General features: G+C 44.3%; 218 protein-coding genes, 2 tRNA genes and 3 pseudogenes (1 of these 223 running past the window's edge). 114 read left to right on the forward strand and 109 right to left on the reverse strand.

Going from position 1 to position 229,156, the window contains the following annotated elements:
- Positions 1-515: the 5' end (the start) of a KAP family P-loop NTPase fold protein gene (locus AQUSIP_RS00230; protein WP_114835120.1), read on the reverse strand. Its footprint begins 1,660 nt before the window's first position; 515 of the gene's 2,175 nt are visible here — the first part of the coding sequence; it begins with the start codon at positions 513-515; its stop codon lies beyond the left edge, outside the window.
- Between the two features lie 120 nt (positions 516-635).
- Here AQUSIP_RS00230 and epmB point away from each other — a divergent pair, with 120 nt between their 5' ends.
- On the forward strand, positions 636-1,661 hold the full coding sequence (epmB, locus tag AQUSIP_RS00235) for an EF-P beta-lysylation protein EpmB (RefSeq protein ID WP_114835121.1): 1,026 nt from the start codon (positions 636-638) through the stop codon (positions 1,659-1,661).
- Between the two features lie 676 nt (positions 1,662-2,337).
- Entirely contained in the window at positions 2,338-2,799 is a 462-nt protein-coding gene (locus AQUSIP_RS00240; RefSeq protein ID WP_114835122.1) for a VOC family protein, read from the forward strand.
- A 242-nt stretch (positions 2,800-3,041) separates the two neighbouring features.
- Here the strand turns inward: AQUSIP_RS00240 and AQUSIP_RS00245 are convergent, their stop codons facing one another.
- Both AQUSIP_RS00245 and AQUSIP_RS00250 read right to left on the reverse strand, forming a co-directional pair.
- On the reverse strand, positions 3,042-4,199 hold the full coding sequence (locus tag AQUSIP_RS00245; RefSeq protein ID WP_114835123.1) for a hypothetical protein: 1,158 nt from the start codon (positions 4,197-4,199) through the stop codon (positions 3,042-3,044).
- Positions 4,200-4,388: 189 nt separating this feature from the next.
- On the reverse strand, positions 4,389-4,868 hold the full coding sequence (locus AQUSIP_RS00250; RefSeq protein WP_114835124.1) for a L,D-transpeptidase: 480 nt from the start codon (positions 4,866-4,868) through the stop codon (positions 4,389-4,391).
- A gap of 172 nt (positions 4,869-5,040) precedes the next feature.
- Between AQUSIP_RS00250 and AQUSIP_RS00255 the strand changes: the two genes are divergently transcribed.
- Both AQUSIP_RS00255 and AQUSIP_RS00260 read left to right on the forward strand, forming a co-directional pair.
- A complete protein-coding gene (locus AQUSIP_RS00255; protein WP_114835125.1) occupies positions 5,041-5,454 on the forward strand; it encodes a hypothetical protein in 414 nt (137 codons plus the stop codon).
- 118 nt (positions 5,455-5,572) lie between these two features.
- Positions 5,573-5,992 (forward strand): hypothetical protein, encoded by a 420-nt coding sequence (locus AQUSIP_RS00260; protein WP_114835126.1) that lies wholly within the window; start codon positions 5,573-5,575, stop codon positions 5,990-5,992.
- 132 nt (positions 5,993-6,124) lie between these two features.
- On the opposite strand, the gene AQUSIP_RS00265 is transcribed toward AQUSIP_RS00260, so the two are convergent.
- Together AQUSIP_RS00265 and AQUSIP_RS00270 are read right to left on the reverse strand one after the other, a co-directional pair.
- Entirely contained in the window at positions 6,125-7,570 is a 1,446-nt protein-coding gene (locus AQUSIP_RS00265; protein ID WP_114835127.1) for an SET domain-containing protein-lysine N-methyltransferase, read from the reverse strand.
- A gap of 177 nt (positions 7,571-7,747) precedes the next feature.
- Positions 7,748-8,626, reverse strand: a complete 879-nt coding sequence (locus tag AQUSIP_RS00270; RefSeq protein ID WP_197737798.1) for a ParB/RepB/Spo0J family partition protein — start codon at positions 8,624-8,626, stop codon at positions 7,748-7,750.
- 65 nt (positions 8,627-8,691) lie between these two features.
- On the opposite strand from AQUSIP_RS00270, the gene thpR reads away from it, so the two are divergent.
- Both thpR and AQUSIP_RS00280 read left to right on the forward strand, forming a co-directional pair.
- Positions 8,692-9,276, forward strand: coding sequence for an RNA 2',3'-cyclic phosphodiesterase (thpR, locus tag AQUSIP_RS00275; RefSeq protein ID WP_114835128.1), 585 nt, complete (start codon positions 8,692-8,694; stop codon positions 9,274-9,276).
- 148 nt (positions 9,277-9,424) lie between these two features.
- On the forward strand, positions 9,425-12,220 hold the full coding sequence (locus AQUSIP_RS00280; protein WP_114835129.1) for a hypothetical protein: 2,796 nt from the start codon (positions 9,425-9,427) through the stop codon (positions 12,218-12,220).
- Positions 12,221-12,251: 31 nt separating this feature from the next.
- On the opposite strand, the gene AQUSIP_RS00285 is transcribed toward AQUSIP_RS00280, so the two are convergent.
- Positions 12,252-12,731, reverse strand: coding sequence for a PPC domain-containing DNA-binding protein (locus AQUSIP_RS00285; protein WP_170131863.1), 480 nt, complete (start codon positions 12,729-12,731; stop codon positions 12,252-12,254).
- Between the two features lie 152 nt (positions 12,732-12,883).
- Between AQUSIP_RS00285 and AQUSIP_RS00290 the strand changes: the two genes are divergently transcribed.
- From AQUSIP_RS00290 to AQUSIP_RS00320, 7 genes are all read left to right on the forward strand, one after another.
- On the forward strand, positions 12,884-13,408 hold the full coding sequence (locus AQUSIP_RS00290) for an O-acetyl-ADP-ribose deacetylase (protein ID WP_114835149.1): 525 nt from the start codon (positions 12,884-12,886) through the stop codon (positions 13,406-13,408).
- Positions 13,401-14,777, forward strand: coding sequence for an HD domain-containing protein (locus AQUSIP_RS00295; protein WP_114835131.1), 1,377 nt, complete (start codon positions 13,401-13,403; stop codon positions 14,775-14,777). The genes AQUSIP_RS00290 and AQUSIP_RS00295 overlap by 8 nt, the downstream gene beginning before the upstream one ends.
- Positions 14,778-14,968: 191 nt before the next feature.
- The gene (glmU, locus tag AQUSIP_RS00300; protein WP_114835132.1) at positions 14,969-16,351 is read left to right on the forward strand and encodes a bifunctional UDP-N-acetylglucosamine diphosphorylase/glucosamine-1-phosphate N-acetyltransferase GlmU; all 1,383 of its coding nucleotides are present in this window, start codon (positions 14,969-14,971) and stop codon (positions 16,349-16,351) included.
- A 111-nt stretch (positions 16,352-16,462) separates the two neighbouring features.
- Entirely contained in the window at positions 16,463-17,662 is a 1,200-nt protein-coding gene (locus AQUSIP_RS00305; protein WP_114835133.1) for a hypothetical protein, read from the forward strand.
- Positions 17,663-17,674: 12 nt separating this feature from the next.
- On the forward strand, positions 17,675-19,060 hold the full coding sequence (locus tag AQUSIP_RS00310; protein ID WP_114835134.1) for a hypothetical protein: 1,386 nt from the start codon (positions 17,675-17,677) through the stop codon (positions 19,058-19,060).
- A gap of 280 nt (positions 19,061-19,340) precedes the next feature.
- Positions 19,341-21,182 carry a glutamine--fructose-6-phosphate transaminase (isomerizing) gene (gene glmS, locus AQUSIP_RS00315; RefSeq protein WP_114835135.1) on the forward strand — a complete coding sequence of 614 codons (1,842 nt, stop codon included), beginning with the start codon at positions 19,341-19,343 and terminating at the stop codon, positions 21,180-21,182.
- A gap of 153 nt (positions 21,183-21,335) precedes the next feature.
- The gene (locus AQUSIP_RS00320) at positions 21,336-22,052 is read left to right on the forward strand and encodes a tetratricopeptide repeat protein (protein WP_114835136.1); all 717 of its coding nucleotides are present in this window, start codon (positions 21,336-21,338) and stop codon (positions 22,050-22,052) included.
- Here AQUSIP_RS00320 and AQUSIP_RS00325 read toward each other — a convergent pair.
- Positions 22,038-23,039 carry a quinone-dependent dihydroorotate dehydrogenase gene (locus tag AQUSIP_RS00325; protein WP_114835137.1) on the reverse strand — a complete coding sequence of 334 codons (1,002 nt, stop codon included), beginning with the start codon at positions 23,037-23,039 and terminating at the stop codon, positions 22,038-22,040. The genes AQUSIP_RS00320 and AQUSIP_RS00325 overlap by 15 nt on opposite strands.
- A gap of 138 nt (positions 23,040-23,177) precedes the next feature.
- Here AQUSIP_RS00325 and AQUSIP_RS00330 point away from each other — a divergent pair, with 138 nt between their 5' ends.
- Positions 23,178-24,449 carry a hypothetical protein gene (locus AQUSIP_RS00330; protein WP_114835138.1) on the forward strand — a complete coding sequence of 424 codons (1,272 nt, stop codon included), beginning with the start codon at positions 23,178-23,180 and terminating at the stop codon, positions 24,447-24,449.
- 27 nt (positions 24,450-24,476) lie between these two features.
- Here AQUSIP_RS00330 and uvrD read toward each other — a convergent pair whose 3' ends face one another.
- The gene (gene uvrD, locus AQUSIP_RS00335) at positions 24,477-26,624 is read right to left on the reverse strand and encodes a DNA helicase II (protein WP_114835139.1); all 2,148 of its coding nucleotides are present in this window, start codon (positions 26,622-26,624) and stop codon (positions 24,477-24,479) included.
- Positions 26,625-26,677: 53 nt separating this feature from the next.
- Between uvrD and yihA the strand changes: the two genes are divergently transcribed.
- The 6 genes from yihA to AQUSIP_RS00365 all read left to right on the forward strand — a co-directional run bounded on the left by yihA (position 26,678) and on the right by AQUSIP_RS00365 (position 33,434).
- Positions 26,678-27,277: a ribosome biogenesis GTP-binding protein YihA/YsxC gene (yihA, locus tag AQUSIP_RS00340; protein WP_114835140.1), complete on the forward strand. Its 600-nt coding sequence runs from the start codon at positions 26,678-26,680 to the stop codon at positions 27,275-27,277.
- A gap of 144 nt (positions 27,278-27,421) precedes the next feature.
- Positions 27,422-29,479 (forward strand): OPT family oligopeptide transporter, encoded by a 2,058-nt coding sequence (locus AQUSIP_RS00345; RefSeq protein ID WP_114835141.1) that lies wholly within the window; start codon positions 27,422-27,424, stop codon positions 29,477-29,479.
- Positions 29,480-29,641: 162 nt separating this feature from the next.
- The gene (locus AQUSIP_RS00350) at positions 29,642-31,039 is read left to right on the forward strand and encodes a bifunctional enoyl-CoA hydratase/phosphate acetyltransferase (RefSeq protein WP_114835142.1); all 1,398 of its coding nucleotides are present in this window, start codon (positions 29,642-29,644) and stop codon (positions 31,037-31,039) included.
- A gap of 15 nt (positions 31,040-31,054) precedes the next feature.
- Complete coding sequence (locus tag AQUSIP_RS00355) at positions 31,055-31,519, forward strand: poly(R)-hydroxyalkanoic acid synthase subunit PhaE (protein WP_114835143.1); 465 nt, start codon at positions 31,055-31,057, stop codon at positions 31,517-31,519.
- Entirely contained in the window at positions 31,479-32,588 is a 1,110-nt protein-coding gene (phaC, locus tag AQUSIP_RS00360; RefSeq protein WP_114835144.1) for a class III poly(R)-hydroxyalkanoic acid synthase subunit PhaC, read from the forward strand. The genes AQUSIP_RS00355 and phaC overlap by 41 nt, the downstream gene beginning before the upstream one ends.
- A gap of 114 nt (positions 32,589-32,702) precedes the next feature.
- On the forward strand, positions 32,703-33,434 hold the full coding sequence (locus AQUSIP_RS00365) for a CvpA family protein (protein ID WP_114835145.1): 732 nt from the start codon (positions 32,703-32,705) through the stop codon (positions 33,432-33,434).
- Positions 33,435-33,721: 287 nt separating this feature from the next.
- Here the strand turns inward: AQUSIP_RS00365 and AQUSIP_RS00370 are convergent, their stop codons facing one another.
- Positions 33,722-34,312: a hypothetical protein gene (locus AQUSIP_RS00370; protein WP_114835146.1), complete on the reverse strand. Its 591-nt coding sequence runs from the start codon at positions 34,310-34,312 to the stop codon at positions 33,722-33,724.
- Between the two features lie 137 nt (positions 34,313-34,449).
- On the opposite strand from AQUSIP_RS00370, the gene AQUSIP_RS00375 reads away from it, so the two are divergent.
- Positions 34,450-34,680 carry a hypothetical protein gene (locus AQUSIP_RS00375; protein ID WP_114835147.1) on the forward strand — a complete coding sequence of 77 codons (231 nt, stop codon included), beginning with the start codon at positions 34,450-34,452 and terminating at the stop codon, positions 34,678-34,680.
- Between the two features lie 93 nt (positions 34,681-34,773).
- Positions 34,774-35,478 (forward strand): annotated as a pseudogene (locus AQUSIP_RS00380) (IS982 family transposase); the annotation flags it as partial.
- Between the two features lie 57 nt (positions 35,479-35,535).
- Here the strand turns inward: AQUSIP_RS00380 and AQUSIP_RS00385 are convergent.
- Positions 35,536-36,582 (reverse strand): IS481 family transposase, encoded by a 1,047-nt coding sequence (locus tag AQUSIP_RS00385; RefSeq protein ID WP_114835537.1) that lies wholly within the window; start codon positions 36,580-36,582, stop codon positions 35,536-35,538.
- 108 nt (positions 36,583-36,690) lie between these two features.
- Between AQUSIP_RS00385 and AQUSIP_RS00390 the strand changes: the two are divergent.
- Positions 36,691-36,873: pseudogene (locus AQUSIP_RS00390) on the forward strand (transposase); the annotation flags it as partial.
- Positions 36,874-36,943: 70 nt separating this feature from the next.
- On the opposite strand, the gene AQUSIP_RS00395 reads toward AQUSIP_RS00390, so the two are convergent.
- From AQUSIP_RS00395 to gatC, 3 genes are all read right to left on the reverse strand, one after another.
- Positions 36,944-37,396: an Hsp20/alpha crystallin family protein gene (locus tag AQUSIP_RS00395; RefSeq protein ID WP_114835494.1), complete on the reverse strand. Its 453-nt coding sequence runs from the start codon at positions 37,394-37,396 to the stop codon at positions 36,944-36,946.
- A 233-nt stretch (positions 37,397-37,629) separates the two neighbouring features.
- Complete coding sequence (locus tag AQUSIP_RS00400; RefSeq protein WP_114835495.1) at positions 37,630-38,025, reverse strand: rhodanese-like domain-containing protein; 396 nt, start codon at positions 38,023-38,025, stop codon at positions 37,630-37,632.
- Between the two features lie 37 nt (positions 38,026-38,062).
- On the reverse strand, positions 38,063-38,356 hold the full coding sequence (gene gatC, locus AQUSIP_RS00405; protein ID WP_114835496.1) for an Asp-tRNA(Asn)/Glu-tRNA(Gln) amidotransferase subunit GatC: 294 nt from the start codon (positions 38,354-38,356) through the stop codon (positions 38,063-38,065).
- A 671-nt stretch (positions 38,357-39,027) separates the two neighbouring features.
- Between gatC and AQUSIP_RS00410 the strand changes: the two genes are divergently transcribed.
- The 5 genes from AQUSIP_RS00410 (at position 39,028) to AQUSIP_RS12290 (ending at position 43,117) form a co-directional block, all read left to right on the forward strand.
- Positions 39,028-39,324 (forward strand): co-chaperone GroES, encoded by a 297-nt coding sequence (locus AQUSIP_RS00410; RefSeq protein ID WP_114835498.1) that lies wholly within the window; start codon positions 39,028-39,030, stop codon positions 39,322-39,324.
- Positions 39,325-39,361: 37 nt separating this feature from the next.
- A complete protein-coding gene (gene groL, locus AQUSIP_RS00415) occupies positions 39,362-40,993 on the forward strand; it encodes a chaperonin GroEL (RefSeq protein ID WP_114835499.1) in 1,632 nt (543 codons plus the stop codon).
- A gap of 200 nt (positions 40,994-41,193) precedes the next feature.
- Positions 41,194-41,649: an Hsp20/alpha crystallin family protein gene (locus AQUSIP_RS00420; protein WP_170131896.1), complete on the forward strand. Its 456-nt coding sequence runs from the start codon at positions 41,194-41,196 to the stop codon at positions 41,647-41,649.
- 303 nt (positions 41,650-41,952) lie between these two features.
- Positions 41,953-42,837 (forward strand): IS982 family transposase, encoded by an 885-nt coding sequence (locus tag AQUSIP_RS00425; protein WP_148326070.1) that lies wholly within the window; start codon positions 41,953-41,955, stop codon positions 42,835-42,837.
- Between the two features lie 127 nt (positions 42,838-42,964).
- The gene (locus AQUSIP_RS12290) at positions 42,965-43,117 is read left to right on the forward strand and encodes a hypothetical protein (RefSeq protein WP_170131883.1); all 153 of its coding nucleotides are present in this window, start codon (positions 42,965-42,967) and stop codon (positions 43,115-43,117) included.
- Positions 43,118-43,124: 7 nt separating this feature from the next.
- Here AQUSIP_RS12290 and parC read toward each other — a convergent pair whose 3' ends face one another.
- From parC to AQUSIP_RS00440, 4 genes are read right to left on the reverse strand one after another with little or no spacing between them, the layout of a single operon-like run.
- Positions 43,125-45,365 (reverse strand): DNA topoisomerase IV subunit A, encoded by a 2,241-nt coding sequence (parC, locus tag AQUSIP_RS00430; protein WP_114835346.1) that lies wholly within the window; start codon positions 45,363-45,365, stop codon positions 43,125-43,127.
- 3 nt (positions 45,366-45,368) lie between these two features.
- Positions 45,369-47,276: a DNA topoisomerase IV subunit B gene (parE, locus tag AQUSIP_RS00435; RefSeq protein WP_148326071.1), complete on the reverse strand. Its 1,908-nt coding sequence runs from the start codon at positions 47,274-47,276 to the stop codon at positions 45,369-45,371.
- Positions 47,225-47,398, reverse strand: coding sequence for an NUDIX hydrolase (locus AQUSIP_RS12295; protein WP_172621960.1), 174 nt, complete (start codon positions 47,396-47,398; stop codon positions 47,225-47,227). The genes parE and AQUSIP_RS12295 overlap by 52 nt, the downstream gene beginning before the upstream one ends.
- Entirely contained in the window at positions 47,398-47,691 is a 294-nt protein-coding gene (locus AQUSIP_RS00440) for an accessory factor UbiK family protein (RefSeq protein WP_232058604.1), read from the reverse strand. The genes AQUSIP_RS12295 and AQUSIP_RS00440 overlap by 1 nt, the downstream gene beginning before the upstream one ends.
- A 120-nt stretch (positions 47,692-47,811) precedes the next feature.
- Here AQUSIP_RS00440 and AQUSIP_RS00445 point away from each other — a divergent pair, with 120 nt between their 5' ends.
- Positions 47,812-48,234, forward strand: coding sequence for a hypothetical protein (locus AQUSIP_RS00445; RefSeq protein WP_114835350.1), 423 nt, complete (start codon positions 47,812-47,814; stop codon positions 48,232-48,234).
- Entirely contained in the window at positions 48,198-48,740 is a 543-nt protein-coding gene (locus AQUSIP_RS00450; RefSeq protein WP_114835351.1) for a hypothetical protein, read from the forward strand. The genes AQUSIP_RS00445 and AQUSIP_RS00450 overlap by 37 nt, the downstream gene beginning before the upstream one ends.
- Positions 48,741-48,743: 3 nt before the next feature.
- On the opposite strand, the gene AQUSIP_RS00455 is transcribed toward AQUSIP_RS00450, so the two are convergent.
- Positions 48,744-49,553, reverse strand: a complete 810-nt coding sequence (locus AQUSIP_RS00455; RefSeq protein ID WP_114835352.1) for a spermine/spermidine synthase domain-containing protein — start codon at positions 49,551-49,553, stop codon at positions 48,744-48,746.
- Positions 49,554-49,688: 135 nt separating this feature from the next.
- Between AQUSIP_RS00455 and hemC the strand changes: the two genes are divergently transcribed.
- The 12 genes from hemC (at position 49,689) to AQUSIP_RS00515 (ending at position 61,391) form a co-directional block, all read left to right on the forward strand.
- Positions 49,689-50,615, forward strand: coding sequence for a hydroxymethylbilane synthase (gene hemC, locus AQUSIP_RS00460; protein ID WP_114835353.1), 927 nt, complete (start codon positions 49,689-49,691; stop codon positions 50,613-50,615).
- Positions 50,616-50,622: 7 nt separating this feature from the next.
- Entirely contained in the window at positions 50,623-51,417 is a 795-nt protein-coding gene (locus AQUSIP_RS00465) for a uroporphyrinogen-III synthase (RefSeq protein WP_147277512.1), read from the forward strand.
- Positions 51,393-52,433, forward strand: coding sequence for a uroporphyrinogen-III C-methyltransferase (locus tag AQUSIP_RS00470; protein ID WP_170131884.1), 1,041 nt, complete (start codon positions 51,393-51,395; stop codon positions 52,431-52,433). The genes AQUSIP_RS00465 and AQUSIP_RS00470 overlap by 25 nt, the downstream gene beginning before the upstream one ends.
- Before the next feature lie 10 nt (positions 52,434-52,443).
- Positions 52,444-53,667, forward strand: coding sequence for a heme biosynthesis HemY N-terminal domain-containing protein (locus AQUSIP_RS00475; RefSeq protein ID WP_114835356.1), 1,224 nt, complete (start codon positions 52,444-52,446; stop codon positions 53,665-53,667).
- Positions 53,667-54,938: an MFS transporter gene (locus AQUSIP_RS00480; RefSeq protein ID WP_114835357.1), complete on the forward strand. Its 1,272-nt coding sequence runs from the start codon at positions 53,667-53,669 to the stop codon at positions 54,936-54,938. The genes AQUSIP_RS00475 and AQUSIP_RS00480 overlap by 1 nt, the downstream gene beginning before the upstream one ends.
- Positions 54,939-55,073: 135 nt before the next feature.
- On the forward strand, positions 55,074-55,577 hold the full coding sequence (gene def / locus AQUSIP_RS00485; RefSeq protein ID WP_114835358.1) for a peptide deformylase: 504 nt from the start codon (positions 55,074-55,076) through the stop codon (positions 55,575-55,577).
- The gene (fmt, locus tag AQUSIP_RS00490; protein ID WP_114835359.1) at positions 55,577-56,527 is read left to right on the forward strand and encodes a methionyl-tRNA formyltransferase; all 951 of its coding nucleotides are present in this window, start codon (positions 55,577-55,579) and stop codon (positions 56,525-56,527) included. Before def ends, fmt begins: the two co-directional genes overlap by 1 nt.
- Positions 56,528-56,584: 57 nt before the next feature.
- On the forward strand, positions 56,585-57,889 hold the full coding sequence (rsmB, locus tag AQUSIP_RS00495; RefSeq protein ID WP_114835360.1) for a 16S rRNA (cytosine(967)-C(5))-methyltransferase RsmB: 1,305 nt from the start codon (positions 56,585-56,587) through the stop codon (positions 57,887-57,889).
- 98 nt (positions 57,890-57,987) lie between these two features.
- Positions 57,988-59,040 carry a GMP reductase gene (locus AQUSIP_RS00500; protein ID WP_114835361.1) on the forward strand — a complete coding sequence of 351 codons (1,053 nt, stop codon included), beginning with the start codon at positions 57,988-57,990 and terminating at the stop codon, positions 59,038-59,040.
- 244 nt (positions 59,041-59,284) lie between these two features.
- Complete coding sequence (locus tag AQUSIP_RS00505) at positions 59,285-59,890, forward strand: outer membrane protein (protein ID WP_114835362.1); 606 nt, start codon at positions 59,285-59,287, stop codon at positions 59,888-59,890.
- A 224-nt stretch (positions 59,891-60,114) separates the two neighbouring features.
- On the forward strand, positions 60,115-60,660 hold the full coding sequence (gene gmhB / locus AQUSIP_RS00510; RefSeq protein WP_114835363.1) for a D-glycero-beta-D-manno-heptose 1,7-bisphosphate 7-phosphatase: 546 nt from the start codon (positions 60,115-60,117) through the stop codon (positions 60,658-60,660).
- On the forward strand, positions 60,657-61,391 hold the full coding sequence (locus AQUSIP_RS00515; RefSeq protein WP_114835364.1) for a lysophospholipid acyltransferase family protein: 735 nt from the start codon (positions 60,657-60,659) through the stop codon (positions 61,389-61,391). Before gmhB ends, AQUSIP_RS00515 begins: the two co-directional genes overlap by 4 nt.
- Before the next feature lie 13 nt (positions 61,392-61,404).
- On the opposite strand, the gene AQUSIP_RS00520 is transcribed toward AQUSIP_RS00515, so the two are convergent.
- On the reverse strand, positions 61,405-62,250 hold the full coding sequence (locus AQUSIP_RS00520; RefSeq protein WP_114835365.1) for an RsiV family protein: 846 nt from the start codon (positions 62,248-62,250) through the stop codon (positions 61,405-61,407).
- 332 nt (positions 62,251-62,582) lie between these two features.
- Here AQUSIP_RS00520 and AQUSIP_RS00525 point away from each other — a divergent pair, with 332 nt between their 5' ends.
- Entirely contained in the window at positions 62,583-63,710 is a 1,128-nt protein-coding gene (locus tag AQUSIP_RS00525) for an IS4 family transposase (protein WP_232058605.1), read from the forward strand.
- An 82-nt stretch (positions 63,711-63,792) separates the two neighbouring features.
- Here AQUSIP_RS00525 and AQUSIP_RS00530 read toward each other — a convergent pair whose 3' ends face one another.
- Complete coding sequence (locus AQUSIP_RS00530) at positions 63,793-64,230, reverse strand: hypothetical protein (protein ID WP_114835110.1); 438 nt, start codon at positions 64,228-64,230, stop codon at positions 63,793-63,795.
- 78 nt (positions 64,231-64,308) lie between these two features.
- Between AQUSIP_RS00530 and AQUSIP_RS00535 the strand changes: the two genes are divergently transcribed.
- The 4 genes from AQUSIP_RS00535 (at position 64,309) to AQUSIP_RS00550 (ending at position 69,236) form a co-directional block, all read left to right on the forward strand.
- On the forward strand, positions 64,309-65,436 hold the full coding sequence (locus AQUSIP_RS00535; RefSeq protein WP_114835109.1) for a glycosyltransferase family 4 protein: 1,128 nt from the start codon (positions 64,309-64,311) through the stop codon (positions 65,434-65,436).
- Positions 65,433-66,236, forward strand: coding sequence for a lipopolysaccharide core heptose(I) kinase RfaP (rfaP, locus tag AQUSIP_RS00540; RefSeq protein WP_197737799.1), 804 nt, complete (start codon positions 65,433-65,435; stop codon positions 66,234-66,236). The genes AQUSIP_RS00535 and rfaP overlap by 4 nt, the downstream gene beginning before the upstream one ends.
- Positions 66,202-67,701 (forward strand): lipopolysaccharide kinase InaA family protein, encoded by a 1,500-nt coding sequence (locus AQUSIP_RS00545; protein ID WP_147277504.1) that lies wholly within the window; start codon positions 66,202-66,204, stop codon positions 67,699-67,701. Before rfaP ends, AQUSIP_RS00545 begins: the two co-directional genes overlap by 35 nt.
- 83 nt (positions 67,702-67,784) lie before the next feature.
- A complete protein-coding gene (locus tag AQUSIP_RS00550; RefSeq protein ID WP_114835107.1) occupies positions 67,785-69,236 on the forward strand; it encodes an NAD-dependent succinate-semialdehyde dehydrogenase in 1,452 nt (483 codons plus the stop codon).
- Positions 69,237-69,239: 3 nt separating this feature from the next.
- On the opposite strand, the gene AQUSIP_RS00555 is transcribed toward AQUSIP_RS00550, so the two are convergent.
- Together AQUSIP_RS00555 and AQUSIP_RS00560 are read right to left on the reverse strand one after the other, a co-directional pair.
- Positions 69,240-70,781 carry a hypothetical protein gene (locus AQUSIP_RS00555; RefSeq protein ID WP_114835106.1) on the reverse strand — a complete coding sequence of 514 codons (1,542 nt, stop codon included), beginning with the start codon at positions 70,779-70,781 and terminating at the stop codon, positions 69,240-69,242.
- A 98-nt stretch (positions 70,782-70,879) separates the two neighbouring features.
- Positions 70,880-71,839: a hypothetical protein gene (locus tag AQUSIP_RS00560; protein WP_114835105.1), complete on the reverse strand. Its 960-nt coding sequence runs from the start codon at positions 71,837-71,839 to the stop codon at positions 70,880-70,882.
- An 84-nt stretch (positions 71,840-71,923) separates the two neighbouring features.
- Between AQUSIP_RS00560 and AQUSIP_RS00565 the strand changes: the two genes are divergently transcribed.
- Positions 71,924-72,679, forward strand: coding sequence for a Mut7-C RNAse domain-containing protein (locus AQUSIP_RS00565; RefSeq protein ID WP_114835104.1), 756 nt, complete (start codon positions 71,924-71,926; stop codon positions 72,677-72,679).
- 3 nt (positions 72,680-72,682) lie between these two features.
- On the opposite strand, the gene AQUSIP_RS00570 is transcribed toward AQUSIP_RS00565, so the two are convergent.
- From AQUSIP_RS00570 to AQUSIP_RS00590, 5 genes are all read right to left on the reverse strand, one after another.
- A complete protein-coding gene (locus tag AQUSIP_RS00570) occupies positions 72,683-74,221 on the reverse strand; it encodes a hypothetical protein (RefSeq protein WP_114835103.1) in 1,539 nt (512 codons plus the stop codon).
- Positions 74,222-74,379: 158 nt separating this feature from the next.
- Complete coding sequence (gene amaB, locus AQUSIP_RS00575) at positions 74,380-75,897, reverse strand: L-piperidine-6-carboxylate dehydrogenase (RefSeq protein ID WP_114835102.1); 1,518 nt, start codon at positions 75,895-75,897, stop codon at positions 74,380-74,382.
- Between the two features lie 12 nt (positions 75,898-75,909).
- Positions 75,910-76,995 (reverse strand): saccharopine dehydrogenase family protein, encoded by a 1,086-nt coding sequence (locus tag AQUSIP_RS00580; RefSeq protein WP_114835101.1) that lies wholly within the window; start codon positions 76,993-76,995, stop codon positions 75,910-75,912.
- Positions 76,996-77,234: 239 nt separating this feature from the next.
- The gene (locus tag AQUSIP_RS00585) at positions 77,235-77,705 is read right to left on the reverse strand and encodes a thioesterase family protein (RefSeq protein WP_114835100.1); all 471 of its coding nucleotides are present in this window, start codon (positions 77,703-77,705) and stop codon (positions 77,235-77,237) included.
- A 16-nt stretch (positions 77,706-77,721) separates the two neighbouring features.
- Positions 77,722-78,507 carry a hypothetical protein gene (locus tag AQUSIP_RS00590; RefSeq protein ID WP_114835099.1) on the reverse strand — a complete coding sequence of 262 codons (786 nt, stop codon included), beginning with the start codon at positions 78,505-78,507 and terminating at the stop codon, positions 77,722-77,724.
- Positions 78,508-78,586: 79 nt separating this feature from the next.
- Between AQUSIP_RS00590 and AQUSIP_RS00595 the strand changes: the two genes are divergently transcribed.
- Positions 78,587-80,590: a primosomal protein N' gene (locus AQUSIP_RS00595; RefSeq protein WP_172621961.1), complete on the forward strand. Its 2,004-nt coding sequence runs from the start codon at positions 78,587-78,589 to the stop codon at positions 80,588-80,590.
- A gap of 24 nt (positions 80,591-80,614) precedes the next feature.
- Positions 80,615-81,343, forward strand: coding sequence for an endonuclease/exonuclease/phosphatase family protein (locus AQUSIP_RS00600; protein ID WP_114835098.1), 729 nt, complete (start codon positions 80,615-80,617; stop codon positions 81,341-81,343).
- A gap of 291 nt (positions 81,344-81,634) precedes the next feature.
- Here the strand turns inward: AQUSIP_RS00600 and AQUSIP_RS00605 are convergent, their stop codons facing one another.
- Both AQUSIP_RS00605 and AQUSIP_RS00610 read right to left on the reverse strand, forming a co-directional pair.
- Positions 81,635-82,378: a slipin family protein gene (locus AQUSIP_RS00605; RefSeq protein WP_114835097.1), complete on the reverse strand. Its 744-nt coding sequence runs from the start codon at positions 82,376-82,378 to the stop codon at positions 81,635-81,637.
- Between the two features lie 2 nt (positions 82,379-82,380).
- The gene (locus tag AQUSIP_RS00610; protein ID WP_114835096.1) at positions 82,381-83,700 is read right to left on the reverse strand and encodes an NfeD family protein; all 1,320 of its coding nucleotides are present in this window, start codon (positions 83,698-83,700) and stop codon (positions 82,381-82,383) included.
- Between the two features lie 185 nt (positions 83,701-83,885).
- Here AQUSIP_RS00610 and AQUSIP_RS00615 point away from each other — a divergent pair, with 185 nt between their 5' ends.
- The 4 genes from AQUSIP_RS00615 (at position 83,886) to AQUSIP_RS00630 (ending at position 85,249) form a co-directional block, all read left to right on the forward strand.
- Positions 83,886-84,578 carry a hypothetical protein gene (locus tag AQUSIP_RS00615; protein ID WP_114835095.1) on the forward strand — a complete coding sequence of 231 codons (693 nt, stop codon included), beginning with the start codon at positions 83,886-83,888 and terminating at the stop codon, positions 84,576-84,578.
- Positions 84,579-84,639: 61 nt separating this feature from the next.
- Positions 84,640-84,723 (forward strand) — tRNA-Leu (locus AQUSIP_RS00620).
- A gap of 20 nt (positions 84,724-84,743) precedes the next feature.
- Positions 84,744-84,817, forward strand: a tRNA-Arg gene (locus AQUSIP_RS00625).
- 102 nt (positions 84,818-84,919) lie between these two features.
- Positions 84,920-85,249 carry an alpha/beta fold hydrolase gene (locus AQUSIP_RS00630; RefSeq protein ID WP_197737800.1) on the forward strand — a complete coding sequence of 110 codons (330 nt, stop codon included), beginning with the start codon at positions 84,920-84,922 and terminating at the stop codon, positions 85,247-85,249.
- Between the two features lie 126 nt (positions 85,250-85,375).
- On the opposite strand, the gene AQUSIP_RS00635 is transcribed toward AQUSIP_RS00630, so the two are convergent.
- The 4 genes from AQUSIP_RS00635 to miaB form a co-directional block, all read right to left on the reverse strand.
- Positions 85,376-86,251, reverse strand: a complete 876-nt coding sequence (locus AQUSIP_RS00635) for an HlyC/CorC family transporter (RefSeq protein ID WP_114835094.1) — start codon at positions 86,249-86,251, stop codon at positions 85,376-85,378.
- Positions 86,244-86,726 (reverse strand): rRNA maturation RNase YbeY, encoded by a 483-nt coding sequence (ybeY, locus tag AQUSIP_RS00640; RefSeq protein WP_114835093.1) that lies wholly within the window; start codon positions 86,724-86,726, stop codon positions 86,244-86,246. Before ybeY ends, AQUSIP_RS00635 begins: the two co-directional genes overlap by 8 nt.
- Positions 86,727-86,745: 19 nt before the next feature.
- Positions 86,746-87,723 carry a PhoH family protein gene (locus AQUSIP_RS00645; protein WP_232058606.1) on the reverse strand — a complete coding sequence of 326 codons (978 nt, stop codon included), beginning with the start codon at positions 87,721-87,723 and terminating at the stop codon, positions 86,746-86,748.
- Between the two features lie 175 nt (positions 87,724-87,898).
- Positions 87,899-89,221, reverse strand: coding sequence for a tRNA (N6-isopentenyl adenosine(37)-C2)-methylthiotransferase MiaB (gene miaB / locus AQUSIP_RS00650; RefSeq protein WP_197737801.1), 1,323 nt, complete (start codon positions 89,219-89,221; stop codon positions 87,899-87,901).
- 73 nt (positions 89,222-89,294) lie between these two features.
- Between miaB and AQUSIP_RS00655 the strand changes: the two genes are divergently transcribed.
- The 4 genes from AQUSIP_RS00655 to AQUSIP_RS00670 all read left to right on the forward strand — a co-directional run bounded on the left by AQUSIP_RS00655 (position 89,295) and on the right by AQUSIP_RS00670 (position 91,813).
- A complete protein-coding gene (locus AQUSIP_RS00655; RefSeq protein WP_114835092.1) occupies positions 89,295-89,654 on the forward strand; it encodes a (2Fe-2S) ferredoxin domain-containing protein in 360 nt (119 codons plus the stop codon).
- A gap of 6 nt (positions 89,655-89,660) precedes the next feature.
- Positions 89,661-90,404, forward strand: a complete 744-nt coding sequence (locus AQUSIP_RS00660) for a 16S rRNA (uracil(1498)-N(3))-methyltransferase (RefSeq protein WP_114835091.1) — start codon at positions 89,661-89,663, stop codon at positions 90,402-90,404.
- 82 nt (positions 90,405-90,486) lie between these two features.
- Positions 90,487-91,467, forward strand: coding sequence for a hypothetical protein (locus tag AQUSIP_RS00665; RefSeq protein WP_114835090.1), 981 nt, complete (start codon positions 90,487-90,489; stop codon positions 91,465-91,467).
- 124 nt (positions 91,468-91,591) lie between these two features.
- Positions 91,592-91,813 (forward strand): TraR/DksA C4-type zinc finger protein, encoded by a 222-nt coding sequence (locus AQUSIP_RS00670; protein ID WP_114835089.1) that lies wholly within the window; start codon positions 91,592-91,594, stop codon positions 91,811-91,813.
- Positions 91,814-91,857: 44 nt separating this feature from the next.
- Here AQUSIP_RS00670 and nfi read toward each other — a convergent pair whose 3' ends face one another.
- The gene (gene nfi / locus AQUSIP_RS00675; protein WP_114835088.1) at positions 91,858-92,538 is read right to left on the reverse strand and encodes a deoxyribonuclease V; all 681 of its coding nucleotides are present in this window, start codon (positions 92,536-92,538) and stop codon (positions 91,858-91,860) included.
- An 81-nt stretch (positions 92,539-92,619) separates the two neighbouring features.
- Here nfi and AQUSIP_RS00680 point away from each other — a divergent pair, with 81 nt between their 5' ends.
- Positions 92,620-93,918 carry a flavohemoglobin expression-modulating QEGLA motif protein gene (locus tag AQUSIP_RS00680; protein ID WP_114835087.1) on the forward strand — a complete coding sequence of 433 codons (1,299 nt, stop codon included), beginning with the start codon at positions 92,620-92,622 and terminating at the stop codon, positions 93,916-93,918.
- A 32-nt stretch (positions 93,919-93,950) separates the two neighbouring features.
- On the opposite strand, the gene rimK is transcribed toward AQUSIP_RS00680, so the two are convergent.
- On the reverse strand, positions 93,951-94,883 hold the full coding sequence (rimK, locus tag AQUSIP_RS00685) for a 30S ribosomal protein S6--L-glutamate ligase (protein ID WP_114835086.1): 933 nt from the start codon (positions 94,881-94,883) through the stop codon (positions 93,951-93,953).
- A complete protein-coding gene (locus tag AQUSIP_RS00690) occupies positions 94,880-95,350 on the reverse strand; it encodes an ATP-dependent zinc protease family protein (RefSeq protein WP_232058607.1) in 471 nt (156 codons plus the stop codon). Before AQUSIP_RS00690 ends, rimK begins: the two co-directional genes overlap by 4 nt.
- A gap of 117 nt (positions 95,351-95,467) precedes the next feature.
- Here AQUSIP_RS00690 and AQUSIP_RS00695 point away from each other — a divergent pair, with 117 nt between their 5' ends.
- Positions 95,468-95,908, forward strand: coding sequence for a hypothetical protein (locus AQUSIP_RS00695; protein ID WP_114835085.1), 441 nt, complete (start codon positions 95,468-95,470; stop codon positions 95,906-95,908).
- Positions 95,909-95,910: 2 nt separating this feature from the next.
- Here the strand turns inward: AQUSIP_RS00695 and AQUSIP_RS00700 are convergent, their stop codons facing one another.
- The 6 genes from AQUSIP_RS00700 to ccmC are packed head-to-tail and all read right to left on the reverse strand — an operon-like array spanning position 95,911 to position 100,056.
- Positions 95,911-96,330 carry a cytochrome c-type biogenesis protein gene (locus tag AQUSIP_RS00700; RefSeq protein WP_114835084.1) on the reverse strand — a complete coding sequence of 140 codons (420 nt, stop codon included), beginning with the start codon at positions 96,328-96,330 and terminating at the stop codon, positions 95,911-95,913.
- Entirely contained in the window at positions 96,327-96,863 is a 537-nt protein-coding gene (locus AQUSIP_RS00705) for a DsbE family thiol:disulfide interchange protein (protein ID WP_114835083.1), read from the reverse strand. The genes AQUSIP_RS00700 and AQUSIP_RS00705 overlap by 4 nt, the downstream gene beginning before the upstream one ends.
- A 5-nt stretch (positions 96,864-96,868) precedes the next feature.
- Positions 96,869-98,755 (reverse strand): heme lyase CcmF/NrfE family subunit, encoded by a 1,887-nt coding sequence (locus tag AQUSIP_RS00710; RefSeq protein ID WP_114835082.1) that lies wholly within the window; start codon positions 98,753-98,755, stop codon positions 96,869-96,871.
- Entirely contained in the window at positions 98,752-99,180 is a 429-nt protein-coding gene (gene ccmE / locus AQUSIP_RS00715) for a cytochrome c maturation protein CcmE (protein ID WP_114835081.1), read from the reverse strand. The genes AQUSIP_RS00710 and ccmE overlap by 4 nt, the downstream gene beginning before the upstream one ends.
- Positions 99,173-99,331: a heme exporter protein CcmD gene (ccmD, locus tag AQUSIP_RS00720; RefSeq protein WP_114835080.1), complete on the reverse strand. Its 159-nt coding sequence runs from the start codon at positions 99,329-99,331 to the stop codon at positions 99,173-99,175. Before ccmD ends, ccmE begins: the two co-directional genes overlap by 8 nt.
- A complete protein-coding gene (gene ccmC, locus AQUSIP_RS00725; RefSeq protein WP_114835079.1) occupies positions 99,328-100,056 on the reverse strand; it encodes a heme ABC transporter permease CcmC in 729 nt (242 codons plus the stop codon). The genes ccmD and ccmC overlap by 4 nt, the downstream gene beginning before the upstream one ends.
- A 200-nt stretch (positions 100,057-100,256) precedes the next feature.
- Here ccmC and AQUSIP_RS00730 point away from each other — a divergent pair, with 200 nt between their 5' ends.
- The 3 genes from AQUSIP_RS00730 (at position 100,257) to AQUSIP_RS00740 (ending at position 101,685) form a co-directional block, all read left to right on the forward strand.
- Positions 100,257-100,436, forward strand: a complete 180-nt coding sequence (locus tag AQUSIP_RS00730; protein WP_114835078.1) for a hypothetical protein — start codon at positions 100,257-100,259, stop codon at positions 100,434-100,436.
- Entirely contained in the window at positions 100,394-100,894 is a 501-nt protein-coding gene (locus tag AQUSIP_RS00735; RefSeq protein WP_232058671.1) for a class I SAM-dependent methyltransferase, read from the forward strand. Before AQUSIP_RS00730 ends, AQUSIP_RS00735 begins: the two co-directional genes overlap by 43 nt.
- Positions 100,895-100,962: 68 nt before the next feature.
- On the forward strand, positions 100,963-101,685 hold the full coding sequence (locus tag AQUSIP_RS00740; protein WP_197737802.1) for a ZIP family metal transporter: 723 nt from the start codon (positions 100,963-100,965) through the stop codon (positions 101,683-101,685).
- 7 nt (positions 101,686-101,692) lie between these two features.
- On the opposite strand, the gene AQUSIP_RS00745 is transcribed toward AQUSIP_RS00740, so the two are convergent.
- Both AQUSIP_RS00745 and AQUSIP_RS00750 read right to left on the reverse strand, forming a co-directional pair.
- Positions 101,693-104,383, reverse strand: coding sequence for a cation-translocating P-type ATPase (locus AQUSIP_RS00745; RefSeq protein ID WP_114835076.1), 2,691 nt, complete (start codon positions 104,381-104,383; stop codon positions 101,693-101,695).
- Positions 104,380-104,652, reverse strand: a complete 273-nt coding sequence (locus AQUSIP_RS00750) for a cupin domain-containing protein (RefSeq protein WP_114835075.1) — start codon at positions 104,650-104,652, stop codon at positions 104,380-104,382. Before AQUSIP_RS00750 ends, AQUSIP_RS00745 begins: the two co-directional genes overlap by 4 nt.
- Before the next feature lie 261 nt (positions 104,653-104,913).
- On the opposite strand from AQUSIP_RS00750, the gene AQUSIP_RS00755 reads away from it, so the two are divergent.
- Together AQUSIP_RS00755 and AQUSIP_RS00760 are read left to right on the forward strand one after the other, a co-directional pair.
- Positions 104,914-106,857 (forward strand): aconitate hydratase, encoded by a 1,944-nt coding sequence (locus AQUSIP_RS00755; protein WP_114835074.1) that lies wholly within the window; start codon positions 104,914-104,916, stop codon positions 106,855-106,857.
- 31 nt (positions 106,858-106,888) lie between these two features.
- Entirely contained in the window at positions 106,889-108,088 is a 1,200-nt protein-coding gene (locus AQUSIP_RS00760) for an ABC transporter permease (protein ID WP_114835073.1), read from the forward strand.
- A gap of 100 nt (positions 108,089-108,188) precedes the next feature.
- Here AQUSIP_RS00760 and AQUSIP_RS00765 read toward each other — a convergent pair whose 3' ends face one another.
- The 8 genes from AQUSIP_RS00765 to wrbA all read right to left on the reverse strand — a co-directional run bounded on the left by AQUSIP_RS00765 (position 108,189) and on the right by wrbA (position 114,820).
- Positions 108,189-109,316 (reverse strand): IS4 family transposase, encoded by a 1,128-nt coding sequence (locus AQUSIP_RS00765; protein ID WP_232058605.1) that lies wholly within the window; start codon positions 109,314-109,316, stop codon positions 108,189-108,191.
- A gap of 354 nt (positions 109,317-109,670) precedes the next feature.
- The gene (locus tag AQUSIP_RS00770; protein WP_114834286.1) at positions 109,671-109,958 is read right to left on the reverse strand and encodes a GIY-YIG nuclease family protein; all 288 of its coding nucleotides are present in this window, start codon (positions 109,956-109,958) and stop codon (positions 109,671-109,673) included.
- Between the two features lie 28 nt (positions 109,959-109,986).
- Entirely contained in the window at positions 109,987-110,715 is a 729-nt protein-coding gene (locus tag AQUSIP_RS00775) for an ATP-binding cassette domain-containing protein (protein ID WP_114834285.1), read from the reverse strand.
- Positions 110,712-111,593, reverse strand: coding sequence for an ABC transporter permease subunit (locus AQUSIP_RS00780; protein WP_114834284.1), 882 nt, complete (start codon positions 111,591-111,593; stop codon positions 110,712-110,714). Before AQUSIP_RS00780 ends, AQUSIP_RS00775 begins: the two co-directional genes overlap by 4 nt.
- 28 nt (positions 111,594-111,621) lie before the next feature.
- The gene (locus AQUSIP_RS00785) at positions 111,622-112,596 is read right to left on the reverse strand and encodes an ABC transporter substrate-binding protein (RefSeq protein ID WP_114834283.1); all 975 of its coding nucleotides are present in this window, start codon (positions 112,594-112,596) and stop codon (positions 111,622-111,624) included.
- A 418-nt stretch (positions 112,597-113,014) separates the two neighbouring features.
- Positions 113,015-113,401: an F-box-like domain-containing protein gene (locus AQUSIP_RS00790; RefSeq protein WP_170131791.1), complete on the reverse strand. Its 387-nt coding sequence runs from the start codon at positions 113,399-113,401 to the stop codon at positions 113,015-113,017.
- 130 nt (positions 113,402-113,531) lie between these two features.
- A complete protein-coding gene (locus AQUSIP_RS00795; protein WP_114834281.1) occupies positions 113,532-114,191 on the reverse strand; it encodes a polysaccharide deacetylase family protein in 660 nt (219 codons plus the stop codon).
- A gap of 2 nt (positions 114,192-114,193) precedes the next feature.
- Positions 114,194-114,820 (reverse strand): NAD(P)H:quinone oxidoreductase, encoded by a 627-nt coding sequence (gene wrbA, locus AQUSIP_RS00800; RefSeq protein ID WP_114834280.1) that lies wholly within the window; start codon positions 114,818-114,820, stop codon positions 114,194-114,196.
- A 441-nt stretch (positions 114,821-115,261) separates the two neighbouring features.
- On the opposite strand from wrbA, the gene AQUSIP_RS00805 reads away from it, so the two are divergent.
- A complete protein-coding gene (locus AQUSIP_RS00805) occupies positions 115,262-122,959 on the forward strand; it encodes a two-partner secretion domain-containing protein (RefSeq protein ID WP_170131790.1) in 7,698 nt (2,565 codons plus the stop codon).
- A 136-nt stretch (positions 122,960-123,095) separates the two neighbouring features.
- On the forward strand, positions 123,096-124,319 hold the full coding sequence (locus tag AQUSIP_RS00810) for a dual specificity protein phosphatase family protein (RefSeq protein ID WP_114834278.1): 1,224 nt from the start codon (positions 123,096-123,098) through the stop codon (positions 124,317-124,319).
- 408 nt (positions 124,320-124,727) lie between these two features.
- On the opposite strand, the gene pyk is transcribed toward AQUSIP_RS00810, so the two are convergent.
- Positions 124,728-126,188: a pyruvate kinase gene (gene pyk / locus AQUSIP_RS00815; RefSeq protein WP_114834277.1), complete on the reverse strand. Its 1,461-nt coding sequence runs from the start codon at positions 126,186-126,188 to the stop codon at positions 124,728-124,730.
- Positions 126,185-127,378 (reverse strand): phosphoglycerate kinase, encoded by a 1,194-nt coding sequence (locus AQUSIP_RS00820; RefSeq protein ID WP_114834276.1) that lies wholly within the window; start codon positions 127,376-127,378, stop codon positions 126,185-126,187. Before AQUSIP_RS00820 ends, pyk begins: the two co-directional genes overlap by 4 nt.
- Before the next feature lie 393 nt (positions 127,379-127,771).
- Between AQUSIP_RS00820 and nhaA the strand changes: the two genes are divergently transcribed.
- The 6 genes from nhaA to waaC are packed head-to-tail and all read left to right on the forward strand — an operon-like array spanning position 127,772 to position 132,938.
- Positions 127,772-128,899: a Na+/H+ antiporter NhaA gene (gene nhaA / locus AQUSIP_RS00825; RefSeq protein ID WP_114834275.1), complete on the forward strand. Its 1,128-nt coding sequence runs from the start codon at positions 127,772-127,774 to the stop codon at positions 128,897-128,899.
- Between the two features lie 41 nt (positions 128,900-128,940).
- On the forward strand, positions 128,941-129,666 hold the full coding sequence (locus AQUSIP_RS00830) for a CDP-alcohol phosphatidyltransferase family protein (protein ID WP_232058608.1): 726 nt from the start codon (positions 128,941-128,943) through the stop codon (positions 129,664-129,666).
- A complete protein-coding gene (locus AQUSIP_RS00835; RefSeq protein WP_170131789.1) occupies positions 129,663-130,601 on the forward strand; it encodes an NAD-dependent epimerase/dehydratase family protein in 939 nt (312 codons plus the stop codon). The genes AQUSIP_RS00830 and AQUSIP_RS00835 overlap by 4 nt, the downstream gene beginning before the upstream one ends.
- A gap of 59 nt (positions 130,602-130,660) precedes the next feature.
- Positions 130,661-130,876 carry a zinc-finger domain-containing protein gene (locus tag AQUSIP_RS00840; protein ID WP_114834272.1) on the forward strand — a complete coding sequence of 72 codons (216 nt, stop codon included), beginning with the start codon at positions 130,661-130,663 and terminating at the stop codon, positions 130,874-130,876.
- Positions 130,877-130,900: 24 nt separating this feature from the next.
- Positions 130,901-131,917, forward strand: coding sequence for a lipopolysaccharide heptosyltransferase II (gene waaF, locus AQUSIP_RS00845; protein ID WP_114834271.1), 1,017 nt, complete (start codon positions 130,901-130,903; stop codon positions 131,915-131,917).
- Between the two features lies 1 nt (position 131,918).
- On the forward strand, positions 131,919-132,938 hold the full coding sequence (gene waaC / locus AQUSIP_RS00850) for a lipopolysaccharide heptosyltransferase I (protein WP_114834270.1): 1,020 nt from the start codon (positions 131,919-131,921) through the stop codon (positions 132,936-132,938).
- A 190-nt stretch (positions 132,939-133,128) separates the two neighbouring features.
- On the opposite strand, the gene AQUSIP_RS00855 is transcribed toward waaC, so the two are convergent.
- Positions 133,129-133,962: an OmpA family protein gene (locus AQUSIP_RS00855; RefSeq protein WP_147277483.1), complete on the reverse strand. Its 834-nt coding sequence runs from the start codon at positions 133,960-133,962 to the stop codon at positions 133,129-133,131.
- Between the two features lie 196 nt (positions 133,963-134,158).
- On the opposite strand from AQUSIP_RS00855, the gene AQUSIP_RS00860 reads away from it, so the two are divergent.
- On the forward strand, positions 134,159-135,883 hold the full coding sequence (locus AQUSIP_RS00860; RefSeq protein WP_170131788.1) for an ABC transporter ATP-binding protein/permease: 1,725 nt from the start codon (positions 134,159-134,161) through the stop codon (positions 135,881-135,883).
- A gap of 32 nt (positions 135,884-135,915) precedes the next feature.
- Here AQUSIP_RS00860 and mutM read toward each other — a convergent pair whose 3' ends face one another.
- Positions 135,916-136,731: a bifunctional DNA-formamidopyrimidine glycosylase/DNA-(apurinic or apyrimidinic site) lyase gene (mutM, locus tag AQUSIP_RS00865; RefSeq protein ID WP_114834267.1), complete on the reverse strand. Its 816-nt coding sequence runs from the start codon at positions 136,729-136,731 to the stop codon at positions 135,916-135,918.
- A gap of 73 nt (positions 136,732-136,804) precedes the next feature.
- Here mutM and AQUSIP_RS00870 point away from each other — a divergent pair, with 73 nt between their 5' ends.
- A complete protein-coding gene (locus AQUSIP_RS00870; protein ID WP_114834266.1) occupies positions 136,805-137,986 on the forward strand; it encodes a DesA family fatty acid desaturase in 1,182 nt (393 codons plus the stop codon).
- A 401-nt stretch (positions 137,987-138,387) separates the two neighbouring features.
- On the opposite strand, the gene rpmG is transcribed toward AQUSIP_RS00870, so the two are convergent.
- The 3 genes from rpmG to radC form a co-directional block, all read right to left on the reverse strand.
- Positions 138,388-138,582: a 50S ribosomal protein L33 gene (rpmG, locus tag AQUSIP_RS00875; protein WP_114834265.1), complete on the reverse strand. Its 195-nt coding sequence runs from the start codon at positions 138,580-138,582 to the stop codon at positions 138,388-138,390.
- 22 nt (positions 138,583-138,604) lie between these two features.
- On the reverse strand, positions 138,605-138,844 hold the full coding sequence (gene rpmB / locus AQUSIP_RS00880) for a 50S ribosomal protein L28 (RefSeq protein WP_114834264.1): 240 nt from the start codon (positions 138,842-138,844) through the stop codon (positions 138,605-138,607).
- A 93-nt stretch (positions 138,845-138,937) separates the two neighbouring features.
- Complete coding sequence (gene radC, locus AQUSIP_RS00885; protein WP_114834263.1) at positions 138,938-139,612, reverse strand: RadC family protein; 675 nt, start codon at positions 139,610-139,612, stop codon at positions 138,938-138,940.
- 290 nt (positions 139,613-139,902) lie between these two features.
- Between radC and coaBC the strand changes: the two genes are divergently transcribed.
- The 4 genes from coaBC (at position 139,903) to AQUSIP_RS00905 (ending at position 144,286) form a co-directional block, all read left to right on the forward strand.
- Positions 139,903-141,114, forward strand: a complete 1,212-nt coding sequence (coaBC, locus tag AQUSIP_RS00890; protein ID WP_114834262.1) for a bifunctional phosphopantothenoylcysteine decarboxylase/phosphopantothenate--cysteine ligase CoaBC — start codon at positions 139,903-139,905, stop codon at positions 141,112-141,114.
- 85 nt (positions 141,115-141,199) lie between these two features.
- Positions 141,200-141,682: a dUTP diphosphatase gene (gene dut / locus AQUSIP_RS00895; RefSeq protein WP_114834289.1), complete on the forward strand. Its 483-nt coding sequence runs from the start codon at positions 141,200-141,202 to the stop codon at positions 141,680-141,682.
- A gap of 1 nt (position 141,683) precedes the next feature.
- Positions 141,684-143,078, forward strand: coding sequence for a phosphomannomutase/phosphoglucomutase (locus AQUSIP_RS00900; RefSeq protein WP_114834261.1), 1,395 nt, complete (start codon positions 141,684-141,686; stop codon positions 143,076-143,078).
- Positions 143,075-144,286: a UbiH/UbiF/VisC/COQ6 family ubiquinone biosynthesis hydroxylase gene (locus AQUSIP_RS00905; protein WP_170131787.1), complete on the forward strand. Its 1,212-nt coding sequence runs from the start codon at positions 143,075-143,077 to the stop codon at positions 144,284-144,286. Before AQUSIP_RS00900 ends, AQUSIP_RS00905 begins: the two co-directional genes overlap by 4 nt.
- A gap of 175 nt (positions 144,287-144,461) precedes the next feature.
- On the opposite strand, the gene AQUSIP_RS00910 is transcribed toward AQUSIP_RS00905, so the two are convergent.
- On the reverse strand, positions 144,462-146,447 hold the full coding sequence (locus tag AQUSIP_RS00910; protein WP_114834259.1) for a hypothetical protein: 1,986 nt from the start codon (positions 146,445-146,447) through the stop codon (positions 144,462-144,464).
- Positions 146,448-146,645: 198 nt separating this feature from the next.
- Between AQUSIP_RS00910 and gcvT the strand changes: the two genes are divergently transcribed.
- The 4 genes from gcvT to gcvPB all read left to right on the forward strand — a co-directional run bounded on the left by gcvT (position 146,646) and on the right by gcvPB (position 151,060).
- Positions 146,646-147,725: a glycine cleavage system aminomethyltransferase GcvT gene (gcvT, locus tag AQUSIP_RS00915; RefSeq protein ID WP_114834258.1), complete on the forward strand. Its 1,080-nt coding sequence runs from the start codon at positions 146,646-146,648 to the stop codon at positions 147,723-147,725.
- 76 nt (positions 147,726-147,801) lie between these two features.
- The gene (gcvH, locus tag AQUSIP_RS00920; RefSeq protein WP_114834257.1) at positions 147,802-148,191 is read left to right on the forward strand and encodes a glycine cleavage system protein GcvH; all 390 of its coding nucleotides are present in this window, start codon (positions 147,802-147,804) and stop codon (positions 148,189-148,191) included.
- Positions 148,192-148,217: 26 nt separating this feature from the next.
- Positions 148,218-149,612 (forward strand): aminomethyl-transferring glycine dehydrogenase subunit GcvPA, encoded by a 1,395-nt coding sequence (gene gcvPA, locus AQUSIP_RS00925; protein WP_114834256.1) that lies wholly within the window; start codon positions 148,218-148,220, stop codon positions 149,610-149,612.
- Positions 149,600-151,060 carry an aminomethyl-transferring glycine dehydrogenase subunit GcvPB gene (gene gcvPB / locus AQUSIP_RS00930; protein ID WP_114834255.1) on the forward strand — a complete coding sequence of 487 codons (1,461 nt, stop codon included), beginning with the start codon at positions 149,600-149,602 and terminating at the stop codon, positions 151,058-151,060. Before gcvPA ends, gcvPB begins: the two co-directional genes overlap by 13 nt.
- A gap of 138 nt (positions 151,061-151,198) precedes the next feature.
- Here the strand turns inward: gcvPB and AQUSIP_RS00935 are convergent, their stop codons facing one another.
- Together AQUSIP_RS00935 and gloB are read right to left on the reverse strand one after the other, a co-directional pair.
- Positions 151,199-151,714, reverse strand: a complete 516-nt coding sequence (locus tag AQUSIP_RS00935; RefSeq protein ID WP_114834254.1) for a hypothetical protein — start codon at positions 151,712-151,714, stop codon at positions 151,199-151,201.
- 60 nt (positions 151,715-151,774) lie between these two features.
- Positions 151,775-152,554 carry a hydroxyacylglutathione hydrolase gene (gene gloB, locus AQUSIP_RS00940; RefSeq protein ID WP_114834253.1) on the reverse strand — a complete coding sequence of 260 codons (780 nt, stop codon included), beginning with the start codon at positions 152,552-152,554 and terminating at the stop codon, positions 151,775-151,777.
- Positions 152,555-152,678: 124 nt separating this feature from the next.
- Between gloB and AQUSIP_RS00945 the strand changes: the two genes are divergently transcribed.
- Positions 152,679-154,937 carry a cation:proton antiporter domain-containing protein gene (locus AQUSIP_RS00945; RefSeq protein ID WP_232058609.1) on the forward strand — a complete coding sequence of 753 codons (2,259 nt, stop codon included), beginning with the start codon at positions 152,679-152,681 and terminating at the stop codon, positions 154,935-154,937.
- A gap of 18 nt (positions 154,938-154,955) precedes the next feature.
- Complete coding sequence (locus AQUSIP_RS00950; protein WP_114834252.1) at positions 154,956-156,611, forward strand: cation:proton antiporter; 1,656 nt, start codon at positions 154,956-154,958, stop codon at positions 156,609-156,611.
- Positions 156,612-156,768: 157 nt separating this feature from the next.
- Here the strand turns inward: AQUSIP_RS00950 and typA are convergent, their stop codons facing one another.
- Positions 156,769-158,583 (reverse strand): translational GTPase TypA, encoded by a 1,815-nt coding sequence (typA, locus tag AQUSIP_RS00955; protein ID WP_114834251.1) that lies wholly within the window; start codon positions 158,581-158,583, stop codon positions 156,769-156,771.
- Positions 158,584-158,827: 244 nt separating this feature from the next.
- Between typA and AQUSIP_RS00960 the strand changes: the two genes are divergently transcribed.
- Entirely contained in the window at positions 158,828-159,679 is an 852-nt protein-coding gene (locus AQUSIP_RS00960) for an alpha/beta fold hydrolase (protein ID WP_114834250.1), read from the forward strand.
- On the opposite strand, the gene AQUSIP_RS00965 is transcribed toward AQUSIP_RS00960, so the two are convergent.
- Positions 159,674-160,675 carry a pentapeptide repeat-containing protein gene (locus tag AQUSIP_RS00965; protein WP_114834249.1) on the reverse strand — a complete coding sequence of 334 codons (1,002 nt, stop codon included), beginning with the start codon at positions 160,673-160,675 and terminating at the stop codon, positions 159,674-159,676. The two genes, AQUSIP_RS00960 and AQUSIP_RS00965, sit on opposite strands and share 6 nt — an antisense overlap.
- A 128-nt stretch (positions 160,676-160,803) precedes the next feature.
- Positions 160,804-161,532, reverse strand: a complete 729-nt coding sequence (gene kdsB / locus AQUSIP_RS00970) for a 3-deoxy-manno-octulosonate cytidylyltransferase (RefSeq protein WP_114834248.1) — start codon at positions 161,530-161,532, stop codon at positions 160,804-160,806.
- 190 nt (positions 161,533-161,722) lie between these two features.
- Between kdsB and AQUSIP_RS00975 the strand changes: the two genes are divergently transcribed.
- Complete coding sequence (locus AQUSIP_RS00975; RefSeq protein WP_114834247.1) at positions 161,723-162,388, forward strand: hypothetical protein; 666 nt, start codon at positions 161,723-161,725, stop codon at positions 162,386-162,388.
- 74 nt (positions 162,389-162,462) lie between these two features.
- Here the strand turns inward: AQUSIP_RS00975 and AQUSIP_RS12300 are convergent, their stop codons facing one another.
- Together AQUSIP_RS12300 and AQUSIP_RS00980 are read right to left on the reverse strand one after the other, a co-directional pair.
- A complete protein-coding gene (locus AQUSIP_RS12300) occupies positions 162,463-162,639 on the reverse strand; it encodes a hypothetical protein (protein ID WP_170131786.1) in 177 nt (58 codons plus the stop codon).
- A gap of 253 nt (positions 162,640-162,892) precedes the next feature.
- Positions 162,893-164,596, reverse strand: a complete 1,704-nt coding sequence (locus AQUSIP_RS00980; RefSeq protein ID WP_114834246.1) for a sensor domain-containing diguanylate cyclase — start codon at positions 164,594-164,596, stop codon at positions 162,893-162,895.
- A gap of 176 nt (positions 164,597-164,772) precedes the next feature.
- Between AQUSIP_RS00980 and fabV the strand changes: the two genes are divergently transcribed.
- Positions 164,773-165,984, forward strand: a complete 1,212-nt coding sequence (fabV, locus tag AQUSIP_RS00985) for an enoyl-ACP reductase FabV (protein WP_114834245.1) — start codon at positions 164,773-164,775, stop codon at positions 165,982-165,984.
- Between the two features lie 126 nt (positions 165,985-166,110).
- Here fabV and AQUSIP_RS00990 read toward each other — a convergent pair whose 3' ends face one another.
- The 5 genes from AQUSIP_RS00990 to ggt form a co-directional block, all read right to left on the reverse strand.
- The gene (locus tag AQUSIP_RS00990; protein WP_114834244.1) at positions 166,111-166,413 is read right to left on the reverse strand and encodes a hypothetical protein; all 303 of its coding nucleotides are present in this window, start codon (positions 166,411-166,413) and stop codon (positions 166,111-166,113) included.
- Positions 166,414-166,435: 22 nt separating this feature from the next.
- Positions 166,436-166,906 carry a septal ring lytic transglycosylase RlpA family protein gene (locus tag AQUSIP_RS00995; RefSeq protein WP_114834243.1) on the reverse strand — a complete coding sequence of 157 codons (471 nt, stop codon included), beginning with the start codon at positions 166,904-166,906 and terminating at the stop codon, positions 166,436-166,438.
- Between the two features lie 26 nt (positions 166,907-166,932).
- Entirely contained in the window at positions 166,933-168,522 is a 1,590-nt protein-coding gene (locus AQUSIP_RS01000) for a M56 and MltD domain-containing protein (RefSeq protein WP_114834242.1), read from the reverse strand.
- Complete coding sequence (locus tag AQUSIP_RS01005) at positions 168,519-168,905, reverse strand: BlaI/MecI/CopY family transcriptional regulator (protein WP_114834241.1); 387 nt, start codon at positions 168,903-168,905, stop codon at positions 168,519-168,521. Before AQUSIP_RS01005 ends, AQUSIP_RS01000 begins: the two co-directional genes overlap by 4 nt.
- Before the next feature lie 112 nt (positions 168,906-169,017).
- Positions 169,018-170,676, reverse strand: a complete 1,659-nt coding sequence (gene ggt / locus AQUSIP_RS01010; RefSeq protein WP_114834240.1) for a gamma-glutamyltransferase — start codon at positions 170,674-170,676, stop codon at positions 169,018-169,020.
- A gap of 317 nt (positions 170,677-170,993) precedes the next feature.
- Here ggt and AQUSIP_RS01015 point away from each other — a divergent pair, with 317 nt between their 5' ends.
- The 4 genes from AQUSIP_RS01015 to AQUSIP_RS01030 all read left to right on the forward strand — a co-directional run bounded on the left by AQUSIP_RS01015 (position 170,994) and on the right by AQUSIP_RS01030 (position 172,884).
- Positions 170,994-171,410: a DUF2975 domain-containing protein gene (locus tag AQUSIP_RS01015; RefSeq protein WP_114834239.1), complete on the forward strand. Its 417-nt coding sequence runs from the start codon at positions 170,994-170,996 to the stop codon at positions 171,408-171,410.
- A gap of 9 nt (positions 171,411-171,419) precedes the next feature.
- Positions 171,420-171,626 (forward strand): helix-turn-helix domain-containing protein, encoded by a 207-nt coding sequence (locus AQUSIP_RS01020; protein WP_114834238.1) that lies wholly within the window; start codon positions 171,420-171,422, stop codon positions 171,624-171,626.
- A gap of 109 nt (positions 171,627-171,735) precedes the next feature.
- Positions 171,736-172,272 (forward strand): outer membrane protein, encoded by a 537-nt coding sequence (locus AQUSIP_RS01025; RefSeq protein WP_114834237.1) that lies wholly within the window; start codon positions 171,736-171,738, stop codon positions 172,270-172,272.
- Between the two features lie 27 nt (positions 172,273-172,299).
- Positions 172,300-172,884, forward strand: a complete 585-nt coding sequence (locus AQUSIP_RS01030) for a BON domain-containing protein (RefSeq protein WP_114834236.1) — start codon at positions 172,300-172,302, stop codon at positions 172,882-172,884.
- Positions 172,885-172,949: 65 nt separating this feature from the next.
- Here the strand turns inward: AQUSIP_RS01030 and AQUSIP_RS01035 are convergent, their stop codons facing one another.
- Positions 172,950-173,597, reverse strand: coding sequence for an outer membrane beta-barrel protein (locus AQUSIP_RS01035; protein ID WP_114834235.1), 648 nt, complete (start codon positions 173,595-173,597; stop codon positions 172,950-172,952).
- Between the two features lie 424 nt (positions 173,598-174,021).
- On the opposite strand from AQUSIP_RS01035, the gene AQUSIP_RS12445 reads away from it, so the two are divergent.
- Positions 174,022-175,299, forward strand: a complete 1,278-nt coding sequence (locus tag AQUSIP_RS12445) for a bifunctional alpha/beta hydrolase/OsmC family protein (protein ID WP_114834234.1) — start codon at positions 174,022-174,024, stop codon at positions 175,297-175,299.
- Positions 175,300-175,307: 8 nt separating this feature from the next.
- Here the strand turns inward: AQUSIP_RS12445 and AQUSIP_RS01045 are convergent, their stop codons facing one another.
- Both AQUSIP_RS01045 and AQUSIP_RS01050 read right to left on the reverse strand, forming a co-directional pair.
- A complete protein-coding gene (locus AQUSIP_RS01045; protein ID WP_114834233.1) occupies positions 175,308-176,423 on the reverse strand; it encodes a YbdK family carboxylate-amine ligase in 1,116 nt (371 codons plus the stop codon).
- 251 nt (positions 176,424-176,674) lie between these two features.
- Positions 176,675-176,833: an entericidin A/B family lipoprotein gene (locus AQUSIP_RS01050; protein WP_114834232.1), complete on the reverse strand. Its 159-nt coding sequence runs from the start codon at positions 176,831-176,833 to the stop codon at positions 176,675-176,677.
- A gap of 226 nt (positions 176,834-177,059) precedes the next feature.
- On the opposite strand from AQUSIP_RS01050, the gene AQUSIP_RS01055 reads away from it, so the two are divergent.
- On the forward strand, positions 177,060-177,413 hold the full coding sequence (locus AQUSIP_RS01055) for a hypothetical protein (protein ID WP_147277482.1): 354 nt from the start codon (positions 177,060-177,062) through the stop codon (positions 177,411-177,413).
- A gap of 71 nt (positions 177,414-177,484) precedes the next feature.
- Here AQUSIP_RS01055 and AQUSIP_RS01060 read toward each other — a convergent pair whose 3' ends face one another.
- The gene (locus tag AQUSIP_RS01060) at positions 177,485-177,712 is read right to left on the reverse strand and encodes a hypothetical protein (protein WP_114834230.1); all 228 of its coding nucleotides are present in this window, start codon (positions 177,710-177,712) and stop codon (positions 177,485-177,487) included.
- 245 nt (positions 177,713-177,957) lie between these two features.
- Between AQUSIP_RS01060 and AQUSIP_RS01065 the strand changes: the two genes are divergently transcribed.
- The 3 genes from AQUSIP_RS01065 (at position 177,958) to AQUSIP_RS01075 (ending at position 180,033) form a co-directional block, all read left to right on the forward strand.
- Positions 177,958-178,470, forward strand: a complete 513-nt coding sequence (locus tag AQUSIP_RS01065; RefSeq protein ID WP_114834229.1) for a hypothetical protein — start codon at positions 177,958-177,960, stop codon at positions 178,468-178,470.
- A 179-nt stretch (positions 178,471-178,649) separates the two neighbouring features.
- Positions 178,650-179,657: an adenosine kinase gene (locus AQUSIP_RS01070; protein ID WP_114834228.1), complete on the forward strand. Its 1,008-nt coding sequence runs from the start codon at positions 178,650-178,652 to the stop codon at positions 179,655-179,657.
- Positions 179,658-179,706: 49 nt separating this feature from the next.
- On the forward strand, positions 179,707-180,033 hold the full coding sequence (locus AQUSIP_RS01075; RefSeq protein WP_114834227.1) for a DUF3862 domain-containing protein: 327 nt from the start codon (positions 179,707-179,709) through the stop codon (positions 180,031-180,033).
- 119 nt (positions 180,034-180,152) lie between these two features.
- Here AQUSIP_RS01075 and AQUSIP_RS01080 read toward each other — a convergent pair whose 3' ends face one another.
- The gene (locus tag AQUSIP_RS01080) at positions 180,153-180,536 is read right to left on the reverse strand and encodes a hypothetical protein (RefSeq protein WP_114834226.1); all 384 of its coding nucleotides are present in this window, start codon (positions 180,534-180,536) and stop codon (positions 180,153-180,155) included.
- A gap of 487 nt (positions 180,537-181,023) precedes the next feature.
- Entirely contained in the window at positions 181,024-181,758 is a 735-nt protein-coding gene (locus AQUSIP_RS01085; protein ID WP_170131785.1) for an outer membrane protein, read from the reverse strand.
- 317 nt (positions 181,759-182,075) lie between these two features.
- On the opposite strand from AQUSIP_RS01085, the gene AQUSIP_RS01090 reads away from it, so the two are divergent.
- Positions 182,076-183,161 (forward strand): TQO small subunit DoxD, encoded by a 1,086-nt coding sequence (locus AQUSIP_RS01090; protein ID WP_114834223.1) that lies wholly within the window; start codon positions 182,076-182,078, stop codon positions 183,159-183,161.
- Between the two features lie 89 nt (positions 183,162-183,250).
- On the forward strand, positions 183,251-184,456 hold the full coding sequence (locus tag AQUSIP_RS01095; RefSeq protein ID WP_114834222.1) for a multidrug effflux MFS transporter: 1,206 nt from the start codon (positions 183,251-183,253) through the stop codon (positions 184,454-184,456).
- Positions 184,457-184,624: 168 nt separating this feature from the next.
- Here the strand turns inward: AQUSIP_RS01095 and AQUSIP_RS01100 are convergent, their stop codons facing one another.
- The 11 genes and pseudogenes from AQUSIP_RS01100 to AQUSIP_RS01150 form a co-directional block, all read right to left on the reverse strand.
- A complete protein-coding gene (locus AQUSIP_RS01100; RefSeq protein ID WP_197737803.1) occupies positions 184,625-184,978 on the reverse strand; it encodes a hypothetical protein in 354 nt (117 codons plus the stop codon).
- A 61-nt stretch (positions 184,979-185,039) separates the two neighbouring features.
- Entirely contained in the window at positions 185,040-185,987 is a 948-nt protein-coding gene (locus AQUSIP_RS01105; RefSeq protein ID WP_114834221.1) for a pyridoxal-phosphate dependent enzyme, read from the reverse strand.
- 18 nt (positions 185,988-186,005) lie between these two features.
- Entirely contained in the window at positions 186,006-186,911 is a 906-nt protein-coding gene (locus tag AQUSIP_RS01110) for a hypothetical protein (RefSeq protein ID WP_114834220.1), read from the reverse strand.
- Complete coding sequence (locus tag AQUSIP_RS01115) at positions 186,904-187,455, reverse strand: hypothetical protein (RefSeq protein WP_114834219.1); 552 nt, start codon at positions 187,453-187,455, stop codon at positions 186,904-186,906. The genes AQUSIP_RS01110 and AQUSIP_RS01115 overlap by 8 nt, the downstream gene beginning before the upstream one ends.
- A 72-nt stretch (positions 187,456-187,527) precedes the next feature.
- Positions 187,528-188,643, reverse strand: coding sequence for a YbdK family carboxylate-amine ligase (locus tag AQUSIP_RS01120; RefSeq protein WP_114834218.1), 1,116 nt, complete (start codon positions 188,641-188,643; stop codon positions 187,528-187,530).
- Between the two features lie 12 nt (positions 188,644-188,655).
- Positions 188,656-189,852 carry a cation:proton antiporter gene (locus AQUSIP_RS01125; protein WP_114834217.1) on the reverse strand — a complete coding sequence of 399 codons (1,197 nt, stop codon included), beginning with the start codon at positions 189,850-189,852 and terminating at the stop codon, positions 188,656-188,658.
- Positions 189,853-190,144: 292 nt separating this feature from the next.
- Positions 190,145-190,591 (reverse strand): hypothetical protein, encoded by a 447-nt coding sequence (locus AQUSIP_RS01130; RefSeq protein WP_114834216.1) that lies wholly within the window; start codon positions 190,589-190,591, stop codon positions 190,145-190,147.
- Between the two features lie 43 nt (positions 190,592-190,634).
- Positions 190,635-191,585, reverse strand: a complete 951-nt coding sequence (locus AQUSIP_RS01135) for a hypothetical protein (RefSeq protein ID WP_114834215.1) — start codon at positions 191,583-191,585, stop codon at positions 190,635-190,637.
- 218 nt (positions 191,586-191,803) lie between these two features.
- Positions 191,804-192,277: an MBL fold metallo-hydrolase gene (locus AQUSIP_RS12530; protein WP_114834214.1), complete on the reverse strand. Its 474-nt coding sequence runs from the start codon at positions 192,275-192,277 to the stop codon at positions 191,804-191,806.
- 29 nt (positions 192,278-192,306) lie between these two features.
- Positions 192,307-192,741 (reverse strand): annotated as a pseudogene (locus AQUSIP_RS12535) (MBL fold metallo-hydrolase); the annotation flags it as partial.
- Positions 192,741-193,337, reverse strand: coding sequence for a ubiquinone biosynthesis protein COQ9 (locus tag AQUSIP_RS01150; protein ID WP_114834212.1), 597 nt, complete (start codon positions 193,335-193,337; stop codon positions 192,741-192,743). The gene AQUSIP_RS01150 and the pseudogene AQUSIP_RS12535, both read right to left, overlap by 1 nt.
- Before the next feature lie 225 nt (positions 193,338-193,562).
- Between AQUSIP_RS01150 and AQUSIP_RS01155 the strand changes: the two genes are divergently transcribed.
- On the forward strand, positions 193,563-193,865 hold the full coding sequence (locus AQUSIP_RS01155; protein ID WP_114834211.1) for a hypothetical protein: 303 nt from the start codon (positions 193,563-193,565) through the stop codon (positions 193,863-193,865).
- 16 nt (positions 193,866-193,881) lie between these two features.
- Here AQUSIP_RS01155 and AQUSIP_RS01160 read toward each other — a convergent pair whose 3' ends face one another.
- Positions 193,882-195,288, reverse strand: a complete 1,407-nt coding sequence (locus tag AQUSIP_RS01160; RefSeq protein ID WP_114834210.1) for a fused MFS/spermidine synthase — start codon at positions 195,286-195,288, stop codon at positions 193,882-193,884.
- Positions 195,289-195,354: 66 nt separating this feature from the next.
- Here AQUSIP_RS01160 and AQUSIP_RS01165 point away from each other — a divergent pair, with 66 nt between their 5' ends.
- Both AQUSIP_RS01165 and AQUSIP_RS01170 read left to right on the forward strand, forming a co-directional pair.
- The gene (locus AQUSIP_RS01165) at positions 195,355-196,170 is read left to right on the forward strand and encodes a YihY family inner membrane protein (RefSeq protein WP_114834209.1); all 816 of its coding nucleotides are present in this window, start codon (positions 195,355-195,357) and stop codon (positions 196,168-196,170) included.
- A gap of 29 nt (positions 196,171-196,199) precedes the next feature.
- Positions 196,200-196,703 (forward strand): hypothetical protein, encoded by a 504-nt coding sequence (locus AQUSIP_RS01170; protein WP_114834208.1) that lies wholly within the window; start codon positions 196,200-196,202, stop codon positions 196,701-196,703.
- A gap of 10 nt (positions 196,704-196,713) precedes the next feature.
- Here the strand turns inward: AQUSIP_RS01170 and AQUSIP_RS01175 are convergent, their stop codons facing one another.
- A complete protein-coding gene (locus AQUSIP_RS01175; RefSeq protein ID WP_114834207.1) occupies positions 196,714-198,024 on the reverse strand; it encodes an MFS transporter in 1,311 nt (436 codons plus the stop codon).
- Between the two features lie 19 nt (positions 198,025-198,043).
- Positions 198,044-199,060 (reverse strand): succinylglutamate desuccinylase/aspartoacylase family protein, encoded by a 1,017-nt coding sequence (locus tag AQUSIP_RS01180; protein ID WP_114834206.1) that lies wholly within the window; start codon positions 199,058-199,060, stop codon positions 198,044-198,046.
- Positions 199,061-199,531: 471 nt separating this feature from the next.
- On the opposite strand from AQUSIP_RS01180, the gene AQUSIP_RS01185 reads away from it, so the two are divergent.
- Positions 199,532-200,845: a mechanosensitive ion channel family protein gene (locus tag AQUSIP_RS01185; protein WP_114834205.1), complete on the forward strand. Its 1,314-nt coding sequence runs from the start codon at positions 199,532-199,534 to the stop codon at positions 200,843-200,845.
- Positions 200,846-200,853: 8 nt separating this feature from the next.
- Here AQUSIP_RS01185 and AQUSIP_RS01190 read toward each other — a convergent pair whose 3' ends face one another.
- The 3 genes from AQUSIP_RS01190 to AQUSIP_RS01200 form a co-directional block, all read right to left on the reverse strand.
- On the reverse strand, positions 200,854-201,534 hold the full coding sequence (locus AQUSIP_RS01190; protein WP_114834204.1) for a L,D-transpeptidase: 681 nt from the start codon (positions 201,532-201,534) through the stop codon (positions 200,854-200,856).
- A 272-nt stretch (positions 201,535-201,806) separates the two neighbouring features.
- Entirely contained in the window at positions 201,807-202,187 is a 381-nt protein-coding gene (locus AQUSIP_RS01195; protein ID WP_114834203.1) for a hypothetical protein, read from the reverse strand.
- Positions 202,184-204,064: a potassium transporter Kup gene (locus tag AQUSIP_RS01200; RefSeq protein WP_114834202.1), complete on the reverse strand. Its 1,881-nt coding sequence runs from the start codon at positions 204,062-204,064 to the stop codon at positions 202,184-202,186. The genes AQUSIP_RS01195 and AQUSIP_RS01200 overlap by 4 nt, the downstream gene beginning before the upstream one ends.
- Positions 204,065-204,260: 196 nt before the next feature.
- On the opposite strand from AQUSIP_RS01200, the gene AQUSIP_RS01205 reads away from it, so the two are divergent.
- On the forward strand, positions 204,261-205,901 hold the full coding sequence (locus tag AQUSIP_RS01205) for a M4 family metallopeptidase (protein ID WP_114834201.1): 1,641 nt from the start codon (positions 204,261-204,263) through the stop codon (positions 205,899-205,901).
- A gap of 62 nt (positions 205,902-205,963) precedes the next feature.
- Here the strand turns inward: AQUSIP_RS01205 and AQUSIP_RS01210 are convergent, their stop codons facing one another.
- Together AQUSIP_RS01210 and AQUSIP_RS01215 are read right to left on the reverse strand one after the other, a co-directional pair.
- A complete protein-coding gene (locus tag AQUSIP_RS01210; protein WP_114834200.1) occupies positions 205,964-206,110 on the reverse strand; it encodes an entericidin EcnA/B family protein in 147 nt (48 codons plus the stop codon).
- A gap of 115 nt (positions 206,111-206,225) precedes the next feature.
- Positions 206,226-206,855 (reverse strand): arylesterase, encoded by a 630-nt coding sequence (locus AQUSIP_RS01215; protein WP_232058610.1) that lies wholly within the window; start codon positions 206,853-206,855, stop codon positions 206,226-206,228.
- Here AQUSIP_RS01215 and AQUSIP_RS01220 point away from each other — a divergent pair.
- Positions 206,842-207,531: an ABC transporter ATP-binding protein gene (locus AQUSIP_RS01220; protein ID WP_114834199.1), complete on the forward strand. Its 690-nt coding sequence runs from the start codon at positions 206,842-206,844 to the stop codon at positions 207,529-207,531. The two genes, AQUSIP_RS01215 and AQUSIP_RS01220, sit on opposite strands and share 14 nt — an antisense overlap.
- Positions 207,525-209,846: an ABC transporter permease gene (locus AQUSIP_RS01225; RefSeq protein WP_114834198.1), complete on the forward strand. Its 2,322-nt coding sequence runs from the start codon at positions 207,525-207,527 to the stop codon at positions 209,844-209,846. Before AQUSIP_RS01220 ends, AQUSIP_RS01225 begins: the two co-directional genes overlap by 7 nt.
- Here the strand turns inward: AQUSIP_RS01225 and AQUSIP_RS12310 are convergent.
- Positions 209,843-210,010, reverse strand: coding sequence for a hypothetical protein (locus AQUSIP_RS12310; RefSeq protein WP_170131782.1), 168 nt, complete (start codon positions 210,008-210,010; stop codon positions 209,843-209,845). The two genes, AQUSIP_RS01225 and AQUSIP_RS12310, sit on opposite strands and share 4 nt — an antisense overlap.
- Before the next feature lie 182 nt (positions 210,011-210,192).
- Between AQUSIP_RS12310 and AQUSIP_RS01230 the strand changes: the two genes are divergently transcribed.
- Entirely contained in the window at positions 210,193-210,525 is a 333-nt protein-coding gene (locus AQUSIP_RS01230) for a hypothetical protein (RefSeq protein WP_114834197.1), read from the forward strand.
- 97 nt (positions 210,526-210,622) lie between these two features.
- Here the strand turns inward: AQUSIP_RS01230 and AQUSIP_RS01235 are convergent, their stop codons facing one another.
- On the reverse strand, positions 210,623-211,750 hold the full coding sequence (locus AQUSIP_RS01235; protein WP_232058605.1) for an IS4 family transposase: 1,128 nt from the start codon (positions 211,748-211,750) through the stop codon (positions 210,623-210,625).
- Between the two features lie 370 nt (positions 211,751-212,120).
- Here AQUSIP_RS01235 and AQUSIP_RS01240 point away from each other — a divergent pair, with 370 nt between their 5' ends.
- Positions 212,121-212,723, forward strand: coding sequence for a tRNA (pseudouridine(54)-N(1))-methyltransferase TrmY (locus AQUSIP_RS01240; protein WP_148326073.1), 603 nt, complete (start codon positions 212,121-212,123; stop codon positions 212,721-212,723).
- A 20-nt stretch (positions 212,724-212,743) separates the two neighbouring features.
- Here the strand turns inward: AQUSIP_RS01240 and AQUSIP_RS01245 are convergent, their stop codons facing one another.
- From AQUSIP_RS01245 to AQUSIP_RS01255, 3 genes are all read right to left on the reverse strand, one after another.
- On the reverse strand, positions 212,744-213,514 hold the full coding sequence (locus AQUSIP_RS01245) for a DUF4396 domain-containing protein (protein ID WP_197737804.1): 771 nt from the start codon (positions 213,512-213,514) through the stop codon (positions 212,744-212,746).
- 121 nt (positions 213,515-213,635) lie between these two features.
- The gene (locus tag AQUSIP_RS01250) at positions 213,636-214,535 is read right to left on the reverse strand and encodes an Lpg1974 family pore-forming outer membrane protein (RefSeq protein WP_114835506.1); all 900 of its coding nucleotides are present in this window, start codon (positions 214,533-214,535) and stop codon (positions 213,636-213,638) included.
- 109 nt (positions 214,536-214,644) lie between these two features.
- Complete coding sequence (locus tag AQUSIP_RS01255; RefSeq protein WP_232058611.1) at positions 214,645-215,136, reverse strand: DUF4442 domain-containing protein; 492 nt, start codon at positions 215,134-215,136, stop codon at positions 214,645-214,647.
- Between the two features lie 235 nt (positions 215,137-215,371).
- Between AQUSIP_RS01255 and AQUSIP_RS01260 the strand changes: the two genes are divergently transcribed.
- On the forward strand, positions 215,372-216,160 hold the full coding sequence (locus AQUSIP_RS01260) for an ATP-binding protein (RefSeq protein ID WP_114835507.1): 789 nt from the start codon (positions 215,372-215,374) through the stop codon (positions 216,158-216,160).
- Positions 216,161-216,357: 197 nt separating this feature from the next.
- On the opposite strand, the gene istB is transcribed toward AQUSIP_RS01260, so the two are convergent.
- The 3 genes from istB to AQUSIP_RS01275 form a co-directional block, all read right to left on the reverse strand.
- Positions 216,358-217,104: an IS21-like element helper ATPase IstB gene (istB, locus tag AQUSIP_RS01265; protein WP_114835531.1), complete on the reverse strand. Its 747-nt coding sequence runs from the start codon at positions 217,102-217,104 to the stop codon at positions 216,358-216,360.
- Positions 217,105-217,120: 16 nt separating this feature from the next.
- A complete protein-coding gene (gene istA, locus AQUSIP_RS01270; RefSeq protein ID WP_170131899.1) occupies positions 217,121-218,638 on the reverse strand; it encodes an IS21 family transposase in 1,518 nt (505 codons plus the stop codon).
- Between the two features lie 202 nt (positions 218,639-218,840).
- Positions 218,841-219,674 carry a LysR family transcriptional regulator gene (locus AQUSIP_RS01275; protein ID WP_114835479.1) on the reverse strand — a complete coding sequence of 278 codons (834 nt, stop codon included), beginning with the start codon at positions 219,672-219,674 and terminating at the stop codon, positions 218,841-218,843.
- Between the two features lie 92 nt (positions 219,675-219,766).
- On the opposite strand from AQUSIP_RS01275, the gene AQUSIP_RS01280 reads away from it, so the two are divergent.
- The 4 genes from AQUSIP_RS01280 (at position 219,767) to AQUSIP_RS01295 (ending at position 222,646) form a co-directional block, all read left to right on the forward strand.
- Complete coding sequence (locus AQUSIP_RS01280; RefSeq protein ID WP_114835480.1) at positions 219,767-220,948, forward strand: aminotransferase class I/II-fold pyridoxal phosphate-dependent enzyme; 1,182 nt, start codon at positions 219,767-219,769, stop codon at positions 220,946-220,948.
- Positions 220,941-221,318 carry a class I SAM-dependent methyltransferase gene (locus AQUSIP_RS01285; protein ID WP_170131895.1) on the forward strand — a complete coding sequence of 126 codons (378 nt, stop codon included), beginning with the start codon at positions 220,941-220,943 and terminating at the stop codon, positions 221,316-221,318. Before AQUSIP_RS01280 ends, AQUSIP_RS01285 begins: the two co-directional genes overlap by 8 nt.
- A gap of 63 nt (positions 221,319-221,381) precedes the next feature.
- The gene (locus AQUSIP_RS01290; protein WP_114835482.1) at positions 221,382-221,729 is read left to right on the forward strand and encodes a hypothetical protein; all 348 of its coding nucleotides are present in this window, start codon (positions 221,382-221,384) and stop codon (positions 221,727-221,729) included.
- Positions 221,730-221,800: 71 nt separating this feature from the next.
- On the forward strand, positions 221,801-222,646 hold the full coding sequence (locus tag AQUSIP_RS01295) for a hypothetical protein (protein ID WP_114835483.1): 846 nt from the start codon (positions 221,801-221,803) through the stop codon (positions 222,644-222,646).
- A 41-nt stretch (positions 222,647-222,687) separates the two neighbouring features.
- Here AQUSIP_RS01295 and AQUSIP_RS01300 read toward each other — a convergent pair whose 3' ends face one another.
- The 4 genes from AQUSIP_RS01300 to AQUSIP_RS01315 form a co-directional block, all read right to left on the reverse strand.
- Entirely contained in the window at positions 222,688-223,227 is a 540-nt protein-coding gene (locus AQUSIP_RS01300) for a hypothetical protein (protein ID WP_114835484.1), read from the reverse strand.
- Positions 223,228-223,242: 15 nt separating this feature from the next.
- Positions 223,243-224,553: a hypothetical protein gene (locus tag AQUSIP_RS01305; RefSeq protein ID WP_114835485.1), complete on the reverse strand. Its 1,311-nt coding sequence runs from the start codon at positions 224,551-224,553 to the stop codon at positions 223,243-223,245.
- A 218-nt stretch (positions 224,554-224,771) separates the two neighbouring features.
- A complete protein-coding gene (locus AQUSIP_RS01310; protein ID WP_114835486.1) occupies positions 224,772-226,418 on the reverse strand; it encodes an ankyrin repeat domain-containing protein in 1,647 nt (548 codons plus the stop codon).
- A gap of 371 nt (positions 226,419-226,789) precedes the next feature.
- Positions 226,790-227,524, reverse strand: coding sequence for a glutathione S-transferase family protein (locus AQUSIP_RS01315; protein WP_114835487.1), 735 nt, complete (start codon positions 227,522-227,524; stop codon positions 226,790-226,792).
- Positions 227,525-227,768: 244 nt separating this feature from the next.
- On the opposite strand from AQUSIP_RS01315, the gene AQUSIP_RS01320 reads away from it, so the two are divergent.
- Entirely contained in the window at positions 227,769-228,944 is a 1,176-nt protein-coding gene (locus AQUSIP_RS01320) for an ISL3 family transposase (protein WP_148326074.1), read from the forward strand.
- Positions 228,945-229,156 lie beyond the last annotated feature (212 nt).

Genomic DNA, 229,156 nt, shown 5'->3' on the forward strand with positions numbered 1-229,156 from the left:
AGCAATTCGTTAAGTTCTGCTTTCACCTGTGTAAGATCACGGCCGGATTCCCAAGCATAAACGTCTTCCTGTTCTTTAAAAGTCAGTTTTCTCCACAACGATTGTTTTGGCCGCAAGGATTTCGGGATAGGTTTTTGTGTAAAGAACGAGGCGTATAACTCTAGCAAATGGATGATGCGTTCTGAATGAGTGAGATAGGGCACGCTACGCAAGGCTGAAGAAAGCCGGCGATAAAAATTATAGATCAGTTGATGCTGTCCGGAATAACTCCAGGGACTAAAGTTAAGGATGATGGGCTTCTCTTCATCTTCCATGTTACTTGCAGCAAAATTGAGTTCCTCTACAACAAGGTTAATTACGGAAGTTTTGCCTGCGCCCCAGCCGCCGTATAATCCGACTACCAGGCTCTCTGAGTCGTGATGATCCAGCATGCAGCGCGCTAAGTATTTGGCAAATACGGCACGATTCAGGCGGTCCTGCTCGCTTGAGAAGATAGGACGGTCGGCATCAAACACGGCGGATGCACTCCTTTCTTATTTGACTATTGGACTCCTATCAACGATTATAGCAATTTTTCATAATCGGCTTATTTTAGACTCATTTTCAATGGCTTAGTTTCAAGGGTTAATTTGCCAATGCCGCAAGCGTCCCGTGACTTGAAAAAAAAACGTTCATGGCAGGAAGCGCTCTCAGATCTCGTCACCGATCCTAAGGAATTATTAACGTTGCTCGAACTGCATCCAGACTGGCTGGATGCAGCCTATGCGGCCGCCCGTTTGTTTCCGCTCAAGACAACACGTAGCTTTGTTGCCCGTATGCAAAAAGGAAATCCGCATGATCCGTTGTTAAGACAGATACTGCCCCTTGGAATTGAATTGCAGGAAAGCGAAGGTTTTGAACGAGACCCATTAAAAGAAGCGAATGTGAACCCTGTACCCGGCTTGTTGCATAAATATGCCGGCCGCGTGCTGGTGACTTTGACCAGTGCCTGTGCGGTGCATTGCCGGTATTGTTTCCGACGGCATTTTCCTTATGCGGAAAATAATCCGGGCCGAGCGGGGTGGGAAAAAATGATAACGTATATCACAGCGGACAAAACGATTAGCGAAGTGATTTTAAGCGGCGGTGATCCGCTGGCAGCGAATGACAGACTTCTGAAACAGTTTACTGACCAGCTCGTGGGTATACCGCATATCAAACGGCTTCGCATCCATACCCGTCTTCCCGTGGTTTTACCCGAGCGCATTACTCAAGCGTTGATCGAATGGATGGTGCAGGTTCCGTTCGACACAGTCATGGTGATCCATGCCAATCACCCTCAGGAAATCAGCTCGGAAGTTAAAGCAGCGCTGCTCAGCCTGCGTCAGGCGGGCATTTGTGTGCTTAATCAGACCGTGCTGCTCCGTGCTATCAATGACCGGGCAGAAACATTGATTGCGCTTAGTGAAATCCTGTTCGAAGCGGGCGTATTGCCTTATTACCTTCATGTGCTGGATAAAGTGCAAGGGGCGGCGCATTTTGATCTTGAGCGTGATAAAGCCTTTCAACTGCATGCTGCCTTAGGAAAGGCCCTGCCTGGCTATCTGGTGCCTCGTCTGGTCTGTGAAGAACCGGGGAAGGCATCTAAAACTGTATTATCAACCGCCTTGTTCACAGGTTAATTTTTTTACATATCCCGCCAAAGCCCGGCCTGTCGCTGTTTCCCCAGGTTTTACGGTAGTTACCCAAGGAGTTATCCACAGATTCTGTGGATAGATGGGAGTGTTGCGAAATAACGATTTTAACTTATTTGAATTAAGTATTATTTAAGTCAAATTTGTTTATAATGGCCATCTCATTAGCAATGACATCGAGGTTTTTATTGAAAAGAGGTGTGATTTTCTGTGGGCAAACTATCCTCTATAAACGTTCTGCCGCTTTTTTAACAACTTCTCCATTCAAATTTCGCATTAATCGGCTCAAATTAAACCCTAACAGGGCGCAATAATCCAAGCTTCCCGTCGAGCGGTCGGATTTCATGCGTGACCGTCCTCATCTGCCAACGGCGTTTTAGGTGACCTATGATACCTTCTATACCCAAACGACGATTGATGAGTTGTTCTAAGCACTCAGGTGCTAAGGGGTTATCAGGTGGATCGTTATATTTGCGATTGATTTTCTGCAGAGCGACTTCTTTGACTCTTAGGTCATGCGAATATCATGTATACGGTCAAATATACTGAACTTGCGCCGAATCGATTCAAAGATTTTTGGAGGGATTGAGTTGAGTAATGAATGGACTCTATTTTAATTAAAGATAATAATGCGCAAATTTACATTTGTTGTTGGAGATTTTGTATGACTACAATTTCATTTTCTCGTCTGAATTGGTTTGACAATGTAGATGAAAGACCGCATCCATGGCCAGGATTAAATTGGCTAACAGCTATGTTGGTCGTAGTTGATGTTAAGCAAGCAATGAATTTTTATGAAGAAGTTTTTGGTATTGTGCCAATTTTTGAGTTGCCCGATGAAACTGGCCGGATACTTTTTGCTCGTATGCGTTATAGAGGAGCCAACTTCACTTTGAATCAGGAAGGGGCATTTAATTTTGATGGGAAAGCCCCTATTACTACAAGCACTATTCCACCATTTATTATTTATTTATATGTAGATGATGTGGATAAAATTTATACTGAAGCATTATTAAAAGGCTGTAAGTCATTGGAAGAACCTCATGTTGAACCCTGGGGGGATAAAAAGGCTCGTCTAACAGATCCTTTTGGCTATGTGTGGGATATTGCTTTAAAAGTCAATTAAGTGAATTGAAAGATTTATTTCGCGACACCAACTAACTCTCTGGATCCAATGGTGGAACGAAACAGTAGACGATTGGAGCAAAAAACAAGCTCATACAGTGGTTTTGTCGAGCTGCTTTGATATCACTCCTGCAGCTTATGCCGCAGGATTTTTATTATGCCCGATTAGACAATCACGCATCGCCTCTGGCGGTTGCGAGGGCTCCCCTGGATTATTATTACGCCGGTTAGAGACCATGCATCTCATTGGTTTAGCATAGTCATCAAGACGCTGTGTTGACGCATCGATGCGTGGCTGCATAATAGCTCCCTTAATCTTCCGCTTTTGTTCTCCATAAGTTGTTCGATCCACGCCGCCACCTCCACACGTACCACCGACAACGCGCGCGCCACCCGCCCATTTTTATAGTACCAATCAAAGGTACCTGGCTCCGAAGATAGAACGCAAGAATATCCGCTGTAAGGATCCACGAACATCGTATGGCCGAGCTTGTCATTAATAGGGGCCAATGCCTGTGGAATGCCCTTAGGATGGCAGCAGAACAAACCATCTCGGCGATCAGGGCCTTTGTTCATATCTAGCTGGTTTAACCCATGCTTACAGCACTGACCATCCACCGCCGTTAATGCCGCTTCCGCTGCGCCTATCACTGCGCATGAAAAGAATGATAACTGATCAACACTCCATGGGGTGAATTGATCATCGTATACTTTGTATATCTCTTTCATAATGGCTAATGGAAAATGCAATCCTGTTTTGATGATTTCCCCTTTCTTGGGCGCAAAAATTTGGCATAGTCCAGCAACTGCTTTTGTTGTCTCATCCAGCGTTGATTGACCATTGGTGCAGGGATCGGCTGTTATCTTCTCAACAATCGTCTTTAACTGGGCAAGAACCTGTGCGATCTGTGCTTTATTTCTATCGTCATATAGCGCTTCTTCGCCCATCTTCGGATCGAATGGCCATGAGCAATTGGGAAACTGTGCTTGAAATTGGGCTTGCGCTTGGACTTCCCCGTCTTTGATCTTCGGTATGATGGCTTCGTGCACTTGCTTTAATGCCCAACTATCACCGGCACCCAGGAAAAGTTGATAGGGAGAAGCCTTTATCTTTCGGCCAAAGTGATCTGTTACTATTCCTTCTTTAAACAATAACCCAGGATGTCTTTTCAAAATAGCAATCGCCGCCAATCTCGTCTCGTCTTTTTGTTTATAAGACTCAGGCATTGCAAACACAACAGTATGCAGTAGCCGTAAGAATGCTGTCTCTTTTTCAGCTTGGCGCGATATTTGTGCAAAAAAACAGAGTTCTTTTGGTAAATAATGGGGATATATTTCTGTAACTCTTACTTCTTCCGGTAGATCAAATAATGGAAATGTGACCGTTCTGTTCGCAGTCATTATCAACAAGCTCCCCGTTTTTATTCAGTTAAATTATTGCGTGATTATACCAAAAAATTCTGTGATCCAATTAAGAAAAGTTTAGGTACTGAATCGGAACTGAAATGTTGTGGAAAGTTTTCATCGGATTAAGAAATAAGCCACAGGTAGTGCACCATTCCCTGGTGCAATATTCCAGTCTGAAAGGGATTAATAAGGTTTAATGATAATGCGTGTGCCATGTGTTACAAAATGATAGCGGAGCCATCTTGCTGCACTGACAGTGACGCGAACACAGCCGTGACTGCGGTTTCCACGTACTACATGGGGTGAGCCATGCAGTCCCTGGTGCCCATTAAAAAACATGCAATAAGGCATTGGTGCGCCGCCGCGCGGTAAAGGATATTTGCTGGATTTACATGACGGACTACCTAATGAATAAATCCGGAAACTGCCGGATTTAGTTCGGCAAGATCGCTTGATATCAGGACACCACTTTGCACCTGCTGTCGCAATACCTGAGCGCAGCAGCTTCCCATTGGCATTATAAGCGCCCCACATATGCGTTCGTGGGTTAACAATAATGACTTTTTCTCCAGGAGGTTTAATACGTTGCGGCATGGCGTACAAAAGCGGTGTAAAAAAAAGTAAAAGCAGCGTCATAACGGCGAGACCATTTTTGATTGGCATAATACCACTCCTTTTTTTATTGTTTGTTTTATTCATTTTAGCTCAAAAAAGGCGCGCCAATATTATGCTGTAGCTGGCTGAAATAAAGATAAAATTTCGCTGATTTTATCGGAAGATTTATTCGTTATTTAGTTTGGAGTAAGATTTAATTTCTTTATCATGGAGAGTATGTATGAAGGTATTCGCTGCTTTTGTGATTTTTATATTAACACTGCATCCCATATTCGCGTTTGCACATCAAAATCTGTTTCTGACCGTTAACTTTAAGTATCAACAACGCACATCAAATGGCTCATTCGAGCAACATGCTATCAGACACACATTAAAGACAACGACACATAATCATCAATGGACAGCTATTCATGCCAAACCCTACAACCAATTAAACCAGCTCCTCCTGTTAACCAAAATAGAAAAAGCCGGCTCGCAAGATGTAACGATGCGCTTTCTAGTGTTGGATACAGGCATGAAACCTAATATTATTTCAGCACCTAAATTGGCCATGCGTTATGGACAAAAAGCGGAGCTGACCGTGGATGATTCGGATAAAAAAATAGAGTTGGGTGTGATAGCCGTCACCAAATAAGCTCAAATTTTATATCCTATATTTTATCCCAAGATAGAATAGAACACCTCTAGGTAAATCCCGCATGTTTTTTGTGACGATAAGGGGTTTATAATAAAAATAAAGAGGGGCATGAGCCATGAATCAACTCATGAAATGGACTTTCTTGTTTGGGATTGTGATGATCATGGTGGATTCAGGCCATGCTTGGAATATAGGCGCAAAAGGCAGAGCAATAGGCCCTGTTATCCACACTACTTACTTTCTGACACCTAATAATGGCGCTTTTCCTGTTCGTGCAACCGCTTATGTGGGTACGTTTTTAAACGGCACATGCCAATACAGCGCTATTTACAATATTGGTTCTGACTTGCTTCAGACAGGAAATTTTGTGGATATTGATGCGTTTCAGTTAAAGTCCGTCGTGGGCGGCGGATACAGTTGCATGACCATTTATTATTCTTATCGGCAACAAGTGATCGAGACATTTCAACTTGTATGGGATGGAATCAATTATATCAATTCAAATCCTGCCACCGCTGAAGTCACCATTCTGTAATATCTTTGCCTTTCTAGCCATCTTGAAACTGTGAAAGTAAATTATCGAGCTCCTGCAGAACGGTCGCGGGAAGCGTGATAAGCGTTCGCGCATGGCCTCATTTCGAATACGCCATGCGGGTGCCTATTTCTTTCATCCTGGAGGAGCCCCAAATTGACGCTGGTTGTTTGGAATCAGGCTTTTTAACGTCTGATTCAAAAGCGGTTTCATTTCCTCAATATATTCTATGCTCGGACTCAGCAGCTTATCTGCATTTTCTACGTAAATTAACGGTTTATTTGTTTCTTTATGATGGCCAACTTTGATCTTCAATCCTTTTGATTCCAGGTACGCTGCTAGGTCGCGTATCACGCCTTCAGATTCCACGTGTTCAGCAGCTAAAAAAGCGATATTTTTTGCTTTATTATAACCCCATTTGGGAAGCCCTAATAACCCTGTGATTCGATTCAATTCCTCACGAATTATTTCTGATTTATCTTCTTTGTGAAATCCAAATTTAAGACCACTACCGATGGATGTAGTTTGATCTTGAAGCGCCACTTGCTCAACATGACTTGGCTTGTCAATGATGATAAACGGTGAATGCTTATACTTTTCAAAAGCCTGATCAAAGTCTGCCTGTGTGATGGTGAATATTATTTTTTCAGCATCAATTTTAATGGGCCCATTTCTAAAATCCTGATAAAAATCTTTTAACGGAATAAATAAATCTGCATGTCTTTTTCTTTTTACATTTTCACAAACTCGCAACAAAACCTTGTTTGGCAGATATAATGACGGATTAATCGGGGTTCCCTTTTTATCAAATAAACAAGGCACAATATCCAGTGCGGGCCAATATTTACGCCCGTAATCCCAGCCTAATTGTTCATCTTTTTTAACATCTCTGCTTGTTCTAAAAAAAGCGACCGGATAGCCCTGATAAGAAATTAAGACTTCTTCAAGATTGGCGGCTGCAACATCATGTTTGTTAATGCCAGAAAATTGGTAGTCATCCAAGGTGATATCATTGGTTGAAGTGCTTTGATTTGCTGTTTGCGGTAAATGCTGATAAAAACGTGCTATGTTTCCATATTTTTCAGCATTAACTGTGCCTATCATGTTACCACTGATGCCGGGGATAGCAACTGCGTATATATTATTGTGAGTCTCAATAGGGTGCTGCTCTGATACAGGCAATGCATACCCTGCATACATCGCCACCCATGTTCCTTTGGGCATATCTTCTAAGGCAAAAACTCCATGACCCACTTGCTCATTCATATAACATATCGCTTGTTTTCCGGTATTTATTTTTATTTGATTTATAATTTTCTGAACGCTGGAAGGGGAGAACGTTTCACCTATATAAAATTTATTTTTAATCTGATGACTGGCGTCAGATTCGAGGACAATGGACTCCGTCCAGGCGGTCATATTGGATTGTTTTGCAAACTCGCTCGTGGAAACAGGCGTAACTTTTCCACCCAGACGTGGTGGCTTATCAGCGATATTAATTTTTTCTGGTGCTCCAAACAGTTGAACGAATTTTTTTTCGCTTTTCAATATAGATGAGTTGGCTAAACTACGGGAATCCATATATCAACGCCTCGTTTAATGTGATTATTTTGATTTGGTGACGGCATGTTACCGAAAATTGCTTAAATTAGGCTTAAGAAAGGAAGTATTCTTCTTCATTGTATTGCAATAATAAGTTAACAAGGCCTTGTGGGCGACCAGGTAAATATTGATGCCAAGGAATGACAGGGATCCAATCTATGTATCCTGAAATTGCGACAACAGATTATCCAGCTCCCGCAAATTTCGATAATGGATAACCAGCTTGCCTTTTCCTTTGGCATTACAATGGATAGCAACACGCAACTTGAGCTGATGGGATAATTTTTCCTGAAGATGCACAATATCCGGATCCATGGATTTGGATTTTTGCGTATCGGACGGCGATTGTAGCCTGCGAACCAGATTTTCTGTTTCTCGCACGGATAAACCACGGGCAACGATGACTTGCGCCGCCTCAAGCTGAATGGCAGCGGGAAGCGTGATGAGCGTTCGCGCATGGCCCATTTCGAGCATGCCCTGTTCAATTAATTTTTTGACCTCATCGGGCAGCGCCAGCAACCGTAATAGATTGGTGACACTGGTGCGTGATTTGCCTACCGCCTCAGCCACTTGTTGATGGGTCATGCCAAATTCTTCAATTAGCCGTTGCAGGGCAATGGCTTCTTCAACCGGGTTCAGGTTTTCCCGCTGAATATTTTCAATCAGCGCGATGGCAACTGCAGCTTCATCGGGAATTACCCGGATGATAACGGGCACTTCGTTAAGGCCAACCAGCTGGGCGGCACGAAAACGCCGTTCACCGGCAATGATCTCATATTTATCCCCCACAGGACGTACAATCAGTGGCTGGATGATGCCCTGGCTGCGAATGGAGTTGGCCAGTTCCTGCAGGGATTCGGGATCCATTTCACGTCGAGGCTGGTATTTGCCGCGTTGTATTTGATCCACAGGCAATTGGGAGAGTTTTTCCTGCCATTGCGCTTCCGCGCCTGGCTCCTGTGCGACGCGCGCTTCCGTGCCTGTATAGGCAAGCAGTGCATCTAATGATTTACCAAGACCACGTTTTTTAACCATAATGGAATCCTGTATGACTAGCTGGGCTCGCATGTCCATCTTAATAAAACATCAGGAGAAATGGAATGACGTTACCTCCCGCGATACGGATTTTTTTTGCAATTGATCTTCCCTTATCGGCAAAAGAAAAGATAGGAAGCTTTATAGGCGCGCTCAAGAAGAAGTCAAAATCGAACGCCATTCGCTGGACAAAACCCGAGAATTTACACATTACCCTGCAATTTTTAGCTGAAATAAAAGCAGCAGATTTGCCGGAGCTGGTTCGCAATGTGCGAGGCCGGCTGGCTCGGCTGGATAAAAGTTCAACAATCAAGCTGGGCACATTGCACCTGTTTCCCACGCCCTATCGTCCCCGCGTGATTGTATTGGATGTGGCACCGCAAGAGCAGCTGGCCAGTCTGGCCGAATTAATAGGCCACGGCATTAAGGCAACTGGGTACGAAGTGGAAGACAGGCCGTTTCGTGGTCATCTCACTCTGGGCAGAATCAAGCAGCCGCAGGGCATTCAACTGGGTTTTCTGAACGAAGTGGAATTGCCGGCTATTGAGGAAATTGAGCTGAATGAAGTGGTAGCATTTCGCAGTGAACCCCAGCCTGAAGGATCTGTTTATACCCCACTTGAGCGAATTAACCTTTCCAGCGGGCGTTGAATGATGATGCTTCTGTTTGTCACGCTAGCCTAACCTCTGTTATCAGAGTGTCTCCATGCAAATAAATACGCTAGCAATGCTGGCCGGATAATGATAGTAATAATAAAAATCGATCTGAAAAATAACAGACACAAAGAGGGTGACCGCCATGAAAAAAGTATCATTCAAAGTAGGTTCCAAAAATTGTGAAGTCTATTTTCATGACCAGACTTTTGAATTTTTGCCCTGGGGAAATGCGAATGAACTCTACAGAAGAATATGCGAAAATCTGGCGGCGGATTTGAGTCAGTCATTCGGTTCTGAAGAGAGAATGCGTTACATAGACAGGGTAGTGAAAGCTCCTGCTGTGGAAAATCAGGCACCGGCCTCACACGTTTTGCTCATGGTTGATAACCAATTTATCGCTTCTGCCAGCCAAAGCCGCATCGACTTAAGCAGTGCGTGTCCACCACTCATCGACTTCAAAGTAGAGACTGTCCCAGATACCCATTTGCCGAGGCGGCTGCAAGTCAGCGAAGCCCTTTTGATATCAAAGCGCAGGGAATACCAAAGAATCGCTGAAAGGGCTTTCAAATCCGGTAATGAAAAACTCGCAGTTCCGGAAATTGCGAGGCCGGTTTACAGCGAATATAACGGCGAAGACTATGGCATAGAAAAGATCTGGTATTCATTTGCGATTAACGCAAATGATGCCTTTCTTCAGGAAAAAGAACAGAAGATTAAAAAATCGCTGGAAGAAATTATTCAGGTTACCGATCAAATCAAACAGACAGGGACGCGGCGCCCCGATGCAGGAATAAAAAGTTATGATGATGCGAAACTGCAGGCGCATGTACAAAGCTACATTCAGGACAAACGCTTAGATGAGCATTGCAATGCAGCTTTGAATCAAGTTGCCATAAGCTTCAGAGCAGCCGGGGATTTACGCGAACAGTTTAACGATAAATTCAAAAGTTGCTATATAGCTTATAGAAAAACACTCAACAAGCTGAATTATGCCAAGGAAAACCTAGTTTATGCCTTGCAGCAGGCGGCGAAAGATTATTCTCAACGTCTCAGCAGAAAAGAGCAGCAGAGCCCGGACAAGCGGGCAGATTTTAACAAGAAATTTAAGGATATCGCCCAGCTGGATGGCAGTGGCGGATTGAAATTCAATAGCATCGAGATAGAAAAAATCAGTCTGGCTGATTTGGCGTTGATCGCGAGCAATGTTTTAAAGACTTGCCAGGCAGAAAAAAAATTAAGATCCCGGTCATTAAGCGCGGTCAAAAACCATCTGACTGCCGTCAATAGAAATTTCACGCCTCCGCTTTTTAAATACTCAAGCGTGGAATTGACTTGGAGTCCGGAAACGTTGGCGCTTGAAAAGCGCTTGCAAACGCAATTCAATGAATCAAGCGAGTCACTTTCAAACCTGGATCATTATGGCAGCAGCGCCTTGCAACTTGTTCAGGACGCGGATAAACAGACGAGCGATATCAAGCGAAGTTATGAAGCGATACGGCTAGAAATAGAAACCAAAAAACGGCAATTAATAAAAGAAAAAAAAATGGAAGACGCATTGGGCAACATTGAAAAAATGTGCCTGGCTGTAAAACAGATTATGGAAGAAAAAAAAGATATGCTGGAAAATAGTTTTCCTTCAGCAAGTAAAGCAATGCAAACCATTTTGCTTGCAATGCAAGCAAATAGATCCAAGCTGGCGTCAATTCAGGAAGGCTTGAGCGACAACGCCCGTTTTGATGAGCAGCTCGAGTTGCTGCAGTCTGGCACAAGAAAATTGTTTAGCGCATTTAACTGTCTTAATGGGGCGCTTAAATTTGATAGATATTTAGCGTTGGCTGATAGAATCCGTGAAAAAGAACTTCATCTTTCTCAGCGCGAATGTAAAAATGAAGCGGACCCTTTTCAAGCTATTCTTGATAAAGCTAAAGCGCATTTACACGATGCAATGCAGATCTCCTCTTATGTGCTCGATCAGGGCGATAAAGTAGTAGGATTTTGTGAAGAGACTTGCTCGTTTGAAAACGATCCAATCATTCAACTAGATGCCAAGAATGAACGAGCAGAACTGCACATTGGTAAAATTCAAGCTTATATCAATCTATTGGAGCTAAAGTCTCTGAGGCAAATCCAGACAGCTTATAAAGTGGTGGAAGCCGAATTTATTCTGGTAGCAGGTAATAATGAATTTGCTATTCAGTTTAAGGATAAGGCCCATGCTCAATTCATGCAGGCAGGCATAGAAATTAAGGCCTTAACTGACCTGGTTGAGCGTGGAGCCAGCCTTGAAGAGATAAACAGACAGATCCAATCTGCTAATCTACAACTGGATGCTGCCTCGCAGTCACTTATTCACGCAAGGAACGCAGACAGAAAGCAGGAGAAATATGCCTCTTTTAAAGACCAGAACCTTATGCGCACGTGTAAATTGTTAGTGGCAATGATTGTTAATGTGGATTTCTGGACAAAGCAGGTAACACTCGGCGGTATGAAAATACAGCATCCATCAAAAACACAGGCGCAAGTTTTTGTCCCTGAAAGAATAGGCAAAATGATAGAAGAGATTAGTAAAGCCGAAGATTGGAAAAATGACGAGGAAAAAGGAAGGCGTTTATTGAAAAGTCTGCTGGAAAAAGTCAGGAGCAATTCTCCCGATCTATTAAGAAGTAATAAAAAAACAACCGAAGAAAATGATACATTGAGACGAAGTTTTTTTACCAAAGAAAAAACCAGCCTAAGTTTTTATAGCTTTATGAATGATTACTTAAACGCAGATTTGACCGATACAGCAGTAACGAGTCAATTCTACATGAGTGCATTTACTATTGCCCAGACGCTGTTCAACCTAAAAAAGGAAGATATCTTCCGAATAACAGGAGAAAATATCGCATTATCGTCAACGCCATCGCAGCTTGCTGACCAGCAGCGATATGTGAATTAAAATTAATGAGGAGCTGAATTTAAAGGGATTTTTACCTCGCCAGAGGACACATCAATTTTAAACCTGTTATGGAATCGTATTCGCGCGCAATAGGTGCGGATAAAGGAAGAATGGTAATTTCGCCAGAAGGGTTGACTGTCGCATCCATGATGTGACCACCAATGACATTATACTCATGCGTGCCGAGCGCGGCATGAATATGAAGAAAGCGCTTACCTTCCAAAAGCGTAATATTGCCATTCAACGCAATCAGTTCATGCATGCCTTCGAATAATTTAGTCTGATATTGCTGTGTGCGGAGATTGTAATAAGCGACACTGATATTGTCGAGTCCGCCTAATCCACTGATGCTGGCTGATTTTAAATGAGCGGCATCGGCGCAGCGCAGGATGGCTTCAAACAGATTTTCTCCCTGTTTTAATGCTAAAATAAACGGTTTTTCCGTGTTTGCCACGCGATCACCCGAGTGGGAATCTACAATCGCAAGAGAAGCAGATTTTATTGCCGTCACAGCTTTGTTCCTTCGTGTCAGAAAAAATGCATTCTAAAGGAGTAAAGTGCAGGGAACAAGCAAATGACAAGTGAATGCAATGTCAAGCCTAGACCTACTTTCGTCATTGCGCTTAGAATCGATCCATTATGGATAAAGCGGGGTTTGAGAGGATGGTCAAAGAAAAGATGCACCTCATCATAGGCGATATTACAACCTTGCCGGTCGATGCCATCGTGAACGCAGCGAATACCACATTGCTGGGCGGCGGCGGAGTAGATGGCGCAATTCATCGCGCGGCAGGTCCTGAGTTGCTTGAGGAGTGCAAACAACTCAATGGATGTTCCACCGGACAGGCGAAGATCACAAAAGGATACAGGCTGCAGGCGAAATATGTCATACATACAGTAGGCCCCGTCTGGCGCGGCGGTGGAAAAGGAGAGCCTAAATTACTGGCTTCCTGCTATGATACCAGCCTTAAATTGGCGGTGGAGCATGGTGTAAAAACCATTGCTTTCCCTGCCATCAGCTGCGGAGTTTACGGCTATCCGGTTTCACAAGCGGCCATGATTGCAGTGAAAGAAACAGCCAATTTTCTGGAATTAAACGAAGCAATTGAAAAGGTCCATTTTGTCTGTTTCGATGAGACAGTTTACGAAGCCTATGAACGTGCGATAGATTCACTTAATCATGAATAATATTTTTCACGTAATCAAAGATCCGGTGCACGGCACGATGCAATTCACATCGGCTGAAGATACTTGGGTCAAGCCTTTTATAGACAGCCCTAATTTTCAACGTCTGCGACATATCAAACAATTAGGTCTGGGCGATTTTATTTTTCCGGGATCCGTACATAGCCGCTTTAACCACTGTCTGGGCTGCTGCTATGTGGCGAGCCAGATTGCTCATAAAATAGGGCTGGCGGATGAAGAGCGTCAGTTGGTGATGATCGCCTGCCTTTTGCATGATATTGGCCACGGTCCTTTCTCACATGCGTTTGAGGGAATTTTTCATCATAAATTAATCCGCCATGAGGACTGGACGCCTTATTTTCTCGCCGATTACGGCACGGCCGAATTTTTCATGCAATATAACCGCTTAAACCCACGCTATCATCTCACCGAAGAAAAATTTCATCAGGTGGCTGACATGATTATGCACAAGCCGGTTGCCAAGCGCGTGCTGGCGGATATTGTTTCTTCCCAGTTGGACGCGGACCGACTGGATTATTTGCTGCGTGACAGCCATTTCTGCGGTGTGCGCTACGGCGAGTTTGATTTCCGCTGGATGCTGCATTGCATGGCGATTGTGGAGTCCAGCGATGGCGAACGCTTGGGAATCACTCACAAGGGCATCGGCGTAGTCGAACATTATTTAATGGCCCGGCGGCTGATGACGCGCAACATTTACCACTCGCAGAAAAAGCTGGCGCTGGAAAATTTTCTGGTTCAACTTCTGGCGAGTCTCGCTGAAAGCCTGGATTACCATGCTCCGTTTGCGAGTATCCGCCGTACTCGACTGGGGCAGTTTTTAAGCGCTGCTAACGAGTTCAATCAGGCGGCGGAAACGGCCGCGATGTGTCCTGAGCACAAGCGTGAGTTTCTTAAACGAAATTATGACAGCTATAAAGAACTCTGTGATTATGACGTATTTGCATTAATCAAACAGCTCGCCGGCATGTGCGATTCACATCCCGCTATACAAATTGCCGCCCGGCTCCAGTACCGCAAAATGCCAAAAATTTTGCGGCTGGACCAGGCGGATTTACCCGTGGTTGAAGCGGAATTAAGGGAATTCAAAGCGCAACACAGAGAAGAATTTCAGGATTGGCAGCTTACGTTAATTGAGACGCCCCACAGATCTTATTCAGGTGAAGATGATCCTATTCTGGTATTAAATGAGCGAGGCATCATCCAGCCGCTCAGCCATTTTTCCATCATGATTAACGCCATGTCAGACAGGCTGGAACACATTGCTTTTCTTTCGGTTGATAAACTGATTGCAGAAGACAAGCGTGTCATTGACCTAATGAACCACCTGCAAGCGTTACCGCTTATGTCCTGATTTCTATCAAGCCCTTTCCCCCAACCAGCACTTCCACGCTGTCACCCCACACTTCTACTCTGTCACCCCGCAACAGTGCGGGGTGACAAAGGAGACAAGGGTATAAGCGACAAAAGAAAAAGGCGTAAGCTTTTACGCCAGCTTCAATAACGCTATAATTCCCCATCACAGAACGATAAAAGGCTAATAAAGTGGCTATTCAACCTGTTATCCTCGCTGCGGGGCAAGGTAAACGCATGCATTCACGCCTTCCAAAAGTATTGCATCAGTTGGCGGGCAAGCCTTTGTTGGAGCATGTGATTTGCACCGCGCTCAAGCTATCGGATCGTGCGCCGATCATCATTTACGGCCATCAGGGCGAGGTGATACGCAATGCGCTCTCTCATTATGAAGCGCGCTGGGTTGAACAGAAAGAACAGCTGGGAACGGGTCACGCGCTATTGCAAGCCCTGCCAGAAATGGCAGATGAAGACCATGTGTTGGTGTTATATGGCGATGTGCCGCTCATTTCAGTACAGACACTTAAGCATTTATGCCAATCACTCCCAGCTCATGCCATTGGTATGCTGACAGCCCATCTGCCTGATCCTGCCGGCTATGGTCGCATCAAACGTGATCAGGCCAATCGGATTGTCGGCATTGTCGAGGAAAAAGATGCGAAGCCGTCTGAACGGGCAATAATGGAAGTAAATCCCGGCATTTATATTGTCCCTGCCCGTTATTTGAAAAAATGGTTGCCAATGCTTCAGAACAGCAATGCCCAGGGCGAATATTATCTGACAGATATCATTTCATTGGCTGCGGAAGAAAAAATCACCATCCATGCCGTTGAGCCGGCGGTTTATCAAGAAATTCTGGGCGTTAATGACCGCGTTCAGCTAAGCCGACTGGAGCGTTTTTATCAATTGCAGCAGGCAGAAAAACTTATGCGCCAGGGCGTCACGATTTATGATCCGGCGCGGCTTGACATACGCGGTGACATTCACGCGGGTCGTGATGTGGTCATTGATGTGAATGTAGTGATAGAGGGCCGGGTTGTTATTGGCGATGGCTGTGTCATCGGTCCCAATACATTTTTGCGCAACAGTGAACTTGCCCCCCATGTTGAAATCAAGGCAAACAGCGTGATTGATGGAGCAGAAATTGCTGCCCATTGCATCATTGGTCCTTTTGCACGTTTGCGTCCCGGAACAGTATTGGCAGAGCATGCCCATATCGGAAATTTTGTGGAATTAAAAAATACCGTGGTGGGTGAAAGCACCAAAATTAATCATTTGAGTTATGTGGGTGATAGCGAAGTCGGCAAGCGTGTAAACATTGGCGCGGGCACGATCACGTGTAATTACGACGGCGTTAACAAGCACAAAACCCTCATTGGCGATGATGTACAGATTGGCTCTGACACACAACTCATTGCCCCAGTTAGGATCGGTGAAGGTGCAACCATTGGCGCGGGCTCTACCATTGTGAAAGATGTTCCTCCCCACCAGTTAACACTCAGTCAACGGTTGGAACAGCGCAGTATTTCGGGTTGGCGCCGGCCTGAAAAAATCAAAAAAACGCCCGTGGAATAAAATTGAAATTCAATAATATCAATGGATTAGCGTCCGCTTCATAAAAAAGCGCCCTCCCTGTTATACACTAATTAAATAAGTAGAACTGATCTTAAACCAGGCATCTTTAATATGGCGAAGACAGCCAAGCTTAAACGAAAACGATCAAAGATTATTGATGCACTCGTTGATCCCAAGACGCCAGAGGAATGGAATCTGGCGATGAATGATCCTTTGTCGCCTATTTATAAGCTCATGATGAATATCCTGCTTCAAGAAGGTGTAAAAGAAAATATCCTGCAAGAGTTGATCATCATTAGAAACGCCGTCGCCGAATCGGAAAAAGTGAAAGAAAAAGAAGAGCTTCTACAGAAAGCCATTCAAGCCGAGCAAGAAGAAGATCGCCGGATGGAAATCGAAAGTGCAGATAGGAAGCCCACAGAGTCTCCTGCAGTGCCCTGGATCATGCCTGCTGAACTGGCTGAGTTGGATGAGCAAATGAAGGATCTTGAAGAAGAGATAGCGGCGGATAAAGAAGCAATCAAACAACTCCAGCAGGAAGCAAGCGGATTAGCGTCGCAGATACGCGAAGACAAAACCGAGCTTGCCAAAATTACAAAACGCTGGGATGAAAGGCAGGAAGAAAAGCGAAAGGAAGTAAGAGAAACCCTGATTAGACCTTTGACAGAAGATGTGCCGGAAGAAGACAGGGTTGAACTTGTCGACCAGGAAGGGCGTAAGGTCGATATGATGGAAAATCTGATAGATAAAATCTCAAACGCGATGCAACTGTCCTCACCCGAAGAACTCAAGAGTCAATATCCGGAGCTTGTCACAGAATATGAGAAGTATAAAAAGGAGCTGCTAGAAAAGGAAGAAAAGGAAAAACAGGCAGAAACCAAACCATCTGATCCAGCTGAAATCGAAGTCAAAATAGCCAATTATCTCAGCAAATTAAAAGTATTTAGCGAAGTAAACCAGCATATCGGTGGCAAGGATACGCCGACGGATGTGCTGCAGTTGATGCAAAAAAACTTCAAGTTTAGTGAATGGATAGACAAACTGCAGGGAAAATATTTTTCCAAGGATGTTGAGGATTATGGAAAAAGTTTGGGGTTGATGTCGAATATAGCCCACAACACGCAGGAGTTTCACAAGAAAGTAACAGATATGGAAAAGATTAAAGAAGGCCTGGAAAATAAAGAAAGCAAACTGGAGGAAATGAGCCAGCACCGCGAGGAAATAGTTAAAAAAAGTGGGCCGGAGAAAGTGGAAGAACACGAAAAAGAACAGGAAAACGAACAGCAGGAGACGCAGCGATTCAAGAAATAATGAGAGGTAGCCATGAAAAATTTTCTTGGAAGTGGAATATGGAAAGAATCTGAGCGCCTCTTGGCGGAGGGAAAAGCGTTTCCAAAATTATTAGCCACATTGCAGATACTGGAGGAAATTAATCATCCCCGAACAGGATTTGATTGGTCTCGCGCGATTAATATTCCGGGTACCATTATTAATAGGGAATTTAATGCTCTATTACTTGAGGAGGTGGCTAAACATGAAGATATTGAAAGATTGCAATTTAATCTTGTCCTTGCAGCTTTGAGAGAAGAGTCAAAAAGGAAAGAAGAGTTTACAGCTATCGCTTATTATGCAGAACGGGCTGCTGAGGATCGCCATGCAAGAGAAGCGCTGCGTGCTGCAATGATGCAACACCAAAAAACAGCTTTGCCCGAGTCCATTATTCAGTTAACTACGGAACTTCAAAATCTTCTTAGCAAAAACGAGAACATGGCGACGCAAATCGCCCAACTGATTACTCGTCAGAATGAGCTTGCAAATACATGGAATACGGTCCATCAGCAGAGTGGCCAGCAGTTTGTTAATCAGCTAGGCCAATTTCTACAAAATACACAGCAACAGTTAATGACTATTTCTGGCCAGCCCTTGTCCTGGTCGCCCGCGGTCGAGAATGCTTTAAAAGCTGTGCTGGGAACTCCACCTCCTCTTCAGCGCATGGCTCAACTCTCTGATGCGATAATAACAGAGTTGAACCTTGTTGATGAAAAAGAGAAACAGCAGGTGCAGGAAGCCGTCGTAAAACAGAGCAATTTATTAAAAGGAATCAATGCCACACTTGCGCTCGATAAGGACGCGCGGGAACAGCCTGTATCAGAGCTCAATGTGAAAAAAGCGTTTTTGCATAACGACGAAATGGCTATCCATGCGGAACTTGATAAAGTGGCTGAGAATGCCGTACAGCTATTATCAGATATTGGTGGATTCAGCCAAAAAGACATGAAATCAGCCATGACCAAAATGCTGCTTGATATTAAAAAACAAACGGCAAAAGAAGTCGTATTTTGGGGGATGAATCCTGTTGGGAGTGAGAAAAAAGCGGCTGAAATCGCCCAAAAAACCTTTCATCATCTAGGACAGCAAATGTCAGAATTGCGCCTGGACAAGGGAAAGATCGATCAGATTCTGCAAATACTGAGCCCCCAATATCTAAAGGGATTGGCTCTGGACATAGGATGGAAAAAGACGGTTCTGAACCGTGAGGAAGAAAAATTGACGTCCCTGCTCGGTGAAAACAGTCGCATTGAAGAATCAAAAAAAGAGTTGAACAAGGGATTAGAAGAGAACAGCCTGGATATAAAGAAGGTGCAAAAAAAGCTGAATGAACAGCTCCTTCAACTCAAACGCCGTCCCATTCCAGGGCCCGGTTTATAACGGGATCTTGGCCATTTTTGAAAAGCGTTTACAAAACTGTCATCCTGAGCGAAGGATCTCCTTTTGTACATCGGGAGATCCTTCGAGCAAAAAAACGCTCTCAGGATGACAGCTATTTCTGTAGAAATTGTCATCTCCCACTTGTCGTGTACAGAGTTTGCAAAATTATTTCGCTCATTTTTAGCACAAATAATGCCCGTCGAACCCAAGCAATTCTCGCATTCTATCACGGTATCACGCTATAATCCCCCGTTTGTCAGTTTTAAGGAATCCGGATTTTATGTGCGGTATCGTCGGTGCTGTTGCCAAACGGCCTATTGCAGGCTTGTTAATAGATGGCTTAAAAAAACTTGAATATAGAGGTTATGATTCCGCAGGGATAGCCGTGATCGATGCGCAGCACCAATTGAAACGCCTGCGTGTGGCGGGTAAAGTGCGGGAGCTGGAAAATGCCCTGAGCACACAGCCGCTTTATGCCCATATGGGAATTGCCCATACGCGTTGGGCGACGCACGGAGTGCCTTCAGAGCAGAATGCCCATCCTTTTATTTCACATGACAAGTTTGCCCTGGTTCATAACGGTATCATCGAAAATCATTCCATCCTGCGCGAAAAGCTGCTACGCGAGGGTTACCAGTTCCTTTCTGAAACCGACACGGAAACGGCTGTTCATCTTATCCATTATCACTATACCCAAATGGGCGATTTTCTTTCCGCCGTGCGCGCCGCCGTGAATGAACTGGAAGGCGCTTATGCGCTGGGTGTTTTTTCTACCGATTATCCTGACCGGGTCATCGGCGTACGCCAGGGCGCGCCGCTCGTTATCGGTAAAGGCCAGAATGAAAACTTCATTGCTTCTGATCCACTGGCGCTGCTTTCCATTACCCAACAGTTTATTTATCTCGAAGATTACGACATTGTTGACCTTGGCTTGCATGCTTTTCAGATTTATGACAGGCAGGGACAGGCTGTCAACCGAGAAACACATACACTTTCAGTAGGACTGGATGCGATTGAGCGCGGTGAATACAGGCATTTCATGAAAAAAGAAATCATGGAACAGCCGGAGGCGATCGCTTCCTGCCTGGAAGGGCGTATTACCAAAAGCCATGTGCTGCCCGCCATTTTTGGTCCCAAGGCAGAAACTATTTTCCCGCAAGTGGAACATGTGCAGTTGATTGCCTGCGGAACGAGTTACCATGCGGCGATGGTTGCGCGTTACTGGATTGAATCATTGGCCCGGATTCCCTGTTCGGTTGAGGTGGCAAGCGAGTTTCGTTACCGTGAAATGGCGCAATCAAAAAACAGTTTATTTGTCACGCTTTCGCAGTCAGGCGAAACCGCAGATACGCTGGCTGCTTTGCGGCTTGCTAAAAAAATGGATTATTTGAGCTCTCTGGTTATCTGCAATGTACCAGGCAGCACCATGATGCGGGAAGCCGATCTGCATTTTCTGACGCGCGCAGGCGTAGAAATTGGTGTGGCGTCCACTAAAGCCTTTGTTACGCAATTGACCGCATTGCTTTTGTTAGCGCTGACATTGCGTCAGCAGAATAAACAGGCGGATGAAAAAATAGATAGAGAGCTGATTGAGCAGCTTCAGAATTTGCCTGGCTTGATACAAAAAGTGCTGCAGCAAGATGAGATGATTGCGAATTGGGCAAAAGCTTTTACCGAAAAACAGCATGCAATCTTTATTGGTCGCGGTACCTTGTATCCGATCGCGCTGGAAGGCGCGCTAAAGATGAAGGAAATTTCCTACATCCATGCCGAAGGATATCCGTCGGGCGAATTAAAACACGGGCCGCTTGCGCTGGTAGACACGAGTATGCCGGTGATCGCAACTGTTCCGGGCGGCACATTGTTGGAAAAAAGCCTTTCCAATTTGCAGGAAGTACGCGCACGCGGCGGCAAGCTGTATGTGCTGACTGACCAGACGCATCTGTTCCATCAGGATGCATTTGCAGATGCGCACATTATTCCTATGCCAAGCTTGCATCCTTTGCTAACTCCGATATTATACACCATCCCACTGCAGCTGCTCGCTTATCACGTTGCTGTGCTCAAAGGCACGGATGTGGATCAGCCGCGTAATCTGGCGAAGTCAGTGACAGTAGAATAAAACCAATCGTTGTCAATCACCGGTCTGCTATTTGAAGCGTGTTATTTATACAATTTCATGCCTGTTAGTCACTGTCATGAAAAAATAATATATGCCGACTATTCGCAGCCTGATTCGTATTTTTGCGAATTAATAAGATCAAATGGAGTGAGTATGTCTTTAACTAGATTTTTTAAGCAACGTGGTAATGCAACACAATACGGCAAACAGAATACTAATTATTTTTCCCTGCAAAAAGAAATTAATAAACTTGAGACGCTGGTAAGAGGGCTTAAGGGCGATGAACTGGAGGATGAAATTCACCAATTGGAAGTTGCCATCAAAGAAGTGAAAAAAACGCATCCAGTCAATCCACAGATTCATCTGGTTCATGGCATGCTGCTGGAAAGAACAAATAAAAAAGCAGAGGCATTAAAAGAATTTCACGCTGCTTCCCAAAGTGCCTCTCTTTACAGGCGCGGTTATATGTATGAGGCAGAGCTTTTATATCAGATGGGAAGTTTTAATGAATGCAAAAAAGTATTGCTGAACATGGTGAAACGTTTTAACTCCGCCTCGTCCGCGCAAAAAAATGCATTAACATTCGAACACCAGGCTGAAATGTATGCGATGCTTGGCAAGGTTTGTCTTAAATTGGGTGAGAAAAATGCCAGTTTAGCTTACGTCCAAAAGGCATTAGCGGCTGATCCAACCTCCCATCTGGCGAAATCTGTTATGCAGCGATATCAAAAAGCTCTGCAGACAGAGGATGCGCGACTTGTTAAATCCGGCGATCAGCGCTTTCTTAGCAATCGTTATAGCATATTGCCTACAAATGTGAGTGGTCCTGAAGAAGATTTCGCTCATCTGGCCAGGTTAAAGCGTCGCTAATTGGCGAATAATAGCCGGCCCCTTGTAAATAAAGCCGGTGTAAACCTGTAGCAGGCTCGCACCGGCTTTTAATTTTTCACTTGCTGAAGCAGTATCCATGATGCCGCCAGAAGCAATAATAGGTATGCGATTTTGCAACATACTATGTAACGCGCGGATGGTTTCAGTACTGCGTGACTGTAGTGGCTTGCCGCTTAATCCGCCCGTTTCTTTTGCATGCGCAGACTGTTCGACTCCTTGTCGTTCCAGTGTAGTATTAGTGGCAATGACGCCATCAATGCGTTGCTCTATCAGAACCTGCGCCAATGCCTGGAGTGCGTCGGCAGATAAATCCGGCGAAATTTTTACAACCAGCGGGACATATTTTTGATGCGCTTTTTCAATCTGTTGCTGCTCCTGTTTGAGCGCACCTAAGAGCGCTTTCAACATGTCGCCCTGCTGTAAATCCCTTAATCCTGCGGTATTCGGCGATGAAATATTAATAGTCATGTAGCTTGCGAATTTCCATAAATGGCGAAACCCAAACAAGTAATCATCTGCTGCGTTTTCAAGCGGGGTATCCTTGTTTTTCCCAATATTAATCCCCAATATGCCGCGATAAGCGGTTTGTTCCAGTTTGCGCGCAACGTATTCGACACCCTTATTGTTAAAACCCATGCGATTAATAATGGCCTCCTGTTCGGGCAATCTGAATAACCGCGGACGCGGATTGCCTGCTTGGGGTTGCGGTGTAACGGTGCCGATTTCAATAAACGCAAAGCCAAGTGCTGCAAGTGCATCCACATAATCCGCGTTTTTATCAAGCCCCGCGGCAAGTCCCGCTGCATGAGGAAAAGTAAGGCCCATGACAGTGCGCGGACGGGGCGGAATGGCTGGCAGCCGATTTAAGAGACGCAATTGATAGGCGAGCTGCAGGCCTTGCATAGCAATATAATGTGATCGCTCGGGATCAAGTGTGAATAAAGCTTTTCTTAGCAATGAATACATAAATGTGCCGCTGTTAATCTATTGTTAATATTAATAAATTATAATTTAGCCGTAGATAACGGTAGCGCACTGAATTTAATCGCATTATCTGCATAAAACCGATGACTTTAAACAAATAAAACGAGGCCGCCAATTGCAATGCGTTTAGCGTTTAAATCTAAAGACAAATCCTATCATGTTCTTAAGAAACACCAAACTCGGAAGCTGGATAGGCTTAATCAACCCGTTACGATATCGGATATTGTGGTGCGGCAATCGGACAAGGGTCGCGGTGAATTTCAATATAAAAATCCTTATCGGCACATGAAATTCCCGACATTAAAAAGGATGCGGGACATGGTAGCATTAGTAGCAGATATCGCTACTGAATATCACCTGCAAAATCATTTTTCTCATGATGAGAATGGGCAAAGATCATTAAAGGAAGGCCATGAAAATGAAGTGACCCGGCTTCTGTTTCATGAGGCGGCATTTTATACGCCTAGCCCATTAACCAAAAAAGATTTTGATAAATTGCTAACAGCGATTGAGCGTATGGCCTCCAGTTTGCCTGAAAATCTTTATCTACTGCTGTCATCTTTTCCTGTTGCCATCAATGAAAATCACTATGTCAATCAAGTGGTGCATGTGCAATGTGGCGCTGTGCCTAAATTAACTATTTTCACAAAAATAACGCCATCAGGATTTGATCCTCTTTTTCCCAACATGAAGTGCATTCATTATTCTTCCGAAAAACGTAAGCCGGTGCAGGATGATTTGGCAATGTCAGTGCTGCCTGATAATGAAAATACACCCGTTATTGATTATAGCTGTACCCTCAAATGTCAAACATCAGGCGGTGCGGAATTTTTTTCTGTGATTGAGATATGTAAGGATCATTTTTTTAAGGAAGGATATAAATCTTTAAATAAGCAAATTGATCTGATGACAGAGCCTCGGGCAAATGAATTAATTCCGCGCCAGTTGTTACATACAATCACGTCGAACTGGATAGACTTTGTTGACGATAGCATGTTAACAAATAAAATCGTTAGAGCTGATCCTATCAAAGGTTATGATTTTGGAAATCATATTCCATTGGTATCTTTGTCTGCAGCTTTTAGAGCCAAAGTACTTCAAACTTCGCTTGAATATCAGGAAGTGTATAAAAAAATGAACCTTATCATGGACAGTGAAGTGATTAGTATCGTCAACCCGCCTTTCGGCCCGCCACTGACGTTGTTTTTTTACGAAGCTCATCAGTTAAGTGTGTTGCCCGCAGATTTTTTATCGCGCGTCGATCAGCATAATGAGCGGGTTATTCAGCAATATAGTTACCAGAATTGTCTGTTATTCAATTATCCATCTGCTATTATAAAAGAAGAAAAAAAGGAGAAGGGCATAAAGTTAACGGTAAAGCGGGTAGGATAAAAGAAACATCATTCCCGCTTTCACGCATTATTTCGCTGACAAATAGCTCGCAATCAACATCTTCGTGCCCACTTTTGCGAATCGCACTTTTACTTTCATGTCATCGCCGTCACCCTCCAGATCAATGACAGTGCCATCGCCAAAAATGCGATGGTGGACTTCCTGACCGATACGAAATTTGCCTTGCGCTTCCGGTTTGAAAGTGCTGGCGATGGGTTGGGGCCGTGATACTTTAGCGCGAAATCGGATTTCATGAATAAGTTCGGCAGGGATTTCATGCAGAAACCGCGAAGGCCGATGGTAAGCTTCTTTGCCGTGCATGCGTCTTAATTCTGCATAGGTCATATAAAGTTTTTTCATTGCGCGAGTGACGCCCACATAACACAAACGCCGCTCTTCTTCGATGGCTTTGGGATCATGCATGGAGAGGTAATGCGGAAAAAGTTCCTCTTCGCATCCTGCCAAAAATACGACAGGAAATTCCAGCCCCTTCGCAGAATGCAATGTCATCAGTTGCACGCAATCTTCATACGCTTCTGCCTGTTCTTCGCTGGATTCAAGCGCGGCGTAAGCCAAAAAAGCGGCGATTGGCGGCATATCATCCGGCACGCCTTCCTGAGTAAACTGGTGTGCGGCGTTGACTAATTCTTCAAGGTTTTCAAGTCGTGTTAATCCTTTTTCACCTTTTTCCTTGCGATAATGATCCATGAGACCGCTTGCGAAGAGAACATATTCCACCTGCTTATGCAGCTCCAGCGGTAATGTTTTTTCTGTCATGGAGGTGATCAGATTAACAAAAGCAAGCAGTGCGTTTTCAGTGCGCGCGGTAAAAAATTTCTGCTGCAACAATTGTTCCAGTGCGGCCCACAGTGTTAATCCGGTTGCTTTAGCATGATCGCGAATGACTGTTAGCGTGCGATCACCGATGCCACGCGTAGGCGTATTGATGATGCGTTCAAAGGCAGGATCATCGGAACGATTAGCGATGATGCGCAAATAAGCGAGCGCGTCCTTAATTTCTGCGCGGTCAAAATAACGCAAACCGCCATACACGCGATAGGGAATGCCAAACTGCATGAGCGCTTCTTCTATGACGCGCGATTGCGCATTTGAGCGGTAAAGAATAGCCATCTCACGCAGGCTATGTTCGCTTTGGCGAAGTTCGCGAATGCGGTTAACGATGAAAAAAGCTTCGTCGGTTTCGTTGAATCCGGCGTAAACGGTGATGAGGTCGCCGTCTTTGCCTTCCGTCCATAAATTTTTGCCAAGCCGGCCGGAATTTTGCGAAATCAGCGCATTAGCCGCTTTCAGAATCGTTCCGGTAGAACGGTAATTTTGTTCTAGCCGAATGATTTTGGCACCCGGAAAATCTTTGGAGAAACGCTGAATATTTTCAATGCGTGCACCGCGCCAGCCATAGATGGATTGATCATCATCCCCTACAATCATGACGGCATTTTCTTCTCCTGCGAGCAGTTTTAACCACGCATACTGAATGGCATTCGTGTCCTGAAATTCATCTACCAGCAAACAGCGAAAGCGGTCTTGATAGTGAGCGCGCAACGTGTCGTTGGATTGCAGCAGCTTATAGGTTTTCAGCAAAAGATCAGCAAAATCAATCACGCCAGCGCGCTGACAGGCTTCCTGATAAGCCTGATAAATCTTTATCATCGTTTGGCCATTCATGTCCCGTGGTTCGACTTGATGCGGCTCGCGCGCTTCTTCTTTTTGCGCATTGATAAACCATTGCGCTTCTTTGGGCGGGAACCGGTCTTCATCGAGATTGAGCGTAAGAATCACGCGGCGAACCATGCGATATTGATCATCGGAATCAAGGATTTGAAATGACTGGGGCAAACCGGCTTCCTGCCAATGAGCGCGCAGTAGTCGGTGTGACAGGCCATGAAAGGTGCCAATCCACAGGGTTTTTGCGGGAATCTGCAGCAGCGATTCGATGCGGGAGCGCATTTCATGCGCAGCCTTATTAGTAAAAGTCACGGCGAGGATATTAAAAGGCGACACTTTTTCGACTTCCACCAGCCATACCAGACGATGCGTCAACACCCGCGTTTTGCCGCTGCCAGCACCGGCAAGCACGAGCTGATGGCCTAATGGTGCGCGCACAGCTTCTTGCTGTGCTGGGTTTAAAGAATTCAGTATCATGTGGGTTTCCATAACGATTAAGCGACGGGTAAGCGTTGTCGCAGACAAAAATAAAGAGCCATTATATGTCATCACACTATCAAAAAGCGTATTTTCTTCTAAGTGTAGCAGATGTCAAACAGTTACCGCCGGATGAAGGAATTGAGGTCGCCATGGTAGGGCGTTCCAATGCCGGAAAATCCAGTGTGCTGAATCGAATCACGCAAAGTAAAGGCTTGGCTCGTGTCAGTAAAACGCCTGGCCGAACCCAGCACGTGAATGTGTTTGTGCTGGATGAAAGGCGGCGTCTGACGGATTTACCGGGTTATGGCTACGCCAGGGTGCCTGTGGCCGCCAAAGAGCAATGGCAAAAAACAGTCGATGCCTATATCCGAACACGTGGATCGCTGCGCGGTATCATTCTTGTGATGGATATTCGCCATCCTCTCAAGGAGTTAGACCTACAATTGCTGGAGTATTGTGACCGCTATAATCTCCCTGTGCACATCCTCCTGAACAAAGCGGACAAGTTGAGTAAAGGCGCTGTTGCCAAAACCTTCCAGTCAGTCAAGGCAGCTTTGACGAGGTATCACAATTCTGTTACTTTGCAAAGTTTCTCCGCTCTCAAAGGGAAAGGAATTGATGAGCTGCATTCGGTGTTAGACGCATGGTACGACTATAAATGACCATCCGCTGACTGCTGCCTTCTGTAAGAAATGAAAATTCAATTCGTCAACGGGGAATCGCGATTCTCCCTGTTTGAAACCCCATCGCGCAAGGACCGTGGCATGCCACGGGTGTAGGAGTTTGATAAAAAATGAGGTTTTTTCATGAGTGCCACGAATAATATGAAAGGAAAAACGGGTGAATCGAATAATCATGGCCCCATTATACCGGCGGATGTTTCGCTGCCTGAAATTACCCTGCGCGTGATTGTGCTGGGAGTCATTCTGACCGTCGTCCTTGCTGCTGCTAATGCTTATTTGGGGTTGAAAGTGGGAACCACGGTTTCAGCTTCCATTCCTGCCGCGGTGATCTCCATGGGTATTCTGCGTTTTTTCAAAAACTCGAATATTTTGGAAAATACCATGGTACAAATCATGGCTTCAGTCGGCGAAGCGCTGACAGCGGGAATTGCTTTTATTTTGCCGGCACTCATCATTCTGCATGTCTGGGACAAGTTCAACTACTGGCAAACCGTCGTGACGGGTTTGCTGGGCGGTGGTCTTGGCGTGCTCTTTACTATTCCATTGCGCCGCGCTTTATTGCAGGATAGAACGCTCCGCTATCCCGAAGCGGTAGCGATTGGCAATGTACTGAAAGCGAGCGCCAATCGTGAAAAAGGCGATTTGAATTCGCTCACGGTAGGCGGCATTGTCGGTGCGGTGATTGCTTTGTTTCAAACGGGGTTTCAGGTACTGACAGATAGCTTCCAGTATTGGGTCAGGGCCGAGACAACCATTTTTGGTTTTGGTCTTGGACTTTCACCTGCGCTGATTGCAGCCGGTTATATCGTCGGTATTAATGTGGCGCTCAGTCTGCTGGTGGGGATTGTATTAGGCTGGATTGCTGGTGTGCCTGTGCTTACCTGGTACTATGGCATGCCTGATGCAGAAACAGCTAATCAGATGGCAATTATGATGTGGCGTTCACACATACGTTATATTGGTGTGGGCACCATGCTGATCGGCGGTCTCTGGACGTTGTGTACACTGTTTAAGCCGGTGATAACCAGTATGGCTACTTCGTTTGCGACACTGCGTGAAATTCGCCTGGGAAACAGAAAAGCGAGTGTACGCACCGAACGCGATATTCCCATCCATTATGTTTTTATCGCGGCGATTATTTTGTTGGTTCCCATATTTTTCCTGATCGCTTTTACCATCATTCCGCAGGATGCGCCCATTTCATCCGGCTTCCGTTATTTTATTTCGGGTTTTAGTACGCTTTATATCTTAATTGGCGGCTTTGTTTTCTGCTCTGTCATGGCTTATTTTGCAGGCTTGATTGGTTCGACGAACAGTCCTGTTTCCGGCATGCTTGTATCCGCATTGTTGGTTATCTGCCTGATTTTTATAGCTTTCTTCACCACACAAACCGAGTGGAGTGAGGAAATGAAAGAAATGATTGGCTCAGTGGTTGCGATCGGCAGTTTGGTCGTGATAGGCGCGGCGCTCGCCATTTCCAATGACACCATGCAGGACCTCAAGGTGGGCGAAATTGTAGGCGCAACGCCCTGGAAACAGCAGGTCATGCTGATCTTGGGTGTTGTTGTGTCTTCCTTCGTGATCCCGCCTATTTTGCAGTTGCTCTATAATGCCTACGGCATTGGCGGCGTTTTTCCTCGTCCCGACATGAATCCTGCACAAATGCTGGCCGCACCGCAGGCAGGCCTCATGGCGACCGTTGCCAAAGGGGCATTTAGCCACCAGCTGCAATGGGGCATGATCGGCATAGGGGCTTTCATTGCTGTGGTTTCCATTGTTATCGATGAAATTCTAAAAAAGCGGTTTGGTACCCGATTGCCAGTGCTTGCGGTGGGTTTGGGTATTTATCTTCCTCTTGATAGTTCCGTGCCGGTGGTGATCGGCGGCATCCTGGCCTACATCATTCAGGCCCGGTTGAATCGTCTCTACCATCGTGGCGAACCTGCCGATGAGCCCAAGGTGCACGCACACCGTCATCGTGGCTTACTGCTGGCGTGCGGCATCGTTGCAGGCGCTTCATTGATGGGCGTGATTCTTGCAATTCCCTTTGCCATCCAGCAAAGCTCTGATGCTTTGCGCATTATGCCCGATGAATATATGCCGTTCGCAGGGATCTTAAGTGTTATCGTCACCTTCCTGCTTTGCGCCTGGATTTATCGCGTAGTACTGAAGAAGACTTGATCGTTGTAGCGCTTTCTCTCTCTTCTCTGTAATGGGAAGGGAGAGATGAGTGCCATCATCTGTTAGACTCCAGCAAACGTTAAGCCATTCCCACATTTTTTCAGCAAGAATGACCATCAAAACATGTTAAACTAACCTCATCAAAGGACTGAGGCGGATGACATGGAATATTTGGAAAATCGTACGTTTGATGAAATACAAATAGGCGATACAGCCAGTCTGACACGCACATTGGGTGAAAAGGATATTCAGGTTTTTGCCATTATGTCCGGGGATATCAATCCTGCGCATGTTGATGAGGAATACGCCCAAAGCGAAATGTTTCACAAAATTATCGGTCATGGCATGTGGGGCGGCGCACTGATTTCCACAGTGCTGGGAACGCAACTGCCAGGTCCAGGTACTATCTATGTTGGTCAAACCATTCGTTTTAAAAAACCCGTAGGCATTGGCGACACGCTTACGGTTAAAGTGACCGCTATCGAAAAGATACCCGAAAAAAAACGTGTTATTTTTTCCTGTGAGTGTCGAAACCAGAAAGATGAAGTTGTCATGGAAGGGCAGGCTGAAGTCATCGCGCCTACGAAAAAGATACGGCGACCAAAAACCGAATTACCTGAAATCAGCCTGCGCAGGCCTTATTCGCTTTTTAAAGATTATGTTGTTAAAGCAAAAGCGCTAGGTGCTTTGAGAGCAGGGGTGATTTTTCCTATTCACGAAAAAATTATCGAAGCTGTGCATGATGCCCAGCAATCGGGACTGATTGATCCCATGCTGATTGGCCCCAAAGAAAGAATCTTGCATGCGGCCGAAATGGCAAAAATAGATGTGAGCGGTTATGAAATCATCAATGTGGAAAACTCACATGCAGCTATCAACAGAACTATCACGCTCGCACGGGAAGGCGAAATAGGAATTATTATTCGCGGCGGCGCCATCAAGGAAGATTTGCTGCGAGTTATGCAAAAGCCTGATAAGGGATTGCTGACTGAACGCGCATTGAGTTACGCGCTTGTATTGGATGTGCCTACTTATCCCAAAGCGCTTATTCTTACGGATACCTTTATTCATCCGGATCCGCATCTGGAGGTCAAGCGCAGTATCACCCAGAACGCAATTGATTTTGCTCTGGCATTGGGCGTAGAAGAACCCAAGGTTGCCATTCTTGCCGGCTCTGATATCGTCAGCGCCACGTTACGATCCACTGTTGATGCTGCGGCACTTTGCAAAATGGCTGAGCGGGGTCAGATTCAGGGGGGCATACTGGATGGACCGCTGACGTTTGACAATGTCATTTCAGCGGAAGTGGCGAAAGCAAAGGGCATCGAATCACCAGTCATTGGTAAAGCGGACATCCTCGTTGTGCCCAATCTCGAAACAGGCAGTATTCTTGCCAAACAACTCGAATATCTGGCAGAGTCACGTAATGCGGGTCTGGTGTTGGGCGGTCGGGTGCCTGTGTTGATGAGCCACATTCATGATATACGCCTTAGCACGGTTTCCTGCGCTTTGGCAATTTTAAATAATGATTATCATCGTCGCAGAGCTGAACAAAGATAAGATAAGGAGAAAAGCATGGACAAGGAAAGTCAATTTGATACCCATTCAAACTGGTACGAATTGTGGATGCAACAAAGCAGGCAGTTTTTTGAAATCACTGAAAAAAACCTGAAAGACCTGTTTACAGAGAATACATTGGCCAATCCTGAAGAGCATCTGAAGCAAATCTATCAGTGGCTTGAGATGCTTAAGAAGCAATGGGAATTTTCCCAATTATCCGAGGAGCAAAAGGCGTATCACCTTTACTGGATGATGATTTCACGCATGTATAACGAAGCCTTGGATATGACGGTTAACCGCTGGATAAATCGCTCCCGGGAAAATAATCCCGTAAAAAATGTGCGCGAACTCTACGATTTATGGCTCACCTGTTGCCATGAAGTCTATCAGCAATCATTGATGACTAAAACGTATCAGGAAGCCTATGGCGAATTCATGAATGCAACTTTTAAATTTTGGCAATCGGCCTTGTCCAAATAATTTTTACGGCGAAGAGATGATGCAAGAAAACAAGTTGTTTCATGAGCAACTTTTGCAAGGATGGAATGCGCTAGGCAGAGCGCATGAAATTGAATATCGCTATAACGAGAGGGAACAGGTTTTTCAATGCGGGAAGGTAAAACTTTTCCATTATCAACCAAAGCGAAAAAAATGCTTTGCTATTCCTTTGCTGGTTGTGTTTGCAACGGTGAACAGGCCTGAGGTATTGGATTTATTCCCCGAACAATCCTTTATTCATGGCTTGCTAAAAAATGGAATGGATGTTTATCTTCTTGACTGGGGTTACCCTGATATTGACGACAAACATATTACGATGGGTGATTATGTAACTCACTATATGCATCAGTGTATATCGTTCATCAGAGAGAGAGACCAACAACCTCAAATCAATCTGCTCGGCATTTGCCAAGGCGGTGTGCTCTCTTTATGTTATGCTTCACTTTTTCAACACATCAAAAATATGGTGTTAATTTCGACGCCTATCGATTTTCACACGCACGATAATGTGATCGCGAAATTGGTTAAAAATATCAATATTGACAGCTTAACAAAATTGACGGGCAACGTATCGGGTGTGCTGTTGGCGCAGTTTTTTGTTTCGCTGCGGCCTTTTGAATTGGTTGGCAGAAAATATCTGCGGTTAATGGATAACTTGTCCAACAAAGCGTGGCTTGAGAAATTTTTGCGAGTAGAAAAATGGATTAACGATTCGCCCGATCAGGCAGCAGGTGCTTTTTCTGAATTTATCCGTGAATTTTATCAGCAGAATAAATTTATCCGGGGAGAAATAGCTTTAAACGGTCACAAAATAAAATTAGAAAATATCACAATACCCATATTAAATGTCATGGCTCGTCAGGATGAAATTGTGCCCATGAGCGCCTCACTTCCGCTTAAAGAGCACGTAGGTTCGAAAGTTTACTCTCAAAAAATTTTCCCCGGCGGCCATATTGGTATCTATGTGAGCGATAAGACGGGCGACCGTATTCCCGGCGCAATCGCACGCTGGTTAAAAAAGCATTCATTACCGATGGAGCCAGTAGTTTGATGGCGAATGAGGCGATTGGTTTTGTTAAAATCCTATTTAGCATTGGAATAAATGAAATATTTCGTGATATTCTTCATTAGGCTGGGTGCAGACTTTGGAGGTTAGATAAGACGAATGGCTAATTGGAATGGGTTGGATTTTTTTATCTTTTTGATTTTAGTGCTTAATACCATTCTTGGCATGGCCAGGGGCGCGACAAAAGAAATTATTTCCATGATGTGCTTGAGTATTGCGCTGATATTTTCCATCCGTTTTACTGTTCCGTTAGCAAATTTTTTTAACAGCTCCCCTCAGATTACCGATGTGATTGACAGCCCCTTTGTCCAGAATTTCATGACCGCGATTGGGTCCGGTCCTTTAACAACGGGCTTGCTTAATCAGGTGATGTATTCGATCAGTTTGTTAATATGTTTTGTTGGCGTATTTTCTTTATGCGAAGCGGCGTTGACTGTTACCGGATTTACTGAGTTTTTTTCGTTTCCCTATGCCGCATTAAATCGCAAAGTTGGCGGTACGCTGGGATTTACGAGAGGTTATATTATTTCCCTCATCTTCATATCGATCATGCTGCATATTTATAAAGCGGGCGATATCCCCGGCCAGGATTTTATCTCCGGTTCCTTCTTTGCCAGACTATTCAAGCCTCAGGCTCAGCGCTTAGACAACTTAATCAGTTCGCAGCAGCCTGAAAAATATTATCAGCTTTATCAGGATCAACCCTATAGCGCTGAAGATGTTTATAGAGAGTTAAGGAAACCAGAAACACCAACGCTTCCACAGCAGCAGCAAACCCAGCCTCCATCCCAGCCGCAGCCGCAGCCCATGCAGCAACAAATACAGTACTGATCGTCTTGTTGCACATAGAAGGTGAAAGGTTTCTGCTCATGTGAATAAATTTTACTGCTGCTTCATTGCGAGCGTAGCGAAGCAATCCAGGGTTTTCGGCACAGGTTGTCGGGAAGTATTGTAATAACCTCTCATAAACTGGGCTTTGGCCATTTTACAAAATACTCAATAATACTGTCATCCTGAGCGCAGCGAAGGATCTCCCGATGTACAAAAGGAGATCCTTCGCTGCGCTCAGGATGACAGTTTTTTGTCGTGTGCAGAGATTTTTTATTTTTTGCGGTTTATTAATTATGTTTCTTCCGTGTAACCTGGGGTGTTGTGAGAGAATTGTTATTAGTAGCAATCATTTCATGCGATGCTTGTGTGGCGAACATCGTAGCTGTGCGCTGCTTTTTTTTATTTTGCCATTCTTGCTTATGTTGCATGTTTTTTTCTAATTTTGCGTTTTGCGCGTTTTTAAGCGCAATCTTCGCTGCGGCTCTCTTCGCCTGGCGAAGTTCAATTAATCTCGCTATTTCTGTGCTGTCTTTTTTTGAATGAGGGGCATGCGGCCTTGGTTTTTTTTTAGTAGCGGCCAGATTTCGTCCCAACTGATCAGTGAGATAAAGTTGGGTGGTTGTCATGAAAGATTTATCTTTTGGCACTTCGCCATGCCGAACCATTTTATTTTGTTCGTTTTTATCTGTAGTTGTTTCAGCATGGTGAGCCATACCATGATTTTTGGGAGGAAGGATTTTATGTGGTTTGCGTTTTGCAAACAGTTCTTTTGTCTTCATCGCGAGGGTAACGATAAACATGGTTGCGAGAAATGCAGTATAGAGAATGGCGCCCCATTCTTTTGCTTTTTCAGGTGCTTCATTGTATCTATTTAACATTCCTTGTACTCACTCTAACTAAGATAAAAATTGACGCTTATCATCGCTATATTTATTAAAAGAGTCAATAACGCTTGATTTATTTTTATGGAATTGCTAATCAATGCGTTCTTGCCATACAAAATAGGAGATAGTTTATGCAGAACCGAAGACCAAATTTATTTACACCCAAATCGGATCAACCCGCCAAACCAACCGATAAGAACAATGATAATCTAGAAAAAATAAATGAATTTATTACGAGCATTGAGACTACAATAAGCGAATTGAAAAAAGATAAACTCTTGTCTTATCCTTTGCAGAGTAACCTGCAGCAGATGACAGTGTCTCAACATATTGAAACTTACATTAACCTCAGTTATGGATAAGCGAATTTTAACTTTTTGAAAAGATTGAAAATAAGAAAGGCGCTTGGTAAATTTTGCCATTTTTAACCGCCCAAGGTTTTGAATGGAGTCAAAATGCTACTAGCGCCGATCGTTGAAATTTTCTGTGATATTGATGAGTTTTACAAGAACCATGTAAAAGAATCTGCAAATAAAATTTTGCCCTTACCTAAAGGCAAACGTCAGAGGAAAACAGAATTAAGTGAAAGCGAGATGATGACGATCATGATTTTATTTCACTTAAGCCACTATCGCACATTCAAGGATTTTTATCTGGATTGTGTGTTAGGCCAACTTTTTCGAGAATTTCCTAAAGCGGTAAGCTATCCACGTTTTGTTGCACTCATGCCAAGGTTGCTTGCACCACTAACGGCGTATGTACTATCAAGAACAGGAAAACACACCGGATTGTATTATTTGGATTCTACAAAAATGGTTGTATGCCACAATCGTCGAATTTACAGAAATAAAGTTTTTAAAGGCATTGCTGAACGCGGACACTGTTCTGTAGGCTTTTTTTATGGATTCAAATTACATTTAGCGATCAATCACCAGGGAGAAATTATGAGTTTTTGCATTACAAAAGGAAATGTTGATGATAGAGAAGTTGTTGAAAAATTAATGCAAGGATTAACTGGTTTTGGTGCGGGCGATAAAGGATACATCAGCAAAAAATTAGCGGAGTCGCTTGCAAAACGAGGCATAAAATTGATTACGAAAGTTAGAAAAAACATGAAGAAAAAAATGCTAAGCGCGTTCGAAAAATTTTTTCTTTATCAGCTGTAAAAGTTCCGACTTGATCTGACAGTTACCCGTTTTTCAGTTACGGTTTTACTGTCAGTTCAAGTTGAGATTATCAACTTTTTCCTTCCAGATTCTTTTACCATCAATCAATGTCGCCATCGGAGTTCGGCCACAACACATTTTACCCTGATGTGTGCGTTCATTGTTGTAATAACCGAGCCAATCATCCAGATCTTTTTGCAACTCGTCAATAGTTGTGTAAACTTTCTTTCGGAAAGCAACCTGATAAAACTCATTCAGAATCGTCCTATGAAAGCGTTCACAGATGCCATTGGTCTGGGGTGATTGAGCTTTCGTTTTGGTGTGCTCAATATCATTGAGCGCCAAATACAACTCGTAATCGTGTTGCTCTACCTTGCCGCAAAACTCAGTGCCACGATCCGTTAATACGCGCAGCAAGCCCAAGCCTTGTTCTTCAAAGAATGGCAACACACGATCATTTAACAGGTCAGCAGATGTAATCGGTGTTTTTGTGGTATATAGCTTGCAATGAGCCACTTTGGAGTAGGTATCAACAAATGTTTGCTGATAAATGCGCCCAACACCCTTGAGATTGCCAACATAAAAGGTATCTTGTGAACCAAGATAGCCAGGATGTGCTGTTTCAATTTCACCGCAGGCCATATCATCGTCTTTTTTGCGTTCTAGCGCGGCCAGTTGTGCTTCAGTTAGAATTAAGTTCTCCTCGGCAGATTTCTTTTCCAGTGCGGTTAGACGCTGTTTAAATGATGCCAAATCATGCCTTAGCCAGATGCAACGAACACCGCTAGGAGAAACAAAAACACCTCTTTTCCTAAGCTCATTACTGACTCTTAATTGACCATGCGCGGGGTACTCAATGGCATAGTCCAATACAGCATTCTCTGTAGCTTCATCGGTGCGGTTCTTGATGTTTGGCTGCCGTCTGCTCTTGTCGAACAAGGTCTCAATGCCTCCTTGCTCAACTGCTGATTTATAACGATAAAACGTATCTCTGGAGAAGCCCATTACCTTGCAGGCTCTTGATACATTCCCTAGCTCTTCTGCCAAATTTAACAGACCGACCTTGTTTTTAATGATTTTTTGCGTACACTCGTACATAAGGTTACCTCTTTAATGTTTTGATTTTTACTCGACATAACTATCAAAACGGGTAACCTTACTTTTTTCAAGTAGCAAGTGTCAGATTAGATCGGAACTAATGCATATCAGCGAAGCATTGTAGAAACCGTCATTGATCAACTTAAATCTATCTGCCATATTGAGCATACTCGACATCGCAGTCCGGTAAATTTTCTGGTTAATCTTGTTAGTGGTTTAGCAGGTTACTGTTTAAAAGCAAAAAAACCGTCTATCAGCAGAAGTAAATTTTGGATGTCCTCAATTGCTTAACCATAACTGAGGTTAGTTTATATATAACCCTATTTTCCCGATACAACCTCCTTATTGCCGGGGAAATAGGTTATTCTTCCACTTTTACTTCAATCTTCTTGATTTCCGTTTTTTCTTTCTTCGGTACGATCACTTCTAACACGCCTTGTTTTGATTTTGCAGTAATATGCTTACTATCAACAGCGGTCGGTAGAGTGAACTGCCGATAGAATTGTCCTTGCATACGTTCCATACGATAGAAAGATCCTTTTTTCTCCTCATGTATTTCCTCTCGTTTTCCTTTCAATGTCAGCACGTTATTTTCCAGCGAAATGTCGATATCCTTTGGATCTACGCCTGGTAAATCCGCCGAGATTAAAAATTTATCCTCTTCTTCTCTTATATCAATAGCAGGCAACCATTGACCTGTTCTTCCACTTGCATTCCTCGTATCCAAATCAAATGTGCGCTGCCATAAATTTTCCATGAGATTATGCATATCATTTATCAACTTCGCTGGTTCATAAGGTATTAACGTATTCATACATCATTACCTCCGAACAATTATCATCAAAGTTGAGTCATTTTTACTTCCTTACCGTATGCTTGAGAGTCCCTTCTAGTAATTATTATAAAAATTAAATTTAAAATTTCAAGAGTTTAACTGTATGATTTATAAGGAAAATAATTGTATTTAACCGTATGATTTTTATAAAAATCATACGATCTATTAGGATTTTTGTGGGTTTAAATTCAAAATTCGAGTGAAAATAAGAACTATTCTTCTGTTTCTATTTTAAAGTTCTTCTCTTTCCAACGATCATAGCCACCTTGGAGTTCCATTACATGAAACCCCGACTTTGCGAATTGAGCCGCGGCTTTTGCTGCTAAATGACATTCCACTGAGTAGCAATAAATGACATTCATCAAATCCTTGTTGAGGCCTGATAAGGTATGCCATTTTTCTTCAGGAAGGTTAATAGCTCCAGGGATGTGACCTTTCTTAAAATCTTCCTCATTTCTGACATCGATAATGTTAACGTCGTCTTTATTCTTTTTCATTTCATCAAATAAGTCTCCTGGCCCAATAGTAAAGGCCATTCTATTAATAAAGTAGTCGGCTGCCTTTTGGGGCTTATTAGCTTCGGTCCATTGATTTAATTTATCTTTCATAGAGAGTCCTCCATTCTTCTTTATTGATTATACGTCATTATTCATCCTCAATGACTTTTGGGACAAGATAAAGCCCGGATTCCACCTGAGGTGCGATAGCTTGAAATTTATCGCGCAAATTAGGCTCTGTCACTTTATCTTCGCGCAAACGTTGAGGAATATCTAATGGGTGGGCAAGTGGTTCAATGTTGGTGGTGTCAACTTGATTCATGTCTTCAATGAAATCTAAAATGCGTGAAAGCTGTACTGAATATTCCGCAATATCTGTATCTGCAAGATATAACCGTGACAAATGGGCGATTTTTTGAATTTCTTCAATCGAAAGAGACATCCTGGTTCCTCTTTAATTAATCATTTTTCTAACTATAAAAATAAAACGATTCAATTCCAATTATTGAGCCCATATTTTTATCCATAAAATTGGAAACATCATAAATGGAATGGTATTCTCATAAATCTTATCAATTTCATAGATTATTATCCGCTTTTCACAAGTCAATATAGTGAGCCATGTTACTTCTGTGACAGCGAGTGCATACTTATTTAATTCATTTATGATGCAATATTGTCTATTCTGCATAAACAACAATCTTTTTATCACAATACAATTGAATATGAAGAGGCGATTCAACACCTGATCTTGACCGCTTTTCCAATTCTTTTCTGGTTCTCTGTGACACTAGGCTTAACCGCACACAATGCCACAAGCAGATATCTAAAATGATTTAAAATAATGGTCGAAGAGGGTACTTAAATCACCCATTTTTTTCCCCTTTCTCACCACTCCTTTTTTATTATAGTATTTTAGAATAGAGATCACGCATGATAAGAGAAAAAATAATTATATTTATTCAATCACTAACAAAAAATATGCAAACAAAATTTGACTAGCGTCAGCGTTTTCAAGCTAACTTTGACTTGAACTCTCATTAACTATCCCTATATTCACTGTTACATAGAAGTAATCTGTCATTTATTGATAATTTACAAGGAAAATTTACTATGACTACATTTAACATTCGTCCGTTAAACGATCGACTGGTTGTCGAACCTCAAGAGCAAGAAACAAAAACCAAAGGCGGTATTGTTTTACCTGATACAGCGGATAAAGATAAACCCATGCGCGGAAAAATCATTGCCGTAGGAACCGGAAAATATGTGGATGGCAAAATACAATCTTTACAAGTTAAAACAGGTGATGAAGTCGTCTTTGCGAAATATTCTGGAACAACTATCAAGTTGAACGACAAAGAATACCTCGTCATGCGAGAGGAAGATATATTAGGTGTTATTGAATAACAGCGTTTGATTAATAAATAAAAAGAGGATAAAGACTATGGCAGCTAAAGAATTACGATTCAGTGAAGAAGCACGACAGTTAATGCTCTCTGGCGTTAACGATTTGGCGAATGCTGTGCAAATTACTATTGGACCACGCGGTCGCAATGTGGTGATCGATAAATCATTTGGTGCGCCACTTGTTACTAAAGATGGTGTGACTGTTGCCAAAGAAATTGAATTTAAAGATAAGTTCAAAAATATGGGCGCACAAATGCTTAGAGAAGTTGCATCTCGTACTTCTGATGAAGCAGGTGATGGCACAACTACTGCTACTGTTTTAGGTCGTCAAATTTTTGCCGAAGGATTAAAGTTAGTGGTTGCTGGCTATGATCCTATGGATTTAAAACGTGGTATTGATAAGGCTGTATCTCAAGCTGTCGAAGAATTGAAGAAACTCTCTGTTCCCTGTAAAGACGATAAATCCATTGCACAAGTAGGGACAATATCTGCCAATGCGGATGAAGCCATTGGTCGAATTATTGCAGATGCAATGGCCAAAGTGGGTAAAGAAGGTGTCATTACCGTTGAAGAAGGTTCTGGGTTAGAAAATGAATTGGATGTTGTTGAGGGGATGCAGTTTGATCGTGGATACGTATCGCCTTATTTCATTACGGATCAACAAACCATGTCTGCTGATTTAGAGAATCCTTACATTTTTATAACCGACAAAAAAATTACTACTATCCGGGATTTGGTGTCACTACTTGAAGCAGTTGCAAAGTCTGGTCGTCCTTTATTGATGATTGCAGAAGATATAGAAGGCGAAGCTTTAGCTACCTTAGTAGTCAATCAAATGCGCGGTATTGTAAAAGTATGCGCTGTCAAAGCACCCGGATTTGGTGATCGTCGTAAAGAAATGTTGCAAGATATTGCTGTTATCACCAGAGGACAAGTGATTGCCGAAGAAGTAGGGCGCACACTGGAATCAGTGAAATTAGATGATTTAGGTACAGCAAAACGCGTACACATCACCAAAGACAACACTACCATTATTGATGGTGGCGGTGGGAAAAAGGATATCGAAGACCGCATCCAACAATTAAAAGCACGCGTTAAAGAAACAACATCTGACTATGATCGTGAAAAACTGCAAGAGCGTATTGCTAAATTAGCAGGCGGAGTAGCCGTCATCAAGGTAGGCGCAACATCAGAAGTCGAAATGAAAGAGAAAAAAGCTCGTGTAGAAGATGCTCTTCATGCGACTCGTGCCGCCGTCGAAGAAGGTGTTGTGCCTGGTGGTGGTGTTGCATTGGTTCGCGTAATGCAATCAATAAAAAATCTTAAAGGCAACAATGACGGCCAATCAATCGGCGTACAACTCATTTGCCGTGCACTAGAAGCACCTATTAGACAGATTGTTGTTAACGCTGGTTATGAGCCATCTGTTGTTTTAAATAAGGTCACAGAGAATAAAAGTAATCATGGATTTAATGCGGCAACCGGCGAATATGGCGATATGTTAGAAATGGGCATTTTGGATCCCACCAAGGTCACTCGCACTGCCTTGCAGCAAGCAGCTTCTGTTGCTGGCATGATGATTACAACGGAGTGCATGATCACTGAATTACCCAAAAATAAATCCCCCATGGGAAGAGAAAGAATGGGCGGCATGGGTGATATGATGTGATTAATTTATTGACCGGTGAGAACCCTGTCTGATTATTGGCGGGGTTCAAATTTCAAATGATCAAATAAATACCAAAAATTACAAGTAAGTCAAAATTATGACGCTTTCTTTTAACACCAATAATGCTGTTATAATAAATCGTTTCCTTTCAATTGTTAATTAAGCCTAGGGTAGAATTTATTTTCATGGAGGAATTAAATATGAATCAAATTGTTAAACGCCCTCTCTTTTCAAATTTATCGGAACTTCATCAAGCCCTTGATCGCATGTTTGAACCATCTTCCTTCTTAGATCGTGAAAACTGGCTTTCGAATGTCGTTGGATCAAATTGGACGCCAACCATTGATATTAAAGACGAAGCAAATCAATATGTCATTCGAGCAGATGTGCCGGGTGTAGATCCCAAAAATATAGAAGTAAGTATCGATAAAGGCATGCTCACAATTAGGGGACATAGAGAAACAGAAACTAAGGAAGAGCGTGAAAATTATGTTCACGTCGAAAGATCACAAGGATCCTTTTATCGTACCATCAGTCTGTCTAATGCAGCTGATTCGTCAAAGATTAGTGCCAAGAGTAAACACGGTGTATTAGAAATTACTATTCCAAAAGCAAAGGAAAGTTTGTCACAAAAAATTCAAATAAAAGAAGAATAAAATTTCATACAAAGCCGGTAAGGATTATTTGCCGGCTTTATTGAAAGGGAAATGAGTGCAATGTCGTGCTTAATGAAAAAAATAATCATGATGACTCCTATTAAACACTGTTTATTTAGGAATATGGCATATTACTTACTAATCCGCATAAAAAGGAGAATTGACTATGCTAAAGAGAGCATTATTTATTTTAACCTCAGTTATGGATAAGCGAATTTTAACTTTTTGAAAAGATTGAAAATAAGAAAGGCGCTTGGTAAATTTTGCCATTTTTAACCGCCCAAGGTTTTGAATGGAGTCAAAATGCTACTAGCGCCGATCGTTGAAATTTTCTGTGATATTGATGAGTTTTACAAGAACCATGTAAAAGAATCTGCAAATAAAATTTTGCCCTTACCTAAAGGCAAACGTCAGAGGAAAACAGAATTAAGTGAAAGCGAGATGATGACGATCATGATTTTATTTCACTTAAGCCACTATCGCACATTCAAGGATTTTTATCTGGATTGTGTGTTAGGCCAACTTTTTCGAGAATTTCCTAAAGCGGTAAGCTATCCACGTTTTGTTGCACTCATGCCAAGGTTGCTTGCACCACTAACGGCGTATGTACTATCAAGAACAGGAAAACACACCGGATTGTATTATTTGGATTCTACAAAAATGGTTGTATGCCACAATCGTCGAATTTACAGAAATAAAGTTTTTAAAGGCATTGCTGAACGCGGACACTGTTCTGTAGGCTTTTTTTATGGATTCAAATTACATTTAGCGATCAATCACCAGGGAGAAATTATGAGTTTTTGCATTACAAAAGGAAATGTTGATGATAGAGAAGTTGTTGAAAAATTAATGCAAGGATTAACTGGTTTTGGTGCGGGCGATAAAGGATACATCAGCAAAAAATTAGCGGAGTCGCTTGCAAAACGAGGCATAAAATTGATTACGAAAGTTAGAAAAAACATGAAGAAAAAAATGCTAAGCGCGTTCGAAAAATTTTTTCTTTATCAGCGAAGCATTGTAGAAACCGTCATTGATCAACTTAAATCTATCTGCCATATTGAGCATACTCGACATCGCAGTCCGGTAAATTTTCTGGTTAATCTTGTTAGTGGTTTAGCAGGTTACTGTTTAAAAGCAAAAAAACCGTCTATCAGCAGAAGTAAATTTTGGATGTCCTCAATTGCTTAACCATAACTGAGGTTACATTAAGAAAAATGCTAACTGGCTAAAAAAATATTGTGATGCTGTGTCCCTTGCGGATGATATCCGAGGGCTACGGGAAAGGAACCTAAACACAGCCGGAACCACTGATACATTGACTAAGTGGGGAGAAGATTATAAAAAAATCATCGATGCATTGCCTACACTAATACAAAAAAAGATTGATGAGAAAGAAGCTACGCTTCAGTATTGGCAGAATGCGAAAAAAGCGTATGAGCAGACGCCAAAAGTGCATAAAGTGTATTAAGCCGTAGTTAAGTGGTCTCCACTTTCAGCGTCTTGACATGACGACAGCCGCGCGGCAAGAGATTACCGCGCCGGCTGCGTTCGCCCACATAATATTTCCAGTCCGTCGGTTTCATGGTAAAGGGCTTGCCGTCGCCAATAATCAACAGATTCTGATTTTCGTTCAATATCGCAATGTCCTTCACATATTCTTCACGCGTTCCTACCTTGCTGCTAGGAATGCTGATCAGTTTATTGCCTTTACCTTTTGCGAGTTGCGGTAAGTCTTTTAATGGAAAGATGAGCAGATGGCCAATGTTGGAAACGGCAGCAAGGTATTCAGTTTCAATGTCAGCAACTAGTCTGGGGCCGAGTGAGCGAGAACCTTTGGGAACGGAGAGGGCGGCTTTGCCTGCGCGGTTTTTGCCATAAAGTTCGCCCAGCCTTACTATGAATCCATAGCCTGCATCGGATGCCAGCACATAAAGCTGATCGGATTCGCCCAGCATGACGCCTACAAATTCCGCGCCGGGCGGGGGATTGAGTTTGCCCGTTAGCGGCTCACCCTGACCGCGAGCGGAGGGCAGCGTATGTGCGGGCAAGGAATAAGCGCGCCCAGTGGTATCCAGAAAGACAGCGGGTTGATTGCTGCGCCCAACGGCGGATGCCTGGAATTGATCGCCAGCCTTGTAGTTTAAACTGTAAGGATCAATGTCATGACCTTTTGCCGCGCGTACCCAGCCTTTATTGGAGAGAACAACGGTGATCGGCTCAGAGGGCAGAATTTCGGTTTCCTTCATCGCTTGCGCTTCTTTGCGTGCAACGATGGGTGATTGACGAGCATCGCCGAATTTTTCTGCGTTAATCTGCAATTCCTGACGAATTAATTTTTTAAGTCGTGCAGAAGAACCCAGTGTTTTTTCAATATCATCGCGTTCCTGGGTCAGCTCTTCCTGCTCTTTGCGAATCTGCATTTCAGAAAGACGCGCAAGATGTCGCAACTTGGTATCGAGGATGGCGTCAGCCTGTTCTTCGCTAAGCTTGAACCGCTTCATCAACACGGGCTTGGGTTCATCTTCCTTGCGAATAATACGAATCACTTCATCCAAATTCAGATAAACGACAATCAAGCCAGCCAGAATATGCAAGCGATGGTTGATATCATCCAGTCGAAACTGTAATCGGCGTTTGACCGTGGTGGCACGATAATCCAGCCATTCATTTAAGATTTGCAGCAAGCCTTTGACTTGGGGCCGGCCATCAATGCCGATCATGTTCAGATTGACACGATAAGTACGCTCAAGATCGGTTGTCGCGAATAAATGATCCATTAACGCTTCCACATCCACGCGATTGGAACGGGGTATAATGACAAGGCGTGTAGGATTTTCATGGTCGGATTCATCGCGTAAATCCGAGACCAGCGGCAATTTTTTGTCCTGCATTTGCTGGGCAATCTGTTCCAGTATTTTTGAGCCGGACACCTGGTAAGGCAGTGCCGTAATGACAATTTCGTCATTTTCTTCCGTATAAACCGCACGCATGCGGATAGAACCTGTGCCTGTACGGTAGATGTCTTTGATATCAGATTTGGGCGTAATAATTTCCGCTTCAGTGGGATAATCAGGGCCAGGCACGTGAGCGAATATTTCTGAGAGTGTCGCCTTTGGGTTGTCAAGCAAGTGTACCAGCGCATTGACCACTTCGCGCAAGTTATGGGGAGGAATATCCGTTGCCATTCCTACTGCGATACCTGTCGTGCCATTGAGTAAAACGTTCGGTACCTGGGCTGGCAATAACGCGGGTTCACGCAGGGTGCCGTCAAAATTGGGAACCCAGTCTACTGTTCCTTCTTCCAGTTCGGCGAGCAGTGCGTCTGCATAAGCAGACAGCCGCGATTCAGTATAGCGCATGGCGGCGAAGGATTTTGGATCATCAGGCGAGCCGAAATTTCCCTGCCCCTCGATCAGGGGGTGTCGATAGGAGAAAGGCTGCGCCATTAAAACCAGGGCTTCATAACAGGCTGCATCACCGTGTGGATGAAACTTACCGAGCACGTCGCCCACGGTGCGCGCCGATTTTTTGAATTTGGATACGGATTTCAATCCCAATTCGGACATGGCATAAATAATGCGCCGTTGTACGGGCTTCAAACCATCGCCAATATGAGGAAGCGCACGATCTAGAATGACATACATGGAATAGTCGAGATAAGCTTTTTCAACGTACTCGCGCAAGGGGATGTGTTCGATATTATTTGCCGTAGCCATGTGTTAAATAATCTCCGCTAAGTTGCCTTTGCTTTCCAGCCATGCCTTGCGGTCCTGGGCACGCTTTTTGGCGAGAAGCATATCAAGCATTTCGTCACTGTGATCTTTGGGTTTGATGGTCAACTGCATCAGGCGGCGTGTATCCGGGTCCATGGTGGTTTCGCGCAGCTGCATGGGGTTCATTTCACCCAATCCTTTAAACCGGATCACATTGACTTTGGGTTTTCTCTCTTTATATTCAGCACTGATGCGGTCAAGAATGCCCTGTTTTTCCGCTTCATCCAGCGCATAATAAATTTCTTTGCCGTGATCGACACGAAAGAGCGGCGGCATGGCAACACACACATGGCCCGCTTCCACCAGCGGCCGGAAGTGTTTGAGGAAAAGCGCGCACAAAAGCGTCGCGATATGGTTACCGTCAGAATCTGCGTCAGCAAGGATGCAGATTTTGCCGTAACGGAGCCCTTGTAAATTGGTGGAGCCGGGATCAACACCAATTGCCACGGCGATGTCATGAATTTCCTGCGATGACAGGATTTCATTGGAATCCACTTCCCACGTATTTAAAATCTTGCCGCGTAAAGGCATCACTGCCTGGAATTCGCGATTACGCGCTTGTTTCGCGGATCCGCCTGCTGAATCACCTTCAACTAAAAATAATTCCGTGCGACCGACATCCTGTGAAGTGCAATCAATCAATTTGCCGGGCAGGGCAGGGCCTGCGGTCACTTTTTTACGGGCTACGGTTTGCGCCGCTTTCAGGCGTTTTTGCGCGCTCAAAATGGCCAGATTGGCCAGCGCTTCACCCAGCGCAACATGCTGGTTCAGCCATAAGCTAAAAGCGTCCTTGACGACACCCGAGACAAAAGTGGCGCATTCGCGCGATGACAGTCGTTCTTTGGTTTGGCCTGAAAATTGTGGATCATGTAATTTGACTGAAATAATATGTGCGCACTGGTCCCACACATCTTCTGCCGAAAGTTTAATGCCGCGGGGCAATAAATTGCGAAATTCGCAGAATTCACGCAGCGCTTCCAGAAGGCCTACACGAAAGCCCGAGACATGGGTGCCGCCAAGCGGCGTTGGGATCAGGTTCACATAACTTTCGTTTACGATGTTGCCGCCTTCGGGCAGCCAGGTGACGGCCCAATCCACTGCTTCATGATCGCTCGCAAAAGAGCCAAGGAATGGTTCTTCGGGAATGCGTTCTGCTTCGCCAATGGCTTCCTGAAGATAATTACTGAGGCCGTTTTCGTAATACCATTCTTCTGTCTGCCCTGTGCTGGCATCGGTAAAAGTGACATGTAAACCAGGACAGAGCACGGCTTTGGCGCGTAGGGCGTATTTTAATTTATTGTGGGCAAAGCGGGGAGAATCAAAATATTTTTCTTCCGGCCAAAAACGTACGCTGGTGCCAGTTTCACCCTTGTTGGCTTTACCTGTTATGCTTAATTTGGAAGCTTTTTCGCCATGCGCAAATTGCATGGAATAAATATTCCCGTCACGCTTGATGGTGACTTCCAGCTTTTTAGAAAGCGCATTGACGACAGAAATACCGACACCGTGCAAGCCGCCTGAAAATCGGTATTGTTTGTTGGAAAACTTCGCGCCGCTATGCAGACGCGTGAGAATGAGTTCCACGCCCGAGACTTTTTCGCCCGGGTGTACATCAACAGGCATACCGCGGCCATCGTCGATCACTTCGAGGGAATGGTCTTTATGCAGGATCACGTCGATGCGTTTTGCATATCCTTCCAGGGCTTCATCTACGCTATTATCGATTACTTCATGGGCGAGATGATTGGGGTTGGTTGTGTCGGTATACATGCCTGGGCGGCGACGCACCGGCTCGAGGCCGCTTAAGACTTCGATTGACGTTCCAGTACTTCCCGTGTAAACGGCTGGCTCCATTCGCCATTAAAAGTCCGATGGCGTACGTGATAGCGGGCAAGGCGAAAAATGCCCTGATAAAGCACTTCACGCCGGATGATTTCATAATCATTCTGGGAAAAAGATTGTAGATTATTCTGCATTATTTATGGCGTTTATTTTTTAATAACGTTTCCAGTTGTTTGATATGCGTTTCAAGCTCTTCCAGTTTTTTGCGTGAACGCAGTAATACTTTGGTCTGCGTATCAAATTCTTCGCGCGTGACCAGGTCAAATTTGGTAAACGTTCGGGAAAGGATGCGCTGGCAATTTTTTTCAAAATCCTTTTTGAAGGTGCTTAAATGTGACGGCAGAGCATCCGTTAATTGAGCAGCAAGCTTTTTGAGCAAGTCTGTTTTGGTCATGCGTTCAATCCCCTTCCATGTTTTTGGCTTCATTATAGCTGATTTACCGTAAATAGATAGGCTGGCAGATAGGATTGGGCTTGTCTATCGCCTTCGGGTTGTTGGATAATTCGTCCCCGCGTTATTTTACTAATAGGTGACAAGGAAAAAATTATGGAATGGGTCAAACAAAGCGTGAACGCTCAATTTGCAGGGTTGGTTTTAAATCTGGTTGCGCTGCATCAAAAATATGGAAAAGAAAAGAACAAGACTGAATTTCAAGAAATCAAGCAGGCGTGTGAACAGGCATTAGAAGTCTTATTTGTAAAAGAGATGCCAAAGGAAGTAGATACGAAAATGCGTACGGTGATAAATGCAATTAATACTGCGCTAAACGGCATCAAAAAGAAAAAAGGCAATCAGGGCTGGGATATCTTTGAAGCGGATATGAAAATGGTTGAAAGAGCAAAAGAGATATTCGACATTGCATTTAATGAGAATGTAAAAGAAGAAGAACGCAAAAAAAAGAAACCAAAAAAACAACGCTGGAATTACAGTCAATGGAAAGTGAGCATAAAGAAAATGAACCAACATTAGAAGAAGACGACGGCCCGCATTTATCCGATTTGATTATTGCCTCGCATGATTTTTTGCAGCAGCAAATTAACCTGCTTGATCAGCTGCCTGAGCGCGATTATTCCTGGAACGCTTTTTTTAAAAGCACCTGGAACCGTTCATGGAAGCGGCATCCCGTGCTTTCAGGCGTGAGCGCAGCCACTTTGTATACGGCAGCGAGTTACGAATTGCTTGATCTGCTTAACCAATTTGTCAGTCCTTATGTAGATGAATTATTGCATGCTGATACAACCGGGTGGGGAATGAAGGAAATGCTCAAGGTAGGAGGCGCGGCGATAGGTTTTGCTGTCGCAGCGGGTGTGATTTATATCAGCCGCCCCAAGACTGCATCGGCACTGTCTGAGCAAGAGGCTAAATCGGATAGTGTTGTCAGAATTGATATCATTGGAACAGATGAAAATGAAAAGGCCCCCTTATTGCAAAAGGAAATGACGAACCGCCATCGCATCAGCCCGATGTGCTGTTAATGTTTATTGGAATAGGTCAGGTTCTTCGCGCATGAATTCAGGTAAGGCCATGGCTGCTTTGTGTACGTCAAAGTTGTAATAGCGTGTTGCAAACGTCCGGTTATAAATGCGCTTTTCTCGCATACGATAAATGCCTGGCCGTTTTGCGGCTAACGCCACGGTACGCCAGCCACCGGGATAGCTCGGTTGGGGAAAACTGAGAAACTGACAATGTGCAAAGCCTGCGTTTTGCAGGCTTTGCTGCCAAAGCTTTAAAGATTGGGGCTGAAGCAGCGAAGCCACACAGGGCTGCACTATCAATCCATCACATTTCAATATACGAAAGTAATGACACAGATCTTCATGCACGGCTGTTTCAGTGGATGAAGTCTGAATGATCAAATCAAATCGATCGGATTCGCATTGTGATAGCCATTGATTTGTATCGAGGTCATAAGATTGAATGCGTGTATCTTTGGTTTCAGGATAGACTTCAGCGAAATAATGTCGAAGCATTTTCTGCAAAGTGATTTGGTTATCTATACAGTCGATGGTGCTAATAGCCGAATGCTTGATGACTTCTTGGCAGGTGCCGAAACTGCTACCTATAATCGCAACGGTTTCTGGATATGCGTGCGTAAAGAGAGCGGGATGCGCGAGCATTTCATGGTAAAAAAAGCCGTCATGCTCTGACATAATAATTTTTCCATTCAAGCTTAGTATCTTTCCAAAAGGAACCGTTTGATAAACGGCTATCTTGCCTTGGGGAGTTTCCTTTTCGTCCAGTTTTTCCTGAATTTCTATGGCGAAGTTTTTTAATAACTGTTTTGGCATAAGGCATTCCGCTGGTTTTATTTGATATTAATTGCTATCTATTTCTGTCATGTTGTTCCTGCGCCGGCGAGATTTTGACTTCGCCATAATCATAAGATAATGTGCTGATGAAAATAAAAACTCAAGAGCGCTGCCATGACTAAACGACATCTTGTGATTGCAACCCGCGAGAGCCCGCTTGCCCTGCAGCAGGCTGAATCGATCAAACAGTTATTAATTGCCCATCACCCGCATTTGTCCGTTGATTTGCTTGGCATCACCACGCAAGCGGATAAGCGGCTGGACGTGACCTTAACAGAAATCGGTGGAAAGGGGTTGTTTGTAAAGGAATTGGAGGAAGCGCTTCTGGACGGACGTGCCGATATTGCGGCGCATTCCATGAAAGATGTGCCGATGGATTTGCCGCCTGGGCTGAGCTTGCCAGTGATGATTGAGCGTGAAGACCCGCGGGATGTATTTGTCTCCAACAACTACGCTTCGCTCGATCAAATGGGCAGCGGGACTGCACTGGGGACGTCCAGTTTGCGGCGCCAGACCCAGTTGCGCGCGCAGCGCCCGGATCTGGCCTTTGAGAATTTGCGCGGCAATATCCATACACGACTTAAGCGTCTTGATAAAGGGGATTTCGATGCCATCGTGCTGGCAGCGGCGGGTCTTAAGCGCATGCATCTGGATGCGCGCATCCGCAGTTATCTGTCCGTTGAGCAGTCCTTGCCTGCGGCGGGACAAGGTGCCTTGGGCATTGAATGCCGGGAAGAGGACGAGCCTATTCTGTCGCTGATTAAGCCACTCAATCATGCGGTCACTTATGCTTGCGTGAGTGCCGAGCGCGCGCTTTGCCGCCGGTTGGGCGGTGGCTGTAAGGTGCCGGTTGCGGCTTATGCGCAGATTCATCATGGTTTGCTGACTTTGCACGGTCTTGTCGCAAACCGTAACGGGACGCGTATTCTCCGTGTCAGGCATGAGGGCGATCCTCATTGTGCAGATAGCGTCGGGATACGTGCCGCGGAAGAATTAATACAGCAGGGTGCTGAGAAAATTTTAAAAGAATTTATTGATTAAGCAGCTTATGAACGATTCAGCCTGTCTCACTATTCTGGTAACGCGTCCTGATCCCGCGGGATCAATGCTTTGTGCGCTGATTAAAGCAGAAGGAGATCAGGCGGTGCATCTTCCCGCAATGCGTTTTGAGCCGCTAGTGGATCAACCCGATTTTCAGTCCGCACTCGATCATCTGGGGGAGCAGGACTGGGTGCTCTTCGTCAGCCCGCAGGCGGTTTATGCCAGTATTGCAGCGATTCGGAAGAAATGGCCTGTGCTGCCGCCACAGCTTAAATTTGCCGCCGTAGGTGAAGGCACGGCGAAGGCATTGAAAGAGGCGGGTTATTTGATGGCTGTGCATCCGCAGGGAGAATGGAACAGTGAAAGCGTGCTGGAATTGCCGGCTTTTCGGTCGGTAGCAGGCCAAAAAATTGCAATCATTCAGGGCGAAGGCGGTCGCGAGCGTTTACCTAAAGCCTTGGCTGACCGCGGCGCGACAATCACACAGCTCATCGCGTATCAGCGCCAATTGCCCAATGTGGAAATGGCGCCTTTTATTAAATTATTAAACCAGCGGGGGTTAGATGCAGTGATCTGCACTTCGTTTGAAGGCGTGCAAAATATTAAAAAATTATTTACGGACGCAAGCTGGCCCATTCTCCGCAGCACACCGCTTATTGTGGTCAGCGAAAGGATAAAAACGCTTGCACACGCTTTGGGTTTTCAGACAATATGGGTAGCACGCAACGCAAGCCATCCTGCTATTTTGGAATGTCTAGTGCAGAAAAGGAAGGAAATATGGCAGATAAAACAGACGAAATAACGGAAGCGAAACAGCCGGATAAAACCTCAAACCGCAAGGGGATCAACTGGGCCGCTCTGGGTATTTTCTTTTCCACGCTTGCCATCGTCATTTTTGTTTGCGCTTTTGGGTATGGCTATTTTCAACTGGCGAAAGTGAACACGTCACTGGCTCGCATGGTGTCTGGCCTGGATAGACAGGCACAAAAAAACCAAAAAGACATCGCAGCTTTACAGGCTTCTCAGGAGGCGATGCAGCTTACCGTGCAAAAATCACAGGAACTTTCCAGTAAACAAGAGCAAATGATTGCTAACTGGGAGGCAGCTCAACAGGGCAATCTTGACAAATGGTATGTGGCGGAAGCGCAATACCTCGTTAAGCTGGCGGATGACCAGTTGCAATTCAATCATAATGTCGCTGCAGCCACGACATTAATCACACGAGCTGACCGCATATTACAGAAAGTGCAGGCGCCTGATTTGCTTGAAATTCGCAAATCACTCGCAGCAGACCTTGCTCGCTTACAGGCGGTGCCCCAAGTGGATACGACGGCGCTTTATTTACAGTTAACGGCGCTTAATCATCAAATAGACCAACTGCCCTTGCCGCCGCGACCGCTTAAAACGGAAACGGCGTCAGCCGTGACAGAGACCAAAGACATGCCATGGTGGAAAGCAGGGTTATATCGCAGTTGGGATTCGCTGCGTAAAATCGTGATCGTTCGTTACGATGCTTCACCTTCACTTCCGCTCGTCATGCCAGAGGAGAAGGCGTTTCTCTATCAGAATATGCATGCACAAATGGAAGGTGCCATGTGGGCCGTGCTGCATCGCGACATGCCTGTTTATCAAACCAGTCTTGCGCGCGTAATGGTCTGGACGCACCGTTATTTTGATCAGGATGCACAGGCTACCCAGGTCATGCTGCAGCAGTTACAGGAATTGATTAAAGTCAATGTAGAGCCGCCGACGGTTAATTTTGCCAACTCGTTACAGCTTTTTGACCAGTATTTTGCGAAAGCGGGCGCGGCGCAATAGGGAGGCTCGAATGCGGCGTTTAATTTTATTTTTATTATTTCTTATCGCTTCCGTCTGGGTCGGTATCAAACTGATTCATAATCCGGGTTATCTGCTCATGGTATATCAGCCATGGATGATACAAATGCCCTTGTGGTTTGCTTTATTGAGCCTCATTATCGTTTTTATTCTTTTTTATCTGCTGATTGACAGCATCGATCGGTTGCAATTTTTATGGTTCCGCATGAAAAACTGGCTGCGTTTGCGGCGCGAACACCGTTCTTATAGCAAGACGCAACAGGGCCTTGTCAAATTAATCGAAGGACGCTGGAAAAAAGCAGAAAATCTGTTGTTGTCAGGGGCAACACAATCGCTTGAACCGCTCATGAATTATCTGGGTGCAGCGAAAGCAGCGCATGAATTGGGTGCTTATGACAGACGTGACCGCTACATTCAAAAAGCGTACCACCTTGCGCCTGAGGCGGATCTCGCGATCGGGTTGACCCAGGCAGAGCTTGCTCTTGCGCAGGACCAGCTTGAGCAGGCGCAAGCAACATTAAACCATTTGCGCCAGTTGTCGCCGCATCATCCACGCATTCTGCAATTGTTGGAAAAAGTCTATGTACGGCTTGCGGATTGGCAAAATTTATTGGCGCTTTTGCCTGCGTTACGCAAAGCAAAAGTATTGAATGCGGAACAGGCTGTGTTATTTGAAAAAAATATTTATTGTGAAATTCTACAGGCTGCTTATCCCAAAACACGCGCTGAATTACGCGCTATTTGGGATAATGTACCCAAAGCCATGAAGAAAAATCCAGACGTGGTGTGCGCCTATGTTAAAGGGCTTCTCCTTGAACAAAATCGTTTCCAAGCGAATACGCTGCCAGATGAAGAAACGGCGAGAGAAGTTGAAGAGTTAATTCGTAGAACACTTAAGTATCAATGGCAACCGGAACTCGCTCACCTATACGGAACCCTGCCATTTACCAATCTGAACAGACAACTGGTCATTGCCGGCGCATGGCTGAAGCTTTATGGGCAAAAGCCGGAATTGTTATTGCTATTGGGCAAATTGTGCACGCAGGTGCAATTGTGGGGCAAAGCCAAAGATTATTTTCAGAAATGCCTGAACCTCAGCCCCAACGCAGACGCATCACTTGCGTATGGCAAGCTGCTTGAGCAGCTGGGTGAAACAGAGGAGGCCATGCAAAAATACCGCGAAGGTTTGGTCCAACTGGCGAGCAGGGTTGAGTAGTGCCTCGTTCACAAATTAAATTAATCCTGCTTTCCGGTATTGGCGGTGCACTGGAATTTTTTGATTTTGTGATTTACGCTCTCTTTGCCTCTTATCTGGGGCAGGCTTTTTTTCCTCAGGCCAATCCCGTTGTGAATCTCATCAATACCTATGCCGTTTTTGCCATTGGCTATGTGGGACGTCCATTGGGCAGCATTCTGTTTGGTCACCTGGGCGATCGCTATGGGCGCAAACAGTCTTTTACCCTTGCTGCGTTTCTGATGGCAGCCGCGACTTTTTTGATTGGCTGTTTGCCTACTTATCAGCACGTTGGATTAACCGCAACGTTGCTGCTGATTTTGTTACGCATCATTCAAGGTATTTCACTGGGCGGTGAAGTGGGTGGTGTCACGGTTTTTGTTACTGAACACGTTTCGACTGGACGGCGTGGTCTTGCGGCGGGCCTGATTTTTATGGCGATCGCTTCCGGCAATATTCTGGGCAGCTTCACTGGTTTTATGCTGACGCATTTTTTATCGGAATCAGCGCTCTACGCGTGGGGATGGCGAGTCCCCTTCTGGATCGGATTTATTCTGGGTATGGTGGCTTACTACATTCGCCGCCGCACATTTGAAACGCCCATTTTTACGGCGCTGGATGAAAGCCAAAAACAGAGGTTTCCTTTTATGGCTTTATTAAAAACATCATGGCTGCAAGTATTGACTGGCATCAGCCTGACTGCATTGCCTGGCGCAACCTTTGCTTTATTGCTTTACATGCCGAGTTATATGTCCACCATCCTGCATTATCCTGCTGCTAACACTTACCTCAACAATATGATTGCCTTTGTCATTGTCAGTGTGTTTACAGCTGTATTTGGCTATCTTTCAGACTATATAGGGCGGAAGCAGCTCATCCTGCTGGGTTCAATTTTAACTATTTTTATCACTTATTATTTATTCAACATGCTGCTATCGTCTTACCACATGCTCATTTTTAATATCGGTCTTGCATTTGTTGCGGCGATTACCAATGGCTGTTATGGTTGTGCGATTGCTGAACAATTCAGGACGGAAATCCGCTACACGGGTATGGCATTCAGCCTGAATGTGGGTGTCACTATTTTCGCAGGCGTGACGCCTCTGGTTTCCATGTTCCTATTTAATTTGACCCATGATGCTTTGGCACCCATTTATTTTCTGACGGCGTGTGCCGTGCTGAATCTGATTGGCGCGCTTGCACTGAAACAAACCTCGCCGCGTATGGCATCAGCACTGGACGCTATAGTTTGAATTTTAAACACCTCTCAACTAAAATACCGTTCCTTAAAAATGGCCAACGTCCAGTTTGGGTATGTGCTAGGCTCATTGCTGGCATCACAGTGCAAAAATTAGCTATAATATAATTTGTTGATATGAGATAACCTTATGGCTTTATTAGAAATTCTTCATTATCCTGATCCTCGCTTGCGCATTAAGGCCAAGCCTGTGACGCAGATAGATGATGAAATACGCAAGATTGTTGAAGACATGTATGAAACCATGTACGCAAGTCATGGGGTGGGGCTTGCTGCAACGCAAGTCGGTATCGATAAACAGATTTTTGTGATGGATGTATCCGAAACTCGTGATCAGCGCTATTGTGTCATGAATCCTGAGATTTTAAGCCGCGAAGGCACCCAATTGGATATGGAAGGCTGCCTTTCAGTCGAAGGGACATTTGATAAGGTTGAACGCGCCGCCAAGGTACGGTTACGGGGCATGGACCTGGCGGGAAAGACGTTTGAGTTAGATGCACAAGAATTAATGGCTGCTTGTATTCAGCATGAAATTGACCATCTCAATGGTATTTTATTCATTGATCATCTTTCGCGTCTCAAGCAAGATCGGATACGCAAGAAAATCGAGAAAACCAAACGTCGGGCTGAATAGTGGCACATCCTTCCCTTAGAGTTATTTTCGCGGGTACACCCGAATTTGCGGCTGTGGCGCTTGAAGCACTGATTAATTCACCCCATCAGGTGGTATCCGTTTTTACCCAACCGGATCGTCCCTCGGGCAGGGGATTGAAACTGACCGCGAGCCCCGTAAAACAGTTGGCCATTCAATACCAGATACCTGTTTATCAGCCTACGTCACTCAAAGGGGCTTATGAGCAGGAACTGATCGCTAACGGCAAAGCAGATGTGATGGTCGTTGCCGCCTACGGCATGTTACTGCCGGCGACTGTTTTGCGTATACCGCGCCTGGGCTGCATTAATATTCATCCCTCCCTGCTGCCGCGATGGCGCGGAGCCGCTCCCATTCAGCGTGCTATTTATGCAGGGGATACCATAACAGGTGTCACAATTATGCAAATGGATGCAGGCCTTGATACCGGCCCGATTTTATTGACCCGGCAATATGTCATGGATCCGGACGAGACTTCCCAAACCCTGCATGATGCGCTGGCCAAATTGGGTGCAGAAGCATTAATTGAAACGCTGAATTTACTGGCAACGGACAAGATGGAGCCCAAGACCCAGGAAAATCATCTGGCTACTTATGCGCATAAAATCACCAAGGAAGAAGCCCTGATTGACTGGACGCGCCCCGCAGTAGAGCTGGAACGCGAAATCCGCGCCTTTAATCCCTGGCCCATTGCTTATACTTCCTGGCAAGGTCAACATGTGCGGATCTGGCGGGCAAAGGCAATCGCAAAACAGCAGTCTGCCGAGCCGCGTACCATTGTGCATGCCTCACAGGATGGCATTGATATTGCTACTGGGGAAGGGGTGCTGCGTTTGCTGCAGTTACAGTTACCGGGTGGAAAAGTCTTAACGGCGGCCGATTTTTATAACGCCAAGCACAACGAACTTATTACTGGCGAAAAATTCATTTGATTAGCCTGTCATTCATGATAACGACTGCTTTATCTCCATTAGTCCAAGGAAAAAAGAATGAGTGTTAACCTGCGCCTGCTCGCTGCACAAATCATTAACGATGTTACGAATGGCCGTTCTCTCTCGGATAGTTTGGATGCATCTCTGACGACGATTAAGGATGCGCGGGATCGGGCGTTTGTACAGGCGGTATCATATGGCGTTTGCCGGTTTTATACGCGACTGGATATTGTTTTAAGCCGCTTGTTAAAAAAACCCATGAAAGAAAAAGACAGTGATGTGCATGCCCTTATCTTGGTAGGTCTCTATCAACTCATGGATATGCGTGTCCCGCCCCATGCAGCAGTTGCTGAAACAGTGAATGCGGCAGACAAGCTCAAAAAATCTTGGGCTCGTGGGTTAATTAACGCGGTACTGCGCGAGTACCTTCGTAAAAAAGAAGAAATGGACAAGGAAATAAAATCCGATCCGGAAAGTGATTATGCCCATCCTGCCTGGTGGATTGAAGCAATCAAAGAAGCTTGGCCCGAGCACTGGGAAGCAATATTAACAGCGAACAATGCACATCCGCCTTTTGCGCTGCGTGTGAATAGACAACATCTGTTGCGCGAAGCATATCTTGAAAAGCTGGAAACGAAGGGTTTAAAAGCCTCTGTGATTCCTGAAACAGAACAGGGAATAGTGCTGGAAATGGCTGCACCCATCGATACCCTGCCTGGTTTTTCTGCGGGTGATATTTCAGTACAGGATGGCGCCGCACAACTGGCTGCGGAAATATTAAAGCTCGCACCAAGGCAGCGGGTGCTCGACGCCTGCGCTGCGCCTGGTGGTAAGCTGACACATATAATAGAAAGGGAACCGGACTTAGCAGAAGTGATTGCTGTTGAAAAAGATCCTCTACGCATGCCGGACATCAAAGATAATCTGCTACGTCTTAAGCTCAAAGCAAAATGTATTTGTCACGATGTTGCTGCAATAAAAGACTGGTGGGATGGGCAGTTATTTGACCGCATATTGCTGGATGCGCCCTGCTCTGCAAGCGGTGTGATTCGCCGACATCCTGATATCAAATTATTACGGCAGATTTCCGATATAAAAAGACTCGCTCAAGAACAACTTCATTTGCTCGAAGTTTTATGGCCTTTGTTGAAGCCAGGCGGATTGCTGGTGTATGCGACATGTTCCATTTTTCCAGAGGAAAATACAGATGTGTTGCGACGCTTTCTTGCTGTCCATGCAGACGCCGCAGAAGACAAGCTGGAAAACACTTGGGGTGTGCCGTGTGCCATCGGCAGGCAGATTCTTCCGGGGATGCATGGAATGGATGGCTTTTACTATGCGCGGGTGAGTAAAAGGCTTTAATTTAAATGTGAATGATGCAGAAAAAGCCGTTTCACATTCGGGTGACAGACGCGCTGTTAACGTCTAAAATTATTGATCAATGACTAATGGGGAACGCCATGCGTATCGAATACGATGAGAAACTGGATTTTCGTGATGTTCTAATTCGACCTAAACGTAGCGTGTTAAAATCGAGATCAGAAGTATCCCTTGAGCGTGAATTCAAATTCAGACACAGCAAAGTCACTTGGAGCGGCGTGCCTATTATTGCAGCGAACATGGATCATACGGGTACGTTTGAAATGGCAAAAGCGTTGGCTGAACATAATCTACTAACGGCGCTCGATAAATTCATTCCCATCGACAAATGGAAAACGTTCATCAAAGATGAGCCCGTTGCGCTTTCGCATTGTTTTGTATCCGTTGGTATTGGCGATACGGATTTTGCCAGGCTCGATGACATCATGAAAATAACTAATATTCCTTACATTTGTCTGGATGTGGCGAATGGTTATACGGAACGTTTTGTTTCCTGTCTTGAGCATTTGCGTGAAAAGTATCCTGATACTGTCATCATGGCGGGGAATGTTGTCACGGGTGAAATGGTGGAAGAACTAGTTTTATCAGGCGCCGACATTGTTAAAATTGGTATTGGACCAGGCTCGGTATGCACCACGCGCGAAAAAACCGGAGTAGGTTATCCGCAGCTTTCCGCAATCATTGAATGCGCTGATGCAGCGCATGGATTAGGCGGGCAGGTTTGCGCAGATGGTGGTTGCGTTACACCCGGCGATGTGGCAAAAGCATTTGCTGCGGGCGCGGACTTTGTGATGCTGGGCGGCATGTTTGCCGGGCATGATGAGTGTCTGGGTGAAGTGATCGAAATGAATGGCAGAAAAATGAAGCGTTTTTATGGCATGAGTTCTGCTGAAGCCATGGAGCGCCATCATGGAACCGTAGCTGATTATCGCGCAAGCGAAGGCCGCTCTGTGAATGTGCCTTATCGCGGGCCGGTTAAAAATACGGTTTTGGATATTCTGGGCGGCATACGTTCAACTTGCACATATGTAGGTGCACACCGTTTAAAAGAACTTTCCAAGCGCACAACGTTTATACGGGTTGCTCGACAATTGAACGAAGTTTTTGTTCCTTACGATGTAGACAAAAAATAACAAGATAGCTTGCATAGCATTGTTTCATTCAACTTGCAAATGTTGAATATGTATTCAATGTAAGCTATCATTCCTCGCACTTCGTATCTGGATACTGCTCAAATTAGTTCGCTGTATTCACGGACGCTCGCAGATAGAAGGATTTATGCTCACAAAAAAATTACGGAGCATATGCCTTTTCTTCATAACGGACGAGAATCGGTAAGGAGGATGTCAATAAATCCAAAAAAATAGGAGTGTGAACATGTTGAAAAAGTTTCTACTTGCAAGTGCTATTCTAGCCGCAACATCCACCGCTGCTTTTGCTGACGGCCCTTATGTGGGTGCGAGCCTTGGCGCTGAAGCGGGTTCCTTCAATTTAAAAGATGACAGTGGCAGCAGCGTTGATTTCGGTGGCCGTGGTGCTGTTGGCAGCATTTTTGGCGGTTATGGCGCAACTGTTAACCAGAACATTTATCTGGGCGGTGAAGTATTTGCAAACCTGACCTCTACTTCAGCAGACATCAAAGTTGACTCAGACAACGTCAAAGACAGCATTAAAAACAAGTATGGTTATGGTATCAGCTTCATCCCAGGCGTGATGTTAAGCGATCATACCATGGTGTATGGCCGTGCCGGTCTCGTCCGTTCACGCTTTGAAGTGAAAGAGTCCGCTCCGGTCTCCAGTTCACAAAGCAAAACCTTAACAGGTGGACAATTAGGCATCGGTATCCAAACCAGCTTGACGCAGAACGTTGATCTGCGCGGTGAATATGACTACACCAGTTATCGTTCCGCCAACTTTAGCGGTAACAAACTGTCACCTGCTACTGACCAGTTCAACCTGGGCCTTATTTACAAGTTTGACTAATCAAACGGTTATCCCCGTGCTTCAGCACGGGGATAATTTCCTTTTCTCATCTTTAGCTTATCTCTTTACGCCCCCTCAGGGCGAACGGTTAGAAGCTTTGGCGTGTACAGAGCTTCAGAGGTTAAAGCCGAGCATTTTTTATTCAATTTGCGGTGAAAACCGTTCAAACGGGAAGAAAATTGGTATACTGTACGGCCTTTTCAGATAGTGAATGAGTGATAAGTATGTCTTATGTCATCCTCGATCGTGATGGGGTCATTAATTACGATTCAGAAGAATATATCAAAACACCCGATGAATGGATCCCTATTCCCGGGAGCCTGAGCGCTATTGCGCAATTGAACCGGGCAGGCTTCAAGGTGGTGGTCGCCACTAACCAGTCTGGCGTGGCGCGCGGTTATTATGATATTGATATCCTTGATGATATTCATGAAAAATTCCTGCGCGAACTGGCGGCGCATGGCGGTTATGTAGAGGAAATTTTTTTCTGCCCGCACCATCCCGATGAGCAATGCCCCTGCCGCAAACCGAAACCTGGCCTCTTGTATCAGATTCAGGAAAAATATCTGGTGAACTTGACCGAAACATTTTTCATTGGCGATTCCTTTGTAGATGTGCAGGCGGCGCATTCCGCTGGTTGCAAGCCTCTGCTGGTGTTAACGGGCAAGGGTGAACAATCACTTGAAAAATACCCAGAGCTATTAGCAGTACCGCATTTTTCCAATCTGGCGAGTGCTGTAGAATATGTCATAGCAAGGCAAAAACCATGACTGAAAAAAAACGGTCTACATTCAATTTATTTATCCGTTCCCTGATTTTTTCCATTTACTCTGTCAGCACAATCATGCTGTACAGTTTCGTCTGCGTCTTGTCGCTGCCTTTTCCGTTGCGTTATCGCCATGGACTAATACGCAATTATTTGCGTTTATATATCTATGTGCTTAAAAAAATCTGTCATATTGATTATCAGGTAGAGGGGCTTGAGCATATTCCCAAAGACCGTAATGGCATTATTCTCAGCAAGCACCAGTCGACTTGGGAAACCTTTTTCTTGCCGATTATTTTTCATGATCCTGCCATCATTTTGAAACGTGAACTATTGTGGCTTCCCTTTTTTGGTTGGGGCCTTGCCGCTTCGGACCCTATCGCAATTAATCGCAGCAGCAAATCCAATGCCATGCAGCAAATTATAGCGAAAGGAAAAAAATGTCTGGATGAAGGGCGATGGATTCTGGTTTTTCCTGAAGGTACGCGCGTTCCTCCAGGCGTAGTAGGCAATTATAAATTGGGCGGCGCGCGGCTTGCTGCAGCCACCGGTTATCCGGTTATTCCCGTTGCGCATAACGCAGGCAAATTCTGGCCGCGTCGAAAATTTATCAAGCAGCCTGGCACAGTGCGTGTGGTGATTGGGCCATTGATTGAAAGCAAAGGCCGTACGGCCGAAGAGATTCTAAAGCTGGCAAAGCAGTGGATCGAAGAGACGGTGATGCGGATTGGTTGATGTAAGCTCAAAACTAAGCCTCATTCATAAATCCACCTGTCAATAAATGATTTCGCAGGCATTTTTTCCGCTGCTTGAGACAAAGGCCAATAGGCGAATCAGGCATAATGAATTGCTTCAATGCTACATAAGGAATTAATACGGTTTGTGTGCCGTATACGTAAGGGGCGACCTGATATTCATCAAAGGTGATTAATAATCCAGTGGGATTAACATTCCAGCGTTTGAAATTTTCCGGAATGGGCTGTGTACCGTTCCGGATCATTTCCTTGTTTCGCAGTTTTTTGCTCAGCACTTTACGCGAATAATCAGATAAAAACGTCAGATAATCTTCGTCTATTTTAAATAAATCAGCCAATTCTATTTTCTGGCCATTATCAAGATCAAAATTCAATACACGATGATAATGATAGGGGCGCGTTGTGCCTGCAACATAGCCGTGTATATTAAAACGGACGCTCATAATGGGTTTATCATGGGTATTGACAACAGAAGTATCAAAATCAATGGTCAATTCGTTTTTGATATCGGATTTAGCAAGGTTTTTTTGCAAGCCCTGTTTTTCAGCCACCCGATTTTTAAACTCAGCTGTTTCCTCTTTTATCAGGTCGCTGACCAGTTGATTAAACAACTCAACATGTTCATTGGCGCCTATACTGGTAAGACGAGGATAAGTAGATCTGACGACAATCCGGGGTTTGGCATAATCAATTCGAACGGTGGGGATGAGATCGACTTCATCGTACACAGGGTAAATGGTTTCATGTACGATGCCTGAATCTTCATCGGCAAACGCGGGTGCAACGCAGGCGAAAAGAGAGATAAAGACAAGAAGCATAATCGATTTAGCGCTTTGCATAATCACTTCCTTGCTATTGATCGTTAAATGGTGTTATTCCTCTCGCTTTGTAGCGTCCGAACCCCGCGGTTTGTTCGGCATTGTTGCATAAAAATTTGCTTGTCATTGCTGTAAAGGTTACCTGTTTCGCTGATGAAACTACACCTTGGCTATTTTACAAAATGCTCGACAATGCTGTCATCCTGAGCGAAGCGAAGGATCTCTTTTTGTGCATCGGGAGATCCTTCGCTTCGCTCCACTACTGTCCGGTGAACCAGATTAAAAATTGATCGTCCTTGGTAAAGCGCTATGATAGCGCGCTAAACACCACATTTAGCACCAAGGACGAACTGATGAAAGATACCGTTTTTCAACGATTATTAAAACCCGTTACAAAAAAATTAATGAAGGAATGTATAGAACGCTTTCGATCTGATCATCGTTATGAATCATTTAATACATTTGAACATTTAAAAACGATGATTTATGCACATATTAATGAAATTAAAAGCTTACGCACGTTAGAGGTTGCGATAAACAGTCAAAAAATTGGTATAAAAACGCAAGTAAAACGCTCGACCTTAAGTGATGCCAATCGAAAACGACCAGCCGAAAGTTTCTTTTGGATATTAGAACAGCTTATGTCTTTGTTACCCAGGAAAAAACATAAAGAAATAAAAAAAGTAATCAGGATATTAGATAGTAGCCCGATACAGCTAAGAGGCCAAGGGTACGATGAGTGGTCAAAGCAATATGCGACTCGGCATATACAAGGATTAAAACTACATGTTGAATATGATTTAGGATTAGATTTGCCCTTAAGGATGAAGTTGAGTCATCCAAATTGTAATGATGCGACGATGGGACAAAAATGGCCAATCCTTAAAAACACCCTTTATGTGTTTGATAAAGGTTACTACGATTACAATTGGTGGTGGAGCATCAACAAAAGGCAGGCTTATTTTGTGACTCGATTAAAGAAGAATGCGGCCATTGTTATAGAAAGCCGGCAAAAAAATACTCGCGAACCCATCTTACAAGATTGTCTTTTTAGAATTTCAAATAAAGTTCCACGTGGTGGAAAACGCATGGAATATAGCGAGACGCTGAGATATATAAGTGTAAAAAGAGAAGGAAAAACTCCTCTTATTTTGGTAACTAACTTGAAAGATTTACCAGCAGAAAATATTGCTAAGCTTTATAAAGCCCGATGGGAAATAGAGCTATTTTTTAAATGGATCAAGCAAAATCTTCGACTTAAAAAATTTCTGGGCCGATCTTCTAATGCGGTTAAAATTCAAATAGCAACAGCCTTGATTGCTTTTATATTGATACAAATATTTAAAAATGTTTCAAATGAGAAACGTTCATTACATCTCGTTTTAGTCTGGATCAGACATAATTTGCATGTTGCAGAATATCGCAATAGACAATACAAGCCTCCTATTTATTTAATTTCAAGGAGACCTGTTTATTTATGATACAGGTTCACCGGACAGTAGTGCGCTTCGCTCAGGATGACAGTTTTGTGAACGCCTTAGTTTGTTGACTCTAATATACCCGCTATGGGGCAGACGGGTTCCTCATTCGGGAGGCGAAGCTTTCACTGCCATAACAGGCATTACCCAGGGTTTTGGTCTCCGTGATAATACCTTGACTGTTGACCTCAAAGGTTGCCATACAGGCCAGTGTCATGCCGCGGTTCCAGGCAGGGTTAAGGCTGGGGGTGGTCGTCATCACAGGCTTGCCACCCGGGCTAAAATGCACCCCAACCGAAGGAGAAGCGGTTCCACCAGAAGAGTGATAACTCTCTGTTTTATATACATAAACCGTATTGCCACCCGTACCAGTGACCCGCTGGTCCGGCGGACCCCACTGTTTGACCAGGGCGCTAACATGTCCCCCGCGCCAACTGTCCACGGTTTTTGTATAATAGTTATTCGTTGTGGTTGCGCAGCCTGAGAGTAAAATAACGAGTCCTGAAACGATAATAGAACGCATAGGGTATCCTTATATCAAAATAGCCTGGCACATGACGATGTCACAAAAAAATTTTACATTTATTGAAAAGCAATCACTATGAAGTTAGCCTTTTGCCTTTTTAAATACTTTCCCTATGGCGGATTGCAACGCGATTTTTTGCGTATTGCCCGCGTCTTGAAAGAGCGGGGCCATGAGATCCACGTTTATACCATGCGCTGGGAAGGTGAGCCAGAACCCGGGTTCAAACTGCATGTGCTGCAGGCAAGTGGCTTGCAAAATCATACACGCTCCCGTTCTTTTGTGCAGAAAGCCCAAGCCGCGCTTCAAACAGAAGCGTTCGATCGGGTCATTGGCTTTAACAAGATGCCATCGCTTGATTTTTATTATGCGGCTGATGTTTGTTATCAGTCACGCGTACGCGAACAGCGCAGTTTTTTTTACCGGCTGCTGCCACGCTATCGTGAATGGACTGCGCAGGAAGAGGCGGTGTTCGCACCAGGTAACAAAACGACAATATTGTTGATTTCGCCTTTGCAGCAAAAAGAATACATGCGCTATTACCACACTGAACCGGAACGCTTTCATCTTTTGCCGCCTGGCATTGCGAAAGATCGCATTGCTCCACCAAACGCCGCCGCTATTCGTGAAACAGTACGCAACACTTATGCAATTTCCCCTGATCATTTTTTGCTGCTGATGGTGGGCTCAGGCTTTAAAACCAAAGGACTGGATCGCGCCCTCCGGGGCATTGCCGCCTTGCCGCCCGCCATCAAAGCGCGCTGCCACCTGTTTGTCATCGGACAGGATAATCCGGATACTTTTCTGAAGCTTGCAGACCAGCTGCAGATTAAAGACCGCCTGCGTTTTCTGGGGGGACGCAAGGATGTGCCTGATTTCCTGCTGGCGGCGGATGTTCTGCTTCACCCCGCTTACCATGAAAATACGGGCACTGTGTTGCTAGAGGCAACAGTAGCAGGTTTGCCGGTCTTGACCGTGGATGTGTGCGGTTACGCGTCTTATGTGCGGAATGCCGATGCCGGCGTTGTTCTACCTTCTCCTTTTCAGCAGGAAGCGTGGAATGAAGCCTTGCAAAAAATGTTATTATCATCAGAAGACAGAAAAGCATGGCGGCAAAATGGCTTGGTCTTTGCACGGCAGGCGGATATTTATTCGCTACCTGAAAAAGCCGCCGATCTGATTGAGTGTGGCAGGGCTAAAACGTGAACTTCTATCTGCACGACAGGTTAAAAAAATATTTTCCAGTGCCAGGCGCTGAGTTTGACCAGATCATGACCCTGGCAGGTGAACGCTTCCGGCACCAGGAGGGCAGGTTGACGCAGCGTATCATGCTGGGTGGAAAAAGCTATTTTATCAAGCAGCACCGGGGGGTGGGCTGGAAAGAAATCGTCAAGAACCTGCTGCAATTACGCTTGCCCGTGCTGAGTGCCAAAAATGAATGGGCTTCGCTCAATCGGCTGCAAGCGCTTGGAATCGCTGTGCCGCCTGTGGTCGCGTTTGGCAAGCGTGGATTGAATCCTGCCCGACTAAAATCCTTTATTCTGATGGAAGAGCTGGCTCCTGTAGTGAGTCTCGAAACCCTCTGCAAAAACTGGCGCAGCGTGCCGCCGCCTTTTGCATTTAAGCGTATGCTTGTCGAAGAAGTCGCCCGTATTGCGCGTATTTTGCATCAGAATGGCATTAACCATCGTGATTTTTATATCTGTCATTTTTTATTGGACACTTATCATGGTTTGGTTGATCTCACCGCGAAAAAACTCAAACTCTATCTTATAGACCTGCATCGTGCGCAAATGCGCCGTTCTATCCCTGAGCGATGGGTTATCAAGGATTTGGCGGGATTATATTTTTCAAGTAAAGACTGTGGACTGACACAACGGGATTTGTATCGTTTCATGCGGGTATATCAAGATCGGCCTTTGCGTGAAATAATTCAATCGGAAAAAACTTTTTGGCAGAAGGTGAAAAAGCGTGGGGAACAATTATACCGTGACCATACCGGGTGAGGACGTGCGTGAAACAAACACGCTGACATGGAAGGACCTGCATGCAGCGCATTTTGCATTCGATTCACCTTTTGAAATTCCCCTGATTGATGATCAGGTGTTTTCAGCCGATGAAATTATCCGCATCATACCCGGAAAGCGGCTGGTGGCTTTTGGCACCTGGCAGGAAAAGCCGGTGGTGGCGAAACTCTTTTTTGATAAAAAGCATGCCAAGCGCCATATGGAAGAAGACCTGGCCGGGGTTGAAAGACTGCGCGAGAATAAAATTCCAACGCCGCCTATTTATTATTATGGCATCTGCAAAGATAAACGCATTTACATTTTACTGTTCAAACGTATTTTTGACGCAAAAAGTTTGCACGATATCTGGTTGAAAAAGAAAAATCCTGAGCGCTTGCTGCCGGCCTTGAAGGGCGTGACCGTTGAGTTGGCGACCCAGCATGTGCTGGGTATTTTGCAGAATGATTTGCATTTGAAAAATTTTCTACTGACCAGAAAAAAAATTTATACGCTGGACGGCGCGCAAATTGAACTTTTTCCTGTCTTATTATCTAAGAAAACAAGCATGCATAATTTCGCGCTGTTTCTTTCCCAGTTGGGGGTGGGAACAGAAGAGCTGCAGATGAAATTATTTAATCATTATGCGTCATCACGCGGATGGCTGCTAAAACCGGAAGACACAACAGAACTTTTTATGATGATTAAAAAATGGAATCATGAGCGGTGGCTCCGGTATCAAAAGAAAATTTTTAGAGAAAGTTCCGAATTTGCTTGTATGGAAACGTGGAGCAAATGGGGGGTGTATGACCGAAATTATGCTAAACCTGAGTTTGAACGTTTTCTTCATGATCCCGAAATGGCTTTTCATCATGCTACAGCCGTTGTATTAAAAGCTGGCCGTTCATCGACCGTCATCAAGGTAACATTGGATCAGCAGGAGCTGGTGATCAAACGTTATAATCTGAAAAATTTCTGGCATCGTTTGCGCCGCTGTTTGCGTACGACACGAGCAGCGACTTCCTGGCGACTGGCACAGAAAATGAAACTATTCGGGATCCCGACGGCAAAACCCGTGGCCTTTATCGAGAAAAAATATTTTGGATTACGCGGCAAATCGTATTATGTAATGGAATATGTTCCCGGTGAGCATGGCGGTAGTTATTTCATGCGCCATCGCGGCGAGGAAGAAAAAGTAAATGAAATGGTGGCACGAATCGCCAAGTTGCTAAAAAATCTTGCCAAGCTGGAAGTCACGCATGGCGATTTGAAAATCACCAATGTGCTGATTGACGATCAGGAAAATCCCAGATTGATTGACTTAGATGGTGCGGCCGAGCATGCTGCTTTATCCAGTCTGCGCGCAGGATGGCGCAAAGAGATCAAACGATTTCTGGAAAATTTCCAGGATGATCCCGCACTGCAGGAGAAGTTCAAACACGCGCTTGGTGGTGAAAAGGCAGGGTGAATTCAATTAATTTCGTCACACGGGGAATGATTCTCCGTGGTAAGCCACGACGTATTGAGGTTTAATAAAAAAAGGAAGTCATCATGCAGGGAATACATAACGCCAGACTGTTTAAGGAAGCTTGTTATATTAACGGTCAATGGATGCAGTCGGATTCCGGCAGAACGATTCCCGTTAGAAATCCCTTTAATGGCGATGTGCTAGGACATATCCCTGAATGTGGACGAGAAGAAACCCAGCGTGCGATTGAGGCAGCGAATACAGCGTGGCATCCGTGGCGTAATTTGTCTGCCAAGGAACGCTCTGACCTGCTGTGGGCATGGGCACATTTGATCGATCAAAATAAGGAAGACCTTGCCCGTATCATGACGCAGGAGCAGGGCAAGCCGCTGGAAGAATCCCGTGGCGAAATTGATTATGCGAATGGTTTTATCAAATGGTTTGCTGAAGAAGGTCGCCGCGTATATGGCGATGTTATCCCCTCAAATAAACGGAATCAGCATCTCGTTGTCATTAAGCAGCCTGTAGGTGTGGTTGCAGCCATTACTCCTTGGAACTTTCCTGCTGCCATGATTACCCGAAAAATCGCGCCCGCGCTCGCCGTGGGATGCACCGTGGTGGTAAAGCCGGATGAAGAAACGCCTTACAGCGCGTTTGCGCTTGCTGTTTTAGCTGAGCAGGCAGGCATACCGGCTGGCGTATTGAATGTGATAACCGGCATTCCGGAATTGATTGGCGCAGAATTTACCGCCAACCTGCTTGTGCGTAAACTTTCGTTTACAGGATCTACGGCAGTGGGCCGGTTGTTGATGAAACAATGCGCTCCTACCATCAAGAAGATTACACTGGAATTGGGCGGCAATGCGCCTTTCATTGTATTTGATGATGCTGATCTTGATGCGGCTGTGGAAGGCGCAATCGCATCCAAATTTCGCAACACAGGCCAAACGTGTGTGTGTGCCAATCGCATATTGGTGCAGGATTCCGTGTATGCTGAATTTGCCAAGAAATTAGTGCACGCCGTCCGCCAGTTGAAAGTAGGCAATGGCCTTGAACCAGGTATTCAGCAGGGGCCACTCATTAATGAGTCTGCGTTTGAAAAAGTTAAATTACATATTGATGACGCAGTCGCAAAAGGTGCACAAGTTGTGTGCGGCGGCAAACCGCATCCACTCGGCGGCCTGTTTTTTGAGCCCACCGTGTTAACCGGCGCAAATACTTCCATGCGTCTCGCAAAAGAAGAAACCTTTGGTCCTGTTGCTCCTTTGTTCCGTTTTCATACGGAAGAGGAAGCTATCCTGCTGTCAAACGATACTGAATTTGGTCTTGCCTCGTATTTTTATAGCAAGCATATCGACCGCATCTGGCGAGTGGCGGAAGCGCTGGAATATGGCATGGTTGGAATTAATGCGGGGATTGTGTCAACAGAAGTGGCGCCCTTTGGCGGCGTCAAGCAGTCCGGCATTGGGCGCGAAGGGTCTAAATATGGTATTGATCCTTATGTGGAGATCAAGTATCTCTGCATGCAGGGTTGATTACTATCGACTTAATTTATTTCTTTCTTCGCGAGAAATTTTAAACAAATCGTAAAATTCCTGAGTGTTTTTATTTCTGAAAAACCTGGAAAAAGATAAGCTTTTACCAGCCTTAATAGCTATACTTTCAATATCTTCATATTTGCTAAGCAGATCATTGTTATCCGCTTTTAATGCGATATCACAAAGATCGTATATTTTAGCAATATGAGAGGGAACTTTCTTTTTCACTCCTCCGATTAAATGAAATTTAACCCCAATACCTGTACCAAACAGACTTGTCTTCCAGTTGGCATTCTCAATATATTTTTTTAAATTCGTTAAAAGTTTTCTTGTAATTTCCGCTTCCGTTTTTTTAATATCAGCTTCAAATTCCCGCGTGGCTTGTTTCGTTGCCAATTCTTTTGCTTCATTTTTCAATCGCGGTAGGATTTTGTCATTAAAATCGGCATCCAATTGCGCTTTTAATTTAGGGTCAGTTTTTTCTAATTCTAAATAAATATCCTTATCACGCAATTTTGTTTTTGCAGGAGCCTTAAGGATTGCTTTCCTGGTAATGTCATGTGTTGTGTCAGCAAGCAAGGTTGGGTCTGGATTCGTACAAGAATATTTATGTTGTTTTTGCCATACATCTGATAATGCATGTTCCACAGAGAAGCTTGGATCATTGCCCAAAGTTTCTCTCATATCTAAGTATTCAAGATAGGTTGTTGGCAACTTTATTGTTTCTTCAATTTCTTTCGAGCGCGATATTATAGCTGCATGGTGAGTCATGCTTATTTGCTGTTGTCGATAGAGATGTAAATTTTTTAAAATTAACTCAAGAAAAATTCTATTGAAATTTCTGTTAGTGGGTTCACCCAGAGATGATTCGATTTTCTCCAATGTATTACTATTAGCATTGAATGCTATTTTTGCCAAAAATGGAAGCCAATAATTATTAACAAAAGCATCTTTTTTAATTTCAAACAGAGGTATATATCTTCCCGTTTTTGATTTTTGAGAAGATTGAATTAACCTTCCTTTTTCATCCTGAAACAGACATTGTGATGCGATTTGCGACTCCAGAGATGTATATCTGGAATTTTCCATCAGTTTTCTAGTTACTTCGTTCATGTTTTGATGAAATGAATCCACATCGCTTTTATTAGCCAATTTTAGAGAAGGAATTTCGCCTTTCTTGTCGAGCTTTTTAAAGGCAAGAACGCGTTGCGCAATTGCAGCAAAATTAGTTATATGGTAGTCCAACTCACCAGCATTAATTCCTTGATTACCAAGAGCCTCGCTGATTTCAACATTTTGAAAAAGAAAGGGAACAAAGGTTGCTTTTTTAACATCTTCCATGTTGATGTCAGTTTGACAAAATTCGTATACAATCAAGTCGCTTAATTGGTCGTTTCCCATAAAGGTAGTTCCGCCATAAATACCTTGGTATTTATCATGAATAAATTTGGCGAATCCAGCAAAAGAAAGAAAATCGTTTCTTCTAAGCGCATCAACAAAGTCTTGGGTTTTTGGCTGTTGATTAGATAGCTGTAATGGCATGCCACTCTCTCTTAGAATAATATTAGTATTCTTTAATAATATAAATTTTATCTTAAGATAGTCTTATAGAATTATATCCTATTGATTAGATTGATTTTTTATCTTGGTTTGTTTGTTGGTTCTGTTGATTGATAACCGATTTTTTCAGCTATCCCCGCGATGTTTTTTGCGAATTTATCTTCTTTTGTTTGCCAGGTAAAAAAATACGAAAATCGATCATAGCCAATATAAGTCCTGGCAGCTTTGAGATGGGAAGCATAAGGAAAATGGACAGAGATTGTTTCTAAAAAGCTAGCCCCCTTTTCATCAGTGTTGGTTTGTAAAAGTTTTATATGTTGACTAAGCTTTGCACCAAACTCTTCGAGCTTATGCGCATAATCCATGTTTTCTTTTTCAAGCGTGTGGTAAATGTCGCTGATGATTATAAATTTTTCTAACATGGTAACCAGTTTTTCATCTTCTTTTCCTGTAGAGGGTGGTAGACTTTTTTGAAAATCTGAAATAAAAACAATATCGGCGTTGCCATTCATATCGGCATATTTATTTTGGAAATCAATTGACGATAGTTGATAGTTGGATTTCCATTTTTCCTTGATTAAGCCCATCAGGTAGCGTTTATGAGTGCCGAATAATTGTTTTAATTGCGTAATTAATTGCTCCTGCTCATTCAGGATTTTGATCGTCAATGCAATATTATTATAAAGCTTTTTCTCTTCCGCGGCGGGTTTTCCATTTTTGGCTTCAAGCTTGAAAAGAACAGCACAGTAAAAATTAGTAATAGTAAAACCAATTTCATCGGCTAATTCGCTATCCATTGCTCGTTCCAATTGAGCTTTCAATTGACTAAGCTGTTTCCTGTCATTGGGCAGAAGTTCAACAGTTAATGCCAGTAACTCATCGTTTCCAAGTATGTCGGGCGTTATTTTAGACCATGTTTTGGCAATAGTTTTATTCCATTCTAGGATTCGCTGGCTCATTCTTGAATAAGCCGATTGAAATTGATTATCACTAGGCGGGAGGTCAGGTAGAGCAAGCACCGCTTGTAAAATTTCCTTCATTATTGCTTCTCCACTTGCAAAAAGAATGATTAATCTATATTAGAATAATAAATAGAGGCCATTGTAAAGCACATAGGCGACGGCATGCGTTCAGGAACCGCTCATTTTCGTTTTTATGAAGAATTAAATGATTTTCTTCCGCCCGAAAAGCGCAAAAAATCCTTCCCGCATGTTTTTCCGTTAACTGCCTCCATTAAAGATGTGATTGAGTCATTAGGCGTTCCGCATGCGGAAATCGACTTGATATTGGTAAATGGAAAATCAGTCGATTTTTCTTATCCATTGTCGGACGGTGACCATGTTTCTGTTTACCCAGTATTTGAATCACTTGATATTACCTCCATCACCCGGCTTCATCCTGGCCCCTTGCGCAAGCCCTGTTTCATCCTGGACGTTCATCTGGGAAAATTGGCGCGTTATTTACGTTTGTTGGGTTTTGATACGCTATATGATACCCATTACAAAGACAGTGAAATTGTTGATCTGGCACAGCGTGAACATCGCATCATTCTCACGCGTGATATTGGCATACTCAAAAATAAACAGGTAACCCATGGTTATTGGCTACGTGAAACACAGCCCAAGAAGCAAGTAGTGGAAATTATAAGGCGATTTGATCTAGTGCGTCAGTGTAAACCTTTTACACGCTGCCTGGAATGTAACGGGAAGATTATTCCTTTAAGTCAAGAAAATAATATAATACAACCTGTGCCGCCCGGCGTAAAAGAAATGCAAGACCAATTCTTTCAATGTGAATCCTGCCTACGGTTATATTGGCAGGGAACACATTACAGCAAGTTGAAAACATTTGTAGATACGTTATTAGATAAAAATAAATAATTTTTATCGACCGATACCATACTGCTTTCCGTCTGCTTTTTCTTTTCCAGGATGAATACTCATCTCAAGGATGGGAGACGATGCGATCTTCTGGCTAAATAGGGTTAATTGATTATGTTTGGTGAATGCTTTGACGTATAAATTCGCTTTAATTATAAGTTCACCGGTTTCTTGAGGTGTGAGGGGGGTCATTAAATTTGTAATCATAAAAAATAAATCATGCGACAATTTTCCGCACTTAACCAATTGAATGCCTTGCAAGAGCCATATTCGCATAGACAGCTGCGCAATAGCTTTACTTTGATTTGAGCTGAGCTCTGCGCGATGCAAACTTTCCGTATAGGTTAAGTGCTCATACGTCATAAGGTGGTGGATAACTTTTGCTTGTGTAAGCAATGGCAATATATTAAATGCTATTTTTTTGCCTGAGTTTCTCGCGGCTTTTTTTGCAGCCTTATCTACTTCTTTCGCTATTGCAATGCGATAGTCATTATTCTGAATAAAGCTCAGTGTACGAAGTGATATGGCTGGATTAATGAACGCATTGCCTTTTAAAAGGCCACGCGCCGCTTTGGCTATCGAAGCGCCGCGAGACAGCATATTTTCCATCTGGGCAAAATGATTATTTTCTGCCAAAGTGTAACAGATATGATCCTTATGGTGATCATGCTGTTTCAATAAATCCTCAAGCCAGACGGTATGGCATCCTGCAGCATATCCACGCAGGACTTCCATGAAAAACGAGGCATAATACCTAGTTGCTTTTATGGCTAGCTGTACTTCTTCCACTTTTTTCTTGTTACCGCTGATTGCATAACCAAGAGCCATATCTGGAAGATAAAATGGGGTAATTTTTCCTTCAAAATCTGCAATGATCGGGTTTATCAAGTCATGAAAGCCGCTTTGCGCATAAGCTGATACAACATAATTCCGCGCTTTTAAGCTTGTCTTGCATAATATGGGGTTAATGAGATCGTTGACGAGATCGGCTCTTCCTTGAACAGCCGCTGCCCAGACTGCATAGTCGGGGAGCAGCTCTTTATTGTCCCAGTCCAGTTTTTTTGCCCTTTTATATATGCGTTGTATATTTTCCAATGAACCTGCAAAGGAATGACCTTTAACCGCTTGTAAAAGTACATCATATTTTTCATCTGCAATCGCTGCTTCAAGCAAATCATCCGCTTCCTTTTGCAAGCCCGCTTGAATAAAACCACAAATCGCATGACCTCTGCTGGCACCCTGCTTAAGCCAGTAGGCTACCTGGGCTACGTGTCGGCCTAATGCAGCCCCATAAACAATAGTGTGGATGTTTGCGCCAAAACGGTCTGCCAGTAAAATGGCGGCTTCATGATGGCCCTCAAAAGCTAAGAGACTGCCGGGAGTATGCAAATTCCAGGGCATATTGATGCTGCAATTTTGTAATGCAAGGAAAACGCGTAGCGCATTTTCGTCTAGATTTTTTGCCAGCGCATACATTTGGTTAAATACTGTTTCTGGCGAATACATTTCTTGACCAGATACGGTTTGAAGTCTATTTTGCATGCTAATTTGCCTCGTTTTGATTTTTATTTGGCTGATTGTACAAAAATTGATAATTTAAGGGAAGGGCAAATAAGGGTCATGTTCTTTGACCGTCTGGGTTAGCAGAATGGGTGCAGCAGAACCGGGCGCAAAGCGCCCGATGTCATGAGAGAGGCAAATTAAATGACAAACTTGATGCCTTGCGCCAACGGCAAAGCCTTGCTCCAGTTGATGGTGTTGGTTTGACGCCGCATGTAGGCTTTCCATGCATCTGAACCAGCTTCGCGACCACCGCCAGTGTCTTTTTCGCCGCCAAATGCGCCGCCAATTTCCGCACCGGAAGTGCCGATATTGATATTGGCAATACCGCAATCACTGCCGCGCGCAGAAAGAAAAGCTTCGGCATGCTGCAGATTTTGCGTGAACATCGCGGAAGAAAGGCCAAATCGCGAGTGATTATGCTGTGCAATAACGTCATCCAACTTCTTGAATTTCATGACATACAAGATCGGGCCAAAAGTTTCACGCTGGACGACATCCCATTCGTTTTGCGCTTCAATAAGCGTTGGCTCCACAAAAAAACCTTCGCGTTTAATGGCATTGCCGCCAAATAAAATTTTACCACCCTGTTGTTTGGCGTCGGCAATGGCTTTGACATATTGATCAACAGCATGCTGATCGATGAGCGGACCCATCAGGTTTTTTTGATCGAGCGGATCACCAATCGTGACTTTTTTATAGGCATTGACCAATGCGTTTACCAGTTTGTCATAAAGGGATTCATGAATAAACAAGCGACGTGTTGTGGTGCAGCGTTGCCCTGCTGTGCCTACAGCGCCGAAGACAATCGCGGGAACAGCCAGTTCCAGATTCGCGCTTTCATCAACGATGATGGCATTGTTACCGCTTAACTCGAGCAGTACTTTGCCCATGCGTTCTGCGACAGTAGTGTAAATCGCACGCCCCACGGTGGTTGAACCCGTAAATGATACCAGTGGAATACGTTCGTCTTTAGCCATGTGAGTGACAATTTCATTTTTGTCAGAGACCAACAATGAGAAAATACCGCTATAGCCAAATTTATCTAACACACGATTACAAATATGCTGAACCGCAACAGCGCATAATGCGGTTTTGGGCGAAGGTTTCCACACAACGGTATTGCCGCAAATAGCTGCAACAAATGCATTCCACGACCACACTGCAACAGGAAAATTAAATGCACTGATCACGCTCACGACGCCAAGAGGATGCCATTGTTCATACATTCGATGATGCGGGCGCTCAGAATGCATGGTTTTGCCATATAGCATGCGTGATTGGCCGACAGCAAGATCGGCCATATCAATCATTTCCTGCACTTCACCGTCGCCTTCCTGCTTGGATTTACCCATTTCAAGGGACACCAGGCTGCCGAGAAAATCTTTGTACTTGCGCAGTTCATCGCCGATGGCGCGAATTACTTCGCCACGTTTAGGTGCAGGCACTTCACGCCATGATAAAAAGGCTTTTTGCGCTTCTTTGATTACGTGGTCATAATCTTTTTCAGAAGCGTTATAAATCGATGCAATGGCTTCGCCGTTAGTGGGATTATAAGAGATAATTTCACCCGCCTCTTTTGCATGCGACCACCAGTGCGGGCCAGTGCTTGCGCCGCTATTTTTCGCTTCCAGATGAAGTGATTGTAATAATTCCATGACATTTTCCCCTTATTTGTAATATTCGCCGAATTGATTATTGACCAGATCATCAAACGCGAACTGTTCCTGGCGAACAAAACCTTTATATTTATCCGGATTATGCAACACGAGATCCACTGCGCTGCAAATGCCGGATGCAGTCGTTAACTGAATTGCGGACCAACGATGGCCATTGATTTTTTTAGGATAGAATTTTTTAACATAATTTTCTTCGATGAATTGATCATCCTGGTTGCCGGTTACTGAAACGTAGACGAGCACGACATCCTGATAGGTTTTGGGAATTGCATGCTCCAGAACGCGTCGCAGTGTTTCGCGGTCTTCGTTGAGCTTGAGGTCGTTCATCAAAAATTTTATTTTTTCACAATGGCCCGGGTAGCGGATGGTTTTATAACTCAGGTGTTTTACCTTGCCGTTATAACTCTGGGCAAGGCTGCCAATACCACCGGATGTGTTGAATGCTTCGTAAGTTAAGCCGTCAATTTTGATGGCTTCAAGGCCTTCGAGCGGCAAAAGCGTTACCTGTTCGCCATTTTCCACTGCATGGCAAAGGTTGCCATATTCATTAATCAATCCATCGGTAGACCACGTTAAAGAATATTGCAGGGCATTGCTGATATTAATAGGCAACGCGCCTACGCGCATTTTAACCGTGTCTAGTTCCGGAAAATTCTTCATCAAATGATTGGCAATGATGCTGATAAAACCAGGTGCAAGTCCGCATTGCGGTACAAAAGTGCTTTTGGCTGTTTGCGATAACGCCTGTACTGCGTTAGTGGTTTCGACATCTTCTGTCAGATCAAAATAATGCACATGATACGCTGCTGCAACAGTTGCGATGGGAACATTGCAGTAATAAGGTAGCGATGAAATGATTGCTTCAATTTTATTTTTTTTCAAAAATTCAGCAATCGAGTTGGTATCTTTTGCATCCAGTTTCACATAGTTGAAATTAGGCAGCTGGCCTAATTTTCGTACCAGTGGATTGTCTTCCTGAATGTCAGCTAGAAAAACGGAATAATTATTTGAATGTGCCAGCAGAAAAGTAATAAGCGAACCAATTTTCCCAGCACCGATAACGAGGACTTGATGCATTATGAAACTCCTTTTTTTATGTTCCATGCTTGATATGGAAGAGCCGATATAATAATGAGGAAAGCGCTGGGAGGGAAGGGATAAAAAGTATTAATTATATTTGAATATAATGACGCACATTATCTATTGTTTCTACTGTGCGGATTTTTGTCTTCTCATCGGCATCCCGCGGCTTTGTCCGCGGGATCCGTTCTTGCTGCCGTTTATTAGCGCAGGTTTGTTGCGGAAATAAATAATTATTAACCCGTCAGGTAAGTGCCATTGCCAGTGGCAATCAGCTCATCATTTTGATTGTGCAGCTCCATTCGGGTAAAGGATATTTTATTGCCGCTTTTGGTGAGCCAGGCTTTGGCAATAAAAGTTTCACCTTTCCCGGGACGTAAGTAGCTGATTTGTAAATCCACAGTGCTGGTCTTGCCCAGAATGGCTGCCAGCTCGTTGGCACTTGCTTCAGGATGGCGGTGAATGGCTGAAGTCATGACGATCACACCGCCAGCCATGTCTAGCACTGAGGAAATAACGCCGCCGTGTAGAATGCCATGCAAAAAATTCCCAATAAGCTCATTTTTCATATTAAAACGCATCGTGACAGATTCTGTATCAAAGTGTTCCAATTTCAACCCTAGCATTTTATTAAAAGGAATTTCAGTAAATGCTTGCAAAAAACGATCAAATGTAGACTGATTCGCTAAATTCAATTTGGTTATCATGATATTCCTTGGGTTTTTAATATAGTTTATTAGAAGGTCTGCTGGCTACGGTGTTTGCTTCGTTAGCGACACCCAGCATCATTGTGTCCAGTTTGGCAAGTTTCTCTAAACCTAGAGGATCTTCTTTGCCGGCATTATAGGTAATGGCGTCCACCATGCGTGAAACAGAAGTCGGATTAGCTGTTGTTTGATTGGTGAAACCAAATAAATTTCCAACTATTTGACCTATAATGATAGTGGGTATTTCACCAGCGACACGTGGATCATCGCCGCCATTTAAATAGCGCAATGATTCAGATAATTGCTTTTCAAGTTCATTGGTCACGTTATTCAGTTCCTTTGTATCCTTCGGATCAATTTGCTTATCCAGTTCAAATTCATCTTTGAAACGCTTCAACATGGCTTTAGGCTCGAGTTTGGGCGCATTATCATTTTTGTATTTTTCCAAAAAGGCATTTAAAGCCAGTAATAACTTAAATGCTGGTTTCAATTTATTATCTACTTCAGGATTGGGTTCATCACTGGCGTCTTTAATTTGATCGGCTGCTTTTATGAAATTATTTACATTTTGTTTAATGCCTAATGTTTCCGAAATAATTGCACCTGTTAGTAGTTTTTGCACGTTTGGGTTAAGCAGATTTTGGGGTGAGAGTTCAACGCCTTGATCTTGAATATTCAATTTTACATTGTCCAAAATTGTATCTTTTCTGGCATTCATTTCGGTCGTAACAAGGCCATTTTCTTCCATATGCTTCCAAATAATTTCTAGTGTTTTATCAAGATCAATATTATTTCGTTGCATTTTGACTTTTCCTCTTTTTTGACTTTACTTTACTCTCTATTATAGCTGGAATAGAAGCTGTTCGCTAAAAGAGTAAATCATGGTACAAGCACAAAATATGATCTTACGCATTGCGCTCCCCACGCCTTTACGCCGACTATTTGATTATTTGCCGCCCCAACCTATTGATCCCACATCATTAATTTCTGGTATTCGGGTGCGAGTTCCCTTTCAGACCCGCACCCTGGTAGGGATACTGGTCGAAGTTGTCAAGGAAACCTCTGTCCCTCTGGAAAAATTAAAAACAGCTCTGGAGCTGCTCGATAAAGAACCTATTTTTTCTGAAGACATTTACCAGCTTTGCCAATGGTCCGCTAGCTATTATCACTATGCTCTGGGCGAGGTATTAGCCGGTGCACTGCCTGTGGCGTTGCGCAAAGGTAAGCCTGCTGAGATCAAAAAAAAGCCAGTCTCTATTGAAGGCGAGCGAGAGCATCCACCCGAATTAAATCCGGCGCAACAGGAAGCCATCACCAAAATTGGCGATGCAAACGAAGCGTTTCGTGTTTTTCTGCTGGATGGAGTGACAGGGAGCGGGAAAACGGAAGTGTATTTGCATGCTATCGCCGATATACTTGCGAAAGACAAACAGGTTTTAGTACTGGTTCCCGAGATCAGTTTAACGCCGCAAACCATTGCGCGATTTCAGGCACGATTTCAGGTCCCCGTGATAGCGCTGCATTCCAGTTTGTCGGAAACTGAACGATTGCAGGCGTGGCTGTTGGCGCGTTCGGGTGAAGCCAAAGTGGTGATTGGTACACGCTCGGCAGTTTTTACGCCGTTTCAACGGCTGGGGCTTATTATCGTTGATGAAGAACATGATACGTCGTTCAAGCAGCAGGATCGATTTCGCTATCATGCACGCGATCTTGCGGTGATGCGTGCAAGCATTAATCAAATACCTGTCGTATTGGGATCGGCGACGCCTTCGCTTGAGTCGCTGCTCAATGTGAAACGTGAGCGTTATATTTATTTATCGCTGCCTGAGCGGGCGGGCACGGCCCAATTGCCACAATATCATCTTTTGGACGTGCGTCATTTGCCGATGGAAGAAGGCTTGTCTTCTGTTTTGCTTGAAAGCATGCGGTCACATCTTCAACAGGGCAACCAGGTCATGCTGTTTCTGAACAGGCGCGGCTTTGCGCCCGTTTTATATTGCACGCAATGCGCATGGATAGCAGCATGTAAACGTTGTGATACACGCATGGTTTATCATCGTACGCCGCCGCGTTTGCAATGTCATCACTGTGATGCGCGGCGCGAAATCCCTGCGCGCTGCGGTGAGTGTGGCGAGGCGGCGCTGCAGCCGGTCGGAATAGGCACACAGCGGCTTGAAGATGCATTGCAAAAATATTTTCCCGACGTGCCTATCATTCGTGTCGACCGTGATAACACGCGACGCAAAGGTGCCATGCAAAATTTATTGGAACAAATTAACGAAAATAACAGCGCCATTTTATTAGGCACGCAAATGCTCGCGAAAGGCCATCATTTTCCGCACGTGACGCTCGTTGGCGTGGTAGATGCTGACAGCGGATTATTCAGCGTGGACTTTCGCGCGGCTGAGCAAATGGGGCAATTGTTATTGCAAGTGGCGGGGCGCGCCGGGCGCGCGGAAAAACCCGGCACAGTATTGATCCAGACACGGCATCCTGAGCATCCTTTGTTGCAAACATTAATACAACATGGTTACAGTCATTTTGCCGCAACCTTGCTCATGGAAAGAGAACAGGCGGTATTGCCGCCGTTTTCGCATTTTGCCGTATTTCGCGCGGAAAGTTATGCAGAACAACATGCCGCGCATTTTCTCTCTGCGATAAAAGAAATATGCACTGCTTCTGCAGGCGCCGTGACCTTATTAGGCCCCGTACCTGCTTTGATCGCAAAACGTAAAGGAGTATACTGCCAGCATTTACTGGTCAAGGCAGACCGGCGCGGCACGTTGCAGCATTTACTAAAAAATGTGCTGCAGCACATTGAGAAATTATCGCCAGGCCATTCTGTCAAATGGGTGTTGGACGTGGACCCTGTAGAAGTGGTTTGACATTGGTTACAAGGGAGAAAAACAGTGAAACTGATTACCCTCAATATTTGGGGCGGCCATATACGCGAACCGCTTTTAAACTTTATCAAATCCAACCAGATGATTGATATCTTCTGTTTCCAGGAAGTGTATCACAATGCACCGGACAAGATATCAACGGAAGACCGTCCGGTAAGTCTCAATGTTTTTTCGGAACTGCAGGAACTGCTTCCGGGTCATCATGGTTATTTCAGGCCGGTGGTGAATGATATTTACGGCATCAGTGCTTTTGTGCGGCAAGACATAAAAGTGTTAAGCGAGGGTGAAATTACTATTCACGATAATCCATCTTACTCTGGTCGCGGACCGACGCACGGCAGAAATTTGCAGTGGCTGGAATGTGCTATAGACCAGAAAGTTTTCTCAGTATTAAATGTACATGGACTTTGGAATGGTAAAGGCAAGGCAGACAGTCCTGAACGAATTGCTCAGTCCCAGCGGATCCGAAATTTTATGGATACCATCAAATCGCCTAAAATTTTATGCGGTGATTTTAATTTGCGGCCGGATGTGGAGAGTATGAAAATCCTCGAGCAGGGAATGCATAATCTGATTAAGGCTTATAACGTTACTTCTACGCGTACGCGCTTTTATACCAAAGAAGAAAAATTTGCAGATTATATTTTGACTTCGCCTGAGATCACAATTAACCGATTCGAAGTTTTGAAGGATGAAGTTTCTGATCATGCACCTTTGCTGCTGGATTTTGCCTAGCGGATCAATTTCATTTACATTCTGTTTGGTTGATCACTCTCTAGCGTCATTGCTAATTCCCTCCATGTCATTGCTGTAGGGGTTAGGCCATTTGTTGATGAAACTGCATCTGTCATTGCGTTCGCGTCGAAGGAAAGCGATATAATGCTGTCATCCTGAGAGCGTTTTTTTGCTCGAAGGATCTCTCGATGTACAAAAGGAGATCCTTCGCTTCGCTCCACTACTGTCCGGTGAACTAGATTAGATGCACCGTTGTTTCGCTGCTTGTCCACGGGATCTAGCATGGGGTTGTTATTTATTTTTAGAAAACGCTTGCAAAATTTCTATAGGTAGCGGAAACACAATAGTGGAATTCTTTTCTTCAGCAATATTCGACAGCGTTTGCAAATAACGCAGCTGTAGCGCTTGCGGTTGCTGCGATAATATTTGCGCTGCTTCCAGCAATTTTTTGGAAGCTTGCAATTCGCCATCCGCATGAATGACTTTTGCGCGGCGTTCACGTTCAGCTTCGGCCTGTCGGGCAATCGCGCGAATCATGCTTTCATTCAAATCAATATGCTTGATTTCTACCATGCCGATTTTAATTCCCCAGGCATCCGTGTGTTCATCCAGAATTTGCTGAATATGTGCGTTCAGTTTATTGCGCTCAGCCAGCATTTCATCCAGTTCATGCTGTCCAAGCACAGAACGAAGCGTGGTTTGAGCAAGCTGACTTACGGCGGTTTGATAATCTTCCACTTGAATGATGGCGCGTTGCGGATCAATGACACGGAAGTAGACAACGGCATTTACGCGTACCGAAACATTATCGCGTGAAATGACATCCTGTGGCGGAATATCCATCACGACTGTGCGCAGCTCAACACGCACATATTGTTGAATGATCGGTACGACAATGATTAATCCGGGGCCTTTTACACGCCAGAACCGGCCGAGTGTAAATACGACGGCACGCTCATATTCGCGTAAAATATGAAAAAAATTGAAGAGAAAAATAAGAACAATGAGCGCGACAACAAGATAAGCTATGTACATGGTTATTCTCCTGATTTTTTCTCTTTACCCTCGGTCGGTATGACGACTAAGGTCAATCCCTTTATATCCGTTACCTTTACTTTCTGCCCAGCCTCAAGCATGACGGGTGATTTTGCTTCCCAGATTTCACCCAGCAGGCGTACGACAACCTGTTCGTTCATCACGCTTAACACAGTGCCTTCAGCACCAATCAATCCTTCCTGACCCGAGACAATCGCTTTTTTATGGGACTTGATGGCGAGGCTGATCACAATAAAAAAGAAAGCGATGGTGATGATGCTCATGCTGAGGATGAGCACCCACGTCAGACGATAATAGGGATTATTCACGTCAAATAGCATGACTGATCCTATAATAAATGCGATGACGCCGCCGATGCCGAGTGCGCCAAAACTTGAAACGTAGACTTCCAAGATCATAAACATGATACCAAGAAGGACGAGCGTCAAGCCCACATAATTAATGGGCATTAATTGAAATGCGTACAGGACAAGTAACAGGGAAATGACACCCGCTACCCCAGGCAGGACCAAGCCGGGATTGGATAATTCAAAAAAGATACCGTAAATGGCAATCAGCATGAGGATGTAGGCGATATTGGGATTGGTGATGAAAGAGAGGAATTCATAACGCCAATCTGTGGGCATTTTTTCAAGCTGCAGATCTTTTGTTTTGACTGTTTCAGAAACACCCTGCACAAGCGCTTTCCGTCCATCCAGTTTTTGCATTAATTGCGGGTAATCATCGGCAATTTCGTCAATGACTTTCATCCGCTTTGCTTCATGCGCAGATAAACTCGCGCCCTGCCGCACTGCTTTATCTGCCCAGTCGGCGTTTCTGCCGCGTAGCTCTGCGAGGCTGCGGATGTAGGCGGCAGCGTCATTGACGGCTTTTTGCTGGGCGGTGCTTAATGTTTTTGAATCCCCTTTTTCAGGCTCTTGCATCAGATGGACAGGCGAAGCGGCGCCTACATTTGTGCCTGGCGACATGGCGCTTAAATGGCTGGCATAAAGAATAAAAGTACCCGCGCTCGCCGCCCGCGCGCCCGAGGGGGCGACGTAGGTAATGACTGGAACAGGTGAGGTAATGATGGCTTCATTGATACCCCGCATGGAGGTTTCAAGCCCGCCAGGGGTGTTTAACTGAATAATAACTACAGCGGCGCGTTCTTTTTGGGCAAAGAGAATGCCGCGCTTAACGTAATCCTGTGTGGCGGGTCCAATGGCGCCATTAATGTCTAATACGATGGCTTTTTCCGCGGCGAAAACTACCGACGAGAAAAGTAAGACAAGTAAGCTTGCTAGCCCTATTCCTTTGCGCATGCTGTGTCTTTGATTTAATGAAGATAATCACATTATACCCTTGGATGACGAATGTTGCTTGCAAATGCCATGTAACTGATTGATTGTATATCAATTTACCTAAAATGGATAAGTTTTTATCTTTTATTGAAAATCTGAATATATTAAAATCTTTTAAAAATAAAACCTAAAAGCGACGGAGTGAGATGAAAACAGATCAGAGTATTTTATACATTCCTTTTAAGGAAGAAAACGATCTTCTTGAACCAGCCAAGCACTGGGCTGAAAAGCTAAAAAATAGAAAAAAATATTCAATTATCCAGTTTGGTTCAAGCGAAAAGCGGTTCATACCAGGAAAATTTTCTGTCTATATCTTGGGGCACGGTGTCGCTTCCCCGGAGAGATATCCAGCCCATATTGTAAGTCATAGAACGAGCTGTGAGGCAGAGACAATACTATCTATTGAAGAAGTTGCCGATCGGTTTAACCAGGACTTTCTTTATTATCTGCCGAGTATTTTAAGGGTCAAACTTTATTTCTGTAATACGGTCGGAAATGCAAAACAGATTGCCGAATTATTTCGTGATCGCCTGCTTTGTGCCGATCCTGTCAAAATAGACTATTATGCCGGGACCTTGGGCGCACCGTCACATGAACCTTATCCGCAAAAATATGCATTTTTTTCCAATGGCTTTTTTATGAGAGCTTCCTGGGCGCGACGATCATTATTAAAAGATATACGGGAAGATGACCAGAATCAGGCGAGAGAGAATGTCAAGCAGCGTTCATATTCCCGATTCTTGAGCGAAGCCAAAAAAAGAAGGGTAAAGGGATATTGGGAGTGCGGGGATGAAAAAAGGAACCTCCTATTAACCCATAGGAGAACCAGCAGCTCCTGAGGCCTCTTACGGGACAGCATTGACCTGCATTGTCAGCCTGCTATACTTGCCCGGTCAATATGCCGGGGTGGCGGAACTGGTAGACGCGTCGGTCTCAAAAACCGATGAGGGTGACCTCGTGCCGGTTCGATTCCGGCCCTCGGCATATCAGATTAACCATCTTCTGTCCCGGTGGCACAGCTGGATAGCGCAGCCCCCTCCTAAGGGGCAGGTCGGAGGTTCGAATCCTCTCCGGGACGTTTAATAAAATCAAATTACATGGCTTGTCTGCAGTGCTTAATGCGATTATCTTCAAGCCACTCATCAAGATAAATAACGGAATATAAGATCAAGGTAGTGTCGTGATAGAAACTAAAATTAAATATGTAAAAACCTCGATGCTAAGCATTTGCTATGAAGAGAGTGGTGAATCAAATGCCATTCCTGTGATTTTATTGCATGGATTTCCGGATGATGTAAGAGCATGGGATGGTGTTGTGCCGCAATTAGTAAATAACGGATGTCGTGTAATTGTTCCGTATTTACGTGGATTTGGCAAAACAGCTTTTTTGCAGAATGATACCTTTCGATCAGGACAACAAGCTGCGTTGGGAAATGATTTACTTGAGTTGATGAATGGGCTCAACATCGATAGAGCAATTTTGCAGTTAAAAATAAAACAATCATATTAACTATCCCAGCATAAATAAAAGTCATTATTTAGATTAATTAAATGCTTGAGCTGGTAATGAAGCATTTATCGGTATATCAACTTTTTTCCCTATGCAGCAGGCTTATTCATTCGAAGCTAGGATAAATCAAAGCTCACTATTTTTTTTCCTACTTTTCACCACCTTTACTTCCAGCAAATAAATACGCCGATGATCGCTATGCAGCACCTTGAAACGAAAGCGGTCAAGTTTTAGGTTTTCTCCGCGTTTGGGCAAGTGGCCAAAGCCTTGCAGAACAATGCCGCCGATGGTGTCGAATTCTTCATTACTAAATTCAGCGCGAAAATATTCATTAAATTCTTCAATCAGTGTCGACGCTTTCACGATATAGGTTTCTTCGTCCAGTTTTTTGATGTGGCCGTCTTCTTCGTCAATATCATATTCGTCTTCAATTTCACCTACAATCTGCTCAAGCACGTCTTCAATCGTAACGAGTCCTGCAACATGGCCGTATTCGTCGAGCACAATCGCGATATGATTGCGGTTCACGCGAAATTCCCGCAGCAAAATATCAAGCCGTTTGCTTTGGGGCGTGAATATGGCAGGTCGGATCATGTCAGTCATTTTGAATTGGTCAATATTTTTTTGAAAGCAGTATTTCAAAAGATCTTTGGCAAGCAGCATGCCGATAACATCTTTGCCAGCTGGGTCGAAAACAGGAAAACGGGAATGGCCGGATTCAATCACCATGGGCAGAATATCAGTGAGCGGGCTGTTTTTTTGTACCGCTACCATTTGGGCCTTGGGCACCATGACTTCACGCACTTGCATTTCTGAGACTTGAATGATGCGCTCCATCATGCCGAGCATTTCACCACTCAGTAAGTGGCGGTCTTCCGCGTGTCGGAGTACCTCCATCAGTTCTTCTTTATCTTTGGGTTCATGCGCGAGCAGCGCAGACAGTCGTTCCAGCCAAGTGCGGGATTTGGTTGAATATGTTTCTCTATCGGGGTCATCAGTCATGGTGATTTATATTCTCTCCAGTTTCGTAAGGATTTGTAAAACCTAAAGTATGCATCACGGCGATTTCAAGGGATTCCATGGTTTTTGCCTCTTGATCTGTTTCATGATCATAACCTAGCAGATGAAAAATACCGTGAACGACCATGTGCGCCCAGTGCGCATCCTGCAATTTCCCCTGTTCCTGCGCTTCGTGATTAACGTAAGGCGCACAGATAACGATATCGCCAAGAATGGGTACATCATGCTGAATGTCTTCAGGAACGGACAGGGGGAAAGAAAGCACATTCGTGGACTTTGGTTTACCTCTGTAGGTGTCATTCAGATTTGTCATTTCATCCGTATCGACAATGCGAATAGTGACTTCGGCTGGTTTGGCTTTATTGCTGATTAATGCCGCTTTAGCCCAGCGCCGTAATAAGGCAGACTTCGGCGCAAGCGCCTTATCTGCGGCGTACTGAATATGAATATGATGCATAGTTAATTAATATTAAATTTTATTTCTGATTTTGTTTTTTATTTTCATGGTCCTCATAGGCTTCGACAATGGTCTGAACCAGCGGATGGCGAACCACATCCGAAATCTGGAACTGGGTGAAGCCGATACCGGATACGTCCTTAAGCACTTCTCTTGCGTGAATCAGGCCCGAATCACGTCGATTATTCAAGTCAATCTGGGTGATATCGCCTGTCACGACAGCTTTAGAATTGAAGCCGATACGGGTGAGGAACATTTTCATCTGTTCTATGGTGGTATTTTGTCCTTCATCGAGGATGATGAAAGAATCATTGAGCGAACGCCCGCGCATATAAGCAAGCGGGAGCAGTTCGATGACATCTTTTTCGATTAACTGTGTAACTTTTTCAAATCCGATCATTTCATAGAGCGCATCGTATAATGGTCTCAGATAAGGGTGTACCTTTTGGGCGATATCGCCCGGCAGAAACCCCAGCTTTTCGCCGGCTTCCACGATGGGTCTGACCAGAATGATGCGGCTTACCCGCTCAGTCTCAAGCGCCTGGACTGCGCAGGCTACTGCCAAATAAGTTTTGCCGGTCCCTGCAGGCCCAATCCCAAAGTTGATGTCATGCTGCAGAATGCTGCGAATATAATGCACCTGGTTTTCACCGCGAGCGGTAATGACGCCTTTTCGTAAACGAATTTCCATGTGGTCTTCCTGGTGGCCGCTCTCAACCCTTTTACCTACCGTTTGGAGATAAAGATGGATTTCTTTAGGCTCGAGTATGCTCACTTTCTCGGTCTCCTCATAAAGGTTGTTTAGGGTATCACAGGCCTGCTTGACTGCGTGACGCTCACCGCTTACCGAAAAGGTATGTCCCCGTTGCTTGATCATGACGCCAAGACGGTTTTCGATGAGTTTAAGGTGTTCATTTAATTTGCCGCAGAGATTAAACAGCCGATGATTATCTTCAGGAGCTAAGGTTAGGATTTCTGAGTAGAGGAGCGTATTCAACGTTAATTTGGTGCCTCTTCGTTACTGTCTTAAATTAATTATAGCCGAAAATCCCCCCTGTATTTCCAGTATTTTATTTATTTTTTTAGGGGGCAAATAATTAGGCAGAAAGTGCCGGCGCGGGAGGCTTTCTTAAATCCAATCGCCAGGATAGCGGAAAAAATAAATTTGTTACTTATTCAATCAATTCGCCTCTTAAGGAATTGGGCAGCGCTTCAGTGATTTTCACTGAGGCCAGTTGGCCTATGAGGCCCGGTTGACCGATAAAGTTAACAACGCGGTTATTTTCCGTCCGTCCAGATAATTGGGCCGGGTTTTTAACAGCGGGTCCGGTGACCAGGACTTTCTGGGTGGTTCCGATCATTGCTTCACTGATGCGTCTTGCATTTAAGTTAATACGCTCCTGCAAGATCGCGAGACGCTGTTTTTTTACTTCCATCGGGACATCGTCCGGCAGCTGGGCCGCGGGTGTACCAGGACGGGGGCTATAGATGAAGCTGTAGGAGAGATCAAATTCCATGTCATGAATGAGGTTCATGGTATCTTCAAAATCAGCATCGGTTTCACCTGGGAAGCCAATAATAAAGTCCGAAGAGAGGCTGATATCCGGTCTTACCTTGCGCAAGCGGCGCATCTTGGCTTTGTACTCGAGCGCGGTATAACCCCGCTTCATGGCGGCGAGAATGCGATCCGAGCCGCTTTGCACTGGCAGATGCAGATGGTTGACAAGTTGGGGGACATCGGCAAATGCCTGAATAAGGCGATTGGAAAACGCAACAGGGTGAGAAGTGGTGAACCGGATCCGCTCAATGCCTTCAATGGCGGCAACATATTCAATCAGCTCGGCGAGATCCGCAATCCCGCCTTCGTGGGTAGGCCCGCGGTAATCATTTACATTTTGCCCGAGCAGATTCACTTCCTTGACGCCTTGCTCTGTCAGGCTGACAATTTCCGCCAGCACATCATCGAGTGGGCGGCTAATTTCTTCGCCCCGTGTATAGGGCACGACACAGAAACTGCAATACTTGCTGCAGCCTTCCATGATCGTAACAAAGGCGGTGGGGCCTTCCGCGCGCGGTTCTGGCAGGCGGTCAAATTTTTCAATTTCAGGAAAACTGATGTCGACCACGGGTCGTTGCCGGGTTTCGCGCTCTGCCAGCATTTCACCGAGGCGGTGAATGGTTTGGGGGCCAAAAATCAGGTCTACATAAGGCGCCCGTTTCAGAATGGCTTCGCCTTCCTGGCTCGCGACGCAGCCTCCCACCCCAATAATCAGATGCGGTTTTTTCTGCTTGAGCGCACGCCAGCGGCCTAACTCGGAAAAGACTTTTTCCTGGGCTTTTTCACGAATGGAACAGGTATTGAGCAGCAATACATCCGCCTCTTCTGGGCGTTCTGTTTTTTCCAGTTGATGGGAGGAAAGCAGCACTTCCGCCATCTTGCTGGAATCATATTCGTTCATTTGACAGCCATGTGTTTGGATGTAAAGCTTGGGCATAATCGATACCACTGCTCATATCAAGATCAGGGCGGTATAATATTCAATTCTGAATCATAAGGCCAGCACGTCAATGAATGAGTTATTAAAACAACGGATTAATTCACTGCATTTGGCAGACATTAAAAGACATATTTTTTTATGCTGTGACCAAACTGTGCCAAAGTGTTGCGACAAATCTGCCGGACTTGCCTCCTGGGAATACCTTAAAAACCGTCTTAAAGAATTGCAATTGACCAAACAGGGCGGCATTTACCGATCCAAGGTCAATTGCCTGCGGGTCTGTCAGCAAGGCCCGATTGCCGTGGTCTATCCGGAGGGCGTCTGGTACCACTCCTGTACGCCGGCCGTGCTTGAACGCATCATTCAAGAACATCTCATTAACGGCAGGCCGGTGCAGGATTATGTGCTTTTTGAGAAAGAAGGGAAGTAAGCCGAAGTGACGTCCGTTACCCGTATTTATCAGGCAATCCCACTGGCAAAAGGAACATGGGTTCGACTGAATGAGCAGGCCAGCCATCATGTAGGACGCGTGCTGCGTGCAAAAGTCGGTGACAATATTATCCTGTTTAATGGCGAAGGGGGTGAGTACGCCGGTGTGATTTCGCATATAGACAGAAAATCGGTGGATGTCGAGCTTATCGATTTTGCCCCCAAAGAGGCAGAATCACCCGTCAATATTTATCTGGCGCAAGGTATCGCGCGCGGTGAAAAAATGGATTTTATTGTGCAGAAATCAGTGGAACTGGGGATAAAAAAGATCATCCCCCTTGTTACTGAGCGCTGCAATGTACGGCTGGATGCTGCTCGTGAAGCGAAGCGTCTTGCACACTGGCAGTCTGTCGTGATTAGCGCATGTGAGCAATGCGGCCGTAATCGCCTCCCTGATATCATGGCGCCAGTTTCTTTTGACGCATGGCTGCCTGAAGCGAAGGCTGACCAATGTTTTGTTCTGTCGCCGCATGTTTCGTCCAGGCTTTCAATCGCAACTCTTTCGACCCCTGCCTCAATCATTCTTCTAATTGGCCCTGAAGGCGGCTTGAGCGACCGTGAGGTGGAGAGAGCCGAGCAATATGGTTTCACTTCATTAAACCTGGGTCCACGCATTTTGCGAACAGAAACAGCAGGGGTGGCAGCGATCACCGTTTTACAATGTTTGTATGGAGATATGATTAATAAGTGATTATAGTTGCGATTTAAGTCTATAAAATTTTCTATTTTGTCGTGTACAGAGCGATTATATAAGATAAACGAGGAAAAAAACCATGCAAAGAAAAAATGAGACACTAGAAGAATTAGAAAAAAAAGCGCTTTTGCTCGAGGCCCAGGCGCGCGAACAAAAAGAAAAAGTTAAAAATTTGCTCAAAGGGCGTATAAGAAAAGATGAGATAGACAGCGCCAAACAGGCGAACCCTCTGATCTCTGTGCATGAAAAGATGGCTGCCCAACTCGAAGAAGAAGCCAAAAAGCTGAGAAATGAAATAGTCCAGAGAAGAACGTTTCAGGAAAAAGAAGAAACACTGGCCAGGATAAAATTGAAACAGCTAAAAGAAAAGCGGACAATTGAAGAGAGCAAGCACAAGCCATATGATGTCATTCCTGACAGATCCGCTAATTCATTTGCTCCTGTTTCTGCCGAGCAGCAATACCACTCTGCAAAAGAGGAAGCGAAAAAAAGTACGCACTACGGTACGATCCCGATATCAAGCGATGCCGGACATGCTAAAGAAGATAAAAAAGCTCAGCAGCCAGTGGTCTATGGCGCTATTCCCTTGTTTAAACCTGCTTTGCTTCCTTCCCGGCAACAGACTGTTTCAGGAAAAAAAGCAGTAAAGGAAAGTTCGCCGTATGATGTCATTCCTGTAAAAGCAACCACGAATTGGCAAGCTGCTGATGACGCTTTTGCTCATTTAAATGCTTCTTCTTTATCTCAACCGCCATCTTCGGAAAAGGAAGCGGATAAAAGCTCGCCCTATGATTATTTGCCGGTGTTAAAAGAGATCAGAAAAAGCGATGAAATTAAATCCGATAACCAAGCGATTTACGGCGCCCTTCCATCTTTAGGTTCTGTTTTTCCTTTATTCCAATCACAGACATCTTCAGAAAAGGAAAGCCCATATGGTTGCTTGCCGTCGCTTAATGAGACCAAAAATAACGATGATGTGCCTGCAAGACGCCAGGAAACAGATGTAAAAACCACCTCGAGCGGTTTTTCCCAGTTAGGCGGCCACAGGCGGAAGCAGTAAAAGCCACGTAGTAAGGCAGGCATGCCTGCCTTACTAAAGCCTGTTTCATCAATATTTTTTAGACATTTTATTTTTATTTCAGTAGAATCCCTTCCCTTTCTTTTCTATACAATCAAGGGTTGTTATGGCTGATGAAATTGATTTAGCAAATGATCTAATTGACAATGAAGTTTCTCGTGCATTAAGTAAAATGCGCCAGAACACATCCAGCGGCGCCATGGGATCAAAGTTTTGCCTGGAATGCGGCGATGATATCCCGGAGGGAAGGCAGCTGTTAGGATTTAAGCTGTGTGTGCCGTGTGCGGAAGAATCAGAACGAAAGAAATCATTATTTGCAGATTATTAAGTAAGAGCGGCTCGGGTTTCGCAAGGCTGATCCGGGCCTTTTCCTTATCCTAGTTCTTTTTTTATCAATGCCACTAGTCGGTCTGCAAGGCGCGTGGGCTCTGGCAGGCGATAGCCGCGTGTACAACGAAGCACAATCGTTTCTGCAGTGGCGAGGTCCATTTCGTTTCCAACGCTTACAAAAACAGGCCTAACATTGGTTTTGGTACGCAAAACAGTGCCAACTATTTCACCCTTGTCGATGAGAGGCGATTTTTGACCGGGTAGTTTGCCTGGCTCTTCATGTCGGCCCACCAGGCGGCTTTTACCGCATCCGAGCGATGGTATTTGTGTGAATAAACCGATATGACAGGCAATGCCCAATCGGCGCGGATGAGCGATACCTTGTCCATCGCACATGAGTGCATCCGGTTTTTGCTGCAATTTACCGAGCGCTGCAAGCAGTGCGGGTGCTTCACGAAATGAAAGTAAGCCGGGAATGTAGGGAAAATGCACAGGCTCAAATGCGCTATGTTGTTCAACCACCCGTTGTTTTTCACTGTCCCACAAAACAACCGCTGCAATGCAGGTTTTGCCGTCCTGTGAAAAGGCAGCATCCAGGCCTGCAATATAAAGCAGGGGATGATCGGGTTTCTTAAGGGTAATACGGCTAGCTAGTTGTTTCTGAATGGTTATTGCTTCCTGAGGGGTCACTTGCCAGGCATGAAGAGGCGGTGGTAATTTCATTGGTAATGGACACACCTTTATGATGAGAATTAATTTATAATATGAATATATAAGTTAAAAATATAAGGATTTATATTCCCGATGGCAAATAGCGAATTCCTTGGCGAATATGAACAAATCATACATGCGCTGTCGGAACGCATCGTTGCCGCCCAAAGACCGATCCGTATTCTTGACGCTTTAAAGTGGGACCAGGAAGTCGAAGAATATTTTTTTAGGCATAAGGGTAAAAAATTACCGCAAATTGATAGCGAGTATTATCAGAAAAAAAACCCTCTTTCATTTGACCCGGAAAAAAAGATTGAAGAGTTTCATGAGATAGACCGCGATATTCGCAGGAAACTCGGCCAATATAGCGGCGTAGGCAGTATTATGGAGCGCATCTGTTACGAGTATTGCCGCGTGGTGGAAATGTTAGTAGCACGCGGTACACCCAAGTTTACAGAAATTTCTCAAGGCTTGTATGGTAGTTCACAGGATGCTTTTCACGTGGGTGCGCCAACGCTGAAAGATCTTGCCACCCTGGTGGCCTCTGCACTTTCAAACATTAAAGACCAAGTGCAAACGGCTGCGGACGAAAAAAAATATACTAGCGAAGATGCTGTTGCCATGTTAAGCGACCGTCTGGGAAATTATTTTTCTGATCGGGATGCGATACGCGTAGAAATAAGCGATGGCATTATTGCTGATGCAGCAGCGGGCGCTGACCGGATTAAAATTCACAAAGGATTGATGTTTAGCTCGCGTGAAATACGCACATTTGAAATTCACGAAGGCTGGGTTCATCTGGGCACGACGCTAAATGGTATGGCGCAGCCCATTTGTACTTTTCTGAGTAAAGGGCCTCCTTCTTCAACAGTAACGCAGGAAGGCCTTGCCATTATCACGGAAATATTTACTTTTTCCTCTTATCCCGGCCGGTTGCGACGGCTGACAAACCGCATTACAGCCGTTAACATGGCGGAGGAAGGCGCGAATTTTTTTGATGTGTATCAGTTCTATCGCGAGCAGGGGCTGGATGAAAATGACAGTTATCAATCCTCTATGCGCGTGTTCAGAGGCAGTGCGCCGGATCTCGGACCTTACACCAAAGACTTGTCATACAGTAAGGGATTCATCCTGATTTACAACTATATGCGCCTTGCCGTGCAGCGCGGCTTGGTCAAACGGATTCCACTGCTATTTGTGGGCAAAGCAACGCTGGAAGACTTGCATATTCTCAGTGACTTGCTTGACGAAGGGATTATCACGCCGCCCAAATATGTTCCGCCCCAGTTTGCCGATCTTGCCGCCGTTAGTGCCTGGATGGTCTATTCCCTCTTCCTGAATCGCCTCGATTTGAGACGACTGGCACTGGACTTCAAGGGAATCCTGCAGTAATACGCGTAGGCGGGAATGACAAATGTAAAAAACTATCCCTTCCCTTTGCGGCCTTTTTCCGCTTCTTCAAGCCGGTCTTTTTTATTGAATTCAATACTTGTCTCAATGAATTCAATGATCTTGCCCGCAACATCAATGCCGGTTGTTTTCTCGATTCCTTCGAGGCCGGGCGAAGCGTTGACTTCCATAATGAGCGGACCGCGCGCGGAGCGGATGATATCGACACCTGCCACATTGAGACCAATAATTTGCGCGGAGCGGATGGCCATGTTTCGCTCTTCATCTGTAATTTCAATGGCTGTCGCGATGCCGCCGCGATGCAGATTGGAACGGAATTCTTCGGGTGATTTAGCTTGTCTCTTCATGGCGGCAACGACTTTATCGCCCACCACAAAACAACGAATATCTGCGCCGCCGGTTTCCTTGATGTATTCCTGGACCATAATGTTTACCTTGAGGCCCAGAAACGCTTCCAGTACGCTGCGTGCTGCTTTTGCTGTTTCAACCAGAACGACACCGATGCCTTGCGTGCCTTCCAGGAATTTGATGACGAGCGGTGTGCCGCCAACCATTTTGATCAGGTCCTGGATCTCGTCAACGGAGTGCGCAAATCCGGTAATGGGCAAGCCAATGCCTTTTTTAGACAATAGCTGCAGAGAGCGCAATTTATCCCGGGCACGGGTGATCGCTACTGAATCATTGACACAAAATACGCCCATCATTTCCAGCTGGCGCACAACTGCAGCGCCATAAAACGTGACGGATGCGCCAATGCGGGGAATAACGGCGTCGTAATTTTCAAGCGCCTTGCCCTTGTAATGGATCGTCGGTTCTACGGATGTAATATTCATGTAGCAGCGCAGCGTATCAATGGTGTCGGCCTGATGTCCGCGCGCGGTGGCGGCCTCGATCAATCGGTGCGTTGAATAAAGACTGCTTTTCCTCGATAAAATGGCTATTTTCATTTTTTTGGAATCCTGGTGGTCACAAAGGAACGTGCCGGGTTAACGATAAAGCGCTTACGCAGAGCGCTCCTGCCTAATAACATTCTAAACAGCATGTTTTCTCGCTCGGTGAGCGTAATCTCAATCGACCAGGTTTGTCCAGCCATTGTGATAGGGGTTTGTATAACATAACGTTCTTCTTCGTGACCGCCCGAGTCAGTGACCAGGCGCCTGTCAACGACGTCAGCTACACAGGTAATAATTTTTTCCGTGTTATGTTGCAGGGGGTGGATGTCAAAGCGGATTCGCTGCTTTCCATTTTCGATAAAGGGGTTTAAAGAAAAGGCATGGAGCGCAGAAGTACGCGCGCCCGTGTCGACCTTTGCCTTGATATGGAAAATATTCAATTCAGGCAAGCTGACCCATTCCCGCCATCCAATGAGGGGGTATTTTCTTACAGGTTTAATTAATTTGATATTTTTTTCCAACTTGATTTTCCTTTGCCTAACTGGGTAAGCGAGTTCTGGAGTGAGAATCACTATTTAATATTATCTTAAGCTGCCCGGCCTATAGTCAAAACAATCTTTCACTTGGAGGATACGAAAATGGATAATCGTTTAAACCGGAGTGATCCTATTGATATTCCCCTTAAGTCCGCTAAAAGAAACAAGGAAAAAAGTGAGTATCCCGTGGGCAGTCCCGGCCACCACCTGCGTGAAAAAACCATTCCCGCCAGCCAATTAATGTCATCAGTCGCCTTAGAATTTGTAAACAATAATAATCTTTGTATCAGGCAGGAGGATTTTATGGAGGCGAGAGAGAATCTGAAAAAACTGCTGGAAAAGTTTTTCGATCAATTCAAAGAGCCTTATTCAGATGATGAACCTGTCAGCCTCGATAAAATCAAGGGAGATTTGAATGCCGACCAACCCTGGCACTACCCGGAAGGGGGATTTCATTTATTTGCGACACTTGGAGGCGAACTTTTTCCTGGGGAAGGAAATCCGAAAGAAGTCAGCGAAGATGAAATGCGATTGATAAAATAAATTTATTTTAATTTAACTATTCGCCGCAAAAAGTAGAAGCCGGTGATGATGCCAAACAGTGGAAATAGCCACAGAATAGCGGTGAGGAGATTAAAGCGTGGACGCAGCAGAATAAATTCCCCATAGCGTTTGACCAGGTATGCTTTGATTTCCTCATCCGATTTATTGTTTTTTACCAGTTGATATACTTTTAGGCGCAAGTCATTGGCGAGCGGCGCGTTGGAATCCGCTATGTTTTGATTTTGACAAACAACACAGCGAATTTCTTTAGTCAAAGACTCGAAACGTTTGGCATCTGCGACGGAGGTAAAAGGATAAGGATCGCGTTCAATGGCAAAAGTGCTATTCACCCAGAACAGCATAAAAATAAGGGGAAAGAAAACCAAAATAAAATGCGCCCATCCGAATAATTGACGTGTCATGGTTTTGCCTCATATTTCCTGATGATGGGATACAAGACTTCATCCCAAACCCGCTGATCAATCACGCCAACATGACGGTAAACAATTTTTCCCTGCGGGCTAATGATAAATGTTTCTGGCGTGCCATATACCCCCAGATCAATGGCGACATCACCGTGTGTATCCATGCCCGTCAGAATATAAGGATCACCCAGTTTTTTCAGCCAACGCTTGGCTTCGTCAGGATCATCCTTATAGTCAATGCTGTAAACAGGAATATGATATTGGTGCCTGATTTTCATCAGCATGCCATGTTCGATGCTACAGGCGTAACACCAGGTGGCCCAGACATTTAACAGCGTGACGCGACCCGCCAATGCTTTCTGCGTTAACAATCTCTCTGGTTGATAAAGCGTCGGCAGCTGAAAAGCAGGCACGTTTTCACCAATCAGTGGAGAGGGCAATTCATTGGGTTTGGAATAAAAAAGCTGGCGCCACAAAAGAATCAGCAAGGCAAACAGGATAAGAAAAGGAACAAGCTGTTTTAACTTCATTTGCTCTATCCTTTTCCTGCTGCAGACAGTGTCTGTTTACGCTGGCGCATGGCGAAAAAACCGCCTACGATCATGAGCAGGCCGCCTACCCATATAAAGCGCACAAAAGGTTTGTAATAAATTCGTACGGACCAATATTCCATATCGAGCGGTTCGCCGAGCGCAATATAAAGATCGCGAAAAATGCTGGGATGGATATCGACTTTGGTCATGACCATGTCACGAACAAGAAAAATTCTTTTTTCTGGATACAACGCAGTGATGGGGCGTCCCTTTTTCAATACTTCAAATTCGGCGCGGACACCGCGATAGTTGGCGCCATTCGCGCTCTCGGTTCCCACGAAGAAAAATTGATAAGGGCCGACATTCACGGCATCCCCCGGTTTGATTCTTGCCTCACGTTCTTCATTCAAGACATTGGACAGGATGACCCCGATAACGAGGATGGCAAAACCCAAATGGGTAATGGACATGCCCGGTAAAAAGCGCAAATAACCCACGAGACTTAGCATGATCCAGAAACTTAAACTTAAGGTAATGAGTGCGGTGATTTCCAGGCCGCCAGTAAAAAACCACAATAGGACACCGGCAGCCAGTATGCTGGTGCCCATTCTTTTCAATGCAGGCCCCCAAGTCATTTTCATCTCAGGATCCTGCCAGCGGCTGAAGGGGCCAAAACCCATTAGCAGCATCACTATAAAAGTGAGCGGTGTCATCACTTTATTGAAATAGGGAGCGCCCACAGAAATTGTTCCCAGATGAAGTGCATCCAGAATAAGCGGGTATAACGTGCCCAGTAAAACTGTTAGCATGGCAGTGAACAACAGAAGGCTGTTTAATAGCAGCATCGTTTCGCGGGAAAAAAATGTAAAGCGTTGCATATTGCCTGAACTGAATGCGGGCAGACGGATCACATAAATGGCGAGGGCAGACGTCATGAGCACTGCCAGCAAGAGTAAAAGAAAGATGCCGCGAGCTGGATCATTTGCAAATGTATGTGCGGAAATAAGCACACCTGAGCGTACTAAAAAAGTACCCAGCAGACTCAGTGCAAAACTGATAATTGCAAGCAGTGCTGCCCAAGCTTTGGCTGCGTTACGTTTTTCAACCAGTGCCAGCACGTGAATAAGCGCGGTACCCGACAGCCATGGCAGCAGCGAAGCATTTTCGACCGGGTCCCAAAACCAGAAACCGCCCCAGCCGAGGACGCGATATGCCCACCAGCTGCCGAGCGTGATGCCAAAGGTAAGAAAGCACCAGGCGGCAAGCGCAAAGCGGCGCGTGATATTCGCCCAGTTTGTATCCAGTTTGCCGCGTATCAAAGCGGCTTGCGTGATGGCAAACGCTACGGAAAAACCGACGTAGCCGATATAAAGCATGGGGGGGTGAATGACAAAGCCCGGATCCTGCAAAAGCGGATTCAGGTCTTGCCCTGTTTGCGGCCCAATGGCAGGCAGAAAAGGGTTGGAGGTTAATAAAAGAAAACAGAGAAAACAAAAGCTGATCAGGCCTAATACGGCAAGTACAAGCGGGGAAGTGTCATTATTTTTCTGGGTGGCGGAAAAAAACAGTGTCCAGATCGTCAGAATCAGAATCCATAATAAAATGGATCCTTCATGTGCGCCCCATACTGCCGTCAAACGATACATGAGTGGCAAGAGGGGATGGGAATTGGCGGCAACATAAGCGATGGAAAAATCGCTGGTAGTGAAGGCGATGGTCAAAAGAATATAGGCAACCGCGACAAAAACAAATTGTCCCCATGCGCCGGGACGGGCACAGGCCAGTGCATAGGGATTGCGGCGCCAGTATCCCCAGAGGGGAAAGAGACTTTGCAGAAGTGAGAAAACAAGGGCAAGGATGAGTGAAAGCGTTCCGAGTAAACTGATCATACTGCGTTTTCCCTCATTGCCTTATAAACATTTTTGGGCATGTAATTTTCATCGTGTTTGGCAAGGACCCGTGATGCGACAAAAATACCTTGTGGATCTAATGTTCCTTCTGCAATCACGCCCTTGCCTTCGCGAAACAGATCCGGCAGCACGCCCACGTAGCGTACAGTCTGCTCGCGTTTTAGATCTGTGACGGTGAATTGCACGCCCAATCCCGTTTTATCACGCTGAACGCTGCCTTTTTTAACCATACCGCCGAGACGAAAATATGCTCGGGTGGAAACCTGCGCAGAGGTTATCTGGCTAGGCGTTAAGAAGGCATTAATATTTTGTTTAAGTGCATACAGAATGAGTCCGGTGGCGAGCGCGAGCCCTGCGCTAAAGAGCAGTACATAGACTATTCGTCGTTGATGAATTTTATTCATGGTGGTTTCTTTGTGCGCGCAGATACTTTTGCCAACGCCGCCATGGAATGAGCCATTGCGCCGCTAAAAAGAACAATACACTGCCATATGCGATCCAGACATAAAAGCCGTGGCCGCCCATGGAGAAAAATTTTAATAACAGGTCCATCATCGTTTGTCCCGCAGCCAATGATGATTGGCGTGAATGGCGGTCAAGTCATAACGCATTCGTACGAAAAGCACAATGAAATAATACATAAAAAAGGCAGCAATCATGGCCAGCAGGGGATGTAGCATGGAGGCATCAATGGCGGAAGGCGCAAATAGTTTTAAAGTGGCGCCCTGATGCAGGGTGTTCCACCAGTAAACAGAATAATGAATGATGGGAATATCTACAAAGCCAACTAGCACCAGGATTGCGACAGCCCGTTCACCTCTTGGTTTTTGCGCAATAGCAGACTGGAATAACAGGATGCCCAGATATAAAAACAGGAGAATGAGCTCGGAAGTGAGTCTTGCGTCCCAAATCCACCAGGTGCCCCACATGGGTTTTCCCCACAGACTGCCAGTTAACAGTGAGAGAAAGGTAAAGCCTGCGCCGATCGGTGCGCTGTGGCGGATGACGAGAAAAGCGAGCTTCAGCCTAAAGATGATCCCGGCCGCTGCGGCACCCGCCATGACGGCATAAATAAAGAGGGAAAGAAAAGCACAGGGCACGTGCACATAGATGATACGAAAACCCTCACCTTGCAAATAATCTGCAGGCGCGATCAGCAGTCCGCCGATCATGCCATAACTGAATGACAGAATAAAAAAGGCTGTCAGCCAGGGGATGAGTTTATCGGACAAATAAAAAAATTTTTTTGGCGATGCGAGGCTTGAAATCAGAGACCACATCCTGTTTGTGCCTTTTACCTATTGTGGGCCAAAATCCTATCAAAGATAGGGGATAATAACAATAATGTTCAATTTTTATGCTTCTTCCGGATCGCTGTCGGGATCCGTTGCAAACATTGGGCGGCAAGTTTGGCGTCTCGGTGAATTTAACCTTTGGTATAATAAGCTTAAGAATAGTTTCAATTTGTAGGGGTAGTTAAATGGATCAAAAATCAAATGATGCGTTAATCAACTCGCTGACCGCTATGATAGTTGGTTTGATCGCCATCAAGCTGTTTTTTTATCAGAGGTTGAAGCTTACAAGAAAGTCATTCCATTATCGGGAGAAGGACTTGAAATTGGGGCGGGATCGGGAAGATTTGCTGCTGCTCTTGGGATAAAGACAGGCATAGAGCCTTCGGATAAGTTGGGCAATATGGCAAGATCGCGCGGAATTAATGTTATTAAGGGTGTCGCAGAATCATTACCTTTTCTGGATCAGCAATTTGACTATGTGCTGTTTGGTACTGTCATGTGTTTTTTAGAAGATCCTTTGCCAGCACTTTTAGAGGCAAAACGAGTATTAAAACCAAATGGTACACTGATTATTGGAATGTTAGATAAAAATTCAAAATTAGTTAAAAGCTATGAGGCTAGAAAAGAAAATCCCTTTTATCGTGATGCGCATTTCTTTGCCGTAAACGAAATATTGATATTGTTGCATGAAGCGCATTTTAAAGAGAAAGAGATTTATCAGACCATTTTTGCGCGGCTTGAAGATATTAAGCAGCCCGAAATAGTCAAGCCAGGCTATGGCGAAGGCGGATATGTGATTATTTCGGCGCAACCTCGTTTGTAAGTAATGGAGAATCATAAAATGGAACGATCAGAGCTTTCAATAACCGCGATTCAATGCTGTAAAAAATAATGCACATCCTTTACTGGATTGTTATTTTCGGGCTGGCAATGAGTGCTATAGCCTTGGTGGGGGCGGTAACATTACTTTTGCCAGAGGCTATGTTTAAAAAACTTATTATGCCGTTAGTCAGTCTGGCTGCAGGTACGCTAATTGGTGGAGCTTTTTTCCATCTTTTACCCGAGGCGGTAACAAAATTAGGAAATATAAAATTTGTTTATTTATGGCTTGTGCTGGGATTTATTTCCTTCCTGATGCTCGAGCAATTTCTACATTGGCACCATTGTCATCGGTCCCTTATACGGCATCATCCAGTGAGCTATCTCATTTTGATTGCTGATGGCATACATAATTTTATAGGTGGGTTGGCGGTTGGAGCAGCATTTATTATTGATATAAAACTTGGAATACTTACCTGGTTTATTGCTGTTGCACATGAAATTCCCCAGGAGCTTGGCGATTTCGGCATTTTGATACATAGCGGCTGGATGAAAAGATCCGCGTTAATTTACAATTTTATATCGGCAATCACATTCTTAATTGGTGGAATATTTGCTTACATTATTTCGGAGGAAATTAATGTGGCGATATTGCTTGCATTTGGCGCGGGGAATTTTATATACATTGGCGCAGCAGACCTTATTCCTTTAATGCGAAGTAAGTATCTTTATGATCAAATATTGCAGTTTGGTTTTTTCACGATAGGTGTTTTCATTATGTATATTTTAACTTAATGCTTATTCATTTTTTATTCGATATTATCCGCATCAACCATTTTTCTAATTCGATTATCAGAAAAACAACAAAAGAAATTGAAAATAGAGCAATCCATGCGCCAATAGAGATTGATTTTGTCGCGAATATCATCTGCATGAATGGCAGATAAGTAAAGCCAATTTGAAAAACTATCACTAATCCGATAGAAATAAGAACAGGCGAGCTTCCAAGCACGCCTTCTCTGTTTAAAATAGAGTCATAAATTTTTCGACAATTTATCAAATAAAATACTTCCATCAAGACTAATACATTAACGACAGAAGTTCTTGCAAGACCAATAGTTGCACCCTGCTTTGTTTCGTAAGCAAATACACCAAACATAACAAGCACAAATAAAAATGAAACGAATATAATTCGCCATAGTAAAAAACGCGAGAGTAACGTCTCATGGGGATCTCTTGGTTTGCGTGACATGATATTTTTTTCTGTTGGCTCGAACGCAAGGGCTACGCCAAGTGTTACTGCTGTGACAAGATTAACCCATAGAATTTGTAGAGGTGTGATTGGGAGTGTATAACCCAATAAAATGGCAATAAAAATTGACAACCCCTCTCCAGCATCATTAGGTAACAAGAATAGAATAAGTTTTTTTAAGTTGTCATATACTGTTCGTCCTTCTTTAACGGCTTGTGTTATTGATGCAAAATTATCATCAGCTAGCACAATTTCGGCGGCCTCTTTTGCAACATCCGTTCCTTTTAGTCCCATTGCAATACCAATGTCTGCGCTTTTTAATGCGGGCGCATCGTTTACGCCATCGCCGGTCATGGCGATCACATGGTTATGTTGCCGAAGCGCTTTGATCAGACGTAATTTATGTTCAGGCGTTGTTCGTGCATATATATCAACGTCGTTTACTTCTTTTGCCAACAAAACGTCATCCAATGCGTCCAGATTTTCACCTGTTAAGATATGATGGCTGCTAATGCCAATCTGTTTGCCTATCGCAAAGGCGGTTTCTTTATGATCCCCTGTGATAATCTTGACGCAAATCCCGGCTTTTTGACATTGCGAAACCGCATGGTGAGCTTCTTCTCGCGGAGGATCGGCAATCCCTATTAAGCCCAAGAAGATAAGATTTTTTTCTACATCTTTAAACAAGAGATTAGTATGCGCTGCTACTGTAGGTCTATATGCCAGAGCCAGGACACGCATTCCATTTTGGGCAAGCTCGCTGATTTGTGAATGCCAAAACATTCTGTCAATAAAAACTTTTTGCTGATTTTTCAGTTGATGTGAACACATTTCTAATATTATTTCGGGCGCCCCTTTGACATAAATATAAGCGCGCCCTTTATGGTCATGGTGCAAGCTAGCCATAAATTTATGTGTCGATTCAAAAGGAATAAAATCAATTTTGTGACATAAATTGACCTCATCTTTATAATCGATGCCTGCTTTAAGCCCTAAGGATAATAAAGCGCCATCCACTGGATTGCCGTATAAATGCCATGATTCGTTTTCTTTATATAAGGAAGCATCATTGCAAAGTATTCCCGCTTTCACCAGTATTAGAAAATCATTATGTGCGTCCAAATTAACTTCTTGATGATGCAGTAAGATCCTGCCATTATCATTATATCCACTTCCTGTAACAGAATAATGGTGATCGCCTGTTATAATATGCTGTATTGTTAATTCATTTTTTGTAAGCGTGCCTGTTTTATCGGTACATATCACTGTAACAGAGCTTAATGTTTCTACCGCTGGTAATCGACGAACAATAGCCCGATGTTTTGCCATGCGCGTAACGCCTATAGCCAATATAATGGTCATGACGGCTGGCAAACCTTCTGGAATTGCAGACACAGCAATAGCTACAGCGGCGATAAACATTTCATCAACAGGATATTGTCGAATAAAAACGCCAAATAAAAAGATGGCAAATGAAAAGAGCAAAATAGCTACTGCTAGCCAGCGTGAAAATACCGCTAATTGTCGAATTAATGGCGTAGTTAATTTTGGAACGTTTGCAAGCATTAGAGATATCCGGCCGATCTCGGTTTCTTTACCGGTTGCGATAACAACGCCGATAGCCGTGCCGTAGGTAACTAATGTGCCGGAATAAGCTATGGAAAATCGATCCGCAAGCGCGACATCTTCTGGCACGGCTTGGCTGCTTTTATCTACAGGCAATGATTCGCCTGTTAATATTGCTTCTTGAATCTGTAAATCTTTAGATTTAATTAACCGCAAATCAGCAGGTACTTTGTCTCCGGAATGGAGTAATACGACGTCACCCGGTACTAATTTGTTTGCGTGTATGCGTAAATTTTTACCCGCACGAGTCACATGAGCTTGTGGAGGCAGCATTTGTTTTAATGCATCAATTGCTTTTTCTGCTTTGCCTTCTTGAATAAATCCGATCAAGGCGTTGAGAAAAACAGCGCCTAAAATAACTCCTGTATCGATCCAATGTTGTAAGGATGCAGTAATGATAGAAGCAATCAATAAAACATAGATAAGAACATTATGGAATTGATTAATAAGTCGACGCCATAAGGTATATTTTTTTTCAATAGAAATTATATTTGTGCCAAATATCTTAAGGCGTTTCTCCGCTTCATCCAAAGTAAGTCCGTTCAGGCTGGTGCTTAACTTTTTTAGAACTTGATCTGTAGATTCAGCATGCCACTTTGCTTTGGAGAAATTCATTTCAAGAATACTTCTACAACGATAAGCTCCAATACAGTCTTAGCTAAAAGATCGTGTTCATCGTGGGGTGTAAGCTCAACGCTCACGCCGGGTCTGATCGCGATTGCTTCTGCGTTTCTTGTTAGAATACCCTCTCCTTTAACGGGAATAATAGTAGTTAATCCTCTTGACTTGTGCGTGGGTAAAACAGCGTCTTTTTCTAAGGTTAATTTTACAATGATAAAATCAGGTTGTTGTACAATGATTTCACGCTGATAAGTTCCTTCCATGATTTATGACTCCTTTACCATAGCTTATTTAATAAATTTCAGCTGAATCTATGAATAATTAAAACATATAACTAACGGGAGTATTACCATTTTTTAGTAGCGAGTCAGTCCGTGCTCTCTTAATAGACTTGCTAGTTACTGGAGAAAACCCGCTTAATAATAACTCATTGATTACATGTTTGATTTTTGCATGTCATTCTTCTGTCGAAAATCAGTTAAAATAAATGAACATGAAAAGATCTTTGCAAAGGAGTTGCGCTCATGCCCTTCAATGTTACGCAAAAGCTTATTCAGTCCCACTTGCTTGACGGCAGTATGGTGCCTGGCGAAGAAATAGCCCTCCAGATTGATCAGACGCTTTGTCAGGATGCGACAGGGACGCTGGTAATGCTGGAGCTGGAAGCCATGGGGCTTGACCGGGTCAAGACTGAATTATCTGCGCAATATGTAGACCATAATCTGATTCAGGAAGATTATAAAAATGCAGACGATCATCTGTTTCTGCAAAGTGCCGCTAATCGTTTTGGTCTGTGGTTTAGCCGGGCGGGGAACGGGGTCAGTCATCCTGTTCACATGGAATTTTTTGGCAAACCCGGCAAGCTTCTGGTGGGCTCGGATAGCCACACTTGCGCAGGCGGTGCGATGAGTATGCTGGCGATAGGCGCGGGTGGGCTGGAGGTGGCGATGGTCATCGCAGGGCATCCTTTTCATGTCAAAATGCCCCGCGTTTTTGGCGTGAAACTGACAGGAAAGTTGCCCGAATGGGTGAGTGCCAAGGATATCATCTTGGAAATGTTGCGCAGACACGGCGTAAAGGGCGGTGTTGATTGTGTTATCGAATATCACGGCCCCGGACTTAATCATTTGAATGCCTGGGACCGCCATGTGATTGCCAACATGGGGGCTGAATTGGGTGCGACAGGGACCGTCTTTCCTTCAGACAAAGAGACGTTGAAATTTTTACAGGCACACGGCAGAGAAGCTGACTGGACAGCCCTCTCGGCAGATAAGGGCGCCAAGTATGACCTTCACGATGAGATTGATTTATCCACACTGGAGCCATTGATAGCTCTGCCTTCCAGTCCAGGGAATGTGGTGCCGGTGCGGGAAGTGGTAGGCCGTGATGTTTATCAGTCGTATATTGGTTCTTCAGCCAATCCCGGCTATCGTGACTTTGCTATTTCTGCTCTGATGCTGAAAGGAAAGCACGTGAATTCTTCTGTCTCTTTTGATGTTAATCCTGCGTCCAGAAACATGCTGGAAGAGTTGGCCCGAGACGGGCTGCTGGCGGAGCTGATTCATGCGGGCGGGCGTATCCATCAGGCTGGCTGTAATGGCTGTATTGGTATGGGACAGGCGCCGGCTTCGGGGCGGAACAGTCTGCGTACTGGCCCTCGAAATTTTCCTGGCCGGTCGGGCACCAAGGAAGACAGTGTTTATCTTTGTAGTCCCGAGACTGCGACAGCCTCTGCATTGGCAGGCAAAATCACTGACCCGCGCGATCTCGGCATGGCATACCCTAAAATAAAGGTACCCAAAAAAAATATTGTCAACAAAGCGACCATGCAACCCCCGCTCCCACAAGAAGAGGCAAGAAAAATAAAACTGGTGAAAGGGCCCAATATCGCCTCCTTACCTGCTTTGGAACCATTACCGGATCAGATTAAGGCGGTTGTCGCTCTGAAGGTGGGTGATAACATTTCAACCGATGAGATCCTTCCTGCCGGTGCGCGTGTGCTTCCGTATCGCAGTAATATACCCAAAATCAGTGAATTTGCTTTTGATATCATTGACGAAACATACGCAAAGCGTGCAAAAACCCTGCGTGATGAAGGGCAGCGCCATGCCATCATCGGGGGAGATAATTATGGACAGGGATCCAGCCGCGAACACGCAGCGCTCGCCCCGCGCTTCCTTGGTCTGCAGTTAGTGATCGCCAAGAGTTTTGCGCGCATTCACTGGGAGAATTTAGTAAACTTTGGTGTATTGCCGCTGACATTTGCGAACCCAGAGGATTACCAGCGTATCAAGCAGAATGATGTCATTATTATTGACGACGTGATCAGCGCCATTCGAAGCGGAAATGATTTGACAGCATTGATAGAAGGTAAAAATGAAATACGCCTGCGCCATCGTTTGTCAAAACGGCAAATCGAAATACTGCTGGCAGGCGGGTTGATTAACTGGGTGAAAAAAAGCAGCTAAAACCAAACAATAAACAGAGAATAACATCCACATGAAATTCGTTGAACATGCCCGTGAGGGGCTCTTCAATCTTTATTTTTCCAAATTGCGCTCACTGCTGGCGCTGCTGGGCGTGCTGGTTGGCACGGCGTCTGTGGTAGCAATGGTGTCAGGCGGGGAACTTGCGACCAATGAAGCCCTCAAACAGTTTAAGTCATTAGGAACGGATCTACTGGCGGTTTCTATCAATTCCACAAGTGAAGAAAATCAGGGAGCCGATGGCAAATCAGAGAATTTGACCCTGGAGCAAACATTTGGATTATCGGCAGCGGATAGATCGATTCTGCAAGTGGCACCCTATACGCAGTTATTCTATCCTGTTTTCTATGAAGGCAATCCACTTAACGCCATGATTCTGGGCGTGTCAGACAGTTTTGCGGATATTGTGCAAATCAAACTGCAGTCAGGCAGATTTATCTCGCTCGCGGATCGGTATAGTTTTTATTGTGTGATTGGCCGTGATATTTATGAAGCCATGAAAAAGGTTTCGTATAAGGATCCATTAGGTCAACAATTACAGATCGGCAAAAATATTTTCACGATTGTCGGCGTTGCGGAGGCATGGCCGGAAAACAGTTTTGTGTATGCCAATATTGATACTTCCATACTGGTTCCCATCATGGCATCCATGGCGATAAGCAAATATGCCAATATTAGCAATATCATTATGCGGTTGTCGCCACAGGCAGACATAGCGCGCGTGGAAGAAAATGTGTCCAGGGCGGTCAGCAGCGAAATATCTGGCAAACAAGTCACTTATCGGAGTGCAAAAGAGCTTATTGCCAAGATGAAAAAACAAAGTGATATCCTCACTGTTTTTCTGGGCTTGATAGGCAGTGTGTCACTGCTTGTGGGGGGTATTGGAGTCATGAATATTATGCTGGTATCGGTGACTGAGCGCCGCCGTGAAATTGGCATACGCCTTGCGGTGGGCGCGAAACGCAAAGACATTGGTACGCTTTTTTTGATAGAGGCGGTGATGTTATCGCTGCTGGGCGGTGTGCTCGGTGTGCTCATCGGTATCCTCATTGCTTACGTGATAGCAGCGCTTTGGCATTGGGAATTTACCCTGTTTTTATGGCCGCCATTCGCGGGTTTTTCCGTCTCCGTTGCGGTAGGCATTTTCTTCGGTTTTTATCCGGCATATCTCGCTTCACGGCTTGATCCCATTGAGGCATTGCGCTCGGAGTAAAACTTGAGTTGAGCGTACTTGCCTCGATTAATAGGATTGTTGACAATTTCACTGAGGCTGTCATCCTGAGCGCAGCGCACTACTGTCCGGTGAACCTGTATCATAAATAAACAGGTCTCCTTGAAATTAAATAAATAGGAGGCTTGTATTGTCTATTGCGATATTCTGCAACATGCAAATTATGTCTGATCCAGACTAAAACGAGATGTAATGAACGTTTCTCATTTGAAACATTTTTAAATATTTGTATCAATATAAAAGCAATCAAGGCTGTTGCTATTTGAATTTTAACCGCATTAGAAGATCGGCCCAGAAATTTTTTAAGTCGAAGATTTTGCTTGATCCATTTAAAAAATAGCTCTATTTCCCATCGGGCTTTATAAAGCTTAGCAATATTTTCTGCTGGTAAATCTTTCAAGTTAGTTACCAAAATAAGAGGAGTTTTTCCTTCTCTTTTTACACTTATATATCTCAGCGTCTCGCTATATTCCATGCGTTTTCCACCACGTGGAACTTTATTTGAAATTCTAAAAAGACAATCTTGTAAGATGGGTTCGCGAGTATTTTTTTGCCGGCTTTCTATAACAATGGCCGCATTCTTCTTTAATCGAGTCACAAAATAAGCCTGCCTTTTGTTGATGCTCCACCACCAATTGTAATCGTAGTAACCTTTATCAAACACATAAAGGGTGTTTTTAAGGATTGGCCATTTTTGTCCCATCGTCGCATCATTACAATTTGGATGACTCAACTTCATCCTTAAGGGCAAATCTAATCCTAAATCATATTCAACATGTAGTTTTAATCCTTGTATATGCCGAGTCGCATATTGCTTTGACCACTCATCGTACCCTTGGCCTCTTAGCTGTATCGGGCTACTATCTAATATCCTGATTACTTTTTTTATTTCTTTATGTTTTTTCCTGGGTAACAAAGACATAAGCTGTTCTAATATCCAAAAGAAACTTTCGGCTGGTCGTTTTCGATTGGCATCACTTAAGGTCGAGCGTTTTACTTGCGTTTTTATACCAATTTTTTGACTGTTTATCGCAACCTCTAACGTGCGTAAGCTTTTAATTTCATTAATATGTGCATAAATCATCGTTTTTAAATGTTCAAATGTATTAAATGATTCATAACGATGATCAGATCGAAAGCGTTCTATACATTCCTTCATTAATTTTTTTGTAACGGGTTTTAATAATCGTTGAAAAACGGTATCTTTCATCAGTTCGTCCTTGGTGCTAAATGTGGTGTTTAGCGCGCTATCATAGCGCTTTACCAAGGACGATCAATTTTTAATCTGGTTCACCGGACAGTAGTGGAGCGCAGCGAAGGATCAGCTTAAATTCTCCATTAAGGTAATTTTTTAATGCGCAACCATCCTTAGAGAAAATATAAGCATTGGAATTCTTATCATGGTGAATATGAATTGGATAATGATCCTTCGCTACGCTCAGGATGACAATGCAGCGCTTTTTATCCGGCCTATTTCGCTTAAGGGTTAATCTCGGAGCGAAGCTTGATAGTGGCTGTTAACCATTCACTGAGGCTGTCATCCTGAGCGTAGCGAAGGATCAGCTTAAATTCTCCATGATAATGATAAATCATCCCAACCTGGATTACTTTCTTCAATTAAAGCAATTTTTTTAATGCGCAACCATCCTTTCAGTTGCTTTTCTCTAGCAATGGCATTTCGTACGTCCGTTGTTGTTTCATAATAAACAAGCTTTATTAGATTATATTTTTTTGTAAAACCAATGAGAAGCTTATTTTTGTGCTCATATAGTCTACGTTCTAAATTATTGGTAATGCCTATATACAGGGTTTTTGCTTCATTAGATAAAATATAAACATAATAATTTTTCATTGAAGTCCTCATGATAGTGGATATGTGCTTAATAATTAGCTACCAAATCTTCTTTTCTTAGAAAATCCGTTTTGTCCAATGTCTTATAAATTTTTCCATCTCGAAGAACCAAGATGCGGTTGCCATATTGCATGGCAATATTGAGATCATGTGTCGTCATGATGCAGGTGATATGGTGCTGCGTAATCATTTTTTGCGTCAGCGCCATGATTTGATCCGATGTTTTAGGATCAAGCGCGCTGGTATGCTCATCCAGCAATAACAGTGAGGGCGGTTGCAGAAAGCAAAGGGCAAGGGCGAGTGCCTGTTTTTCGCCGCCTGACAATTGCTCAATAACGACATCCAGTTTGCGCGACAGGTTAGCGTTATAGTCAGCTAAGTATTGAATTAAAAAATTACGTTCAAGTTTATTGCTTTTTTTGAGCAAGCCTGAGAATTGCTTCATCAATAAATAATTTTCATAGATCGTTAGTGAAGTAAATAGTGAATCAGAACAATTTTGTGTTAGTACGGCAACATCGCGACTGAATGTTTTTGCTGGATATTGCATGATGGGTTTGCCCATGAAATTAATCTGCCCACTTGAGGCTTGATAATCGCGGTGCAGTAATTTCAGTAATGTGCTTTTACCCGATCCGTTACTGCCCAACAGTATTATAAAATCACCGTGATTAACCTCATAATTAATTCCGTCAAGAATGGATCTGCCGGCTGCAGCAAAATTTAATGTGACATTTTTTAAATTTAAAATTGTCATGATGCGTTACCTGAGAGTGTGGGTTTGACGGCTGCACGTAAAAAGAAGATCAGGACAATACCTAAAATCATTTTGAGATAGATGGGATCGATATCAAGTCGCAGGAGTGCATTGAGTGAAAAGAAATACAAAATTACGCCTATTAAACAAGCTATAAATTCAGCGCCTGATCTAAAATGAGGTTGTTTGGTCACGCTGCGCAAAATCTGTTGTCCCAATATGATGGCACCAATACCTGTTAAGGTCATTCCTAACCCCATGCCTATATCGGCATAACCTACAGTTTGCGCTGTCAGGCAACCTGCCGCAGCGGCGAGCAGGTTCGTCAGTGCAAAGCCAAGCAGGCGATACCTTTCTATATTTTTTCCCAGCCTTTTTAACAGCGCGGGGTTATTACCAAACGCACGCAAGCTAAGACCGAAATGAGATCGCATCAGGCTATAGGCGATAGCGCAAAGAATAACTGTATAGAGACCTGTCACTATCCATCCCATGGTATTGCTTTGCGCAAAGGCAAACGAAACCAATGTGGTTTGTGACAGTAGATTGATGTTGGGTTTGCCCATGAGGATCAGGTTTAAGCTGCTCAGGATAAACGTTGCCAGCACACCAGCAAGAAGCGGATCTACGCGACCTCCTCGCTGGATGGTGGCCACCATCATGCCCGCCAGCGCGCCGCCCAGGAGAGCGGCGGTTGCGGCGACAGGCGGTGAAAAACCCAGCGTTACCAGGCGGGCAAAGATGGCTGCACCCAGTACAAAACTGCCGTCAATCGTCATATCGGTTGCACGCAGCACGTTGTAGCTAATGCTGATGCCGAATGCGAGCAGCATAAACGGAATGGATTGGGTGATGATGACATTTAATAAATCGAGCATGCGTGTATCTCCAGTTACCGGATCATCATTATTCCATTTCAATCTTATAATTTAGTTTTTTCGCGGCGGCCTGAATCGCAGCAGGGGACTGATTTTCTTTTGCAAGCGCAGCAGTATTCATGAAAACTGTCAGGCGCTTCATATCAACAATAGGCAGGCTGCAGACTGGTTGGCCGGATAAAACGGCGGCGGCGAGTTTTGCGCCTTCCACACCAATTTCGCGCTCATGTACACCCAGTGCGAAAGCTGCGCCATCCTGTACGGAACCCTGGTCAGCCGTGATGAGAGGGATGTGATGTTTCTGTGCTGCGATTTCCAGTGTACTGATGCCGCTTGCGATGAGAATATCTTTTAGTACCAATATGCCCTGCGTGTTTTGCGGTAGCGCGTTAGCAACACTGTAGAGCTCATTCAGCGTGGGCACCATCACAGGCTGGATGTTTATTCCCATTTCTTTGCCGGCTTCGACAGCGGCTTTTACTTCCGGAAAGATTTTGTCAGAAGCGCTATGCACTAGTGTAAGCTGTGTTAATTGAGGATAAACTTCATGAATGAAGGCGATTGTTTGTCGCGGCGATATTTCATCATGCACAACGGCGATGTTGCACGTTTTGCGCTGCAGTCTGTCTTGCTGTGAAAAATTCGCGGCAAGACTGATAATGGGTTGTTGCTGAATTAGCGCAGCAGACATTTGCGTTGCTACTGTTCCAATGGGAGCGATAATGTCATATTTTTCATCCCGCATTTGCTGAATGATAGCGCGTTGCACGTTCATGTCGCCTTGTGCATTAGCTATTTTAAATTTAACGGGCACAGAGGATGTTTTGCGTAGCGTTTCTGTGAAACCGGCGACAATTTCATCCAGTGCTTTATTTTCAAGCGGGACAACAATACCCACTTTCTTTTCATGAGAAGAGGAGCCGCATCCAGCTAGGCTGATCAATAAGCAGGCTAGCATAGCTGATAGCAGCAATAGTTCTATCGTTCGGGTCAATATTTTCATGGCAGTTTCTCTCGTCAATCAGTTTTAAAGTTATGTCTGGGTAAAAAATAAAAAATTAAAAAACAGAATGATGCGCCGGGCGGCGCCAGCGAGAGACTGCCCTAGCAATGCCAAGAAAGTAGTGATGACACAGTTTGTTTTGATTCAGGTTCTGATGAAACAAGGGAGACATCCTCCAACACATTTACACGCCAACATAACACGGTAACGACCATCCCGCCCCCGGAGAGGCAGGTAAAACGGTTAGCGTCGCCACCGCCAGCAATGTAATGTGTTGAAAAGGATACTGATTTGCATAAACACTTCCAAAGTTATGGGTATAAGATACAAATAAAAGTAGGCAATGTCAAAAATATACCTGAGTGAGCTTAACTAAATCTTAACCAGAGAGGGCAATTTTTGACAACACATCCTAATATCAAGCGCCGTTTTTCTGTGGAAAGAAGAGAGCCAATGATTCATCGAATGTTTCATCGTCAGATGAAATCTTAGTTTTATTTTTCTTGGGGAAAAATGAAAAAAGTAAATACTCACTGCGACCCAGGATCCGGTCTTTTTTAAGTGTTTGTTTGATTGACAGGGTAAATTCAGCGACTTCATGCTCAGGCCGTAGAAACGGTTTCCATAAGAAATTATCGCTCGCCAGTATATTGACACTTTTCGATACGGTGCAAAGTTTCAGCAATTCTTCAGGCTTCAAAAAGGAAAGAATCTGAAAAGTGATTTCGATTGGAAACGGCAAAAAATTTTTAAAAATGTCCGCATCCACTTGTTTGATATTGGTTTCTGAAGAATGAGAAAGCATAGGATTTTTCATCAATAAAATTAAAAAAACAACTATAGATGAATCAAATTAATAGAATATTAAGAAAGATAAAGACGTATTCAGGCATTCATGCTGTTGAAACACCATCTTAATGTTATAAAAGGTTTTTTTACCCGCAAATGGTGCTAAATCCTAGGCCTTTTTTCTTGATGGCTTCAATGATGGCGGGCAAGGCCGCGACCGTTTGTTCGCGTTTGTCATAACCATCGTGGAAAAGAAAAACCTGTTGTGGATAAATATTTTTTGAAATCCAGTCAATGATTTTTTGTGTGCCCGGGCGTTCATAATCAAATGAGTTAAAACCCATGGAAACAGGCATCATGCCATTTGCGCGAATCACTTCTCTTACGTGTTCGTTAGACATACCAAATGGATAGCGCAGGCACAAAGGCTTTTTACCGATAATTTTTTCAACGATAACATTCGGTGTGGCGACTTCATATTGTAGCGTGTGGTTTGATAATTTAGTCAATTTGGGATGTGTCATGGAATGACTTGCCACCACATGGCCTTGTTCGTAAATGGCTTTGACCATATCGGGGTACAGTTTTGCATTGGCGCCCACCACAAAAAAAGTGGCTTTAATATTGTATTTTTTCAGAATGGCGAGAATTTGTGGTGTGTAAATGGGATTGGGACCGTCGTCAAAGGTTAGAGCGACCGTGCCTGGCAGGGGTTTGGTGCGCGTGAGGGGAGCTTGTTTTCCTTCTGCATAGCATGTAAATGGCAACAGTAAAATGAATAAGAAAGCCAGATACCATTTTGCCATGGCTATTTACTCCTCCCCTGTTTTAAAGCCTTCGCTATTTCCGCGACATGCTTGCCCTGATAGCGCGCCATGGCCAATTCATTTTCAGAAGGCATTCTTTTCCCTTCGCCGGCAATGGTTGAAGCACCATATGGCGTGCCGCCAGAAATTTCCTCCATGGTCATCTGCCGTCTTTCGGAATACGGCAATCCAACAATCACCATACCTAAATGCAGCAACGTTGTGTGAAAGCTGGTGATTGTCGTTTCCTGGCCGCCGTGCTGGGAACCGGTGCTGGTATAGACGCTGCCTACTTTGCCCACAAAGCTGTTCTTCATCCAGAGACCGCCTAATTGGTCGAGAAAGTTTCGCATTTGTGAACACATATTGCCGAAGCGGGTGGGTGTGCCAAAGATATAAGCATCTGCCTGTGTCATTTGATCTACTTGAATGATGGGGATATGGGAGTACGCTTTTTGCGCCTCTTTGGCTCCGCTTTTTTCCAGAATTTCATCCGGAACCAGCTCGGGCACGCGATAGATGTCAGCTTCTACGTCTTTCACTTCCCGCACACCTTCCGCTATGGCTTCGGTCATGCGGTAAATGTGACCATACATGCTATAAAAAATGATCTGCAACTTGGTCGCCATCCCTGGACTCCCTGTATAAGACGTTGATCTGTAACTAATCCTATCATAATAAATTCTCCATTCTTAAATAAATGTTTTCTTATGCCAAAAAAGGACTAAATTTGAACTATAGTTGAAGTAAGGTCAAAAATTGATCATCATTTAGTCTGATGCAGCTAGTACGCATGATCACGCTGGGTGATGGAGTTGAAGCTTTTCTTTTTACGCAAGTAGATGAAATTTAAAAGTTATTGGACGGAGGAGATGCTTTTGTTGCCTAGTCCGTCCAAAAACCTTTCTCTCGAAAAAACCAATTAAATCTTTTTCTTAAATCGCAATTGTCTAGTTTATGACCTATAGTTATCATATAGGACATTATTTGTCCTGTTTATTAGATGATCAAAAAAACTACAAAAAAAGAATAATTTAATAAAAAGATTACGCTAATATGAGGGACGGATAGTGGAGCTCTTACCAGAAACGCGAGTTTCGTGGAGAATATCATTAAAAAAGATATTCTTACAAACCGCCCAGGGCAGTTTATTGGGCAGTCTGCTTTTTTTTGCGATCCCAGCTGAACCCGTTTTTTCAAACCCTCAGGGTGGTGTCATCGCAGCAGGCAATGCCACTATCTCTTCTCCTGCTCCCCATACCATACAAGTCAATCAGTCCAGCCAGAAAGCCATTATTAACTGGCAAAGTTATAATATCGCGTCGCATGAAAAAGTTCATTACCAGCAGCCGAACAGTTCCTCTATCGCGCTCAACCGCATTAACCCGCAGAATGGTCCTTCCAGTATCTTTGGCTCGCTGACTGCGAATGGTCAGGTCTGGCTTGTGAACCCGGCTGGTATCTGGTTTGGTCCCTCCGCCTACGTGAACGTAGGCGGGCTCCTTGCCACGACTGCCAACATTAGCGATCACGATTTTATGTCCGGACATTACCGCTTTATACAATCGCCGGAATGGCATGGCGCGGTGATTAATGATGGCATCATTAAAACAGCGGAAGCCGGCCTGGTTGCGCTGGTCGGTTCGGGAGTGGTGAATAATGGTTACATCGAAGCAAAATTGGGTACGGTTGTTTTGGCAAGCGGCAGTGAATACACACTGAATTTCAGCGGTAATAACTTAATTAGCTTCACCGTTGATGCTGATACGTTTCAAGCCGCACAGGATCAGAATGGGAACTCGCTCAAGGATGCGGTGAAAAATACGGGGACCATTGTTGCAAACGGCGGTAAAGTTGCGATGACATCGCGCACCGCCGGACAGGTATTGGATAATGCCATTAATATGGCGGGTATTGTAGAAGCCAAATCGGTAGGCATGAAGAATGGTGAAATTATTTTGACGGGCGGCGATGAAGGCAAGGTCGTTGTGTTAGGCAAGATGATTGCATCGGGCAAGCAGGCCGGTGAAAAAGGCGGCACCGTCAAAGTGACAGGCAAACTGATTGCGGTAGTCAATGAAGCAGAGATAGATGCGTCAGGCGATAAAGGTGGGGGTGTCATACTGATTGGCGGTGATTATCAGGGCAAGAATCCATCTCTTCAAAATGCCGAACGTACTTTTGTTGGCAGTAACACAAAAATTCAGGCAGATGCCTTGACCAAGGGAAAAGGGGGCAAGGTCATCTTGTGGGCAGATAACGATACACGTTTTTATGGCGTAATTAGTGCGCGCGGTGGTGTACAAGATGGTGACGGTGGCTTTGTTGAAACGTCCGGAAAAGAACTGCTAGAAGTGGGCGGTAAGGTCGATGCCAGCGCGCCTATGGGGACAGGTGGTAACTGGTTGCTTGACCCGCGGAATGTCACTATTAGTATATTAACCGCAGGTGGTGCTTTTGCCGGCGGCGACCCTGATATCTTTACACCAATTGCTAATAACGCAACAGTAGCGGCTGCCACTATTAACGCTGCACTTGATATAGGTGTCAGTATTACGATTAATACGGGCACGGATGGTACGCAGGCAGGGAATATCACCGTTAGCGAGGCGATTACTAAATCCCTTGTTTCCCTGCTGACACCGACGCTGACATTAGATGCAGCCGGATCTATTATTGTAAACAACGATATCTCAGCAACAAGCGGCAGTTTGAACGTCGTCTTCACGGGTAGCAGTGTGACGATTGGGAACACGGCAGACGCGACCATTGCCACCAATGGAGGATCTTTTCTTTCTACAACGCAAAATGCGTTTAACATGGGCAACGCAGGTAATGTGACTGCGGGCATACTGAATACCGGCGCGGGCAACGTTACCATTAATGTAAATCAGGATGGTTCAGGTACAAATGGTTTCGTAATGAACGAGGGCAGTTCCATTACGACTACCGATACATCTGCCAGCGCAGTGAGTGTCAACATCAATACGGCTGTGGGCGGTTCCGGTGCGGCAACGCTTCGCGACATTACAACCGGGAGCGGTGGTACGGTGATCGTAGCGACCAATATCGGTGATAATACGACAGGTGGTGATATTTCATATGGCGGAACAGGTACGGTTGATGTGGGAACAGGTACGGTTTCACTGACGACGCCAAAAAGCAGCGGTAGAAATATTGGTACAGTAGCGCTTCCCATTCAAATCAAAGCAGGAACGTTAAATGCCACCACAGACAGCGGCGGCATTTTTATTACCAATACAGGAGCGTCGTCGTTAACAGTCGATACACTGCAGGCAGTCAATGCTTCCGATGTGGCGAACGGTGTGGCGCAAATTATTTCCAATACAGCCATCTTGCAAGGTACTAACCCGGTTAATATAACAACGCTGACACTAAAGACATTGAATGACGCAGGTGCTGCGATCACATTTACCGATACGAATAATAAAGCGACCACCATCAATTTGCAGGCGCGCAATGCGGCTGACACAGCCAATGCGGCGGGTGCGATCAGCTATAGAGATACAGATGGTATTGCGATTTCAGGTATTAACACAGGCAGTACACTGGATTTGATCGCAGGCGGATCCATTACGCAATCAGGCGCCATAACGGTTGCGGGTACGCCAACTTTTACTGTCGCCGCAGCCAGTTCGGATATTTTACTTAGCACGCAAGCCAATGATTTTGCCACGACGCCTGTGTTTACGAGCAATAGCAATATTCGCGATCTGGGTCTGCGAAATATTTCTGCAAGCGCGGCTGTTCCTGTTCTGCCAACGGGTATGCGTAACCTTGCGCTGACGTTCGATAATACCGCCATGACGTTGCCGGGCGTGACGCTGACAGGTACATTGACGGCTTCAGCAAGCGGTGCAATTACCCAAACAGGCGCCCTAAGCGGTACAACACTGACAGCAAAAACGCTCAATAATGCTGGCACGGCGATTACACTGGCTAATGGTAGCAATGAGTTTGCTACGATCAATCTGCAATCCCGCGATGCAGCTGATATGGCGGATGCGGCAGGCATTATTCAATATACTGATGCGACCGGATTTAATATCACTGCCCTGCATACCACATCGGATGCAACTATTATGGCAGGCGGAGCTATTACGGATAGCACAACCGCAGGCGCAATTATTGGTGGCACAGCAACCTTTGACGCGGGTTCAAGCAATATTACGCTGAATACGGCAACCAATGATTTTAATACAGTCATCGTTACAAGCAGCAACAACACAACGTTGGTTGATGCGAATGCATTAAATATGGGCGCATCTACTATAGGCGGAACACTGAGTCTAACAACAAGCGGCAATATAACCCAGAGTGGATTGCTTTCTGTCGGCGGAACAACAACGCTTAATGCAGGTGCAAACAATATTACGTTGGATACTTTTACAAATGATTTCAATACAGTGACAACAACAAATGGAAGTAATGTTAAATTGAAAGATGCAAACACAATTATATTGGGCGCCTCCACGATCACAGGCACGTTGGATGTAACGGCGGGCGGATCCATTAGCGAGAGCGGCATCTTAACTGTATCAGGTACACCAACTTTTACGGTGACCGCAGCAGATTCCGATATTTTATTAGCTAGCCGCGCAAATGATTTCAATACAACACCTATTTTCACAGATAATGGCAATATTCGTGATCTAGGTTTGCGTAATGTTAATGTGGGTGCCGTCGTTCCCATCTTGCCTGCGGGTTTACGCAATCTTACACTGACGTTTGACAATGCGGGCTTGACGCTTCCGTCTGCTAGCTTGACCGGCACACTAACTGTAACTGCTGCGAATGCAATCAGCCAATCGGGTGCGTTATCTGGAACGACATTAACGGCTGAAACACATAATGATGCAGGAGCCAGCATTACGCTTGCCAATAGCGTAAACGATTTTGCAAATATTAACCTGCAATCTCGCAACGCTGCAGATAATGCTGATGCAGCGGGTCCAATCCAATATCAGGATGCAAACGGGTTCAATATAACAGGGTTGCGTACAACAAATGATGTGACCTTAACTGCTGGAGGGGATATCAATGACAGTGGGACGTTGATAGTAGGCGGTACGGCTACCTTTGCAGTAGGTGCAGGTAATGATGTTATTGTAAACACATCCTCAAATGATTTTAATACAGTGGCTGTGACGAGCGGCAATAATGTAAATTTCCGTGATGCAAATGCGTTGATATTAGGCGCCATCAATGTAAGCGGCACATTGACGACACAATCAGCCGGCGCGCTGACACAAAGTGGTATCGTCACAGCGGCAGGAGCAGCTACTTTTAGGGCAGATGGGCCAAATGATGTTACCCTTACGAATGCAGGAAATGATTTCTCAAGCGTTGGCATCACCGTCGGTAATAATATTGCACTGACTGATACAAACAACCTTGTTTTAAATACTTCTACCATTTCGGGGACATTGGACGTCACCGCGGGTGGATCCATTAGTCAAAACGGCGCGTTAACCATAACGGGCACACCCACGTTTACAGTTACGGCTGCAAGTAGCGATATTTTACTGGATACGGCCGCCAACAATTTTAGTACAACACCTGTTTTTACCAGTAATGGAAATATACGCGATCTAGCCTTGCGGAATACCAATGCAGCCGCTGCTGTGCCGAGTATACCGGGAGGTTTACGCGATTTAACACTCACATTTAATAATGCTGCCATTGCTTTTCCTGCTATGACGCTAACAGGAAACTTGATGGCAACTTCTGGCGGCGCAATGACGCAAAGCGGAGCGCTCATTGTGCCGGGTACTACGACGCTGGTTGCTGGAACAGGAAATAATATTACATTGGATAACATAGGAAATAATTTTGGCACGACTGCTATTACAAGCGGAAATAACGTAATGTTAAGGGATGCCAATGCGCTGATACTAGGAATGTCAACAATCAGTGGAACGCTGGATGTGACAACGAACGGTGCACTGACGCAAAGCGGCGCATTGGATGTCACAGGACTCACTACTTTAGCTGCAGGCGCAGCGAATAATATTGTGTTGGATAATGCAGCCAATGACTTCAGTGCAGTGGCTATCACGGATGGCAATGATGCCACAATACGTGATACTACTGCACTGGTAATGGCTGCATCTAATTTAACGACCAGCCTGACATTAATTTCAGATGGTGCACTAACGCAGAGCGGAGCGATTACGACGCCAGCTTTAACTGCAAAAACGCTTAACAATGCTGGTGCTGCTATTACTTTGGATAATGCCGCCAATGAAGTGAGTACGATTGATTTGCGCTCTCGTAATTCAGCAGATACTGCAAATGATTCCGGAATTCTTACCTTTGTGGATGCCAGTGGTTTTGATATCGCCAATCTTGCAACGACGAATGATATTAATCTGACAGCAGGTGGTGTGATTTCAGATGGCGGTAGCATTTCAGGGAAGGTGTTAACTACTTCTTCTGTTGGGGGAACAATTTTAGACGCAGGCCACGCTGTAACGAATTTCAATGCTGCAAACAGTGGTTCTGGCAATATTCAACTTAACGTGACCACGCCCAATTCGCTGACGATCAGCGGTATTTCTCAAGCAGGTGGTGGTAATGTATTAATCGAAAATGACGGTAATATTACCATTAGTGGCGCAGTGGCAACAGGCGGCGGTAATTTTAATGTAATGAATGCAGGATCATTGGCAATCAACAATACTGTCGATGCCGGCACGGGGAATGTGACATTGACAAGCACAGGCGCTATTTCTGATTCCGCACTAGGTGCTGTTACGGCAACATTATTAACTGCAAAAACCATTAACGATTCTGGAACAAATATTAACCTGAACAGCGTAGGTCATGTCGTCGATCAAATTAATTTACAGGTGCGAAATGCCGCAGATACCGCCGATGCGAATGGTACCATCACCTATTTCGATAATAGTAACGTGGATGCGGCGCTTATTCGCACATTGGGATCAGTGACGCTGGTGACGGGTGGAGATATTACGCAAAGCGGATTAATGACTGGCTCATCCTTGACGGCAAGAACGGAAAATAATACGGGTGCAGATATTATTCTGACCAATGCAAATAATTTATTTAGCAGCGTTAACTTGCAAACACGAGACGCGACCAATACAGCTGATGCGGCGGGTATCATCCAGTATACCGATTCAGGTGTTATAAACATTTCAGGATTACGCACGCTGAGTAATGCGACAATTATTGCCGATGGATCTATTACGGATAGCGGAGCGGTTATAGTGGGCGATACTCTTACAACTACTTCTACGGCAGGAATCATCCTGAATAATGCGAGCCAAATTAACGCATTTAATGGCACAAGTACAGGTAGCGGCAATATAACATTTACAAACAATTCTGTCCCGTTAACTATAAAAGGATTATCCCAGGTAGGCGGCTCAACGACTTTTAGTAATACGGGCGATGTCACTATCAGTAACGGAGCTACTTTTAACACGGGTGGCGGCACACTGACATTTACGGTTACTTCGGGCGAGCTGATCGTAGGTAATGGCACAATGGTGACGACAGGCAACGGTAATATGACAATCACCGCGAATGATCTTGATTTAAATAATACTGCTGCATTGAATGGCGGCACGGGTGATGTCACCATTAGACAAAATATTGCTGACGGCAGCATTGGTCTTGGAAACACGGCAGGCTCCATGACTATCACGGGCGCTGAATTGCAGCGTATCACGGCAAATGACTTGACACTGAACGCGCCGAGTAACGGCCAGATTATCGTGAATGGCATTACAGCTGCGAATAATACAAATATTGCAGGAACAGTGACGCTCAATGCGACTGCAGGCACAAATGGTTCAATCAGTTTTGAAACAAGCCCATCCACTTTCAAGCGATTAACAGTCAACGCAGATGATGGGATATCCGTCACTAAGAACATCACGACCAGTATAGGCAACCTGGATCTCGATGCCGATGCAAATGGCGCAGCCGGGGCGAATGATACACTGACATTGGGCAATGTGAATCTCACGGGAGCCGGCAGCCTTGCGCTTAGCGCCGAAAATGGCGGGATTCTGCTCACTGGTTCACCCACGTTGACTGCGAACGGTATCACGATTAATCATGCGGTCAATGGTGCAAAAAATCTCACATTAGATGCAGGTTCAACAGGCGACATTACGATTAATGCGAATTGGGGTAACACCTCACGACTAGGAACATTGAGCGTCACGAATGTTCAAAACCTCACGAGTAATTCCACTATCCGAGTCTCATCCTATTTACAAAGTGGGGGAGTAGGTGTTACCCAATTTAATAACGGTGGGCTTGATGCAACAGGCACGGCAAGCGTAGTGGCTAACCGGTTGCTGGGTAATTTCACGTTGAAAAATTTTACCATTAATTTGAGTACAGGCAACATGTTTGGCACCGTCAATGGACGGTCAGGCGCCAATGCCATTCGATTAATGACAGTGCTCAATGCACTGTTCCCCAATAGAATATTTTTTGACGGCATTGATATTTATACAGTCCTTCGCCCAACACCCACACCTACACCCACGCCTACACCGGCTCCAGTGACGCCGACCGCGCCTGCGCAACTAGTTTTTCCAACCAATTATGAACCCGCAACCGTCAGCCTCACCGGCTTAACACCGACGATAGCAAATAAATTGTTAAATGAAACACGTCCGGGAACGCCTTCTCTGCACAATATTATAAAAAGTTCGGCTACATGTGTCAGTGTCAGCCCCGATATTGAAATTTGCTCGATATGGTAATGCAGGATTGTCCAGTATTTGTGGTCATGGTAAATTTTCGCAAAGTTAGTTCCTTCATGCAAGGCATGATACAATTCTAAATCCTTATGCTGGCTACTCCACACAATCATTAATCTTGATACTGGGATTGAATAATATGGACCCGAGATTGCAAACCACCTATTCCACGTTGGATACATTGTTACCTTATTACACATTAAAGGATCCTACGCTCCTGGAAGCTATTTTCTCTGAAGGATCGCGTATTCTGACGGAAGTCATCACATCCATGGGATATGCTAATAAGTGCGATAAAATCGCAAAGAATCTTTATTTGGGCATGCTGCCAGGTTTTGGTAACTATAAGCAAATCATTGCGACGGCCGAAAAGGACGGCGCTCCTTTGGGCATGGTATTGAGCGTTGTTCCAATCTGGCAATTATCAGGCATTAAAGTAGATCCGCCAAAAGTTTGGAAAGATGAAAACGTCAAACAGGTTGTTCTTCCTATTCCGGATTTTACTGCCGAAGCTTCCAGCGACGACATTATGACGGCAGTGCTAATGATGCGGGATTGTGTGCAAGCAAATAAATCGGTGCTGGTACATTGCAAGGCTGGCAAGTCGCGCAGCGCCATGGTTTGCCTAATTTATTTATATTTTTTTGGCAGGGACGAAAACTTAGGGTTGAGCGGCAGGATTCAGGATATAAAACAAGACATACAAAAAATTGCGGTTTATCTTAAGCAAAAACGGTTACAAGTAGATATTCTTAATCCGCAGCTTGAAAAGGCAGAAGAAGTTATTTCTTATATGAAACAAAAACAGCTGGAGAACAAGCTGAATTATAATCAACCAGAAATAGCAACGCAGGAAAATGATAAAATCGATCTGTCAAATATTAAGGAGGAGTTGAAAAAATTAATCTGGTCCCCGCAAACCAAAAAAGAGATCGTTCATCTTCATTCCTTCATTAAGCTAGGCCATTATGCACTCTGTAACCAAAATTCTTCGCTAAAAAAAGCGGTTAATCAACTCGCCTATTATTTAAATATTCAGGATGAGCAAAAGGATTCACTTCAAACAAAATGCGTCAAGGATGCTTTTATGACGATTTACAATGCATCCGATGAAAGCTGGTATCTGGACTTAGTTGGCGGAAAAGGGCCGCTTAAAAAACTGGTTGAGATAAACGACAGCTATTCTTTTTCGTTATGGAGCAATCTGGAAGATAAAAAAGAACGGGAATCATTGAGGGCAGAGTTTGTTGAAGAATTAACCGCTTATTTTGCCGAGCAATTAAATTGTCCTGTCTCGGCTATAAAAGAAGCAGCTGAGTTGCTCGCGAAAGAAAGGAACCAGCTTCAATATGAACATAAATAGTTTTTGCTTGGCAAGGTTACCTATTTTGCTGATGAAGCTGTCACCTGTCATTGCAAGCGTAGCGAAGCAATCTAGGCCTCCTTCGATATAACCGCAAAAAATAAGAAAAAGCGTTCACAAAGCTGTCATCCTGAGCGAAGCGAAGGATCTCCTTTTGTACATCGGGAGATCCTTCGCTTCGCTCAGGGTGACAGCATTATCGAGCATTTTGAAAAATGGCCAAAGCCCAGAAAATCTGGATTGCTTCGCTACGCTCGTTCAAGTGACAGCTTCATCAGCGAAATAGGTAGCCTTTACAGCAATGATAGTGATGGAAGGGTTGTAATGACGGGGAAGAAAGGTATCAACGGTAAGGGAAAAAGACCCGCAAAAGCAGGTCTCCTCGATCATTTATACTCGAGCGGCTTGTTACAATGTTACACCCGAATAATTCGGTAAATCCCCAACGGTGACGATTTTAAGTGAATTGGTGCGCCCATGTACGCCAATCAAATCACCTTTGGTAATGATGACCAGGTCGCCATTTTTGAGAATGCCGCGTTTTTGCAGTTCCTGTGTGGCCGCCTGGTTGAGAACACGTCGATCAATATGTGTTGCGTCAAAGGGGATAGGGTAGACGCCACGGTAAAGTGTCATTCGCCGCAATGTAGCATCATGCCGGCTTAATCCATAAACAGGAATAGTTGAGTTAACGCGTGACATCAACAAAGCTGTCGTGCCTGATTCGGTAAGCGCGATAATGGCTTTAATATCCAGATGATTGGCCGTGTACATGGTGGCCATTGCAATCGCTTCATCCACGTGTCTGAATTGCTTGTCTTTCGCTTGCCGCGTGAGTTTAAAATTACGGTGCTTTTCTGCGCTTAAACAGATGCGGTCCATGGCGGCAACGGCTTTGTCCGGGTAGTGACCCACTGCGGTTTCGCCGGAGAGCATGACAGCATCGGTACCATCCAGTACGGCGTTAGCGACGTCAGAGACTTCGGCACGTGTAGGAATAGTGCTGGTAATCATGGATTCCAGCATTTGTGTAGCCGTAATAACGGGTTTATTGAAAATACGCGCTATCTTGATAATTTTCTTCTGTACGGCCGGGAGCTCAGCATCACCAATCTCAACGCCCAAGTCACCGCGGGCGATCATGACTGCGTCTGCGGTCTGGACAATATCTTCAATGTTGGCGATGGCTTCAGAGCGTTCAATTTTTGCAATGATGCCGGGATTGCCACCCGCTGCTTTTAATAAAATACGAGCTTCTTTAATATCATCCGCGTTACGTGGAAAAGACACGGCGATATAGTCTGCCTGAAGACGAATCGCTTCTTTGATATCAATACGATCTTTTTCAGTCAGGGCAGCGGCTGAAAGTCCGCCACCTAAACGGTTGATGCCTTTATTATTCGATAATTCACCGCCAACAATGACTTGGCAATGAACTTGAGTGGGTTCGGTTTTTATTACTTTGAAGACAAGTCGGCCATCATCCAGCAGTAAGGTATCGCCAGAACGGACATCACGCGGTAAATTTTCATAACCCAGGTAAACAGCTTGCTCATCTCCAGCGTTTTCGTCCATCCGGGTATCGAGGGTAAAATCCTGTCCCTCTTGCAGCGTTACCTTCTTATGCTTGAAACGGCCAATGCGAATTTTAGGGCCCTGCAAATCTACCAGAATAGCCACGGTTCGCTCATGGCGTGCAGCAATGTCGCGCACACTGTTAATCCTTGCCTCATGCAAGCTGATATCACCGTGCGAGAAATTGGCGCGAAATATGACAGCACCAGAAAGAATGACACGCTCCAAGATCATGGGGTCGTCCAAAGACGGCCCCAATGTTACAACGATTTTAGTACGACGAAGATGGTTCATGCGACCTTTTCATTTTTAGTGTTACGTAACTCCAGCGCTTCAATAACAGGCAATTTTTTTCCTTCAAGAAAGGCAAGAAATGCACCGCCGCCCGTGGAGATGTAATCTATTTTTGATGCGATACGATATTTTTCAATTGCCGCCAGTGTATCACCACCGCCTGCCACTTTAAATGCTTTACTTTCAGCGATGGCTTTGGCGATAGCCTGTGTGCCCTTGGAAAACTCCTCAATCTCAAAGGCACCAATAGGGCCATTCCACAGGATGGTTTTGGCTTTTTTGATGATACTGACGAAGTTTTTGATCGTATCCGGTCCGATATCGAAAATTTTCTCATTATCGTCAATTTGCGAAACCAGACGCACATAGCTTTCGGTTCCTTCCGCAAACCTTTCGGCCACCACGACATCGATAGGTACGGGGATTTCTGCGCCACGTTCCTTTGCTTCCAGTGTGAGGCGTTCTGCTTCGTCAATCAAGTCAGGCTCGTAGAGTGATTTGCCCACCGTGTAGCCTTCAGCAGCCAAAAACGTATTGGCAATGCCGCCGCCAATAATAAGCGAATCGACTTTTTTGACCAGAAAGTCCAGCAGCGCCAGTTTGGTGGATACTTTAGAACCGCCCACAATAGCAACCACAGGATGCGCGGGCTTTTCCAAAATTTTGCTAAGCGCTTCAAGTTCTGAGAAAAACAACGGACCCAGGCAGGCTTCTTTGGCATATTTGATAATGCCATGGGTGGAAGATTCAATACGGTGGGAGGTGGCAAACGCATCCATCACAAAAATGTCGCACAAAGACGCCATTTTTTTTGCCAGTTCTACATTATTATCCGTCTCACCATGATTAAATCGCACGTTTTCAAGTAACACAACCGAAGCGTCACCCATATCGAAACCGTCTATCCAGTGCTGGATCAACGGGACTTCCATTTTCAATAGCTTGGACAACTGCCTCGCAATAGGAGCAAGCGAGAAATTTTCTTCATAAACACCCTCTGTCGGCCGGCCAAGATGCGACATCAGGATGACCTGGCCGCCTGCTTTGAGTGCTTGTTTAATAGTAGGAATCGCAGCGCGAATACGAAGATCGCTTGTGATTTCACCATTCTTGAGAGGAACGTTAAAATCTTCTCGAATTAAGACCCGCTTTCCTTTCAGATCAAAATCCGACATCTTTGGAATAGGCATTTACTGCTCCTTAAAGTAACACAGATAGTTGCTGAATTTATTGCATAATAGGCAGAAAAACAATACTGTTGGAAGAGACTTAGAAGGAATCGAGCCGTCCTTACTCGTTGCGCGGGGCTAAGCTTGCAACCAGAAGGCGGTCAAAAAGCCAGACTGCAGCCAATACTTTGTATGATAAAGAATGATCCATTTAATAAAAAATTTTTATTAAACAAGAAGATGTATTATTGCCGTTCGTGCTGAGGAGTGTGCGAAGCACGCGTCTCGAAGCATGAACAGCATGCGATCAACGCCCTTTGAGACGCGACACGTTGTGCCGCTCCTCGAGGCGAACGGTGACGGATTAACCGAATATTCATCTGCTGGAAAGGCATTTTGAATTTGTAGGCAAAGATGCGTTTTTTACTGAAGCAATTTCTACAACTTGAATCATCAAGCGGCATTATTCTCCTCATCGCGGCGCTTGTCGCCCTTCTTTGGGCTAACTCGCCGCTTGCTCCCTTTCACAAACAATTTATCGAAGCCTTTTTGTTTCTCATCAATGAAGGATTGATGGCGATCTTTTTTTTGCTGGTGGGGCTTGAGTTAAAGCGCAGCTATCTGGAAGATGAAATGTCCCAGTTTTCGCAGGTCCTGTTGCCGGCGTTCGCGGCAGTGGGGGGCATGCTCATCCCGGCATTGATTTATTGGGGCGTGAATTATGGCGATCGCGTCACAATGAAAGGCTGGGCGACGCCGGTCGCAACTGACATTGCTTTTGCGCTGGGCGTGCTTTCATTGTTTGGGCGACGCGTGCCGGATGCGCTCAAATTATTTTTAATGGCGCTTGCGATTTTCGATGATATAGGCGCCATTGTCATCATTGCTTTTTTTTACTCGCATAAATTGTCTTATCTGTGGCTGTTTCAATCGGCAGTACTCGTGGGCGTACTTTATCTTTTTAATGTCGTGACTATCCGCTCACTCATTCCCTATCTACTCGTCGGCGCATGGTTGTGGTTATGCCTGCTTAAATCGGGTGTGCACCCTACGGTCGCTGGTGTGCTGTTAGCGCTCGCGATCCCGGAAGATGGACCGCGATATTCTCCTTTGCGTCGCCTGGAAAATGCGCTGCATCCCTGGGTTGCCTACCTTATCATGCCGCTTTTTGCGCTGGCGAATGCGGGGTTTTCATTTGATGAGTTGTCCTGGTCCAGCCTGTTAGACAAAATTGTGTTAGGCATCATGTTGGGTCTTTTTGTTGGCAAACAGTTGGGCGTATTTGGTTTTTCGTGGCTGCTCATCCGATTTCGTCTGGCTAGACTCCCTGAAAAGTCGACCTGGGCGATGTTATATGGCGTTTCCCTTCTGTGTGGGATTGGTTTTACTATGAGCCTGTTTCTTGGTACGCTTTCTTTTCAAAAAGCGAGTTATTTTTTAGCGGAGGTGCGGCTTGGCGTCGCCTTAGGGTCACTTCTGTCTGGAATTTTTGGGGCGCTCGTGTTACTTATTAGTTTTGCCCGCGAGCAACGTTCGTCATAGGAGTAGGGTCTTTGGCTGTGAACATGAAAGAGGTTAATCTGATGCGTCGTGTAATCGGTTGGCTGGTCCATGCGTTTACTGCAAGCGGCGCCTGTGTTGGGCTGCTTTCACTCCTCGCCATTTACGAGCGTAATTTATTATTAGCGCTCTGGTTAATGGGCGCTGCCATTGCAATTGATGCAGTAGATGGCATGTTTGCCCGCATGATTCGAATCAAGGAAGTGGTGCCGGAAGTCGATGGGGCGCTTCTCGACAACATTGTCGATTTCGTTAATTACACGATTGTTCCCTGCTTTTTTCTGTTGGTGACCAATCTGCTGCCAGAATATTGGCGCATTTTATGTGTCATGGTGATCACCTTTTCCTCTGCTTATCAATTTACCCAAGTGGACGCAAAAACCTCCGATCACTTTTTTAAGGGCTTTCCCAGCTACTGGAATATTGCCGTCTTTTATCTGTTTTTCTGGCAGATGAGTCCAGCGACCAATATGACTATTCTGCTTTCGCTTGCCCTGCTGAGCTTTGTGCCTATCAAGTATGTGTATCCTTCCCGGCTTGATTACCTGACTGACAATAAATATCTGCGTTTCGGGATGATTGTCATGACGACGTTATGGGGCATTGCCACCTCCGGCTTGCTATGGTTATACCCGCAATCCAATCATCTGCTTGTAGCGATCTCGGTCGGTTATATGCTGCTTTATATTGGCATCAGTTTATACCGTACGTGGATTCCATTAACTTCCTTTGTCTTTGCCCAAGAATGATCCCGCAGCGAATACTTGTCACAGGCGGCGCAGGCTTTATAGGTTCGCATACGGTTGATTTACTGCTGCAGCAGGACAGGGAAGTGGTCGTACTCGACAACCTGTTTTCCGGCAAACTGAAAAACCTGGACCTGAAACATCCCAACCTTGAATTTGTAGAAGGGGATGTGCTGGAGTATCCACTCATAGAAGATTTGCTGACTCACTGTGATGCCGTGTTGCACCTTGCCGCTATCGCCTCTGTGCCCCAATCTATTGAGAATCCTATTTATACTTTCCAGGTCAATACGCAAGGATTTTTACATGTACTAGAGGCCGTGCGTTCCTCGGGCCGACCTATTCGGCTTGTATATGCCTCGAGTGCGGCCGTGTATGGTGAGGCGCAGAGCTTGCCTTGCCGGGATGATGCGCCATTGTCAGGGATGCTTTTATCACCTTATGCCCTGCAAAAAAAACAGGATGAAGATTACGCTGATCTGTACGAGCGGCTGCACGGCGTCAAAAGTCTGGCCCTGCGCTATTTTAATGTTTACGGCGAACGCCAGGACCCTCATTCACCTTATTCCGGTGTTATTAGCCGGTTTTTGGATGCGTACCAGAATTCAGCGGAGCTGACTATTTTTGGCGACGGTCGTCAGTCGCGTGATTTTATTCATGTCAGTGATGTAGCCAGGGCGAACTGGCTTGCCTTGCAAGGGAGTCATGCAGGCGCAATCAATATCGCGACGGGTCATCCCGAGACACTTCTTAATTTGATTCAATGCCTTGAAGAAGCAGGTGGTCGACCTGCAAAACTGCGTTTTGAACCTGCACGGGCGGGCGATATCCCTTCTTCCTATGCGAGCGTAACAGAAGCTGAAATGCATATCGGCTTTACCGCGACCCTGCCATTAAAAGAAGGCATTAGCCGGCTGGTTAAACAAACTATCCCCTAAACTAGCCAAATCGGTTATCATTAGCCCACTGTTTACATTCCGTGCTGGAGAGTCATCAGATGCAAATAAAAAAGGGGAGTGATTTGGAGCCAGCGTGCTGTGCTCAACGCCATTATGAAATCACACAGGCAGACTTGCCGCTTTCCTGTCCGCCCCGAGACACGCGTGTATGGGATGCGCATCCGCGGGTTTATCTGCCTATTGAAGAAACGGGCCAATTCACGTGTCCCTATTGCGGCGCACAATATGTGCTGAAAGATTTCGTTCCTGTCTAAGTCTAAAAGTAGTTAGTTACTGTTATGCCGCAAAAGATACTCATCATAGGGCCCGCCTGGGTCGGTGACATGGTCATGGCCCAGTGTCTGTTTAAGCTTTTAAAGCAGCGTGATGCCCATGTCATCATTGATGTGCTCGCACCTGCCTGGACATTTTCCTTATTGCAACGGATGCCTGAAGTATCCCAGGCAATAGAAATGCCGCTGACCCATGGTGAATTAAACCTCAAATGTCGCCGCCAAATAGCAAAATCCCTGCGTTCGCGCGCGTATGATCAGGCGATCGTGCTGCCCAATTCATTTAAATCAGCGCTTGTTCCCTGGCTTGCCCGTATTCCAAAGCGCACAGGTTGGCGCGGTGAGTGCCGGTATGTGGTACTAAACGATATCCGCCATCTGGAAAAGAAACGTTATCCGCTTATGATTGATCAGTTTATGGCGCTGGGTTTGCCGCCTGCCGAACCGTTACCCGAGCAGCCGCCTTATCCGGAATTTGAAGTATTGCCAGCTTCCCAGGCGAGCGTGCTCGAAAAGCATAAGCCACTTTGGCGCGGCCGCCCAGTGCTTGCGTTATGTGCTGGCGCAGAATATGGGCCGTCTAAACGCTGGCCGGAAGAATATTATGCGCAGGTTGCCAATCAAAAAATGGCAGAAGGCTGGGATGTCTGGCTGCTGGGTTCCCAGAAAGACCGACCCGTGACAGAGAAAATCATGCAGCTCACAGGGAATCGATGTGACAACCTGGCGGGCAGACCTGATCTGGCGGAAACAATTGATCTGTTATCGCTGGTTTCAGGCGTAGTGACCAACGATTCAGGCTTGATGCATGTGGCGGCAGCGCTTAAAAAACCCCTCATTGCCCTGTACGGCTCAACCAGCCCGGCTTTTACGCCGCCACTGTCGCGTGACGCCACCATTTTACAGCTCAAACTCGATTGTCAGCCTTGTTTTGAGCGTATCTGTCCTCTTGATCATTACCGCTGCATGCGGGATTTAACGCCTGACCGTGTTCTTCAAGCCATGACGACGTGGGGTGGTTAGTATGCGTGTGCTGCTAATAAAAACCTCATCCATGGGTGATATCATCCACACGCTGCCCGCTTTGACTGACGCGGGCAAGGCCGTGCCTGGCATTATTTTTGATTGGTTGGTAGAAGATGCTTTTGTTGATATTCCTCGCTGGCATCCCTGCGTAGATAAAATTATTCCCGTTGCTCTGCGTCGTTGGCGCAAGGGCATTTTTTCACGCGATACACGCGCAGAATGGAAAACGCTTCGCGGCAAGCTGGATCAGCAGCGTTATGATCTTATTCTGGATGCGCAGGGGTTGGTAAAAAGTGCTTTCCTGGCTTTTTTTACCAAAGGCCTTCGTGCAGGGTTAGGCTGGCGCTCAGCGCGCGAAAAGCTAGCATCGCTTGCTTATCAGCGTAAATGTACCGTGAATTTTCATCAGCATGCGATTGTGCGCATGCGCAGCCTGTTTGCACAAGCTTTAGGCTATCACGTGCCTGAGACACTGCCTGAATTTAATCTTGACCGTCAACAGTTTCAGCAGCCGTCTCAGCCGGAAAACTATCTGGTTTTTTTGCATGGTACGACATGGGTAACGAAACAGTGGCCGGAAAAATATTGGATTGAGCTGGGTGAATTAGCGGCAGCCGCAGGTTTTCGCATAAAAATGAGCGGTGGCAATGCGCTTGAAATGGAAAGAGCGGAACGCATGGCTAAACAGTGTGCGGCGATTGAAGTCATACCCTATCTTGGCATTGCCGGCATGGCAGCATTGCTTGCCAATGCAAAAGGAGCGGTGTCGGTGGATACGGGTTTTGGTCATCTGGCAGCCGCGCTGGATGTGCCAACGGTTTCTCTTTATGGGCCAACGAATCCTGCTTTTACGGGGGCATTAGGCCGCACGTCCATTCATCTTGCTACACCATTTTCTTGCGCTCCCTGCTTAAGCCGCACCTGCAGCTACAAAACACCTTCCAGCGTGACACCCGCCTGCTTTGGCACCCTGCCGCCTCAGCGGGTATGGGAAGCGATGCAAGGCTTGATTGGTTAATTACTTTAGCTGGACGTTGGCCATTTTTGTCAAATGATGCTGATTCTACAGAATGGCTGTCATCTTGGGCACAGCGCATTACTGTCCGGTAAATTTCTGCTTTCGTCGTCGTCCCGCGGACAAGCCGCGGGACGACGACGAAAGCAGGATTTCCAAATGCACAATAGGAAATCCTTATCGATGATCGATCTCATCCCCTCTCATTTTTATAATCCACAATAGCGTCAGGCTGATAACTGTCGTCCGTCAGATCAGTATCTTTTTGGGTTTTTTCGATGCAATCATCCATCGTTTCTCTTGCCTCAGTATCATCGAGTGCGCCCATGTTGCGCATGGCGAGATGGCGCCGGTCCAGATGTAAATCGCAATAAGTTGGAAAGGAAGTTATCTGAATGCGGCTGTTTTTGCGGATACTGTCATTGGTATAGGTGTTGGCAATGGGGAAGTAATTACCATAGCCCACGTAGTTGAGTGTGCGCAGGTCCGTTTCAGCTCCTTTAAAATTATTGATGCCTGCATTCCAGAGATAGGAAGCAACTTTTCTGGCGCGTGCCTCTGATAACCTGCGTTCCCAACGCGGACGTGAAAAACCGCTGGTGTTGCCCGAGATAATAATATTGTTGTTGGGATAACGTTGCAGTACCGTTGCGGCACTGTCGAGAATAGGCCCTGCCTGCGGCAGAAATTCTGCTGAATTAGGCTCAAATAATTTATCGCTGGGAATATTAATACCGACAAAGTCGCCGACTTTATAGACTTGTCCACCCGATTGAATCACACCGCCTGCATCATAACGGAGCGTCGTCATGTAGTAACCCAGCGCACCACCGCCCAGACCGCCCACTGTCATGAGCGTTTTGGAGCCGCCAAGGACGGCAATACTTCCTGCGCCTACGCCAGCACCCGCTGCTGCGCCGACGGGACTGCCAGTGGTGTGATTGTTGGAAATAAACGGGTTATAAGAACAACCCGATAGGAAAAATAACATCAACACCAACCTAAGAACGTTTGCTTCCCTTTTCATGGCAACTTCCAAAATGAGATTTTTACGATTATAGCGTGATCAGGCAGTTAAAAAAATGATGATTGCAGTGTTTGGCGGCATAGCAATCAAATTTTGTCGGAAAGCAATATCGATTATTAAAAAGAAGATCATAGAAATAGTCTTTTTAATTAAGTACTATGAATTGAGGAGTCTTTTCACTTTCAAGGTGAAATGCATGAAGCAATTCCTGAAACCGCGTCACTATACGGCCTGGCAGCTAATTAAATTATATTGGCAGTCAGACCAGCGTTCGCATGCTTATTTTGTTTTCACGATCGTCATGATCATGACGATTTTTCTGGTTGGTTTTGACGTTGCCTTCAGTTATTGGGCCAATTATTTTTATAATGCCCTTCAGGCTTATAATATCCGCGAAACGGTTTATTGGCTTATTGTGTTTTGCGTATTGGCGGCGCTTTATATTATTCTCGCTGTCTATCGTTATTATATTTCCCAGCTTTTTGCATTGCGCTGGCGACGCTGGCTCACAGACCAGTTTGTCAATCGCTGGCTAGAGAAGCGCGACTATTATTATCTCGAAACCTTTGATGAACGCACAGATAACCCCGATCAGCGTATTCAGGAAGACGTGGGGGCGCTGGTGACGGCATCGATTTCCCTATCGATGGGTTTGATCAGCTCCATTACCACCTTTTTTGCGTTTATTTATGTGTTATGGGAATTATCTGGCGAGATTCGTTTGCCTCTGGGCCCGCTGGGCACATTACATATACCCGGTTATCTGGTATGGGTTGCGATTGTGTATGCATTAATGGGCACGTATTTTGCTTTCAAAATTGGTTACCCGCTCATCGGACTCAACTTTGAGCAGCAGCGTCGTGAGGCCACATTTCGCTTTGCCGCGATAGATTTACGGTCGCATGCAGAACATGTCGCGCTTTACCGGGGTGAAGCGCATCAGAAAAGCATTTTGGATCGTCTGTTTGGTCGTGTGCTTGAGAATTGGTTTTTTATTATATTGCGACAGAAAAAATTGCTCTGGTTTACTTCCAGTTATAACCAGGTGGCCGTTTTACTGCCGCTTTTGGTCGCGCTGCCCAATTATTTTAACAAGGTTTTTTTATTGGGCGGCCTGATGCAAAGTCTGCGTGCTTTCAGTAGCATTCAGGAAGCCTCCTCCTTTTTTGTCAATGCATATACACAAATTGCTGAATGGCGTGCAGTGGCACGACGTTTAACCACTTTTCTGGATCATCTGCAGGAAATTGATGAAAGCGTAACGCGACAGAAAAAATTAGTGTTTGAGAAAAAACCAGAAAACAAAATCATTTCAAAGCAGGTTACCATTACAACGCCTCAAGGCGCGACCTTGTTAAAAAATATCAATGAAATATTCACGCATGGCAATCATTACTTGATTAAAGGTGTCTCAGGTATCGGAAAAAGTACCTTTATTCGTGCCGTGGCAGGCATATGGCCTTTTGCTGCAGGGGAAATAGTCTTGCCGTTGGAACAAAAGCTGATGTATTTACCGCAAAAACCGTATATGCCGATAGGAACACTGGCAGACGCCATTTTATTTCCTGACCGACAACATAACCCTGATCTGGAAAAAAAGCTGGAACAGGTACTAAAGGATTGCAAGTTGGAAAACCTGATTCCCCGCCTGAACGAAACCGCGTCCTGGTCTGAACAATTGTCTCCGGGTGAGCAGCAGCGCGTGGCGTTTGCACGCGTCCTGTTGCACCAGCCGGACTGGATTTTTCTTGATGAAAGCACGTCCATGCTGGATTTGCAGAATGAAGAATATCTTTATCAACTTTTACGCTCGCGCTTGCCACATTGTTCACTGGTAAGCGTGGGTCATCGTCCCAGCCTGGATGCTTTTCATGATCACATTATTAATATGGCAAAGTATAGCTATCAGCCAGCTGGCTAAACCCACCGAGCAGGCGGAATGATAGAGGATGCTTATTTTTGACATCGCGGGCAAAAAACGGTACTACGCTGGGCAAGACGCAATAACCGTAAGGTAGAAGCGCAGCGCAAGCAGGGTTCACCGTCGCGTCCATAGACTTGTAACTCTACGCTGAAATAGCCGGGTGAACCGGAGGGGCGGGTGAAATCTTTGAGAGTGGTGCCGCCCTTCTTGATGGCTTTTTTTAGTACCGATTGAATGGCCGCGGCGAGTGCCTGATAGTTTGTTCGTGTCAGGCTCCCCGCGGATCGCTCGGGGTGGATACCAGCGTCAAAGAGTGCTTCCGTAGCATAAATATTGCCTACGCCTGCCACAATACGGCTATCCATGATATAAGATTTGATGGCTATTTTTTTATTTTGCGCCTGCTCGTATAGGTAGTCTCCATTAAAAGCACCTGTCAGCGGTTCGGGACCGATATGGCAAAGCAGGGCATGATGCTCAGGCGGCTCAGGTGTCCACAGAACGGCACCAAAGCGGCGCGGGTCAGTTAGACGCAGACATTTTTGATTTTCAAAACAGATATCAAGATGATCATGCTTTTGCGCGGTCGCGGTGCATGGCAGAATGTGCAGGCGGCCAGACATCCCAAGGTGCAGAATCAATGTGCCGTGATCAAAGCCAAATAACAGGTACTTTCCCCGTCTGACTATATTTTGAACAATGCTTCCCTGCAGTTTGGCCTTAAGACGAGGTGGCAGAGGCCAGCGCAACTGCTTGTGGCGCACCACTACTTCCGTTACCTTCTGGTGAATAATATGGGGCTTTATCCCTCTCAGGGTGGTTTCAACTTCAGGCAATTCGGGCATTGCTATTATTTTCCTCGTCGGAATGGTTAGGTGTGGTATTATAGGGCAAATTTCATAAGAGGAGAGGGCCATCATTATGTTTGGCTTAATACAGTTACCGTGGTGGGGATATGTTGTTGTACTGATGGTATTAACGCAGCTTACCATTTTTTCAGTGACACTTTATTTACATCGCTGCCAGGCACACCGTGCGCTGGAGCTGCATCCGATCGTGAGCCATTTTTTCCGTTTCTGGCTGTGGCTGACAACCGGCATGGTCACAAAAGAGTGGACCGCTATCCATCGTAAGCATCATGCCAAGGTGGAAACGGATGAAGATCCGCATAGCCCTATTGCAAAAGGAATCAAAAAGGTCTTCTTTGAAGGCGCTGAACTTTATCGTGAAGAAGCCAAGAACAAGGAAACCATGGAGAGATATGGTGAAGGTACGCCGGATGACTGGATTGAGCGCCATCTTTACACCCGTCATAGCGCACTCGGCATTTCGATTATGCTGGGGGTGAACCTGCTTCTGTTTGGCACAATCGGCATTACTATCTGGGCCCTGCAAATGGCTTGGATTCCCTTCTTTGCTGCCGGTGTTGTTAATGGTATTGGCCATTATTGGGGCTATCGCAATTTTGAATGCAAAGATGCTTCACGCAATATTATTCCACTGGGTATTTTTATTGGCGGTGAAGAATTGCATAACAATCATCACGCCTATGCAACTTCCGCGAAATTCTCCTCCAAGTGGTGGGAAATGGATATAGGCTGGTGGGTGATTCGCTTGCTGCAGTTTTTCCGCCTGGCAAGTCCCAAGCGTGTGCTGCCAAAGCTTAAGGAACTGCCCAGCAAAAACTATATTGATACGGATACCTTGAAAGCGGTCATTACCTATCGCTTCCAGGTGCTCGCTCGTTATACGCGGGAAGTAATTTTGCCGGCGCTGCGGGAAGAAAAAAAACGCGCCAGCAAAACGAGCCGTCTTTTGCTTGATCGTGCGCAGACCTCGCTGGTTCGTGATGTTTCCTTTATGAAAGCATCCCAAAAAATGCGTTTGGCGAATGTGCTGGAAAATTTTCACTCTCTACAGATTGTTTACCAATTTCGCATTCGATTACAGGATATCTGGAGCAAAAGTACCGCCAGCCAGAAAGAGCTATTGGAAGCTTTACAGGAATGGTGCCAGCAGGCTGAAGAAACAGGCATCGAAGCTTTACGCCGGTTCTCGAGCCGTCTGAAAACCTACGTTCCGCAGGAAACAGCAAGATAAAGATATGCCCCGGGCTTTTTGAAGCCCGGGTCTTTTGTCATCCATCCCCGCACAGGCGCACCGGTAATGTATATCGGGGCCAACAAACAAAATGCTCAATAATGCTGTCATCCTGAGCGCAGCGGCTGTCATCCTGAGCGCAGCGAAGGATCTCCTTTTGTACATCGGGAGATCCTTCGCTGCGCTCAGGATGACAGCCGCTGCGCTCGCAACGACAGGTGCAGTTTCATCAGCGAAATAGGCAACCTTTACAGCAAGACAAGGAGCATGCAACAGTGTCGACTTGCTCGCCGGCGAGCGAAATTTGCAGCGGGTTTAAGGAGCCGAAAAAGAAAAAAGCCCACTTCGACTATGCGAAGACGGGCTCATCAAGACATCCAAATTTAAAGAGAGGTGATGTTTTAAATCTTGGTTTCTTCAAACAACACATGCATACCGCTTTTGCCGGTGGCTGTGTTGTAAGCACGTGGATCATAGTGCTTCATTTTCAACTTTTCAGTAGTTTTCTTTTTATTTTTGGTTGTGGTACGGAAGGTACCTGTTGGTTTGCCTTCTTTGGTTTTACCGGTGGAAAGCATTTTGATTTTATCGCGCATGAGATATTACCTGTATTCTTTCTTAGCCAGCGATTTGGTCGCGTAATTTCATGTCATTCAGAACCGCTTCGATACCATACTTATCAATGATCCGTATGCCGCGTGTACTGACACGGATGCGTACAAAACGCTTCTCGCTTTCTAACCAGAAACGTTTATATTGCAAATTTGGCAAGTAGCGACGTTTGGTTTTGTTGTTGGCGTGAGAAACGTTATTTCCCACCATTGGGCCTTTGCCCGTAACTGGACATTTTTTAGCCATATCTTGCTCTCTATACTGATCTTAAAATTGTCTAAATACCTTTTATACAAGGGTGCAACTTATACCAGAAAGTCGCGGCGAGAGCAATAAGGCTTATAGTAATCCCGCTTCAGCAAAGGAAAAATGAGCTGAGTGGCCGATGATAATATGATCGACCAGATGGATATCCACCAGAGCGAGCGCCTGGCGTATGACCAAGGTTACTTCCTTATCCGCCGTACTGGGACGGGGAAGGCCAGAGGGGTGATTGTGGGCAAGAATAGCCTTGCAGGCATTATGTGCAAGGCCTCGTCGGACGATTTCACGCGGATAGACAGCTGCTTCATTGACGGTGCCGTGGAACAGTTCCTCAAAAGAGAGCAGCCTGAAATGGTTATCCATGTAGAGACAGGCAAAGACTTCATTTGCGTAATCTCGCAGGCGATCTGCCAGAAAGCATTGCACCGCGCGGCTATTATTCAAGACTTCACCAATGGAAAGGGCCTCGCCCAGATAACGTTTGCCCAGTTCCGCTGCGGCTTTGAGCGCTGCATATTTTGCCCGGCCCAAACCTTGTTTTTGGGTCAGAAGGGCAGCTTGGGTGCGAAGGAGCTTTTTCAGGCCGCCGTATTCGGTCAATATTTCTTTAGCGAGATCCAATGCTGTTTTGCCGCGTGTGCCGGTTTTGATAAAGATGGCGATAAGTTCGGCATCAGTCAGGGCTTCAGCACCGTGGGCAAGCAGTTTTTCCCGGGGACGGTCCTCATGCGGCCAGTCGGTGATTCGCATGGCATTTTTTCTCCTATTCAGATTTCAACGAAGTTGAAAATAGTGGTGTTCAGGAATTTCTTTTGGGCGGGTCTAACGTGATCGCATGTTATGTACCAGAGGCGATCCTTTTGAAAGGACTGCACCTGATGCGAAAAAGAATCGTTATGGGAAGAAGAATAATCGCAGCTACATTATTTGTGAGTATAATAACAACCACATCGAAAAAGAAGCTCCGTGAAGCGCACTTAACGATAGTCCTGCTGCAGACAGGCGGCGAGCGCTCTTACTAAATTAGCCAGAGGCATAAAATGACATTATTTCTCGCAAACAAACACATCCTGCTGGGGGTGACTGGCAGTATCGCCGCCTATAAAAGCGCTGAACTCGTCAGACGCCTGCGGGAAGCGGGAGCAATAGTACGTGTGGCAATGACAGAGAATGCTAAACGGTTTATTACACCGCTGACCATGCAGGCTGTTTCAGGCTACCCGGTGCATGATGATCTCTTTGATGTACACGCAGAAGCCGCGATGGGGCACATTGAACTGGCTCGTTGGGCGGATTTGATTCTGGTTGCGCCAGCCACCGCTGATTTCATGACACGTCTTGCCCATGGCCATGCTGATGATCTGCTGACGACTCTGTGCCTCGCGACCAAGGCGCCACTTGCCGTCGCTCCCGCCATGAATCAGGGTATGTGGAAGCATGCGCTGACACAGACAAACAGGCAGGTTCTGCTAGATAAAGGTGTCCATATTATCGGCCCGGGCGAAGGAAATCAGGCCTGCGGTGACGTGGGGCCAGGCCGTATGACCGAACCCGCCGAAATTGTGGAAAAGGTAAATGCGATTTTCTCATCCGGCCTATTGGCAGGTCTAAAAATAATAGTCACCGCGGGGCCGACGCATGAAGCCATTGATCCCGTGCGCTTTATGACAAATGGCAGCTCGGGAAAGATGGGGTACGCCCTTGCGGAAGCTGCGAGCGAAGCGGGCGCAGACGTGACACTGGTTAGCGGTCCGGTAAATATCCCGAAGCCCTCCCATCTGGAGAAGCTGGATGTGGTCACTGCTCAGGAAATGTACGAAACGGTAATGAGAAAAGTTGCTGAATATGATATCTTTTTAGCCGTTGCGGCGGTGAGCGATTATCGTTGCGAGACGATTGCGCCCCAAAAGATTCATAAAGAGGAAGGCCCGGTTCAGCTTACCCTGACTCGCAATCCAGACATTGTCGCAAGCGTGGGGCAGTTAGCGCGCAAGCCGTTTATCGTGGGCTTTGCGGCAGAAACAGAAGATGTAATCGCGCAGGCAAAAGCAAAAAGGCTGCGCAAGAAGATGGACATGATTATTGCTAATCAGGTAGGCAGTGGAGCTGGGATGGGTGCGGATGAGAATGCCGTTACCCTCATTAGTGCAGAGAATGAAATCAGCCTGCCGCTGATGCCGAAGCGGAAATTGGCCAGGCAGTTAATCAAGCTTATAGCAGAAGCATTCAACAAAGCGGAGCGGCGTCAATGATAGTGAGGCAGCGATCCGAGATAAAACTTATCGAACAAGAGGGAAGGTGATGACTGAAAAATTAATGCAAGAGCAGCATGCGATGATGACAACACAACAACCTGAGCAGCATTCCCAGCCTGTGCAATTAAAGATTCTGGATCCGCGGATTGGGACCACCTTTCCGCTGCCGCGCTATGAAACAGCTGATGCTGCAGGACTTGATTTACGCGCGTGTCTTGAAACGGCGTTAACCATTGCTCCGGGCGAGACGCATCTCATTCCCACGGGGATATCAATTTATATAGGCAATCCGCATATCGCAGCTGTCATACTGCCCCGCTCGGGTCTTGGCCACAAACATGGACTGGTTCTCGGGAATCTGGTTGGGCTGATCGATGCTGATTATCAGGGCCCGCTCATGGTTTCCTGCTGGAACCGCGGTCAGTCGTCCTATACCATTACACCCGGCGATCGTATTGCCCAACTGGTTTTTTTACCCATTGTGCGTGCGCATTTTGATGTTGTGGATGATTTTGCCATGACTGCACGCGGTTCAGGTGGTTTTGGCCATTCAGGAAAAAATTAATATGCTGGCTGCCGCTTCCGTCACTACATTGCCTGCGTCTATTTTTCGTGCCTATGATATTCGCGGTATTGTAGGCGAAACGCTGACAGAAGAAATTGTCTTTCTCATTGGCAAAGCGGTCGGTTCTCTGGTGCGAGAGCGCGGAGAAAATCAGATTTGTATTGCACGGGATGGCCGTTTGTCTGGGCCGTCATTATTGAAAGCACTGAGCGAGGGGATTCTATCTTCAGGCTGCGATGTCATGAATATTGGCATGGCGCCTACCCCATTGCTTTATTATGCGACGCACGTGTTCGAAGGCCATTCAGGTATCATGCTAACAGGTAGTCATAATCCGCCTGACTATAATGGTCTAAAAATTGTCGTACAAAACACAACCCTTGCGGAAGAGCAGATTGAAGGGCTTTATCAGCGCATTATTACACAGCGTTTTAGCAATGGCAGTGGTACTTACCGTGAAGTCAATATTGTCGAACGTTATATTCGTGAAGTGACCCAAGGTGTTCAACTCGCGCGTCCTTTAAACATTGTCATTGATGCAGGGAACGGTGTGACTGGCATGATTGCGCCTGCGTTATTTCGCGCGCTAGGATGCAAGGTGCATGAGCTATTCTGTGAAGTGGATGGCACATTTCCCCATCATCATCCGGATCCCAGTCAACCTGAAAATTTACGACATCTGGTAAAGGCTGTGCACGATACGAATGCGGATATAGGCCTTGCTTTCGATGGTGACGGCGACCGTTTAGGTGTAGTGACCTGCAGCGGCGACATTATTTTTCCTGATCGCCTGTTGATCCTGTTTGCTCAGGCGCTCTTGTCCACACAGCCAAACGCAAAAGTAATTTATGATGTGAAATGCACAAACCATCTGGATACTATTGTTCGCGCCCTGCAAGGTGAGCCGATTATGTGGAAGACAGGCCACTCGCTCATCAAGGCAAAAATGGCTGAAACCCGTGCTGAATTGGGCGGCGAGATGAGCGGCCATTTCTTCTTTAAAGATCGCTGGTACGGATTTGATGATGCTCTATATGCAGGCGCCAGACTGCTTGAGATTATCGCAAAGGAAAAAAACAGCGACTTGTTATTTTCTGCTATCCCAAATAGCGTCAATACAACGGAACTGAAAGTATGGGTCAGTGATGAAGAGAAATTTGAATTAATGCAGCAGCTGATTGCCAGCGCAAATTTTGATGAAGCGAAAGATATCATGACTATCGACGGCCTGCGCGTGAATTTTGCTGAGGGTTGGGGACTGGTGCGTCCATCCAATACCACGCCTTACCTTATTTTGCGATTTGAAGCCCTGAATCAAGCTATTTTGGAAAAAATTCAGCTGCTTTTTCGCGAGTGGATGCTGTCTGTGAAACCGGATTTGGTGTTGCCGTTTTGAAAAAAGAATATGACATTGTTATTGTTGGCGGCGGCATTGTAGGTTCCGCGCTTGCTGCCATGCTTGCCCAGCAGACTGCTTTGTCTGTTGCCGTACTGGAAGCGCAGCCGAGCATTTCTGCCTGGTCTGCGTCTGCTTATTCCCATCGTGTCAGTGCTATCACGCTTGCATCGCAGCGAATTTTCCAGGCGCTTGATGTCTGGGAAGCAATACGGCAAAAACGAGTCAGTCCCTTTAACGGAATTCAGGTTTGGGATGCAAAAGGCAAAGGCGAAATTGAATTTTATAGCCGCGAGATTGCAGAACCTTTGCTGGGATTTATTATCGAAAACAGTGCCATGCAAAGTGCGTTAATAGAAAAAATACAACATCGCACACAGGTTGATTTTATTTATTCAGTCAATCTTGCAGAGATAGTAGATGGAGAGAGCGGCATTGAATTGATTGCGGATAATGGCGGCCGATTTTCCACGCGATTGGCGGTGGCAGCGGATGGAGCTTCATCCTGGTTACGCAGCCGGGCAGGGATTGAGGTGGAAAAATATGATTACGAACAGCATGCCATTGTTGCCACCGTACATACTGCGCTGCCACATCAGGATATTGCCCGGCAGGTTTTTCTGGAAACAGGGCCGCTTGCTTTCCTGCCTTTGTGTCCGTCTCACGCTTGTTCTATTGTCTGGTCGTTGCCGGTGGAAGAAGCAAAATACCAGTTGTCACTGGATGACGAATCGTTTAAACAAGTGCTGGCGCAAGCGTTCGACCATCGTTTGGGCGATATCCTCTCACTTGAGCGCCGTTATGCGCTTCCGCTGTATAGACAGCAGACACGGCAATACATACGACAGCATGTGGCGCTGGTGGGTGATGCCGCGCATACTGTTCATCCGCTGGCGGGTCAGGGCGTGAATATGGGCTTGCTGGATGCGGCGAGCCTGGCTGAAATCATTATTGACGCGCATCAGCAGCGAAGAAATTTTGCAAGCTTTGCAAATCTGCGTCGTTATGAGCGCTGGCGCAAGGCCGATAATCTCGCCATGTTAGCCGGGGTTGATATGATTAAAAATCTATTTGCCAGTGATAAAAAAACCGTCCGTTCCCTCCGATCGTTTGGACTCAGCATGACAAACTATTTGCAATGGATAAAAAACGGATTTACCCGATACGCTGTCGGCGATCGAGGCGGATTGCCACGCATTGCGACGTGAGATTCGTCTCCCTGTTATTGGGCTTTTGTCATCCTTCGCTGCGCTCACTACTGTCCGGTGAATTTCCGCCGGCCGTCGTCCCGCGACTTGTTCGCGGGATCCAGACGCCGCGAACAAGTCGCGGGACGACGAGAACAGAAATTTACCGGACAGTAATGTCGCTGCGCTAGTCCAGTTATAAGTACAGTTTTTTGCTATTACCCACATCGCATATTTTGCATAGTTCGTTTAGCTGCTCATACATGAGCTTAAGGTTTTTTTCTGGCGTATTGCTTTGCGAAAAGAGCACCACATTCGCATAAAGCTGGGAACCGTTTTTATCCGGCTTATTTAAAAATCGCTTTCTTATTAGCTGATCAAAGCCTTCGGTAGCTATCATGGCGACTTCAAGCAGCGTGATGGTTGGATTAGCGCTTGAAGCATTTTGTGCCTCTATGATTTTGTTAATCATGGTTTGATAGAGTCCGCGAAAACTGTTATTTGTCTCGGTTTTCAGTTTGTCACTCAATTCGTGCTGAATTTTTAGCAAGAGCAAATCCACTATTTCATTTCGAAAATTGGCAATGGGCATATTGCAATACTGAGCGGCGTCAGGGATTTCCTGCATTAATTTATCCAGGTCTTCCAGGTTATCTTCTTCTTTTAAATAGATCGTGAAAAGACGGCGTGCATAGACGCGTGTATGGAGAAAACTAATATTTTGCGCGTCTATTTCACCTGGCGCCAGGATGCCTTTTTTAATCCACAAGTAGAGGGTTGGGTGTGATTCGATCAATGCAATATCTTCGGGCAGGAGTTTGTTGAGTTGATCCACCGTGGCATATTGATTTCCCAGCAAGTAGGCAATTTTTTCTCCGCTTTCATTCGCAAGCACAGGTGAAATGCCCATTAACCTTGTCAAATCCATATTATGGTTTGTTACCAGCTCGCGAATAGTCGGCTTAGTAAAAAACCTGACATCAGCCTCATTTATTTTGCGCAGCCTCCACCAGTTTATCGAGCCTTTCATGTTCATGAAGTAAGCCATATAGGTGGGCGAAAGCAAGAGCGGTTTTATACACGACGGCAACCGCATCGCTTCTCGAAGAGCTATTTTTTTGTTAGCGGCCAACTTCAGCATTGGCGGAAGTAAAAGTAGTTTTCCTTGCGGCTCCGTAATAAAGCCCAAAGTATCAAGTTTGTTAGCGTCTTCTTGGAGAAGCGAGTAATAATAGTGATTGGATAGGACTTGTATGCCCCAGGGCGTCAGTGTTTTTGCCTTTTTGATGGAGCATAAACTGTTTTCGATTAAGCGCATGGCCAAAGGGGAAAGCAATATATCAGCTTGTTGGTCATCAAGCGGTATCAGGTCTGGAATAAGGGTAGGATGGTTTTTAAGTAGCTGAGTATAAAAGCGATGTGCCAGCAGTCTGTTGATGGGCGAATAAATCAAGGCTTCTTTGGTTTTGCTATTCAAATAATATAATTTTGATAGGTCACTTACGATGATTTTGGCTACTTCCTTTTCCGCAAATGCTTTTGCATCTTTTTTAAGTTTTTCCATAAACGCATCTTCCTCCGAATCCGAAGAGAGCACGGGGAAGAGTTCAAAATTACGGACAACAAGCGGTGTGAAGACAGTTGGCGGATATTCAACATCAATATGCAGATCAAAGGCAGGAGTAAGATCATACACATTCAATTCACGATCAATATCCATGGGGATCTTCAGACTTGCCTTATATATTTTCCCCTCCTCGATTTCCAACTCATAAGGATGGCTACCGCTATCGATTGCCATTTTTTCGCTCTGGAAGGGAGTAACATACTGCGATTGAGGAATGAGTGATAGGATGGTTGATAGATTAATGTGCGTGCTCAAATCGAGATGAGCGATCGTTGCGGCCTGTTGCAACTGTTGCAAGAGATATTGCGCCACATAGTGCCGCACTTCACCCAGTTTGGTATTGCTTCCCTGGTCTTCCAGTCGAAGGAAGGTGCTCTGGGGATTCACAAAGCATTGCCCGAGACGGAAATAAGGATGACTGTCATCCACTTCGTTCTTCAGGGCTTTTATTAATTCAGCAATTTGGGTTTGTAAAGTGGTTTTGTCTGTTGCAAAAGTGAGTAATTCATTGAGGGTAAATCGGATAGATTCTTCCTGGGCGGGTGATAGCGCCATTGTACTTTCTCCATGTATCAGGACAACAATAAATCCAATCATAATCAACTAAGCTTAAGGTAGGCTTAGCGAATGCGATTGTTGTTGATTATTTTTAAGGCAATCGCAGACTTTGCAATGACAGGCACTTCTACTTTACACAATGAAACGCTATACTCGTTTTCCTCTGCAAGCACCCATTAAGTAAGGGAAAATCACGTGGGCAAACATACACCTTTTTATGATTTACACCTCAAGGCAAACGCCAAGATGGTTGATTTCGCCGGATGGGACATGCCGCTTCATTACGGATCCCAAATTCAGGAACACCACCAGGTTCGCCAGCACGCCGGCATGTTCGATGTTTCGCATATGGGTGTGGCGGATATCCATGGCAGTGATGCCACGTCTTATTTGCGATTATTGCTCGCTAATGATGTAGACCGGTTAACGAATGGCAAAGCGCTTTATTCCTGCATGCTCAATGAAGAAGGGGGCGTGATTGATGATCTGATTGTTTATAAGGTCGCGGATGATTTTTATCGCGTTGTGATTAATGCGGGAACGCGCGAGAAAGATCTGGAATGGATGCGAAAGTTTGCCCAACCTTTTGATGTTCGCATCGAAGATCGGACGGATCTGGTCATGCTGGCTGTGCAAGGACCGGAAGTCAAAGACAAAATGGCGCAATTTTTGCCGCAGTACGCCGAGAAGCTCCAGCATTTAAAGCCCTTTCATTTTGCTATCGTAGATGATCTGTTTATTGCCCGTACCGGCTATACAGGCGAAGACGGTTATGAAATGATATTTTCCGCCAGCCTTGCAGCAGATTACTGGGAGAAATGGCTCAATTTGGGCGTTGTACCCTGCGGCCTGGGTGCGCGGGATACGCTTCGTTTGGAAGCAGGATTAAACCTTTACGGGTCTGACATGGATGAAACCGTGACACCGCTCGAATCCAATCTGGCCTGGACAGTGGTCATGGAACCTAAAGATCGGCGTTTCATCGGAAGAGATGCGCTGGAGAAACTGACACAGGAAGGTGTCAAACGCAAACTGGTCGGATTAGTCCTGGAAGGTCCCGGCATTATTCGCAACCATCAGAAAGTGGTGATGAATAGTCACGGAGAAGGCGAAGTGACGAGCGGCGGTTATTCGCCCACGCTGGATAAAAGCATTGCATTGGCGCGTATTCCGACGAGCGATATCGCAACTTGCCATGTTGAAATTCGCAATAAACAAATTCCGGCACGCATTATCAAGCCGCCATTTGTGCGCAATGGCAAAAAAATGTTTTGAGCTTTTGCTCTGCTCTCTTCCGTTTGGCGGAGAGAAGAAAGAGTGAAAGGAAGTTTATACTGGGAGTAACGTTGATATGAGTAACATACCGCAAAATCTGCACTATACAAAAACGCACGAATGGGTAAAAAAAGAGGATGAATTTATCACCATTGGCATCACCGATCATGCGCAAACGATGCTGGGTGATCTTGTTTATGTGGAGCTGCCTGCACCGGACAGCAATCTGGATACAGGTCAGGAATGCGCTGTTGTTGAATCAGTCAAGGCAGCGGCAGATGTCTACTGTCCTATCCCTGGCGAAGTCATTGAAGTCAATGAAGCCGTCATTGAAAACCCGCAACTCATTAATCAGGATCCTTATGGCAAGGGCTGGCTTTTCCGCGTGCGTCCTTTTGACAAAAGCGGTTCCAGTTTGTTGAATGCGGATGAATATTCAAAAGTAGTCGCTTCCGAGGCACATTAATCGGATCCATTATTCTGGAGACAAGCATGCCGTTTATTCCTCATACAGATCAAGATATCAAGGAAATGCTCGATACCATTGGCATACGCAATATAGATGCGTTGTTTGACGAGATTCCTGCTTCATTGCGTCATGCGCCATTAGACAGCATCCCAGCTGGGATGTCTGAAATGGAATTGGGTCTGCTCATGCGTGAACGAGCAAGACAGGATGGCGGTATGCTTTGTTTTATCGGTGCGGGTGCTTATGAACACCATATTCCCGCCGCAGTGTGGGATGTTGCAACACGCGGCGAATTTTATACGGCTTATACGCCTTATCAGGCAGAAGCAAGCCAGGGCAGTCTGCAGCTGATTTATGAATACCAAAGCATGATGGCCCATCTGATGGGAATGGAAGTATCCAATGCTTCTTTATACGATGGCGCGACCGCGCTTGCCGAGGCAATTCTCATGGCGGTACGGCTTTCCAAAAGCGATAAATCCACCATTTTAATGCCACGGACTGTGCATCCGCTTTATCGCCAGGCAGTCCATACCATCGTCAGCCAGCAAGCTATCACTCTAAAGGAAGTGCCGTATCAGCCGGAAACGGGGAAAATTAACATTCAGGCGCTCAAGGGATTAATCTCGGATGAAGTAGCGGCGCTTGTGATCCCGCAGCCTAATTTTTTTGGTGTGCTGGAAGATGTGGATGCGCTTGTGGAGCTTGCGAGTGAGAAAAACATTTTAACCATTGGCGTCGTGAATCCGATGGCCATGGCGCTGCTGAAACCGCCTGGGCAATGGGGCAAGAACGGTGTAGATATTGCGTGCGGCGAAGGACAGCCACTTGGCATTCCACTGGCGTCCGGCGGTCCTTATTATGGTTTTATGTGTTGTAAAAAATCACATGTACGCCAGATGCCGGGCCGCGTTGTGGGCCGCACGGTGGATCTTAACGGAAAACCAGGTTATGTCCTGACCTTACAGGCACGCGAACAACACATTCGCCGCGCCAAAGCGACTTCCAATATTTGTACCAATCAAGGTCTCATGGTCACCGCATCTACCATTTATATGAGCTTGATGGGTCCGCAGGGTTTGCGACATATCGCTGCGCTCTGTCACGACAAGGCGCGTGAAATGCAACAAACATTAACTTCGATTCCAGGCGTTTCTGCGGTTTTTAACGCGCCTTATTTCCATGAAATCGTGCTGCGAATCGATGCTGATGCTGAGCATGTGCTGCACGAACTGGCGAAGCGTCATATTCAATGCGGTTATGCGCTGAAACAAAGCTATCCCGAATTAGGGGACTGCCTGTTGTTGTGCGCGACGGAAACCAAGACCAGCGACGATATTAAATTGCTGGCTGAGCAGTTGCGTGATGTTCTGGGCAATGATGTTTTTAATGGAGGCAAACTGGCATGTCAGGCTTAATCTTCGAAAAATCACGCAAAGGTCGTTACGCCAAAGCGCAATGGCCCACTCAGGAAAGTGAAGCGTGCGATGATATCCCACCGTCGCTTTTGCGGACGGATGTGCCCTGTTTGCCGGAAGTATCCGAACTTCAGGTCGTGCGGCATTATACTAATCTCTCCAAAAAGAACTTTTCCATCGATACGCATTTTTATCCGCTTGGCTCCTGCACCATGAAATACAATCCCCGCGGCGTGCATCGCCTAACATCATTGGAAGGATTTTTGCAGCACCATCCTTTGTCACTGGAAGAAAACAGCCAGGGTTTCATGGCGTGTGCTTATGAATTGCAGGAAATACTGAAAACCGTCACCGGCATGAAGGAAGCGGCTTTATCACCCATGGCGGGCGCACAAGGTGAGTTTGCAGGTGTGGCAATGATTCGTGCTTACCATCGCGCGCGCAATGATTTGGCCCGCGATGAGATATTGGTGCCGGATGCAGCGCATGGCACCAATCCTGCTTCGGCTGTTCAATGCGGATTTAAAGTGCGCGAGATTCCAACCGATTCCGAGGGAAATGTTGACATCGAAGCGCTAAAAGCGGTGGTGGGGCCGAAGACCGCCGGCATTATGTTGACAAACCCTTCTACCCTGGGTGTCTTTGAGCAGAAGATTCAGGAAATTGCCCGCATTATCCATGAGGCAGGCGGTTTGCTTTATTATGATGGAGCGAATTTTAATGCCATTCTGGGAAAGGTTCGTCCAGGTGACATGGGTTTTGACGTGGTCCATCTTAACTTGCACAAAACTTTTGCGACGCCGCACGGCGGCGGCGGTCCTGGCAGCGGCCCGGTGGTCGCTAACGAACGGTTAGTGCCTTATCTGCCCGTGCCGCGTGTAGCAAAAGAAGGACGTCGCTATCGGTGGCTGACAGAAAAAGATTGTCCGCAAAGCATAGGACGTCTGTCAGCCTTCATGGGCAATGCAGGAATTATTATGCGCGCGTATCTCTATGCGCGGCTCCTTGGCAAGGAAGGATTAAAACGCGTTTCCGAATTTGCAACGCTGAATGCCAATTACCTGCAGGCTCGTTTAAAAGCGGCCGGCTTCACTCTTGCTTACCCCACTCGTCGGGCAAGTCATGAATTCATTATTACCTTGAAGGGTGAAAAAACGTTGGGCATTACTGCGCTGGATGTTGCCAAGCGCTTATTGGACTACGGTTTTCACGCCCCAACGATGTACTTTCCCTTGCTGGTACCGGAATGTCTGTTGATTGAGCCCACGGAAACGGAAACCAGAGAAGTGCTGGATGCCTTTGCCGACGCTTTAATTCAGATTCTGGAAGAAGCAAAGCAGAATCCGAGCCTTTTGAAAAATGCACCTCATACCTTACCGGTACGCAGACTGGATGATGTCAGGGCGGCAAGAGAGCTTGATTTGGTGTATAAGCCAGAAGAAAAATAAAGCGGATGGTGTTGTTAAGAGCCATTTTTAATAAGTCATGCCAGCGCTCGCTGGCATGACAAACGTGCGATTTACTCCGGGTATCCAGAAAATTTTGAATTATTGTACGTTGGTTGAAGGTTAAGAAAAGAGGAAATGCTATCTTAACGAAACGACTGGTTTAGCGCTTTTCTTTTCTTGTTGTTCATTTTCCTGTGCTGGCTGAATAATTTTGGTTTCGGGAAATTTCTCTTTTATAATTTTCAAGGCGATATCTGCATTTTTCTTTACCATAAATTTGATTGCCATGGCTGTGCAAAATAAACCAGTCACCGGTTCCGTAATACCCATGTCAATGTTTTGTTCTCGGGCGGCTTTTTTTAGCATGGAGAGAATGAGGGAGCCATTATTGTATTCGCCGATAGACGTGTTGCCGTCGGAGATAGCTAACGTCTTATTATCGATGAGCTTAACAGTAGTTATACAGTTTTTCATGGGTATGGACCTTGTTGATCGGTTAATTCTCATACTGGATTTTGGCCATTTTACAAAATGCTCGATAATGCTGTCATCCTGAGCGTAGCGCATTACTGTCCGGTGAATTTCCGCCTGCCGTCGTCCCGCGACTTGTTCGCGGGATCCAAACGCCGCGAAGCGGCGAGAAGCAGCATCCATAAAACCCTTTAAATGTTTGCTGGATCCCGCGAACAAGTCGCGGGACGACGAGGAGAAGTTTTAAACAAAGTTGTCTTTCCATCGGCGCAGAGAAGTAAACACAGCCACAGGGTTTTTGAGAGAACTACCGTCGTGTTTTTCAGCGCTGGTAATGATTTCAGGCACATCACAGCGTAAAAACGGATTGGTCGCTTTTTCTTCAGCGAGGGCACAGGGGAGAGTGGGAAGGTCTTTTGCTCTCAGATGTTTAACGTGTTCTAAGCGTTCATAAATTTTTTGATTGTCCGGCTCCACCGCTTCGGCAAAGCGAAGATTGGCGAGTGTATATTCATGTGCGCAATAAATTTTTGTGGTATCAGGCAGCGCTGCTATTTTTTGCAGGGAAGCGTATAACATCTCGGGTGTGCCTTCAAATAATCTGCCGCAACCTGCAGCAAAAAGTGTATCGCCACAAAATACACTGTCTTGTGCATAATAGGCGATGTGGCCGAGCGTGTGTCCCGGAATGTCTACTACCTGCAAGGTTAGAGGAAAATGATCAATAATAATTTCGTCCTTTTCCTGCACTTTGTGGGTGACCCCCCGAATAGTTTCCTTCGCTGGGCCATAGACGGGTACGGAATAGAGATTGCTAAGCTCAACAATGCCATTGGTATGATCCCAATGATGATGAGTGACAAGTATGCCGACAGGTAATAGATGATGTTGGGTTATATAGTGAATGACAGGTGCGGCTTCACCCGGATCAACAATAAGGACATGGCGCTGATGCTGATCAATGAGCGCCCACACATAATTATCTTTTAGAGTGGGAATCGGGTGGATAGTGATGTGTGCCATATTATCCTCCTGGATATAATTTGATTATACACCAGACCTACCTTGGTTCATGTTTCCTGTTACCCACTACCATTCCCCTTATCGGCTGCATAATCTTTTCCTTCATGGTCTGCCATGGAGTAGAATGAATAAAGGCAAAAAAATAGGCTATATCGAGCAAGGACAGGGATGGACGATGCAAGAAGTAGCACCACTTATTTATGACCTCGCAGTGATGCTGGGGGTGGCAGGTATCGTTGTTTTATTATTTCAACGTATCCATCAACCCGTTGTGTTGGGTTATCTTGTTGCTGGAATGATTATCGGGCCGTATACACCGCCTTATGCCTTCATCAATGATGTTCCGAACATCCAGCTACTTTCAGAATTGGGTGTTATCTTCCTGATGTTTTCACTGGGCTTGGAATTCAGCTTTCACAAGCTGAAGCGGGTAGGTTTTTCTGCATCCATGGTGGGCTTGATTGAAGTCGTGCTGATGTTCGTTATCGGCTATATCGCAGGAAAAATCCTGGGTTGGCCTCACTATGACTGTCTCTTTCTCGGTGCGGCGCTCTCTATCTCCTCTACTACTATTATCATTAAAGCTATAGATGAACTCAAACTTAAAACCAAACGTTTTGCTGAGCTGATATTCGGCGTATTGATCGTTGAAGACTTGTTGGCAATTTTACTGCTGGTAGCACTTTCGACTGTCGTAATTACCAAGAATATCTTTTCATTCAATATGGTTATTGCGGCCATCAAGTTGATTATTGTCGTTGGAGGATGGTTCTTGATCGGCTATTTTTTAGTGCCGCCTTTATTCCGAAGAATAGCAAATTATATTAGTCAGGAAACGCTTACGATTATCTCTGTTGCTCTATGCCTTTTTTTAGTCTGTGTGGCAGCTTATTTTCACTATTCCACTGCGCTCGGCGCTTTTATCATGGGATCCATCCTGGCGGAAACCGTGCTCATACGCCGCATCGAGGAATTAATATGGCCCATACGGGATATTTTTGCGGCTGTTTTTTTTATTTCCGTCGGTATGTTGATTGATACGAGAGTGATTGTCGATCAGTGGCAAGCGGTATTGCTGATTACTTGCGTAACGATTCTTGGAAAAATTTTGACAACAAGCGTGGGCGCGCTGTTAACAGGACAAAGCTTGAATACTTCCCTGCGAGCAGGTTTTAGCATGGCGCAAATCGGGGAATTTTCATTTATTATTGTCGCACTCGGCGTTGCATTGCAGGTGACTGGTAATGCACTGTATCCTATTGTTGTTGCGGTCTCAGGCATTACTACCTTTACGACACCCTACCTTATTCGCTTTTCCAGTCACATCAGTGATTCCATAGAAAAACGCCTTCCCGAGCGCACTAAATATTTTCTTGATGGATATTCGGCATGGGTTTATCGGACGTTAATCGTCACACAAGAAAAATCCCTTTTCGGTAAAACGACAACACGCTTAATTATTAATGGCATGATAGTAGCGATTATCTTTACTTTTATCGATCAGGTTGTTTTTCCCCGATTCATCCAGTTCGTTCCGAACTTATGGTTGAGCAATATCATCTGTTTGCTGATTGCATTGGCAATCGCGTCACCTTTTATCTGGGGTATGCTGTTTTCGTTTAGAGCAGCAAATATTCCCAGCTATGCAAAAACCTATTTGAATCCTGCCGTGTTTATCATTTGGTTTATCACGTTATCGGAACTCGCGATTTTAAGTATTGTTTTTTTTCATACCTGGCTAACCATTGTCCTGTTTGTCTGCATCGCAACGGTTTTCTTTTTGGTTTCCTACAAACAGCTTGAGCGATCTTATCACTGGTTTGAAAAGCAATTGGTAAATAACATAGGAAAGGAAAATGCCAGCAATTTGAAGTACGAAGAGCTTGCCCCCTGGGATACGCATCTGGTTGAAATTGAAGTCGGCGAATTATCGCCGTTTGCTGGTAAATCGGTAGGGGAGTGTCATATACGCCACACCTACGGCATTAATATTGTCGCGATTTGCCATGGATTGCAGGTGATCCCGGCGCCGCGAGGCGAAGAAAAAATACAGCCAGGTGACAAACTGATTGTGCTCGGCAACGATGAGCAAATTGATTTATTTAAGCAGCAAGCTGAAATGAAAGCGAAGGTAAAAGAGCCGGCTAGCCTGCTGGCTAATTTCACTTTGCAAGCCTTTCTATTGGATAAAAAGCATGCGCTGGTTGGCCAGTCGATTCGCGCATCCCATATAAGGGAAAGTGTTAATGGAATTGTAGTGGGTCTTGAACGGGATAATATACGTATACTAAATCCTGATCCGGAAACGATTCTAAAAGCGGATGATCTTTTGCTAGTGGTAGGCGAAGCAAACAAAATTAAACGATTGGATTTTCGATCCTAAATACGAAGGGTGAGCTGGATGACAAGTGCATTTAGTGAATTTGCAATATTATTATCCTTATCCGTTGTGGTTGGATGGATCGCAATCAACCTTCGTCAACCTGTCATTTTCTCATTTATTATTGTTGGAATTATTGCAGGTCCTGGGTTTTTTGATTGGATTTCAGCGCACAGCGAGCTTGAAACGTTGGCAAGCTTTGGTGTGATGTTTTTGCTATTTATTGTTGGTCTTAAGCTCGATGTGCAGGTGATCAAAACACTGGGTTCAGCAACATTAATTTTGGGTGCTGCCCAGATTGGGCTGACTACTTTACTGGGATGGTTGCTGGGATTCGCATTTGGCATGACACAGGCTTCAGCGTTGTTAGTTGCGATAGCGCTTACTTTTTCCAGCACCGTCATTATTATTAAAATACTTTCCGATCGGTATGAAACAGACTCATTGTACGGACGTCTTTCTATCGGCATTCTAATTTTGCAAGACCTTGTCGCTGTTATTGCCATTATTATTTTATCGGCTTTAAATGTCAGTGCGGGCGCTTATTCACAACTGCAGTGGGAAATTGCTGCTTTGATCATAAAAGGCGTTGGCTTTCTTGCCGCCATTGGTTTTTTGATGCGATTTATTATACCCTACATGCTGGAGCAGATGGCTAAATCGCGCGAGCTACTGGTGTTATTTGCGGTTGCATGGGCAGTGGTGCTTGCCGTCATCGCTTCCACGCTGGGCTTTAGTCAGGAGGTCGGTGGATTTTTAGCCGGGGTGTCACTGGCTTCTACACGCTATCGTGAAGCCATTGCTTCGCGGTTGGAAACCTTGCGTAACCTGCTTTTGTTATTTTTCTTCCTTAATCTGGGCGCTTCATTGGAACTGGGTTCTCTCGCGAATCAAGTCTTCCCGGCCATTATCTTCTCTTTGTTTGTGCTGATAGGCAAACCTCTTATTGTCATGACTGTCATGAGTATCATGCGTTTTAGAAAACGCACCGGATTTTTGACGGGATTGACGCTAGGGCAGATCAGTGAATTTTCATTGATACTCGCTGCCTTGGGTGAGGGCCTGGGATTTCTTGATAAAAATGCGGCAGGGTTAATTACATTTGTTGCGCTCATTACCATCAGTCTATCTACTTATATCATCGCCTATGCCGGTATCCTCTATGAATGGTTAACCCCGTGGCTTAATCTCTTTGAGCGTAATGTTAAATACCGTGAAGACACTTATGCGCTGAATCATCAACCGCCAGTGGATGTAATTATTTACGGATTTGGCCGTCATGGAGAACATATGGCCAGAGAATTGGTGAAGCATGGATTGACAATACTGGCGGTTGATTTTGACCCGCGTCGCATTCGAGCATGGCAACATGAAGCGGTTTTAATTCGCTATGGAGATGCTGAAGATGGTGAATTTATCAAAACATTGCCTCTCTCAGCCGCAAAATGGATTGTTAGCACAATAGCGCATCATGATTCCAATCAGGTGCTTTTATCTTCATTAAAAGACGTGGGTTATCAAGGTAAAATTGCTTTGAGCGCCTATCAAGAGAATGAGGTTGCATGGATGGAAAAAGCAGGGGTGGATATGATTTTGATTCCCTATAAAGATGCCGCCTCCGCTGCGGCGGATCGCATACTGGAACAAATTTTTCAGCGTGAGCTGCGATTTACTTAAACATAGTGAGGATATGGCCTGGCGCTGACTGCTTGAACAAAAATATTTAGCTGTACATTGGGTCAGGACTGACACTGGAATCTATGCTATTGCATGTGAAGGTAAGAAATTTTATAAACATACTGGGTAGGCATACGCCCACCCAGTACGACAACGGTTACGTACTTTTGCCAGAGCGTTTTCTTTCATGTTCCTTCAGGAATTTCTTACGAACGCGAATGGATTGCGGTGTGACTTCAACCAGTTCGTCGTCTTCAATAAATTCGAGCGCCTGCTCAAGCGAAAGCTGAATATGCGGCGTCAGAATAATGTTTTCATCCGAACCCGCCGCGCGAATGTTGGTTAACTGTTTTGCCTTGCAGACGTTTACTACCAGATCATTATCGCGTGAATGAATACCCACGATCATGCCTTCATAGACATCCGTTTGAGGACCAATTAGCATGCGGCCACGCTCTTGCAAATTGAAAAGCGAGTAAGCAAGCGCCGTGCCTTGCTGGTTCGAAATCAGCACGCCATTTTGTCGGTGCGGGATCTCGCCTTTTGCAGCGGGCCCATAGTGACTAAATACGTGGTGCATGATCCCTGTGCCTGACGTCAATGTTAAAAATTCTGTATGGAAACCAATCAGTGCACGTGATGGAATCACATAATCAAGTCGTACACGGCCTTTGTCATCAGAAGACATGTGTTTTAAATCGCCGCGTCGTGAGCCCAGTTTTTCCATGATGGCGCCCTGATAGTCAGCGGGTACGTCTATGGCCAGCGTTTCATAAGGTTCGTGAACTTCGCCATCCACCATGCGCGTAATGACTTCCGGGCGTGATACAGCAAGTTCATATCCTTCGCGGCGCATATTTTCGATCAGAATGGAAAGGTGCAACTCGCCGCGCCCCGACACTTTGAATTTGTCAGGATCGCTGGTGTCTTCCACGCGCAATGCCACATTGTGCAGTAACTCCTGAGCCAAACGTTCACGAATCTTGCGGCTCGTGACATATTTCCCTTCCTTGCCGGCAAAAGGCGAAGTGTTGACTTGGAAAGTCATGCTCACTGTGGGTTCATCTACTGTTAAAGCGGGCAGGGCTTCAACCGTTGCAGGATCACAAAGCGTGTCGGAAATCTTCAATTCATCGATACCGGTGATGGCGATGATATCACCCGCGTTTGCCATCGGGACTTCACTGCGTTCCAGCCCCAGGTATTCCAGCACTTGCAGAATACGGCCCTGACGTGTCTTGCCTTCACGGTCAATAATGGTTACGGGCATATTGGTTTTAGCCTGGCCGCGCGTGATTCGGCCAATGCCGATCATGCCCACATAGCTTGAATAATCGAGTGTGCTGATCTGCATTTGGAAGGGGCCATTTAGATCTACTTTAGGTGCAGGCACATGTTTGACGATGGTTTCAAAAAGCGGCGTCATGTCATCGCTCGGCTGGTTAAGATCCAGTGTGGCATACCCCAGCAGGGCAGAAGTATAGACTACTGGAAAATCCAGCTGCTCATTTGTAGCGCCAAGATTATCAAACAAATCAAATACCTGGTCCATTACCCAATCTGGCCGTGCCCCTGGGCGGTCAATTTTATTAATAACGACAATAGGACGCAGCCCTCTATCAAATGCTTTTTGGGTGACAAAGCGGGTTTGCGGCATGGGGCCGTCCACCGCATCGACGAGTAGCAGCACAGAATCAACCATAGAAAGAATACGTTCGACTTCACCGCCGAAATCAGCATGTCCGGGCGTATCAACGATATTAATGCGGTAATCCCGCCATTTAATGGCGGTATTTTTAGCGAGAATGGTAATGCCGCGCTCACGCTCCAGGTCATTACTGTCCATGATCCGTTCGGTATTCACTACCTTTTTAGAAAGGCTAGCCGTCTGCTGCAGTAATTTGTCCACGAGCGTCGTTTTGCCATGGTCAACATGCGCAATAATAGCAATATTTCGTAATTTTTCTGCCACGGGTATTCACCTGAGTTCTGATGTTAAAAAGGTGCTTATCTTACCTGAAATATAGCTCAAATGGCTAATTTTCTCTCGTTTTGGCGGGATCGGCCCCAGCCATGACATAGCCATGGCGCCCTAGGTACAACTCGGATAGAATTTACGCTTCTCGCGGTCCTTGGATAATAAGGAGAATAAAATGGCAAAACGGATGTATTGGGTGTTTGAGCGCCATGGCGATTAAGTTGCGATAGAAGCAGAAATGAAAATAAAAATTAGCCGTACGAATGTATCGCCAGTTAGATTAAATGTGGAAGTAAAGAGCCAAGGCAAACTGGGCGATCGACCGGTCGCCTTTATCCTGCCGGGTGGGCCGGGTGCTGATCACACTCCTTATCTTAGTTATGCCTGCCTGCAGGGAGTGGCCGATCTTGTTTTTCACGACCCTCGCGGCTGCGGCCAAAGTAATAAAGATAATCCTGCGGGCTATACGCTTAACACTTACATAGACGATGTAGAATCTATTCGGCAGGCTTTGTCGCTTGATAAAATTATTGTGATTGGCAAATCATACGGTTCCATGTGTGCCCTGGGTTATGCTCTGCGTTATCCGGATAACGTGGAAAAACTCGTGTTGTCGGCAGGCGCGCCTTCTTATCGTTTTCCGGATACGGCAAAGCGGAACCTCAAGCGAAAGGGTACACCTGAACAGATCAAGGTATGCGAAAAATTATGGGCCGGCAAATTTAGCAATCGAGATGAATTGCTGACTTACTTTCAACTGACCCAACCGCTTTATTCCGTCAGGGTGAAGCAGCAAAAAAGCCCCGATCTTATTTACAAAAGCAAACAATTTTCCTATGAAGTGCTGAATGAAGGATTTAAAAACGACTTCTGGCATTTTGATTATGAAGCGCAGCTGCCGAAGGTTACGTGTCCAACGCTTATCCTTGCGGGTAGGCATGACTGGATAAACGATGTGAGTCATGCCGAATTCATGGCGGCGCGTATTCCTTATAGTCGCCTGCATGTTTTTGAAAATGCGAGCCATGCGATGGAAGTGGACGCGGCTGAAGAATATTTTCAGACCATTGCCGATTTTATTACTTTATAGCGCAGCTTTATAGTTACTCGATGCCATGGCTTGCTGGAAATCGATCAGGCCCTGCTGCTCAGGCAGTAATTCAATCGCCGTATCAATGAAGAGCGAGGAAGCTTCTGTTCCCATTTTCGATAAGGTACTGATTATGTTTTTTGTTATCGCTTCGTTAAGTAGAGCTGCTATGGGTTGATCTTCACGATAAATGACCTGATTGAGTGCCTGTTTGAATTCAGCAACGCTGGTGAATGCCGCAGGCGGAAGAAAGGCAGCATTGTTGAGAGAAATGGTCGACGCACAAGCATCAACAAGCAATGCCTGGGTCAAATTAGCTTCGTTCAAATTTGCCCCTGACAAATAAGCGCCTTTGAGGTTTGAATAAGCAAGATTTGCTCCTTGAAGATTGACGTTTTTAAAATAAAGAGCATGAAAATCCATACTGGCGAAATTAATAAATTGTTTATTCTGGCGTTTTATCAATTGGGCTTGCATTAGTCTGCTAACAGAGCGTGATTGTGTAAAATTTTCGGCGATATCTTTATCTTCGATTTCGCTATACTGAAGGGCCGTTAGCATAATCCGTAAATTTTCTTCCATCGCTTTACTCAATTGTTTACTCATCAGGTTAATAGCGTTTTCGAGATCAGCAGACTCTATTTTTTTGCGGGGATGAGAAGGTTCAAGATCATTGGTTGTAAGCGCATAACAAATTAATTGCGCAGGCATCATTTTGCTGGAATCCGCACAGTGTTTTGCTACGAGTGCTTTATAAGAATCTGTCTCGCGGTAGTATTCAATAAATTGCATCGCCTTACGTGCGGGTAATTCGCTGATAGTGCGAATCACATTTTCCGGCCTGCCAAGTATAATCTGAATGACCTCATGGATAAGTGTATTGTGCTGCTTTGACAATCTTTTTAGTGTGAAGAGCTGTGTCATCGGGACGTAGCTGAGAATTAGCTGAATAATATCTTTTGGCAGCGATGTGCAAGGGTCAATTCTGTTTTGCATAGCTCACTCGTTGGACATAAGGCGAATAAAGCAGACACTATACTGTATTTTTATTAAGCAAAAATTAAATACAGTATGAATGGAGAAATAGGAGGTGGGTAATAGAAAAATGCATTATTTACAAATGGTTATTGATGCTTGTATTCAAAATGTTGTGCCAGTGCATATTCTTCCGGCGTGTTAATTTCCAAGGTCTTGTCTTCGGTTAGGCAAACGCGGATTTTATAACCATGTTCCAGTACACGAAGCTGTTCCAGGCTTTCGGTTTTTTCAAGCGGCGTTTGTGGCAGCGTTCTATATTGCATTAAAAAGTCACGGCGAAACGCATAAACACCCATGTGGTTGTAAACAGGTGCATGATGGTCAGTGCGGTAATAAGGAATGGGTGAGCGTGAAAAATAAATCGCGTTATGATGCAAGTCAGTGATGACTTTGACTGATCCTGGCTCATGATATTTATCTTTTTCCAGCGGATAAGCCAAGGTCGTCATGTCCGGCATTTCGCCGGACAAATAAGGCGAAATCAGTTGTTCCAGCATGCGCGGTTGAATAAAAGGTTCATCACCTTGCAGGTTGATGACGACATCGGTATCGGGATAGCGCTCGGCAACAGCTGCTACTCGTTCAGAGCCAGTTGGCAGCGCCGGATCGGTCAATTCTGCCTTTCCACCAATTTTTGTAATGATTTCAGCTACTTCCATGCTATCTGTGGCCACGATTACATCTGCAAGCGCAGCGCAGCGTTTGGCATTTTCATATGTCCATTGCACCATAGGCTTGCCCTGTATGGGCAGCAAAGGTTTTCGCGGCAGGCGCGTGGAGTGGATGCGGCTTGGAATAATGCAAAGAATTTTCATAGATAGCTGGTTATCATTTTATTGTTTCATCAGGCCAGACATCATAATCAAACATAAAATATGAATCAATGGCCTTGGGGCTGGCTTTTTGTCTAAAGCGAATAGACGTATGCTATCATAAGCCGTGATCATATTGACTGGATCAGTCCTGCCGTTTGCGGTCGGGATTTTTATAAAAGGGAGTTTATCTATGCGCGCAACAAAATGTATTATCACCTTATTCGCAGTTGTTCTGTCCACGACCGTCATGGCTGAATCAAGCCAATCTGTTTATCCCTCAGTGCTACCGCCAGGCGCAAAAATCGTTGCGGGTGACTTGAGCAAGAATGAATTTTTTATTGTGGCGGGGAATAGTAGTTCGGCAGTTAAAGCCGTATCGGATTCAGCAGACAAAAAAACCGAGAGCAGGGCTTTGGTGCCGGTGATAAGAACGGCGTTGAATCAGGCAAGGCAACCGGCTGCAAAACAAAAAGTTCCGACATTGCCTGCTGTTAAAACCGCTTTTGTCCCAATCAGCAAACCATTCATACCGAGTCATAAGCCAATTAAATTTCAGCGTAAAACAATAGCTGCTGCGCAAGGTGTTTCTCCCGTTCAAAAGACAGCACATCGTCACAAGATGGTTCACTATACTTACCGTTTTAAAGCGCGGTCAGCAAAACCAGTCAATGATGGAAGGGAATTGAAAGTTACATTAAATAAGGTGCTGCATAAGTCAACAGCAAGCAAGCCCGGTGCTAGAGGGAAGCATCAGTGGATTGCCAAATATGAAAGTCATCAGTTTGCGCCGAAGAAAAAAATAGCCGCGAAACGGACAAGCTATCAAGTCAAGAGGTTGTCGGTGGCTAAATTATAGAAGAGTTTAAAGTGAGTGGAGGCGGGGTATAAAAAATTGGGCCTTGTGATAAGCAAGGCCCAATTTTTTTGAGGCTACTTCTTGGCAGCTTTTTTTCTTTTTGCAGTAGTACGCTTGCGGCCACCAGTACGCTTTTTGGTCGCAGCTTTTTTTACTGTTTTAGCTGTTTTCTTTTTTCTAGCAGTTTTACGTGGTTTAGCCTTCGCAACCTTGCTAGTTTTTCTCTTTGCTGAGCTTCTTGCTTTTGCCATGACGTTTTTTCCTTTCTATTGTTAACAATAAGTAAATTTAACATTAGCATTCAAAAAAGTATAGAACTATTAGGGAAATTCCTAATGCACATCGGAAAGTGTCTGAGTGACGTTTGCTTATTTCTTATTTTATATGATTTCAGTTAATGATTAATACGCGGTAAATGAAATGACGCAGTATTTTCGTAAAGAGGAATGATGTTTGTGTTGTATTGAGACGCGCGATGATTGCAATGCATGCGAGAACGATTATTTAGCCTTCGATCATCTTGTTCGCTACGTCGATGTAGTAACAATATGCGCTGCCGGTCTGCTTTTTTGCATAGTACATTGCAAGATCAGCGTGTTTTTCCAGCTCCTCAATGGTTGTACCATCTTCAGGAAAGATGCTGATGCCAATGCTGAAGGTAGACACAATAGGTATGTTATCCAGGTAAAGCGGAGTAGAAATATTATGTAATATTTTTTCAGCGACTTTGTTAATCAATGCCCTTCCCCTGATATTACTTAGGCAAACAATAAACTCATCGCCTGCCAGGCGGGCAGCTACATCGCTTCCCTTGATGGAGTTTTTTAACTGCTGCGCGGTATGCTGTAAAAACTTGTCGCCGACGTCATGTCCATATGTATCGTTAATATTTTTTAGCTTATCCGCGTCCAGAAACATGATGGCAATTCCCGTACCATCGCGTTCTGACTTGGCGATCATCTTCTGCAGGATCTCATTAAAAAAAAGACGGTTGGGTAAGCCCGTCAGCGCGTCATAGTAGGCCATTTGCCTCAAAATTTTTTCACCCTCGCGCAGTTTTACTTCAATCTCCTTTTGGCGTGTCATTTCAGTGTAGAGGTTTTTATTGAGGTTCGAGAGGCGCTCTAATTCCTCAGTCCGCAAAAAGAGACGGTATTTCAATTGTTCCTGCGTAAGTTCAATAATCTCCATCAGAGAATTGACCGCTGCTACCATTTCCCCTAATTCATCCCTGCCGGAGATTTTGATGCGCTCGGAGAATTTACTTTCTGAGCTGATATTAATGATTTGCTGGCTGACATTGATAACCCGGTCCAGTACAAATATTTTTAGCAGGTACCAGATCATGAGAAGGAGTAAAACCCCTATACCTAGCACAATGACTAGATAGTAGTGAATGGTTTTGACCCCTTCCTGATAAAGTGTTCTTGGCGATTCGACGGCGAGGATCCCGAGTGGTACATTCTCGATGCTGTTTACAAAGGTATAACCGGCGATAATGTCTTCATTGCGCGTTGCAATATAATAAGGCTCCCCGCTTTTCAGGTTTGCATAAACTGTTTGCGTAAACAAATCATGCTGAGGGATGGGGAGAGGAATAAACCCGACTTGCATACTTATTATGTCGGATAACTGCTCTATATGGTTTGTGTTGAAATTATAACCCATTACCAGTATGCCGCGTGCGGGGTCTTTCCCTTCACTCGTTAATATAGGGAGAGCGCTCAGGGCAACAATGCTGCTCTGTGTTTTGATGAGCCCGACTTTATTATGTTTATGTTTCTCTTGTGCTAGAAAAGATTCCAGATATGTAACCAGCTCGCGGGGAAGCGGCGCAAACTTTTTTTCCTTTAAATCATAATATTGACCATAAAATAATTTTCCGGAAGGAAGAAAGAATAGAATAAAGTTTATTTTTGCGTTCTGAAAAGTGGTAAAAGAAATGTTCGAGCGGATAAATTCGCTATTTTTATTGCTCATGAAATCATAGGCATCATCCCAATTTGACCAGTCAGCGGTTAAAAGGGTAAGAGAAGAAAGCATGTTATTCAATGTCTTGCGGGTTTGTTCGATATCATGTACAAGCTGCTGCTGTTCAAGCTTCACATAACCGTTCATCAGGGTGGACATGGAATAAACATAGATAATCAAAAAAATCGCAGCCCAAATACTTGCCAGAATAATCAGTACCTTGAGATGCAATTTCATGCTGTTCAGTCCCTGTTAGCAGCTTATTTGCTGTCCATCTCTTTTATCAGAATAGCACCCTTCGGATCAGTGCTTCAAATAAACCGGCCTAAATGGGTAAACTGCCTTACTTATTTTCAGATTGTATTACTGGTAAACTAACCGCCTTTAGTGCCAATGTTAAATGGGATTGAAATATGATTATACAGCCAAAAATTCGCGGATTTATTTGTACAACCGCTCATCCTGAGGGTTGCAAGAAAGCAGTGGAAGAGCAGGTCAACTATGTTAAATCAAAAGGAGCCTTTTCTGGCCCCAAAAATGTGCTGGTGATCGGTGCATCAACAGGATACGGGCTTGCCAGCAGGATCGTTGCCACCTTCGGTGCGGGAGCAAAAACAATAGGTGTTTTTTTTGAAAAAGAAGCGGACGAAAAACGTACCGCCTCGCCGGGTTGGTACAACTCCGCAGCTTTCGAACAGCTGGCTCACCAGCACCATTATTATGCGAAAAGTCTTAACGGTGATGCCTTTTCTAAGGAAATGAAAGAACGTGCTGCTGACCTGATACGCAGGGACATGAAGCAGGTAGACTTGATTGTATATAGTCTTGCCTCACCTCGTCGCGTACATCCTGAAACCGGCCATGCTTTTTCATCAACGCTTAAACCCATCGGCAAATCATTTACAGGCAAGACGATTGATGCGTTTCGTGGTGAAGTGAAAGAAGTCACCATTGAACCCGCAACGGAAGAAGAAGTGGCGAACACCGTTGCTGTAATGGGTGGTGAGGATTGGGAAATGTGGATTGATTTCCTTGCCAAGGAAAAGTTGTTGGCAGAGGGTGTAAAAACAGTTGCCTATTCCTATCTGGGTCCTGAATTGACGCATGCCATCTATAAGGAAGGCACTATTGGCAAGGCCAAAGAACATTTAAAAATGACAGCTGACAAATTGAGTCAGAAACTGAAAAATCTGCAGGGCGAAGCGGTGGTTTCGGTGGATAAAGCAGTTGTAACGCAGGCGAGTGCCGCGATTCCTGTCGTGCCGCTTTATATTTCGCTTCTTTTTAAGATCATGAAAGAAAAGGGTACCCACGAGGGATGCATTGAGCAAATCTATCGCTTATTTAAAGATCATCTTTATGCTTCGCATCCACCCGCACGTGATGCAGAGGGCTATATTCGTATTGATGATCTGGAAATGGATCCAGAAGTTCAACAGCAGATTGCAGAGCTCTGGCCGCGCATCACGACAGAAAATCTGGCGCAGTTAACCGACGTCAAAGGTTATTGTGATGACTTCTATCGTCTGTTTGGTTTCAACCTTGAAGGTGTTGACTATAACGCAGAGGTGGATCCTGTAGTGAAGATAGGCTCCATTAATACGGATGCAGTAACGGATAGGTAAGCTATTCCACCTAAGAGTGTTATTTAACTGTATCAGTCCCGCCCACGCGGCGATGACACAGTGTGCTCTCTTCCATCTGGGTGTGCTCCGCAACTGCGTGATGGTTCGAAAAGTATTGTCACACTATTAAATACTGTTTCGCAGATTGAATGGCGCGCGCCTGTTGTGTGTCGTATCGGGTGTGTTGGGCGGAGTCGCTGGAATAGAAAAAACTGAAAAAGTTGTAATTTCAATCCGCCTGGGCTGGGAATTTATTCTATTGCAAATCAAGTGGTTTAAGCCGCAGATCGCGAGTAAACCAGCTGCCGCTAATTCTCTATAGGCAATCCGCGGGTCATCTCCAACCAGGAGGTGTCCAGCGCCGGCCATGGCAAGCAAGAGAGAAAAAGAAAACTCATAATGATGTGGCTTGAGTATATTTGGCAGCAAAATTATTTCTCCTTTTTAAAAGCTAGCCAACAGGGGTATCAATAGCTTTTACATCAACCTTTGCGGTCCCCATGCCTACCATGCCAATTTTTTTGGCAGCAGCATAGGATAGATCAATTAACCTATTTGATACAAATGGGCCACGGTCATTGACTTTGACGACGACCTGCCGCCCATTGACCAGATTGGTTACCAAAACATAAGTGGATAAAGGTAATGTTCGATGGGCAGCTGTGTATTTATACATATTATAGCGTTCACCGCTCGAAGTTCTTTTTTTGTTAAATTTTGCCCCATACCAGGAAGCTTTACCCTGTGCTTGGTAGTTTTTACCAGTTTTCATGACATGATAGGTTTTTCCTCTTACACGGTAATGGCTTGCATCGCTCGAGGGGTCAGCAGAGGCTTCGTTCATTTCACCGTTCATGGTTTTACAACCGCCTAGCAAAAGGAAAATAAAGAGAAAGATAAAAGAAAAAGTAGCTTTATACATAATGCGGACTCCCTTCAGAGGCAAGCTTAAGCATGGCGCGTGATTAAAGCAGGATAGTGCATGATGATCACGGCAGCTGAGAACATCGTTACATATTCTTTCAGTTCCGGATAAGTTTTGGAGGATTTAGCTAAATCATGAAGCTGTAAGGTAGGCGCATTTTTGATAATGCGATCGACTTCTTCATCCCCTATTTCATAAGAAATAAGAGCCAGATTCCAGTTGCCATATTTTTGGTGCATGGATTTCAAATAGGCCACTGCAGCTTTTGTCTCTAGTAAAGTGTTTAAACGATCATCCCGCTCAGGCGTGACCACCAGACCAAAATGACGTGCGGTATCAGGTAGAAATTGCCAAACGCCAGCTGCGCCAAGACGATTTTTGCTGGCATCCAGTGGCTCATAGCCGGATTCAATCAGGGGCAGCGCAAGAAAATCGGCTGGAATTCCTTCTTTCTTAAATTCACTGAGAACCATCGTCTTGTGTTCTTTCATCCGTTTCAGCGCACCCAGCATGAATTTTCGTGCATGCCTGCTGTTGCGGATTTTGTTGAGCTCTGCCACGACTTCTGGTGTTGCGCTAATCTGAAAAGTATTATCAATACCAGCACGTTTAATCATGGCGGCCACTTCTTTTGCCGATAGCGTAGAATGGGTAGGGGAGCCGCTTAACGCGTAAGCAGCCGAGGCAATCATGAACAAGCTGATGAGGCAGGCAATTATAAAACTGCGTTTACTCTTTTCCTTTTGATAATGAAATAACATGGCAATTCTCCTATAAAGTAGTGAGCTTGAAAGTCCATTGACGGCCAAGACATGTTTTGGCAAATGTGCGCTGGCAGCATTCAATAGGCACGTGGCGTATTGAGTGGGCGAGGTTTTTCTGCGAAGTATGAGGCTTTCATCGCAAGCAAATTCTTGCAACTCTTTAAACCATTTTGTCCATAACGAAACAAACGGGTTCCAGAAACACAATAGTTTTATCAGGACCATTGCCTTCAGCCAGAGCGTGTCACCCTGACGTATATGCTGCAATTCATGACGTAGCGTGATCCGCAAATCTTCCTGCTTTTCCAGCAAGGTATCGGGAACAGCGATAAAATGCTGGCTGAATCCGGACCAGCAGAAAGGTGTATGAATGCGGTTTGAAAACAGCACCGAAACGGCGTGGATACGATGGCGGCAATAAGCACCCAGCCGGATTTTATTTAATGAGGCGAGGGTTTTTATGTACGCAAAAAAGGATACAAGAAATCCCGTTACCCAAGTTAGAAGGACCATAAAGGCAATTGAAAAATAAAAAGGTGCTGATCGGACGACTGCGAACTGGCGTGCAACGGTATGGTGTTTTTTAAGAAATTGCGCAGCTGCGTGGTTGACCATCGGTTTTAAAGGGGCCATTTCATGATGGACAGGTAAAAGCGCAGCCAGTAATGGCATCAATGTGAAAGAAAGAATAGCGAAGATAAAACAGAATCGCGCGAACGCTAGTTGGCGACGTTGGGAGAGCCGATAAGCGAAAGGAAACCAGGAAATAAGTCGGGCAAGCAGATAACCTGCCGCCAGGGCGCCGTTAATTATCCAATAAGTGTGGAGATTAAAAATCGTTGTTATCACGACCCGAATTCCTTTTGTTTTTCTTCCAGCAATTGCCGGATTACTTTTAATTCATCCAGCGAAAGAGGATGTTTCTCCACCAGATGCGCGACAAGACTGGCTGAATTGCCCGAGAAAGCCAGGTTCACGATTTTTTTTAATGAATGCGTTGCGAAGGTTTCCTTGCTCAAAATGGGAATGTAAACGTGATGACGGCCGGATTTTTTTACGGTAAGAATTTTTTTTTGCTGAAGTATTCTGAGTATGGTTGAAACAGACGTATAGGCGAGGTGTCTATCGCTGGGCAGACATGCGATGACTTCGCGTACGGTGCCTTGTCCAAGCGCCCATAAGATTTCCATTAGCTCATGTTCTACAGGCGTAAGATAAAATTTTTCTGACATGTTGTGTTTCCCTTCATCATTATCGTTTTTTGGGAAAATAACTAAATCTTTAGTTGATGTCAACTAAAGATTTAGTAGATTGATGTGATCATTTGGCAGCGATCAGTTGTTTCTAATACCCAATCGCAGCACCAGCTGGTCTGCGTGAATCATTTCCGCCTGTAAACGTTCCTGTGTTCGAGTCAACGCGAATAGCTTCTACGGCACCCCAATTGTTTTGTTGCGACGTATAATAACCATAATATTGCAGTTGCTTTTGTGTCAGGAAATCAAAGGCGAATGGTTCGATCTCTATAAAATCCGGTTGACCCTGATAATGAAAACGCGGAGCGTCAATAGCCTGCTGAAGTGTCATGTCATAATCAATTACATTTAATAACGTCAGCAGCACAGATGAAATAATACGCGGGCCGCCCGGGCTTCCTAATACCATCACGATTTTCCCTTCTTTCATGACAATCGTAGGCGTCATAGAGCTTAACGGGCGCTTGCCGGGTTCTATGCTGTTTTTATCGTATTGAACCAGGCCAAATTTATTGGGTTCGCCAGGCTTTGTGGCAAAATCATCCATTTCATTATTAAGAAAGAACCCTGTGTTGCCGGCAATAATGCGTGCGCCAAAAAATCCATTCAGGGTGTAAGTGACAGAGACAGCATTGCCTTTATTATCCATCACTGAGTAATGTGTCGTATCAGTAGTTTCATGAAAAGTGATGGCCTCATGCTGAGGAGCAAAATGCGATTTCTGAATTTCCTTACTTAATTGTCTCGCGTAATTTTTAGATATTAATTGATCCACGGGATTGTTTACAAAATCGGGGTCACCCAATTTTCTGTTGCGGTCAGCAAATCCATATCGCATGGCTTCAACGATAGTTCGTATGCTTTGCGCGGAACGATAGCCCCACTGTGCCAGCGGAAAACTTTCTAGGATATTTAACATTTCGCATAAGGCGATCCCGCCTGAACTGGGTGGCGCGGCAGTAATAAGCAGGTAGCCGCGATAATGGCATTCAATGAGCGCTGTTTCTTTTACGTTATACTGCGCAAAATCCTTAAGCGTTAATATGCCGCCGTGTTTTTTACTGCTATCGACAATTGTGTGGGCTATCCATCCTTTATAAAAAACAGACGGGCCTTGTTCTGCTATGGCGGCAAGCGTGTTGGCAAGATTGCGTTGAACCAGACGGTCACCCGCTTTGTAAGGTTGGCCGTTTTTTAAAAAAATCGCAGCGACATCGGGCTGCTCACGGAAATCATCCCGGAATTGGGCTAGCTGCCTGGCTTCATAAGGTGTCAGAATATAACCTTTCTGCGCTAGCCGAATTGCAGGTAACATTATTTGCTTGCGGCTGAGGGTACCGTAATTTTGTAACGCCGTATCCAGCCCGAGTACAGTGCCCGGTACACCCACGGCGAGATAGCCTTTTGTGCTCTTGTTTTTTTCATTTCTAAACATGTTTCTGTTTGCATGAAGGGGTGCTTTTTCACGAAAGTTAATGAAAAGATTTTTCCCGTTTGCAAGGTGCACCGTCATAAATCCCCCGCCGCCAATGTTGCCGCAGCACGGATTGACGACCGCCAGCGCATAACCCATAGCGACCGCGGCATCAATCGCGTTGCCACCTGCTCGTAAGATGTCTATGCCTACCTGAGAGGCAATGCGCTGCTCGCTGACAGCGATTCCGTTTTTTGCATGATGAGGCTGGGATGCAAACGATTGCGTCAAGAATAGTGCCAGCAAAAATAAAAGTACGATCCTTTTAACCATAAAAAATCCTGAAAGCTCATCGGGGTTTATAGACATGATAGACTGCGAGCCGTCATTTTGCACACGGTCGCCTCTGTAAGCGGTTAACATTAAAAAATAAATATAATATATAAATAAATTATTGAAATTCGATAATTTTTAATATATATTTCTCGCCACTTCATTTCTTAAAGGAAAATAAAGATGAATAAAATAAAATACATTAGCTTTTTTTTCGGGTATTTTTTCAGCTCCTTTTTGTCGCGTTACCTGTTCTTTTGGTCATTGCTTGGATACAGGCTCCACAGCCTTTCATTACGCTGGGTGGCATTATTCAAATGGACGTTATTCCGCGTGCGTATAGTCATGCGATTCTGCATACGCTGAGCATCACTGAAAAAGGGTTGGGGTTGCTTCTTAATCTAGCACCCTTGATGATTGAGTTGTTTATTTTATTTTGTCTGATCCGGTTATTTCGACTTTATGAACAAGGGGAAATTTTTTCACTCAAAAATGTGCGGTTTATACGTAATCTGGGTTATGCCCTTTTAATCGGCCAATTGATCAATCCCGTTTATGAGGGCTTGATGGGCGTTATACTGACGATGAATAATCCGCACGGTCACCGTTTTGCTTCGATTACACTGGACCAGACAAATATTGGTATTGTATTAACTGCACTAATGGTAATTCTGGTTTCCTGGATCATGACAGAAGGGTGTAAACTGCGCGAAGAACAACAATTCACTATATAGGGTATGGCTATGCCGATTATTGTCAACTTAGATGTGATGCTCGCCAAGCGAAAAATACGATCAAAAGAACTGGCTGAAGCGATTGGCATAACAGAACAAAACCTGTCAATTCTAAAAACTGGCAAGGCAAAAGCAATACGCCTTGCAACGCTGAATGCCATCTGTGATTATCTGCGCTGTCAGCCGGGCGATATCCTGGAATTTGCGCAGGAATAAAAGAGAAGGATCTTTTACTGCGTTCCATTTACCAGCTTGTTTTTTATGGCCATGAAGCACTGGATAGGGATAAAATAGCGGTTAATCGACTGACATAAAAGGACTGGTCATGTTTAAAAAAATACTTGTCGCAAGTGCGCTTATACTGGGATGTCCCTCCATTACTTTCGCCTACTCGTTTTATCTAGGTCCTGGCGTCGCCTACGAAGATATTCGGGGTGGTGGTGCAGATTATAACGGCATCGGCCCACGTATTATTGCAGGTTATGGCGGTATATTCAGGGATTCAATGTATCTTGCTGGCGAAGTGTTTGGTGAGCCACGATCGATCACGCTTCAGAACACCCAAAGCAGTACAGGTGTCAATCTCAAAGCAAGATATAGCTACGGAGCGAGTCTGGTGCCGGGTTATGACATTGACGGTACGCTGATGGCTTACGGCCGGCTAGGTATTTCCTATGTGCGTTTCGACAAGATGAATGCAACACGAAATGGATGCCAGTTAGGTCTGGGTCTGGAATACAGGCTGAACGAAGTATGGAGCGCGCGGGGCGAGTATGATTACATTGCTTATTCTTCAGTTGCAGATGTTTCTCCCCGGGACAATCAGATTTTGGTAAGTGTTCTCTATCACTTTGTTTTTTAAAAAAACGTTTGTGTAGAGGTAGGGAGAATGCGAACTGGTATTCCGTTTGCTATTCGTATGATTTTTTTTCTGATAGTGGCTTCCTTTCTGCAAGGCTGTGCTGATGTGGCCATTACAGGTGCCCAGGCAGTTTATAACCATCACAGCATTCAAAAGAACCTTAATGACCAATACATTAATTTCCAGGCTTTTAATGCCTTGAATAAAGATCCGCGTTTTAAAAGCGCTAATATTTCTGTTGCTACTTTTAATCGCGAAGTGCTGCTGGCTGGTCAGGCGCCGAAGCGCTGGCAGCGTATGGAAGCAGAAAGGCTCATAAAAAAAATTCCTGATGTAAAACGTGTTTATAATCTTGTGTCCGTTTCCATGCCTTCTTCCACTTTGAAACGGATTAGCGATACATGGTTGACCGCAAAAGTGAAAGCCAAGCTGATCGCTTCGAACGATGTAGATGCGACGCAAATTAAAGTCGTCACAGAAAATGGAACGGTCTTTTTAATGGGAACACTGTTGCCAAGCCAAGCAGAAGCAGCAGTGGACATGGCGAGAACCACGGAAGGAGTTGAGCGTGTGGTAAAGATATTTACCTACATGCGCCTTAGTAAAACTTGATAGGGTGAGCCCTTACACTTGCTCACCCGCATCAAGGCAATAGGATTTAACAGCGGAACGCAAATTTAGGCAATGGCTACATTGAGTCCTACAGACCATAAATCGGTGCTGCCAGTGTAGTCGTTACCCACTGCTTCGGCAAATTGAGCAATGAAATCGACTTTTGGTGTGATGCTATAATCGAGACCCAGTCCCCAATAAAGACTGCCTGCGCCTGAACTTTTAGCTACGCCCGAGGCGGTTGCTATCTTTTGGGCATAGCTGTAGGCGGCGCCGAGTTTGCCCAGAGCGCTTAATTTGTCAACCAGAGGGTAGCGGCCTGTTGCTGCCAAATGAACGGCGTAATGTTCTGTTTTCGCAATGACAGTGGAGCCAGAGGTTTCTCTGGAATCGTGATACTGCGTATAGCCCATTTCAGCGCCGAGGATGCTGTTGAATTGATATCCTCCTACAACGCTCCATCCGGGACCATTTTCATCAACGGAATTTCCTGAGCCGGAATTGGGATCATCGTGAAGATGAGAAATGCCAATGTTGCCGCCCGCGTACCAATGTGCGCAATCCAGCGTATAAGTGCTCATACGCTGGCCGATATTGTTGAACATGGTGTTCATATCAGCAAGCGCGATATTGGAAACAGCTAAAGAAAGCGAAGCAACGATAGCCATTTCACATGGTTTGCGTGCTAGTTTGATAAATTGTGTTGGCTTCATAATACGGTCCTTGTATTAAACATCCATTCCGCCGCCAATGCAGCCAGCGAGCATTAAACATAACATCACGAGGAAATAAAGCCGATAGTAAGTAAATTGCATGAGCGTCATCCTTGTAAAAATTTACCTTTAAACCGGCAATATTAGCGTAGCCCCATGTGAATAACAATATCCTCCCAGCCAAGCTTGTGCCCATTTGCAGGATAAGGTTATATTGATTCTATGAAGTTAAAGGACTGAATGAGTGAAGGATCGCACATCAAAAAAGAAGCTTATTCAAGCTTACCAGTCAATACATAAACAAACCAAACAGCTGTGTCGGCCGCTTTGATGTTCTTTCGCATTTCACGGAACACAGTCTTATTTTATGAATAGGTTGTAGCGTGTTAACAAATTCCGGATAAACAGACAAAAGAGAGTATTCATGTCAGCATCTAGCAAGAAAATTATTTTCACTGGTACGCAGGGTGACCCGCTTTTTGCTAACCTGGAATTGCCGGACGGCAAGGCTAAGACGTATGCTTTATTCGCCCATTGTTTTACTTGCTCTAAAGATTCACTGGCTGCCGTGCGCATCAGCAGAGCGCTCATGGCACAGGGAATAGGCGTGCTGCGATTTGATTTTACCGGGCTTGGCAGCAGTGCAGGCGATTTTGCTAATACGAACTTTTCCAGCAATGTAGATGATCTGTTGAGAGCTGCGGCGTTTTTACAGGAAAATGGCTATGCGCCGCGGTTTTTAATTGGCCATAGCTTTGGCGGAGCCGCAGTGCTGGCTGCCGCCTCGCGCCTGCCTGATGTAAAAGCCGTTATTACGATCGGCGCACCTGCCGAACCCAAACATATCACACATCTGTTAAAAGAAAAAATGGAAGACATCCAATCAAAAGGCGAAGCAGAGGTTAAGCTTGCCGGACGTACATTCCGCATACAAAAGCAATTTTTGCAAGACCTGGATAATCACCGGCTGCTTAAGGCAGTCGAGAAAATGGATAAGGCATTGCTGATATTCCATAGTCCGCAGGATAAAATTGTTGGCATTGAAAATGCAAGGCTGATTTTTGATGCAGCAATGCATCCTAAGAGCTTTATTTCGCTGGATAATGCAGATCATTTGCTGACCAAACAAAATGATGCTGTTTATGTGGCGAATATGATTGCGGCCTGGGTGTCACGCTATATTCCAGAAGTACAGGATGCGCTGAATGATCAGGAAAAAGCATATCAGGATGACCGTTATGTTACCGTGCGTGAAACAGATAAAAGCCATTTTTCACAAGAAATTATTGCAGGAAAACATACATTAATCGCTGATGAGCCCGTTGACGCGGGTGGAAATGATTTAGGGCCTTCCCCTTATGGCTTTCTGCTCGCTGCCCTTGGTGCTTGCACTGCCATGACTATTCGCATGTATGCCGATTACAAGAAGCTACCTTTAGAAAAGGTGCAAATCAAACTCAAACACGAAAAAGTTTACGAAAAAGATTGTAAAAATTGCGAAGACAAAAATGCGAAGATGGACCATATCGAGCGTTTGATTGATTTGCAGGGGGAGTTGAATGACGAGCAGCGTAAGAAGCTGTTGGAAATTGCCAATAAATGCCCTGTTCATCGCACACTGACTTCGAAGATTGAAATTGAAACACAATTGACAGAAACCAAATCAGTGATTGACGATATGAATTCATTAAAACATAGCTAAAACAGATACTATTCCAGCCACAATTGACATTGTTTCTGCACCAATTTTCTAAATGACTTCAATTTTACAAACATGCTTCTCAATTTGACCGCGTCATTTTGTTTATGGCGAGTCCAGGCGTAAATCTTCCGTAAATAACTTTCTGTATTCAACGCCGATGCATGCGGTTTGACGCACTTCAGGATGGCTAAAATATCATTCGCAATAGTCTTTTTTTCCAGGGTCTGCGGATCAATAATGCTGCCATCAAAACCGTAACGAGCGGCCTGGAAACGATTATCGTTATATACGAGATAGAGGTCCTTAGTAAAAGGAAATGGTTTTTCCAAGAGCAGATAACGGGCTAATGCCTGCGCATAGGCAACAATGGTGATCACATGTTCTAGTGTCAGGGGGGCATCACAAATCCGCATTTCAACCGTACCGAAAGTGGGTTTGGGCCGGATGTCCCAATAAAAATCCTTCATGCTGTGGATGATTTTTAATTTGCGCATTTTCAGATAATATTCCGAGAATTCATTCCAATTAATTAGGAAAGGAATAATGCCGCTTTGTGGAAACGCATTAACCACATTGATTCTGGATGATTGAAAGCCCGTATCTATGCTCATATAAAAAGGCGAGGCAGCGCTGAGCGCAATAAAGTGCGGCACAAAACGGTTGAGTTGATGCGTCAGATAAATGGCATCATTGCCATTTTTGCATCCTATATGTATGTGTAATGCGAATACAGTGAAGCGTTTTGCAAGATAACGATTGCGCCAGTAAAGGGTTTTAAAACGTGGTGACGGGAAAATTTTATGTGTACTCCACGCCTGAAAGGGATGTGTTCCGCCGCCGCAAAATGCGACGTCCAGCGCTTTTCCAGCATGGTTTAGAAAGCGGGTTAAAGTATGTAATTCTTTGTGAAGTGACTGCGGCGTTGTGTGAATGGATGAGTTTAATTCAATCATGCTTTGCGTGATCTCAGGTTTGATGAGGTCACGGTAGTCGCTATCACGAATATAACGTATGAGCTCTTTGGCGCGCGAAATGAGTTCTTGCGTCTGCGGATTAATGAGCTGCAGCTCGAGTTCAACGCCCAGTGTTAATTCCGAGGATCGATGAAAAACTAACTTAGGCATGAATATTCAATCCTTAAGTGAAAAAAAACTTACAAGCGCTTGTGTGGATGAATACCTATTATTCCATTATAGGATAGTGCAGATGCGTATGTTAGGGCATAAGATGATATTGGATTGAGACAGGGCAACAAGGCCCTGTCCAGTGCTTTTTTAAGCCAATTATGAGAGGGTAGAAGCTTTTTTCGTGATATGCAGTAAGGTGTGCGACTCGCTCCCCGTCAGCGAAAGCGGATAGGGCTCGTCATGCTCTGTTAATGAGAATGCTCATCGGTGGCTGCTTTTTGTAGTTCTTTACCGCCTGCCTGCATGTCTTTGCCAAGGCCTTCAACAGTATTGCAAGCGCTCAGCATGAATATACTGGTTAAAATAACAGCAATTGGTATTAATACAGCATTAAAAGTTGCTTTCATAGGCTTGTCCTCAGCTGATAGGTTATGAATACATTATGTTATTTACGGCCATTAGCCGATGCAAATTGGAACATTAGTTTACCCAAAGATGGGCTGTAAAAACATATGCATCGCGCATCAATGCCATTTCATTGCATGGGACCGATGGTTTATTAGGACACTAGCCGGTTTTCATTTTAAGCAGAGTATTGGTAGTATAGCGCGTTACCAAAGAAGCGGGGTTTTAATGAAATACGCTATTACCAAACAATATACGCGGGGGCCTGAGGCGAGCTGTGCTGAGTTTGATGATCTTAATGCAGCTAGGGCTTATATTAATGAGAAGCTGGCCGAGGATTTTTCCCTTAACATCAAGATAACTTATCGCATTTACAGAACGGGTGAAATGGTTGAGCAGTTTAACCCGGGTAATCCAATGACTTCATCGTCGGGGAGCCAGAACGAAGCCGGAGATTCACAGGGGAAGGAGCAGACCGCGAGTTTTAGGCCTACGCCATTCAATACAACACCCCGGCCACCAGGAACACCGCCTAAATGGATTATTGATCAAGAAGAAGATGAAAAAGGGAAAAACAAATAAGCAAGAAATTGAATGACAGATCCCTGCCTGATCTGGGCGCAAATGGGTTCAGCCAAGCAATAGGAGTTGGATTACATCTTGCCAATGTTTCCAAATGCCTGACAGTATCTTTCCTTTGTCATGCAATTGTTCCAACGCCAGCCGGGGTCTGTGCATGCACAGGGACTTTCAGCTTCGGTGCAATAAGTCACTTCGCAACCACTGCGTGTTTCGCAACGGCTGTTGCAGCCGCTTGCAAAAGCATAAGTACTCATGCCTATCCCTAAGCATCCAATTATAATTACAAGTTTTGCTTTCATGTATCAGCACTCCTTCTTATTATTTAATTGAAGGCGAATTTAACAAAACCTATAATCTCAAAGGCGAACGCATTTTAAAGAACATCATTGCTGCTTATATTTTTTTGGCTTAAAGCAGTATGGACAGCTTTATTATAACATTGATCAGTTAACGGGCCGGGATGTCACTATAACTTTATGTTTTATTGTGGTTATCAAGCTTGCTAAGTGCACTGAGCACTTCCACTTACCATCAGGAGTACAATATGCGGGATTTTGCATCACGAATATTCACCATCATGCTGTCTGTCGCTTTAATATTGGCACATGAAAATGTATTGGCTGCCCCATCTAAGCGAACCATCTCATGCGCGCGCAAAAATATTCAATTTAAACATAATGAGGTTGTTCTTAATACGCGCGGATCTGCTTCACCAAAAGTGTATTTTATTAAAAATATTTCTAAATACGGAATATGGCTAAACCGTTACCAGAGTGATCGCAGTAAAAGTGCGGGCGCTAGTGCAGGCTGGAGTTCGTTTTTGAAGCCTGGAAATTGGTCTGCGCTATTGTTATCAGAAAAGAATTTTACAATGGGTTGTTCTATTGTAGGGCCCGGTAAAATTACTTATCTTAAGTGCAAAAAAGTAATACAAGTTTGCGAATCAAGTTTACACGCAGAACCTGATGCTGGCAGTTATTGGGCTGTTGAAAATAAAAAATGGGACGATTTTTTAAAAGAAGTGCTGAAAAAATTCAAGAAACGCTCAGCCACTTGAAAATAATCTCTGTACACGACAAAACTTCTAACCGTTCGCCCTTCGAGGAGGCCGCAAAGCGGCCGTCTCGAAGGGCGAACGGTTAGAAGTTTTGTCGTGTACAGAGGAAAATAATTCAATTGGTTTTCTCATTATGCCTGGAGTAGAATGTATGTTTTTTGACAGGAAGTTAAGCTAATATGAAGCAATTTCATGTTTACGGAATAGGCAACGCACTCGTCGATATTGATTTTGAAGTGAGTCCAGGAACGCTTGAGCGCCTTAATATTGCTAAAGGTGTGATGACGTTAATTGACGAACCTACCCATCATCGTCTGCTGGAAGAATTAGACGGCATTAAGCATTTGAAAGCATGCGGAGGTTCCGCTGCAAATACCTTATTTACTATGCAACAACTCGGTGGAAAAACTTTTTATTCATGCAAGGTTGGTAATGATGAAGCAGGCGATTTTTTTTATCGTGACTTGATTCTCCATGGTATTCATACCAACTTACATGAGACACATCGAAGTGGTGTGACAGGTAAATGTATTGTATTGGTGACGCCAGATGCTGACCGAACCATGAATACTTTTTTAGGTGCAACATCAGAATTTTCCAAGACGCAGTTGTGTGAATCTTCCCTGAAAAAGTCCGAGTATTTGTATATAGAAGGCTATTTAGTTGCTGCCGCTCCGGGCTGCGAGGCCGCTATTACAGCGCGTGAAATGGCTGAAAAGTATCAACTGAAAATAGCATTAAGCCTTTCTGATCCTAACATGGTTACTTACTTCAAGGATGGACTTTGCGCCATTATCGGTAAGCAAATTGATATTTTATTTTGTAATGACCGGGAAGCGCTGCTGTTTACTGAGGCAAATAATTTGGAAGAAGCCAGTGAGCGGCTCAAAAAATATACCCGCGCATTTGTTATTACCATGGGGAGCAAAGGCGCACTTATTTTTGACGGTCAACAACATACACATATACCGGCTTATAAAGTCAATGTGGTTGATACAGTGGGCGCGGGCGATGTATTTGCGGGTGCGTTCTTATATGGGATTACCCACGGATATAGTTATGTGGAGGCCGGCCAGTTAGCAAGTTTTGCGGCGTCAAAAGTGGTTTCAAAGTTCGGCCCTCGACTGACGGAGCTAGAAATCAAAGGTGTGCAGGATGCGTTTGTCAAACAAGTGATGTATGCCTAAGTTTTTTATATACATAAACGTTCTCTTTGAATCCAATTAAGGAACTGACATGACTCGATCATGCTTTATAGGAAAATGGATTTTAGCATTTTTTTTCTGTGCGATGCTGTTGGGTTGCTCGAAATTGACACAGACCAACTTTGATAAAATTAAAGCAGGTATGTCGATGAAAGAAGTCGTTACGATTTTGGGAGAGCCAACTAAATCGGAGAGTATCGAAATCGCTGGGATCTCAGGCACATCTGCAGTTTGGCGTAATCAACAGACAGAAATCGTCATCCAGTTTTTGAATGACCAAGTAACTATTAAAAGTTTTAGAAAAACAGGCGAAAAGTTACCTGACAATAACGCTGGATCCAGCCCGGACGAAGGTTGATTGTATATTAGCGGTAATAAAAAACCCGGCCAAGCGCGCCGGGTTTTTTTATTGAATCCTAGTAGCTAGACTTTGGCCGTTTTTGAGGGACTAAAATCCAGAATAGATCAAGCTGATTTTTATGCCACGGTGCAATGCAGGTTTTGTACGTACACGGCGCCATTCTTTGCTTGGATCTTTCCATAAATAGTGACGGTCTGATTGGTATTGACAGTCGTATCACAAGATTTTGGCAAGCCTTGTTTTGACAGGCGGAAGTTGTCTTCCAGGTTCGCAATGTAGATATAATCCATATTGAAAGAATGAAAGATAGGGTAGACTTTGCCTTTTTGCGCTGCAAGTATGCTAAGACAGCCTATACCTTCCATGCACATGAAGTAGCGATTATCACTGGTAGCACCAGCGATTTTGATTTTGATATTCGCAGCATCGGTCTCAGCCGCGTTCGCAAATTGCATACAGCCTAATGCTAAAGCCAGAACTAAAATCAAAAATTTTCGCATACTTGCCAGCTCCGTTCGTTGTATAAATAGGTTATGTTCAAAATTTTAACAAACAATAATTAAGGCAGTATTAGCGAAAGGGAGCTAAAAATGTATTTTTTTACAATGACTTATGTGTAAGCGCCGGGGTTGAATAAGCTTTTTGAGGATATTTTCATTATTTTGAACTGGACCTTGGCCGTTTTTGACGGGTGTTCGCGAATTTGCCATTTAGAGCGTAGCGAAGGATCTCCTCTTGTACGTTTGGAGATCCTTCGAGCAAAAAACGCTCTCAGGACGACAGCCATTTTTGTAGAATCAGCATCGTTTGCAAAAATGGCCAATGTCCAGTTTAAGAGTATTTATTTTATTGTGTCATGCAGTACAAAAAAGTATCGCAACGAAGCAAAGCTTGCTTATTTGAGTGAGATTAAAAAATTACAAAGGGGTATAGAGTGAGAGGAAGATAATAAAGGAGGTAAGAACCTTACCTCCTTTACTGCATAGTTTATGCAAAGTGGTAGAGAACGCCCAACATGAATTGATTGTCTGATGGGTTGAACTTCGTACCAAAGGTGCCACCGGAATTGAAGGAGTTGTACCAGGTGTGTGAATATTCGGTACGTACACTCCAATTCTCGTACACTAAGGTTTCAAGGCCTAAGCCAAGGTTGAAGCCATTGCTGGTGTGTGACTTGCTGCTTGAAGCGCCACCAGTAATGTTTTCTTTACCTTTCAGGTTTGCCCAGTTCCAGCCTAAACGAATGTAACCTAAGGAGGTGTCATTCAGTCTAAGACCTGGTAAGAGAGCGAGTCCATAGCTGCTGTTGACTTCAAACTTGGAGTTATAGGTGCCTACTGTATCGGTAAGAGAATAGTTCTCGTCAGCATCGCTAACGTTAGCAAAGATTTCTCCACCCAAGTAGAACAAGTCAGTGAGATACTGGCCATAACCGAGGAAAAGACCGCCAACCCATCCAGTAGCGTTAAGCACTGGGTTACCAATGATATCGCTGGTGCTGGGTGTGTTAATGTTTTGACGAACTCGGTATGAATCATATCCAACCTGACCTCCAACGTACCAGCCATCCTTTAACATCTTTGGTGGTGGACATGGAGCAGCCATTGCTTCGCCTTTGTAATTAGCTTCACCTTTGTAGCCTTTTGCAAAAGCTACGCCAGTGGATGACGCTAATATCAAAGAGGCGGTTAGGACTTTCATTTTAAATGATGAGAGGTTCATGCATGTCTCCTTTAAAACATTTTTTTTACAACATTCCTTTGAATTGATTTCATCACGGATCATATCAAAGAGTACAATCAAATACCTTACATAATATTTATGAAAATGACAACAGATATGATATAGTAAACCCCTTAAATTTTTAAAGTCTTATTTGAAAAAATAATCCCTCCCTGACCAGCTTTTTTTTGACATACCATGTCTGCTATCTGTTTCCTATTTCACGTTCCGCGCTAGGAATACAATAAATTAGGGATAACCCTCTTTTTGTTTCAATAATTACCTATCTTCAACTAAAATGTTTAAGGTAATACCTGATGCATACTAAAGGAGTAGGAATGCCTCAAGATAATGCAGACGTTGCAGCAGCCCGTTTATCTGAACAGGCATTTAAGATTGCTGGATTGATTATTTTATCCATTCGTTTTGTACAGGGTTGGATTTTTTGGGGCGGCGGGTCGAGGCGTTTTATTTATGCGCCGCAAAAATTGGATCCCGAGGCTTCACAATGGATGGCTAACAAGCTTCAAAGCGCAATGCCGGGCGCCCTGCTGGGCATGAGCGACTTAATCAGTTTTCTACTTCACCATTTTTACTTATTGTACGCGGCTATTATTATTTTTAGCCTGGCGGAGTTAGTGAGCGGTGCGGCGCTGATGCTGGGCTGCTTTACCCGCGTGTCGGGGTTTATCACTGCATTGATTAGTATTACGCTGATGTTGATTTTCGGCTGGCAAGGTTCGACCTGCATGGATGAGTGGACCATGGCGGTAGCTAATCTGGCAATAGGGTTAACATTGGCTTTATCAGGAAGCCCGATTTATTCAGTTGATCACTGGTTGCTCCGCCGTTATCCCAGACTAAACAAACAGTGGTGGTTTTTAAGTCTTGCAAGCGGTCCCTGGTCTTTTACAACCTTGCGGCGCGTTAGTCTTTTCTATTGTGCTTTTACGATCCTCTTTACACTTTCTACGTATAATTATTATCGGGGTGCCATTTTTTCAAGCTATCATCCTGGTCCCGTCAGCGCATCTCAGTATCATATGACCCTTAGTCAGGGAGTTGTAGAACGTAATGGCATGGTCCGTTTTAATCTATATGTAGATGCGGGTACTGCTGCTGCGCCTAGCCATATTATTCGCGTCGAGCTCCGCGATGCAGATGGAACCCTGGCAGAAACATGGGAGGCAAAACACTTAAGCCTGCTGCCTGATAAAAATATACAGAATGAGTACGCCTATAACCGTATAGCAACAGGGGGATATGGCCTTATTGCACCTGTGAGCGCTAAAGCTTTTATTACCTTGCCGCCCGTCAAGGCAGGTTTGAATTTATCGTCAGAAAACTATCAGCTCTATGTTTATACGGTTAGCGGACGTCGTTATGAACTCGAATTGAAATGAAGCGTGTCTAAATGACAATGTCGAAAACAATTGCTGTGCTATAGTAAGAATGCTTGGTCTTGCTCACCCTAAAAGCCGGGAATAGAAGAATGGACAACGTGCGTATGCAGTCTCTATCAGAGCGTCGAAAAATACTTCTGGCTGTGATTGTATTATTGACTATCCCAATTTCCGGTCTCAGCGTGGATATTTATGTGCCATCTTTACCCGCTGTCACGGATTATTTTGACATCCATAAATCGCTGGCTCAGCTGACCATTACGACCTATATTTTGGGTTTTGGCTTCATGCAGTTCTTTTCGGGCAGTATATCGGATAGCCTGGGTCGCAAAAAACCATTGATGCTTTCTCTGCTAATTTATATTGCTGCCTCAATATGGAGCGCGCATGCAGACACGGTTTACCATTTATTAATACTGCGCTTTATACAGGGTATTGCTGTGGCAGGCATCAGCGTCTCTATGCGGGCGGTGCTGTCAGATATCTTTGAAGGGCAAGCGCTTTACAAGATGATCAATTACATGACCATCTCCTGGTCGATTGGTCCCATCATCGCACCTGCCATCGGCGGTTATTTGCAGCATTATTTTGGTTGGCAATCAACTTTTTATTTTTTGACCATTTACGGCGTAATCATGTTTTTGCTGAATTTCATGTATATGCCGGAAACTATCAAAATTACTCACCCTTTTCATATTCTGAATATTTTAGCGCGTTATAAGCACATTCTTTTTCACATAGATTATTTTATAGGCATGATTTGCCTGGGGCTGTTATATTCTATGATCATACTGTTTGGTATCGTTGCTCCTTTTTTAATTCAGGATGTGCTTCGGTATTCGGCCGTTGACTTTGGTCATATCGCGTTGCTGATGGGACTTGCCTGGTTTTTGGGTAATATGACAAACCGCTTTCTCATTGCTATTCCTATCGATAAAAAAGTAAAAACCTGTTTTTGGCTCATGTTGATTACGACGTTCGTTATGTTTTTGCTCGCCATGGAAGGGCCTTTCATTTATTTCATTATCATTCCCACTTTTGTATTGCTTTATCTGGGCGGCCTGGTTTTTCCAAATTTCTATGCGAAGAATCTTGCACTTTTTCCGGAAGCAGCTGCGACAGCCAATGCCCTCATGAGCGCATTTATGGTGTTGATTGCGAGCGGCACGTCTGCCGTGGGCACTTTGCTTAAAGCCAATACGCAAATGCCGCTAACGCTTGCTTATATGGCCATTACGCTTATCGCGTTGCTTGCTTATTATCTCAGCGTTTATCACCATCATAAAAAAGGCTGATAGCTGGCATGAATTTTCCATTTACGTTTTACTTTTTTTCAGCCAGTGTTCCATCATTTGATTGGAAGGCAGTGATTCATCCAGTACTTTCCTGACTTGCTCTATCCCTGTTACCGGCCATTTTTGAGAATCCAGCATCCCTATCTGCAGCAGTAAAGAAGCCTGGTCCTAATAGATGTGTTCACCTAGCACTTTTTGCTCTTTGAAATAGACAATAACAATATGTGCCAATTCTACGTGTTTATGAGTGGGGGGAATGCCCGGCAGCATAAAATCTATTTCCCTATCGTGGGTGAAGCTAAGAACAAGTTCATCGACCAGCTTGTCCTTGCCAACAATACGCGAAATGGACCTTACGTTTGCATCGGCAGGGATGCTAGGAATAAAGTGGTTTTTATAAAATTGATACACTTCTTCATAGCCGTAACCACCCGTCATGGTGGGAATGTGGTTTACAAAGGGGTGATCTGCCATGGTGGCCATGGTTGCTTTTACATCCCTTAGCTCAAATTCGCAACGCATGTGCTCTTCCCATCGTTTTTCAATATCATGCATGAGAACGACCTCTTTTGTAATGCCAGTCTTAAAGTAGTTCCGCAATGGCTTTGATGTCCACGTTACCGCCTGACAAAATCAATCCGATGCGTTTGCCCTTAAACATGTCGGGATTCGCTAAAATAATGGCCAATGTGACGGCCGCAGAAGGTTCAACCACAATCTTCATGCGTTCCCAGATATAACGCAGCGCATTTAGAATGGTTTGTTCAGAGGCAGTATAGATGTCATTTACTTTCTCGAGAATGATGGGAAAAGTTATTTTTCCAACCGAAGTCAGCAAACCATCGCAGATAGTATGCTGATTAGGCGCCGGGACTCTTTCTCCCTTTTTGAAGGATAAATAGGCGTCATTGACACGCTCAGGTTCTGCGCCTATCACCTGCGTCGTTGGCGAAAGTGCTTTCACTGCAATGGCAGTACCTGCAATCAATCCGCCACCACCGATCGGTGCAATCATTATGTCGATATCATGACATTCATCCAGGAACTCGAGGGCAGCGGTTCCCTGGCCGCTAATGACTTGTTCATTGTCATATGGGTGAATAAGGACCGCTCCGGTTTCCTCAATGACCTTGTTTAGAGCGGCTTCGCGCGCAGCAAGTCCCGGCTCACAAAAAGTAATGGCAGCGCCATAGTCGGCGACAGCCTGTTTTTTTACCTGGGCAGAATTGGAAGGCATGACGATATAAGCCTTGATGCCGCGGGTTTTTGCGGCGAGCGCCAATGCTTGCGCATGATTGCCCGATGAATGTGTTGCTACACCTCTTCTGGCTTCGCTGTCTGATAAGGAAAACACGGCATTGCAGGCGCCGCGGAATTTAAATGCTCCGGCTTTTTGAAAATTTTCGCATTTGAAAAAAAGCGTCGCCTGGGTGATGCGGTTTAACGTAGAACAGGTGAGCACGGGCGTACGTTTGATATAAGGATGGATTCGTTTCGCCGCATCCTCGATATTTTTAATTGTGACAGTCATTATGTATCCTCATCGCTTTTAATCACTTTTTCTCCCGAAAAAGTGGATGTGTAGATAAAAAACCAGATAGCCAATCAGCATGAAAGCAAATCCAAGAAAAATCAGAATAAGCGGCCAGCTGAAACTGCTAAATATCCGGGCAAACCAGGTTGAAAGGTCAATAATATAAATAACGGTAAATAAAGCGCCAACATACAGCAGGGCTTTGCTTTGAAGCGCTACGCTAAACAGGAATGATGAAAAAATCAAAATGGGAGTCAAAATGCGCCATGCTAATAGGCCCTGCTCATAAAAGAAGAACCCTCCTAATGTGTAACTGCCGCTAAGAATAAACAGGCTGCCAAAGAAATAAAGCAATCCGGTGAGTGGATGCCTATTGTCGCGATCTAGATAATAGCCCAGTAACATGTAACTTAAGCCAAGCACAATCAGTTCATATTCCATAAGATCGCTAAATATAAAATTGGATTTTTCGACGAGAAAATATAGTAAATCATTAAAAAAAGCGGAAGCAAACACAATGGATAAAAGAAGCAGTAACGTGCGCGGCAAGAAGAAATAAGTGAATAAAAAAAGGCAAAAACTGAGGCCGGAAATGATGGCGCTGAGTAAATGACTGGGCGGCATCCCAGTGATCTTGAAGGTAACATATATGCCAATTGGTAGCGTGAGACCTGTGATTAGAAAGAATGCCGTGCTTGCGGCTTCATAACGTGCCAGGTGGAACAGGACGGCAACTAGATAAGCAGCAAGGGCGGCGCCCAATGTTGCAAAAATTCGGATAAAATCGTTAAGGGCATACCAGTTGACACTAACAAAAAAGGCAATGCCAAAAAATACCAATGCGCCGCCCAGATAATTGAATATCCTAAGGATGGCCACATTTTTAGATGAGGCTGCATCTTTTGACGCAGGATTATTCATTTAACGGCCTCCTATTATCGATCCATCCTATAAAAATAAAATAAGCTGCTTCCTCACGAGAGGGTTTAAGATCCAATTTTTCCCGATACTTTCCCTGTCTTAGACAAACACCGTGATTTTCCAAGCGCATCTCGTTCCAGAAGCCAAGCGGCATATCCGTCCTGCAGAAAGACTCAAGAGTAAAACCATCCGGGGATTTGTAGCGATTCAATTTATTTAAAAAGGTAAACTGTTGGGCTTGATCCAAGGTGATAAATGTACTGGTTCGGGTGCGTGTGTTGAAGAGATAAAGTTTTACCATGTCACAGCGCTTGGTATTTGCTGCGGGATAACGTCCGGCTGGCGTGACTTGCTCCTTAAACAGTTTTTGTTCAATGGCCTGCTGACAGCCAAGTTGGTCGCTATCGACCAACATATAAACAAAATTGAATTTGGGCTGCAGGCGCTTTTGTTGATAAAAACCAACAGCCAGTGCCGTGATAATGATCATCGCGACGGGAATCAGGATAGCAAGGTAAAGAAAAATATTACGCTTAATTACCATACAGTACATACTCCTAACATTAGAAGTAGTATACCTTAAGCCGGGTAACTGATGGCAAAAATGCAGAAGGATTTATTGAATCCACAACTCCGTCTGGCTGCGCACCGTATCGGCAAGCGATTGGAATTCCGCATATTGTTTCCTTAGCCAGTGCGCGTCATTTTCATGGGTTTGGGCGATTGCCTGAATTTGATGCAGCGCTTCTTCACACCCCATCCGGGCTGCATAAGGCGCCAGATGACGGCATGTCTCCAAGATGTCTTCAGAAAGAGCGAAATGATTGCGATGAATGGGGTCGACAAACATGGCTTCCAAACCGTATCGTGCTGCATGGAAGCGGTTATAAAGATAAGTAAGATAAATTTCGCGCGATAATTGTGGCCGCGTCTCCAGCATCCAGCAAGCTAGCAACTGCGCATAGGCAGCTAAGATCGCTGCTTTTTCCACGGTTAAAGGTGTGTCACAAATACGGAATTCTACCGTGCCATATTCCGGTTTGGGTCGGATATCCCAGTAAAAATCCTTGATGCTTTTGACAATGCCGAGATCAACCATCCGGTTAAAATACACTTCAAAGTCTTTCCATGTCAGCAGCCACGGCGGTGTTCCGCTTAAAGGAAATGCGCTAATCACGGCGAGGCGTGAACAATCGAAAGCCGTATCAACACCTTGGTGAAATGGCGAGGCGGCTGACAGCGCAATGAATTGCGGCAAATAGCGCGCCATGGCATGACAAAGATAAAGTGCGTCGTCGCCGTTTGTGCAGGCAATATGAATATGCTGGCCGAAAACGGTAAACTGCTTGGCAAGATAACCATATTGTTCTGATACGCTGGAAAAACGTTCAGTAGGAAAAATGCGCTGCTCTTTCCATTTCTGAAAGGGATGCGCCCCGCCGCCACAAATTCCAATATGTGTCTGCGCGGCTTGTTCAGCAAGCGTATTGCGAATCATCCGGAGTTCTGCAATGAGTGATTCATAAGAAGCATGAACAGACGAATTCAGCTCAATCATGGCTTGTGTTATTTCCGGCTTAATTTCACCTGGATGTACTATTTCCGATAAACGGCGCAGCAAATCTTTCGCTTCCATGGCCAGATTGAAATTTTGCAAATCAACCAATTGCAATTCTAGTTCGACGCCCATGGTGGGAAACGCGTTTTCTTTAAATGCTGGCAGGGTGCTCATCGATTATCCTTGTCATACTTTATTTGGAATAGCTTCATCGGTTTTGATAAACGCTAGCTGTGTCGCAATGGGCCCGATGATATTGAGGAGAGCGACAGCGCCGGTAATAATGGCCATCAACTGGTTCCCAAGGTTAGGGTTAAAATCCAATAAAATATTAGACATGCCAATCGCCAAGCCTGCCATAGGCATTAATGCGAAACCAATCGCCCATGCTTGTTGGCGTGTCAAACGGCTGGTGCTGGCAAAGAGCCAGACGCCTGCGATTTTTGCAAAGGTTCGGGCAAATAGAAAGGCGAATACAGCCCACGTGGCAAACCACAATCCTTTTAATTGCAGATGAATTCCGGTAATAACAAAAAGCAAAATGAAAAATAATCGTGCGAGCCATCCGAAGTCCACTTCGGTGAGGGTGCGTTTTTTGTCAAAATTTCTTGCGGCCACGCCTAATGTAAATAGCATCAGCATCGAGGACAGATTGAGGATGCTTGCAAGACCGATGGCGAATACCACCGCGCCGACGAAAAGCACAAACTGGTTTTCCTTGCGCTTCCCAATCAGTGACGCGATCATTTTTGTCATCAAGAAAATTAGCATGCCCACTAACACCGAGCCTAAGAGACGATAAGCAGCATGCAATATCATTTCCAAATGGGATGCATCGGCTCGGGTGGCAGGAAGCAGAAGAGTAAACAGTGTGATCGCAAAAAAGTTATTAAGGCTCGTCAAAATCAGCGTCCGGCGCGTTACGGGCCCTTCAGAAGAGAGATCGTGCGCGACCATCATGACTACTGCCGGCGCTGTCGCGACAGCGATTGTTGCTGCGAGAGCGGCTGGCAATAAAGGAAGCTGAAAAATCCACAATACAGCAAAAATGAAAATAAAAGTCAGCCCCGATTCTGCAAGTGACGTCAAAAACAAACCGCGGTCATGACGCATCCAGACGAAATCCAGATGCCTGCCCAAATCGAAAAGAATCAGGCCGAGTGAAACGTCGACAAAGATGCGCGCATTGGTGAGAAGCGAGGGAGTCACCATATCAAACGCCCCAGGTCCCACCAGAAATCCTACAGCGATATAGCCTGAAATACTAGGCAAGACACGACTGCGTCTCGCCAATTCACCACCGATCAATCCTAACAGCAGAGTTAAGCCGAATAATGCAATTGGATTATGATGCAAGGGAAAATGAGGTAAAAAGTACATCATTTGCTCCTCATAATTTTTTAAAGCAGCTTCATCTTGATGAGGATAGTTAGTTACTGTGCGTTGTCATTTTTGTACCATGCTGATGGTGACAATAAAAAATGTTTAGCTGTTAATTACCACAGAAACCAAGATAATCCTCTTTAGAACCGCGTTTATAAACTGTACAAAATTTGTTTTTCTAACGTATCGAATATGACAAATTACCCTACATTGCCGTTCGAATCAAATTATATGGGTTTTCTGTAATAAATTAGAACACATGTGAAGTTTGCTGGTGAAGTGAAAAAGAGGTTTATTTAACTGGATAGCCAAGGTAATTCACAATTTTCCATTCGCCCGATGATTGTTTTTGCAGAATATCGATACCTTCATCGCGTGTGCTCGAAACGTTTTTATTATTTTCAGAGATATCCAAAAACCAGGTGATTCTAACCGCGGCAAGGTTCCCATTCCGATATACATCCCGTAGTTTAAATCGGTAGTGGTAATCTTTTTCTGTTTCTTGAAAAACTTTTTTAAAACCATTGCAAACGGTGTCATAACTTTTTTGCGGGTAACCCTGATAATCCGCAACGAGAGATTTAGAAAACAAATGGCAGGATTCGGGCCATTTTTTCTGGTTAAACGCGGCTGTCCAGTGAGTAAATATATTTTCAAACAACTTATAGTCTGCCGGTTTGACAGCAGCGGCTTGCATTGAGATTAACAGTAGCGGCAATAAACTCAATCGTCGGTACATGAAACATTTCCTTATGAAAACGCGGGCGCAAGCGGCATGATGATCAACTTTGGTAGCGACTCGCTTCCATCGGTCTTGCCATAGCAAAATAAGCATTATTTTTCCACCGTGAACCAATTTTCCATGCATAAGCGGCAGGCTGATAAGTATCAGGATTGACTTTAAGCAGCATGGTGCCAATACCGATGCCAGATACGCGGGCTTGACGCGTGTCTTCACTGTGTCCTGTATAAGCGGAGTCAGCAACGCGAATGTGAAACGCATCTTCATCGGGAATCGGTTTGTCCATGACAACCATTACATGGCCGCCGGTCTCGTCTCCTACGGCGTTTTTATAGCGAAATACCAGAATATCGCCCGGGCGTAACTGCTCAACATCATCTACTTTTGTCCAGTATTGCTGGGGTTTATTGGATAGGGTGGTGAAAAAGTTGTAATAATCATATGAGGTCGGTTTTTCTGAGCCGCTCCAGTCGACCAGGCTGGAATAGGCTTGCGGATAAACCGCCTGAAGAATGCGGTCCACATAACTTGAGCAGTCAACAATATAGATGCCGCGTGAAGTATCAAATCGTCTTCCACCCAGTTTGTAAACACTGTAACGCAGTGTCGATACGGTGTTGTGTACAAAACTAATCAGGCGCTGTTCGATGGAAGAAAAAAAACCTTTAGAGCTGGATTGCTCAAGGTGAGCGGGATGAACGAAAGCTGCACGCCTGTTTGCGACAATGGCAGGGCGGCCTGATTTTTTATGAGGCTTTCTTTTCGCTTTTTTAGATACGGATTTTTTTTTGCTGGCGTGATGGGTCGCTTTTTTTCTAGCTACATGGCTTTTGTTTTTAGCATGAGATAAAGGTTTGGTGCTTTTGTTGTGTATTTGTTGCGATGCGGATACTTGTTTTGTTGTGGCAGCATAAGCAGCGGGTTGCAAGCACATGAGCGCAATCACTATTAAGCTTAGTCGTTTGAATTGCCTTGTAATGAAAATAGACATCTTCCATTTCCCATGTCTTAATTTTGACTAGGCCACATCCTAATCTGTTCGAATATTGGTTTATAGTTGCAAAATGTGGCCTATTAGCGAAGGAATGTCAATGACTGGGCAAATGGCATTGTTATATTTGTTTACAAAATAAATAGTAATTATCAATGTACATGCAGTTAGATCACATGAAATTCGGCGATAATCAGATTGTTTTTGGGCTTGCTTGGTCAGATCGTGCGCGTTTCGCCAATACGCATCAGCCAGATACAATCAGGAAGAAATCCTGCCTGTATGGCAGATGCATAAAATCGTTCTGGTGGTTCAAAAGGCGCCTCATCAGATAGTCTAATCGCGCCCCAATGCATACCTACCAGCTTTTTTGCGCGGAGTTCCTGCCCGATGTGCACAGCTTCCTCAGGCCGGAGATGGCCAGTTGACATCAATTCCCGGGGCTCATAAGACCCGACACTCAGCAGCGCATAATCGAAAGGTCCATAATCTCGCCCTATATCTAAAAAAAGAGAACCATAAGCTGTATCGCCGCTAAAATAAATTTTTTTGTTTGGCAAGCAGACGGCAAAACTTGCCCAGAGCCTACGGTTGCGCGTGAAGATATCACGTTTTGAATAATGATAAGCAGGCAACGCACGAATGCTGATTTGCTGAAACAGGTAATCGGCATGCCAGTCCAGTTCATGGATATTTTTATAGCCGCAGGATTGGAAGAGTGGCCCATTTTTAAAGGGACAACGATGTGAATTCGTTCTTTATCGGGGATGGCAGTAAGTGTCTTTAAGTCCAGATGATCAAAATGGTCATGACTCACGATAATAATATCAAGCGGCGGAAGTTCTGCAATCGATAAACCTGGCGGTGTAAAGCGCTTGGGTCCCCAACTTTTAAAAGGTGCAGCATGATCCGTTAAAAACGGATCGGTGAGTATAGTAATATTTTGCAATTTAATAAGAAAAGTGGAATGGCCAAGCCATGTCAATGTGTCATCTTGCTTAAACTGCTCATATTGCCGTAATGCTTCACCCGGAGGAATAACGAAATCAGGAGGAAGGGACGGCGCCTTGTCGAAAAGGCGGCGAAGAAAAAATGCCATCCATTTAAAGAGATTCCAGTTGCGTTTGGGTCCGCCAGGCGGATTCTGAAAACGCATTATGCTTCCTTTTTACATCGGAGACGATGTGAGAGTTTACTCAGTCGAGATAATTTTTTCTCCAAAAAATGCGAAGTTGCGGTGGCATGAGGTGAATCGTCAAATAGCCAGTAACAAAATGTAGCAAGATAAACCGCTGTTAAAATGCTTTCCTCTATCGCGCGCCGGCAGCCTGTTGCCTGGCGTTTTGCTGCTTCCCGCCACCACTGCACTGTACGGCTGACGCGTAGTAAGGCTGGAATCTGAATATGCAAGTGACCGGGTTCTAGTTTGCCACGGATCATCTGACGTACAATACGCCGATGATTTGCAAGTGCGGTAAACCAGGCCATTAGCAAAAGATGCAGCTTTTGTTGTGAGCTTAAAGCATCGATTTCTTCTGCCGCAGAAGCTTTTAACATTGCCTGATCAGCGCGATCAAAAAAAGCGTCAATTAATTCATCTTTTTCGCGATAATACTGCCAGATAAAAGTTAAATCTGTACCTAACGTTGTTGCGATATCTGCTAGGCGCACTTCTTCCCAGGATTTTGTTTCAGCGAGTGATATGGCGGCGTTAACAATGTCATCGGGCAGTAATGGTGAATGTTTCTTCATGACATCACCTCGTTATTATTATCCGTATTATTCTATTTTTATTATAACTGAACTTAATGCACGGCTTGTACGGGTTTAATTTTTTATTAAAAAAATCAATAAGTCGCGAAAATTCCCTATCATTACGAGCGTAGCGAAACAATCCAGCCCGAGAATGTTGGATTTCCCTTGCGGAAAAAAGGTCATGTTATAATGAGAGTAAATGAGCCATAAAGGAAAACCTGCATGAGATGGAGAAAAACATCCAATTTAATTATTGCGATCATTCTTTCCATCGCTTATACCATTGTGAGTTTCCTTAATATTATTGGCCCGCTTCACATGGATGCGACGGGTACTATGAATGAGCCAGGTCCACTTTCTGTTTACACTATCATTTACTGGCTTGTCTCACTGGCGGTGACATGGGGTATTTATTTTTATTGGCGCAAAAAACCTGAATTGCTATTCTTCACGCTGCTCATCCTGGGTATTGTGATTATTGTGGCAGAAATCTTCCTGTGGGGGTGGATGGGCTCCGCCTCATAAATGACGAGGATTATCCCTACCAGGAAAACGAATCCGTTGTTGAATTGTTGAAGTTGTCCGAATAAATTTTCCTGTCTGATGCTTGTTGGCCATTATTGCAAACATAAAGAATATTGGTAGCGCGATCCGCATAGGTATGTGGAATAGCCATGCAGGAGGCGAATGTAGCGCGAATGGTATTGTCGATTCGCTTCGAATAGGGATCCGACAGCATCGGGTTGGCAATGATATTAAAAATAGCGGTGCCCCCGGGTATTAGACGATTTTTTATCTGCGACATATATTCTTTAGTTAACAAATGGGCTGGAATGGATTTGATATCACTGTAAACATCAATCACGATAGCTTGAAAAAGTGCGGTGGTGGATTGTAAATAATGGCGTGCATCATCTGTCACCAGCGTGCTGTTTACAGCGTCAATGAAGCGCGGCACCGTTACTTTTTTGATCTGACTATCGATATCAACATAGGTAAAATGATTCCCATAGGTATACTCTGCAGACAGTGAAAACCCACCGGCGCCTAGTACCAAGATATTAGCATCACGCAATTTTAAATCATTGAACAGAATTTTTTTAATTCCCTCAATATAAGGAAAACTTTTTCTTTCATTATTAAGATAAGAACTGCCGGCTTCATTAATAATGAGCATTTTCTCCCCTTGCGGGAGACCTGAATTGCGGCTGTCCAGTATCTGGTAGTTGGCGTAATTATTTGTTAATACAAAAAGGTTTTTTTCAGTCTGAATATTAACGGTGTATATCAACCATAAGGTAATGCCCGCGAGTATTAGTTGCATGGCAAAGGAGAAAGGCCGGTCAGCTAACAGCAAGTTCAGCATTAATAACAATATAAAATTAATTAGAATAGTCCAGGCCACCCCAAAGTAATACATGATCACGAGTGTTGTCATGGTGGCGCCAAGAAACGATCCAAGCGTGCTTAATCCCATTGTGTTGCCGCCAATGGTTCCCACGGATTGGTCTTGGCGAGTCATGTTCATGGTGATGGGCACGGTCTGGCCTAAAAGATAAATGAGCGGCGCGATAATTAACAGCAGATAGGCAACGAGAGGATAAATAACGTGCGGGTCGGTAAATTTTTCTACCAGCGAGAAAAATTGCGAAATAAAAATATAGGATAACCCCACGCCGAACCAGACGGCCGCGACAAAAAAATTGATGCGTAATCGTTGATGCGGAGATTGTCGGAGTTTCCCGCCTTTTTGATACCCGAGCGCTAGAAATAATAAGAAAAAACCGATAATAATACTGGTGACAATCACGCTTCCACCCACAACGGGCAGTAACTGACGGATCGTAAGAATTTCAATCGCGATTGACACAAAACCTTCAATCAAAATGATCAAAGGAAGAAGCGCAACAACGGGAAAAAGCGATTTTGCTTCGGTATGCATTTCCATGGTGATCTGGTACGTCCTATTTTGCTATGATGCAATAACCGTCATGATATTGGAATCAGCGACAGTATGGATAAAAGTCTAAGGCCACTATTATACTGGATAACCATTTTATGGGTAGCGGCAAAACGCCTCTACAATGAAAAGTACAGTTACCAGGCGTCAGCACTGGCTTTTGAGACGCTTTTGTCCATGGTGCCCGTGCTGTCAGTCATCGTGTATGGCATGACCGTTTTTCCCTTATTTACCCGGCTGATCACCTTCACACGCGATTACATCTATGCAAACTTTATTCCCGCTTCTGGAGACATTATTCAGAAATATCTCAATGAATTTACGACCCAGGCAACGCAATTGCCTCTGCTTGGCATCTTTTTTTCGCTGCTGGCTGGGCTCATGTTAATGTTCACCATCGAGAGCGCTTTTGATGATATCTGGCATCCTAAAAGCAAAAGAAGGCGGACGCGCACCGTGCTGCTTTTGCTGGCTATTTTTATTTTTTTGCCATTGTTTATCGGGATAAGCGTTTTTCTCAGTACGTTTCTGCTTTCTTTTTCCTGGGTTGGGATGTGGGGTTTGACGATTGTTTTATTTGATTTTTTACATTTAATTATTAATACCATGATTTTTGCCATCATTTATATGATAGCACCCAACCGGCGAATAAAGTGGAGCGACGCAATGCTGGGCGGTTTCATCGCTGCTATGTTGTTTGAGTTTGCTAAGAAAGCGTTTGCCCTCTATGTTATTCATTTTCCCAGTTATAAATTAATTTATGGTGCTTTGTCGATTATCCCAATTTTCCTTATTTGGCTGTATATTTCATGGGTTATCATCCTCTTTGGCGCACTGGTAATTCATGCTAAACAGCAGCAGGAAGAATAATGATTGTTATTTAAAAGGAGACATAAAAAATGAAATTCAAGCTCATGGTGTCGGCTTGTGTAGTGATGTTTAGCTCAATGACCTATGCCGCTGGAATGCAGGCCAATGACGGCCGTTATGCTGTTCAGGCGGCAATCGTGACGGGAGGCAATTTTGGAGTCGGGCTTGTACATTACACTAGCAGCACAGAAATAGGCGCTACTGTGTCTGGAAAATTTAATAATGCATCCAACCGCACCGCGTTATTTACACCCGCTATTTTTGCAGGCTTTAGAAAGCCGTTGGGCGAGAGGACGACATTTGCTTATGGCCTTGATCTTGCCAGTAAATTTGGACAAGACGAAGGCCAGCATATCGATGAAAATATTCAAATAGGTCCCTATATTTCACTTGAACAGGCGCTCACAAATAATTTATTGCTCGTAGGCTGGATCGAACCTTATACGTTTGAATATGAGAAGAAAGCCGGCTCTTCCACGACCACTCAGCGCCTTTTTGGTGCCGGCGGCCTGGGCCTCAGTTATTTATTTTAAATAAGAAGCGTTATGCCGACTGTTTAAGAAGTGAGTCGATTTTCACGTAGACGGGTTCTTTTTGCGGTTTACAATAAGTTTCCCGAATGAAAAAAACCGAGATCAGCAGTGAAAGAAGATACATCAGCGGCATGACGCTAAATCCTGCAGTGAAATCATGCGGTACCAGGTGAGCGCCATGCGTTTTTCCGGACAGGCTAATGAGCAATCCGGTGATGAGTGGTGTGAAGGTACTGAAGAGTGTGATGGTTCCATTGTTTAATCCAAGTGCCGTCGCTTTGGTGGCTAAATCAACATGCTCAGCAATGGCCGCAAAAGCGACTGACTGACCTGCGGCGGCAATGCCCAACCAGAAAAACAAAAGTGCATATATAAAGGGTGAATGGACAGAAAAATAAGTGATGCCAATTGTTGTCACGATGCCGATTATTGCGCTGATAATGAGAACAGGCCTACGTCTTTTTGCTATATCGGATATGGCACCTAACAATAGACAGCCAATGGCATAGCCCAGCCATGACAAAGAAATCATATGCGATGCTGTCGCCTGGGATAATCCGCAAGCTTCAAGGTAAGTTGTTCCCCAAATGGCACCTAGCAAAGCCATGGAGGTATAAACCAGCGCAGAATAAAATGCGATGGCCCAGGCTTGGGGATTTTGCATGAGTCTTTTTAAATTGACTATCAACGGTGTTTTCTGCTTCAGAAAAATTAAAATCTGTTCTCGATTTTGCGTTTTGTTTTTCACAAACAGGAAAATCAGAAGCGCAAGAATACCGCCTATAATGCCAATATCGGCCAATAAGGTACGCCAATCACCGTTTGACTTTACTAAGACGGCTGCCAGCGGTCCGGCTGCCAGCAGTGGCCCCATCGTGCCGATGAATTGTGAAGCGCCAACAAAAAAACCAAAATATTTTCGCGGAAACCAGGTGGCTGCAATGACAAGCAAACAAACAAAAGCGAAGGAAGAACCAAATCCCATCATCATCCGGCTGATAAATGCCTGTGAAAAGCTAGCGGCATTCGCAAAAAGAAAAGCGGAGATCACGCAGACGAGAATAGCAAAAATAAGTATTCGCCTTACACCAAATTTGTCGGTCAATATACCCACGGGGACTTGCATGAGTGCGTAGGCAAAATAGTAGGCTGAGCCAAGCAATGCGAACATTTCCGGCGACAGCGCAAGATCATGCATGATTTGATTGGCAATCGTGCCTACAAACGTGCGCAGAAAAAATTCGTAAAGAAAAAAGAACGAAGCCAAGAGCCAGATAATTAGGCCCAATAAGGAGAATGAAGCGTTTTCTTTTCCAAGCATGAGGTACCTTGTTTACAAATTAGCGTTGAGTACTGTTCACATGCCATGCCTCCAGGTGATTGGCAGCATGATTCATTTCCGGGAACACAGCGAGTTGAAAGAGTGCTTCCCCTTCATGTACTAGCGGCAGATTGTTTTTTCCAACAATAACGCCTTCGTTGGGGCTGAATAATGTCACGTTTTCGCTGGCACCAAAGGGGTCCTTGATAACGCTAAGCGTATCGCCTTTTTGTACATGTTGACCCAGTTTATGTTTGGAGTGACTGACGCCGCTTGAGGAAGAACAAATCCAGACACTGGTTTGGGCGAGCAGGCTTTTAAATGATTTTTCTTGTCGATTTTTCTCAGGCAGCATTTCCAGTTTGCGCATGACATTGATAATGCCTTCGAGGCCGGTTGTAATAGCGTGTTCATCAAAACGCATAGCTTCGCCTGCTTCGTACATCAGGAAAGGGATATGTTTTTCTGTTGCTAATGATTGCAGGGAACCAGCCTCGGGAACGGCGTTGAGAATAATAGGTGTGTTGAAAGCCTTCGCCAATTCAAGGGACTGCTTGTCGTTAAAATTTGCGTAAACCTGAGGCAGGTTACTGCAGTTAAGCGGACCTGTCTGCAAATCTATACAGTAATTCGATCGGCTCAAGATTTCTGTTGAAAAAAGATGAGCAATTCTTTCCGCCATTGAACCATTTTTTGCGCCGGGGAAACTGCGATTTAAATCCACTCCCCCTGGCAGATAACGGTCGCGATTGATAAAACCATATACATTTAAAATAGGGACCGCGATCAGTGTTCCTCGCAGTCTTGAAATCATAGGTAAATTCAGCAAGCGGTGAATGATTTCCGTGCCATTAATTTCATTGCCATGCATGGCCGCGGTTAATAAAAGACAAGGCCCGCTCTGTTTGCCATGAATCACTTTGATAGGTATATGGAGTGGTGCGCAGCTAAATAGCTGCGGTGAAGGAAGCGCAAGCGATAATATTTCACCTGGATAAATAGTTTCATTACAAAGCTTGATGGCAGTATTTTTCATGATAAGCGACCCAACTTGACGAAAAAATATAAATGTTTGAAACGCGTTATAACTCAATGCTGTCAATTTAAGGAAAACTTCACGCAGAAAAAAATTAAAGCGCAGATTTATTTCAGGTATTCTACGGCAAAATTAACGCCAATATTGCCTGAAAAAGATTAACAGAGTATATCACAGCGTATACAGATCACCAAATTCGATTGAATGCATGCATTTTTTTAAAAATTTTATGCAGTTATAAATTTTTATTTTTAATTTCACAAGCAATTTCCAGACAAAATATTTAATTTTTCCGCGAAGTAATGTACAATGCTCAATTCAAATTTGAGATTTATGTGCCAAGAATGATAAATATTTAAAGCAATAAATTGAAAATAAACGAATTCTGCAGTGTTACTTCCGATAATAACCTGTTAAAACACGATGCAATGCCTCATCGCTAACGATTAATTAACGAGAAGATGTTTCCATATGTTGACCAGTGTTGAAAATTTGATTCAAAACTACATGCAAAATGGATTCGCATCATTTAATACCAGCGCAGGCACATCGAGCTGGCTGATACTGTTGGTAATTGTCACGGGCATATTCCTTATCAGCATTGTAAGTTTTTATTTGGTGCGCTATCTTTTGTTACGCTTTACGGCAACGTTGTCAACGAGACCCAGCTATATCTGGATTCAATCGGCCTATGGGCATCGTTTTTTTCATCGCCTCTCGTTGCTGATTCCCTCGTTTATTATCTATTCCAGCATTCACCTGATTGAAATAACCGGGCTGCCGACGCTGCCATCTGCAGTCAAGCTGATAGAGACATTGGCGCTGGTTTATATGATAATCATCGGTGCTTTTACTATTTCATCGCTATTAAACAGTATTGAAACGCGTTATCAATATCTCAAGATTGCGCGCCATTATTCCATCAAAAGTTATTTGCAGGTCGCAAAAATTATTCTTTACTGCCTGACCGGCATCTTGGTCATCTCAGTATTTGTGAATAAATCACCCATGTATTTTCTTACCGGTCTTGGTGCCATGACGGCGGTGATTTTATTAATTTTCCGCGATTCTATCCTTGGTTTTGTTGCCAGTATTCAGTTAAGCGCGTATGACATGGTTCGAATCGGTGATTGGATTGAGATGCCTAATTTTGGCGCTGATGGGAATGTCATTGATATTTCTCTTAATACCATCAAGATACAAAATTTTGACAAAACCATCGTGACTATACCCAGTTATGCTTTGCTAAGTAACGGAGTCAAAAATTGGCGCGGCATGAGTGAATCAGGCGGCCGTCGGATCAAACGTGCTTTTTTTGTGGATGTAAACAGCATTAAATTCTGCGATGAAACCTTATTTAACCGCTTGTCGCAAATTCCTTTGCTGCGAACCCGATTGCAGCATGCAAAAGAAGGACTAAATCAAAGCAATGATCACATGATTGCCAAGCTCGCGCATGCAAACGAACGGTGCATGACAAATCTCACTGCTTTTCGTATTTATTTGGAAGCGTACTTGCAGCAGCATCCCAAGGTGCATCATGAGATGACATTCATTGTGCGGGAACTGGAAACGTCCGGCAAAGGGATACCCATCGAACTTTATCTTTTTTCAAATGATATTGACTGGGCGCGCTATGAAAAAATTCAGGCTGATATTTTTGATTATATCTACGCTATATTGCCGTTATTTGAACTGAGAGCGTTTCAGTATCTTTCGGGTTCCGGTCTGGAATTTCGGTTAAATGAACCATTTTCCGGTACAGAAAACAGCAAATCGGCATAGTATCGTTATTATTTGTTGATAATCACCGTGACCCGCGACCCATTGGCAAATTCCTGGTTCAACCATTTGGCGTCATTGACAAATAGACGCACGCAGCCGTGACTATCGTGATAACCCGGCACGGTATAGGAACCGTGCAACGCGAATCCGCGATGGAAGAACATGCAATAAGGCATTGGTGCGCCGCCTTTGCCAAGAGGGAACTTGCTGGAGACACATCCTGCACCCCGTTTCTGGTAGATAGCAAATTTTCCTGCAGGCGTGCGGCAGCCGCGCCGTACATCCGCGCAATAATTCTGTCCGCCTGAAACAGGTCCCCAACGTTGGAGCGTACCATTTGAATCGTAAGCACCGAAGGCAAGCTTTGATAATGAAACTAAAATAAATTTAGTGCCAGGTGGGTCTATGTACTGAGGAAAAGGCGAATAGTCAAGGGGGTCGGAGCCAAACGATGTGGGGACAGCGATTTTCAATCCTGGATATAACTTGGTGTTCATGCGGTTAATTCGCATGACAATGTCGCGTTGATCTTCATCTGGAAATAATTTTTGCCATGAATCGCCTCGCTTGACGGCGTAGCACTCGTATTGCGGTAAATCGCATAATTTCGCGCCGTAAGTTTTAGCCAAGGCCGTATGAGGAAAGAAAATTATCGCGCTCAATGTCAATGAGAGAATGAATGCAACCATATTGCCTCCCTTTTTTCTTATTGTTCAGGAAGCAATCCCTGCGTTATTTTTTTAAAACATCCTCGTTATTTATACCTTTATTATATTGCGCTTTGTTGCTTTGGTTATTAAGAGTCCCCTGATTGCTAAATAAAAAATTCAAATAAATTCATTTAGTTAAGCTCGGAGAGTTTGAATGGTCAAGGTCATATATTTAAAAAAACTCTTTGTGGGGGCTTGCGGGGTTTACGGGAAAATAAAAAGGGGTCCGAAAGCGGGTATGCCTTCTCATCTCAGACAATATTATATAAAAGCAATACAATAAAACCGAGGGCGATCGTGTTGCAATATTGAATGGTAAAATAAACGAGTGCTGCTTTTAAGTAAGCATCAGGAAAAGCAGATTTGCTCAGGTAACGGTAGTAAACAGCCTGTAGGTAAACGCCTATTACAATCGCGGAAAAAGAATAGAGCAGCAACGACAATTTATAAGGATGAATAACAAGCAGGATATATCCGCCAAGAAGTACGCATAAGGAAATAAGATCAAGCCTTGCAGTAAGATGGCTATCCCGTTTTTTTTGAACGAAGGTCAGTTTTTTTCTTGCCTTGTACCAGCCGTATTGGCACAAGATAATAACAAAAATGAACACAGCAAGCAGATAATGCTTCATATTTCGCAATAAGTACCGATGGCAATGGTGCGGTTGTAGGGCAGATGAAAGAATTCAATGTCGATGACCGCATTGCGCATCAGAAAGGCAAATAATATTTCCTGCCAGTAAAAGAGCAGTGTTTTTTTGCGCTTGGTAGCTGAGATATGCGTGATTTCGATGAGATAGGTAGCTTGGCCAAGATCGAGCGGAAAAGGAAATAGTTTTAATTTCTCGGCGCTCGCAAGCGCTTCGGGTATGTCGGTTAGCTGCATGAACCCATAATGTAAAATTAAACGATAAATGCCCTTACTAAGTTGTTTAAATTCATAATGCTCATGCCCAGATAAATACGGACGATTTTCAATCGAGATACTCACGATTAGCACATGCTCAGGCATGATATGGTTCAATTTAAGATAATGTAATAAACTACCGCCGCTTTCATCATAAGGATCTGTAATAAAAATTGCAGTGGCGCCAGGTAAATAATTTAATTCTTCCGGTCTGAATTGATCAATGATTCGCGTTAGCGCAACTTTATCCTGATAATAGGAGGAGCGTAAAAAGGCAATGCCTTTTTGCCAAGTCACCATAATAAAAGCACAAACCAGTGCAAACACGAGCGGAACCCAGCCGCCTGTTAAAATTTTTTGTGCATTTGCGCCCAGAAATGCGATATCAAAGAGCAAAAAGATGGAAAATACCGCAATGATTTTGGTGAAAGACCAGCGCCAATGCTGATAGGCCACACAGGTGACCATGAGTGTCACGGCCAGCATATCCAAGTTAACTGCGATACCATATGCGTGAGCCAGTGCACTGGAGCTTTTAAAAGCAAAAACCAGCGAGAGGGTGCCGATAGCCAAAATAAAATTAATTTGCGGTATATAAATCTGTCCTTTTTGCCTTTCGGACGTTTGGATGATGGGTAGTCGCGGATAAAGTTCGAGTAGAACTGCTTGTTTGGTGAGTGAAAAAGCAGCAGAAATAACGGCTTGCGAAGCAATGATCGTAGCAACGGTTGCAATAATCAGCAGTGGAAACGAAAACCACATGGGTGCAATCGCGTAAAAAGGATTGATGATGGCTTCCGGAAATCGCAACAGGTAAGCGCCCTGCCCAAAATAATTGAGTAACAGACCGGGTAGCGCTACTACGAACCAACCTATACGTATCGGCGTTTTTCCAAAATGGCCAAGATCGGCATAGAGGGCTTCACCGCCCGTTACAACAAGAAAGACGCCGCCCAATAGGGCATACCCTGTCCAGCCATTGTGATGAAAAAATTCAATGCCATAATAGGGATTAATTGCGCTTAATACCTGGGGATTTGCCAAGATTTGCGCGCCACCCAATACGCCTATGGTGATAAACCAGCATAGAATGATAGGGCCAAAATAACCACCAATTTTGGCTGTGCCTTTGTGCTGAAAAATAAATAAGCCCAATAAAATGATAATAGTTAAAGGCAGAATTAAATCGGAAAAAGTGGGCGAGATAACCTGAAGTCCTTCAATAGCGCTGACGACAGAAATGGCAGGCGTTAGCATGCCGTCGCCAATCAAAAGGCCTGCCCCGATGGCTCCGATCCAGAAAAACAATCTATAAAATTTACCACTAGTTTGTTTTAGCAGCGCTAGCAAGGCAAGGATTCCGCCTTCCCCGTCATTATCGGCACGCAGAATGAGAATCAAGTATTTTGTGGAGATGACCAGGATAAGTGACCAGAAAATCAGCGATAGCACACCCAGAATATTTTCTCTTGTTAACGGCAGTCCATATAGGGATTCACGTACGGCATAAAGCGGGCTGGTACCAATGTCGCCATAGACGACGCCCAATGCAGCCAGTGATAACAAGGCTATTCTTTTGTTTTTTGTATAGACTGTTCTCACTGATGATAGTCCTTTACCTGAAAACGCTTAAGGGTTTCAGAAAAAAGAATAACACGTCATTTCAATAAATGCTTATGCTTTTTTAAACAGAAAACGAAAAATTCCCGGCAGGTTTTGGCAATAATTTTATGTTATTATTTAACGCGTTTTACCTTTAACACCTTCAATTTTTTTAGTTCTTATTAAGGATATTCACATGAGAAAAATAATAGGATTGGGAACAGCTTTGATTTCTTTCCCCGTGTTTGCGGCTACGCCCATTCATCTTGATTATGAAGGCGCCAATTGGTTGCAGAATAAAAAAACCTTAGCTTCATCCATGGCGCTGGATGAAATCAACCGTGCCACTGACTTCAATAATACACTACATATCCGCGTCAGGCAGACTTATCAGGGTTATCCTGTGCGCGGCGCTGATGCTGTGGTGCATGTGCCACAAGGCGGTAATAGTAAAGCGTCCCTCAAATCAGCTATCACACCGCAAACCATCGTCAATGGTACAGTCTATCAAGGACTTAATGAGGATTTATTGAATACACCTGCTTCAATCTTCACCGAAGCCCAGATGAAAAAAGCTGTGTCACAAGTTGAATCGCTTTATGCGGACCAAAAGGGTCGCACTAACCATTTTACAAAACAGGAAAGCAAGTTGATCGTATACGTTGATCAGCGTAACCGAGCGCATTGGGCGTATCAGATCAGCTTTTTTGTACCGTCTGCTTCACACGCCATGCCAGAAAAGCCTATATACATCGTTGATGCCATCGATTTTACGGTTTACGCACAATGGAATGATTTAAAAACATTGGAAAAGGCTGAAATCGGAGGATTTGGCGGCAATCATAAAACGGGACAAAAGATTTTTGACGGCATGGAAGGCCATGCGTCCAAGCTCAATGCCTTGCGTGATGCCCGGTCAGCAGTTTGTTACATGAAGAATGATGAAGTCAATATTCTCAATTATTCATCCGGCAACACGATGAAGTTTAATTGCCAATCACCAGATCCTGAACACAACAATGTATATTGGAATGGCAATTTTGACGCTGTTGCTACGACCTGGTCGCCTAGCAATGATGCTTTATTCGGTTCCACCATCGCGAGCCATATGTATCAATCCTGGTACAAGATTCCGATGCTGGTGAAAAACGGCAAGCCCATGTTTCTGCCAGTGTTAGTGCATTATCCAGTAGAAAACGCGTTTTGGAACGGCGATGAAGTAATTTTTGGCGACAGTCCTGGCAGTTTCGATTTCAATGTCTTCACCTCGCTTGACACGGTGGTACATGAAATAAGCCACGGCTTTACAGAGCAGCATTCTGACCTTGAATACCAGCATCAATCTGGCGGATTAAATGAAGCTTTTTCGGATATGGCAGGTATTGCAGCCGAGTTTTATGCGTATGGCAAAACAGATTTTCTGGTTGGCTGGGGCGATATGAAGGAAGAGGGTGTCGCGCTGCGTTACATGGATCAGCCCAGCAAAGATTGCAAGGGTCGTGAACCGGGAAATAACTGTTCCATCGATAACATAAGCCAATACAAGAGCTCTATAGATGTGCATCATTCAAGCGGTATCTTCAATCGCGTCTATTATCTTTTAGCGAATACACCTGGATGGGATGCTAAGAAAGCGTTTGACGTCATGGTGCAGGCTAACCGTTTTTACTGGACTTCCACCAGTTCATTCGCCGACGCAGCTTGCGGCGTCATGAAGGCGGCGCAGGATTACAGGTATGACTTGAATGAAACAGCAGCCGCATTTCGGGTTGTGGGTATTGATACGGCAAACTGCTTTAAAGCTGATACCAATGCAGCTTCTCGTCTTGCTCTTTGATTGAAAGTATAAAAAAGCCCGGCATAATTTTGTCGGGCTTTTTTTAAAGACTAGTACTCAATTTATGTTCTATCATATTGGTCTGGACCAGGAGTCACTACTTTGTGAACATCCCTGCCAAAACCTTCAGCCGTATTACAGCCTGTTAATAAGCTTGCACTTGCTGTAAATAAAAGTCCTACGATTAAACTATAAAATATTTTTTTCATACCCGCCTCCTGCCTTTGCTTATATGATTTTATTATAACGCCAAGTCGTGCTGAGCAACGCTAGATTTGGCTAACACTTTAATTCTTTAGAAATTTTGTCGTGTACAGAGACCTACTAGTTATTGTTTTTTCGTAATAAACCGCTAAGCTGAAACCAGACATTCGCTACTATAATTGGCTGCGCAGCGGCGGTAGGATGTAATCCGTCTGCCTGAAAATGGATGATATTTTCATCTATGCCTTTTAGAAGCAGGGACACCACGTGAATATCTTTTCGTTTGGCAAGGCCGGTGAAGATTTGCTCGAATTGTGTTGTATACTGGGGCCCATAATTAGTAGGCAGACGGATACCCAGTACTAACACTTTGCTCTTCTCTTTTTTTGCCAGCGCAATCATTTGTTCTAGATTTTTTTTAATGACTGCCGTATCAAGTCCTCGCAAACCATCATTCGCGCCTAATTGGATAATAGTAATATCAGGCTGATATTTTTTAAGCGCAGCCGGTAATCGTGCGAGGCCATTGCTGGTCGTGTCACCGGATACACTGGCATTGATGACGCGATAATCGAATTTTTCTTTGGTTAATTTTTCCTGAAGCAGTGCCACCCAACCTTGTTTGGGCTCAATGCCATAAGCTGCACTCAAGCTGTCGCCGATGACGAGGATTGTGTTTTCAGCCATTACTGGTAAAGTGAATAAGCACCACAGCAAACCAAAAAGGATTTTATGTATGCCTGAGGACACTTCTTCTTTCCTCCTTGCAGAACATGTCAGTAAACGGGTACACAGTGGTGAGAGCGAAATAGTGATTTTAAAGGATGTCAATGTAGAGATAAAGCCAGGAGAAAGTATTGCGATCCTGGGTGCATCCGGTTCGGGAAAAACCACACTGCTTACGCTGCTTGCCGGTCTTGATCTTCCTACATCTGGCGATATTTTTTTTCAGCGGCACCATCTTAATGATCTCGACGAAGAAGAGCGTGCCAAAATCCGTGCGCTGCATGTAGGATTTATCTTTCAATCATTCCAGTTATTGCCGGCGCTCACGGCACTTGAAAATGTCATGTTGCCACTTGAAATTCAATATATTGTGCACGAAAAAGCGGAACAGGAAGCGGCGGCATGGCTCGATAGGGTAGGCCTTGGCAAGCGATTACATCATTATCCTGCTCAACTTTCTGGCGGTGAACAGCAGCGTGTCGCGATTGCGCGCGCGTTTGTCAACAATCGAAAAATCATTTTTGCCGATGAAATGACCGGCAATTTGGATGTGGAAACAGGGAAATTAGTGGCAGACAGGCTTTTCGAGCTTAATCGGCAGCATCAAACCACGCTTGTACTGGTGACACACGACGAGCAGTTGGCAGCACGTTGCGGACGAAGATTGTTATTACGCGAAGGAATGCTGCATCCATGTTGAAAACATTCCTACTGGCGGCCAAAACGCTGTGGCGGGAATTGCGCCGCGGACAGTGGCTGATTATCTTTTTTGCGCTCTGGTTGGCGGTGACCGCGATCACCAGTCTGCATTTTTATACTGACCGGTTAAAAAAAGGTTTTTACCAGCAGAGTGCGAAAATATTGGGGGGCGATCTGGTCGTGAGCAGTCCTTCACAGATCCCGGAAGTCTGGTTGCAAAAAGCCAGGGAATTAGAATTGCGCACAGCGCAAGTGTGGGTTTATCCTTCCATGGTTAGTGCGGCAGGGCATTTGCAGTTAGTGAATGTGCAGGCGGTTTCAGAAAGTTATCCTGTACTTGAGCCGGCACCGCTGCAATTGCCGCGTCAAACGGCGTGGGTTGAGCCTCGATTGCTGGGATTATTATCGATTCAAGTGAATGATAAAGTGATGCTGGGTGCGATGCGTTTTAACGTGCGTGCCTTGTTGCCCGGTGACATGGAGATGGTGAATACTGGCTGGGTCATTGCACCGCGAATCATGATCCGGCTGGATGATGTGCCCGCCACGCGTACGGTGCTTGCGGGCAGTCGTGTAGACTACCGTCTGCTTTTGGCAGGCAAGCAGGAACAGATTCAGGCGTTCAGCCGTTGGATAAAGCCGCAGCTTAAGCCCGGCCAACGCTTGATGGATATCAATAGCCAGCGATTTGTGCTGCAAAATACAATGCAGCGTGCAGAAAATTACTTGCAGCTGGTATTGTTATTTTGTCTGCTGATAAGTGGCGTGGCCATTGCGCTCAGTACGCGGCAATATCTTGAAAGACATTATAAACAGGTTGCATTGTGGCGCTGCCTGGGCGCGCACGAGAATCAAATTATTCTGGTATTTGTCTGGCAGCTCACCATGCTTGCGCTGGCAGCCGGTGTGACGGGTATCGCAGCGGGTTATTTATTGCAGGAAGCGATTGCGGCGCTATTCAAGGATTTTGTCCGATTCCCCTTGCCAGCCGCTGGCAGCAGCCCCGTGTTGATGGGTTTTGTGACCAGTTTGCTACTGTTATTTTGTTATGCATATCCCATTGTCAGCGTCCTGCCACGCACGTCGCCTCTCTATCTCTGGCGTCATGAAATCACAGCAAGGCGAAGGCAGCAGCATATCTACATGGTGATAGCGATAGGTTTTTTGCTGCTTTTTGTGTATTGGATGATGGATTTTTCATTACTTGCCTTGTTTTTTCTTGATGTTCTTCTGTTAAGCGTGGGTTTTTTATATGTTATTAGTGTGCTGATACTCGGTTTATTACGTCGGGTACGCCGATTCACTGAAGGCGTGGTGCGGCGTGGTATCAGCCAAATGGTACAGCACCCGGAAAGTGTGAGTATACAACTGTCTGCATTTACGCTGATTTTAATGTCACTCCTCGTATTGGGCATGGTGCGCAACAACATTATCGCCAATTGGCAACAGACGTTGCCGGCAAATACACCGAATTATTTTGCGTTTAATATTGCCCCTGCTGATATAGAGACAGTGCAGGAGTTTTTTTCAAAACGGCAGATATCAATTGAAGGCATTTATTCCATGGTAAGAGGCCGTCTTATCGAGTTAAATGGCCAGCCTATCATGACCGCCATACCGGAAAACGTGCGACATCATAATGCGCTGCATCGTGAGCTCAATTTAAGTTCTATGCTGCATTATCCTTCGGATAATAAAGTCATAGAAGGTAAAACCTGGAGCGCGGCGGACAGGGGAAAAGCCCTGATTTCGGTAGAAAAAAACCTGGCAGATGATCTGCAGCTAAAACTCGGGGATGAATTGACATTTCAAATAGGTGACCAGCGGGTCAGTGCGCGAATCAGTAATTTTCGCAGCCTGGATTGGGGATCTTTTCATCCGAATTTTTATGTTATTTTTACGCCCGGTATGTTAGAGCCATTCCCGGCGACCTACATTACCAGTTTTCATTTACAGCCAAAGCAGGCGGGGATGCTTAATCAGCTGATACGGGACTTTCCCAATATGACGATCATTGATGTGGCAAATGCATTGAACCAATTGCAGGATTTGATTTATAAAATCGCTTCCGCTTTTCTGTATCTGTTTGCATTTGCTGTGGGCGCTGCCATTCTGATTTTCATTACCACGCTGCTTTCCAGCATGGATGAAAGAAGACAGACATATCGCTTACTGCGCATCTTGGGCGCCAGTCAAGCATATATCTACGGCAGTTTATTCGTGGAATTCTTTTTGCTAGCCATCCTTTCTGTAGGGCTTGCTTTTACCTTCGCTCAGATTATATCCCGGCTGCTCATGCGAATATTTTTTTCCTAATACGTTTTTGCAGCGGTCATGGCAGCGTCACTGCTCCCGGTAGGCAAATCACTCGTGTGAAAACTTTCCAGGCTGGGTACTTTATCTGGATCGGTTGTTTGAGCGCAGGCAGTCAATACACTGATGCAAACACACAATAGTAAATTCCATGTGTAACGATTCATAAGGATTCCTTTTTAGGATTTATGCAATTGATTATATAATGATATACCTTATGGGCTGTAAGCAACTGGAAATAAAGATCTTTTCTAGATCAAGCGACAGGCAGTATAAAAATTAAGATATACTAATTAGGTCAGTTTTGTTTTTGTTGGATTATTTCATACCAAGCAGAGGAGGCGCTTCCATGATGCTCGCTCAAATCAGTTTTGCCGTTGAGTTAATCGCATTCAGTTTTGGTTTTTCATTAATTATCTGGTCAATGCGTACCCAGGGTGCGGGAACGATGCTCGCAAAAATTGTCGGTATTATTGTGGTGGTGCTTGCCGTGTTGGATATGGTATGTACATCCTATACGAGCGCCAGGTATTCCACCATGATGCACAAGATGCACCAGGAGATGATGATGCGTGACCAGGGAATGCCGGGCATGAGACCAGGCAACAATAGAATGCCAGCCGATACACGCATGCAGAGACCGGGAAGCATGCCCGCTTCTCAGCAGGATGAAACAAGATAAAAAATTATAAAATGATTAAACTTAAAGTTCACAATGCTGTCATCCTTCGCTTCGCTGTCATCCTGAGCGAAGCGCACTACTGTCCGGTGAACCTGTATCATAAATAAACAGGCCTCCTTGAAATTAAATAAATAGGAGGCTTGTATTGTCTATTGCGATATTCTGCAACATGCAAATTATGTCTGATCCAGACTAAAACGAGATGTAATGAACGTTTCTCATTTGAAACATTTTTAAATATCTGTATCAATATAAAAGCAATCAAGGCTGTTGCTATTTGAATTTTAACCGCATTAGAAGATCGGCCCAGAAATTTTTTAAGTCGAAGATTTTGCTTGATCCATTTAAAAAATAGCTCTATTTCCCATCGGGCTTTATAAAGCTTAGCAATATTTTCTGCTGGTAAATCTTTCAAGTTAGTTACCAAAATAAGAGGAGTTTTTCCTTCTCTTTTTACACTTATATATCTCAGCGTCTCGCTATATTCCATGCGTTTTCCACCACGTGGAACTTTATTTGAAATTCTAAAAAGACAATCTTGTAAGATGGGTTCGCGAGTATTTTTTTGCCGGCTTTCTATAACAATGGCCGCATTCTTCTTTAATCGAGTCACAAAATAAGCCTGCCTTTTGTTGATGCTCCACCACCAATTGTAATCGTAGTAACCTTTATCAAACACATAAAGGGTGTTTTTAAGGATTGGCCATTTTTGTCCCATCGTCGCATCATTACAATTTGGATGACTCAACTTCATCCTTAAGGGCAAATCTAATCCTAAATCATATTCAACATGTAGTTTTAATCCTTGTATATGCCGAGTCGCATATTGCTTTGACCACTCATCGTACCCTTGGCCTCTTAGCTGTATCGGGCTACTATCTAATATCCTGATTACTTTTTTTATTTCTTTATGTTTTTTCCTGGGTAACAAAGACATAAGCTGTTCTAATATCCAAAAGAAACTTTCGGCTGGTCGTTTTCGATTGGCATCACTTAAGGTCGAGCGTTTTACTTGCGTTTTTATACCAATTTTTTGACTGTTTATCGCAACCTCTAACGTGCGTAAGCTTTTAATTTCATTAATATGTGCATAAATCATCGTTTTTAAATGTTCAAATGTATTAAATGATTCATAACGATGATCAGATCGAAAGCGTTCTATACATTCCTTCATTAATTTTTTTGTAACGGGTTTTAATAATCGTTGAAAAACGGTATCTTTCATCAGTTCGTCCTTGGTGCTAAATGTGGTGTTTAGCGCGCTATCATAGCGCTTTACCAAGGACGATCAATTTTTAATCTGGTTCACCGGACAGTAGTGGAGCGCAGCGAAGGATCTCCTTTTGTATATCGGGAGATCCTTCGAGCAAAAAACGCTCTCAGGATGACAGCAGCGTCGAAAAACCTGGAATGTTTCGCTACGCGCAATGACAGGTGCAGTTTCACCAGCGGAATATAAGTTTTACTAGCGAGCTTTCAAGTCCATTCATTCGGATTATAAATTTATTTTTACGCTAATAATTGATTAGCCAATGCCGTATCGAATCTGCATAATACAAAGCAAATATAAGTAGGGCTTTTTAAAGGACAGCGACATGCGAACGTTTGTCATTAGAGCACGTAAAGGAACGACCCGTTGGGAGCAAGTTAGAGCTCAAATTGGAACAAAAGGCCATTTTGAAGTGATTGCCCATTCAGTAATGAATGCTTTTTTTGTTTCGAATGGTTTTAGGGATCAAGTCGAAATCTATATCATACTCGATAGCGCCGAGGATTTTCCTCGTACTATTAAATTATCCGGTAGTGAGGGGTTGTCGATTGCCGGCTTTCACGAAGAAGCGGTACTTGAACTGGTGGAAAAAGCGTTAAGAGACAGCCCAGCCTTGCAGAAAAATGAAACGCGAACTATAGCTCCGGGGCTTCAGATCAGCGGATTTGGTTTTGAAAAATTAGCGAGTCACCTACTTGAAACGCGGACGGTTTATCTGCTTGACCGTAAAGGAGAAGACATTAGGTCAATGGCGTTAGCATCAAATCCAGTCTTTATTTTAAGCGATCATCTGGCTATGCCAAAAAAAAGTGTTAAAGGGCTCATACGCCATGGTCTTAAGACAATAAGCTTGGGTAAGAAAATGTTGTTTGCTTCGCAATGTGTGACGATCCTTAACTATGAACTGGATCGGGCGGGCTGCAGATAATGTGAATGCTTTAGTAATCATCAGGTATAAGCGAGACCAATAATAACAGCCATTAACAGGGCGATCAGTGTGAGTAATGTAATGAAACCAAGCTGTGTGCGTCCCGCTTTGTGGATAGGAGGCAATTCATGTTGCATGTGATGCTTGCCAGTGACCATGCCGTGCTTCAAGCCGTGAGAAACCAGCCAATGATTAACAGGATAAGCCAAAACACCACCAATAATACTTGCAAGCGACATGGATCCCCAAAATGAAAGCGTAGAAGGATCCGCTGCATTGATATCAAGATAACGCCAGATCATCATGGCGGGGATCATGCCCGTCATGATCATATTCATGGATAACCATTCAGGAAGAAAACTCTTTTTTAGCGCTTTTATATAATCGCCACCCATCATGTCTTTCATGAACAAAGCTTGAAAAATAAATAATCCCACTAAAAAACCCGCTATGTATTCTAAGACCATTTCCCACCCGGCTGAAATGGTAAAGAAAGAGATGATGAGGGCAGCAAGGATAATACCAGTTGCATCACCGGCCAGACAATGCACTTCTGATCCAATGGCTTGTTTCCATTGTGCGGAAACCATTTTGTCATGTGTGCCAAAAAGATATTCACGACAGGAAAGTAAATAAACGAATAACCCAACCGGGCCTGTATAAAGCACAACCAGAATCCAGGCGATTTTCATCACCCAAGGTGCAGGGGTTACGATGATAAGATCATAAATAATAAAGATAAGTGAGGCGAGAGTGAGAATAAACCAAAGAATCAGCATGCCGGTTAGCATTGTTTTCTCCTGATTTTTCAACTCTATTATTTTTATTATACCCCCATTAATGGTTTCTCGAGATCGATTTTTGGCTCACCTCATCTGCATGAGGTGAGCTTTTGACATGGTCATGGCTTGCTTAGAATGTTACGCGGACGCCGGCAAATCCACCCTGGAAACTGGCGTTGTTCCGGCTGTTGGTGTTATTGTTATCGCGAATCACATTAAAATATTCTGTGGCGCTATAGCCAATTTCACCACCCAGTTTCATGGTATTGTAATTAAAATTATAACGCAGTCCTATCTCTGCACCCACCGCAGGCACAACCACATTTTCGTCTGGTATGCCGATGGAAGAGCGTGTGCCATTATTATCACTGCGTGAATAACTTGACGTTTTTCCATATAGCAGATCGGTGTTCAAGCCGCCAAAAACGCCGAAGCCAGGTTGTGAATCAAAAGGATGACATTCTCCATCTATGCCAAATTGAGGACCAAATCCGTCATAAGTTGTTCCTGTTTCATTCGTGAAATGGGCACCTCCGGCGCCGGTACCTTGACTGGTTAATTCTTGTTTCAAGTGCGAATAGTTGAGGCCGCCGTAATAGTTAATATCAAAGCTGGGGGAAAGTTTTACTTTGTGACCAGCGGTGAGGTCAAATGAATCATAATCAAATGTACTTTTACCTTGCGCCCATGTCGCAGGCCCTAATGTAGAGCCACCGATGACCCACAAGTCGCTTCCCATGACGCTGCTCGTATCGGAAGTATTAAGATGCCTGTAGCCAATTTCTACGTCACTGTCCTTATCAGGTACGTGATAACCCAGGCCTACCTTATAGCCTGTCGTAAAATCAGGGCTGACATTGAATTGTTTATTGGAGCCAGTTTCGGCATAGGTTGTGCCATTGTTGGAAAATTGCTGATATTCACCTCTGACATCGACACTCCACCCGCTCAAGCCGTTATCGGCGTGTGAAACTGATATGAACCCAAGTGTAGCGAGTACGAGGGTTAATTTCGCAGAATGACGTTTCATGAGATCCCTTCTCCGGTTTAATATTTCAGTCCATGATAGAAAGTAACAATCTAAAATATAATGGACGTGCCGGCAAGAAAAAAAGATAAGCGCGATGGGATATGAAGGATCAGGGGCTGGTGGTCTCCTTGTTTTTTACATAAAGCGTTTTTAATACCGTCGCCACATTTTCACCCTGGTCATTAAGGATATCGACGGCTTTATCGAAAATATACCGACTATGCTGGTCGGCTTTGCTGCGAATGTGCTGAATCTCGTCTTCAGTAAAGGTAAAGGACGCATATAATGTTCCTCTGCCTGGTTTTTTAAATTCAATCGCCGCAGCTTTGTCCCAAACGATATATTTGCCACCCAGGTTTTTCATCAGCATGATCATAAAAAAAGGATCAGTCATCGCAAACATGGAGCCACCAAAATGTACGCCTACATTATTTTTGTTATAACGGCGCAATTTTAAAACGACTTTTACTTCCCGAAAATCCGGCGAAATGGAGGCGACTTTGATGCCGCTTCCTAAAAAAGGCGGCCACAGATTCATCCCGATACGAAATACACTAGGAGGAAGCAAGTCTAACCAATTGATTAAAGGCGGTTTGGCCATTGTGATTTCTCTTTTTTATCAATATGCGCCCAAGTAGGGTTATTGCTGTAAATAATCAGATTCGCAGTTTAGCCAAATATACAGAGGAGAATCAACTATGAAAACGGGAGAAAGGAGCTGCCCCTGAAAGTGTTCTTCTGCCAAAGACTTGGCTTAATATAAATTTAATATTTTCAAAGGGAAATAAGGTAAAATTGCTGGCTTATAACTATTTCAATAACGGCGAGAGAGTGGTATGAGTATCGGACGAAATAACAACAATTCCCTGGATAGGCTTGTCTCGGAAAACTCGGTAGGCGACGCTCCAAAAAACAACAACGATGTCCGCTTAGATATGTCTATCGGGATTTCTTTGTTCATAGAAAAAAAGTTTATCGAGAAAGAGCGAGAAGTTAATTTAAGAGAATTTGTAGACAATCGCTTGGATTTATTTTTCGCAGAATTAGGGGCTTATTTTAATACAAATAAAAAATTACCCCTGAATGGTTTGAGCACAGCTGTGCATCTTAATAATTTTTTATTAAGCCATCTTCTCAAGGAACTGGTTGATAACGCAGTTGATGCAGTCTTATTCGTTGACAATCCCAGTGTGAACATTCTCGCAAGAGTTGATAATGATATTTTAAAAATTTCTATTACAGATAACGGCAAAGGCATTGATGAAAGCCTTTTGAAGCAGGCTGAAGATGGTCAGCTTGAATCATCCAAAAAAGGAGACGTTTTTTTAGGTGGTGCCGGTGCGGGATTAAAACAAGTAATCAGTTCATTAGCCACCCAGTCAGGTGCGCTTCATATTGCAAATAACAATAGCAAAACGGGTAATCAGAAATGTGGTGCCACTGTAGACTTGTTCCTTCCTGTGTCAGCTATCCTGACTCATGAACAATATGAAGCCCAGGTGAAATTAAGAGCGCAAAACAAATTAAAATTTTTTAGATTTGCACATCTCGGAAAATATGCGCCGCCAGAAGAGGCGCAGGATCAGATATTTAACAAATGCTCAATGACAGGTGGAAATGATTAATATCATCATGATATTTAAGGATTTTCTGCAAGATAAATTTTAATTTCATTTGAAGAACAGAGGGACATTTTTACATAAATGATCAAGGACGGTCTGCTGTGTGTATTCCGATCGAAAGGACCATTAATTCCAGTCCGTAAGGGGACAATGATTCCGGTTTATTGGGACAACTTTACCAGTCACGACGGCATTATCTGTTAAACTTCATCGGTCTGTAAAGATTTTTGTTTTTTTCTAAGTGAATCGCCATCTAATTCCAATCTGATTGAGTTGTGAATTAATCTATCAAGGATAGCGTCTGCAAGAGTGGCATCATTCAAATGTTCATGCCAATGTGTGATTGGTAACTGACTGGTGATGATAGTTGATTTTCGTTGGTAGCGATCATCAAGTATTTCTAACAGATCGCGGCGTTGGTCATCGTCAGGAGTTGCTAATCCCCAATCATCTAAGATAAGAACATCAATTTTTGCTAGTTGTGCGAGCCAATTAGCATAGCTACCATTTGCTTTTGCGATTTTTAATTCATGCCAAAGACGTGGGAGTCGATAATAACGCGCAGACATGCCAATCAAGCAAGTCTTATGTGCAAGCGCGCAGGCAATATAAGTTTTGCCGCAACCCGTTGGCCCAGTAATCAGTAAGTTCAAGTGTTGTTGAATCCATTGCCCTCGGGCAAGTTCTTGTACGACAGTTTTGTTTAAATTGCGGGTATGTTTAAAATCAATGTCCTCGATGCAAGCCTGAGCTTTAAGTTTTGCTTGTGCAAGCCGTCTGTTTAAGCGGCGGTTTTCTCTCAAATACCATTCACGATCGATCAACAACCCTAAGCGAGCTTCAAAATCCAGATCAGGCATGGGTTTTTGTAATTGTTCACAAAAAGCTTCTGCCATTCCAGATAATTTTAGCGCTCTTAGTTTTTCTAACGTTGGTTGAGTTAACATCTTTTTATCTCCAGTTTTATTTGTAATAGTCAGAACCACGGATATTTCCATGCGACGAAATAACAGGCGTATTCGTCGAATGAGAATTGGGAACAGTATCAAGTTTGTTTTTTAATATTGCTTCGACTTGGCTGTAACGTGTTGCACCAGATTCATTGGCGATAGCGCAGGCTTTTTCAAGACGGTTTTCGCCATATCTTGAGCCTAGGCGAAGCACACCAAGGCAAGCGCGATAAGCTTGTTCTGGAAACGCGCGCGAGGCGATTAAGCGATCAATAAACTTCATCGTATGCGGGCCAATTTTATTTGCCCATCGCTTCATGCGGTCTGGCGACCATTCCGCATGTGCACGATGTGCAGGCGGCATGTGTTCCTTGATGGTGCTGTGTTTATACCGATGATAACTGCGTGGATGTGAAGCAATACGTTTTCTCTCATAAAAACACTCCACCGTGTTAGCTGTAGCACGGATCTCAACTTCATGATGAATATATTTATACGGCACGCTGTAATAATGATCGTCAAATACAAAATGATAATCGATATGAACTTTTGCGTGTTGCCATTCGGCGTATTGGTATTTTTCGGGTGGCAGTGGCTTTAGCGCTGATTTATCTATTTCTTCAAATAATGCCCGTCTTGATGTTTTCATTTTTTGAAAGGATTGATTGTTAAGGACAGCAAGACGAGGTTTGATGGCTGCGTTAATTTCAGCAATACTCGTAAAAGTGATATGCCGCATTGGCGCAAGAATTTGTCTTTCAACTATACCAACCGCATTTTCAACTTTTGCTTTGTCTTTTGCTTCATAAACACGCGCAGGAACAATGGCAAAACCATAATGCTCGCCCACATGCTGATAGTTTGCATTGATGTCGGGATCATAGCGGTGAGATTTTTTTACACCCGCTTTTAAATTGTCTGGTACAACGATTTCACTGACCCCGCCAAAATATTCCCACATTCTGACGTGTGATTGAATCCAATCAGGTATTTGCTGCGTGGCAGTTGCTTCAGCAAAAGTAAATTGTGATGCGCCTAAACAGCCTACAAAAATTTGTGCTTCATGAATTTCGCCTGTCCCTGGATCAATCCAAGGTACTGTCATGCCCGCATAGTCTACAAATGTTTTTTCACCACCTTTGTGTACTTGCCGCATGATGGGTGATGTCGCCTTGAGATAAGCTCGATAGTGGGTACAAAATTGGGAATAACCCAGGCCCTCCGGCTGAACATCGCGATATTCTCGCCAGAGTAGTTGTAAGGTCACGCCCTTTTTGCGTAGCTCTTTATAGACCCGTTCCCAATCAGGAAATGCCTTCTGTCTTGAGACCTTTACAGCAGATGGAAAAAGACGATTGTATAAATCTTCTTCTGTCATCGATTGCGGCAAAGGCCAATTAATTCCTGCTGCTTTCGCCCGTTCTAAGTATCTTGTAACGGTTGTCTTTCCAATATTTAAACTTCTTGCAATAACTCGATGGCTGCATTTTAACTCATGGTATTGCCTTAAAACTTCACTGATTTTACGCATACTTATATATCTCACGATTACTACCCCCTCGCTTTGAAAACAAGAGGATATTGTATAAAAAATAAACTATCGTGAGCTGGTAAGTAGCCCAATGACGCCGTAATCACTGGCCCAATGTCCCGTAACAGATGATCCAATACGGCCAGAACCAGTGGCCCAGAAAAATCAGAATGGATGGCCCAATGTTACCGGAATAGGTGGTCTAATAAGGTCGGAATACACACTGCTGCAGCCGGGTATAAAAACTCTGGCTATAATGTAGAAGATAAACCGGCAGCGGCAATGGTTTTTTGCCGCTAACGATTTCAATTCCATTCAGTTTGCCAGCAATATGAAAGGGTACAACCGCCCGTCCCAGACCCTCTTGCACGCCCGTGATAATTAAGTAAATGTCATCCAGATAGCTTCTCTGCCACCGTTCGGGTGGTTTATTTTGGATTTTGAAAAATGCTGTTGTTGTTGTGTCTTCCTCGTCATGGTCAAGATAAACATCTTCGCGAAATTTTTTTCCCTGTGGCTGAATAAGCACGTATTCTTCGTGCCCCAGTAAAATATTTTCGATGCCTTGTTTATCAATGGGACGTGTCATAAAAATAAAATCAGCCTGGCCGGATTCCAGGAGGTTGGGTAATTCACGTAATTCCTTGCACATTAACTCAATCTGTAATGCAGGGTGCTTCTGGATCAATTCGCCCAAAACCGGCACGAGGACAGATTGTGTGATGGTGGAAAATCCAGCGATGCGAATGATGCCGGACAGTTTTTCTGTACGAGGAGTCTGGATGTTTGCCAGAAAATCCGCTTCCAATGATTCTTTCAATTGACAATAGCGGAGGAGTCTTGAGCCTAACTCGGTGAGTCGGATGCCTGTTGATTCACGAATAATCAGCGTTGAACCCAATAACTGCTCTAGATTTAAAATGCGTTGAGACAAGGCGGATTGCGAGATATGAAGTTTATTTGCCGCCCGTGAAAAACTATTTTCTCTTGCTACGGCAATAAAAGCGTCAAGTTGTAAAGAGGAGAGGCTTGTCATTTGTCATTAGTTTAATCGATAGCAATATTAAATCAATTAATTTTATTTAAAAACTATCTTTTTGTATTTTTATAAAAAAAGAGGAGATAGCGATGGTTATTTATTCAACGCTGACGGAAATTGAAATAGCGGGTCTTGAAAGCCAGTATAATTTTGCTGATGGACATGCCTATCATGATTTAAGCCCTTCGCAGCGGGGAATTGTGAGTCGCCTTAATGAAATCTGGATCACTAGTAGTGCGCGAAAGGTGAAGGAAGCGGAGTGGTTGTACCAGGAGGCTTTTTGGCGATTGGCCGAGTCACCTTCTTTAAAGAATTATCCATACTTTCGTATCTGTCCTACTGCATCTAATTCCATAGATATGGTCGCTGCCTGGCTTGCTGAAAAGTCACTGGGTGTCGGTTTGCTTGAGCCAACCTTTGATAATTTATTTTTGATTTTAAAAAGACGTGGCGTGGTTGTGATTCCTTTGGATGAGAATGATCTTTACGCAGACGGAATTTGGCTGACGATGGCAGCCCATCATGCTGATGCTGTTTTTCTAGTGAATCCGAATAATCCTACAGGACGGACGCTGTCTAAAGATCAATTTGTTTCAATTGTTGATTATTGTGTTAGTCATCAAAAAATTTTATTACTGGATAATACATTCCGATTTTTTATGCCAACCGAGTATGATCAATATCAATTGCTTATTGATTCCGGTGTGACTTTCATTGCTATTGAGGATACAGGCAAGGTTTGGCCAACTCAGGATATGAAAGCCAGCCTTCTTATTTATTCTTCGGATATAGCGCGAGAAATTGAAGCTATCTATGAGGAAATTTATCTTTGCGTTTCTAATTTTACATTGGGAATTTTGACCGAATTTATTGCCGATACGAAAAAACAAGGCTTGGATAATGCGATATGGAGAGAAGTCGCAAGCAGGAGAATGCTTTTCAGGCATGCAATCGAGGGCACCTGTCTTAGTGTCGATCCACTATCGCTGAATTCAAGGTTAAGCGTCGAGTGGGTGAGGTTAGAAGGCATATTCAAAACAGATCATGAAATCATGGCTTACTTTATGACAAAAAATCTGACGTTTTTGCCGGGCCGCAATTTTTACTGGAGCGGGCGGCACGAAAAGGCATCATTACAACACATTCGGTTTTCACTGCTTAAACCCATGCGGCAATTTTTAGCAGCTGTTAATACCTTATGGTCCGAGCTAAATGAAGCTAAAGCAAATTTTAAGGGACACGATCAGTGTAGGGCATGCAGTAATGAATAAAATAAATTATCCTTTAGGCCACCTCGCTGATGAGATTAATCGTCTGGAGTCACAGGCAGACTTGTTTGATGATCCCTTATTGGCTGAATTCGCGTTAGTTTCAAAAGATTGTCTGGAGATAGGGGCGGGGGTCGGTTCTACTTGGCGAAGGTTGCAAAAAATCAATCCCGGTCTGTGTTATACCGGAATTGATTGCTCATCGGAGGCAGTGATGAAAGCTCGGTCACTGCATGCTAATACAAATGTAAATTTTGAAATAATGGATGCGACTCATCTCAGTTTTAATGATCATTCATTTGATCTTGTTGTCTCTAAACTTGTTCTGTGGTCCATAGGCAGAGACTGGCCAAAAGCAATAGAAGAATCGTAGCGGGTCTTGAAGCCAGGGGGTATTTTTTATGCTTTCGAGCCTTTTGATAAAGGCGTTGTTTTTATGCCGCCCTGTCCCACACTGGAGTGGTTGATAAATAAATGGGATAAGGCGTCCACACTGGCAGGCCTAGACCCTTTTATTGGTCCCAAAATTCCCTTGGCAGCATTAAAGGTGGGTTTTAAGCAAGTGCAAACGAAATTTTTTCCTGTTCTTGCGTTATCCTTGGATAAGAAAAAATACAGTGCGATCAGCGATAATTTAAAGCATTTTTATTTCAGTTTTTCGCCCGCTAATCCACTGCGAACGGTAGAGCTTTCACTGCAAGCGCAAGCGCTAAAAGAACTTGATTCTGATGGCGATAGACTAATTATGGATTCATTTTTTGTAACATGGGGATACAAGTTGTAACCGAAAGAAAATTAAATTATACTTCACGGCCGAATAAGGAGCTTTACTTTTAGCTACAAGGAGCAGGGAAGATGCATACACGTTCTGCCCAATTATCCGCTTCATCCGGCATAGATCAATCTGTGCTTCAACAAACTTTGAAAGATATTAATAATCAAATTGTAAAACTCAATGAGCTGCAGGCCAAAGCTGCCAGGTTAACGCCGGGGCAAATCACGAGCTTTGCGCTAGTCGCTTTTATGTGGCTTGGCATGGAAATTTTTGAAAAGTATATGACTAATGGCTCTTCTGGGCAGGAAAAAATAATGGAAGATCTTTTCCAGATTTGCGCATTCTATTTTGTAACATTTTATGTGCATGACAATAAAACCGATACCGCTTGTTCTGATTATCCGCCTTATTTTTTGGATTGTAATACGCCTTCTGATGACTATACACATCCGCGATGTCAGGCGATACGCAATAATTTCTGCGAAGTGCTGAGTGCTTATAAAGGTGAATCCATTGAAGCCAATAGAAAAAGCTGGGGAATTAGCAGTGCCTCTCAAGCTTTAGGTATTGTTATTTTCGCAACGATCCTTTTTAAAATGTTTAATCGTTTACAAAACAGAGAGGAACTTACTTTAAGTGATTGCCTGACCCCCGAGGCTTTAGATGAATTAAAGCAGTTTGGATCAGAATTAGGTGTCCTATTTACACCAAGCATGAAAATAGCTGATGCAAAATTATGGCTATCAGATAAAAAAATGGAAATATATAGTCTGATTATGCCTACGCTGGCTGGCACAGTTCAGTCCTCACCAATATCAGCGCGACGATCAAATAACAATAGTGCGAGCATAGAAGATACCATTGTTGAGATTGCAAGCAAGGAAATCGATTTGCTGCTAAAAGAAAAAAATTGCAATAAAAAATAATCTGCCCAAATGGTTATTCAGGCTGAATAGAATCAAAATTTTTACAGAGGGTGGCTTTTCACATGAATGGAGTTTTGAGGGCAGATACTGTTAAATAACTCATTGCATACCTTTTCTGCTTCAGTTTCGCGGCCATACAAATTGCCTAACTTGATTAAATCATGTTTTTTTGCATTCCAATAATCATTGTTTAATTGATCAGGGATAAGACTGGCCGTAAGCTTTTTAACAGTTTCACTGTCATATTGATGTAATTTCATGGCCAAATTAAGATATACCAGCGTGTTGAAAGCAAATTGTCCGGTTTCGTCATGCTGATTTTCCATTTTGCTTAGCATCCTTTCAGCAACGTTAACATACTGGATTAAACCAGGCGTTCCATAAAAAATCGCTATTTTTTGAGCCAATTTCATGGCTTTTAAAAGAGAGGCATGTTCAGGATCTTTTGATCGAAGTATTTCCATTACCATGGCATTAAGCCTGTAAGGGTTTGTTTCGACGATGCTAGATAAGGATTTATCCGCAAGCGTGCCGGCAAATAAAATATTAGAATAAAGCGGCTTGGCTGGTTGAGAAAACATGCTGTCCTCCATTCATTACTTAACAATATTCTGATTTTTCAATTCAATTTCAATCTGCCTGAGTGCATCATAGTCTAAGCTAATCCTGCGTATCGTTTGGTTTCGCGCAATGCTATTATTGCTTTCATCAGTCAACGCAGCAAGTTCTTTGTAAAATGTCATCACTTCAGGTGTGAACATAGATGATCTTACTTTCCTTTTGGCCAATTTAACTATTTCGCCGAGCATTGCTTCCTTGCTTTTGGTATCGGCTAACAAGGCTTGCAGTTCTCTCATAAAGCTGGGAGGCGTGTCGGATGTTGTGTTAAAACGCTTTTGCCAGAATAGTTTATTTTGCACTAGGTATTTTAATTTATCCAAAACAGCATTGTCATCCAATATCTCCGTAGAATCCTTATGTTCTGACACGGATGGTTGTAGCTGAAGGTTAAGAACATCTGTGTTTGATGTGATAGCAATTAATTCATTGTCGGGCATGTTTTTTAACAAGGCGCGCATTCTGTTCTGGTAATCTAAAAACAATATCTTGACAGAGACATTAATCTCTTTATTCAGGCTAGAATCGTGATCCTTTACTTTTGCCAGATATCCCACAAAAGTAGTATTTAAACCCGGCAAAACGTTCATGATTTCGCTTTTATGTTTTGTCATATAGAATTCTAACCAGCTAATGCTTTGTGTGTTCCAGACAAGCTGAGGAGGCATTTCGTCCCAATGAAGTGCATATAAATTTGTGTCATTTTCGTGCTGGAAGTTGGATATTCTGTTTTGAAGATAGCTAAAAATATCAATGCGTGAACTTTGGCAGAGTTGATCAAAAGCAAATATATGACAGCTTTCATAATCTTTTTGTGGATTAAGTTGAGGGTCTTCTTCGCTCGGCATATATATTTTAGTGAAGAAAATATCTCCGTCAGGATCAGTAATATCAATTAGTTTATTAATGCCCATCAAGCCTCGGATATCGCCGCCGGCATCAAATCCAAGGCATTCTTTGCTTGCTTTTGAAAGCAAGATGTCTATACCGTAATAATGTTGATCGTGTTTGACAAGCAGCTGGATTCTGATGGGTTTGTCTGTTAAAGGTATTGTCTGTATTTTTTTGATCGTTTTGATCAAATCATTAGCTTCGATGACCAGGCAATTAAAACCATCTTGGCCTGCCTCAAGGCGTCGTTTGTTTTCATCATAGACAAGAAGCCGCATCGCTTCAATTGACAGCGGAGGCGTTGTGTTTTTATATTCTGCCCGGGCCTCAGACTCCAGTTTGCTTCTTAAATCAATGGCGGCTTCATTTTCAACAACTGATTGCGGCCGGTCATGCATACAAGTTACCCTCGTTTTTATTTATAAATAAGATTATAGTTGTTTTAAATCAATCTAGCGGAATGGATAGTTAATGCTATGATTAATAAATATTTTGTCGTATACAGAGAAATATTTTAAAATTAACTCGCTTTATGCTTAAAAGATAATGGTATTAAGATTTTTATAATCAAGAATTGGTTAACCCATGGCATAATTTCGTGTTTGTAAAAATGTTATTAAAACGGGGTGATCGGCCTTAGATTTGATATTTCCGTTTCGAATAATTTTTTCGTGTCATATTTTTCAGGTATGTACCCAGTATGATCAGTAATAGTTATATCCGCTCCCCTTGTCAAAAGAACTTGAACGCATCGCTGATACTTTGTCAGCTGACTCTCATTTTTATTCGCCATTTTTATGGCTTGATGCAGTGCTGTGCTTCCGTCTTTCAATCTTCTGGCATTGGGATTCACACCGCAGTTCAGTAGCCATTCTAAGTCTGAAGCATTACCTTCTGTTGCTGCGCGAATAAATGCTTCTTCTAATGAACTGCTTCCCGATAATCCATCTATTTTATATTTGACAAGCAGCCTTTTTTTATGCAGTTCACCGCCTGCAAAAAATCCATCTTTTGCTAGGCTGCCTTTCTCTTTCAGGTATGCTGACCAATTTGCATACTGTCCAGGTTGTTTAGGTTCGGTTATTTTTCTTGCAACAGAGGGTCCCCAAACTGTTCCCTCATAGCGGGAATCCGTAAGTATCAAGTTATCCGGGACTGTAAAAGGCGTATTGCCGCCTACTTCGCCAAAATGGGAAGCCATGGTAGAGAAATATTCCATGCAAATGTCATAAATTCTTTCGTCAGTGATATCAAGATCATCGTAACTCAGGAATCCTTTCGCCAGGCCAATCTTTTCTTTTGCGCGAAAAATCATTTGTGACATTGCCTTATAGTGACTGTCAAGCAAGTACGATTGAAGATTAGGCAATCCTAGCGTTTTACCAAAACATAATAAGATGGAATTCATAACAAAAGGAGAACGGCAACTGTAATTATATGTTGCTGGATCGAGCGGATTGCCGGACATGCATTGTGTATCTTCGACTGTATCAAGTACTTTTTCCCAAAGACTGAAACCCAGCTTTGTTTTTACTAAGACTAATATCTCTAATAACTGGGGAAAGCTAAGTACTTTTTGTGAATCTAGTTTTAAATCAAGCTCACCTTGTTTGGCGGCATCAGCTAATGCTTCCACCATAAGTCGATGTGAATAAGAACCGTGTAGTACGACACGGCTGACTTGTTTATTTTCTGAAAAAAGGTAGCCATTAGCGATTATTTGGTCGGCTATCGTGCTGCTGATGAATTCCATGAATTTGACGGTATAACCATTGGTATTTATGCCACGCTCTTGTTCTCTTTTTAGCAACAACTCATCGAGTAATTTTCTTTTCTTTTTTGGCGAAGATGAGGGTGCGCCTGGTATAAAGTTGCCTCTTCCTGCTAATAAATACGAAGGAGATGAAGCATTATCCAAAATAGAAACGTTTTTTTCTTGCATTAATTTTTCTAATGCATCGTCCAGACTTTTAAGGTGTTGTGCAACTTTTAATGGATCATATGCAATTTTAAATATTTGATTAACAATATTTGCAATCTCTGTAGCAGATACGGTACCAAATGAGAATTGATCTGGAACGATCAGTTCATCAGGGTTTATTACCGGAGAAGAGGTGCTGGGTGCCTGAATGACGATCGGTTGATCAACGATTACGTAATCAGGCTCTGCCTGGCATTCATTTATAAAATCCTTTTGCTTGAATTTGGCATCTTGAGTAAATTTTTTCACGCGTTTGGTAACGCTTACTGAATTTGAAAACATACGCTTCTCGTTTTGTGTGTCTGCGATGCAGGCAGTATAATAATTTGAATAACATATATTTTATCCAAAATGTATGAACTGATTATTAAAATAGGGTTAACACAGGCTTTCCAAGGGAAAGTAATGCCGTAAGATGACCTCATTTAGCTGGATTTGGGCTATTTTTAATGATGCAAACTGCTAATTTAAGCCCTTCTTAAGCTTGGTCTAGCAAAATTTAGAATATATTTATAATAATTATGAGCAAAATCCGCAGTCGATCTGCTTGAGCAATCGGATAGAAATAGAATGTAAGGCTGCCGTTCAATCTGGTTTGCCATCAGGTTAAGCTTATTGAAGCTTAAGCATAAAATATTGCTTATGGTTTACAACTAAATCGTGCTCACTAAATTAAATGGTTTCGGTATTTCTGAATAAAATGTATCCCAGATTCTATCGCAATAGATAAGTAAATTTTTATTAGTGTGCAGATGTTTTTTTAAAGCATCTTCATATGGTAACCATGCAATATTTGCCAGAAAGCTAAATGCTGTTGCGTCAATACGGGTGATCTTATCTCCAAGAAAATATTTTTTTTCAGCCAGGGTAGCAGCTATCGCATCCAATGTCTTATTTCCCATATGCAGAATTTCCGCATAACTATGTCTCCCCATTCCCTGCAAATAGAGTGCTTTTTTCACCTTATTACGCACCATGTTGGGAACAATCATTTTTGCGAGGCTTGGTAATTTAGTAAAAAAAGAATGGCGCAAATGAGACCATCCATTCTCATCTTGCCAGCGTAAATAAACCATTATCCATAGTAGCCGTTCTGAAAAAGTGTTATCAAGTAACACTGCTAAAGCCTTTTGCTCGCTATTCAAATCGTTACTAGAGGGATCACCAAATCTATTAACCAGATAATCGATAATTAATTCGCTATCGGCAATAAGTTCATCATTTATTTTAATAAATGGCAACTTTGCCTTCGGAGCTTTTGAAGAATTCATAACCAGTTTAACTTCATAGGGAATTTTAAACATCCGCAAATATGTTTCAACTTTCAGGCAAAAAGGGCTTGCATTTGGCAATCCCCAAACACTGGGAAATTGATATAATGTAATCATTTGAGATATTCCTCTTTAACGGCTTGGTTGGTGATTTCAGAGCTCCAGGGAACTATCGGTTACGCTTCAGTATTTATCCGATGTATCATTAAACATTATTTTGTGCAATTGCTTTGTAAAAGCAATAGAGAGAAAATCGCAATAATTAGTGTTCGAAAATAGGGCTCTACCCCAAATAAGGGGGCATTTTAATCGTAAATAACATACCTTACTTGTTGAATGGACAAGGAAAAGGAGATTAAAAATGCCCCAAAAGGATATTATCCTAAGTTTACCCGGCTTTACCATCAAAAATGTCAGTGGTCATAACCCGATAATTATTGATGTTCATTATCGAAACAAACCACGATGCCCAGCTTGTAATGGCAGGAACGTGCGCAAGAAGGCTAGCTTCATTCGGCGTGTTCGTCATGAGCCGATAGGGCATAGACAAACAGTGTTGCGCTTTAAAGCTTATAAACTCTATTGCCATACCTGCCAGCGTTACTTTAACCAGCAGTTCCCTGGTATCAATAAGTATCAGCGAGCAACAGAACGCCTGCATAATCACCTTTATCATCGACACACGGAAGGTGTTTCGCAACAGTCTCTCGCTCGTGACTTTAAAATGGGTAAAGCAACCATTGAGCGCTGGTACCATCAGCAATATGTGCTTGCTCACAAAGAAATTGATGTTCGACACTGTCCAACAGTGCTTGGCATTGATGAGCATTTCTTTAGTAAAAAACAGGGTTATGCCACCACGTTTTGTAATCTCAGAAAACATAAAATATTCGACATCGTTAAAGGTCGATCGGCAAAAGATTTGGCAAGCTATTTAGATCGACTACCCGGAAAAGATCGCGTAAAAGTCGTCTGTATTGACTTAAGTAGCACATATCGAAGTATCGTGCATCAGTATTTCCCTAATGCCAAAATCGTTGCTGATCGCTTCCATGTGATTCGACTCATGCACCATATGTGTATGCAGACTTATCAGGAAATTGATCCCAAAATGAAAAATAAACGAGGGTTATTAGCAGCACTCAGAACTAACCCAGACAATCTCACTTCAGACAGATTGAAAAAGCGTGATCAGTATTTAAATGAGCATCCTGCAACTGCTGCCATATACCATTTTAAACGGCGCTTGCATCGATTGTTAATGAAAAAAACAGTGTTCAAAAGTCGTTGCCAGCGGCTAATTCCAGTATTTTTAAAAATGGTTACAGCATTGAAACAGAGTCCATTTAAACGATTAGTAACGCTTGGCAAAACACTTTATCAATGGCGTGAGGAGGTGGTACGTATGTGGCGATTCACAAAGAACAATGGAATAACGGAAGGCTTCCATCGGAAGATGAAATTAATACAGCGACGAGCATATGGGTTTCGGAACTTTGAAAACTATCGGTTACGTGTTAGGGTGCTGTGTTCGTAAATGGTGTGCCCCCTGAAATGGGAAAGACCCGGGAAAGACCCATGTAATGGCGTTATTGGGAAAGACCCACTTACCGGCGAGAAACACTCGAACCTCTTGATTCAACACTGGGCCCACTAGGACTTGAACCTAGGACCAAGGGATTATGAGTTCAAAAATGCGAATATTCTGTACTCTTCTCTAGCCTTAAACTGTTTGAAATTCCCAATTAA

The organism is Aquicella lusitana (assembly GCF_902459475.1).
Classification (GTDB): Bacteria; Pseudomonadota; Gammaproteobacteria; order DSM-16500; family DSM-16500; genus Aquicella; species Aquicella lusitana.

What these genes read in the sequence shown, in the direction of transcription:
- AQUSIP_RS01030 (WP_114834236.1), top strand. Translation starts at nt 172,300, where the DNA reads ATGCGAACTGGTATTCCGTTTGCTATTCGTATGATTTTTTTTCTGATA.
- AQUSIP_RS01055 (WP_147277482.1), top strand. Translation starts at nt 177,060, where the DNA reads ATGAAATACGCTATTACCAAACAATATACGCGGGGGCCTGAGGCGAGC.
- AQUSIP_RS00325 (WP_114835137.1), bottom strand. Translation starts at nt 23,039, where the DNA reads ATGTATTCATTGCTAAGAAAAGCTTTATTCACACTTGATCCCGAGCGA.
- gcvPB (WP_114834255.1), top strand. Translation starts at nt 149,600, where the DNA reads ATGTCAGGCTTAATCTTCGAAAAATCACGCAAAGGTCGTTACGCCAAA.
- AQUSIP_RS01180 (WP_114834206.1), bottom strand. Translation starts at nt 199,060, where the DNA reads ATGAAAAATACTGCCATCAAGCTTTGTAATGAAACTATTTATCCAGGT.
- AQUSIP_RS01105 (WP_114834221.1), bottom strand. Translation starts at nt 185,987, where the DNA reads ATGACTGTCACAATTAAAAATATCGAGGATGCGGCGAAACGAATCCAT.
- waaC (WP_114834270.1), top strand. Translation starts at nt 131,919, where the DNA reads ATGCGTGTGCTGCTAATAAAAACCTCATCCATGGGTGATATCATCCAC.
- AQUSIP_RS00770 (WP_114834286.1), bottom strand. Translation starts at nt 109,958, where the DNA reads ATGAAAAATTATTATGTTTATATTTTATCTAATGAAGCAAAAACCCTG.
- AQUSIP_RS01305 (WP_114835485.1), bottom strand. Translation starts at nt 224,553, where the DNA reads ATGCATGACCGGCCGCAATCAGTTGTTGAAAATGAAGCCGCCATTGAT.
- AQUSIP_RS01280 (WP_114835480.1), top strand. Translation starts at nt 219,767, where the DNA reads ATGGTTATTTATTCAACGCTGACGGAAATTGAAATAGCGGGTCTTGAA.
- mutM (WP_114834267.1), bottom strand. Translation starts at nt 136,731, where the DNA reads ATGCCCGAATTGCCTGAAGTTGAAACCACCCTGAGAGGGATAAAGCCC.
- AQUSIP_RS01170 (WP_114834208.1), top strand. Translation starts at nt 196,200, where the DNA reads ATGAAATTCAAGCTCATGGTGTCGGCTTGTGTAGTGATGTTTAGCTCA.
- AQUSIP_RS01115 (WP_114834219.1), bottom strand. Translation starts at nt 187,455, where the DNA reads ATGGTAATTAAGCGTAATATTTTTCTTTACCTTGCTATCCTGATTCCC.
- AQUSIP_RS01045 (WP_114834233.1), bottom strand. Translation starts at nt 176,423, where the DNA reads ATGCCTAAGTTAGTTTTTCATCGATCCTCGGAATTAACACTGGGCGTT.
- uvrD (WP_114835139.1), bottom strand. Translation starts at nt 26,624, where the DNA reads ATGGAAACCCACATGATACTGAATTCTTTAAACCCAGCACAGCAAGAA.
- coaBC (WP_114834262.1), top strand. Translation starts at nt 139,903, where the DNA reads ATGACATTATTTCTCGCAAACAAACACATCCTGCTGGGGGTGACTGGC.
- waaF (WP_114834271.1), top strand. Translation starts at nt 130,901, where the DNA reads ATGCCGCAAAAGATACTCATCATAGGGCCCGCCTGGGTCGGTGACATG.
- AQUSIP_RS00605 (WP_114835097.1), bottom strand. Translation starts at nt 82,378, where the DNA reads ATGTACATAGCTTATCTTGTTGTCGCGCTCATTGTTCTTATTTTTCTC.
- AQUSIP_RS12300 (WP_170131786.1), bottom strand. Translation starts at nt 162,639, where the DNA reads ATGGCAAAAGCAAGAAGCTCAGCAAAGAGAAAAACTAGCAAGGTTGCG.
- AQUSIP_RS00950 (WP_114834252.1), top strand. Translation starts at nt 154,956, where the DNA reads ATGACAAGTGCATTTAGTGAATTTGCAATATTATTATCCTTATCCGTT.
- AQUSIP_RS00595 (WP_172621961.1), top strand. Translation starts at nt 78,587, where the DNA reads ATGGTACAAGCACAAAATATGATCTTACGCATTGCGCTCCCCACGCCT.
- AQUSIP_RS01255 (WP_232058611.1), bottom strand. Translation starts at nt 215,136, where the DNA reads ATGGCCAAACCGCCTTTAATCAATTGGTTAGACTTGCTTCCTCCTAGT.
- AQUSIP_RS01190 (WP_114834204.1), bottom strand. Translation starts at nt 201,534, where the DNA reads ATGGTTGCATTCATTCTCTCATTGACATTGAGCGCGATAATTTTCTTT.
- rpmG (WP_114834265.1), bottom strand. Translation starts at nt 138,582, where the DNA reads ATGCGCGATAAAATCAAAATGCTTTCCACCGGTAAAACCAAAGAAGGC.
- AQUSIP_RS00785 (WP_114834283.1), bottom strand. Translation starts at nt 112,596, where the DNA reads ATGAAAATATTGACCCGAACGATAGAACTATTGCTGCTATCAGCTATG.
- AQUSIP_RS01070 (WP_114834228.1), top strand. Translation starts at nt 178,650, where the DNA reads ATGAAGCAATTTCATGTTTACGGAATAGGCAACGCACTCGTCGATATT.
- AQUSIP_RS00445 (WP_114835350.1), top strand. Translation starts at nt 47,812, where the DNA reads ATGGAATGGGTCAAACAAAGCGTGAACGCTCAATTTGCAGGGTTGGTT.
- AQUSIP_RS00535 (WP_114835109.1), top strand. Translation starts at nt 64,309, where the DNA reads ATGAAGTTAGCCTTTTGCCTTTTTAAATACTTTCCCTATGGCGGATTG.
- AQUSIP_RS01120 (WP_114834218.1), bottom strand. Translation starts at nt 188,643, where the DNA reads ATGAGCACCCTGCCAGCATTTAAAGAAAACGCGTTTCCCACCATGGGC.
- AQUSIP_RS01020 (WP_114834238.1), top strand. Translation starts at nt 171,420, where the DNA reads ATGCCGATTATTGTCAACTTAGATGTGATGCTCGCCAAGCGAAAAATA.
- ybeY (WP_114835093.1), bottom strand. Translation starts at nt 86,726, where the DNA reads ATGCATCATATTCATATTCAGTACGCCGCAGATAAGGCGCTTGCGCCG.
- ggt (WP_114834240.1), bottom strand. Translation starts at nt 170,676, where the DNA reads ATGGTTAAAAGGATCGTACTTTTATTTTTGCTGGCACTATTCTTGACG.
- AQUSIP_RS00835 (WP_170131789.1), top strand. Translation starts at nt 129,663, where the DNA reads ATGATCCCGCAGCGAATACTTGTCACAGGCGGCGCAGGCTTTATAGGT.
- AQUSIP_RS00635 (WP_114835094.1), bottom strand. Translation starts at nt 86,251, where the DNA reads ATGACTGATGACCCCGATAGAGAAACATATTCAACCAAATCCCGCACT.
- wrbA (WP_114834280.1), bottom strand. Translation starts at nt 114,820, where the DNA reads ATGGCGACCAAGTTGCAGATCATTTTTTATAGCATGTATGGTCACATT.
- AQUSIP_RS00820 (WP_114834276.1), bottom strand. Translation starts at nt 127,378, where the DNA reads ATGCCTATTCCAAAGATGTCGGATTTTGATCTGAAAGGAAAGCGGGTC.
- AQUSIP_RS00560 (WP_114835105.1), bottom strand. Translation starts at nt 71,839, where the DNA reads ATGAAGGAAATTTTACAAGCGGTGCTTGCTCTACCTGACCTCCCGCCT.
- istB (WP_114835531.1), bottom strand. Translation starts at nt 217,104, where the DNA reads ATGTTAACTCAACCAACGTTAGAAAAACTAAGAGCGCTAAAATTATCT.
- AQUSIP_RS01035 (WP_114834235.1), bottom strand. Translation starts at nt 173,597, where the DNA reads ATGAAGCCAACACAATTTATCAAACTAGCACGCAAACCATGTGAAATG.
- hemC (WP_114835353.1), top strand. Translation starts at nt 49,689, where the DNA reads ATGACTAAACGACATCTTGTGATTGCAACCCGCGAGAGCCCGCTTGCC.
- rsmB (WP_114835360.1), top strand. Translation starts at nt 56,585, where the DNA reads ATGAGTGTTAACCTGCGCCTGCTCGCTGCACAAATCATTAACGATGTT.
- AQUSIP_RS01310 (WP_114835486.1), bottom strand. Translation starts at nt 226,418, where the DNA reads ATGTTTTCAAATTCAGTAAGCGTTACCAAACGCGTGAAAAAATTTACT.
- AQUSIP_RS00525 (WP_232058605.1), top strand. Translation starts at nt 62,583, where the DNA reads ATGAAAGATACCGTTTTTCAACGATTATTAAAACCCGTTACAAAAAAA.
- AQUSIP_RS00555 (WP_114835106.1), bottom strand. Translation starts at nt 70,781, where the DNA reads ATGCCATTACAGCTATCTAATCAACAGCCAAAAACCCAAGACTTTGTT.
- AQUSIP_RS01130 (WP_114834216.1), bottom strand. Translation starts at nt 190,591, where the DNA reads ATGTACCGACGATTGAGTTTATTGCCGCTACTGTTAATCTCAATGCAA.
- AQUSIP_RS00550 (WP_114835107.1), top strand. Translation starts at nt 67,785, where the DNA reads ATGCAGGGAATACATAACGCCAGACTGTTTAAGGAAGCTTGTTATATT.
- AQUSIP_RS00740 (WP_197737802.1), top strand. Translation starts at nt 100,963, where the DNA reads ATGCACATCCTTTACTGGATTGTTATTTTCGGGCTGGCAATGAGTGCT.
- AQUSIP_RS01275 (WP_114835479.1), bottom strand. Translation starts at nt 219,674, where the DNA reads ATGACAAGCCTCTCCTCTTTACAACTTGACGCTTTTATTGCCGTAGCA.
- AQUSIP_RS00810 (WP_114834278.1), top strand. Translation starts at nt 123,096, where the DNA reads ATGGACCCGAGATTGCAAACCACCTATTCCACGTTGGATACATTGTTA.
- AQUSIP_RS00260 (WP_114835126.1), top strand. Translation starts at nt 5,573, where the DNA reads ATGAATCAACTCATGAAATGGACTTTCTTGTTTGGGATTGTGATGATC.
- istA (WP_170131899.1), bottom strand. Translation starts at nt 218,638, where the DNA reads ATGCGTAAAATCAGTGAAGTTTTAAGGCAATACCATGAGTTAAAATGC.
- AQUSIP_RS01245 (WP_197737804.1), bottom strand. Translation starts at nt 213,514, where the DNA reads ATGCTAACCGGCATGCTGATTCTTTGGTTTATTCTCACTCTCGCCTCA.
- AQUSIP_RS00965 (WP_114834249.1), bottom strand. Translation starts at nt 160,675, where the DNA reads ATGCAAAACAGAATTGACCCTTGCACATCGCTGCCAAAAGATATTATT.
- AQUSIP_RS01235 (WP_232058605.1), bottom strand. Translation starts at nt 211,750, where the DNA reads ATGAAAGATACCGTTTTTCAACGATTATTAAAACCCGTTACAAAAAAA.
- AQUSIP_RS00370 (WP_114835146.1), bottom strand. Translation starts at nt 34,312, where the DNA reads ATGTTAAATAGATACAATGAAGCACCTGAAAAAGCAAAAGAATGGGGC.
- AQUSIP_RS00255 (WP_114835125.1), top strand. Translation starts at nt 5,041, where the DNA reads ATGAAGGTATTCGCTGCTTTTGTGATTTTTATATTAACACTGCATCCC.
- AQUSIP_RS00330 (WP_114835138.1), top strand. Translation starts at nt 23,178, where the DNA reads ATGCGTTTAGCGTTTAAATCTAAAGACAAATCCTATCATGTTCTTAAG.
- AQUSIP_RS00745 (WP_114835076.1), bottom strand. Translation starts at nt 104,383, where the DNA reads ATGAATTTCTCCAAAGCAAAGTGGCATGCTGAATCTACAGATCAAGTT.
- AQUSIP_RS00350 (WP_114835142.1), top strand. Translation starts at nt 29,642, where the DNA reads ATGGAATATTTGGAAAATCGTACGTTTGATGAAATACAAATAGGCGAT.
- AQUSIP_RS01160 (WP_114834210.1), bottom strand. Translation starts at nt 195,288, where the DNA reads ATGGAAATGCATACCGAAGCAAAATCGCTTTTTCCCGTTGTTGCGCTT.
- gcvH (WP_114834257.1), top strand. Translation starts at nt 147,802, where the DNA reads ATGAGTAACATACCGCAAAATCTGCACTATACAAAAACGCACGAATGG.
- AQUSIP_RS01260 (WP_114835507.1), top strand. Translation starts at nt 215,372, where the DNA reads ATGAGTATCGGACGAAATAACAACAATTCCCTGGATAGGCTTGTCTCG.
- gloB (WP_114834253.1), bottom strand. Translation starts at nt 152,554, where the DNA reads ATGGCACACATCACTATCCACCCGATTCCCACTCTAAAAGATAATTAT.
- nfi (WP_114835088.1), bottom strand. Translation starts at nt 92,538, where the DNA reads ATGAAATTACCACCGCCTCTTCATGCCTGGCAAGTGACCCCTCAGGAA.
- AQUSIP_RS01250 (WP_114835506.1), bottom strand. Translation starts at nt 214,535, where the DNA reads ATGAAACGTCATTCTGCGAAATTAACCCTCGTACTCGCTACACTTGGG.
- AQUSIP_RS00425 (WP_148326070.1), top strand. Translation starts at nt 41,953, where the DNA reads ATGCTACTAGCGCCGATCGTTGAAATTTTCTGTGATATTGATGAGTTT.
- AQUSIP_RS01005 (WP_114834241.1), bottom strand. Translation starts at nt 168,905, where the DNA reads ATGTCAGAAAAATTTTATCTTACGCCTGTAGAACATGAGCTAATGGAA.
- ccmE (WP_114835081.1), bottom strand. Translation starts at nt 99,180, where the DNA reads ATGAATAAAATTCATCAACGACGAATAGTCTATGTACTGCTCTTTAGC.
- AQUSIP_RS00615 (WP_114835095.1), top strand. Translation starts at nt 83,886, where the DNA reads ATGAAAACAGATCAGAGTATTTTATACATTCCTTTTAAGGAAGAAAAC.
- AQUSIP_RS01080 (WP_114834226.1), bottom strand. Translation starts at nt 180,536, where the DNA reads ATGCGAAAATTTTTGATTTTAGTTCTGGCTTTAGCATTAGGCTGTATG.
- gatC (WP_114835496.1), bottom strand. Translation starts at nt 38,356, where the DNA reads ATGTCTCTTTCGATTGAAGAAATTCAAAAAATCGCCCATTTGTCACGG.
- AQUSIP_RS00270 (WP_197737798.1), bottom strand. Translation starts at nt 8,626, where the DNA reads ATGGTTAAAAAACGTGGTCTTGGTAAATCATTAGATGCACTGCTTGCC.
- AQUSIP_RS00750 (WP_114835075.1), bottom strand. Translation starts at nt 104,652, where the DNA reads ATGGAAGGAACTTATCAGCGTGAAATCATTGTACAACAACCTGATTTT.
- AQUSIP_RS01290 (WP_114835482.1), top strand. Translation starts at nt 221,382, where the DNA reads ATGCCGCCCTGTCCCACACTGGAGTGGTTGATAAATAAATGGGATAAG.
- ccmD (WP_114835080.1), bottom strand. Translation starts at nt 99,331, where the DNA reads ATGATGGACCTGTTATTAAAATTTTTCTCCATGGGCGGCCACGGCTTT.
- pyk (WP_114834277.1), bottom strand. Translation starts at nt 126,188, where the DNA reads ATGAACCATCTTCGTCGTACTAAAATCGTTGTAACATTGGGGCCGTCT.
- yihA (WP_114835140.1), top strand. Translation starts at nt 26,678, where the DNA reads ATGTCATCACACTATCAAAAAGCGTATTTTCTTCTAAGTGTAGCAGAT.
- AQUSIP_RS12295 (WP_172621960.1), bottom strand. Translation starts at nt 47,398, where the DNA reads ATGCAGAATAATCTACAATCTTTTTCCCAGAATGATTATGAAATCATC.
- AQUSIP_RS00465 (WP_147277512.1), top strand. Translation starts at nt 50,623, where the DNA reads ATGAACGATTCAGCCTGTCTCACTATTCTGGTAACGCGTCCTGATCCC.
- AQUSIP_RS00860 (WP_170131788.1), top strand. Translation starts at nt 134,159, where the DNA reads ATGAAGCAATTCCTGAAACCGCGTCACTATACGGCCTGGCAGCTAATT.
- AQUSIP_RS01150 (WP_114834212.1), bottom strand. Translation starts at nt 193,337, where the DNA reads ATGAAGAAACATTCACCATTACTGCCCGATGACATTGTTAACGCCGCC.
- AQUSIP_RS01100 (WP_197737803.1), bottom strand. Translation starts at nt 184,978, where the DNA reads ATGCGTTGCGAATTTGAGCTAAGGGATGTAAAAGCAACCATGGCCACC.
- AQUSIP_RS01165 (WP_114834209.1), top strand. Translation starts at nt 195,355, where the DNA reads ATGGATAAAAGTCTAAGGCCACTATTATACTGGATAACCATTTTATGG.
- AQUSIP_RS00655 (WP_114835092.1), top strand. Translation starts at nt 89,295, where the DNA reads ATGAATGAGTTATTAAAACAACGGATTAATTCACTGCATTTGGCAGAC.
- AQUSIP_RS01090 (WP_114834223.1), top strand. Translation starts at nt 182,076, where the DNA reads ATGCATACTAAAGGAGTAGGAATGCCTCAAGATAATGCAGACGTTGCA.
- AQUSIP_RS00310 (WP_114835134.1), top strand. Translation starts at nt 17,675, where the DNA reads ATGAAAAATTTTCTTGGAAGTGGAATATGGAAAGAATCTGAGCGCCTC.
- AQUSIP_RS12310 (WP_170131782.1), bottom strand. Translation starts at nt 210,010, where the DNA reads ATGAATCGTTACACATGGAATTTACTATTGTGTGTTTGCATCAGTGTA.
- AQUSIP_RS00780 (WP_114834284.1), bottom strand. Translation starts at nt 111,593, where the DNA reads ATGCTCGATTTATTAAATGTCATCATCACCCAATCCATTCCGTTTATG.
- AQUSIP_RS00365 (WP_114835145.1), top strand. Translation starts at nt 32,703, where the DNA reads ATGGCTAATTGGAATGGGTTGGATTTTTTTATCTTTTTGATTTTAGTG.
- AQUSIP_RS01320 (WP_148326074.1), top strand. Translation starts at nt 227,769, where the DNA reads ATGCCCCAAAAGGATATTATCCTAAGTTTACCCGGCTTTACCATCAAA.
- AQUSIP_RS01015 (WP_114834239.1), top strand. Translation starts at nt 170,994, where the DNA reads ATGGACGTTATTCCGCGTGCGTATAGTCATGCGATTCTGCATACGCTG.
- AQUSIP_RS00665 (WP_114835090.1), top strand. Translation starts at nt 90,487, where the DNA reads ATGCAAAGAAAAAATGAGACACTAGAAGAATTAGAAAAAAAAGCGCTT.
- AQUSIP_RS00420 (WP_170131896.1), top strand. Translation starts at nt 41,194, where the DNA reads ATGAATCAAATTGTTAAACGCCCTCTCTTTTCAAATTTATCGGAACTT.
- AQUSIP_RS00515 (WP_114835364.1), top strand. Translation starts at nt 60,657, where the DNA reads ATGACTGAAAAAAAACGGTCTACATTCAATTTATTTATCCGTTCCCTG.
- AQUSIP_RS00355 (WP_114835143.1), top strand. Translation starts at nt 31,055, where the DNA reads ATGGACAAGGAAAGTCAATTTGATACCCATTCAAACTGGTACGAATTG.
- AQUSIP_RS00765 (WP_232058605.1), bottom strand. Translation starts at nt 109,316, where the DNA reads ATGAAAGATACCGTTTTTCAACGATTATTAAAACCCGTTACAAAAAAA.
- AQUSIP_RS00280 (WP_114835129.1), top strand. Translation starts at nt 9,425, where the DNA reads ATGAAAAAAGTATCATTCAAAGTAGGTTCCAAAAATTGTGAAGTCTAT.
- AQUSIP_RS00830 (WP_232058608.1), top strand. Translation starts at nt 128,941, where the DNA reads ATGCGTCGTGTAATCGGTTGGCTGGTCCATGCGTTTACTGCAAGCGGC.
- AQUSIP_RS00475 (WP_114835356.1), top strand. Translation starts at nt 52,444, where the DNA reads ATGCGGCGTTTAATTTTATTTTTATTATTTCTTATCGCTTCCGTCTGG.
- AQUSIP_RS00760 (WP_114835073.1), top strand. Translation starts at nt 106,889, where the DNA reads ATGAAATTCGTTGAACATGCCCGTGAGGGGCTCTTCAATCTTTATTTT.
- parC (WP_114835346.1), bottom strand. Translation starts at nt 45,365, where the DNA reads ATGGCTACGGCAAATAATATCGAACACATCCCCTTGCGCGAGTACGTT.
- AQUSIP_RS00245 (WP_114835123.1), bottom strand. Translation starts at nt 4,199, where the DNA reads ATGACTGCGAACAGAACGGTCACATTTCCATTATTTGATCTACCGGAA.
- AQUSIP_RS00385 (WP_114835537.1), bottom strand. Translation starts at nt 36,582, where the DNA reads ATGTACGAGTGTACGCAAAAAATCATTAAAAACAAGGTCGGTCTGTTA.
- AQUSIP_RS01155 (WP_114834211.1), top strand. Translation starts at nt 193,563, where the DNA reads ATGAGATGGAGAAAAACATCCAATTTAATTATTGCGATCATTCTTTCC.
- AQUSIP_RS00400 (WP_114835495.1), bottom strand. Translation starts at nt 38,025, where the DNA reads ATGAAAGATAAATTAAATCAATGGACCGAAGCTAATAAGCCCCAAAAG.
- AQUSIP_RS00470 (WP_170131884.1), top strand. Translation starts at nt 51,393, where the DNA reads ATGGCAGATAAAACAGACGAAATAACGGAAGCGAAACAGCCGGATAAA.
- AQUSIP_RS00795 (WP_114834281.1), bottom strand. Translation starts at nt 114,191, where the DNA reads ATGGCAAAATGGTATCTGGCTTTCTTATTCATTTTACTGTTGCCATTT.
- AQUSIP_RS00945 (WP_232058609.1), top strand. Translation starts at nt 152,679, where the DNA reads ATGAATAAAGGCAAAAAAATAGGCTATATCGAGCAAGGACAGGGATGG.
- rpmB (WP_114834264.1), bottom strand. Translation starts at nt 138,844, where the DNA reads ATGGCTAAAAAATGTCCAGTTACGGGCAAAGGCCCAATGGTGGGAAAT.
- AQUSIP_RS00305 (WP_114835133.1), top strand. Translation starts at nt 16,463, where the DNA reads ATGGCGAAGACAGCCAAGCTTAAACGAAAACGATCAAAGATTATTGAT.
- AQUSIP_RS01095 (WP_114834222.1), top strand. Translation starts at nt 183,251, where the DNA reads ATGGACAACGTGCGTATGCAGTCTCTATCAGAGCGTCGAAAAATACTT.
- AQUSIP_RS00730 (WP_114835078.1), top strand. Translation starts at nt 100,257, where the DNA reads ATGGATCAAAAATCAAATGATGCGTTAATCAACTCGCTGACCGCTATG.
- AQUSIP_RS00670 (WP_114835089.1), top strand. Translation starts at nt 91,592, where the DNA reads ATGGCTGATGAAATTGATTTAGCAAATGATCTAATTGACAATGAAGTT.
- AQUSIP_RS01075 (WP_114834227.1), top strand. Translation starts at nt 179,707, where the DNA reads ATGACTCGATCATGCTTTATAGGAAAATGGATTTTAGCATTTTTTTTC.
- AQUSIP_RS00680 (WP_114835087.1), top strand. Translation starts at nt 92,620, where the DNA reads ATGGCAAATAGCGAATTCCTTGGCGAATATGAACAAATCATACATGCG.
- AQUSIP_RS01315 (WP_114835487.1), bottom strand. Translation starts at nt 227,524, where the DNA reads ATGATTACATTATATCAATTTCCCAGTGTTTGGGGATTGCCAAATGCA.
- AQUSIP_RS00580 (WP_114835101.1), bottom strand. Translation starts at nt 76,995, where the DNA reads ATGCATCAAGTCCTCGTTATCGGTGCTGGGAAAATTGGTTCGCTTATT.
- phaC (WP_114835144.1), top strand. Translation starts at nt 31,479, where the DNA reads ATGCAACTTTTAAATTTTGGCAATCGGCCTTGTCCAAATAATTTTTAC.
- AQUSIP_RS00375 (WP_114835147.1), top strand. Translation starts at nt 34,450, where the DNA reads ATGCAGAACCGAAGACCAAATTTATTTACACCCAAATCGGATCAACCC.
- AQUSIP_RS00505 (WP_114835362.1), top strand. Translation starts at nt 59,285, where the DNA reads ATGTTGAAAAAGTTTCTACTTGCAAGTGCTATTCTAGCCGCAACATCC.
- AQUSIP_RS00775 (WP_114834285.1), bottom strand. Translation starts at nt 110,715, where the DNA reads ATGACAATTTTAAATTTAAAAAATGTCACATTAAATTTTGCTGCAGCC.
- glmS (WP_114835135.1), top strand. Translation starts at nt 19,341, where the DNA reads ATGTGCGGTATCGTCGGTGCTGTTGCCAAACGGCCTATTGCAGGCTTG.
- radC (WP_114834263.1), bottom strand. Translation starts at nt 139,612, where the DNA reads ATGCGAATCACCGACTGGCCGCATGAGGACCGTCCCCGGGAAAAACTG.
- AQUSIP_RS00565 (WP_114835104.1), top strand. Translation starts at nt 71,924, where the DNA reads ATGCGTTCAGGAACCGCTCATTTTCGTTTTTATGAAGAATTAAATGAT.
- ccmC (WP_114835079.1), bottom strand. Translation starts at nt 100,056, where the DNA reads ATGTGGTCTCTGATTTCAAGCCTCGCATCGCCAAAAAAATTTTTTTAT.
- fabV (WP_114834245.1), top strand. Translation starts at nt 164,773, where the DNA reads ATGATTATACAGCCAAAAATTCGCGGATTTATTTGTACAACCGCTCAT.
- nhaA (WP_114834275.1), top strand. Translation starts at nt 127,772, where the DNA reads ATGCGTTTTTTACTGAAGCAATTTCTACAACTTGAATCATCAAGCGGC.
- AQUSIP_RS01065 (WP_114834229.1), top strand. Translation starts at nt 177,958, where the DNA reads ATGCGGGATTTTGCATCACGAATATTCACCATCATGCTGTCTGTCGCT.
- AQUSIP_RS00590 (WP_114835099.1), bottom strand. Translation starts at nt 78,507, where the DNA reads ATGCAACGAAATAATATTGATCTTGATAAAACACTAGAAATTATTTGG.
- dut (WP_114834289.1), top strand. Translation starts at nt 141,200, where the DNA reads ATGACAACACAACAACCTGAGCAGCATTCCCAGCCTGTGCAATTAAAG.
- rimK (WP_114835086.1), bottom strand. Translation starts at nt 94,883, where the DNA reads ATGAAAATAGCCATTTTATCGAGGAAAAGCAGTCTTTATTCAACGCAC.
- AQUSIP_RS01025 (WP_114834237.1), top strand. Translation starts at nt 171,736, where the DNA reads ATGTTTAAAAAAATACTTGTCGCAAGTGCGCTTATACTGGGATGTCCC.
- AQUSIP_RS00995 (WP_114834243.1), bottom strand. Translation starts at nt 166,906, where the DNA reads ATGTATAAAGCTACTTTTTCTTTTATCTTTCTCTTTATTTTCCTTTTG.
- AQUSIP_RS00520 (WP_114835365.1), bottom strand. Translation starts at nt 62,250, where the DNA reads ATGCAAAGCGCTAAATCGATTATGCTTCTTGTCTTTATCTCTCTTTTC.
- AQUSIP_RS01205 (WP_114834201.1), top strand. Translation starts at nt 204,261, where the DNA reads ATGAGAAAAATAATAGGATTGGGAACAGCTTTGATTTCTTTCCCCGTG.
- AQUSIP_RS01210 (WP_114834200.1), bottom strand. Translation starts at nt 206,110, where the DNA reads ATGAAAAAAATATTTTATAGTTTAATCGTAGGACTTTTATTTACAGCA.
- gcvPA (WP_114834256.1), top strand. Translation starts at nt 148,218, where the DNA reads ATGCCGTTTATTCCTCATACAGATCAAGATATCAAGGAAATGCTCGAT.
- AQUSIP_RS01110 (WP_114834220.1), bottom strand. Translation starts at nt 186,911, where the DNA reads ATGAATAATCCTGCGTCAAAAGATGCAGCCTCATCTAAAAATGTGGCC.
- kdsB (WP_114834248.1), bottom strand. Translation starts at nt 161,532, where the DNA reads ATGAAAATTCTTTGCATTATTCCAAGCCGCATCCACTCCACGCGCCTG.
- AQUSIP_RS01295 (WP_114835483.1), top strand. Translation starts at nt 221,801, where the DNA reads ATGCATACACGTTCTGCCCAATTATCCGCTTCATCCGGCATAGATCAA.
- AQUSIP_RS12445 (WP_114834234.1), top strand. Translation starts at nt 174,022, where the DNA reads ATGTCAGCATCTAGCAAGAAAATTATTTTCACTGGTACGCAGGGTGAC.
- AQUSIP_RS00710 (WP_114835082.1), bottom strand. Translation starts at nt 98,755, where the DNA reads ATGATCAGTTTACTCGGAACGCTTTCACTCATCCTTGCCCTTGTTTTC.
- thpR (WP_114835128.1), top strand. Translation starts at nt 8,692, where the DNA reads ATGACGTTACCTCCCGCGATACGGATTTTTTTTGCAATTGATCTTCCC.
- AQUSIP_RS00695 (WP_114835085.1), top strand. Translation starts at nt 95,468, where the DNA reads ATGGATAATCGTTTAAACCGGAGTGATCCTATTGATATTCCCCTTAAG.
- AQUSIP_RS00455 (WP_114835352.1), bottom strand. Translation starts at nt 49,553, where the DNA reads ATGCCAAAACAGTTATTAAAAAACTTCGCCATAGAAATTCAGGAAAAA.
- AQUSIP_RS00395 (WP_114835494.1), bottom strand. Translation starts at nt 37,396, where the DNA reads ATGAATACGTTAATACCTTATGAACCAGCGAAGTTGATAAATGATATG.
- AQUSIP_RS00910 (WP_114834259.1), bottom strand. Translation starts at nt 146,447, where the DNA reads ATGGCGCTATCACCCGCCCAGGAAGAATCTATCCGATTTACCCTCAAT.
- miaB (WP_197737801.1), bottom strand. Translation starts at nt 89,221, where the DNA reads ATGCCCAAGCTTTACATCCAAACACATGGCTGTCAAATGAACGAATAT.
- AQUSIP_RS01195 (WP_114834203.1), bottom strand. Translation starts at nt 202,187, where the DNA reads ATGAAGCATTATCTGCTTGCTGTGTTCATTTTTGTTATTATCTTGTGC.
- AQUSIP_RS00345 (WP_114835141.1), top strand. Translation starts at nt 27,422, where the DNA reads ATGAGTGCCACGAATAATATGAAAGGAAAAACGGGTGAATCGAATAAT.
- AQUSIP_RS00855 (WP_147277483.1), bottom strand. Translation starts at nt 133,962, where the DNA reads ATGAAAAGGGAAGCAAACGTTCTTAGGTTGGTGTTGATGTTATTTTTC.
- AQUSIP_RS01240 (WP_148326073.1), top strand. Translation starts at nt 212,121, where the DNA reads ATGCGAACGTTTGTCATTAGAGCACGTAAAGGAACGACCCGTTGGGAG.
- AQUSIP_RS00790 (WP_170131791.1), bottom strand. Translation starts at nt 113,401, where the DNA reads ATGCTTTCTCATTCTTCAGAAACCAATATCAAACAAGTGGATGCGGAC.
- AQUSIP_RS00705 (WP_114835083.1), bottom strand. Translation starts at nt 96,863, where the DNA reads ATGAAGTTAAAACAGCTTGTTCCTTTTCTTATCCTGTTTGCCTTGCTG.
- def (WP_114835358.1), top strand. Translation starts at nt 55,074, where the DNA reads ATGGCTTTATTAGAAATTCTTCATTATCCTGATCCTCGCTTGCGCATT.
- AQUSIP_RS01125 (WP_114834217.1), bottom strand. Translation starts at nt 189,852, where the DNA reads ATGATGTACTTTTTACCTCATTTTCCCTTGCATCATAATCCAATTGCA.
- AQUSIP_RS01185 (WP_114834205.1), top strand. Translation starts at nt 199,532, where the DNA reads ATGTTGACCAGTGTTGAAAATTTGATTCAAAACTACATGCAAAATGGA.
- AQUSIP_RS01225 (WP_114834198.1), top strand. Translation starts at nt 207,525, where the DNA reads ATGTTGAAAACATTCCTACTGGCGGCCAAAACGCTGTGGCGGGAATTG.
- AQUSIP_RS00450 (WP_114835351.1), top strand. Translation starts at nt 48,198, where the DNA reads ATGGAAAGTGAGCATAAAGAAAATGAACCAACATTAGAAGAAGACGAC.
- AQUSIP_RS01300 (WP_114835484.1), bottom strand. Translation starts at nt 223,227, where the DNA reads ATGTTTTCTCAACCAGCCAAGCCGCTTTATTCTAATATTTTATTTGCC.
- AQUSIP_RS00975 (WP_114834247.1), top strand. Translation starts at nt 161,723, where the DNA reads ATGCGCGCAACAAAATGTATTATCACCTTATTCGCAGTTGTTCTGTCC.
- AQUSIP_RS00585 (WP_114835100.1), bottom strand. Translation starts at nt 77,705, where the DNA reads ATGATAACCAAATTGAATTTAGCGAATCAGTCTACATTTGATCGTTTT.
- AQUSIP_RS00530 (WP_114835110.1), bottom strand. Translation starts at nt 64,230, where the DNA reads ATGCGTTCTATTATCGTTTCAGGACTCGTTATTTTACTCTCAGGCTGC.
- groL (WP_114835499.1), top strand. Translation starts at nt 39,362, where the DNA reads ATGGCAGCTAAAGAATTACGATTCAGTGAAGAAGCACGACAGTTAATG.
- AQUSIP_RS00265 (WP_114835127.1), bottom strand. Translation starts at nt 7,570, where the DNA reads ATGGATTCCCGTAGTTTAGCCAACTCATCTATATTGAAAAGCGAAAAA.
- epmB (WP_114835121.1), top strand. Translation starts at nt 636, where the DNA reads ATGCCGCAAGCGTCCCGTGACTTGAAAAAAAAACGTTCATGGCAGGAA.
- AQUSIP_RS00610 (WP_114835096.1), bottom strand. Translation starts at nt 83,700, where the DNA reads ATGCGCAAAGGAATAGGGCTAGCAAGCTTACTTGTCTTACTTTTCTCG.
- AQUSIP_RS00320 (WP_114835136.1), top strand. Translation starts at nt 21,336, where the DNA reads ATGTCTTTAACTAGATTTTTTAAGCAACGTGGTAATGCAACACAATAC.
- AQUSIP_RS01230 (WP_114834197.1), top strand. Translation starts at nt 210,193, where the DNA reads ATGATGCTCGCTCAAATCAGTTTTGCCGTTGAGTTAATCGCATTCAGT.
- AQUSIP_RS01135 (WP_114834215.1), bottom strand. Translation starts at nt 191,585, where the DNA reads ATGTCTATTTTCATTACAAGGCAATTCAAACGACTAAGCTTAATAGTG.
- AQUSIP_RS00240 (WP_114835122.1), top strand. Translation starts at nt 2,338, where the DNA reads ATGACTACAATTTCATTTTCTCGTCTGAATTGGTTTGACAATGTAGAT.
- AQUSIP_RS00700 (WP_114835084.1), bottom strand. Translation starts at nt 96,330, where the DNA reads ATGACACGTCAATTATTCGGATGGGCGCATTTTATTTTGGTTTTCTTT.
- AQUSIP_RS00900 (WP_114834261.1), top strand. Translation starts at nt 141,684, where the DNA reads ATGCTGGCTGCCGCTTCCGTCACTACATTGCCTGCGTCTATTTTTCGT.
- AQUSIP_RS00980 (WP_114834246.1), bottom strand. Translation starts at nt 164,596, where the DNA reads ATGAAATTGCATCTCAAGGTACTGATTATTCTGGCAAGTATTTGGGCT.
- AQUSIP_RS00290 (WP_114835149.1), top strand. Translation starts at nt 12,884, where the DNA reads ATGGTCAAAGAAAAGATGCACCTCATCATAGGCGATATTACAACCTTG.
- AQUSIP_RS00960 (WP_114834250.1), top strand. Translation starts at nt 158,828, where the DNA reads ATGAAAATAAAAATTAGCCGTACGAATGTATCGCCAGTTAGATTAAAT.
- AQUSIP_RS00440 (WP_232058604.1), bottom strand. Translation starts at nt 47,691, where the DNA reads ATGAAGCCAAAAACATGGAAGGGGATTGAACGCATGACCAAAACAGAC.
- gmhB (WP_114835363.1), top strand. Translation starts at nt 60,115, where the DNA reads ATGTCTTATGTCATCCTCGATCGTGATGGGGTCATTAATTACGATTCA.
- AQUSIP_RS00570 (WP_114835103.1), bottom strand. Translation starts at nt 74,221, where the DNA reads ATGCAAAATAGACTTCAAACCGTATCTGGTCAAGAAATGTATTCGCCA.
- AQUSIP_RS00755 (WP_114835074.1), top strand. Translation starts at nt 104,914, where the DNA reads ATGCCCTTCAATGTTACGCAAAAGCTTATTCAGTCCCACTTGCTTGAC.
- AQUSIP_RS00295 (WP_114835131.1), top strand. Translation starts at nt 13,401, where the DNA reads ATGAATAATATTTTTCACGTAATCAAAGATCCGGTGCACGGCACGATG.
- AQUSIP_RS01085 (WP_170131785.1), bottom strand. Translation starts at nt 181,758, where the DNA reads ATGAACCTCTCATCATTTAAAATGAAAGTCCTAACCGCCTCTTTGATA.
- amaB (WP_114835102.1), bottom strand. Translation starts at nt 75,897, where the DNA reads ATGGAATTATTACAATCACTTCATCTGGAAGCGAAAAATAGCGGCGCA.
- AQUSIP_RS01050 (WP_114834232.1), bottom strand. Translation starts at nt 176,833, where the DNA reads ATGAAAGCAACTTTTAATGCTGTATTAATACCAATTGCTGTTATTTTA.
- AQUSIP_RS00935 (WP_114834254.1), bottom strand. Translation starts at nt 151,714, where the DNA reads ATGGATGCTGCTTCTCGCCGCTTCGCGGCGTTTGGATCCCGCGAACAA.
- AQUSIP_RS00410 (WP_114835498.1), top strand. Translation starts at nt 39,028, where the DNA reads ATGACTACATTTAACATTCGTCCGTTAAACGATCGACTGGTTGTCGAA.
- AQUSIP_RS01175 (WP_114834207.1), bottom strand. Translation starts at nt 198,024, where the DNA reads ATGCTTGGAAAAGAAAACGCTTCATTCTCCTTATTGGGCCTAATTATC.
- parE (WP_148326071.1), bottom strand. Translation starts at nt 47,276, where the DNA reads ATGGAGCCAGCCGTTTACACGGGAAGTACTGGAACGTCAATCGAAGTC.
- AQUSIP_RS01060 (WP_114834230.1), bottom strand. Translation starts at nt 177,712, where the DNA reads ATGAAAGCAAAACTTGTAATTATAATTGGATGCTTAGGGATAGGCATG.
- AQUSIP_RS00250 (WP_114835124.1), bottom strand. Translation starts at nt 4,868, where the DNA reads ATGCCAATCAAAAATGGTCTCGCCGTTATGACGCTGCTTTTACTTTTT.
- AQUSIP_RS00500 (WP_114835361.1), top strand. Translation starts at nt 57,988, where the DNA reads ATGCGTATCGAATACGATGAGAAACTGGATTTTCGTGATGTTCTAATT.
- AQUSIP_RS00840 (WP_114834272.1), top strand. Translation starts at nt 130,661, where the DNA reads ATGCAAATAAAAAAGGGGAGTGATTTGGAGCCAGCGTGCTGTGCTCAA.
- AQUSIP_RS01220 (WP_114834199.1), top strand. Translation starts at nt 206,842, where the DNA reads ATGCCTGAGGACACTTCTTCTTTCCTCCTTGCAGAACATGTCAGTAAA.
- AQUSIP_RS01285 (WP_170131895.1), top strand. Translation starts at nt 220,941, where the DNA reads ATGAATAAAATAAATTATCCTTTAGGCCACCTCGCTGATGAGATTAAT.